Annotated in this window: 239 protein-coding genes, 5 tRNA genes, 3 pseudogenes and 1 riboswitch (1 of these 248 cut by a window edge); of the genes and pseudogenes, 123 read left to right on the forward strand and 124 right to left on the reverse strand. The window is 67.8% G+C overall.

Annotated features, from left to right (window positions below; translation table 11 throughout):
* Positions 1–275 precede the first annotated feature (275 nt).
* Together AC4GYU_RS00005 and AC4GYU_RS00010 are read right to left on the reverse strand one after the other, a co-directional pair.
* A complete protein-coding gene (locus AC4GYU_RS00005) occupies positions 276–797 on the reverse strand; it encodes a GNAT family N-acetyltransferase (RefSeq protein ID WP_491084874.1) in 522 nt (173 codons plus the stop codon).
* Positions 760–1,431 carry a uracil-DNA glycosylase gene (locus AC4GYU_RS00010; protein ID WP_491084875.1) on the reverse strand — a complete coding sequence of 224 codons (672 nt, stop codon included), beginning with the start codon at positions 1,429–1,431 and terminating at the stop codon, positions 760–762. The genes AC4GYU_RS00005 and AC4GYU_RS00010 overlap by 38 nt, the downstream gene beginning before the upstream one ends.
* 89 nt (positions 1,432–1,520) lie before the next feature.
* Between AC4GYU_RS00010 and folK the strand changes: the two genes are divergently transcribed.
* Together folK and AC4GYU_RS00020 are read left to right on the forward strand one after the other, a co-directional pair.
* The gene (folK, locus tag AC4GYU_RS00015) at positions 1,521–2,012 is read left to right on the forward strand and encodes a 2-amino-4-hydroxy-6-hydroxymethyldihydropteridine diphosphokinase (RefSeq protein ID WP_491084876.1); all 492 of its coding nucleotides are present in this window, start codon (positions 1,521–1,523) and stop codon (positions 2,010–2,012) included.
* A gap of 14 nt (positions 2,013–2,026) precedes the next feature.
* A tRNA-Lys gene (locus AC4GYU_RS00020) sits at positions 2,027–2,099 on the forward strand.
* Between the two features lie 125 nt (positions 2,100–2,224).
* On the opposite strand, the gene AC4GYU_RS00025 is transcribed toward AC4GYU_RS00020, so the two are convergent.
* Positions 2,225–3,226 (reverse strand): aspartyl protease family protein, encoded by a 1,002-nt coding sequence (locus tag AC4GYU_RS00025; protein WP_491084877.1) that lies wholly within the window; start codon positions 3,224–3,226, stop codon positions 2,225–2,227.
* A gap of 161 nt (positions 3,227–3,387) precedes the next feature.
* Here AC4GYU_RS00025 and AC4GYU_RS00030 point away from each other — a divergent pair, with 161 nt between their 5' ends.
* Positions 3,388–4,017 (forward strand): PilZ domain-containing protein, encoded by a 630-nt coding sequence (locus AC4GYU_RS00030; RefSeq protein WP_491086846.1) that lies wholly within the window; start codon positions 3,388–3,390, stop codon positions 4,015–4,017.
* 34 nt (positions 4,018–4,051) lie between these two features.
* Here the strand turns inward: AC4GYU_RS00030 and AC4GYU_RS00035 are convergent, their stop codons facing one another.
* On the reverse strand, positions 4,052–4,465 hold the full coding sequence (locus tag AC4GYU_RS00035) for a PilZ domain-containing protein (RefSeq protein ID WP_491084878.1): 414 nt from the start codon (positions 4,463–4,465) through the stop codon (positions 4,052–4,054).
* 43 nt (positions 4,466–4,508) lie between these two features.
* Between AC4GYU_RS00035 and AC4GYU_RS00040 the strand changes: the two genes are divergently transcribed.
* Positions 4,509–5,117 carry a phosphatase PAP2 family protein gene (locus tag AC4GYU_RS00040; RefSeq protein WP_491084879.1) on the forward strand — a complete coding sequence of 203 codons (609 nt, stop codon included), beginning with the start codon at positions 4,509–4,511 and terminating at the stop codon, positions 5,115–5,117.
* Here the strand turns inward: AC4GYU_RS00040 and AC4GYU_RS00045 are convergent.
* The 8 genes from AC4GYU_RS00045 to gcvT form a co-directional block, all read right to left on the reverse strand.
* Positions 5,089–5,685, reverse strand: coding sequence for a DUF938 domain-containing protein (locus AC4GYU_RS00045; RefSeq protein WP_491084880.1), 597 nt, complete (start codon positions 5,683–5,685; stop codon positions 5,089–5,091). The two genes, AC4GYU_RS00040 and AC4GYU_RS00045, sit on opposite strands and share 29 nt — an antisense overlap.
* Complete coding sequence (locus tag AC4GYU_RS00050) at positions 5,682–6,146, reverse strand: ABA4-like family protein (RefSeq protein WP_491084881.1); 465 nt, start codon at positions 6,144–6,146, stop codon at positions 5,682–5,684. The genes AC4GYU_RS00045 and AC4GYU_RS00050 overlap by 4 nt, the downstream gene beginning before the upstream one ends.
* Positions 6,146–6,658 carry a CcdC protein domain-containing protein gene (locus AC4GYU_RS00055; RefSeq protein ID WP_491084882.1) on the reverse strand — a complete coding sequence of 171 codons (513 nt, stop codon included), beginning with the start codon at positions 6,656–6,658 and terminating at the stop codon, positions 6,146–6,148. Before AC4GYU_RS00055 ends, AC4GYU_RS00050 begins: the two co-directional genes overlap by 1 nt.
* A gap of 3 nt (positions 6,659–6,661) precedes the next feature.
* On the reverse strand, positions 6,662–8,248 hold the full coding sequence (gene gcvPB / locus AC4GYU_RS00060) for an aminomethyl-transferring glycine dehydrogenase subunit GcvPB (RefSeq protein ID WP_491084883.1): 1,587 nt from the start codon (positions 8,246–8,248) through the stop codon (positions 6,662–6,664).
* Positions 8,245–9,603, reverse strand: a complete 1,359-nt coding sequence (gene gcvPA / locus AC4GYU_RS00065) for an aminomethyl-transferring glycine dehydrogenase subunit GcvPA (RefSeq protein WP_491084884.1) — start codon at positions 9,601–9,603, stop codon at positions 8,245–8,247. Before gcvPA ends, gcvPB begins: the two co-directional genes overlap by 4 nt.
* Positions 9,604–10,347, reverse strand: coding sequence for a class I SAM-dependent methyltransferase (locus AC4GYU_RS00070; RefSeq protein ID WP_491084885.1), 744 nt, complete (start codon positions 10,345–10,347; stop codon positions 9,604–9,606).
* 102 nt (positions 10,348–10,449) lie between these two features.
* On the reverse strand, positions 10,450–10,821 hold the full coding sequence (gene gcvH / locus AC4GYU_RS00075; RefSeq protein WP_491084886.1) for a glycine cleavage system protein GcvH: 372 nt from the start codon (positions 10,819–10,821) through the stop codon (positions 10,450–10,452).
* Positions 10,818–11,936, reverse strand: a complete 1,119-nt coding sequence (gene gcvT, locus AC4GYU_RS00080) for a glycine cleavage system aminomethyltransferase GcvT (RefSeq protein WP_491086847.1) — start codon at positions 11,934–11,936, stop codon at positions 10,818–10,820. Before gcvT ends, gcvH begins: the two co-directional genes overlap by 4 nt.
* A gap of 171 nt (positions 11,937–12,107) precedes the next feature.
* Positions 12,108–12,199, reverse strand: a riboswitch (glycine riboswitch).
* 148 nt (positions 12,200–12,347) lie between these two features.
* On the opposite strand from gcvT, the gene AC4GYU_RS00085 reads away from it, so the two are divergent.
* Positions 12,348–13,616, forward strand: a complete 1,269-nt coding sequence (locus AC4GYU_RS00085) for a vanadium-dependent haloperoxidase (RefSeq protein WP_491084887.1) — start codon at positions 12,348–12,350, stop codon at positions 13,614–13,616.
* Here AC4GYU_RS00085 and AC4GYU_RS00090 read toward each other — a convergent pair.
* Positions 13,613–14,254, reverse strand: a complete 642-nt coding sequence (locus tag AC4GYU_RS00090) for a hypothetical protein (RefSeq protein WP_491084888.1) — start codon at positions 14,252–14,254, stop codon at positions 13,613–13,615. The genes AC4GYU_RS00085 and AC4GYU_RS00090 overlap by 4 nt on opposite strands.
* Before the next feature lie 50 nt (positions 14,255–14,304).
* On the opposite strand from AC4GYU_RS00090, the gene ispH reads away from it, so the two are divergent.
* Together ispH and rnhA are read left to right on the forward strand one after the other, a co-directional pair.
* Positions 14,305–15,261 (forward strand): 4-hydroxy-3-methylbut-2-enyl diphosphate reductase, encoded by a 957-nt coding sequence (gene ispH / locus AC4GYU_RS00095; protein WP_491084889.1) that lies wholly within the window; start codon positions 14,305–14,307, stop codon positions 15,259–15,261.
* Positions 15,262–15,293: 32 nt separating this feature from the next.
* Positions 15,294–15,716, forward strand: a complete 423-nt coding sequence (rnhA, locus tag AC4GYU_RS00100; protein WP_491086848.1) for a ribonuclease HI — start codon at positions 15,294–15,296, stop codon at positions 15,714–15,716.
* On the opposite strand, the gene AC4GYU_RS00105 is transcribed toward rnhA, so the two are convergent.
* Positions 15,713–16,780, reverse strand: a complete 1,068-nt coding sequence (locus AC4GYU_RS00105) for an NAD(P)/FAD-dependent oxidoreductase (protein WP_491084890.1) — start codon at positions 16,778–16,780, stop codon at positions 15,713–15,715. The two genes, rnhA and AC4GYU_RS00105, sit on opposite strands and share 4 nt — an antisense overlap.
* Before the next feature lie 167 nt (positions 16,781–16,947).
* Between AC4GYU_RS00105 and cpaB the strand changes: the two genes are divergently transcribed.
* The 7 genes from cpaB to AC4GYU_RS00140 all read left to right on the forward strand — a co-directional run bounded on the left by cpaB (position 16,948) and on the right by AC4GYU_RS00140 (position 23,952).
* Complete coding sequence (cpaB, locus tag AC4GYU_RS00110) at positions 16,948–18,003, forward strand: Flp pilus assembly protein CpaB (protein WP_491086849.1); 1,056 nt, start codon at positions 16,948–16,950, stop codon at positions 18,001–18,003.
* A gap of 1 nt (position 18,004) precedes the next feature.
* Positions 18,005–19,492, forward strand: a complete 1,488-nt coding sequence (locus AC4GYU_RS00115; RefSeq protein ID WP_491084891.1) for a type II and III secretion system protein family protein — start codon at positions 18,005–18,007, stop codon at positions 19,490–19,492.
* 26 nt (positions 19,493–19,518) lie between these two features.
* Positions 19,519–20,160 carry a CpaD family pilus assembly protein gene (locus tag AC4GYU_RS00120; protein WP_491084892.1) on the forward strand — a complete coding sequence of 214 codons (642 nt, stop codon included), beginning with the start codon at positions 19,519–19,521 and terminating at the stop codon, positions 20,158–20,160.
* The gene (locus AC4GYU_RS00125; RefSeq protein WP_491084893.1) at positions 20,160–21,440 is read left to right on the forward strand and encodes a CpaE/TadZ family protein; all 1,281 of its coding nucleotides are present in this window, start codon (positions 20,160–20,162) and stop codon (positions 21,438–21,440) included. Before AC4GYU_RS00120 ends, AC4GYU_RS00125 begins: the two co-directional genes overlap by 1 nt.
* A gap of 45 nt (positions 21,441–21,485) precedes the next feature.
* Positions 21,486–22,460 carry a type II secretion system F family protein gene (locus AC4GYU_RS00130; RefSeq protein ID WP_491084894.1) on the forward strand — a complete coding sequence of 325 codons (975 nt, stop codon included), beginning with the start codon at positions 21,486–21,488 and terminating at the stop codon, positions 22,458–22,460.
* Positions 22,461–22,476: 16 nt separating this feature from the next.
* Entirely contained in the window at positions 22,477–23,481 is a 1,005-nt protein-coding gene (locus tag AC4GYU_RS00135; protein ID WP_491084895.1) for a type II secretion system F family protein, read from the forward strand.
* A 105-nt stretch (positions 23,482–23,586) separates the two neighbouring features.
* A complete protein-coding gene (locus AC4GYU_RS00140; RefSeq protein WP_491084896.1) occupies positions 23,587–23,952 on the forward strand; it encodes a hypothetical protein in 366 nt (121 codons plus the stop codon).
* Between the two features lie 43 nt (positions 23,953–23,995).
* Here the strand turns inward: AC4GYU_RS00140 and glyS are convergent, their stop codons facing one another.
* Together glyS and AC4GYU_RS00150 are read right to left on the reverse strand one after the other, a co-directional pair.
* The gene (gene glyS, locus AC4GYU_RS00145) at positions 23,996–26,062 is read right to left on the reverse strand and encodes a glycine--tRNA ligase subunit beta (RefSeq protein WP_491086850.1); all 2,067 of its coding nucleotides are present in this window, start codon (positions 26,060–26,062) and stop codon (positions 23,996–23,998) included.
* A gap of 104 nt (positions 26,063–26,166) precedes the next feature.
* A complete protein-coding gene (locus tag AC4GYU_RS00150; RefSeq protein WP_491084897.1) occupies positions 26,167–27,042 on the reverse strand; it encodes a glycine--tRNA ligase subunit alpha in 876 nt (291 codons plus the stop codon).
* A gap of 84 nt (positions 27,043–27,126) precedes the next feature.
* Here AC4GYU_RS00150 and AC4GYU_RS00155 point away from each other — a divergent pair, with 84 nt between their 5' ends.
* The 6 genes from AC4GYU_RS00155 to rsmD all read left to right on the forward strand — a co-directional run bounded on the left by AC4GYU_RS00155 (position 27,127) and on the right by rsmD (position 31,322).
* Positions 27,127–28,020: a TraB/GumN family protein gene (locus AC4GYU_RS00155; RefSeq protein WP_491084898.1), complete on the forward strand. Its 894-nt coding sequence runs from the start codon at positions 27,127–27,129 to the stop codon at positions 28,018–28,020.
* Between the two features lie 184 nt (positions 28,021–28,204).
* Positions 28,205–28,912, forward strand: a complete 708-nt coding sequence (locus tag AC4GYU_RS00160; RefSeq protein ID WP_491084899.1) for a TraB/GumN family protein — start codon at positions 28,205–28,207, stop codon at positions 28,910–28,912.
* Positions 28,913–29,058: 146 nt separating this feature from the next.
* Entirely contained in the window at positions 29,059–29,538 is a 480-nt protein-coding gene (locus AC4GYU_RS00165; protein WP_491084900.1) for a hypothetical protein, read from the forward strand.
* Complete coding sequence (locus AC4GYU_RS00170) at positions 29,535–29,729, forward strand: helix-turn-helix transcriptional regulator (RefSeq protein WP_491084901.1); 195 nt, start codon at positions 29,535–29,537, stop codon at positions 29,727–29,729. Before AC4GYU_RS00165 ends, AC4GYU_RS00170 begins: the two co-directional genes overlap by 4 nt.
* A gap of 112 nt (positions 29,730–29,841) precedes the next feature.
* Positions 29,842–30,759 (forward strand): TraB/GumN family protein, encoded by a 918-nt coding sequence (locus AC4GYU_RS00175; protein ID WP_491084902.1) that lies wholly within the window; start codon positions 29,842–29,844, stop codon positions 30,757–30,759.
* 26 nt (positions 30,760–30,785) lie between these two features.
* Positions 30,786–31,322, forward strand: coding sequence for a 16S rRNA (guanine(966)-N(2))-methyltransferase RsmD (rsmD, locus tag AC4GYU_RS00180; protein WP_491084903.1), 537 nt, complete (start codon positions 30,786–30,788; stop codon positions 31,320–31,322).
* A gap of 8 nt (positions 31,323–31,330) precedes the next feature.
* Here rsmD and AC4GYU_RS00185 read toward each other — a convergent pair whose 3' ends face one another.
* Positions 31,331–31,690 carry a hypothetical protein gene (locus AC4GYU_RS00185; protein ID WP_491084904.1) on the reverse strand — a complete coding sequence of 120 codons (360 nt, stop codon included), beginning with the start codon at positions 31,688–31,690 and terminating at the stop codon, positions 31,331–31,333.
* Between the two features lie 17 nt (positions 31,691–31,707).
* Positions 31,708–32,307 (reverse strand): SOS response-associated peptidase, encoded by a 600-nt coding sequence (locus AC4GYU_RS00190; RefSeq protein ID WP_491084905.1) that lies wholly within the window; start codon positions 32,305–32,307, stop codon positions 31,708–31,710.
* Positions 32,308–32,445: 138 nt separating this feature from the next.
* Between AC4GYU_RS00190 and AC4GYU_RS00195 the strand changes: the two genes are divergently transcribed.
* Entirely contained in the window at positions 32,446–32,751 is a 306-nt protein-coding gene (locus AC4GYU_RS00195) for a glycine zipper 2TM domain-containing protein (protein WP_491084906.1), read from the forward strand.
* 84 nt (positions 32,752–32,835) lie between these two features.
* A complete protein-coding gene (locus AC4GYU_RS00200) occupies positions 32,836–33,942 on the forward strand; it encodes a hypothetical protein (RefSeq protein ID WP_491084907.1) in 1,107 nt (368 codons plus the stop codon).
* Here AC4GYU_RS00200 and AC4GYU_RS00205 read toward each other — a convergent pair.
* Both AC4GYU_RS00205 and cysE read right to left on the reverse strand, forming a co-directional pair.
* Positions 33,923–34,267, reverse strand: a complete 345-nt coding sequence (locus AC4GYU_RS00205; RefSeq protein WP_491084908.1) for a DUF2794 domain-containing protein — start codon at positions 34,265–34,267, stop codon at positions 33,923–33,925. The two genes, AC4GYU_RS00200 and AC4GYU_RS00205, sit on opposite strands and share 20 nt — an antisense overlap.
* A complete protein-coding gene (cysE, locus tag AC4GYU_RS00210; protein WP_491086851.1) occupies positions 34,264–34,944 on the reverse strand; it encodes a serine O-acetyltransferase in 681 nt (226 codons plus the stop codon). Before cysE ends, AC4GYU_RS00205 begins: the two co-directional genes overlap by 4 nt.
* A gap of 112 nt (positions 34,945–35,056) precedes the next feature.
* On the opposite strand from cysE, the gene AC4GYU_RS00215 reads away from it, so the two are divergent.
* The 3 genes from AC4GYU_RS00215 to AC4GYU_RS00225 are packed head-to-tail and all read left to right on the forward strand — an operon-like array spanning position 35,057 to position 37,840.
* Entirely contained in the window at positions 35,057–35,854 is a 798-nt protein-coding gene (locus AC4GYU_RS00215) for a sulfite exporter TauE/SafE family protein (protein ID WP_491084909.1), read from the forward strand.
* A 40-nt stretch (positions 35,855–35,894) separates the two neighbouring features.
* Positions 35,895–36,938, forward strand: a complete 1,044-nt coding sequence (gene obgE / locus AC4GYU_RS00220; RefSeq protein ID WP_491084910.1) for a GTPase ObgE — start codon at positions 35,895–35,897, stop codon at positions 36,936–36,938.
* Positions 36,935–37,840, forward strand: coding sequence for an NAD-dependent epimerase/dehydratase family protein (locus AC4GYU_RS00225; protein WP_491084911.1), 906 nt, complete (start codon positions 36,935–36,937; stop codon positions 37,838–37,840). Before obgE ends, AC4GYU_RS00225 begins: the two co-directional genes overlap by 4 nt.
* A 4-nt stretch (positions 37,841–37,844) precedes the next feature.
* On the opposite strand, the gene AC4GYU_RS00230 is transcribed toward AC4GYU_RS00225, so the two are convergent.
* The gene (locus tag AC4GYU_RS00230) at positions 37,845–37,994 is read right to left on the reverse strand and encodes a hypothetical protein (RefSeq protein WP_491084912.1); all 150 of its coding nucleotides are present in this window, start codon (positions 37,992–37,994) and stop codon (positions 37,845–37,847) included.
* A gap of 119 nt (positions 37,995–38,113) precedes the next feature.
* On the opposite strand from AC4GYU_RS00230, the gene purS reads away from it, so the two are divergent.
* Positions 38,114–38,350, forward strand: coding sequence for a phosphoribosylformylglycinamidine synthase subunit PurS (purS, locus tag AC4GYU_RS00235; protein ID WP_491084913.1), 237 nt, complete (start codon positions 38,114–38,116; stop codon positions 38,348–38,350).
* Positions 38,347–39,018, forward strand: a complete 672-nt coding sequence (gene purQ / locus AC4GYU_RS00240) for a phosphoribosylformylglycinamidine synthase subunit PurQ (RefSeq protein ID WP_491084914.1) — start codon at positions 38,347–38,349, stop codon at positions 39,016–39,018. Before purS ends, purQ begins: the two co-directional genes overlap by 4 nt.
* Here purQ and AC4GYU_RS00245 read toward each other — a convergent pair.
* On the reverse strand, positions 39,015–39,221 hold the full coding sequence (locus AC4GYU_RS00245; RefSeq protein WP_491084915.1) for a hypothetical protein: 207 nt from the start codon (positions 39,219–39,221) through the stop codon (positions 39,015–39,017). The two genes, purQ and AC4GYU_RS00245, sit on opposite strands and share 4 nt — an antisense overlap.
* Positions 39,222–39,322: 101 nt before the next feature.
* On the opposite strand from AC4GYU_RS00245, the gene AC4GYU_RS00250 reads away from it, so the two are divergent.
* The 6 genes from AC4GYU_RS00250 to AC4GYU_RS00275 all read left to right on the forward strand — a co-directional run bounded on the left by AC4GYU_RS00250 (position 39,323) and on the right by AC4GYU_RS00275 (position 44,497).
* Positions 39,323–39,399 (forward strand) — tRNA-Arg (locus tag AC4GYU_RS00250).
* Between the two features lie 86 nt (positions 39,400–39,485).
* Positions 39,486–40,433, forward strand: a complete 948-nt coding sequence (locus tag AC4GYU_RS00255) for a hypothetical protein (RefSeq protein ID WP_491084916.1) — start codon at positions 39,486–39,488, stop codon at positions 40,431–40,433.
* Positions 40,430–41,302: a HesA/MoeB/ThiF family protein gene (locus AC4GYU_RS00260; protein WP_491084917.1), complete on the forward strand. Its 873-nt coding sequence runs from the start codon at positions 40,430–40,432 to the stop codon at positions 41,300–41,302. Before AC4GYU_RS00255 ends, AC4GYU_RS00260 begins: the two co-directional genes overlap by 4 nt.
* Positions 41,299–42,426, forward strand: coding sequence for a hypothetical protein (locus AC4GYU_RS00265; RefSeq protein WP_491084918.1), 1,128 nt, complete (start codon positions 41,299–41,301; stop codon positions 42,424–42,426). The genes AC4GYU_RS00260 and AC4GYU_RS00265 overlap by 4 nt, the downstream gene beginning before the upstream one ends.
* Positions 42,423–43,520: a GNAT family N-acetyltransferase gene (locus tag AC4GYU_RS00270; protein ID WP_491084919.1), complete on the forward strand. Its 1,098-nt coding sequence runs from the start codon at positions 42,423–42,425 to the stop codon at positions 43,518–43,520. Before AC4GYU_RS00265 ends, AC4GYU_RS00270 begins: the two co-directional genes overlap by 4 nt.
* Positions 43,517–44,497 (forward strand): hypothetical protein, encoded by a 981-nt coding sequence (locus tag AC4GYU_RS00275; protein WP_491084920.1) that lies wholly within the window; start codon positions 43,517–43,519, stop codon positions 44,495–44,497. Before AC4GYU_RS00270 ends, AC4GYU_RS00275 begins: the two co-directional genes overlap by 4 nt.
* Here AC4GYU_RS00275 and AC4GYU_RS00280 read toward each other — a convergent pair.
* Positions 44,494–46,128 (reverse strand): c-type cytochrome, encoded by a 1,635-nt coding sequence (locus AC4GYU_RS00280; protein WP_491084921.1) that lies wholly within the window; start codon positions 46,126–46,128, stop codon positions 44,494–44,496. The two genes, AC4GYU_RS00275 and AC4GYU_RS00280, sit on opposite strands and share 4 nt — an antisense overlap.
* A 288-nt stretch (positions 46,129–46,416) precedes the next feature.
* Between AC4GYU_RS00280 and AC4GYU_RS00285 the strand changes: the two genes are divergently transcribed.
* The 7 genes from AC4GYU_RS00285 (at position 46,417) to AC4GYU_RS00315 (ending at position 53,719) form a co-directional block, all read left to right on the forward strand.
* Entirely contained in the window at positions 46,417–46,836 is a 420-nt protein-coding gene (locus AC4GYU_RS00285) for a curli assembly protein CsgF (RefSeq protein ID WP_491084922.1), read from the forward strand.
* A 2-nt stretch (positions 46,837–46,838) separates the two neighbouring features.
* Positions 46,839–47,816 (forward strand): CsgG/HfaB family protein, encoded by a 978-nt coding sequence (locus AC4GYU_RS00290; RefSeq protein WP_491084923.1) that lies wholly within the window; start codon positions 46,839–46,841, stop codon positions 47,814–47,816.
* Positions 47,817–48,058: 242 nt separating this feature from the next.
* Positions 48,059–49,645 carry a hypothetical protein gene (locus tag AC4GYU_RS00295; RefSeq protein ID WP_491084924.1) on the forward strand — a complete coding sequence of 529 codons (1,587 nt, stop codon included), beginning with the start codon at positions 48,059–48,061 and terminating at the stop codon, positions 49,643–49,645.
* A gap of 93 nt (positions 49,646–49,738) precedes the next feature.
* On the forward strand, positions 49,739–50,488 hold the full coding sequence (locus tag AC4GYU_RS00300; protein ID WP_491084925.1) for a hypothetical protein: 750 nt from the start codon (positions 49,739–49,741) through the stop codon (positions 50,486–50,488).
* Positions 50,489–50,513: 25 nt separating this feature from the next.
* Positions 50,514–51,188, forward strand: a complete 675-nt coding sequence (locus AC4GYU_RS00305) for a hypothetical protein (protein ID WP_491084926.1) — start codon at positions 50,514–50,516, stop codon at positions 51,186–51,188.
* 12 nt (positions 51,189–51,200) lie between these two features.
* Positions 51,201–51,530: a curli-like amyloid fiber formation chaperone CsgH gene (gene csgH, locus AC4GYU_RS00310; RefSeq protein WP_491084927.1), complete on the forward strand. Its 330-nt coding sequence runs from the start codon at positions 51,201–51,203 to the stop codon at positions 51,528–51,530.
* Positions 51,531–51,580: 50 nt separating this feature from the next.
* Positions 51,581–53,719, forward strand: a complete 2,139-nt coding sequence (locus tag AC4GYU_RS00315; protein ID WP_491084928.1) for a penicillin acylase family protein — start codon at positions 51,581–51,583, stop codon at positions 53,717–53,719.
* On the opposite strand, the gene AC4GYU_RS00320 is transcribed toward AC4GYU_RS00315, so the two are convergent.
* Both AC4GYU_RS00320 and AC4GYU_RS00325 read right to left on the reverse strand, forming a co-directional pair.
* Positions 53,720–54,970 (reverse strand): metal-dependent hydrolase family protein, encoded by a 1,251-nt coding sequence (locus tag AC4GYU_RS00320; protein ID WP_491084929.1) that lies wholly within the window; start codon positions 54,968–54,970, stop codon positions 53,720–53,722.
* A 57-nt stretch (positions 54,971–55,027) separates the two neighbouring features.
* Entirely contained in the window at positions 55,028–57,022 is a 1,995-nt protein-coding gene (locus AC4GYU_RS00325; RefSeq protein ID WP_491084930.1) for a TonB-dependent receptor, read from the reverse strand.
* Positions 57,023–57,131: 109 nt separating this feature from the next.
* On the opposite strand from AC4GYU_RS00325, the gene bchI reads away from it, so the two are divergent.
* From bchI to AC4GYU_RS00345, 4 genes are read left to right on the forward strand one after another with little or no spacing between them, the layout of a single operon-like run.
* Positions 57,132–58,127, forward strand: a complete 996-nt coding sequence (bchI, locus tag AC4GYU_RS00330) for a magnesium chelatase ATPase subunit I (protein WP_491084931.1) — start codon at positions 57,132–57,134, stop codon at positions 58,125–58,127.
* Positions 58,118–59,680, forward strand: a complete 1,563-nt coding sequence (locus tag AC4GYU_RS00335) for a VWA domain-containing protein (protein ID WP_491084932.1) — start codon at positions 58,118–58,120, stop codon at positions 59,678–59,680. Before bchI ends, AC4GYU_RS00335 begins: the two co-directional genes overlap by 10 nt.
* A 2-nt stretch (positions 59,681–59,682) precedes the next feature.
* Positions 59,683–60,498 carry an alpha/beta fold hydrolase BchO gene (bchO, locus tag AC4GYU_RS00340; protein WP_491084933.1) on the forward strand — a complete coding sequence of 272 codons (816 nt, stop codon included), beginning with the start codon at positions 59,683–59,685 and terminating at the stop codon, positions 60,496–60,498.
* Complete coding sequence (locus tag AC4GYU_RS00345) at positions 60,495–60,617, forward strand: hypothetical protein (protein ID WP_491084934.1); 123 nt, start codon at positions 60,495–60,497, stop codon at positions 60,615–60,617. Before bchO ends, AC4GYU_RS00345 begins: the two co-directional genes overlap by 4 nt.
* A 3-nt stretch (positions 60,618–60,620) precedes the next feature.
* Here the strand turns inward: AC4GYU_RS00345 and AC4GYU_RS00350 are convergent, their stop codons facing one another.
* Complete coding sequence (locus AC4GYU_RS00350) at positions 60,621–61,487, reverse strand: hypothetical protein (RefSeq protein ID WP_491086852.1); 867 nt, start codon at positions 61,485–61,487, stop codon at positions 60,621–60,623.
* Positions 61,460–63,007: a 1-hydroxycarotenoid 3,4-desaturase CrtD gene (crtD, locus tag AC4GYU_RS00355; protein ID WP_491084935.1), complete on the reverse strand. Its 1,548-nt coding sequence runs from the start codon at positions 63,005–63,007 to the stop codon at positions 61,460–61,462. Before crtD ends, AC4GYU_RS00350 begins: the two co-directional genes overlap by 28 nt.
* Before the next feature lie 73 nt (positions 63,008–63,080).
* On the opposite strand from crtD, the gene AC4GYU_RS00360 reads away from it, so the two are divergent.
* The 10 genes from AC4GYU_RS00360 to pufC all read left to right on the forward strand — a co-directional run bounded on the left by AC4GYU_RS00360 (position 63,081) and on the right by pufC (position 72,953).
* The gene (locus tag AC4GYU_RS00360; protein WP_491084936.1) at positions 63,081–64,184 is read left to right on the forward strand and encodes a methyltransferase; all 1,104 of its coding nucleotides are present in this window, start codon (positions 63,081–63,083) and stop codon (positions 64,182–64,184) included.
* Between the two features lie 89 nt (positions 64,185–64,273).
* Positions 64,274–65,209 (forward strand): chlorophyll synthesis pathway protein BchC, encoded by a 936-nt coding sequence (bchC, locus tag AC4GYU_RS00365; protein ID WP_491084937.1) that lies wholly within the window; start codon positions 64,274–64,276, stop codon positions 65,207–65,209.
* The gene (locus tag AC4GYU_RS00370) at positions 65,209–66,189 is read left to right on the forward strand and encodes a chlorophyllide a reductase iron protein subunit X (protein ID WP_491084938.1); all 981 of its coding nucleotides are present in this window, start codon (positions 65,209–65,211) and stop codon (positions 66,187–66,189) included. Before bchC ends, AC4GYU_RS00370 begins: the two co-directional genes overlap by 1 nt.
* Before the next feature lie 12 nt (positions 66,190–66,201).
* Positions 66,202–67,722: a chlorophyllide a reductase subunit Y gene (gene bchY, locus AC4GYU_RS00375; RefSeq protein WP_491084939.1), complete on the forward strand. Its 1,521-nt coding sequence runs from the start codon at positions 66,202–66,204 to the stop codon at positions 67,720–67,722.
* Positions 67,719–69,161 (forward strand): chlorophyllide a reductase subunit Z, encoded by a 1,443-nt coding sequence (bchZ, locus tag AC4GYU_RS00380; RefSeq protein ID WP_491084940.1) that lies wholly within the window; start codon positions 67,719–67,721, stop codon positions 69,159–69,161. Before bchY ends, bchZ begins: the two co-directional genes overlap by 4 nt.
* A 124-nt stretch (positions 69,162–69,285) precedes the next feature.
* Entirely contained in the window at positions 69,286–69,531 is a 246-nt protein-coding gene (pufB, locus tag AC4GYU_RS00385; protein ID WP_491084941.1) for a light-harvesting antenna LH1, beta subunit, read from the forward strand.
* A gap of 12 nt (positions 69,532–69,543) precedes the next feature.
* The gene (pufA, locus tag AC4GYU_RS00390; protein WP_491084942.1) at positions 69,544–69,756 is read left to right on the forward strand and encodes a light-harvesting antenna LH1, alpha subunit; all 213 of its coding nucleotides are present in this window, start codon (positions 69,544–69,546) and stop codon (positions 69,754–69,756) included.
* Positions 69,757–69,872: 116 nt separating this feature from the next.
* A complete protein-coding gene (gene pufL, locus AC4GYU_RS00395; protein WP_491084943.1) occupies positions 69,873–70,694 on the forward strand; it encodes a photosynthetic reaction center subunit L in 822 nt (273 codons plus the stop codon).
* A gap of 16 nt (positions 70,695–70,710) precedes the next feature.
* Entirely contained in the window at positions 70,711–71,805 is a 1,095-nt protein-coding gene (gene pufM, locus AC4GYU_RS00400) for a photosynthetic reaction center subunit M (protein ID WP_491084944.1), read from the forward strand.
* Positions 71,806–71,816: 11 nt separating this feature from the next.
* The gene (gene pufC / locus AC4GYU_RS00405; RefSeq protein WP_491084945.1) at positions 71,817–72,953 is read left to right on the forward strand and encodes a photosynthetic reaction center cytochrome PufC; all 1,137 of its coding nucleotides are present in this window, start codon (positions 71,817–71,819) and stop codon (positions 72,951–72,953) included.
* A gap of 9 nt (positions 72,954–72,962) precedes the next feature.
* Here the strand turns inward: pufC and AC4GYU_RS00410 are convergent, their stop codons facing one another.
* The 15 genes from AC4GYU_RS00410 to bchF form a co-directional block, all read right to left on the reverse strand.
* The gene (locus AC4GYU_RS00410; protein ID WP_491084946.1) at positions 72,963–73,166 is read right to left on the reverse strand and encodes a hypothetical protein; all 204 of its coding nucleotides are present in this window, start codon (positions 73,164–73,166) and stop codon (positions 72,963–72,965) included.
* A 108-nt stretch (positions 73,167–73,274) separates the two neighbouring features.
* Positions 73,275–74,495 (reverse strand): 5-aminolevulinate synthase, encoded by a 1,221-nt coding sequence (gene hemA, locus AC4GYU_RS00415; RefSeq protein ID WP_491084947.1) that lies wholly within the window; start codon positions 74,493–74,495, stop codon positions 73,275–73,277.
* Between the two features lie 11 nt (positions 74,496–74,506).
* Positions 74,507–75,298 carry a putative photosynthetic complex assembly protein PuhE gene (gene puhE / locus AC4GYU_RS00420; protein ID WP_491084948.1) on the reverse strand — a complete coding sequence of 264 codons (792 nt, stop codon included), beginning with the start codon at positions 75,296–75,298 and terminating at the stop codon, positions 74,507–74,509.
* Positions 75,292–76,335 carry a magnesium-protoporphyrin IX monomethyl ester (oxidative) cyclase gene (gene acsF, locus AC4GYU_RS00425; protein WP_491084949.1) on the reverse strand — a complete coding sequence of 348 codons (1,044 nt, stop codon included), beginning with the start codon at positions 76,333–76,335 and terminating at the stop codon, positions 75,292–75,294. Before acsF ends, puhE begins: the two co-directional genes overlap by 7 nt.
* The gene (locus tag AC4GYU_RS00430; protein ID WP_491084950.1) at positions 76,332–76,628 is read right to left on the reverse strand and encodes a hypothetical protein; all 297 of its coding nucleotides are present in this window, start codon (positions 76,626–76,628) and stop codon (positions 76,332–76,334) included. Before AC4GYU_RS00430 ends, acsF begins: the two co-directional genes overlap by 4 nt.
* Positions 76,625–77,107 (reverse strand): photosynthetic complex assembly protein PuhC, encoded by a 483-nt coding sequence (puhC, locus tag AC4GYU_RS00435; RefSeq protein ID WP_491084951.1) that lies wholly within the window; start codon positions 77,105–77,107, stop codon positions 76,625–76,627. The genes AC4GYU_RS00430 and puhC overlap by 4 nt, the downstream gene beginning before the upstream one ends.
* Positions 77,104–77,730: a photosynthetic complex putative assembly protein PuhB gene (gene puhB, locus AC4GYU_RS00440; protein ID WP_491084952.1), complete on the reverse strand. Its 627-nt coding sequence runs from the start codon at positions 77,728–77,730 to the stop codon at positions 77,104–77,106. The genes puhC and puhB overlap by 4 nt, the downstream gene beginning before the upstream one ends.
* A 5-nt stretch (positions 77,731–77,735) precedes the next feature.
* Positions 77,736–78,506 (reverse strand): photosynthetic reaction center subunit H, encoded by a 771-nt coding sequence (gene puhA / locus AC4GYU_RS00445; protein WP_491084953.1) that lies wholly within the window; start codon positions 78,504–78,506, stop codon positions 77,736–77,738.
* Between the two features lie 18 nt (positions 78,507–78,524).
* Positions 78,525–79,919 (reverse strand): BCD family MFS transporter, encoded by a 1,395-nt coding sequence (locus AC4GYU_RS00450; protein ID WP_491086853.1) that lies wholly within the window; start codon positions 79,917–79,919, stop codon positions 78,525–78,527.
* Positions 79,920–79,942: 23 nt separating this feature from the next.
* A complete protein-coding gene (gene bchM, locus AC4GYU_RS00455; protein ID WP_491086854.1) occupies positions 79,943–80,659 on the reverse strand; it encodes a magnesium protoporphyrin IX methyltransferase in 717 nt (238 codons plus the stop codon).
* Positions 80,659–81,570 carry a ferredoxin:protochlorophyllide reductase (ATP-dependent) iron-sulfur ATP-binding protein gene (gene bchL, locus AC4GYU_RS00460; RefSeq protein ID WP_491084954.1) on the reverse strand — a complete coding sequence of 304 codons (912 nt, stop codon included), beginning with the start codon at positions 81,568–81,570 and terminating at the stop codon, positions 80,659–80,661. Before bchL ends, bchM begins: the two co-directional genes overlap by 1 nt.
* Positions 81,567–85,100 carry a magnesium chelatase subunit H gene (locus tag AC4GYU_RS00465; RefSeq protein WP_491084955.1) on the reverse strand — a complete coding sequence of 1,178 codons (3,534 nt, stop codon included), beginning with the start codon at positions 85,098–85,100 and terminating at the stop codon, positions 81,567–81,569. The genes bchL and AC4GYU_RS00465 overlap by 4 nt, the downstream gene beginning before the upstream one ends.
* On the reverse strand, positions 85,090–86,616 hold the full coding sequence (bchB, locus tag AC4GYU_RS00470) for a ferredoxin:protochlorophyllide reductase (ATP-dependent) subunit B (RefSeq protein WP_491084956.1): 1,527 nt from the start codon (positions 86,614–86,616) through the stop codon (positions 85,090–85,092). Before bchB ends, AC4GYU_RS00465 begins: the two co-directional genes overlap by 11 nt.
* A gap of 3 nt (positions 86,617–86,619) precedes the next feature.
* Positions 86,620–87,897 carry a ferredoxin:protochlorophyllide reductase (ATP-dependent) subunit N gene (locus AC4GYU_RS00475; RefSeq protein ID WP_491084957.1) on the reverse strand — a complete coding sequence of 426 codons (1,278 nt, stop codon included), beginning with the start codon at positions 87,895–87,897 and terminating at the stop codon, positions 86,620–86,622.
* Positions 87,894–88,409 (reverse strand): 2-vinyl bacteriochlorophyllide hydratase, encoded by a 516-nt coding sequence (gene bchF, locus AC4GYU_RS00480; protein ID WP_491084958.1) that lies wholly within the window; start codon positions 88,407–88,409, stop codon positions 87,894–87,896. The genes AC4GYU_RS00475 and bchF overlap by 4 nt, the downstream gene beginning before the upstream one ends.
* Before the next feature lie 380 nt (positions 88,410–88,789).
* Between bchF and AC4GYU_RS00485 the strand changes: the two genes are divergently transcribed.
* The 6 genes from AC4GYU_RS00485 (at position 88,790) to AC4GYU_RS00510 (ending at position 94,873) form a co-directional block, all read left to right on the forward strand.
* A complete protein-coding gene (locus AC4GYU_RS00485; protein WP_491086855.1) occupies positions 88,790–89,479 on the forward strand; it encodes a cobalamin B12-binding domain-containing protein in 690 nt (229 codons plus the stop codon).
* Positions 89,480–89,504: 25 nt separating this feature from the next.
* Positions 89,505–90,923, forward strand: a complete 1,419-nt coding sequence (gene ppsR / locus AC4GYU_RS00490; RefSeq protein ID WP_491084959.1) for a transcriptional regulator PpsR — start codon at positions 89,505–89,507, stop codon at positions 90,921–90,923.
* A gap of 101 nt (positions 90,924–91,024) precedes the next feature.
* On the forward strand, positions 91,025–91,903 hold the full coding sequence (gene chlG / locus AC4GYU_RS00495; protein WP_491084960.1) for a chlorophyll synthase ChlG: 879 nt from the start codon (positions 91,025–91,027) through the stop codon (positions 91,901–91,903).
* Positions 91,900–93,216, forward strand: coding sequence for a BCD family MFS transporter (locus AC4GYU_RS00500; protein WP_491084961.1), 1,317 nt, complete (start codon positions 91,900–91,902; stop codon positions 93,214–93,216). Before chlG ends, AC4GYU_RS00500 begins: the two co-directional genes overlap by 4 nt.
* Entirely contained in the window at positions 93,189–94,376 is a 1,188-nt protein-coding gene (locus AC4GYU_RS00505) for a geranylgeranyl diphosphate reductase (RefSeq protein ID WP_491084962.1), read from the forward strand. Before AC4GYU_RS00500 ends, AC4GYU_RS00505 begins: the two co-directional genes overlap by 28 nt.
* Entirely contained in the window at positions 94,373–94,873 is a 501-nt protein-coding gene (locus tag AC4GYU_RS00510) for a TspO/MBR family protein (protein ID WP_491084963.1), read from the forward strand. Before AC4GYU_RS00505 ends, AC4GYU_RS00510 begins: the two co-directional genes overlap by 4 nt.
* Positions 94,874–94,876: 3 nt before the next feature.
* On the opposite strand, the gene AC4GYU_RS00515 is transcribed toward AC4GYU_RS00510, so the two are convergent.
* Positions 94,877–95,410, reverse strand: coding sequence for a c-type cytochrome (locus AC4GYU_RS00515; protein ID WP_491084964.1), 534 nt, complete (start codon positions 95,408–95,410; stop codon positions 94,877–94,879).
* A gap of 128 nt (positions 95,411–95,538) precedes the next feature.
* Between AC4GYU_RS00515 and AC4GYU_RS00520 the strand changes: the two genes are divergently transcribed.
* Positions 95,539–96,792, forward strand: coding sequence for a DUF3422 family protein (locus AC4GYU_RS00520; RefSeq protein ID WP_491084965.1), 1,254 nt, complete (start codon positions 95,539–95,541; stop codon positions 96,790–96,792).
* Positions 96,793–96,795: 3 nt separating this feature from the next.
* Here AC4GYU_RS00520 and AC4GYU_RS00525 read toward each other — a convergent pair whose 3' ends face one another.
* Genes AC4GYU_RS00525 through cyoA form a run of 7 tightly spaced genes read right to left on the reverse strand, consistent with a single transcriptional unit; the run spans position 96,796 to position 103,522 of the window.
* Positions 96,796–97,332, reverse strand: coding sequence for a response regulator transcription factor (locus tag AC4GYU_RS00525; protein ID WP_491084966.1), 537 nt, complete (start codon positions 97,330–97,332; stop codon positions 96,796–96,798).
* Positions 97,329–98,636, reverse strand: coding sequence for a sensor histidine kinase (locus tag AC4GYU_RS00530; protein ID WP_491084967.1), 1,308 nt, complete (start codon positions 98,634–98,636; stop codon positions 97,329–97,331). The genes AC4GYU_RS00525 and AC4GYU_RS00530 overlap by 4 nt, the downstream gene beginning before the upstream one ends.
* Positions 98,636–99,343, reverse strand: a complete 708-nt coding sequence (locus tag AC4GYU_RS00535) for an SURF1 family protein (RefSeq protein ID WP_491084968.1) — start codon at positions 99,341–99,343, stop codon at positions 98,636–98,638. The genes AC4GYU_RS00530 and AC4GYU_RS00535 overlap by 1 nt, the downstream gene beginning before the upstream one ends.
* On the reverse strand, positions 99,340–99,723 hold the full coding sequence (gene cyoD, locus AC4GYU_RS00540) for a cytochrome o ubiquinol oxidase subunit IV (RefSeq protein ID WP_491084969.1): 384 nt from the start codon (positions 99,721–99,723) through the stop codon (positions 99,340–99,342). The genes AC4GYU_RS00535 and cyoD overlap by 4 nt, the downstream gene beginning before the upstream one ends.
* A complete protein-coding gene (gene cyoC, locus AC4GYU_RS00545) occupies positions 99,720–100,364 on the reverse strand; it encodes a cytochrome o ubiquinol oxidase subunit III (protein ID WP_491084970.1) in 645 nt (214 codons plus the stop codon). Before cyoC ends, cyoD begins: the two co-directional genes overlap by 4 nt.
* 5 nt (positions 100,365–100,369) lie before the next feature.
* The gene (cyoB, locus tag AC4GYU_RS00550; RefSeq protein WP_491084971.1) at positions 100,370–102,373 is read right to left on the reverse strand and encodes a cytochrome o ubiquinol oxidase subunit I; all 2,004 of its coding nucleotides are present in this window, start codon (positions 102,371–102,373) and stop codon (positions 100,370–100,372) included.
* Between the two features lie 21 nt (positions 102,374–102,394).
* Positions 102,395–103,522, reverse strand: a complete 1,128-nt coding sequence (gene cyoA, locus AC4GYU_RS00555) for a ubiquinol oxidase subunit II (RefSeq protein WP_491084972.1) — start codon at positions 103,520–103,522, stop codon at positions 102,395–102,397.
* Between the two features lie 146 nt (positions 103,523–103,668).
* On the opposite strand from cyoA, the gene AC4GYU_RS00560 reads away from it, so the two are divergent.
* Positions 103,669–105,030: an MFS transporter gene (locus AC4GYU_RS00560; protein WP_491084973.1), complete on the forward strand. Its 1,362-nt coding sequence runs from the start codon at positions 103,669–103,671 to the stop codon at positions 105,028–105,030.
* Here AC4GYU_RS00560 and AC4GYU_RS00565 read toward each other — a convergent pair.
* Both AC4GYU_RS00565 and AC4GYU_RS00570 read right to left on the reverse strand, forming a co-directional pair.
* Positions 105,027–108,167: a helicase-related protein gene (locus AC4GYU_RS00565; RefSeq protein WP_491084974.1), complete on the reverse strand. Its 3,141-nt coding sequence runs from the start codon at positions 108,165–108,167 to the stop codon at positions 105,027–105,029. The genes AC4GYU_RS00560 and AC4GYU_RS00565 overlap by 4 nt on opposite strands.
* A gap of 39 nt (positions 108,168–108,206) precedes the next feature.
* Positions 108,207–109,616: an FAD-binding oxidoreductase gene (locus AC4GYU_RS00570; RefSeq protein ID WP_491084975.1), complete on the reverse strand. Its 1,410-nt coding sequence runs from the start codon at positions 109,614–109,616 to the stop codon at positions 108,207–108,209.
* A gap of 90 nt (positions 109,617–109,706) precedes the next feature.
* Between AC4GYU_RS00570 and AC4GYU_RS00575 the strand changes: the two genes are divergently transcribed.
* Entirely contained in the window at positions 109,707–110,576 is an 870-nt protein-coding gene (locus AC4GYU_RS00575; RefSeq protein ID WP_491086856.1) for a class I SAM-dependent methyltransferase, read from the forward strand.
* Entirely contained in the window at positions 110,573–111,052 is a 480-nt protein-coding gene (locus AC4GYU_RS00580; protein ID WP_491084976.1) for a dihydrofolate reductase, read from the forward strand. The genes AC4GYU_RS00575 and AC4GYU_RS00580 overlap by 4 nt, the downstream gene beginning before the upstream one ends.
* Here the strand turns inward: AC4GYU_RS00580 and AC4GYU_RS00585 are convergent.
* From AC4GYU_RS00585 to rpsJ, 24 genes are all read right to left on the reverse strand, one after another.
* Positions 111,049–111,573 (reverse strand): SRPBCC family protein, encoded by a 525-nt coding sequence (locus tag AC4GYU_RS00585; RefSeq protein WP_491084977.1) that lies wholly within the window; start codon positions 111,571–111,573, stop codon positions 111,049–111,051. The genes AC4GYU_RS00580 and AC4GYU_RS00585 overlap by 4 nt on opposite strands.
* 40 nt (positions 111,574–111,613) lie before the next feature.
* Positions 111,614–112,264 (reverse strand): adenylate kinase, encoded by a 651-nt coding sequence (locus tag AC4GYU_RS00590; protein WP_491084978.1) that lies wholly within the window; start codon positions 112,262–112,264, stop codon positions 111,614–111,616.
* A gap of 57 nt (positions 112,265–112,321) precedes the next feature.
* On the reverse strand, positions 112,322–113,692 hold the full coding sequence (gene secY, locus AC4GYU_RS00595) for a preprotein translocase subunit SecY (protein ID WP_491084979.1): 1,371 nt from the start codon (positions 113,690–113,692) through the stop codon (positions 112,322–112,324).
* Between the two features lie 143 nt (positions 113,693–113,835).
* Entirely contained in the window at positions 113,836–114,357 is a 522-nt protein-coding gene (rplO, locus tag AC4GYU_RS00600; RefSeq protein WP_491086857.1) for a 50S ribosomal protein L15, read from the reverse strand.
* 121 nt (positions 114,358–114,478) lie between these two features.
* A complete protein-coding gene (rpmD, locus tag AC4GYU_RS00605) occupies positions 114,479–114,655 on the reverse strand; it encodes a 50S ribosomal protein L30 (protein WP_491084980.1) in 177 nt (58 codons plus the stop codon).
* A 5-nt stretch (positions 114,656–114,660) separates the two neighbouring features.
* Complete coding sequence (gene rpsE / locus AC4GYU_RS00610; RefSeq protein ID WP_491084981.1) at positions 114,661–115,404, reverse strand: 30S ribosomal protein S5; 744 nt, start codon at positions 115,402–115,404, stop codon at positions 114,661–114,663.
* 2 nt (positions 115,405–115,406) lie between these two features.
* Entirely contained in the window at positions 115,407–115,760 is a 354-nt protein-coding gene (gene rplR / locus AC4GYU_RS00615; protein ID WP_491084982.1) for a 50S ribosomal protein L18, read from the reverse strand.
* The gene (gene rplF / locus AC4GYU_RS00620) at positions 115,760–116,296 is read right to left on the reverse strand and encodes a 50S ribosomal protein L6 (protein WP_491084983.1); all 537 of its coding nucleotides are present in this window, start codon (positions 116,294–116,296) and stop codon (positions 115,760–115,762) included. Before rplF ends, rplR begins: the two co-directional genes overlap by 1 nt.
* 1 nt (position 116,297) lies before the next feature.
* A complete protein-coding gene (gene rpsH / locus AC4GYU_RS00625; protein ID WP_029941092.1) occupies positions 116,298–116,693 on the reverse strand; it encodes a 30S ribosomal protein S8 in 396 nt (131 codons plus the stop codon).
* 12 nt (positions 116,694–116,705) lie between these two features.
* Positions 116,706–117,011 carry a 30S ribosomal protein S14 gene (gene rpsN, locus AC4GYU_RS00630; protein WP_491084984.1) on the reverse strand — a complete coding sequence of 102 codons (306 nt, stop codon included), beginning with the start codon at positions 117,009–117,011 and terminating at the stop codon, positions 116,706–116,708.
* A gap of 22 nt (positions 117,012–117,033) precedes the next feature.
* Positions 117,034–117,618 (reverse strand): 50S ribosomal protein L5, encoded by a 585-nt coding sequence (gene rplE / locus AC4GYU_RS00635; RefSeq protein ID WP_491084985.1) that lies wholly within the window; start codon positions 117,616–117,618, stop codon positions 117,034–117,036.
* The gene (rplX, locus tag AC4GYU_RS00640) at positions 117,611–117,931 is read right to left on the reverse strand and encodes a 50S ribosomal protein L24 (RefSeq protein WP_491084986.1); all 321 of its coding nucleotides are present in this window, start codon (positions 117,929–117,931) and stop codon (positions 117,611–117,613) included. The genes rplE and rplX overlap by 8 nt, the downstream gene beginning before the upstream one ends.
* Entirely contained in the window at positions 117,931–118,299 is a 369-nt protein-coding gene (gene rplN, locus AC4GYU_RS00645) for a 50S ribosomal protein L14 (protein WP_029941096.1), read from the reverse strand. Before rplN ends, rplX begins: the two co-directional genes overlap by 1 nt.
* Positions 118,300–118,328: 29 nt before the next feature.
* Positions 118,329–118,604: a 30S ribosomal protein S17 gene (gene rpsQ, locus AC4GYU_RS00650; RefSeq protein WP_029941097.1), complete on the reverse strand. Its 276-nt coding sequence runs from the start codon at positions 118,602–118,604 to the stop codon at positions 118,329–118,331.
* A gap of 12 nt (positions 118,605–118,616) precedes the next feature.
* A complete protein-coding gene (gene rpmC / locus AC4GYU_RS00655; RefSeq protein ID WP_491084987.1) occupies positions 118,617–118,826 on the reverse strand; it encodes a 50S ribosomal protein L29 in 210 nt (69 codons plus the stop codon).
* Positions 118,827–118,828: 2 nt separating this feature from the next.
* The gene (rplP, locus tag AC4GYU_RS00660) at positions 118,829–119,260 is read right to left on the reverse strand and encodes a 50S ribosomal protein L16 (protein WP_264883245.1); all 432 of its coding nucleotides are present in this window, start codon (positions 119,258–119,260) and stop codon (positions 118,829–118,831) included.
* Between the two features lie 12 nt (positions 119,261–119,272).
* Complete coding sequence (rpsC, locus tag AC4GYU_RS00665) at positions 119,273–119,986, reverse strand: 30S ribosomal protein S3 (protein ID WP_344709254.1); 714 nt, start codon at positions 119,984–119,986, stop codon at positions 119,273–119,275.
* Entirely contained in the window at positions 119,986–120,363 is a 378-nt protein-coding gene (gene rplV / locus AC4GYU_RS00670) for a 50S ribosomal protein L22 (RefSeq protein WP_037504408.1), read from the reverse strand. The genes rpsC and rplV overlap by 1 nt, the downstream gene beginning before the upstream one ends.
* On the reverse strand, positions 120,363–120,638 hold the full coding sequence (rpsS, locus tag AC4GYU_RS00675) for a 30S ribosomal protein S19 (RefSeq protein WP_029941102.1): 276 nt from the start codon (positions 120,636–120,638) through the stop codon (positions 120,363–120,365). The genes rplV and rpsS overlap by 1 nt, the downstream gene beginning before the upstream one ends.
* A gap of 3 nt (positions 120,639–120,641) precedes the next feature.
* On the reverse strand, positions 120,642–121,478 hold the full coding sequence (gene rplB / locus AC4GYU_RS00680; RefSeq protein WP_491084988.1) for a 50S ribosomal protein L2: 837 nt from the start codon (positions 121,476–121,478) through the stop codon (positions 120,642–120,644).
* Positions 121,479–121,484: 6 nt separating this feature from the next.
* Positions 121,485–121,805 (reverse strand): 50S ribosomal protein L23, encoded by a 321-nt coding sequence (locus tag AC4GYU_RS00685; protein WP_491084989.1) that lies wholly within the window; start codon positions 121,803–121,805, stop codon positions 121,485–121,487.
* Positions 121,798–122,424, reverse strand: coding sequence for a 50S ribosomal protein L4 (gene rplD / locus AC4GYU_RS00690; RefSeq protein ID WP_491084990.1), 627 nt, complete (start codon positions 122,422–122,424; stop codon positions 121,798–121,800). Before rplD ends, AC4GYU_RS00685 begins: the two co-directional genes overlap by 8 nt.
* 3 nt (positions 122,425–122,427) lie before the next feature.
* The gene (gene rplC / locus AC4GYU_RS00695; RefSeq protein WP_491084991.1) at positions 122,428–123,177 is read right to left on the reverse strand and encodes a 50S ribosomal protein L3; all 750 of its coding nucleotides are present in this window, start codon (positions 123,175–123,177) and stop codon (positions 122,428–122,430) included.
* 214 nt (positions 123,178–123,391) lie between these two features.
* On the reverse strand, positions 123,392–123,703 hold the full coding sequence (gene rpsJ, locus AC4GYU_RS00700) for a 30S ribosomal protein S10 (RefSeq protein ID WP_028969184.1): 312 nt from the start codon (positions 123,701–123,703) through the stop codon (positions 123,392–123,394).
* A gap of 355 nt (positions 123,704–124,058) precedes the next feature.
* Here rpsJ and AC4GYU_RS00705 point away from each other — a divergent pair, with 355 nt between their 5' ends.
* Positions 124,059–124,805: an imm11 family protein gene (locus AC4GYU_RS00705; RefSeq protein ID WP_491084992.1), complete on the forward strand. Its 747-nt coding sequence runs from the start codon at positions 124,059–124,061 to the stop codon at positions 124,803–124,805.
* A 27-nt stretch (positions 124,806–124,832) separates the two neighbouring features.
* Here AC4GYU_RS00705 and AC4GYU_RS00710 read toward each other — a convergent pair whose 3' ends face one another.
* The 11 genes and pseudogenes from AC4GYU_RS00710 to AC4GYU_RS00760 all read right to left on the reverse strand — a co-directional run bounded on the left by AC4GYU_RS00710 (position 124,833) and on the right by AC4GYU_RS00760 (position 135,247).
* A complete protein-coding gene (locus AC4GYU_RS00710; RefSeq protein ID WP_491084993.1) occupies positions 124,833–124,970 on the reverse strand; it encodes a hypothetical protein in 138 nt (45 codons plus the stop codon).
* 22 nt (positions 124,971–124,992) lie between these two features.
* Complete coding sequence (locus AC4GYU_RS00715; RefSeq protein ID WP_491084994.1) at positions 124,993–126,081, reverse strand: AI-2E family transporter; 1,089 nt, start codon at positions 126,079–126,081, stop codon at positions 124,993–124,995.
* A gap of 170 nt (positions 126,082–126,251) precedes the next feature.
* Entirely contained in the window at positions 126,252–127,442 is a 1,191-nt protein-coding gene (gene tuf, locus AC4GYU_RS00720; protein WP_491084995.1) for an elongation factor Tu, read from the reverse strand.
* Positions 127,443–127,520: 78 nt separating this feature from the next.
* Complete coding sequence (fusA, locus tag AC4GYU_RS00725; RefSeq protein ID WP_491084996.1) at positions 127,521–129,614, reverse strand: elongation factor G; 2,094 nt, start codon at positions 129,612–129,614, stop codon at positions 127,521–127,523.
* A 66-nt stretch (positions 129,615–129,680) separates the two neighbouring features.
* A complete protein-coding gene (rpsG, locus tag AC4GYU_RS00730) occupies positions 129,681–130,151 on the reverse strand; it encodes a 30S ribosomal protein S7 (RefSeq protein WP_491084997.1) in 471 nt (156 codons plus the stop codon).
* A 59-nt stretch (positions 130,152–130,210) separates the two neighbouring features.
* Positions 130,211–130,582 carry a 30S ribosomal protein S12 gene (gene rpsL, locus AC4GYU_RS00735; protein WP_028969180.1) on the reverse strand — a complete coding sequence of 124 codons (372 nt, stop codon included), beginning with the start codon at positions 130,580–130,582 and terminating at the stop codon, positions 130,211–130,213.
* Between the two features lie 186 nt (positions 130,583–130,768).
* Positions 130,769–131,485 (reverse strand): hypothetical protein, encoded by a 717-nt coding sequence (locus AC4GYU_RS00740; RefSeq protein WP_491084998.1) that lies wholly within the window; start codon positions 131,483–131,485, stop codon positions 130,769–130,771.
* A gap of 50 nt (positions 131,486–131,535) precedes the next feature.
* Positions 131,536–132,825, reverse strand: a complete 1,290-nt coding sequence (locus tag AC4GYU_RS00745; RefSeq protein ID WP_491084999.1) for a metal-dependent hydrolase family protein — start codon at positions 132,823–132,825, stop codon at positions 131,536–131,538.
* Positions 132,826–132,889: 64 nt separating this feature from the next.
* Positions 132,890–133,312: a cupin domain-containing protein gene (locus AC4GYU_RS00750; protein WP_491085000.1), complete on the reverse strand. Its 423-nt coding sequence runs from the start codon at positions 133,310–133,312 to the stop codon at positions 132,890–132,892.
* Positions 133,309–133,884 (reverse strand): DUF4142 domain-containing protein, encoded by a 576-nt coding sequence (locus tag AC4GYU_RS00755; RefSeq protein WP_491085001.1) that lies wholly within the window; start codon positions 133,882–133,884, stop codon positions 133,309–133,311. The genes AC4GYU_RS00750 and AC4GYU_RS00755 overlap by 4 nt, the downstream gene beginning before the upstream one ends.
* A 65-nt stretch (positions 133,885–133,949) precedes the next feature.
* A pseudogene (locus tag AC4GYU_RS00760) lies at positions 133,950–135,247 on the reverse strand (Xaa-Pro dipeptidase).
* Positions 135,248–135,351: 104 nt separating this feature from the next.
* Here AC4GYU_RS00760 and AC4GYU_RS00765 point away from each other — a divergent pair.
* Positions 135,352–136,353, forward strand: coding sequence for an LLM class flavin-dependent oxidoreductase (locus tag AC4GYU_RS00765; RefSeq protein WP_491085002.1), 1,002 nt, complete (start codon positions 135,352–135,354; stop codon positions 136,351–136,353).
* Positions 136,354–136,357: 4 nt separating this feature from the next.
* Here the strand turns inward: AC4GYU_RS00765 and lpdA (AC4GYU_RS00770) are convergent, their stop codons facing one another.
* The 3 genes from lpdA (AC4GYU_RS00770) to AC4GYU_RS00780 are packed head-to-tail and all read right to left on the reverse strand — an operon-like array spanning position 136,358 to position 139,479.
* On the reverse strand, positions 136,358–137,770 hold the full coding sequence (gene lpdA / locus AC4GYU_RS00770) for a dihydrolipoyl dehydrogenase (protein ID WP_491085003.1): 1,413 nt from the start codon (positions 137,768–137,770) through the stop codon (positions 136,358–136,360).
* Positions 137,763–138,152: an acyl-CoA thioesterase gene (locus AC4GYU_RS00775; protein ID WP_491085004.1), complete on the reverse strand. Its 390-nt coding sequence runs from the start codon at positions 138,150–138,152 to the stop codon at positions 137,763–137,765. Before AC4GYU_RS00775 ends, lpdA (AC4GYU_RS00770) begins: the two co-directional genes overlap by 8 nt.
* A gap of 1 nt (position 138,153) precedes the next feature.
* Positions 138,154–139,479 (reverse strand): pyruvate dehydrogenase complex dihydrolipoamide acetyltransferase, encoded by a 1,326-nt coding sequence (locus tag AC4GYU_RS00780; protein ID WP_491086858.1) that lies wholly within the window; start codon positions 139,477–139,479, stop codon positions 138,154–138,156.
* A 95-nt stretch (positions 139,480–139,574) separates the two neighbouring features.
* Between AC4GYU_RS00780 and AC4GYU_RS00785 the strand changes: the two genes are divergently transcribed.
* A complete protein-coding gene (locus AC4GYU_RS00785) occupies positions 139,575–140,045 on the forward strand; it encodes a universal stress protein (RefSeq protein WP_491085005.1) in 471 nt (156 codons plus the stop codon).
* Positions 140,046–140,084: 39 nt separating this feature from the next.
* On the opposite strand, the gene AC4GYU_RS00790 is transcribed toward AC4GYU_RS00785, so the two are convergent.
* From AC4GYU_RS00790 to AC4GYU_RS00805, 4 genes are all read right to left on the reverse strand, one after another.
* Positions 140,085–140,615, reverse strand: a complete 531-nt coding sequence (locus AC4GYU_RS00790; RefSeq protein WP_491085006.1) for a hypothetical protein — start codon at positions 140,613–140,615, stop codon at positions 140,085–140,087.
* Positions 140,616–140,765: 150 nt separating this feature from the next.
* Complete coding sequence (locus AC4GYU_RS00795; protein ID WP_491085007.1) at positions 140,766–141,245, reverse strand: GAF domain-containing protein; 480 nt, start codon at positions 141,243–141,245, stop codon at positions 140,766–140,768.
* A gap of 13 nt (positions 141,246–141,258) precedes the next feature.
* A complete protein-coding gene (locus AC4GYU_RS00800; protein WP_491085008.1) occupies positions 141,259–141,678 on the reverse strand; it encodes a DUF4112 domain-containing protein in 420 nt (139 codons plus the stop codon).
* A 4-nt stretch (positions 141,679–141,682) separates the two neighbouring features.
* Entirely contained in the window at positions 141,683–143,197 is a 1,515-nt protein-coding gene (locus tag AC4GYU_RS00805) for an ABC transporter substrate-binding protein (protein ID WP_491085009.1), read from the reverse strand.
* A 115-nt stretch (positions 143,198–143,312) separates the two neighbouring features.
* Here AC4GYU_RS00805 and AC4GYU_RS00810 point away from each other — a divergent pair, with 115 nt between their 5' ends.
* The 4 genes from AC4GYU_RS00810 to AC4GYU_RS00825 all read left to right on the forward strand — a co-directional run bounded on the left by AC4GYU_RS00810 (position 143,313) and on the right by AC4GYU_RS00825 (position 146,273).
* Positions 143,313–145,391, forward strand: coding sequence for a transglycosylase domain-containing protein (locus AC4GYU_RS00810; protein WP_491085010.1), 2,079 nt, complete (start codon positions 143,313–143,315; stop codon positions 145,389–145,391).
* Between the two features lie 149 nt (positions 145,392–145,540).
* Complete coding sequence (locus tag AC4GYU_RS00815; protein WP_491085011.1) at positions 145,541–145,705, forward strand: Flp family type IVb pilin; 165 nt, start codon at positions 145,541–145,543, stop codon at positions 145,703–145,705.
* A gap of 206 nt (positions 145,706–145,911) precedes the next feature.
* Complete coding sequence (locus tag AC4GYU_RS00820) at positions 145,912–146,076, forward strand: Flp family type IVb pilin (protein WP_491085012.1); 165 nt, start codon at positions 145,912–145,914, stop codon at positions 146,074–146,076.
* 121 nt (positions 146,077–146,197) lie between these two features.
* Positions 146,198–146,273: transfer RNA gene (locus tag AC4GYU_RS00825), tRNA-Ala, on the forward strand.
* A 124-nt stretch (positions 146,274–146,397) separates the two neighbouring features.
* On the opposite strand, the gene AC4GYU_RS00830 is transcribed toward AC4GYU_RS00825, so the two are convergent.
* Complete coding sequence (locus AC4GYU_RS00830) at positions 146,398–146,727, reverse strand: TIGR02300 family protein (RefSeq protein ID WP_491086859.1); 330 nt, start codon at positions 146,725–146,727, stop codon at positions 146,398–146,400.
* A gap of 100 nt (positions 146,728–146,827) precedes the next feature.
* Between AC4GYU_RS00830 and cmk the strand changes: the two genes are divergently transcribed.
* The 3 genes from cmk (at position 146,828) to AC4GYU_RS00845 (ending at position 149,618) form a co-directional block, all read left to right on the forward strand.
* On the forward strand, positions 146,828–147,460 hold the full coding sequence (gene cmk / locus AC4GYU_RS00835) for a (d)CMP kinase (protein ID WP_491085013.1): 633 nt from the start codon (positions 146,828–146,830) through the stop codon (positions 147,458–147,460).
* 65 nt (positions 147,461–147,525) lie between these two features.
* Positions 147,526–149,196 carry a thiamine pyrophosphate-binding protein gene (locus tag AC4GYU_RS00840; protein WP_491085014.1) on the forward strand — a complete coding sequence of 557 codons (1,671 nt, stop codon included), beginning with the start codon at positions 147,526–147,528 and terminating at the stop codon, positions 149,194–149,196.
* The gene (locus AC4GYU_RS00845; protein WP_491085015.1) at positions 149,193–149,618 is read left to right on the forward strand and encodes a hypothetical protein; all 426 of its coding nucleotides are present in this window, start codon (positions 149,193–149,195) and stop codon (positions 149,616–149,618) included. Before AC4GYU_RS00840 ends, AC4GYU_RS00845 begins: the two co-directional genes overlap by 4 nt.
* Here AC4GYU_RS00845 and thiS read toward each other — a convergent pair.
* Positions 149,615–150,701, reverse strand: a pseudogene (gene thiS, locus AC4GYU_RS00850) (sulfur carrier protein ThiS). The gene AC4GYU_RS00845 and the pseudogene thiS sit on opposite strands and share 4 nt — an antisense overlap.
* A 92-nt stretch (positions 150,702–150,793) precedes the next feature.
* Between thiS and aroQ the strand changes: the two are divergent.
* The 4 genes from aroQ to aat all read left to right on the forward strand — a co-directional run bounded on the left by aroQ (position 150,794) and on the right by aat (position 153,905).
* On the forward strand, positions 150,794–151,225 hold the full coding sequence (aroQ, locus tag AC4GYU_RS00855; RefSeq protein WP_491085016.1) for a type II 3-dehydroquinate dehydratase: 432 nt from the start codon (positions 150,794–150,796) through the stop codon (positions 151,223–151,225).
* A gap of 35 nt (positions 151,226–151,260) precedes the next feature.
* Positions 151,261–151,740, forward strand: coding sequence for an acetyl-CoA carboxylase biotin carboxyl carrier protein (accB, locus tag AC4GYU_RS00860; RefSeq protein ID WP_491085017.1), 480 nt, complete (start codon positions 151,261–151,263; stop codon positions 151,738–151,740).
* Position 151,741: 1 nt separating this feature from the next.
* Positions 151,742–153,097: an acetyl-CoA carboxylase biotin carboxylase subunit gene (gene accC, locus AC4GYU_RS00865; RefSeq protein ID WP_491085018.1), complete on the forward strand. Its 1,356-nt coding sequence runs from the start codon at positions 151,742–151,744 to the stop codon at positions 153,095–153,097.
* A gap of 118 nt (positions 153,098–153,215) precedes the next feature.
* Positions 153,216–153,905, forward strand: a complete 690-nt coding sequence (gene aat / locus AC4GYU_RS00870) for a leucyl/phenylalanyl-tRNA--protein transferase (RefSeq protein ID WP_491085019.1) — start codon at positions 153,216–153,218, stop codon at positions 153,903–153,905.
* 35 nt (positions 153,906–153,940) lie between these two features.
* Here the strand turns inward: aat and AC4GYU_RS00875 are convergent.
* The 5 genes and pseudogenes from AC4GYU_RS00875 to AC4GYU_RS00895 form a co-directional block, all read right to left on the reverse strand.
* Positions 153,941–154,174 (reverse strand): annotated as a pseudogene (locus tag AC4GYU_RS00875) (DUF2155 domain-containing protein); the annotation flags it as partial.
* Positions 154,175–154,319: 145 nt separating this feature from the next.
* Positions 154,320–154,703: an NADH:ubiquinone oxidoreductase subunit NDUFA12 gene (locus AC4GYU_RS00880; protein WP_491085020.1), complete on the reverse strand. Its 384-nt coding sequence runs from the start codon at positions 154,701–154,703 to the stop codon at positions 154,320–154,322.
* A gap of 61 nt (positions 154,704–154,764) precedes the next feature.
* Positions 154,765–155,226 (reverse strand): DUF192 domain-containing protein, encoded by a 462-nt coding sequence (locus AC4GYU_RS00885; RefSeq protein WP_491085021.1) that lies wholly within the window; start codon positions 155,224–155,226, stop codon positions 154,765–154,767.
* A 20-nt stretch (positions 155,227–155,246) separates the two neighbouring features.
* Entirely contained in the window at positions 155,247–155,843 is a 597-nt protein-coding gene (locus AC4GYU_RS00890; RefSeq protein ID WP_491085022.1) for a cold-shock protein, read from the reverse strand.
* A 44-nt stretch (positions 155,844–155,887) separates the two neighbouring features.
* A complete protein-coding gene (locus AC4GYU_RS00895) occupies positions 155,888–156,460 on the reverse strand; it encodes a regulatory protein RecX (protein ID WP_491085023.1) in 573 nt (190 codons plus the stop codon).
* Positions 156,461–156,577: 117 nt separating this feature from the next.
* On the opposite strand from AC4GYU_RS00895, the gene AC4GYU_RS00900 reads away from it, so the two are divergent.
* Positions 156,578–158,323 carry a fatty acyl-AMP ligase gene (locus AC4GYU_RS00900; RefSeq protein WP_491086860.1) on the forward strand — a complete coding sequence of 582 codons (1,746 nt, stop codon included), beginning with the start codon at positions 156,578–156,580 and terminating at the stop codon, positions 158,321–158,323.
* 10 nt (positions 158,324–158,333) lie between these two features.
* Here the strand turns inward: AC4GYU_RS00900 and AC4GYU_RS00905 are convergent, their stop codons facing one another.
* Positions 158,334–158,852: a MarR family transcriptional regulator gene (locus AC4GYU_RS00905; RefSeq protein WP_491085024.1), complete on the reverse strand. Its 519-nt coding sequence runs from the start codon at positions 158,850–158,852 to the stop codon at positions 158,334–158,336.
* Between the two features lie 383 nt (positions 158,853–159,235).
* On the opposite strand from AC4GYU_RS00905, the gene AC4GYU_RS00910 reads away from it, so the two are divergent.
* From AC4GYU_RS00910 to nusG, 3 genes are all read left to right on the forward strand, one after another.
* Positions 159,236–159,311 (forward strand) — tRNA-Trp (locus tag AC4GYU_RS00910).
* A gap of 215 nt (positions 159,312–159,526) precedes the next feature.
* Entirely contained in the window at positions 159,527–159,724 is a 198-nt protein-coding gene (gene secE, locus AC4GYU_RS00915; RefSeq protein ID WP_491085025.1) for a preprotein translocase subunit SecE, read from the forward strand.
* 9 nt (positions 159,725–159,733) lie between these two features.
* Entirely contained in the window at positions 159,734–160,273 is a 540-nt protein-coding gene (gene nusG / locus AC4GYU_RS00920) for a transcription termination/antitermination protein NusG (RefSeq protein ID WP_491085026.1), read from the forward strand.
* Between the two features lie 110 nt (positions 160,274–160,383).
* Here nusG and msrA read toward each other — a convergent pair whose 3' ends face one another.
* The 5 genes from msrA to AC4GYU_RS00945 all read right to left on the reverse strand — a co-directional run bounded on the left by msrA (position 160,384) and on the right by AC4GYU_RS00945 (position 163,500).
* Positions 160,384–160,977 (reverse strand): peptide-methionine (S)-S-oxide reductase MsrA, encoded by a 594-nt coding sequence (gene msrA / locus AC4GYU_RS00925; RefSeq protein ID WP_491085027.1) that lies wholly within the window; start codon positions 160,975–160,977, stop codon positions 160,384–160,386.
* A complete protein-coding gene (msrB, locus tag AC4GYU_RS00930) occupies positions 160,977–161,462 on the reverse strand; it encodes a peptide-methionine (R)-S-oxide reductase MsrB (protein ID WP_491085028.1) in 486 nt (161 codons plus the stop codon). The genes msrA and msrB overlap by 1 nt, the downstream gene beginning before the upstream one ends.
* Before the next feature lie 60 nt (positions 161,463–161,522).
* The gene (locus AC4GYU_RS00935; protein ID WP_491085029.1) at positions 161,523–162,245 is read right to left on the reverse strand and encodes an anti-sigma factor; all 723 of its coding nucleotides are present in this window, start codon (positions 162,243–162,245) and stop codon (positions 161,523–161,525) included.
* Positions 162,242–162,808 (reverse strand): sigma-70 family RNA polymerase sigma factor, encoded by a 567-nt coding sequence (locus AC4GYU_RS00940; protein ID WP_491085030.1) that lies wholly within the window; start codon positions 162,806–162,808, stop codon positions 162,242–162,244. Before AC4GYU_RS00940 ends, AC4GYU_RS00935 begins: the two co-directional genes overlap by 4 nt.
* 146 nt (positions 162,809–162,954) lie before the next feature.
* The gene (locus AC4GYU_RS00945; RefSeq protein WP_491085031.1) at positions 162,955–163,500 is read right to left on the reverse strand and encodes a fasciclin domain-containing protein; all 546 of its coding nucleotides are present in this window, start codon (positions 163,498–163,500) and stop codon (positions 162,955–162,957) included.
* 147 nt (positions 163,501–163,647) lie between these two features.
* Here AC4GYU_RS00945 and AC4GYU_RS00950 point away from each other — a divergent pair, with 147 nt between their 5' ends.
* From AC4GYU_RS00950 to AC4GYU_RS00970, 5 genes are all read left to right on the forward strand, one after another.
* On the forward strand, positions 163,648–164,511 hold the full coding sequence (locus AC4GYU_RS00950; RefSeq protein ID WP_491085032.1) for an alpha/beta hydrolase: 864 nt from the start codon (positions 163,648–163,650) through the stop codon (positions 164,509–164,511).
* Positions 164,512–164,811: 300 nt separating this feature from the next.
* A complete protein-coding gene (rplK, locus tag AC4GYU_RS00955; protein WP_491085033.1) occupies positions 164,812–165,243 on the forward strand; it encodes a 50S ribosomal protein L11 in 432 nt (143 codons plus the stop codon).
* A gap of 3 nt (positions 165,244–165,246) precedes the next feature.
* Positions 165,247–165,942: a 50S ribosomal protein L1 gene (rplA, locus tag AC4GYU_RS00960; protein WP_491085034.1), complete on the forward strand. Its 696-nt coding sequence runs from the start codon at positions 165,247–165,249 to the stop codon at positions 165,940–165,942.
* An 86-nt stretch (positions 165,943–166,028) separates the two neighbouring features.
* The gene (locus AC4GYU_RS00965; protein ID WP_491085035.1) at positions 166,029–166,253 is read left to right on the forward strand and encodes a hypothetical protein; all 225 of its coding nucleotides are present in this window, start codon (positions 166,029–166,031) and stop codon (positions 166,251–166,253) included.
* Positions 166,254–166,255: 2 nt separating this feature from the next.
* The gene (locus tag AC4GYU_RS00970; protein WP_491086861.1) at positions 166,256–167,440 is read left to right on the forward strand and encodes a BaiN/RdsA family NAD(P)/FAD-dependent oxidoreductase; all 1,185 of its coding nucleotides are present in this window, start codon (positions 166,256–166,258) and stop codon (positions 167,438–167,440) included.
* Between the two features lies 1 nt (position 167,441).
* On the opposite strand, the gene AC4GYU_RS00975 is transcribed toward AC4GYU_RS00970, so the two are convergent.
* Positions 167,442–170,261, reverse strand: a complete 2,820-nt coding sequence (locus AC4GYU_RS00975) for a M16 family metallopeptidase (protein WP_491085036.1) — start codon at positions 170,259–170,261, stop codon at positions 167,442–167,444.
* A gap of 193 nt (positions 170,262–170,454) precedes the next feature.
* Here AC4GYU_RS00975 and AC4GYU_RS00980 point away from each other — a divergent pair, with 193 nt between their 5' ends.
* From AC4GYU_RS00980 to AC4GYU_RS01000, 5 genes are all read left to right on the forward strand, one after another.
* Entirely contained in the window at positions 170,455–170,991 is a 537-nt protein-coding gene (locus AC4GYU_RS00980) for a hypothetical protein (protein ID WP_491085037.1), read from the forward strand.
* 207 nt (positions 170,992–171,198) lie between these two features.
* Complete coding sequence (locus AC4GYU_RS00985; RefSeq protein ID WP_491085038.1) at positions 171,199–171,606, forward strand: UrcA family protein; 408 nt, start codon at positions 171,199–171,201, stop codon at positions 171,604–171,606.
* Between the two features lie 300 nt (positions 171,607–171,906).
* Entirely contained in the window at positions 171,907–172,920 is a 1,014-nt protein-coding gene (gene aroF, locus AC4GYU_RS00990) for a 3-deoxy-7-phosphoheptulonate synthase (protein ID WP_491085039.1), read from the forward strand.
* Positions 172,917–174,404 (forward strand): chorismate-binding protein, encoded by a 1,488-nt coding sequence (locus tag AC4GYU_RS00995; protein WP_491085040.1) that lies wholly within the window; start codon positions 172,917–172,919, stop codon positions 174,402–174,404. Before aroF ends, AC4GYU_RS00995 begins: the two co-directional genes overlap by 4 nt.
* Positions 174,401–174,973, forward strand: coding sequence for an anthranilate synthase component II (locus AC4GYU_RS01000; RefSeq protein ID WP_491085041.1), 573 nt, complete (start codon positions 174,401–174,403; stop codon positions 174,971–174,973). Before AC4GYU_RS00995 ends, AC4GYU_RS01000 begins: the two co-directional genes overlap by 4 nt.
* On the opposite strand, the gene AC4GYU_RS01005 is transcribed toward AC4GYU_RS01000, so the two are convergent.
* Complete coding sequence (locus AC4GYU_RS01005) at positions 174,970–175,410, reverse strand: hypothetical protein (RefSeq protein WP_491085042.1); 441 nt, start codon at positions 175,408–175,410, stop codon at positions 174,970–174,972. The genes AC4GYU_RS01000 and AC4GYU_RS01005 overlap by 4 nt on opposite strands.
* Before the next feature lie 112 nt (positions 175,411–175,522).
* On the opposite strand from AC4GYU_RS01005, the gene AC4GYU_RS01010 reads away from it, so the two are divergent.
* From AC4GYU_RS01010 to rplL, 3 genes are all read left to right on the forward strand, one after another.
* Positions 175,523–176,041 carry a GNAT family N-acetyltransferase gene (locus AC4GYU_RS01010; RefSeq protein WP_491085043.1) on the forward strand — a complete coding sequence of 173 codons (519 nt, stop codon included), beginning with the start codon at positions 175,523–175,525 and terminating at the stop codon, positions 176,039–176,041.
* A 261-nt stretch (positions 176,042–176,302) separates the two neighbouring features.
* Complete coding sequence (gene rplJ / locus AC4GYU_RS01015; protein WP_491085044.1) at positions 176,303–176,818, forward strand: 50S ribosomal protein L10; 516 nt, start codon at positions 176,303–176,305, stop codon at positions 176,816–176,818.
* 60 nt (positions 176,819–176,878) lie between these two features.
* Positions 176,879–177,253 carry a 50S ribosomal protein L7/L12 gene (gene rplL / locus AC4GYU_RS01020; protein WP_491085045.1) on the forward strand — a complete coding sequence of 125 codons (375 nt, stop codon included), beginning with the start codon at positions 176,879–176,881 and terminating at the stop codon, positions 177,251–177,253.
* 83 nt (positions 177,254–177,336) lie between these two features.
* Here the strand turns inward: rplL and AC4GYU_RS01025 are convergent, their stop codons facing one another.
* The gene (locus tag AC4GYU_RS01025) at positions 177,337–178,707 is read right to left on the reverse strand and encodes a hypothetical protein (RefSeq protein ID WP_491085046.1); all 1,371 of its coding nucleotides are present in this window, start codon (positions 178,705–178,707) and stop codon (positions 177,337–177,339) included.
* Positions 178,708–179,270: 563 nt separating this feature from the next.
* Here AC4GYU_RS01025 and rpoB point away from each other — a divergent pair.
* Entirely contained in the window at positions 179,271–183,440 is a 4,170-nt protein-coding gene (rpoB, locus tag AC4GYU_RS01030; protein ID WP_491085047.1) for a DNA-directed RNA polymerase subunit beta, read from the forward strand.
* 68 nt (positions 183,441–183,508) lie between these two features.
* Entirely contained in the window at positions 183,509–187,780 is a 4,272-nt protein-coding gene (gene rpoC / locus AC4GYU_RS01035; protein WP_491085048.1) for a DNA-directed RNA polymerase subunit beta', read from the forward strand.
* Positions 187,781–187,955: 175 nt separating this feature from the next.
* Here rpoC and AC4GYU_RS01040 read toward each other — a convergent pair whose 3' ends face one another.
* Together AC4GYU_RS01040 and AC4GYU_RS01045 are read right to left on the reverse strand one after the other, a co-directional pair.
* Positions 187,956–188,093 carry an entericidin A/B family lipoprotein gene (locus AC4GYU_RS01040; RefSeq protein ID WP_491085049.1) on the reverse strand — a complete coding sequence of 46 codons (138 nt, stop codon included), beginning with the start codon at positions 188,091–188,093 and terminating at the stop codon, positions 187,956–187,958.
* A gap of 42 nt (positions 188,094–188,135) precedes the next feature.
* The gene (locus tag AC4GYU_RS01045; protein ID WP_491085050.1) at positions 188,136–188,261 is read right to left on the reverse strand and encodes an entericidin A/B family lipoprotein; all 126 of its coding nucleotides are present in this window, start codon (positions 188,259–188,261) and stop codon (positions 188,136–188,138) included.
* A 143-nt stretch (positions 188,262–188,404) separates the two neighbouring features.
* Here AC4GYU_RS01045 and AC4GYU_RS01050 point away from each other — a divergent pair.
* The 3 genes from AC4GYU_RS01050 (at position 188,405) to AC4GYU_RS01060 (ending at position 190,482) form a co-directional block, all read left to right on the forward strand.
* A tRNA-Leu gene (locus tag AC4GYU_RS01050) sits at positions 188,405–188,490 on the forward strand.
* Positions 188,491–188,564: 74 nt separating this feature from the next.
* A complete protein-coding gene (locus tag AC4GYU_RS01055) occupies positions 188,565–190,172 on the forward strand; it encodes a putative bifunctional diguanylate cyclase/phosphodiesterase (protein WP_491085051.1) in 1,608 nt (535 codons plus the stop codon).
* Between the two features lie 115 nt (positions 190,173–190,287).
* Positions 190,288–190,482, forward strand: coding sequence for a hypothetical protein (locus tag AC4GYU_RS01060; RefSeq protein ID WP_491085052.1), 195 nt, complete (start codon positions 190,288–190,290; stop codon positions 190,480–190,482).
* A 3-nt stretch (positions 190,483–190,485) separates the two neighbouring features.
* Here AC4GYU_RS01060 and AC4GYU_RS01065 read toward each other — a convergent pair whose 3' ends face one another.
* Positions 190,486–191,823, reverse strand: a complete 1,338-nt coding sequence (locus AC4GYU_RS01065) for an MFS transporter (RefSeq protein WP_491086862.1) — start codon at positions 191,821–191,823, stop codon at positions 190,486–190,488.
* A 116-nt stretch (positions 191,824–191,939) separates the two neighbouring features.
* Between AC4GYU_RS01065 and pgsA the strand changes: the two genes are divergently transcribed.
* The 17 genes from pgsA (at position 191,940) to nadA (ending at position 204,403) form a co-directional block, all read left to right on the forward strand.
* Entirely contained in the window at positions 191,940–192,506 is a 567-nt protein-coding gene (gene pgsA / locus AC4GYU_RS01070) for a CDP-diacylglycerol--glycerol-3-phosphate 3-phosphatidyltransferase (RefSeq protein WP_491085053.1), read from the forward strand.
* A 71-nt stretch (positions 192,507–192,577) separates the two neighbouring features.
* A complete protein-coding gene (locus tag AC4GYU_RS01075) occupies positions 192,578–192,874 on the forward strand; it encodes an SCP2 sterol-binding domain-containing protein (RefSeq protein WP_491085054.1) in 297 nt (98 codons plus the stop codon).
* A gap of 215 nt (positions 192,875–193,089) precedes the next feature.
* Positions 193,090–193,812 (forward strand): CoA transferase subunit A, encoded by a 723-nt coding sequence (locus tag AC4GYU_RS01080; RefSeq protein ID WP_491085055.1) that lies wholly within the window; start codon positions 193,090–193,092, stop codon positions 193,810–193,812.
* Positions 193,812–194,447 carry a CoA transferase subunit B gene (locus AC4GYU_RS01085; protein ID WP_491085056.1) on the forward strand — a complete coding sequence of 212 codons (636 nt, stop codon included), beginning with the start codon at positions 193,812–193,814 and terminating at the stop codon, positions 194,445–194,447. The genes AC4GYU_RS01080 and AC4GYU_RS01085 overlap by 1 nt, the downstream gene beginning before the upstream one ends.
* Before the next feature lie 22 nt (positions 194,448–194,469).
* Positions 194,470–195,963: a S41 family peptidase gene (locus AC4GYU_RS01090; protein ID WP_491085057.1), complete on the forward strand. Its 1,494-nt coding sequence runs from the start codon at positions 194,470–194,472 to the stop codon at positions 195,961–195,963.
* Positions 195,960–196,244, forward strand: a complete 285-nt coding sequence (locus tag AC4GYU_RS01095) for a DUF6694 family lipoprotein (protein WP_491085058.1) — start codon at positions 195,960–195,962, stop codon at positions 196,242–196,244. The genes AC4GYU_RS01090 and AC4GYU_RS01095 overlap by 4 nt, the downstream gene beginning before the upstream one ends.
* 55 nt (positions 196,245–196,299) lie before the next feature.
* Entirely contained in the window at positions 196,300–197,295 is a 996-nt protein-coding gene (locus tag AC4GYU_RS01100; RefSeq protein WP_491085059.1) for an NADPH:quinone oxidoreductase family protein, read from the forward strand.
* A gap of 80 nt (positions 197,296–197,375) precedes the next feature.
* Positions 197,376–197,912, forward strand: coding sequence for a fasciclin domain-containing protein (locus AC4GYU_RS01105; RefSeq protein ID WP_491085060.1), 537 nt, complete (start codon positions 197,376–197,378; stop codon positions 197,910–197,912).
* A gap of 106 nt (positions 197,913–198,018) precedes the next feature.
* Entirely contained in the window at positions 198,019–198,345 is a 327-nt protein-coding gene (locus tag AC4GYU_RS01110; RefSeq protein ID WP_491085061.1) for a DUF1476 domain-containing protein, read from the forward strand.
* Positions 198,346–198,349: 4 nt separating this feature from the next.
* Entirely contained in the window at positions 198,350–198,586 is a 237-nt protein-coding gene (locus AC4GYU_RS01115; RefSeq protein WP_491085062.1) for a BolA family protein, read from the forward strand.
* 4 nt (positions 198,587–198,590) lie between these two features.
* Positions 198,591–198,905 carry a Grx4 family monothiol glutaredoxin gene (grxD, locus tag AC4GYU_RS01120; RefSeq protein ID WP_491085063.1) on the forward strand — a complete coding sequence of 105 codons (315 nt, stop codon included), beginning with the start codon at positions 198,591–198,593 and terminating at the stop codon, positions 198,903–198,905.
* A gap of 265 nt (positions 198,906–199,170) precedes the next feature.
* Entirely contained in the window at positions 199,171–200,430 is a 1,260-nt protein-coding gene (locus tag AC4GYU_RS01125; RefSeq protein ID WP_491085064.1) for a glycosyltransferase, read from the forward strand.
* Between the two features lie 72 nt (positions 200,431–200,502).
* Positions 200,503–200,979, forward strand: coding sequence for a hypothetical protein (locus AC4GYU_RS01130; protein WP_491085065.1), 477 nt, complete (start codon positions 200,503–200,505; stop codon positions 200,977–200,979).
* A gap of 53 nt (positions 200,980–201,032) precedes the next feature.
* Complete coding sequence (locus tag AC4GYU_RS01135) at positions 201,033–201,866, forward strand: MBL fold metallo-hydrolase (RefSeq protein WP_491085066.1); 834 nt, start codon at positions 201,033–201,035, stop codon at positions 201,864–201,866.
* Complete coding sequence (locus AC4GYU_RS01140) at positions 201,854–202,558, forward strand: DUF4230 domain-containing protein (protein WP_491085067.1); 705 nt, start codon at positions 201,854–201,856, stop codon at positions 202,556–202,558. The genes AC4GYU_RS01135 and AC4GYU_RS01140 overlap by 13 nt, the downstream gene beginning before the upstream one ends.
* Before the next feature lie 69 nt (positions 202,559–202,627).
* Entirely contained in the window at positions 202,628–203,362 is a 735-nt protein-coding gene (locus AC4GYU_RS01145) for an adenylate cyclase (protein WP_491085068.1), read from the forward strand.
* A gap of 21 nt (positions 203,363–203,383) precedes the next feature.
* Positions 203,384–204,403, forward strand: coding sequence for a quinolinate synthase NadA (nadA, locus tag AC4GYU_RS01150; RefSeq protein WP_491085069.1), 1,020 nt, complete (start codon positions 203,384–203,386; stop codon positions 204,401–204,403).
* Between the two features lie 11 nt (positions 204,404–204,414).
* On the opposite strand, the gene AC4GYU_RS01155 is transcribed toward nadA, so the two are convergent.
* Entirely contained in the window at positions 204,415–204,669 is a 255-nt protein-coding gene (locus AC4GYU_RS01155; protein ID WP_491085070.1) for a YdeI/OmpD-associated family protein, read from the reverse strand.
* Positions 204,670–204,741: 72 nt separating this feature from the next.
* Here AC4GYU_RS01155 and AC4GYU_RS01160 point away from each other — a divergent pair, with 72 nt between their 5' ends.
* Together AC4GYU_RS01160 and AC4GYU_RS01165 are read left to right on the forward strand one after the other, a co-directional pair.
* Complete coding sequence (locus AC4GYU_RS01160) at positions 204,742–205,560, forward strand: SMI1/KNR4 family protein (RefSeq protein WP_491085071.1); 819 nt, start codon at positions 204,742–204,744, stop codon at positions 205,558–205,560.
* On the forward strand, positions 205,557–205,958 hold the full coding sequence (locus tag AC4GYU_RS01165) for a reverse transcriptase-like protein (protein WP_491085072.1): 402 nt from the start codon (positions 205,557–205,559) through the stop codon (positions 205,956–205,958). The genes AC4GYU_RS01160 and AC4GYU_RS01165 overlap by 4 nt, the downstream gene beginning before the upstream one ends.
* On the opposite strand, the gene AC4GYU_RS01170 is transcribed toward AC4GYU_RS01165, so the two are convergent.
* Positions 205,946–206,770, reverse strand: a complete 825-nt coding sequence (locus AC4GYU_RS01170; protein WP_491085073.1) for an outer membrane protein — start codon at positions 206,768–206,770, stop codon at positions 205,946–205,948. The genes AC4GYU_RS01165 and AC4GYU_RS01170 overlap by 13 nt on opposite strands.
* Before the next feature lie 405 nt (positions 206,771–207,175).
* Here AC4GYU_RS01170 and AC4GYU_RS01175 point away from each other — a divergent pair, with 405 nt between their 5' ends.
* Positions 207,176–207,895 carry an aquaporin gene (locus tag AC4GYU_RS01175; protein ID WP_491085074.1) on the forward strand — a complete coding sequence of 240 codons (720 nt, stop codon included), beginning with the start codon at positions 207,176–207,178 and terminating at the stop codon, positions 207,893–207,895.
* 111 nt (positions 207,896–208,006) lie between these two features.
* The gene (locus tag AC4GYU_RS01180) at positions 208,007–208,756 is read left to right on the forward strand and encodes a hypothetical protein (protein ID WP_491085075.1); all 750 of its coding nucleotides are present in this window, start codon (positions 208,007–208,009) and stop codon (positions 208,754–208,756) included.
* A 64-nt stretch (positions 208,757–208,820) separates the two neighbouring features.
* On the opposite strand, the gene arfB is transcribed toward AC4GYU_RS01180, so the two are convergent.
* The gene (gene arfB, locus AC4GYU_RS01185) at positions 208,821–209,231 is read right to left on the reverse strand and encodes an alternative ribosome rescue aminoacyl-tRNA hydrolase ArfB (RefSeq protein ID WP_491085076.1); all 411 of its coding nucleotides are present in this window, start codon (positions 209,229–209,231) and stop codon (positions 208,821–208,823) included.
* A complete protein-coding gene (locus tag AC4GYU_RS01190) occupies positions 209,221–209,943 on the reverse strand; it encodes an RluA family pseudouridine synthase (protein WP_491085077.1) in 723 nt (240 codons plus the stop codon). Before AC4GYU_RS01190 ends, arfB begins: the two co-directional genes overlap by 11 nt.
* A gap of 292 nt (positions 209,944–210,235) precedes the next feature.
* Here AC4GYU_RS01190 and ctrA point away from each other — a divergent pair, with 292 nt between their 5' ends.
* Together ctrA and AC4GYU_RS01200 are read left to right on the forward strand one after the other, a co-directional pair.
* Positions 210,236–210,949, forward strand: a complete 714-nt coding sequence (ctrA, locus tag AC4GYU_RS01195; protein ID WP_491085078.1) for a response regulator transcription factor CtrA — start codon at positions 210,236–210,238, stop codon at positions 210,947–210,949.
* Positions 210,950–210,983: 34 nt separating this feature from the next.
* A complete protein-coding gene (locus AC4GYU_RS01200) occupies positions 210,984–211,652 on the forward strand; it encodes a VIT1/CCC1 transporter family protein (RefSeq protein ID WP_491085079.1) in 669 nt (222 codons plus the stop codon).
* Between the two features lie 4 nt (positions 211,653–211,656).
* On the opposite strand, the gene AC4GYU_RS01205 is transcribed toward AC4GYU_RS01200, so the two are convergent.
* The 7 genes from AC4GYU_RS01205 to lpdA (AC4GYU_RS01235) all read right to left on the reverse strand — a co-directional run.
* Positions 211,657–212,445: an arginyltransferase gene (locus AC4GYU_RS01205; RefSeq protein ID WP_491085080.1), complete on the reverse strand. Its 789-nt coding sequence runs from the start codon at positions 212,443–212,445 to the stop codon at positions 211,657–211,659.
* Between the two features lie 123 nt (positions 212,446–212,568).
* A complete protein-coding gene (locus AC4GYU_RS01210; RefSeq protein WP_491085081.1) occupies positions 212,569–213,603 on the reverse strand; it encodes an LLM class flavin-dependent oxidoreductase in 1,035 nt (344 codons plus the stop codon).
* Complete coding sequence (locus AC4GYU_RS01215) at positions 213,600–214,514, reverse strand: ATP-grasp domain-containing protein (protein ID WP_491085082.1); 915 nt, start codon at positions 214,512–214,514, stop codon at positions 213,600–213,602. Before AC4GYU_RS01215 ends, AC4GYU_RS01210 begins: the two co-directional genes overlap by 4 nt.
* Before the next feature lie 62 nt (positions 214,515–214,576).
* The gene (locus tag AC4GYU_RS01220; protein WP_491085083.1) at positions 214,577–214,951 is read right to left on the reverse strand and encodes a DUF423 domain-containing protein; all 375 of its coding nucleotides are present in this window, start codon (positions 214,949–214,951) and stop codon (positions 214,577–214,579) included.
* The gene (locus AC4GYU_RS01225; RefSeq protein WP_491085084.1) at positions 214,948–216,372 is read right to left on the reverse strand and encodes an NAD-dependent succinate-semialdehyde dehydrogenase; all 1,425 of its coding nucleotides are present in this window, start codon (positions 216,370–216,372) and stop codon (positions 214,948–214,950) included. The genes AC4GYU_RS01220 and AC4GYU_RS01225 overlap by 4 nt, the downstream gene beginning before the upstream one ends.
* A 10-nt stretch (positions 216,373–216,382) precedes the next feature.
* Positions 216,383–217,063: a PepSY domain-containing protein gene (locus AC4GYU_RS01230; RefSeq protein ID WP_491085085.1), complete on the reverse strand. Its 681-nt coding sequence runs from the start codon at positions 217,061–217,063 to the stop codon at positions 216,383–216,385.
* Positions 217,064–217,154: 91 nt separating this feature from the next.
* Positions 217,155–218,032, reverse strand: partial view of a dihydrolipoyl dehydrogenase gene (gene lpdA, locus AC4GYU_RS01235; protein WP_491085086.1) — the 3' portion only. It continues 514 nt past the right edge of the window; the window shows 878 of its 1,392 coding nt (coding positions 515–1,392); its start codon lies beyond the right edge, outside the window; its stop codon occupies positions 217,155–217,157.

The following is a 218,032-nucleotide window of genomic DNA, read 5'->3' on the forward strand; positions in this document are numbered from 1 at the left end:
ATCGCCTGTGTCGCTCCGAAACCGGAATTCGATCGACTGCGGGACGCTAAGCCCGACCTCACCTGCAATTGGTTTCGTCCGGAAATGTGGGCGGCGACCAGACCAATCCGGTAACCCGCTAGATGTCCGCAACGGGTCGTAAGCGGACCTTAGTCGCGATGGGGGCGAAGGCCGTGTGCCCGGCTGCATCGGGTGGGCAATCGACGGGTGCGGGTGGAGCGCAGCCTAGCGCAGCGGAGCATCACCTACACCTCCGGGCGATCGTGCCCTCCCCCCTACAGATCCTTGCGCCAGTAGATGCTGTCGAACCACTGGCCGCCGATCAGCCAGGTCTTTTCGGCGCGGCCGGTTTCGGTGAAGCCGTGGCGCTCGAGGAGGCGGATCGAGGGGGTGTTGCGGGGGTCGGTGTCGGCGGTGAGGAAGCGGCTGCCCATGCGGCGGCGATGGGCGAGGAAGGCGGCCATGGCCTCGCTCGCATAGCCCTTTCCCCAGTGCGCGGGATCGAAGAGGTAGCCGAAGTCGGGCAGCGCCCAGGCGCCGAACTTGCCGATCACGTCGCCATCGAGGGTGACGATGAAGTCGTCGCTCTCCTGCGGCGGGGAGAGCATCGAGCGGACCCAGTCGGCGGTCTCCTTGACGCTCTCGTGCGGGAGAGTCGACCAGTAGCGCATGGCCTCGGGGTCGCGCATGATGCGGTGCATCGGCGCGACGTCCTCGATCCGGGCGCGGCGCAGGACGAGCCGCTCGGTGGCGATCTGCTCAACCAGGGCGATGCTCCATCGCGCGGGCGAAGACATGCTCGAACATCGGCGCGGTGAGGCGGCCGGTATTCTGGTTGTAGCGGCTCGAATGATAGGTGCCGAGGAGGATCCGGCCGTCGGGCGCGGTGACCTCGCTGCCGTGGCCGAATGTGGCGTGCATCGGGCGAAGGCCGAGCGCGCGGGCGGTGGCGGTGTGGGCGATGGCGCCCAGCGCGACGAGCACGCGGACCTTCGGCAGCTGGCCGAGCGCGGCTTCGAAATAGGTGCGGCAGGTGGCGATCTCGGCGGGCTCGGGCTTGTTCTGCGGGGGCAGGCATTTGACCGCGTTGAAGATGAGCGCGCCGGTGAGGCGGACGTCGTCGGACGGGTCGGCCCGGTAGGTGCCGGTCGAGAGGCCGAATTTGGCGAGGGTCGCGTAGAGAAGGTCGCCGGCGAAGTCGCCGGTGAAGGGGCGGCCGGTGCGGTTGGCGCCCTGCTTGCCGGGCGCCATGCCGACGACGGCAAGCCAGGCGTCGGGATCGCCGAAGGCGGGCACGGGCGAATTCCACCAGCCGGGATGCTCGGCGCGGCATTCCTCGCGGAAGCGGACGAGGCGCGGGCAGAGCGGGCAGTCACGCGGGGCCTCGGCATGGGGAACGGGCGAGGCGACCGGGGCGGCGGGAAAGAGCATGGCCACTCCTTATCGTTCGTGCCGGGCGAAGTCGAAGCACCTTTCCGGTGGCTTGCCAGCGCCCGTCGACTTGGCTCAGGGCGAACGCAATGAAACAGAACACGCATCTCTACGCGATCGCGATCGGGTCGAACCGGCCGCACGGGCGGCATGGGCGGCCGGCGGGCGTGGTCGCGGCGGCGATCGCCGAGCTCGACCGGGCGTTCGGGCTGTTCGACGCCTCGCCGCTGCTGATCAATCCGGCGAGTGGGGGCGCGGGGCGCGACTTTGCCAACGCGGTGGCGGTGGTCGAGAGCAAGCTCGCGCCCGAGGCGATGCTGGCGGCCTTGAAGGCGACCGAGCGGGCGTTCGGGCGGCGCCCGGGCAAGCGCTGGGGCAGCCGCGTGCTCGATCTCGACCTCCTCGCCTGGGATGGCGGGCGGTGGCAGAGCCGCACCCTCACCATCCCCCACCCCAGACTCCACGAGCGGCCGTTCATGCTGCTTCCGCTGGCGGCGGTGGCGCCAGGCTGGCGGGTAAGCGACGGGCTCACCGCACGGCAGCTCGCAAGCCGCCTTGGCAAGCGCCGCGTTAGGCCCTAGGTGCGCCCTCGCGTGGGCCGTTAGCTCAGTCGGTAGAGCAGCTGACTTTTAATCAGCGGGTCGCTGGTTCGAGCCCAGCACGGCTCACGCCTTAGCCGTAATCGAACCAGCTTTATTGTGGTCGGCAGCGACGAGCGCCGCCTCCTGGTTCGAGCCCAGCACGGCTCACGCCTTTCTACAAAAAGCATGAACTCTTCGCGGACGCCTCGCGGTCAGCCTCTGCGGCGGACGGTGCCGATGAGAGCGTTGTCGACGGGCATGCTGCCTTCGGGCATCGAGAAGCGGAGCTTCTTGGCGGCCATGTCGATGGTGACGCTGTCGAATGCCTGCAGCGCGTTCATCCCGAGCAGCAAGGCGGGCCGGTCCATCAGGCCCATGGCGTTGAAGGTATGCGCGTCGGCGAAGGCGATCCCGAGGTCGGTGAAGCGGACCGAGCCGAGGTCGAGGCGGCGGACGAACATGTAGGAGGCGGCGAGCGTGCCGCCGGTGACCGAGCGCAGCTGGACCGGCTGATGGTCGGACAGGCCGCGGCGGCGCTCGAGCGCGCGGCGGAGCGCGTCATTGCCGATCGAGACTTCGGAGCCGGTGTCGAGGACCACGGTCAGGCGCTGGCCGTCGAGCTCGGCCTCGGTGACGATCAGCCGGCCGGCGCGGCGGCGGGCCTCGACCACGATCGCGTCGGGATCGACCAGCCGGCGCCCGCGGCTCGCCGGGGCGATCGAGAGCAGGCCCTTCTTGAAGTCGAAGCGGACCATCGCCGAGCGCAGGACGTCGGTGCCGAGAATGCCGTCGGCCCCGACATGGGCGGCGTCGAGCAGGGGAACGTTGAGGTCAGGGACCGCGCGGGTGGCGACCTTGAGGCCGCTGATCGAGGCGGTGGCGACGTCGGACAGGCCGGTGACGCTGTGGAGCCTGGCCGAGCGGCCGCGGGGCAGAGCGAGCCGGGTCGCCAGCTGGCGCGAGACGGCGGTGCTGTCGGCGCCGGTGTCGACCAGGAAGCGGAACGGGCCAGCCGCGCCGACGGTGACCGGGACGGTGAGCCGCGCGCCCGACAGGGCGGTCAGCGCGAGCTGTTCGGCGGTCGTGGGCGGTTCGGCGCCCGGGGTGGTGGTCGGCTCGAGCCGGGTGACGAGGCCGACCGGCGCGGGCGGAACGGCGACGGGAGCGGCGGGCGGAGCGGCGGCAAGCTGCACGGCGACGATCGCGAGGATCATGGGCGAAACTCCACACGGATTTGGTAGCATATTATCGGCTTTTCGGGCCCCGCGCCATCGCAACGCAAACCTTTGGGTAACCTTGCATCCGTAGGTTGGCAGCGTGGGGAAAGACGGTCGGACGCCAGTGCGGGCGGCCCGGGAGCTATAATGTGGAAGAGATGCCCGTCGACACGACCCTCTATTCTTTGAGCGACCAGGCCCCGCGCCCGGAGGAGCGGCGCGACGGCGAGCGTCACCTGACCCTGTTCCGGGTCGGCACCATGGTCGTCGAAGGTCGGCGCGAACTTTGCCTCATCAAGAATATTTCCGCCGGGGGCGCGATGCTCCGGCTCTACACCGGCGGGCTCAAGCCCGGAGTGCAGCTGACGGTCGAGCTCAAGTGCGGTCAGCCGCTGACGGGCAAGGTCGCCTGGGTCCAGCAGCCCAATGTCGGGCTGGTGTTCGACCGGCCGATCGACGTCATCGCCATGCTCAGCCAGAGCGAGGACGGACCGCGGCCGCGCATGCCGCGGATCGAGACGTCGTCCTTCGTCACCATCCGCGACGGCGCCACCGTGCACCGCGGGCGGGCGTGCGACATCAGCCAGGGCGGGATCAAGGTCGAGATCAAGGCCGAATTCCCGCGTAATGCCGAGGTCGTCGTGACCCTCCCCGGCCTTCCGCCGCAGCAGGCGATGGTGCGCTGGACCGACAATGGCTGCGCCGGAATCACCTTCAACCGACTGCTTCCGCTGCCGACCCTGATCGAGTGGCTGCGCAAGCAGCAGGGCGTGAGCCGGGCGGCCTGACGGCCTGCCCTCCGGCACTCATTCGTTTCCTAGCTTATTCCCCGGGAAGGTCGGGCGCGAGCGCCACGGCCCAGCGGGCGGCGGTCTGGCGCTCGGTCTCGGTCAGCGGCTGTGCGCCGAGACCCGGCCGGCGATAGCCCGGCGCGACCCGCGGGCGCGGGGTCGGGACGTGGCGAAGCAAGGCCTCGGGCGTCAGTGGGGCATTGAAATTGATGCCCGCGCGGGTGCCGCGCACCCAGATGACCTTGCCGCCGACGATGAGATCGCCGCGCTTAAAGCGGATTTCCGCGCCTTCGACCGGGAGCGTGTCCGCCTCGATCAGCGCGCCATCGGCCGACAGGTTGCGCAGCTTCACGTCGAGCGTCCGGCCGGAGAGTTCGATCACGGCCGTCAACAGGACGTTCGAACGACGCTCGCGCCGATTCTGTACCTGGCTGCTTTCATCCATAGTCGAGGGAACTAGCGGGCCGAGGTAAAACTTCATTTAACGCATGACGACACGACACACGCTTTTTCTGCTGCTGGCGACAGCCATATTCATCCTTCTCGGTGTGATCGGCGGGGCCGCCCTCCCCTTCGACGCCAATGTGGTGCGCTGGTGGTCCGACTGGCGGACGACCTCGCCGATGGGGACCGAGATACTGGTGTGGTTCACCCAGCTCGGGGGCTTCGCGGTGCTGCTGCCCGTGCTCGGCATCGCGCTCGCCTGGCTGTGGTGGCGCGGGCAGCGGCACGAGGCGTTGCTGCTGGGCGCGACGGTGCTGAGCGGGCGGCTTGCGGTCGAGGGGCTGAAATTGCTGGTCGGCCGGGCCCGGCCCAGCTTCGACGCGCATCCGGTGGTCGTGCTGTCGAACAGCTTTCCGAGCGCCCATGCCGGCAACAGCATGACGACCTATCTCGCGCTGGCGCTGTTCGCCGTGCCGGTCGAGTGGCGACGGCAGGCGGTGACGGGCGCGATCCTGCTGGCACTGGCGATCGGGGCGACGCGGCCGGTGCTTGGGGTCCACTGGCCGAGCGATGTCCTCGCGGGATGGCTGTTCGGGCTCGCTTGGGTGAGCGGCTGGTGGTGGCTCAGCCGGCGGCCACGAACCGCAGCATGAGATTGTTCGCCGGCATATTGCGGCGCTCGGCAAGGCGAAGCCCGCGCGCGGCGGCATCGCCGGCGAAGGCCTGGAGGTTGCGCAGGCCGTAGCTCGGGTCGCGCTCCTTCAGCGCCTGCTCGAAGGCGAGATTGGACGAAGCGAGCGGCTCTCCCGTCACCCGCCACGGCCCGTAGAGGATGAGCGGCGCGCCGGGAGGAAGGAGCCGCGCCGCCCCGTCGAGCAGGCCGGTGCTGGCCGCCGGGGGCGAGATGTGGACCAGGTTCACCACGAGGATCGCATCGGCGGTATCGACCGGCCAGTCCGGCGTCATGACGTCGAGCGGGAGCGGCGGGGCGAGGTTGGAAGTCCCCTCCTCTTCGCGCCAGGCGGCGATCGAGGCGCGTGCTTCGGGGTCGGGGTCGGTCGGCTGCCAGTGAAGGTCGGGAAAGGCCTCCGCGAAGAAGAGCGCATGTTCGCCGGTGCCGGCGGCAATTTCGAGGACCCGCCCGGTTGTAGGCAGCCAGTCGCGCAGGACGGCGAGGATGGGCTCGCGGTTGCGCAGGGCCGCGGGGGCGCTGCGCTTCACGGTCGGGCGACCTTGGCGGCGGTGCGGGCGCGTCGCTCGCGCACGATCAGCCAGAGGATGAGCCCGACCGGACCGGCAAGGAAGGTCAGCAGGAGGAAGGGCGCCTGGACGAGCCGGCCGAATCCCTTGTTGTCGGCGTCGCGGGCGATCCACAGGCCGACGAACAGGTCGAAGGCGAGATAATGGGTCCAGCCCACGACCACTCCGGCGTCGCTTCCGAACAGGGCGCGGATGCCGGCGATCGTGTAGTTCGAATAGTCGAATGGCGCGCTGCCGTTGCTGCCGGGATCGACCAGCCCGCCGAGCAGCATCACCATCAGCACGGCATAGGTCAGGCAGAGCAGGCCGACCCCGGCATAGAGGACGATGCTGAAGCCGAGCGCACGGCGCGGCAGGAAGAGCAGGATCGCCCAGCCGATCAGGGCGACGAGGTTGGTGAAGCCGAACAGCGAGGACCACATCAGGGAAGAGCCTTTCCGGCGAGAAGCGCGCGGACGCGCAGGGCAAGTTCGATCCGGGTCGCGATGATGGTGGCGGCGGCAAGGCCAAGCAAGCCATCGCCGACCATGGTCGCGGCGAGCGGGGCCGGACGGCCGGGCTCCCCTGCCCCATAATGCTGCTGGAGGAGGAAGCGCACGGCGACGATCCCGAGCAGCAGGAGGATGGCGGCGGGCGAGACCTGCTGGTGGATGCGGCCGCTCGAATCGCGGCGAAGCGCGATCAGCTTGCCCCGGTGCCAGCCGAGCACGATCCCATCCCCGATTCCGAGCAGCAAGGCGGCAAGCCCGAGCGGTGGCGGACGAAGCTGGACCAGTGCCGCGCCGAGGAGCGCGAGCACCAGCAAAGGCACGAACCACAAAGACCAGAGCCGCAGCGGCCGCTCGGTCCCCGCCCGCCGGAAGCGGATGAAGAAGATGACGGCGATCGTGAGGAGCGGTCCCCAGACCTTCCAGATCGCCGCCTCGTCGAACACGTCCTAGCGGTCGCCGATCTCGCTCGGGGTCGGGGCTTCGGCGGCGGCCGGAACAGGCTCCTTCCAGGCGACGACCGGCTTGCGCGCGGCAAGCGTCTCGTCGAGCCGGCGGCGCGGCGAATAATGCGGCGCCGACTTCAGGCTCTCGTCCCCGGCGCGGCAGCGTTCGGCGACCGAGCGGAGGGCCATGATGAACTGGTCAAGCGCGGCCTTGCTCTCGGTCTCGGTCGGTTCAACCAGCATCGCGCCATGCACCACCAGCGGGAAGTACATGGTCATCGGGTGATAGCCTTCGTCGATCAGCGCCTTGGCGAGATCGAGGGTGCTGATCCCGTCGGCGAAGCCCTTATCGCTGAACAGCGCCTCGTGCATGCACGGACCCGAATGAGCGAAGGGCGCGTCGAGCACGTCCTCGAGGCTGCGCAGGATGTAGTTGGCGTTGAGCACCGCATCCTCGGCGACCTGCTTCAGGCCGTCGGCGCCGTGGCTGAGGATGTACGAGAGGGCACGGGTGAACATGCCCATCTGACCGTGGAAGGCGGTCATCCGGCCAAAGGTGTGCGGATGCTCCTCACCGGCATCCTCTTCCTCGATGAGGAGGACGCTGCCGTCGGGCTGGCGCGCGGTGAAGGGCAAGGGACCGAAGGGCGACAGTGCCTCGGACAGGACCACCGGACCCGAGCCCGGGCCGCCGCCGCCGTGGGGCGTCGAGAAGGTCTTGTGGAGGTTGATGTGCATCGCGTCGACGCCGAGGTCGCCGGGACGGACCTTGCCGACGATCGCGTTGAAGTTGGCGCCGTCGCAATAGACGAAACCGCCCGCGGCATGGACCGCGTCGCTGATCGCCTTCATCTCCGGCTCGAACAGGCCGCAGGTGTTGGGATTGGTGATCATCACCGCGGCGACGTCGGGCCCGAGGCGGGCCTTCAGCGCCTCGAGGTCGACCCGGCCGGCCGAGGTCGCGGGGATATTCTCGACCCGGTAGCCGCAGAAGGCAGCGGTGGCGGGGTTGGTGCCGTGGGCGCTTTCGGGGACGAGCACGACCTGGCGGGCATCGCCGCGGGCCTCGAGCGCAGCGCGGATGCAGAGGAGGCCGCACAGCTCGCCATGGGCGCCGGCCTTGGGGCTCATCGCGACGCCGTGCATGCCGGTCAGGTCGATCAGCCAGAAGGCGAGCTGATTGATGAGCTCGAGCGCGCCCTTCACCGTTTCCTTGGGCGCGAGCGGGTGAATGTCGGCGAAGCCGGGGAGCCGGGCCATCTTCTCGTTCAGGCGCGGATTGTGCTTCATCGTGCACGAGCCGAGCGGGAAGAGACCGAGGTCGATCGCGTAATTCTGGCGCGACAGGCGGGTATAGTGGCGGACCGTCTCGGGCTCGGTCAGGCCGGGAAGTCCGATCGGGTCGCTACGCAGCAGGGCCGACAGGCCGCTTTTGGGCGCAGCGTCGGCGGCGGCGATGTCGACGCCGGTGGTCTCGCTGTCGCCGATCTCGAAGATCAGCGCTTCCTCGAGCATCAGCGCGCGATTGCCGGTGTCGGTGGCGCCGGCGATCGGCGTGGTGGGCTTCCAGCCGCTCTGGTTGATGGTCACTTGGCTGCCTCCGTCAGCGCGCTCACCAGCGCGTCCATGTCTTCGTCGGTCGCGGTTTCGGTCACCGCGACCACCAGTCCCTTCTTGAGCGCGTCGACGCCGGGATAGAGCCGGCCGAGCGACACGCCGCCGAGCACGCCCTGCTCGACCATCCGGTGGACGGCTGGGCGAGCCTCGACCGGGAGCTCGAGGGTGAATTCATTGAAGAAGAGATCGTTGACCAGCCGCACGCCGGGGATGGCGGCGAGCCGCTCGGCCAAGGCGGCGGCGCGGGCGTGATTGAGCTCGGCCAGCTGGCGGAGGCCCTTTTCGCCGAGCAGGGTCATGTGGATCGAGAAGGCCAGCGCGCACAGCCCCGAGTTGGTGCAGATGTTACTGGTCGCCTTCTCGCGGCGGATGTGCTGCTCGCGGGTCGAGAGGGTGAGGACGAAGCCGCGCTTGCCGTCGGCGTCGATGGTCTCGCCCGCGATCCGGCCGGGCATCTGGCGGATATGCTTTTCGCGGCAGGCGAACAGGCCGACATAGGGGCCACCGAAGTTGAGGCCGACGCCGATCGACTGGCCTTCGCCGACGACGATGTCGGCCCCCATTTCGCCGGGCGACTTGAGGAGGCCGAGCGCGACGGGCTCGGTGACGACCACGATCAGCAGCGCGCCCTTGGCATGGGCGGCGTCGGCGAGGCCCGAAAGGTCGGCGACGCGGCCGAGAATGTCGGGATACTGGACGACCACCGCGCTGGTGTCGCCGTCGATGCGGCCGGCGAGGTCGTCGAGGTCCAGCTCGGCCGAGAGCGTCGGAGTCGCGGTCTCGAGCGTGTCGCCGGTGAACTTCGCCATCGTCTCGCAGACCGAGACATAATGGGGATGAAGGCCATCGCTGATCAGCGTCTTGGCCTTGCGCGTGATGCGGCGGGCCATGCCGATCGCTTCCCAGCAGGCGGTCGAGCCGTCGTACATCGAGGCGTTGGCGACCTCGCAGCCCATCAGGCGCGCGACCTGGCTCTGGAATTCGAACAGGACCTGCAGCGTGCCCTGCGCGATCTCGGGCTGGTAGGGCGTGTAGGCGGTCAGGAACTCGCCGCGCTGGATCAGATGGTCGACGCTGGCTGGAACGTGATGCTTGTAGGCGCCGCAGCCTAGGAAGAAGGGCACCTCGCCCGCCGGCACGTTCTTGCGTGCCAGAGCGGTGAGCTGGCGCTCGACTGAAAGCTCGGAGGCGTGCAGCGGGAGGTCGCGGATCGGGCCGTCGAGACGGGCCTCCTCGGGCACGTCGCGGAACAGGTCGTCGACATGGCCGACGCCGATCGTTTCGAGCATCGCCGAGCGGTCGGCATCGGACAGGGGAAGATAGCGCATCTAGGGCTTTCTCATGGTGAAGCGGAGACGGACGTAATCGGCGGTGGTGCTGCCGTGGCGGCGGGCGACGGCAGCGGCGATGGCGGGACGTAACTCGAGCGGGACGCCAGCCCGGTCGAGCCAACCGGCACGGAAGGCGAGGACCCAGCCCTCGACGCCATGCTCGAGCTCGGTGGGGCGATCGATCAGTTCGGCATCGATGTCGCGGAAGCCGGCGGCCTCGTAGATTTCGGCGAACTCGTCGGGGGTCGGATACCAATTGGCGGCATAGGTCGGCGGACCGAAACCGCGCTCGACCAGCTCGTCGTCGAGATGCTGGCGAAGCGCGGCGAGATTGCCCGCCCCGCCCATCTCGCCGACGAAGCGGCCGCCGAACTTGAGCGCGAACCAGATGGCCCGGGCGGCGCGCTCCTTGTCGAGCACCCAGTGGAGTGTCGCGTTGGAGAAGGCCGCGTCGAAGGCTTCGGCGAAGCGCAGGTCGGCGACGTCCATCAGCCGGGCGTCGAGCCCCTTAGCCTTGGCCGCGCCGATCATCGACAGGCTGTTGTCGATCCCCACCACCTCGGCCCCGGCTTCCTTGATCCGGAGCGTGAGCGTGCCGTCACCGCAGCCGACGTCGAGGATATGCTCGCCCCGCTGAGGAGCGAGCAGGTCGAGCGCCGCGGCGCCGAGCGCGGGGACGAAGCCGCCGACGCGGGCATAGTCGGCGGCGTCCCAGGACGAGGTGGAGAGGATGGTGGTCATGAATTCAACAACCCAGTTCGTTCGTGCTGAGCGAAGTCGAAGCACGCGCGCGCAGGCGCCCTTCGACTTCGCTCAGGGCGAACGAATTTTGGGTCGGCTCGATCAAAGGGTCTCGACCCAGGCACGGTAGGCGGCTTCGTCCATCAGGCCGTCGAGCTCGGACGGGTTCGACAGGCGGAGCTTGAAGAACCAGCCCTGGCCTTCGGGGTCCGAATTGATGATCGAGGGGTCATCGCCGATCGCCGGGTTGGTCTCGGTGACCTCACCCGAGGCGGGGGCATAGACGTCGCTGGCGGCCTTGACCGATTCGACCACGGCAGCGTCGCCGCCCTTGGTCAGCTGCTTGCCGGCGTCGGGCGCCTCGGCGAACACGATGTCGCCGAGCTGGCTCTGGGCGTGGTCGGTGATGCCGACGGTCGCGGTGTCACCCTCGACGCGGATCCACTCGTGTTCCTTGGTGAAATAGAGGCTCATGCGGTCTTCCCCTTGCGATGATATTGGTGCGGAACGAACGGCAGCGTCGCGACGGTGCCGCGAAACAGCTTGCCGCGCTGTTCGATGGTGAGGCCGGTGCCGGGCGCGGCCAGCGCGGTCGCGACATAGCCCATGCCGATCGGCGCCTCGAGGCTGGGCGAGAAGCCGCCGCTGGTGACCCGGCCGATTTCATTGCCCTCGTCGTCGAGGATCAGGGCGCCTTCGCGGACCGGCTGGCGACCCTCGACGGTGAAGCCGACGCGCTTGCTGACGGCACCCTGCTCAAGTTCGCCGAGGATCCGCTCGGACCCGGCGAACCCGCCTTCGGCGCGGCGACGCTTGTTGATCGCAAAGAGGAGGTCGGCGGCGACCGGCGTGGTCGCTTCGTCGAGGTCGTGGCCGTAGAGCGGGAGACCGGCTTCGAGCCGGAGCGAATCGCGGGCGCCGAGCCCGATCGCCCGGACCCTTTCGTCGGCGAGGAGGAGGTCGGCGACCGCATCGGCGGCAGCGGCGGGAATCGAGATCTCGACCCCGTCCTCGCCGGTATAGCCCGAACGACTGATCCAGGCCTCGGTCCCGCCGACGGTGAAGGCGCCCGCCTGCATGAAGCCGAGGTCGGCGATGCCCGGCGCATGCGAGGCGATCACCGCCACGGCGTCGGGACCCTGAAGCGCGAGGAGGGCTTGGTCGGCGAGATAGGTGAAGGGGATGCCGGCGGCCTCGAGCACGGCCATGTCACCTTCTTTGGTCGCGCCGTTGACCACGAGATACCAACCGTCGGACCGCTTCGTGATCATCAGGTCGTCGACGATCCCGCCGGCGGCGTTGAGCAGCAGGCTGTACTTCGGCCGCGCCTCGTTCATCGCCTGGAGGTCACCCGGCAAAAGGGTCTCGAGCGCCCCGACGGCGTCGAGGGGGACGATTAGCTGGCCCATGTGGCTGACGTCGAACAGCCCAGCATGGGTCCGGGTCCAGCGGTGCTCGGCGATGATGCCCTCATACTGGACCGGCATGTGGTAGCCGGCGAAGGGCACCATCCGGCCGCCGCGGGCGCGATGCCAGGCGTCGAGCGGGAGGGTCTGAAGTTCGGTATCGAGGACGTCGGCCACGGTCAGTCTACTCCGGCAGGTTCGGCTTCCCACCGCCCCGGACGGACGAAATGGAAGCGTGCGAACCCCCGTCTGTCCCTTTGCGCCTGAGAGCTTTCCCCCGCCCGGTCAGGCGAGATTACCCCTTCGGCGGCCGAACCCATGGCGACACGGGCGCGGCACTTTCCAGACGACCTTCGACCCCGCGCGGTCCTTCTGCCTGAGAGATTCCGGGGGCGGTTGCTCCTTCGGCGCCCTGGTCGAGCCAAGGCCTCTCCCGCGCGAGTCGCCCGGCGTTGCCGCCGGACTGGCTGGCTGCGGCTCTAGAGGGGGCCGTCCCCAAGTCAACGCGCCTTGAGGTCAGGTGTGAAGATTCCACGTGGGGCGGCCGCGGAGCTGTGATAGCTTCCGCGACGCATTGTCAGGGGGATATGATCGATGCGTCTTGCTGCTCTTCTGCTCGCCACCACGCTCGGCCTCGCCGCGGCGGCTCCGGCGCATGCCGACACCGTCTGCGAATGGATGGACTTTGCCCGCAAGGCGCTGCCGCAGGGGCAGGGCCAGGGGGGATCGCAACTGACCATCGTCCGCGACGGCAAGGGCGATCATGACGAGACCAAGGTCGCGCTGGCGATCTTCGAGGCGCTGAACGCGATCGACCATCGTTATCGCTCCTATGTCGGCATGCCGGTCGGCGCGGCGGATGCCGACCAGCAGACGGCGGCGATCACCGCGGCGACCGAGATGCTCTACGCGCTGGCGCCGGCCAACAAGACCGCGGTCAAGGAAAGCTACGATCTCGCCATGGCAGGGATCGCCGACGGAGCGGCCAAGGCCACTGCGATGGCGATCGGCAAGAAGGCGGCGGCTGCGGTGATCGCCATTCCCGACATGGATTCGACGGTCGCTCAGGTCGCCTATCGGCCGGTGACCCTTCCCGGCCAGTGGGTCCAGACCGCGCTTCCCGCGACCGGCCCTTATTCGGTCGCCTATCGGCCGTGGGTCCTCAAGAGCGCGAGCGAGGTCCGCCCGCCGGCGCCCCCTGCCCTCACCAGCGACCGCTACGCCCGCGACCTCAACGAGGTGAAACGGGTCGGCATGATGGCGAGCAAGGAGCGGACCGCGACCGAGACGCTGATGGCGCGCTACCGGATCAACAGCGACGAAATGCCCGCGCTGCGCGGGATGATGGATCAGGTCGGGCGGCGGCTGGTCGACAATGCGCGGGTGTTCGCGCTCTACGACATGATCGGCGACGATGCCGGCATGGCGATGGCCGACGGCAAGCTCCACTACAATTTCTGGCGGCCGATCACGGCGATCCGCAATGCCGACAAGGACGACAATCCCGCGACCGAGGCCGACCCGGGCTGGCTGCCGCTGATCAATACGCCGGGGCATCCCGAATATCCGTGCGGCCATTGCATCGGCGCGGGCGCGGTCGCCGAGCTGATGACCGCGGTCGGCGGCAAGAAGCCGGCGTGGGGCGTCCGGATCGCGAGCGGATCGCTCGGGACGTCGGCGGTGCAGGTGACGCCCGACTGGGACGAATGGGCCCGGCAGGTCAGCTATTCGCGGACCCTCGGCGGAGTCCATTATCGCTTCAGCAACGAGGCGGGCGAGGCGATGGGGCGCAAGGTCGCGCGGCTCGGGCTGGAGCGGGCGCTCCAGCCGCTGCCGCCGGGCGAGGCCCGTCCCGCCTCCTAGCGGGTGGCGTTGTAGCGGACCTGGTCGGCGGTGAGCTGGAAGCCGACCAGCTGCTCGTAGGTGGCGCGGGCCACGGCCGAACGGATCTTCGGATCGGTCAGCGGATCGACCGCGGCGTCGGCGTCCCCGGGCTTGCGCTCGCGGGTCAGTTCGCGCTGGACGTCGGCAGGCAGCGCGACGGCCGAGCGAAGCACGCGGACGGTCGCCTGGCTGTTGGTCTGCGCGCGCTGCGAGCCCGCCGGGAAGTCGAGCGCGACCGCACCGACCTTCTTGGCGATGATGTTGGTCCCGCCCTGAACGGCGACGGCGAAGAAGGGCAGCACGACCTGGCGTGCCGGGCCGGCGTCGCGGCGGGTGGCGACGACATCGAAGGTCGCCGTGCTGACGACGTTCTGCGTGTCCTCGGTGCAGGTCGAGCGGAGATTGGTGATGGTCGCGACCACGTCGATGGCGCGGCTGTCGCGGCTTCCGGCGGGATCGAACAGGGTGACGTCGCCGGTCGCGGCCGGGATCGCCACCTGCGGGCAGCCGGTCCGGGTGACATAAACTCCGCCGTCGGCGATCTGGCCATCCTTGGCGCAGGCAGCGAGGGCAAGGACGAGGGCGGCGGCCGGCAGGGCACGAAGCGACATCTTCATGGGTACAGGCTCATAGGAAGGCCCTTCTCGGCAGGCAAGCGATGCCTTACATGGCCGCCATGCTTGAAGGCCGTTCCCCGCTCCATCTGATCATCGCCGCACCGCGCGGTTTCTGCGCCGGCGTGGAGCGGGCGATCCGCATCGTCGAGCTGGCGCTCGAGCGCTACGGGGCGCCGGTCTATGTCCGGCACGAGATCGTCCACAACAAATATGTGGTCGACCGGCTGAAGGCGATGGGTGCGATCTTCGTCAAGGAAGTGAGCGAGGTGCCCGACGGCGTGCCGGTGGTCTTTTCCGCCCATGGCGTGCCCAAGACCGTCCCGGCCGAGGCGCGGGATCGCGGCCTCGACTATCTCGACGCGACCTGCCCGCTGGTCAGCAAGGTGCACCGCCAGGCGCAGCGGCTGATCGAGGCCGGGCGGCACATCATCTTCATCGGCCATGCCGGCCACCCGGAAGTGATCGGCACCTTCGGGCAGGTGCCCGCGGGCGCGATGACCCTGGTCGAGACCGAGGAGGATGTCGCGACGCTGAGCGTCGCCGATCCCGAGAATCTCGCCTTCCTGACCCAAACCACGCTGTCGGTCGACGACACGGCGGCGATCGTTGCCGCGCTCCATGCGCGCTTCCCCTCGATCAAGGCGCCGCGCGGCGAGGACATCTGCTACGCGACCTCCAACCGCCAGGCGGCGGTCAAGGCGATCGTCCCCAAGGTCGACAAGATGCTGGTGATCGGCGCGCCCAACAGCTCGAATTCGCTCCGTCTCGCCGAAGTCGCCGAGCGCGAGGGCGTGTCCGCCCGGCTGATCCAGCGCGCCGTCGAGATCGACTGGGAGTGGCTGGGCAAGCCGAGCGCGATCGGGCTGACCGCCGGGGCGAGCGCGCCCGAGGTGCTGGTCGACGAAGTGATCGAGGCGCTCTCCGAGCGGTTCCTCCTAACGACCGAGGAAGCCGAGCATGTCCCCGAGGGGCTGACCTTCAAGCTGCCGCGCGAACTGGTCGCGTGACCGCCGCTCCCGTCGACCTGCCGAGGGTCGAGATGTTCACCGACGGAGCCTGCAAGGGCAATCCGGGGCCGGGTGGCTGGGGCGTCCTCATCCGCATGGGCGCGCGCGAGAAGGAATTGTCGGGGGGCGAAGCGCACACCACCAACAACCGAATGGAGCTGTTGGCCGCGATCGAGGGGCTGAAGGCGCTCACCCGTCCGTGCCACGTCACGCTGTCGACCGACAGCATGTATGTCCGCGACGGGATCACCAAGTGGGTCCACAACTGGCGCCGCAACGGCTGGCGGACCAGCGACAAGAAGCCGGTCAAGAATGCCGAGCTGTGGCAGGCCTTGTGCGATGCGGCCGAGCGGCACCGGATCGACTGGAAGTGGGTCAAGGGCCACGCCGGCCATGAAGAGAATGAGCGGGTCGACGAGCTCGCCTGCGCCGCGGCGGCGGCGATCCGCGGCTAGCGGAAGCGCGCCGGATCGTAGGTAGCGGGGTCGATCCCTAAAGGTACGCAATCCTCGCCGAGCAGGATGGCGGCGCCGAGCGCTGCGGCGGCAGGCGCGGTCTGGATCCCGAAGCCGCCCTGCCCCACACACCAGAAGAAGCCACGGCATGACGGCTCGACGCCGATCGCCGGGATGCGGTCGGGAGTGAAGGTGCGAAGTCCGGCCCAGCGCCGCTCGACCTTCTCGATTCGCCAGTCCACCACCTGCTGGAAGCGATCGATCGCCAGCGCGACGTCGAGCTCCTCGGGCGCGGCGTCGCACGGAGCGCAATCGCTCTCGTCGTGCGGGCTGAGCCAGAGCGAGCGGTCGCCTTCACCCTTGAAATAGAAAGTGCCGTCGGCGGCGATGACGAGCGGCAGACTGCGCAGGCCTGAGCGGTCGACGCGCAACTGGACCATGGTGCGGCGCTTCGGGGTGAGGCCGAGGGGAGCGATGCCGCAGGCGGTGGCGACCGAATCGCCCCAGGCGCCGGCGGCATCGACGATGACCGAGGCGATGAGGCTGCTGCCGTCGGCCAGCTCGACTGACCAGGCGCCATCCTTCCAGCGCGCCGACCGGAGGGCGGTCCCGAGGCGCAGGCTGGCACCGGCGCGTCGGGCGGCGGCGAGCTGGTCGGCATGGAGTCGCGCGACATCGATGTCGGCGAGATTCGCTTCCCACCCGCCGTGGGTCCATTGCGGATCGATCCCGGGCAGGTGGGCGGAAAGACCGGCACGATCGAGTGGCTCGACCGCCACACCTTCGACCAGATCAAGCGATTCGCCGTCACGGGCGACATGGAGCGCGCCGCGGGGTGAAAGATAGCCGCCGGCCTCGAGCGCGGGGCGGCTGGCGCGGCTCAGCGGCGCGACCAGGGGGCCGCCATAACCTTCATGCCAGAAAGCGGCGGAGCGCCCGGTGCTGTGGTAGCCCGGCTGGTCCTCCGCCTCGACGATCAGCAGCCGGCGCCGGTCCGCGACCGCCGCGGCGAGCCCCGCCCCGGCGATCCCCGCACCGACGATCAGCAGGTCGACGTCACTCATCGCTGCGGCGGTTACGGCTTGGAAAGGCCTTTCGTCCAGTCTTGCCCTTGCCAGCGAGCCGGGGGGCCCGACGGCAAAGTTCGCCGAACCATATCTTAACCATTTTGGCCGATTGGTTCGGCAGTCGAAAAGTTTCCTACGTGAGTGAGGAAGGGGCGGAAGTCGCCATGGATGTGAAGAAGATCGCGCTTCTGGTGGGAGCGTTGCTGGTTGCGGCGGTGACGGCCGTCATGGCCAAGAATATGTTCACCGGCGCTTCCGCGCCCGAGGCCCAGGCCGCTGCGGTTCCGCAGGGGCCCAAGATCCTGGTGGCGAAGAAGCCGCTTCCGGTCGGCACTATTGTCGACGCGGAAAGCTTCACCTTCCAGCCTTGGCCGGCCGAGCTCATGCAGCAGGCTTATTATTCGGAAGGCGCGCCCGACGCGGACGCCGGCAAGCTGATCGGCATGGTGGTGCGCAATCCCATCACCGCCGGCCAGCCGCTGACCCGCGGCACGCTGGTCGGTCCGCAGGATCGCGGCTTCCTCGCCGCGGCGCTCGGGCCGGGCATGCGGGCGATCACCGTTCCCGTCAGCGACACCGCGGGCGTGGCCGGCTTCGTCTTCCCGGGTGACCGGGTCGACCTGGTCCTGACCCAGGAGGTCGAGGGTGGCGGCGACGGTCCGGCGCTCAACGTCTCCGAAACGATCGTCCGCAACCTACGCGTTCTTGCCACCGACCAGCGGGTCGACAGCAAGGGCGACGACGGCAAGCCGGTGGTCAAGACCTTCACCAACGTGACCTTCGAAGTCACGCCCAAGATCGCCGAGAAGATCGCGGTCGCGGACAAGATCGGTGATCTTAGCCTGACCCTGCGCAGCCTCGCCGACAGCACCGCCGACCTCGAGCGAATGGTCGCGAGCGGCCAGGTCAAGGTCCCGGCGGGCACCAATCCGGCCGAGGAGCGCAAGATGCTGCTGGCGATCGCCAACCAGCCGATCGACGCCGCGCCGACCTATGCCACCGGTGGCGACGTGTCGCGCTTCCAGCGCCGCACCGTCCCCGCCAAGCAGTCCGACCGTGCGTCGGAGGCGGTCTCGGCGATCGGCAAGATGACCGGTGAGATGATCCGTGCGGCCCAGGGGGGTGCACCGGCCGGCCAGGGCGGCGCTGCCCCGAGCGGTCCGGTCGTCCGGGTCGCCCGCGGCAACAATGTCACCTTCGTTCCAGTGGGGGCTCGCTAACATGAGCAAGGTTCGCAACTCCAAGGGTGGACTGGCTTCGGCCTTCGCCGCCCTGGCCCTCGGCGTCTCGACGCTGAGCCTGGCCGCCGCTCCCGCCGCCGCGCAGCCGATGGCCGCGCGTCCGTCGGAGACCCTCAACCTCTCGCAGAACACGGGCACCATGGTCCGGCTGTCGTCCCCGATGAGCGACCTGTTCGTCGCCAACGACTCGATCGCCGACGTCCAGGTCCGCTCGTCGAACCAGCTCTACATCTTCGGCAAGGCCCGGGGTGAGACGACGGTGTATGCGACCGACAAGTCGGGCCGGGTGGTCTATGCCGCCAACGTCCGGGTCGGGAACAACATCAGCTCGGTCGACGAGATGCTGCGCCTGGCGATGCCCGAAGCCCAGGTCCAGGCGACCCCGATGAACGGCCTCGTGCTGCTCACCGGCACCGTCTCCTCTCCCGAGGATGTGGCCGAGGCCCAGCGCCTGGTGCAGGCCTATGTCGGCGACACCACTCAGGTGGTCAGCCGGCTCCGCTCGGCGGTGCCGCTGCAGGTCACCCTGCGGGTCAAGATCGCCGAGGTGAACCGCTCGGTCCTCAAGCAGGTCGGCGTCAACCTCCTCGGCGTCGGCAACGGCTTCTCGGTCGCGCAGGGCGACGGCATCTACCTGCCGCCGGTCGGCTCGGGCGATGACACGGGCGGCAACGATGCCGGGAAGGTCATCCGCGGCGCGATCGGCACCACCTTCGGCCTCAGCAAGCGCTTCCTCGGCCTCGACCTCGTCGGCCGCCTGCAGCTCGCCGAGACCGATGGCCTGGTGACCACGCTCGCCGAGCCGAACCTGACCGCGCTGTCGGGCGAGACCGCGAGCTTCCTCGCGGGCGGCGAATTCCCGATCCCGGTAAGCCAGGGCGTCGGCGGTGCGATCACCATCGAATACAAGCAATATGGTGTCGGCCTCGCCTTCACCCCGGTGGTGCTGGCCGATGGCCGGATCTCGATGCGGGTCCGTCCGGAAGTCAGCGAGCTCAGCAACGAAGGGTCGCTTCGCCTCAACGGCTTCGACGTCCCCGCGCTGACCACCCGCCGCGCCGAAACGACGGTCGAGCTCGGCTCGGGCCAGAGCTTCATGCTCGCCGGCCTGCTCCGCGCCAACAACCAGAATGCGATCGAGAAGGCGCCGTTCCTCGGCGACCTGCCGATCCTCGGCACCCTGTTCCGCTCGCGCAGCTATCGCAAGGCCGAGACCGAGCTGGTGATCGTGGTCACGCCGTATCTGGTGCGTCCGGTCAACGGCAAGATACCGACCCCGGTCGACGGCTTCCGCAACCCGCGTGACGGCACGGCGGTGTTCGAAGGCCAGACTTACAGCGGGGTTTCGGGTCCGCGTCCGGTCGCGATCGCGCCGCGTCCCGGCATGGCCGTCGCCGGTGGCGCCGCCTCGGGCAGCACTGCGGTCACGGCGCCGGTTCCGGCCCCTGCCCCCGGCTTCAAGTTCTGATCGCCCCGAGCACAAGGACGTTCTCCATGACGAACAAGCTTTCCTTCCTGCTCCTCGCCTCGGCGGCCCTGGCTGGTTGCCAGGTCCACCGCGGAGTCGATGAGCCCGCGCGGGGCATCGTGCCGGTCAACGAGCCGGTCGTCTCGCGCGCCGACTATGTGTTCGATGCGGCGGCGCCGGGCGGAAGCCTCGACCCGAGCGAGGCCGCGCGCCTCGACGGCTGGTTCCGCGGGCTCGAGCTCAGCTACGGCGACGTGGTCAGCGTCGACGGCGTGGACGGGCCGGCCGCCCGGGCCGACGTCGCCCGGGTCGCGGGCCGCTATGGCATGCTGGTGTCGGACGGCGCCCCGGTGACCCCGGGCGTGATCGCTCCGGGCACGGTCCGGGTGGTGGTCAGCCGCACCCGCGCCGACGTGCCCGGCTGCCCCAACTGGTCCAAGCCGAGCAACCCCAACTTCAACAACGAGCTGATGAGCAACTACGGGTGCGCCGTGAACGGTGCGCTGGCGGCGATGGTCGCCAACCCGAACGACCTCATCAGCGGCCGTGACACCGGCGGGGTGATCGATCCCCGCACCGGAGTCCGCGCGATCGAGTCCTATCGTTCGCAGAAGCCGACCGGCGAAGGCGGGCTGAAGGACATCTCCACCAAGTCGGGAGGCAAGTGATGAACGCCCCGTTTCAGTCCCGTGCCGGGCTGCGTGACCCCTTCACCGCATTCGTCTGCGACGATGCGACCGCCGACATGCTGCGCCCGGTCGCGGTCGAGCATGGCTGGAGCCCGGAGAAGGTCAACAAGGGCGGGCTGCGCAACGCGGTCCAGTCGCTGTCGGTCTCGGCCAGCCCGAACATCCTGTTCGTCGACCTGTCGGAATCGGCCGACCCGCTGAACGACATCAACGCGCTCGCCGAAGTCTGCGAGCCGGGGACGATCGTGATCGCGGCGGGCCAGGTGAATGACGTGCGCCTCTACCGCGACCTGCTCGCGAGCGGCATCCACGACTATCTCCTCAAGCCGTTCAACGTCGACCAGCTGCGCGACACCTTCGCCAATGCCCAGATGATCCTGTCGGGTCCGCGGGGCGAGGCGCAGGCCGACAAGCCGCACATCATGGCTGCCGTCATGGGCGTCCGTGGTGGCGTGGGCGCCTCGACCGTGGCGACCTCGCTGGCCTGGATGCTGGGCTCGCGGGCGCAGCGTTCGACCGCGCTCCTCGACCTCGACATCCACTTCGGGACCGGCGCCCTCGCGCTCGACCTGGAGCCGGGCCGCGGCCTGACCGACGCGATCGAGAATCCGAGCCGCATCGACGGCCTGTTCATCGAGCGCGCGATGGTCCGCTGCAACGAGCGCCTCAGCGTGCTATCGGCCGAAGCTCCGATCAACCAGCCGCTGATGACCGACGGAACCGCCTTCTTCCAGCTCCAGGAGGAGATGAAGAATGCGTTCGAGTCGACCGTGCTCGACCTCCCGCGGCACATGCTCATCCAGTATCCGCACATGGTCCACGACGCCCATGTCGCGGTGGTGGTGAGCGAGCTGACCCTGGCGGCGACCCGCGACACGATCCGGATCCTCGCCTGGCTCAAGAGCAATGCGCCGCAGACCAAGGTCATCGTGGTCGCCAACCGCGTCCCCTCGGGCGGCGCGCTGGAGATCAGCCGCAAGGACTTCGAGCAGTCGATCGAGCGCAAGGTGGACATCGTCGTCGGCGAAGACGGCAAGACCGCCGCGCAGGCGGCCAAGCTCGGCAAGCCGGTCGCGGAAATCGCCACCGGCAAGTCGGCGGCGCCCTACACCCAGCTGTGCAACATGGTGCTGAGCCATGCCACCGAGGACGGGGCGGGCGACGTGGCCAAGGCGAGCAGCCCGACGGGCGGCGCCAAGGGCCTGGTCGACAGCCTGAAGTCGGTGCTGGCGAAGCAGCCGAAGGCGGCGGCGGCCTGAACGGCCGCCTCCGTCCCATCCGCTTGATGATTTGAGGAACGGCGAATGTCCCTAACGCTCCTGCTGCTCGGCCTCGGCCTGTTCGGTACGCTGGCGCTCGCCGTCGTGGCCTTCTCCGGCCCGAGCGCCGGCAAGGCGACCAAGCGCCGCCTCGAACTGATCAAGGAGCGGCACGCCGAGGGCAATCTCGCGGTCGCGGCCAACGCCCAGATCCGCAAGCTGTTCGCCAATCGCAACAGCAAGGTCGAAGGCTGGTTCTCGACGCTGGTCCCGAAGCCGGCGCTGATGCGCCAGCGGCTCGAGCGGACCGGCAAGAACATCTCGCTCGGCAAATATGCCATGATCAGCGTCGGTCTGGCGGTCGGCATTGCCGCGCTGCTGATGTTCGAAGGCATGCCGCTGCCGCTGTCGCTGTTGTTCGGCATGTTCGTCGGGATCGGTCTCCCGCACCTGGTCGTCAGCAAGATGATCACGCGCCGGATCAAGGCCTTCAACTCCAATTTCCCGGACGCGATCGAACTGATGGTCCGCGGCCTTCGCTCGGGTCTTCCGATCACCGAGACGCTGAGCGTCGTCGCAGGCGAAGTGCCGGGCCCGGTCGGGTTCGAATTCCGCACCGTCAGCGACAAGATGAAGATCGGCCGGACCATGGAAGCGGCGCTTCAGGATACGGCCGATCGCCTCGGCACGCCCGAATTCCAGTTTTTCGTCATCACGCTGGCGATCCAGCGCGAGACGGGCGGCAACCTGGCGGAAACGCTGTCGAACCTGTCCGACGTGCTCCGCAAGCGCGCGCAGATGCGACTGAAGATCCGGGCGATGAGCTCGGAAGCCAAGGCCTCGGCGATGATCGTCGGCGCCCTGCCCTTCATCGTGTTCACGCTCGTCTACCTGCTGAACCCCAATTACATGGGCGGCTTCTTCACCGAGCAGCGCCTGATCGTGGCCGGCATCGGCGCGCTCGTGTGGATGGGCATCGGCGTGGCCATCATGGCCAAGATGGTCAATTTCGAGATCTAGGGGGCGTTTGAGAACCATGGAACCCGTAGCTTCCGGGCCTACCCTCCTCGGCGTCGACGTCATCTGGGTCGCGACCCTGCTGACCGCCGTCGCGACCATGGCGGTCCTGATCGCCATCTACGCCGCGACCACCGTTCGCGACCCGATGGCGCGCCGCGTCAAGGCGCTCAACGAGCGGCGCGAGCAGCTCAAGGCCGGCATCGTCGCCTCGACCAACAAGCGCAAGAAGCTCACCAACAAGAACCAGGCGGCCGACAAGGTCCGCGGGATCCTGTCGAGCTTCAAGCTGATCCAGGATTCGCAGCTGCAGGTCATCCAGACCAAGCTGCTCCAGGCCGGCATCCGCACGAAGGACCTTGCCTTCTTCATCATCTTCGGCCGGCTGATCATGCCGGTCGTGCTGGGCGGCGCCGCGATCATGGCGGTCTATGTCTTCGACAGCTTCCCCGAGTGGGGCGCGTTCAAGAAGTACGCGCTCGTCGCGGGTACGCTGATCGGCAGCTACAAGGCACCCGACCTGTGGCTGAAGAACAAGATCACCAAGCGCAGCAATGCGATCCGCAAGGGTCTTCCCGACGCGCTCGACCTCCTGGTCATCTGCGCCGAGGCCGGTCTCACCGTCGACGCCGCCTTCGGCCGGGTCGCGCGTGAACTGGGCAAGGCCTATCCCGAACTCGGCGACGAATTCGGCCTGACCGCGATCGAGCTGGGCTTCCTCAACGAGCGGCGCCAGGCGTTCGACAATCTCGCCAGCCGCGTCGATCTCGAGGCGGTGCGCGGGGTGGTCACGACCATGATCCAGACCGAGAAATACGGCACGCCTTTGGCCTCGGCCCTGCGCGTCCTCTCGGCCGAGTTCCGCAACGAGCGCATGATGCGCGCCGAGGAAAAGGCCGCGCGCCTGCCGGCGATCATGACCGTACCGCTGATCCTGTTCATCCTGCCGGTGCTGTTCGTCGTCATCCTCGGCCCGGCAGCCTGCTCGATCAGCGACAGCATGATCGGCGGCGGCGGAAGCTAAGGCCGATACGAACCGGGGTGGGCACCTCGGGGCGGCCGGTGGGGAACCATCGGCCGCCCTTTTCGTCTCAGTCGTTACGCTTGGACAAAGACAGAGGGACCCTCGATGACGACCTTCACCACGGACCAGTGGATCATCATCGGCCTGGTATTCGTGCTCGGCCTTCTGGTCGGCATGTGGGCCACCAGCGGCGGACGCCGCAAGTGGAAGAACCGCTACAACGAAGAGCTGACGCAGCGCAGAGCGCTCGACACGCGCTTCAAGGAGCGGGAGACGCACTGGACCGCGCAGGAGCAGGAATGGCGCGAGCGTGACGCCCGCCGCGAGGAAGAACTTCGCAGCCGTCCCGTCGCCGCTCCGGTCGCCGCGCGCGAGACCTACGTCGAGGACCGCGGCGTTCGCCGCGATCTCGACCGTGACGGCGTGCCGGACGATTACGACCGCCGCCCGCTCGACGGCGACCGCCGCTAAGTGAGATGGACCCCCTTCCGCCCAGCGCGGGAGGGGGTTTTTCTTAGCCCTCGATCTTCGAGAAGTCGGCCACCCCGTGCACCGCGTTGCGGAAGCGGGCGAGGAGGTTGAGGCGGCGGCGACGGACGGCTGGGTCGGGATCGTTGACCGTGACGTCCTCGAAAAAGGCGTCGATCGGCCCGCGCAGCGAGGCGAGCGCGGCCATGGCGGCGGCGAAGTCCTCTTCCTCGACGGCCCTGGCGGCGCGCGGCTCGGCCTCATCGAGAACCATCACCAGCGCGCGCTCGGCCGCCGGCGCATCGGCCGGGAGGTCGGAGCCCTGCGCCTGGCTCGCGATCGAGGCGGCGAGTTCGGGCGCCTGGTCGACCTCGACCAGCGGATCCTCCTCGCCCGTTTGCGGGATCGCCTGTTCGCCCGGCGAGGCGAGGACGCGCGGCAGGTCCCAATTCTCCTTCTTGAGGATGTTGGCGGCGCGCTTGTAGCCGGCGAGGAGATTGCTCCCCTCCCCGCCTTCGACGAAGGCCTGCAGCGCGGTCACGCGGGCGAGCAGCCGGACGAGATCGTCCTCTCCGCCAAGGGCGAACACCGCGTCGATGAGGTCGTGGCGAACGCCCGCCTCGCGCTGCTGGACCTTGAGGCGGTCGGCGAAGAAGTCGAGCAGGTCGCCCGAGGCGATCGGCAGGCGAAGGCCGTTGGCAGTGACGATCTGAATGACGCCGAGCGCGGCGCGGCGGAGCGCGAACGGGTCCTTGCTCCCCGTCGGCGGCATGCCGGCATCGAAGAACTGGCGGAGCGTGTCGAGCTTGTCGGCAAGCGCGACGGCGACGGTGACCGGCGCCGTGGGGACGTCGTCGCCCTGGCCGACGGGCTTGTAATGATCGCGGATGGCGTGGGCGACGGCCTTGGGCTCGCCCTGGGCCTCGGCGAGATAGCCGCCGATCAGCCCCTGCAGTTCGGGAAATTCGCCGACCATGCCGGTGACGAGGTCGGCCTTGGCTAGCTCGGCGGCGCGGCGGGCGTGGTCGGGGTCGCAGTTCGGCACGATGGCCTCGATCGCGAGCCATTCGGCGAGGTCGGCGACGCGCTGCACCTTGTCGGCAAGCGTGCCGAGCTTCTCGTGGAAGACGATCTGCTTCAGCTTTGCGGCCTGCTCGTCGAGCGGGATCTTCATGTCCTGCTCGTAGAAGAAGCGGGCGTCACTGAGACGCGCGGCGAGGACGCGCTGGTTGCCCGCGACGATCGCCGCGCCGCCGTCGGAGGCATCAATGTTGGCGGTGCAGATGAATGCCGGGGCGAGCGCGCCGCTTTCGTCCTTCAGCACGAAATATTTCTGGTTGGTGCGCGCGGTGAGCTGGATCACCTCGGGCGGCACGTCGAGATAGTCGGCGTCGAAGCGGCCGAGCAACGGCACCGGCCATTCGGTGAGACCGGCATTCTCGGCGACGAGGCCCTCGTCCTCGACCAGGGTCAACCCCGCCTCGGCGGCCAGCGCTTCGGCGCGCGAACGGATGATCGCGGCACGCTCGTCGGGATCGACGATGACATGGCAGGCGCGCAGCTTCTCGGCATAGTCGGCGGCGCTGCCGATGGTGATGGGGCCGGGATGATGGAAGCGGTGGCCGGTGGTCGCGGCGCCGGCTTCGATCCCGTCAAGGGCGACCGGGACGATCTCTTCGCCCAGCAGCGCCACGATGCCCTGGAGCGGGCGCACCCAGCGGAGCGAGGCGGTGCTGGCCGAGGGCGCGCCCCAGCGCATCGACTTGGGCCAGGGGAAAGTGCGGACGATCCGCTCGATTGCCGCGGCGAGCACCGCGGCGGTCGCCTGGCCGGGCTTGTCGATGACGGCGAACCAGATTCCGTCGCGGTCGACGAGCTGATCCTGGGTGAGGCCGGTCTTGCGCAGGAACCCTTCGAGCGCCTGAGACGGCGCGGAGGAGCGCGGGCCCTTCAGCTCCTCCGACACGGCGGCGGTGGCGAGGGGCAGGTCGCGGGCGATGAGGCCGAGGCGGCGCGGGGTGGCGAAGGTGTCGATCGCGCTCGCCTCGAGCCCGGCCTTGGCAAGCTCCTCGGCGAACAGGCGGGCGAGGTCGTTGCGCGCCTTGGCCTGCATCCGCGCCGGGATTTCCTCCGAGCGCAGCTCAAGCAGGAAGTCGGCGCTGTTCGCGACGGCGGGTGCGGGATCGAGCGGAGCGTGCTCGCGGGTCGAGGGGGCGCTCACGCGACCTTCTCCTGTCGGCTTTCGAGCCAGGCCCCACACGCCGCCTTCGCAAGGTCGCGGACGCGGCCGATATAGGCCTGCCGCTCGGCGACCGAGATGACGCCGCGGGCCTGGAGCGTGTTGAAGATGTGACTGGCCTTGATTGCCTGTTCATAGGCAGGGATGGCGAGCTTGCGGTCGAGGCAGTTCTGGCACTCGTCCGACGCCTTGCGGAAGGCGTCGAACAGGCGCTCGGTCCCGGCGACCTCGAAATTATATTCGCTCATCTGGCGTTCGTTGGCGAGGAAGACGTCGCCATAGGTCACGCCCTCGTTGTTGAACTTGAGGTCGTAGACGTTGTCGACGCCCTGGATGTACATCGCCAGCCGCTCGAGCCCGTAGGTGAGCTCGCCCGCGACGGGCGTGCAGTCGAACCCGCCGACCTGCTGGAAATAGGTGAACTGGGTGACTTCCATCCCGTCGCACCAGACTTCCCAGCCGAGGCCCCAGGCGCCCAAGGTCGGGCTTTCCCAGTCATCCTCGACGAAGCGGATGTCGTGCGCGGTCACGTCGATGCCGATCGCGGTAAGGCTGTCGAGATAGAGCTGCTGGAGGTCGGGCGGGCTCGGCTTCAGCATCACCTGATACTGGTAATAAGCGCCGAGGCGGTTGGGATTCTCGCCGTAGCGGCCGTCGGTGGGGCGGCGGCAGGGCTGGACGTAGGCGCACTTCCACGGCTCGGGGCCGAGCGCGCGCAGCACGGTCGCGGGATGGAAGGTCCCTGCCCCCATCTCCATGTCGTAGGGCTGGAGGATGAGGCAGCCGCGCTCCGACCAGTAATGGTGAAGCGTGAGGATGAGGTCCTGGAAGCTCAAGGCCGGAGCGTCGGTCATGGGCGGGGCCATAGTCGTCCTGCTGGCAGCGGAGCAAGCGGCACCCTACATGCGCCCTGACTGACCTTTCGGAGAGTGACGAGTATGGCGTTCGGCTGGGTAGCAAAGGGATTGGCCGCGATCGGCCTGATGACGGCCGGGTCGGCGGCGCCCGCGCGCGCACCGGCGGCGCCCAAACCGGCGCTGTGGAAGGTCACCGATCGCGACACGACCATCTACCTGTTCGGGACGATCCATCTCTTGCCGCAGAATTTCCCGTGGCGGAGCGCCGCGCTCGAGCAGGCCAGCCGACAGAGCCAGCAGCTGGTGCTCGAGACGATCGTCGACGAGAAGAATCCCGCGAGCTTCCAGGCGGCCTTTGCCAAGATGGCATTGTCGCCCAACCTGCCCCCGGTGCTCGACCGGGTCAGCGCGGCCAAGCGGCCGGTCCTTGCCGCGGCGCTCGCCAAGGCGGGAGCGAACCCGGCGGCGGTGAGCCGGATGGAGACCTGGGCGGTGGCGATGATGCTGCTCGGCCCGCAGTTCAATTCGATCGGGCTGCGCCAGGAGGATGGCGTCGAGCAGGTGCTGAAGAACAGCTTCCTCGCGGCCGGCAAGCCAGTCGGGCAGCTCGAGACCAATGCCGAGCAGCTCGCCTTCTTCGATGTTCTTCCCGAAGCGGCGCAGCGGAGCCTGCTCGAAGGCGCGCTCGAGCGGCCCGACGAGGTGCGCAAGCAGTTCGACGCGATGCTCGCTGCCTGGGCGCGCGGCGACGTGACCGCAATTGCCCGGACCTTCAATGCCGAGATGAGCGAAAGCCCGGCACTCGCCGAGCAGTTGCTGAAGCGTCGCAATGCCAATTGGTCGAACTGGATCGAGCGGCGGATGGCGCAGCCCGGAACGGTGATGATTGCGGTTGGCGCGGGCCATCTCGCGGGGCCTAGCTCGGTCCAGACCATGCTTCAGAAGCGTGGCCTCAAAGTCACTCGGGTCCAGTGATTTCCTCACCATCATCAAAGCGTTGACAGGATTCGAGGCGCGGTGAAGACTTCCCCCCGGCAAGAGGCGGCTGGGGGGTCGCATGAGGAAGTGGTTGGGTCGGACGCGCGGCGTCCGCAGGTGCTTTTCCATCTTCGCCGGGCTCGCGCTTGCGGGCTCGGGCGGACCGGCCGGGGCCGCGGCAATGCCGGCCCCTGCAACCGGCGCAAGCCCTGCCCTGTGGGTGGTCAGCGACCAGGACACGATCATCTACCTGTTCGGGACGATCCACACGCATGACGGGCAGGCCAACTGGTTCGACCGGTCGGTCCGGCGGGCGTTCGAGGCGTCCGACACGCTGGTCCTGGAAACGATCGTGCCGGCCGCGCCCCCTGCCCCGAGCCCACCCTCGGCCGGGCTGACGGCGGCCAAGGCGACGATCGGCGCCGCGCGGTCGATCGGCATGCGGGTCGAGCTTGGCGCCGACCAGGTCCTGTCGCGGGCGGCCGCGGCGGCGCGAAAGCCGGTAATCGGGCTCGAGAGCTTCGCCCAGCAACTCGACATGTATCGTTCGCTCCCCTCGCCTGCTCGTCCCGCGGCGAGCGCCGGCGGCGCCGTGACGGTGCAGCCCGATCCGGCGCTGGCGCCGTTCCTCCGGACCATGGTCGACAGCTGGAACCGGGGCGACCCGAGCACCATCGCGGCGGTGGTGAGCGAAGTGCAGCGCCAGTCGCCCGAGGCCTACCAGCGCCTGTTCGTCGCCCGCAACGAAGCCTGGGCCGAGTGGATCAAGATGCGGCTCGAGCAGCCGGGGGTCGTCTTTGTCGCGGTCGGGACGGGCCATCTCGTCGGCAGCGACAGCGTTCAGGCCAAGCTGGCCGAGGCCGGGATCCGAAGCGGGCGGATCAATTAAGAACAGCGCTGGACAGATCCATCCAACTGTCATCGACGACTGACCTTTTGTCAGGGTCGCTTGACATCTCACCGACTCGAGCATAGTAAGGTGTCCATGACATTTGGTCATGCAAACACGACACCATCCGTTCAGCAGGGATCACGATGATTTTCTTCCGCTCGTCTCATTCCGCCACGGGCACCAGCCGTCCGCTCGCGACGATCCGCATGCTCGCCGTGACCGCCCTTGCCGCCTACCCGGCGGGCGCACTTCTGCGGGCGCTGGGACCGGACACGCTGGCAGTCGGGGTGGCGGAGTTCGGGCTGATCGTCCTCAGCCTCGTCGCTGCGGCGATGCTTGCCGGGACCCGGCTCAACCGCCTGACGGCCGAGGAGCGCGACCGCCTCGACGAGTATGAGCGCGGACTCCGCGCCGGGGCGCTGGAGAATGCCTACCAGATCTTCACGGCGCTGGCGCTGCTGGCGGTCATCTACATCGCCATCGCGAGCGACGCTGGCCTGTGGATCCCGACCGGCTACGAACAGTGGAACGGCCTCTTCTGGGGCGTCTTCCTTTGGGCGTCGGTGCTGCCGACGGCCGTGCTCGCCTTCCGCCTGCGCGACGACGAGGATTCGGCGGCGTGAACAATCGCCTGCGCGTCCTCCGGGCCGAGCGTGGCTGGAGCCAGGCCGAACTGGGCGGGCACCTCGGGGTCTCGCGCCAGGCGGTCAACGCGATCGAGACGGGCAAATATGACCCTAGCCTGCCGCTGGCCTTCAAGCTCGCCCGGCTGTTCGAGCGTTCAATCGAGGACATCTTCGATGACGAAGCATGAGCCGGACGCGGGGGACGCGAGCCGTTCGTCGGCTTCGGCGCGGCGCTTGCCGAAAATAAGGATTTTCACCCGAAATCACTGACTACCACCCGGTTTCAACAGGAGAGAATGAATGACTTCGAAGTTTCGTCCGCTGCTGCTCGCGGCATCCTTCCTGCTGGCGCCGCCGGCCCTTGCGCAGGCCGCTCCGGCGCCAGCCCCCGCCGCCGCGGCGCTGCCCGACACCGATCCGGCGCTGTGGGTCGTGAAGGACAAGGACACGACCATCTACCTGTTCGGCACCTTCCACGCGCTGGACGGCAAGACTGACTGGTTCAATGACGAGGTGAAGGCCGCGTTTGACCGGTCGAGCAAGGTCTATCTGGAGATCATCCAGCCGGAAAATCCGGCCGAAGTCGCGCCGCTGATGCAGAAATATGCGATGGCGACCGACGGCAAGACGCTGACTTCGCGCCTCAGCCCCAAGGGCCAGAAGGACCTCGCCGCCGCGCTTGCGGAATTCGGCGCGCCGCCGGCCGCCTTCGATCAGTTCAAGCCCTTCTTCGCCTCGATGATGCTGTCGGTGATGAGCGCGCAGAAGCTCGGCAAGACCGGCGAACAGGGCGCCGAGGCGATCATCACCAAGGCCGCGAAGGCGAGCAACAAACCGCTCGACCAGCTCGAGACGCTCGAATTCCAGATGGGTATCTTCGATGCGCTGCCCGAAGCCGAGCAGATCCGCCTGCTCGAATATACGGCGGCCAACATGAAGGACACGCCCGAGCTCTTCGCCAAGATGACCAAGCTGTGGAACGACGGCGACGCCGAAGGTTTCGCCAAGCTCATCAACGACATGCAGTCGCAGAGTCCGATGCTCTACGACGTGCTTCTGTCGAAGCGGAATGCCAATTGGTCGAAGTGGATCGAGAACCGCCTGAAGGAGCCGGGCACGGTGTTCGTGGCGGTCGGCGCGGGCCATCTCGCCGGCAAGGACAGCGTCCAGGACTATCTCGCCAAGGCCGGGATCAAGTCGAGCCGGGTGGCCTACTGAGCCCGAGGCGCTAAGGGCGTGGTCCGATGAGGATCATTGCCGGTAACTGGCGGGGCCGCCAACTGGTGGCCCCGCCTTCGCTCACCACCCGCCCGACCGCCGACCGGACCCGGGAGACCCTGTTCTCGATGCTGGTGAGCCGGCTCGGGAGCTTCGAGGACCTGCGCGTGGCGGACCTGTTCGCAGGCAGCGGAGCGCTGGCTTTCGAAGCGCTCTCCCGCGGCGCGGCGCAGGCCGTACTGGTCGAAACCGATTTGTCCGCGCGCAAGGCGATCGAGGCCAATGCCGCGAAGCTTGGAACGTCGGTCGAGCTCGTCAGCGGGTCGGCGCTGCGGCTGGCCAAGGCACGCCAGCCCTTCGACCTCATCTTCGCCGATCCGCCCTATGCGGCGGGATCGGGCAGTGCGGCGCGGCAGGCGGTCGAGGAAGCCGGCTGGCTCGCGCCCGGCGGCTGGATGGCGATCGAGACCGAACGCGGCGACCGCGTCGATCCCGGAAGCATGACCCTCGACGCCGAGCGCGACACCGGACGGGCGCGCATCACCCTCCTGCGCAACGCCTGAGCGCCGCGCTACTTCTTCGCGGGAAGTTTGGCAGCGGCGTCCTTGGCGGCAGCGGCACCGCCGGTGAATTCCTTCAGAAGCCGCGCACCGATGGCGGCCGCGGCCGCCTTGCCGGCCTTCTTGGCGCTGTCGGCGGACTTCACCGCGGACGGATTCCTGGCGCTGGCCTCGGCGACGACCGCGACGGCAGCCAGGGCCCCGGCAGCGAGCAATTCACCGACGAGCGGGTGATCGGCGAGCTTGGATAGGGTTTCGAGCGGGTGCTTCGCAGCGCCGCCCTTGCCGCCCTTCTGCTTCTTGGCCTTGGCCTTCTTGGGCTTGAGATCGTCGGGCTGATCGCCCTTTTTCGCCTTCTTGTCCTTGGCCACGCGCGTCCCCTTTGTCGTTACGGCAGACGACGCATATCGGCATCCGCATAGGGCACCGCAAGTTCGCAGGCGGTCGCGGCCTCCGAATCGAGCCAGCGCGGGATGTCGGCCAGGCGAAGCATGACCGGCATCGCCTTGGGATGGACCGCGCCGACGACCTGATTGGGTTCGCAGGTGAGGAAGGCCATGTAGCCGACCCCCGCCTCGCCCGGACGCCACAGTCCGGCGAAGGCGAACAACGGGTAGTGGTCCTCGTGGAGGCCGAACCACACCTTGCGCTTCGAACCCTTTTCGCCCTCCCACTCGCAGAAGCGCGAGACGGGGACGATGCAGCGGCGGTCGGGGCGGTTGAGCGCGCTCCGCCAGAAGGGGCTGGCAAGATTGCGGATGTTGGTGACGGGGCGGCCCTTTGCAGCCGCCGGTCCGGGGAAGCCCCATTCCATGAGGTCGAGCTTGAGCCCGCCCGTTTCGCCCCGGCGAAGGACGGGTGCGGGCTTGCCCGGATAGATTTCGTCGAATGGCGGCAGGTTGGTGGTTTCGCCCTCAAACGAGCCAAACAGCTTCTTCATTTCATCGACGGTCGCGGTCATCGAATAGAGATTGCACATGCTGAGCATTCACCTCGTCGGAGCCTGCGGCTCGCTTGGCCGTTAATGCCTTATCTGTCGCTTCACTGCTGACGTCATTGCTCGGCCGTTCAGGTTGGTAAGTCCAGACAGTGACACGCGAAACCGCAACGAACAGGAGAAGACGTGATGCGGAACATGATGCTGGCGCTTGCCGCCACCAGCCTTGCCGTCCCGGTTGCCATGGCCCCCCAGGCCGAGGCGAAGCAGCGCTATTATTCGGGCCGTACCTGGTATGACGGCCAGGGCCGCCTGCGCTGCAAGCGCAACAACGGCACGACCGGCCTGATCGTCGGCGCCGCCGGCGGCGCGCTGATCGGTCGTGCGATCGATACCCGCGGGTCGCGCGTGACCGGCACCATCGTCGGCGCCGCCGCCGGTGCGCTGATCGGCCGCGAAGTCGAGCGCAGCCGCAAGCGGTACGTCTGCCGCTAAGCACCCTGCTGGCCCAGCCAGCTTAGTGTATTGACACATTGATACACCTCCCTGTAGCTTTTGCGGCAACAGGGAGGTGTTTTCATGTACACGCAGAACGACCTCGACGAGGCGGTGGCCGCAGGTGCCATCACGCCCGAGTCGGCATCCGCCTTGCGCGCCTATGTCGCGAACCAGCGGCAGTCTCCCGGCGTCGACGAGGAGCATTTCCGGCTGATCACCGGCTTCAACGACATCTTCGTCTCGATCGCCGCCGCCATCCTGCTGTTCGCGGTGGGCTGGATCGGCCAGAGCATCGGTGCTGGTCTTGGCCTTCACGTGGACAATGACGGCCCCTCCCCGCTCGCGCCTGCCGCGGTGGCCGCGACGGCCTGGGGGCTTGCCCTCTTCTTCACCGCCCGGCGCCGGATGGCGCTGCCCTCGATCCTGCTGCTTCTCGCCTTCGTCGGCGGAGTGGTCGGCGCGGCCGGCTTCTCGCTGGTGCTGATGGTCGGCGAGACCAGCTTCGAGGGCCAGGGCTCCGAATGGGTCGCCGGGATGGTCGCCGCCGGTGCCGCCGCGCTCGGTGCGATCGGTGCATATGTGCACTGGAAGCGCTTCCGGGTTCCGATCACCGTCGCCGCGGGGGCCGCGTCGGTGGCGGGGATCGTCGTCGCGCTGATCGCCGCCGCGATCGGCAACGTCCCCAACCTTCGCGACATCGTCCTCGCGGTCGTGCTGGCGCTCGGCATCGGCGTGTTCCTGTTCGCGATGCGCTGGGACAGTTCGGATCCGGCCCGGGTGACCCGTCGCTCGGACGTCGCCTTCTGGCTTCATCTCCTCGCCGCGCCGATGATCGTGCATCCGGTCTTCACCCTGCTCGGCCTCAACGATGGCGACGCGACCGTCGGCGAAGGCCTCGCGATCATCGCCATCTATGTGCTGCTGGGGATCGCCGCGCTGGCGATCGACCGCCGCGCCCTGCTCGTCTCCGCGCTGGCCTATGTGCTCTATGCCATGAATCAGCTGTTCGAGACCTTCGGCGCGGTCGGGCTCAACATCGCGCTGACGGCGCTGGTGATCGGTTCGGCGCTGCTGCTCCTGTCGGCCTTCTGGCACCAGGCGCGGGCGGCGATCGTCGACAAGCTCCCGGACGGGCTGCGGAGCTATCTCCCCGCAACCGGCAAGGGGATCAGTCCTCTACCAGCTTGATCAGCCGCCGCTCGAGCGGGGCGAGCACGGGTCCAAGCTCGTGCCCCCGCCTGAGCACGGCGCCATGTTCCGACACCAAGGCCCACGCCCCTTGCTTCGAACGAAGCGAGGGGCGTTTTTCGATGCGGATTTCGGGCCGTTCGGCCGTGCGGCGAAAGGCCGCGAAGCTGGCGAGGTCGGGGGCGAATTGCATCGCATAATCGCGCCAGTGCCCGGCCGCGACCATCCGCCCGTAGAGGTCGAGGATCTTGAGCAGCTCCACCCGGTCGAAGGTAGCGACGGCTTTCCGGTCGACACGCCCCGGAAAGGGAGTGACGATGCTCACGCGGTCTTGCTCTCCGGCCGGGCGCGGCTGCGGGTCTTGAGCTGCTGGAGCTCGGCCCGGAGCGCGGCCAGTTCCTCTTCCATCGTGGCGAGGCGGGCGCGGACCGGGTCGACGTCCTCCCCGCAGGGCGTGCCGTAGGGGACGAAGCCGGGGCTGTAGTGGACGAGGTCGACCGGCACCGGTCGCGCGGGGCTGCCGACCACGGTGGTGTTGGGCAGCACGTCCTTGGTGACGACGCTGTTCGCGCCGACCCGGCCGCCGGCACCGACGGTGATCGGTCCCAGCACCTGCGCGCCCGAGCCGATCACGACATTGTCCTCGAGCGTTGGATGGCGCTTGCCGCCGATGCCGGTCGAGGGATTGGTCCCGCCCAGGGTCACATTCTGATAGATGGTGACATTGTCGCCGATCTGCGCGGTCTCGCCGATGACGGTGAAGCCATGGTCGATGAAGAAGTTTCGGCCGATCGTCGCACCCGGATGGATGTCGATGCCGGTCATGAACCGGCTCCAGTGATTGACGAAGCGCGCCAGCCAGTGGAGCTTCCCCTGCCACAGCCAGTGGGCGATGCGGTGGTAGAGCAGCGCCCACGCGCCGGGATAGAGGATCACGTCCCAGCGGCTTCGCGCCGCGGGATCGCGTTCCTTCACGCTGTCGAGATAGTCGAGCAGGGCCAAGCGCAAGCGGCGCGTCCTTAGATTAGCTGTTTGGCGTAAATGTATGTCTTCCCGGCGCGGTTGCAAAGGAGCGTGCATTACATGCCTCTTTCCGATCGCTTCATAACGGGGCATGGCGCGCGAGCTTAACAGGGGAGCCGACGTCATCTTCGCCGAGCTTGCGGCAGATCCTGCCATCCTCCTCCCCTTCATCCTGATCGGCTTCGCCGCGCAGCTGGTCGATGGCGCGCTGGGCATGGCCTATGGGACGATCAGCTCGACCCTGCTGGTTGGAACCGGCGTTCCGCCTGCGGTGGCCAGCGCCGGCGTCCATACCGCCGAGACCTTCACCACCGGCATCAGCGCGGTCAGCCATGTCGCGCACCGCAACGTCGACTGGCGGCTGTTCGTGCGGATCGTGGTGCCCGGGGTGATCGGCGGCGTCCTCGGCGCCTACGTGCTGAGCAACATTCATGCCGAGGCCGCGCGGCCGTTCGTCCTCTCCTATCTCATGCTGCTCGGCCTCTATCTCTTCTGGCGGGGCTGGACCCACCGGCACGTGGCGCGGACCCCGCGCGTGGTCGCGCCGCTCGGCCTCGTCGGCGGCTTCCTCGACGCGGCTGGCGGCGGCGGCTGGGGCCCGGTGGTGACCAGCAACCTGATGGTCCAGGGCGCCGAGCCGCGGACCACCATTGGGACGGTCAACACCGCCGAATTCTTCCTTACCCTGACCATCTCGGCGACCTTCCTGTGGACGCTCGGCTGGGAAGCCTTCACCACCACCATCGTCGGACTGCTGATCGGCGGCGTACTCGCGGCGCCGCTCGGCGCGGTGGTCGCCAAGCGGGTCGAGGCCGACAAGCTGCTGGTCATGGTCGGAGTCGTGCTGATCGCCACCAGCGGCTGGGGTTTGTGGCGCCTGCTGGCCTGACGAGTGGTCTTTCGAGGCCGTTGCGACTACATGGCGGCCCATGCATTTCCTCGACCAGGCCAAGATCTTCGTCCGTTCGGGCGCGGGCGGGCCGGGCGCCGTCAGTTTCCGGCGCGAAAAATATATCGAATATGGCGGTCCTGACGGCGGCAACGGCGGCAAGGGCGGCGACATCGTCTTCGAGGCCGTCCATGGCCTCAATACGCTGATCGATTTCCGCTACACGCAGCACTTCCGGGCGCCGCGCGGCAAGGGCGGCGCGGGATCGAACTGCTTTGGCGCCTATGGCGAGGACCTCGTCATCAAGGTCCCGGTAGGGACGCAGATCCTCGCCGACGACGAGGAAAGGACGTTGCTCGCCGACCTTACCCGCGAGGGTGAGCGGATCGTCTTCCTCCGCGGCGGCGACGGCGGCCGCGGCAATGCCAGCTACAAGACCTCGACCAACCGCGCTCCGCGCCAGCATCAGAAGGGCTGGCCGGGCGAGGAAATGTATGTCTGGCTGCGGCTGAAATTGCTCGCCGATGTCGGCCTCGTCGGGCTGCCGAACGCCGGCAAGTCGACCTTCATCAATGCCGTGACCAATGCCGATGCCAAGGTCGGCTCCTATGCCTTCACCACGCTCCGGCCGCAGCTTGGGGTGGTCAGCCATCGCGGGCGCGAATTCGTGGTCGCGGACATTCCGGGCCTGATCGAGGGCGCGGCGGACGGGGCGGGGATCGGCGACCGCTTCCTCGGCCATATCGAGCGGACCCGGGTTTTGCTGCACCTCGTCGACTGCAACGACGAGGATGTCGCCGAAAGCTACCGGATCGTCCGCGCCGAGCTCGACGCTTATGGCGCGGGGCTCGAGGACAAACCGGTGGTGCTGGCACTGAACAAGGTCGACACGATCGACGCCGAGCTGATCGAAGCGCTGTCGGCCGAGCTTGCCGAGGCAAGCGGCCTGCCCGTTCTGGCCTTGTCGGCGGCCGCCGAGCAGGGGCTGACCGAAGTGCTCGACGAACTCGCCGGGCGGCTAGACCCCGAGGAAGAGCCCGAGGAAGCGACCGAGGAAAACGGGCGCGCCTGGTCGCCGCTGTGAAGCTTGCCATTACCGGCGCGACGGGGTTCGTCGGAAGCCGGTTGCTGACGCTCGCGGTCGAGCAGGGCCACGAGGTGATGGCGCTGACCCGGCGCTCGCAGAACGAGCGGCATGGCGTCACCTGGGTCCAGGGGGCGCTCGACAACCGCCAGGCGCTGCAACGGCTGGCCGACCATGCCGATGCGGTGATCCACGTCGCGGGCGTGATCAACGCGCCCGATGCCGCGGGCTTCGAGGCGGGCAATGTCACCGGGACGCTGGCGGTGCTGGCCGCGGCGACGGCGACCGGCGTGCGGCGCTTCGTCCACGTCTCGAGCCTCGCCGCGCGCGAGCCCGGGCTGTCGCTCTACGGCGCGTCCAAGAAGCGCGCCGAGGAACTGGTCGAGCGCAGCGGGCTCGACTGGGCGATCGTCCGCCCGCCGGCGGTCTACGGACCGGGCGACCGCGAGACCTTGGAGCTGTTCAAGGCGGCCCGGCTGGGGCTGGTCCCGCTTCCGCCCCGGGGCAAGCTCAGCCTGATCCATGCCGACGACCTCTGCCGCCTACTGCTGGCACTGGCCGAGCCCGATTCTCCCAAACAGCGAATCTTCGAGGCCGACGACGGCCGCGCGGGCGGCTGGACCCACCGTGAGTTCGCGATCGCGCTGGCCGAAGCGCAGGACCGCCGGACCATGGCCCTGTCGATGCCGGCGGGGCTGATCCGGGCCGGCGCCCGGATCGACGGCTGGCTGCGCGGCCGGAAGGCCAAGCTGACCCCCGATCGCGCCGCTTATTTCTGCCATCCGGACTGGACGATCGACGCGGCGCTGCGCCCGCCGGAGACGCTGTGGCGCCCGGCCATCGCAACGAGCCAGGGACTGAGGGCGACCGCCGACTGGTATTGCCGGCAGGGCTGGCTCTAAGGGCTCAGCCCTTGGCCTTGTAGCCCGCCACCGCGCCCAGCAGGAACGCCGTCATCAGCGCGAGCGACACGCGTCCGCCGGGATCGGACCAGTGGAAATACGTCGGTCCCACAAGGAACAATGCGAGAAACAGCCCGGTCGCAAAATAGGCCATCAGGCCCCCCTTCCCCACTCGGCCAAATACGCCGCACATCCCGATTATGCCGGGGTAATGCTTGCTCAACCCTTACCCTTTGTCCATAGGCGCCCACACCACAGCGGAGGAACTTGGTGATGAAGGCGCGGGTCCTGGTAACGCTCAAGTCCGGCGTGCTCGATCCCCAGGGCAAGGCGATCCACCATGCCCTCGAGGGGCTGGGCTTCAACGGCGTGAACGACGTCCGCGCGGGCAAGCTGATCGAGCTCGATGTCGACGACCATGTCGATGACAGCGCGATCGAGGACATGTGCCGCAAGCTCCTCGCCAACACCGTGATCGAGAATTTCCGCATCGAGCGCGTGGGCGCATGAAGACCGCGGTCCTGGTCTTTCCCGGGTCCAACTGCGACCGCGACCTTGCCGTCGCGCTCGAGCAGCTGACGGGCACCAAGCCGGCGATGGTCTGGCACCGCGAGACGGCGCTGCCCGAGGGGCTCGACCTGATCGGCGTGCCGGGCGGCTTCTCCTATGGCGACTATCTGCGCTCGGGGGCGATGGCGGCACGGTCGCCGATCATGCAGGCGGTGGTCGAGGCCGCCGGCCGCGGCACGCCCGTGCTCGGCATCTGCAACGGCTTCCAGGTGCTGACCGAAGCCGGGCTGTTGCCGGGCGCGCTGATGCGCAACGCGGGTCTCACCTTCGTCTGCAAGGATGCCGACCTCGAGGTGGTGAACAACCAGACCATCTTCACCCGAGGTTATGACGCGGGCGAGAAGATCCGGATCCCGGTCGCCCACCATGACGGCAATTATCAGGCCGACGCCGAGACGCTGGCGCGGCTCGAGGGCGAAGGCCGGATTGCCTTTCGCTATGACTGCACGGTCAACGGCAGCGCCAACAACATCGCGGGCATCGTCAATGATGCGGGCAATGTCCTCGGCATGATGCCCCATCCCGAGCGCGCGGCCGAGCCGGCGCACGGCAATGAGGATGGCCGCAAACTGTTCGACAGCCTGCTCGGGGCGCTGGCTGCCGCCTAGCGGCGGCGATTGGTGACGTCGACGCAGCCCGTGGTCGCGGGCGGCAGGGCGCACAGCAACACGCGGTCTGGACCCGGCGATTCCAGCACCATCGTCCGCCGCTGGAGCGACATCGGATCGGTCAGGATGACGATGGTGGCGGCGTGGCCGGAGCTGCTCGCGGCGAGCAGCAGCAAGGTCAAGGCGGCAAGGCGCGGGCGCATGAACATCTCCCCTGTTCGGCCGGGCCATGGAAAGCATTTGGCCTTGAACGCCTGATGAACGGCTTGAGCCGACCCGCCAGGACGCCTAGCGGGGTGAGCGGGCGCCCGTAGCTCAGCTGGATAGAGCACGTGCCTTCTAAGCTCGTGGTCGCAGGTTCGAATCCTGCCGGGCGCGCCATTTTCCCTTTGCCGACATTCTTTGCTGGCTCGCTGGTCACGACAACTTTACGCTTCGCCGTCTAGGGTCGAGCCACTGGGGGTAGCGTGCGGCTTTCGACGATGTGGGGAATGGTCGCGGGCGAGTGGCTCGACGTGCGTTTTCGCGCCGGGCGCGAGCATCGCGTCGAGATCGTCGAGCGGCCCGGGCTAAGCCTGCCGCCGGCGCGGCTCGACGCGCTTCGTGCGGATTGCCGCACCGTCGTCCGCGCCTGCCTCAACGGTCGCGACCTCGATTACGGGCTGTTCGACGCGGATGGGGAAGCGTGGGACCGGACAGTCATCACCCTCGTCCGCCGCGCCGCCGACGGGACGCCGATCGCCTTCAACGCCATGCCCCTCCTCCCCGTTCGCCACGACGGCCAGGAGAGCGACCTCCTCCACCTCGGGCTGGTGATGGTCGATCCCGCCGAGCGCAGCGGCGGCCTGTCGTGGATCCTCTACGGCCTCACCTGCTTCGCTTTGTTCGTGCGCGGCGGCCTGCGGCCCCTGTGGGTGAGCAGCGTGACCCAGGTCCCGGCCGTGGTCGGGATGGTCGCGGAGACCTTCGACCAGGTCTATCCGGGGCAGGAGGGCACGGCGCCGACCTTCGTTCACCGCCATTTCGCCCACCAGCTGATGACCCGTCACCGCGCGACCTTCGGGGTCGGGCCCGACGCCGGCTTCGATGCCGAGCGGCAGGTCATCACCAACGCCTATACCGGTGGGTCGGACAATCTGAAGAAGAGCTTTGCGATCGCCGCCAAGCATCGTGACGCGCGCTACAACGACTTTTGCGCCGCCGAGCTCGACTATAGCCGCGGCGACGACGTGCTGCAGATCGGCCGGATCGACCTCGGCGCGGCCAAGCGCTTCCTGTCGCGCAGCGTCCCGCGCCACGCCCTGCCGCAGCTTGCGGTGCAGGGCGTCCTGCTCGGTGTGCAGGCGGTGGTCGCGCCGCTCCTGCAATGGCTCGATGCCGACCGCCCCCTTGGAAGATTGAGGCCTATCCGATGAGTGAATTCAGCTACGCCGAGATGACCACCCGCAATCGCGGGTTCGTCAGCGAGGAGGATCAGGAGCGGCTGCGACAGTCCTGCGTCTTCATTCCCGGCGTCGGCGGGATGGGAGGCGCGGCTTTCATGGCGCTGGTCCGGGCCGGGGTCGGCAATTTCGTCATCGCCGACCTCGACGAATTCGAAGTGTCGAACCTCAACCGGCAGTTGTTCGCGACGCTCGACAGTGTCGGCCAGCCCAAGGCCGCGGCGGCCAAGGCGGGAGCGCTGCGGATCAACCCCGAAGTGCAGATCGCGCTCCATGGAGGCGAATGGACGGGCGCGCTCGACACCATCCTGCCGCAGGTGAAGGTTGCGGTGAACGGGATGGACGATGCCGCGGCCGGCGTGCAGCTCTATCGCCGTGCCAAGGCGCATGGCGTGACGGTGATTGACGCTTACGCGTCGCCGCTGCCCTCGGTGACGGTGGTCCGGCCGTCGGACCCGCGGCTTGAAGAGCGGCTCGGCTATCCGACCTGCGGGGTCGAATGGACCGCCGTCACGCCCGAAATGCGGACCGAATGCCTGCAGCGCGAGATCACCTACGTCCTGACCCACAGCAGCTCGCACCGTTATGTCGACCTCGACGTCGCGGCCGAGGTGGCGGCGGGCAAACGATCGCGCTTCTCCTTCTCGACCATGGTGACGATGGCGGGCACGATGATGGCCGAGGAAGCGATCCGGATACTGCTCGGACGGCCCGGCGGGACCGACAATCGCGGCTATTTCTTCAATCCCCACAAGGTCCGGATCGAACGGCCGCTGGCCGCGCCGTTGGCGGCGGTCCGCGCCTTTGCCGTCCGCCGCTTCATGGCGCGGATGATGGGATGAGCCCGGCCAACCTGATGGTGACGGGGCTGACGCTCCTCGCCGTGCTACTGGCGCGGCGGGGCCTCAACGGGCTTGCCCGGCGCTCGGACGTCGCGCGGCGCCTCCGCACCCTCTACACGTTGCTTGCCATGCTGCTCGCGCTGCGGCTGCTTGCGGCGCTTGCGAGTGGGGCGCTGCTCGCGGCCGCGACGATGATCGTCGCCGCCTGGCTGCCCTTCGCCGGGCTTCGGCTGGTCGAGGAGCTGATCCGGCGCCACGCCCGAAAGCCCGTCAAGCTGCTCGCGCTCGGCGGGGCGATCGGCTTCACCCTGGTCGCGGTGAGCGTCGGCCTGCTGTGGAGCGCGGCCGCGATCGCCGCGCTGGCGGCCTTCCAACTGGCGATGCTGGTGGTGATGGCGGTGATGCTGTGGCGAAGCCGGGACGGGCTGAGCCTCGCCGACCGGCAATTTGCCGGGGCGATCCTAGCCGCTTTCCTCCTCGCCGTGCCGCTGGTGGTGACGGACTTCGAAGCGCTCTTCCCCGGCCTCGTCGTCCGCGGCGGCGCTTTTGCGATCCTCCTGCTCGTCCTCGCGACGGCATCGGCGACGCGGGAGGCTCGTGCGCTTCGCCGCTTCCTTGCCGACATCATGCTCCTGATCTTCGCCGGCGGGGTGGCCTGGGTTGCGGCATATCTCACCGGGGGTGTCGCCCCCCTTCCCCTCTCGGCCGTCGCCGCGGCCCTTGCCGGGCTGATCCTCCTGACCGAGCGGATCGATCGCGGGCCGGGCGAAACCCCCGATCTCGTCGCCAGCCTTGCCCGCGCCGACGGGGGGCAGCGCGAGGCGCTCCTTGCGGCGCATCCTTTGCTGGCGAGCGGGCGACTGCTCGGGCCGGCGGAGCTAGCTGACGTCCCGCCGGCCAGCGTCGCGGCACTGGTCACGCACCGAGTGGTGACACCCGAATGCGACGATCCCGAGGTCGCGGCTGCGGCGCGCGAGCTGCTGCTTGCCAACGGGGCGACGCACCTTCTCCGCCTCGAAGCCGAGCCACCATTGCTGCTGGCGGTCGCGGCGGGCGAGTTCGCCGGTCCCGCCCTCGACGATGAATTGCGGGTCGCCGCGCGCCTGCTGGAGACCTGCCGATGAGCCTCGACCTTCGCCGCGGTGACCGCGACGCCTTCTTCGAGACGCCCTTCCACTGCTATCGTCCCGAGGACGGCTATGTGTCGCCGCTAAAGGGCGACCTGTTCCGGATGCTCGATCCCGACAAGAACCCGTTGTGGTTGAGCGGCAATCCCTTCGCCTACTGGACGGCGCACCGGAACGGGCGCCCGGTCGGCCGGATCCTCGCGCATCTTCATCGACAATCAAACGCGCTTCACGGGACGGCCCGCGCCCAGTTCGGCTTCTTCGATTGCGCGGACGATGGTGACGCGGCGCGCCTGCTTCTCGGCGCGGCGGAGGACTTCGCGCGCGCGCAGGACCAGAAGGAGCTGGTCGGCAATTTCAATCTGACCGCGATGCAGCAATGCGGGGTGATGACCGGTGGCGACGCCCGCAGCGCCTTCACCGACATGGTGGTCAATCCTCCGCACGTGCCGCGGCTGCTCGAAGAAAATGGCTTTGCGCGCTTCTTTCCGATGCAGACCTTCGCGGTCGATCTGGCGACGGCGCGGCTACCCGACGCCGGTGCGCTCGAGCCGGACGACGAATGGAGCTTCGCCCCGATCGAGAAGGCGACCTTCGCCGCGCGGATGGAAGATGCGCGCGCTGTGCTCAACGACGGCTTTGCCCGCAATCCGATGTTCGTTCCGCTGACCACCGAGGAGTTTCGCTTCCAGGCCGGCGAGATGATGTCGATCCTCGATCCGCGGCTGTCCTCGGTCCTGCTTCATCACGGCCGACCGGTCGGGACGGTGATCTGCATTCCCGATCTGAACGGCTTCCTCCGTGCAAGCCGGTCGCGGATCGGGCTGCTGACGCCATGGCATTTCCTGCGCTATCGGCTGCGGCGGCGCCGGGCTGTGATCATCTTTTATTCGGTCGTGGCCGACGAGCAGGGCAAGGGGCTGATGGGCGCCCTTCTTCACCGCACACTGAAGGCATTGCGGGACGCGCGCTACGAGCAGCTCGGCATCACCTGGATCGCCGAGCAGAACGCCGCCAGCCTCCGGCAGATGGCGCGGATCGGGGCGCAGCCGCTCCACCAGCTGCACCTGTTCCGGAAGGAGGTGGCATGAGCCTGAATCGCGAGGCCCTGGTCGCGGCGGCGATGCTCGCGCCAAGTGTCCACAATGTGCAGCCGGCGCGGTGGCGATTGGTCGGCGAGGACGGCCTTGCCCTGTTCGAGGACGAGGCGGTTCGGCTGACGGTGGGCGATCCCACCGGGCATGATGCCGCCATCAGCCTGGGTGCGGCGTCGGAAGGCATGCGGCTGGCCGCGGGCGCGGCGGGACTGCGGGTCGAGGAGGCCGCGCTGCCGGAGCCCGAACCCGGGCTTCGGCCGGTCGCGGCCTGGCGGCTCGTCGGCGATCGGAGCGTTGCGGCCGATCCACACGCCGCGCTCATCGATGCGCGGCGGTCGTGGCGCGGCGCCTTCGAGGAAGCGAGTGCAGAGGACCGTGCGGCCGCAGCGGCGCTCGCCGCCGAGGACGTGGCGGTGATCGCCGATCCAGATGGTCTTCGCCAGGCGGCCCAGCTAGCCGACGACGCGAGCTTCCAGTTCATGCGCCGACGCGATTTCCGCGGCGAATTGCTGTCGTGGATGCGCCTGTCGCGCCGGCACGCACGGTGGGACCGCGATGGGCTGAACGCCGAAGCGATGGCGATGGGCCGGGTCGAGGCGATCGGCGCCGGGCTGGTGCTGGGTCCATTGTTCGGGCTGCTCGACCGCATTGGCCTCGCCGAGCCGGTCCTTCGCGAGCGCGCCAAGACGCGAGGCGCGGCTGGGCTCCTTCTTTTCCACCGGCCGATCGGGGAGGATCCGTTCGTCAGCGGCGCTGCCTTCTATCGCTGTTGGCTGCGGATCGAGGCGGCGGGTTTCGGGGCCGCCGTCATTGCGGCGCTTGCGGATCATCGCCCGTCGGCCGAGCGGCTTGCGGCGATGGCCGGGATCGGCCCTGACCGCCGGCTGGTTAGCACGTTCCGGATCGGTCGCCGGCCCGCCGGGGCACAGGCACCAAGGGCGCGGCGGTCAATCGCCGAAGTGATGGTCTAGAGCGTCTTGAGAAAGGCGATAAGCGCGGCCTTGTCCGCGGTATCGAGGGCCTCGCCGTACCGGTGCCCGTCATTGCCCCGGCCGGGCTTGCGCGTGTCGAGCCAGACCGGCGTGCTGAAGGGCCGGTAGCCCGGAAGATAGCGCCCGTTGGGTCCGAGCCGGAGCCCGACCCGATCCATGTCGAGCGCATGGCCGCCGACGAGGAAGCCGGCCGGGCGCTCGGATGGGGAGAGCAACGCCGCCAGCGTCGGGACCGAGCCATTGTGGAGATAGGGCGCCGACGCCCAGATGCCGGCGAGCGGAGGCGCGACATAGCCGCCGCCGCGCGCCACGGCGATGCGATCGCGGTAAAGGCTCTTGCCGACGGCGGCGACCAGCGCGTCATCGAATACCTCTGCGCGCAGGCGATCGGTCCCGACCTCGCCGATCCAGTTGGGGTAGAGGAGCAGGCGTCGCGTGGGGCCGCTCGAATAATATCCGTGGCAGGAAGCGCAGGCCCCCGCATAGACGGCGGCGCCGCGCTCCGCTTGCCGGGCGTCGACCGGACCGGGAAAAGGCTGCGGGCGGTAGCGCGTCAGGAAGGCCGCGATGTCGGTCGCATCGTCGAGGCTGCGGACCGCCCGGTCCGGGTGGACGCCCATGCTGGGCACGGTGAAGAAAGTGGTGATGGCGGCGCGGGCGCGAAGGTCTTGCGGGCTTAGCCTTGTCGGCGCGACCGGTGCCGAGCGGGGCTGGCCGGGAACCGCATAGCTGCCGTCGGCGAGCAGGCTGGTCTTGGCCATGCGGTCGCCGAGGTCCGGCACGGAGACGATGCCCGAATCCTCGGCCCCGCCGCCGAGCAGCGGCGCGCCGATCGCCGCCTTGAGCGCCGCGACGCCGTTGGTGCTTCCGGGCGATCCATTGGGAAAGGGCATCGGCCGATCCTTGCCAGCCAGTTCGGCCAGCCGCTTGCGCGCGAGCGGAAGGACCAGCCAGCGCAGGCTTTGCCGTTCGCGCCAGCCCATTTCAGGGAAAAGCGTCGCAGCCATGGGAAGGAGACGGTCGTCGTCGATCGTCGCCCGAAGCGCCCGGAAGACGGTCACCGTATAGGCTTCGAGGTCGAGGCTGGTGTTGGGCGTGCCGAGCATCGCGCGGCGGGGGTCGGGCTGGCCGTCGGCCTTGTAGGTGACGCCGGCGTGGCAGGCGGCACAGCCGAGGTTCGCCACCCGCACCACCGAGCCACCGACCGGCGCGAGGTCGCCTGCGGTGAAGCCCAGGGGCAGGTCGCCGCCTCGAGGCCCGAGGCCAGGCGGCCGGTTCGCCACGGTGGCATGCGGCAGGAAGCCGAAGCCCGACAGGATTGAGTCGAGGGTCGCGCGGCTTGCCGGGAGGCGAGGATCGCGGATTCGCGCATCAAGCACCAGCGCGGCCCCGACCAGGCGCCAGGGAATGGCGTGAGTCGCGAGCGCATCACTGCTGAGCCCGCCGAAGTCTCCGCCTTCGAAAGCCGCTGCGCCGCGCTGGACCGCTGTCGCCTCCGCCGGCACCGACGGCCGCGTGAGCGCCTCGGCCTCGTTCCTGGAAAGACCCCAGCCCAGTCCGCCGATGACGACGAGCGCGCCCAGCGGCAGAGCCCAATATGCAGTTTTCACCGTCGGCCCTCCCCTACGTCGCAAGTAGGTGGCAGCTTCGACTTCCTCGCGAAAGGGACTGTCCGAGCGATCAATGCCGAAGCGCGCCACACACTCCCGCCACGCCATTGATAAGGATGAGTCATCGCGTTGTGATGTTGTGTAGCCGACACATCCACGGAAAGTATTGTGTAGCGAAGTTGGACAATTAACCTTTAAAATACTTCTTGCTCTAAATTAAGGCTGGTTTAACTTCGCCTCACTTGCCGCCGCGACTCGCTCGCGGCTGCAACAAGGGGAATTAAATCAATGCAGTCCCGCGTAAGCGCCGCGTTCGCCGCGGCCGTGTGCCTGTGCGTCGCGTCTCCGGCCGTTGCCGGCGATCTCGTCTATCAGCCCGTCAATCCGACGTTCGGCGGCAATCCGTTCAATTCCCAGCACCTGCTCGGAATTGCCAATGCCCAGAACAAGACCAAGGATCCGAACGCACCCGTTGCGGGCAGCGAGGCGGACATCTTCGCCCGCCAGCTCCAGTCGCGACTCCTGTCGGCGCTTTCGTCGCAGATCGTCGATGCCATTTTCGGCGAGAATCCGCAGGAGCGGGGGACGATCAAGTTCGGTGATCAGACGATCGACTTCGTTCGCGGGCTCGACTCGGTCACGCTGACCATCACCAGCGGGAGCGAAGTCACGACCATCGTCGTCCCGACCTTCGTCACGGTGCCCTGACCATGCGCTCGGTCGCTGCCCTTATTCCGGTCGCCCTCGCCTTGTCGGCCTGCCAGTCGGTCACGACCAGTGGTCGTGACATGATCCCGGAGACAACCTCGCTCGCCTTCTTCCCGGCGCGCACCCAGACCCAGGTGCTGCTCCAGAATCTGCCGGCACCGCAGCGTCAGGTTGCCATTGCGGTCTATGGCTTCACCGATCAAACCGGGCAGTTCAAGGATGTGGAGACGGGACAAACCCTGTCTCGCGCGGTCACCCAGGGCGGTGGCTCGATCCTCGTCAAGGCGCTTCAGGACGCCGGCAATCGCCAATGGTTCACGATCGTCGAGCGGGAATCGCTGCGCAATCTGCTGAACGAGCGGCAGATCATTCGCGAGATGCGCGAGCGCTATCTCGGTGAGAAGGACGTCAACGCACAGGCGCTTCCGGCAATGCTGTTCGCGGGCGTGCTGCTCGAGGGCGGGATCATCGGCTATGACACCAATACGGTGACTGGCGGCGCGGGCGCGGCCTTCCTCGGGATCGGGGGACGGACCGAGTATCGGCAGGATACGGTGACGGTCTATCTGCGGGCCGTCTCGGTCCGCACCGGCGAAGTCCTGACTACGGTGACCGCCTCCAAGACGATCGCCTCCAAGGCGATCGGAGCAAGTGCCTTCAAGTTCGTGGCCTTCAAGGAACTGCTCGAGGCCGAGGCTGGCTTCACGACCAATGAGCCCGATCATCTCGCACTTCAGCAAGCGATCGAGAAAGCGGTTTACGCGCTGGTACTCGAAGGCGCCGATCTGCGACTGTGGGGCTTCGCCGACGGTGCGGCGGGCGCCAAGCTGGTCGACCAATATCGTGCGGAGAGGAACGGGATCATCAGCCCCGTGCAGGCCCGCGAGGCAATGGAGCGCGCTCGTCGCGCCCCGCCGATGACAATCAAGCCGCGCGAAAGCGCAGCGAAGAAGGGGCATAGCCAAGGCGCTGTCGACTGACGGCCCCGAGGCCAGTGGCAAGCGGCCTCGGCCGCTTCAAGGTATGGCCGGGTGCCTGGTGCCCGGACAGGTGACGAAAGCCAGGGGATCGCGCGGCAGTTGCAGCTGGCGCCTGATCCGAATGCAAGGCGCGCGCCGGAGTTGCAGCTCCGACGCGCGCGACAAGGACGGTGAGTACCTGACCATGTCACCCCCGCGAGGGGGCGGCCTGGTTATCATCCCACGAAGAAGGATTGACAACCATGCAACGTTTCATTCTCGCAACTGTATCCGCATTGGCGCTAACGACTGCCACAGCGGCGTTCGCATCCCCGTCGGGCAACAGCTCGTCGGTCAATCAGGCCGGCAACCTGAATGCCGCCACGGTCAGCCAGCTTGGCGACAAGGGCGAGTCCGTCATCAGCCAGTCGGGCAACAAGAACACTTCGACCGTCAATCAGAACGGGACCCGCGCCGGCGGCCGCTCGACGATCGATCAGCAGGGTAGCGAAAACAACGCCACCGTGACCCAGGCCGACGACGGCAACATGTTCGGCGCTCCGCCGGCCGCTGTTTCGACCGTTCTCCAAAAGGGTAACAAGAACAGCGCGACCGTCAGCCAGGTCTCGGCGACGGCGATCATCCAGAGCAACTCGAACGTGAGCCAGGGTGGCGACCTCAACACCGCCACCGTGGACCAGCGCGACGACTGGCAGCGCAGCACCATCGACCAGAGCGGGTCGAACAACGTCGCGACCGTGCGTCAGGGCGAGACGCCTAGCAGCGGTAGCGATGACGACAGCTACGGCAACACCTCGAGCCTCGTCCAGGCCGGCAACGCGAACATGGCGACGATCGATCAGAAGTCGGTCAGCAACACCAGCAACGGCTACCAGGGCGGCGATGGCAACACCATGACGGTGATGCAGCGCGGCTCCTCGTCCAACTATTCGGGCGTCGTCCAGACCGGCAGCAATGGCGCCGCCCTTGTCGACCAGAATGGCAGCTTCAACGACTCGAATATCACCCAGTCGGGCGCCACCGATTATGCGTCGGTGAGCCAGAGCGGAGGCCGGAACCGGTCGAGCGTTGATCAGCGCGCCACGAACAACGATGCCGTGATCAATCAGTCGGGCAACCAGAATGCGTCCACCGTCCTCCAGACGGCCGCCAACAACGCCGCACGAGTGACCCAGACCGGCACCTCGAATAGCTCGTCGGTCAACCAGAATGCGGGCGTTGGCCCGGCCGGCTACACCAGCTACGAGCTGGGCGAGACGGTCCTCAACGATCCGAACTATTCGGGGTATGCAGTGGTCCAGCAGACTGGCAACACGCTCGCCTCGCAGGTCGACCAGACCGGCGCGTCGAACTTTGCCTATGTCCAGCAGGCCGGCACTGACAATGGCTCGGTCGTCAACCAGAGCGGCACCTACACGGTTGCCTTCGTCGAGCAGGCCGGAAGCGGCAACCGTTCAACGTGGAATCAGGTTGGCACCGCGGCCAATGCCGGCCAGACGTCGGAAATCCCGCAGCCGGGCGGCAACCAGATTGCGCTAGCCAAGGGCGTTCACCAGACCGGCAATCGCAACACGTCGAATGCCTATCAGGCTGGCGCCAACAATACGCTTGACGTGCGCCAGAGCGGCAATGACGGCCTGTCGGACATCATCCAGACCGGCAATGCCAACATGGCGTCGCTGACCCAGGGCGGCGATGCGAACGTCTCGACGATCCTCCAGGGCGGAAGCAACAACATGGCAACTGTCAGCCAGGGCGGCAGCGGCAATAATTCCTATGTGACCCAGGGCGGCAACGGCAACACTGCCAGCGTCAACCAAGGCTCGTAAGAGGATGGGCCGGCCCCGCGCGTCGCGTGCGGGGCCGGTTTCCCTTTCAGGAGGAGGAAGGCCGTGAGCATCAGCGTCCGTCGCGGAGTGTCCGTGAGATGGCTCGTCACGCTGCTCGGATTGGCGCTGGCGGGTACGAGCATGCCCGCTGCGGCGGATACCAGCAGCAGCCCGCCCGGCGCCCCCTGCCTCAAGAATAACGGCAATCCCTGCAAGGGGAACAACGGCAATCTGGGCGCGCAGGGCAATGCCGGCGGGCGGACCAAAATCGATCGCAAGCCCCCACCGATCGACCTCGCCATGCCGGTGGTGGAAGGCCGCAGCGCCTTCATTGAGCAGATCGGCAATGGGTCCCGGGCGGCGATCGTGCAGACGGCTCCCAATGCCTATGCCAAGGTCGTCCAGAATGGCGGACCCGGCAATGAGGCCGATATTGCCCAGCGCGGCACGGGCTCGGCCTATGCCTCGGTGACGCAAAGCGGCTCGACCCAGTTCCTCCGCGCCGAGCAGGATGGCAACGGCCAGAATGCGCTCTGGACGACGCAGCAAGGTGCCAGCAACTGGCTATGGAGCCGGCAGCAGAGCGATGGCGGCCCCTTCAACGGCGCGCAGCTTTCGCAATCGGGCAATTTCAACGACATGTCGCTCAACCAGAATGGCAGCGACAATCGCGCCGTGCTGACGCAAAGTGGCGACGGCAATGGCATGACTGCAGTCCAGAATGGCAACGGCAACCGCCTGGCCTGGACCCAGACCGGGACCGGACTCAGCGACCTGCAGATTGTGCAGAATGGTGGGGCGCAGCCAGGCGGCCAGTTGCTGGTGACGCAAACCAACCGGTAGCGACAGAGCCGACGAGGAGATGGCGATGACGTTGATCACGACAGGCCTGTCGGTAGTGGCCATGGCGATGGCGGCGCCGAACCCCAGCATCGTCGATGTCGGCCAGATACCGGCCGAGAGCGCGCGGACGGAAACGGGCGCGATCATGCTGATCCCGCCGCGCCTTCCCGATAGCGAGCAACTGACCGACGCCGCCGACAAGGCGCTTGTCGCACCCCCCGCCGGCGCCCGCGAGGAAGCTCGCCGAACGTCGCAGCAAGTGTCCGACGGCAAGCGCAGCGCGGAAAGCGGCCCGTCGCTCAGTCGCCGCGAGCAGTCACGGCCCGGCGCCAAGGAGGTGCTGATTGGCTCCGACCGGTGCGACCCCGGCGCGCGCAGCAAGGATCGCAGCGCTGCATGCGCCAGGGTGATCGAGGCGCGTTCGGGCGAGTTCGAACGAGCCCCGCCGACGCTTTCGCCAGAGCAGCGTCTGCTGCTCGAGCAGCGTGCGCTTCCCGCCGACGGCTACCAGGGGTCGGCAAAGCGCTTGGCCAACAATCCTTCGGCCGATCTCTCGCTCGAGGATCAGGCGGTGGCCTCGGTCGCCTTGAACCGCACCCCTCCGGCAGTGCCGCGCAAGGAGGAGGAACAGAAAGCGCCAATCAGTCCCGAGCAGGCGGCGGTGATCGTCGGCGCCATCACCAGCCAGCCGCCGCGTTGAGAGGTATCTGCCATGTTTCCGAGCCTCCTGGTCGCCGCCGCCGCGATGGCGCTCATGACTGAAGGGCGCGATCCCATCAGCCTGTCGGCGCACCGGAACGGTCCGGTGGTGCAGCTGCAAGTGATCGGCGACAGCGACGTCGTGACGAGCGCAAGCTACGAACTGGTGGCGATCTCCGGGTCAGGCAATCGTTCGGTCCAGAGCGGCCGCGTTAGGCTTTCGCCCGACAAGAGGGTGGTGCTGGTTTCGCTCGGCCTCGGCAATGCGGGCCGGGACTGGTCGGCCGAACTGAAAGTCGACACCCCGCAAGGTCGATACGAGCGCAAGCTTAGCGGCGAATAGATCGGCGTTCGCGCTTGCAGGCGCGGCAAGGGCGGCGCAGCATCGGCTTCATGCAGACCCGTCTCGCTTGCGCGTTCGTCCTTGCCCTCTCCTTCGCTGATCCCGGCAGCGCCGCCGAAGCGCGTCACGAGGTGACGATCGCCCGGGACGACTGGGGCATCGCGCACGTCCATGGGCGGACCGATGCCGATGCCGTCTTCGGGATGATCTATGCGCAGGCCGAGGACGATTTCCCGCGGATCGAGGCCAATTACCTGACGGCGCTCGGGCGGGCTGCCGAAGCCGAGGGCGAGCGGGCGCTGTGGTCTGACCTGCGCACCCGCCTCTATGTCAGCGAGCCCGAACTGAAGGCACATTTTGCCGCGAGCCCGGCCTGGCTGAAAAGGTTGATGAATGCGTGGGCAGCGGGACTGAACGCCTATCTTACCGATCACCAGAACGTCCGGCCCAGGGTATTGACCCGCTTCGAGCCGTGGATGGCGCTGAGCTTCACCGAAGGCAGCATCGGCGGCGACATCGAGCGCATCGACCTCAAGCAGCTGGCCGCCTTCTACGGGGATGCGAAGGTCGCGGCGGCGCCCTTCGATGGCGAACCGCGCGGCTCCAACGGCATCGCCATCGCGCCGAAGCTGACCGAGGGCGGCCATGCCCTGCTGCTGATCAATCCTCACACCAGCTATTTCTTCCGGTCCGAGCAGCAGGTGACGAGCGACGAAGGGCTGAACGCCTATGGGGCCGCGACCTGGGGGCAATTCTTCATCTACCAGGGCTTCAACCCCGCGGTCGGCTGGATGCACACGTCGAGCGGTGTGGACAGCGTCGACGAGTTCGCGGTGGAGGTCGGAAGCACGCCGACCCGGCGTTTCTATCGCTTCGGCAGCGAACGCCGGCCGCTGAAGGAACGCGAAGTGGTGCTGAAGGTGCGCCAGCCGGACGGGAAGATGCAGAGCCGGACCTTCGTTACTTATGCCACGCATCGCGGACCGATCGTGCGCGCCGAAGGCAGCCGCTGGATCAGCTTCGCGATGATGGACCGGCCGGTCGCCGCGCTCCAGCAAAGCTATCTCCGGACCAAGGCGACGGACCTCTCCTCGTTCCTGAAAGTCTCTGCGCTTGCCGCCAACAGCTCGAACAATACGCTGGTCGCGACCCGCGGCGGCGAGATCGCCTATCTGCACCCGCAGTTCGTGCCCCGGCGCGACGACCGCTTCGATTATCGCGGCGTGGTCGACGGCAGCGATCCCCGCACCGACTGGCGCGGGGTCCATGCGGTCGGCGACCTTCCCAACGCGATCCGGCCCGCGACTGGCTGGGTCCAGAACAGCAATGCCTGGCCCTATCGCGCGGCGGGAACGAGCAGCCCCGATCCGGCGCGTTTCCCCCGCTACATGGACATGTTCGGCGAGAATTATCGCGGGCTGCATGCGCAGCAGCTGCTCGAGGGAAAGACAGGCTGGTCGATAGAGAAGCTTCGCGCCGCGGCCTACGACAGCTACCAGCCGGGATTTGCGGAGCTGGTGCCGTTGCTGGTCCAAGCCTTTGACCGGCTGCCGGCCAATGACCCCCGGCGCAGCGCGCTGGCGGGCCCGGTCGATGCGCTGCGTGGTTGGGACTATCGCTGGAGCGCGGCGAGCATTCCCCAGTCGCTGGCCATGGCGTGGGGCGAAGCGCTGCCCAAGCGCCTGTCGAACATCCCCAATGAGGCGCGCAACCGGAGCATCGCACGGCTTGCTGGTGGCACCAGCGAGGCGGACAAGCTGGCGGCGCTGAGCGAGGCGGTGGCAATGCTCGAACGGGACTTCGGGCGGTGGCAGGTGCGGTGGGGGGAGATCAATCGCTTCCAGCGCCTCGACGGGGTGATCGACCAACGCTTCAGCGACAGCGCGCCGAGCCTACCCATTCCGTTCGCGTCGGGCATCTGGGGTTCGCTCGCGTCCGTCGGCTCGGGTCCCAAGGCGGGCACCAGGAAATGGTATGGGACGAGCGGCAACAGCTTCGTCGCGGTGGTAGAATTCGGACCGCGGGTGAAGGCCGTCGCGATCAGCGCCGGCGGCGAGAGCGGCGACCCCGCCTCACCCCACTTTAACGACCAGGCCGAGCGGTTCGTTGGCGGGCAGTTGCGGCCGGTCTATTTCTATCCCGACGAGCTCAAGGGCCACGTCCGCCGGAGCTACCGGCCGGGAGATTGATCAGTCGGCGACGGGCTTGCCGTCCTTGAGCACCATCCGCACGCGGCGGACGGCCGCAATGTCGCGCGTCGGATCGCCCTCCACCGCCACGAGGTCGGCCCGAAGACCGGGCCGGATCGAGCCGCGGTCGGCGAGCCCGAAGGAGCGGGCGTTGCCCGAGGTCGCGGCGGTGAGGACGGCCAGCGGAGTCATGCCGCCCGCGACCATCAATTCCATTTCGCGGGCATTCTCGCCATGCGCGAAGACGCCCGAGTCGCCGCCGACGCAGATTGCGACGCCCGAGCGGACCGCGCGGGCGAAGGCCTCCCGGCTTTCGCGCACGCCCGCCGGGGCCGGCTCCTGCCCGTTCCACCCGGCGTAGCGCGCGACGGCGTCGGCCGCGGCGAGGGTCGGGCAGAGGGTCATTCCACGCGCCTTCATGGCGGCGAAGACTTCGGCCGTGCCGCCATAGCCATGCTCGATCGTGTCGGCCCCGGCCGCGATCGCGCGGCGCATGCCCTCGGGCGTCGAGGTATGGATGGCGACGCTCCGCCCCGCATCGTGCGCGGCGTCGACCGCGGCCTTGAGTTCGGCGAGGCTGAAGGTCGGGCGGCTTTCCTCCCCCGCGCGCCAGCGATAGTCGCCGTAGAGCTTCACCACGTCGGCTCCGCCCGCGATCTGGTTGCGGACCGCGCGGACGACCTCGTCGACGCCACTGGCTTCCTCGGCGCCCTGCGGGATCGGGACGCCGGGTTCGAATCCCTTGGGCCCATAGGCGCCGCGCGCGACGATGGCCTTGGTGGCGACGAGAAGATGCGGGCCGGGGACGATGCCCTGGTCGATCGCCTGGCGGAGGCCGACGTCGGCGAAGCCAGCGCCTTCGGTGCCGAGGTCGCGCAAGGTGGTGAAGCCCGCCCGAAGCGTCGCCCGGGCATTCATGACGGCGCGGGCGGTGCGCAGCGCGAGCGGCTCGTTCAGGACCTGCGCATCCCACTTCGCTTCATTGTACGGATGAAGGAAAAGGTGGCCGTGGCCCTCGATCATGCCCGGCATGAGCGTGGTTCCGGGAAGCGGCATGACCCGCGCGCCGGCCGGTGCGGCCAGGGCAGGACCGACTGCCTCGATGCGCCCGTCCCGGACAAGCACCTGCCAGCCCTCGTGCGCGGCGCCGCTTCCATCGAATAACCGGTCAGGCTTGAGGAGCAGGATGCCCGTCGCGGGTGCGCTCGCCTGCACGGCGGCGGTCAGGAGCAGGAATGGGAGCAGGGGCATGGCGGGATCCTCCGCTCACAGCCAAGCCGATTGCAGACCCGACCACAAGATGGCGGGCTAGCGGGCGAAGCGAAGTCCCAGCCAGAAGGTGCGCGGGGTTGCCCGCTCGGTGGTGCCGTCGGCGGTCCGCCCGGCCACGACCAAGGCATCGGCGAGATTCTCGGCACGGCCGACAAACCTCAGGCCCGGCAGGATCGGCCAGCTGGCAAAGGCATCAAGGGTGGTCGCCGACGGCAGCAGGATGCGGTTGAGGTCATCCTCATATTGCGCGCCGATATGGCGAAGCTGGAGGCCAAAGCTCCTGCCGCCGTCCGTATAGCCGACATCGGCCGAAGCGCCGAGCTTCGGCGTCTGCGCGGGCCGCAGGCCGTCAAGCGGTGCGGCCGCACCGGCAGCGCGCACCCAGGCGCGGGTGAGGCTGAACTCGCCCCCGACCGACCACGGACCGCGACGCAGATCCGCACGGCCCTCCAGTCCCCTGACCGAGATCGCCTCCAGATTCTGGCGCTGGCGATAGGAGCCCCCCGCCCCGACAAAGCCCACTCCCGGGAAGGTTCCGGGGCCAGTGGCGAGCGTGACGTTGGCGATCGGATCACGAAGGCGATTGCCGAAGGCGGTCAGCGACCAGCGGAGAGCGCCATGGCTTCCCTCCAGCCCCGCTTCGAGTCCGCGCAGGCGCTCGGGTTCGAGCAGCGGATTGGCCGCGGTCGCATCGGGGCCGGCGCGGAACGGCCGGAACAGCTCGTTGAGGGTCGGCAGGCGCCAGCCGAGATAGGCCGCCGAGCGAAGTCGAAGCCCGCCGCCGAGGCCGATGCCGCCCGCAAGCCGCGCGGTCGGAAGCCAGCCCGAACGGCTGTCATAATCCTGGTCGATGGTGAGCGCCCCGGTCGAGAGCAGCCGTTCCTCGAGGAAGCCGTCGGCGATTCGCCAGCGGTCGATCCGGGCGGTGGCGCTAAGCGTCAGGGGACCGCGCTCGATCGTGGCTTCGGCAAAGGCACCGGCGTGCGAGGATGCACCGCCCGAGCGCCGGTCGCGGGTGGCGAGACCGGCGCTGAAGCTGCCAAGCTCGTCGGACCGGCCGCGCATCCGCCGGCCATCCGTGCCGAGCCGGACTTCGATCCCTTCCCCGACCGGCGGGCGAAGCTCGGCGCTCCAGCCGATCGCGCGGCCCGGCACATGATATTGGAGCGAGGAGCGGGTCGCGAGCGTCCGGCCGGCCGAGACCGAGGCAGCACTCGCCTCGAACCGGCGGCGCTGCCCATAGAGCAAGGCCGACCAGGCCCAACGACCGTTTCCGACGAGCCGCGCCGAGGCATCTTCGCCGGCACTGCGATTGGCCGTGAAGGCGAGCCCGCGCTCGCGGCGGTCGACGAAGGTCGAGAGGTTTGCCTGAAGCTCGATGTCCGGTGCTAGCGGGGTCGACCAACGCAGGCGCGCACCGCCATTGCTGTAGGGTGACGCGCGGTCGGCGGGCCCGCGGGTCGCCGCCGTGACCGGCACGAAACCGTCACCGGCCGAGGCCCAGGCCGACAGTCCGACATGACCGGTCCCAGCCGTGGTTCCGCCATAGAAGGAGAGCGCGCGCGCATTGCGGCTTCCCGCCTCGAGCGAGGCGGCAATTCCCTCGTCCTCACGACTCACCATGCTGATCGTCCCGGCGAGCGCGCCCGGGCCGTCGGCGACGCTGCCTCCGCCGCGGATGACGCGAACCGAGGCCAGGGAAGCGGGGTCGTAGGCGGGCCAGTTGATCCACCCGCCAAAGGGGTCGCTCTGCGGGACTCCGTCGAGGATCAAGAGTGCCCGGCTGGCCGCATTGCCGCCGAGCGCACGCAGGGTGACGCCCTGACTGGTCGGCTGCCCGCTGCGCGCGTCGGAACGGCGGAAGAGCTGGAGGCCGGCCACGCCCTTCAGCGCCTGGTCGAGGCTCGTGCTTCCCTGGCGGTCGAGCTCACGGCGGCTGATGAGGGTGACGTCGAGCAGCCGTTCGGCCGCAGGGGCCGGAAGCGCCTTGGCGGTAATCACGATCTGCGGCGCGGCGTCCACGGCTTGCATGGCGGGGCCGTAGGGCTCCTGTCCGGCCCTCACAACCGGCAAGCGATGCCACTGGACCAAATGCCTGATTGACGGTAGCAAGTGTGAAGCCGCGTTGACACGGAGCATCATGGGCGCCTTTCCCTTCACGGCCATCGTCGGACAGGACGAAATGAAGCGGGCGCTGCTGATCGCGGCGGTCGAACCGCGGATCGGCGGCGTGATGGTGTTCGGTGATCGCGGGACGGGCAAGTCGACCGCCGCGCGTGCGCTCGCCAACCTCCTCCCGCCGATGAAGGTCGTCGCCGGTTGCCGCTTCAATTGCGATCCGGCCGGCCCGAAATGCCGTCATGGCGGCAACGGAAAGATCGACGAGGTGGCGGTGCCCTTCGTCGACCTCCCGCTCGGCGCGACCGAGGACCGGGTGACGGGCGCGCTCGACATCGAGCGGGCGCTGGTCGCCGGGGAGAAGGCCTTCGAGCCGGGGCTCCTCGCTAAGGCCAATCGCGGCTTCCTCTATATCGACGAGATCAACCTTCTCGAGGATCATCTGGTCGACCTTCTGCTCGATGCCGCCGCGAGCGGAGAGAATGTCGTCGAGCGCGAAAGCCTCAGCGTGCGGCATGACGCCCGCTTCGTCCTTGTCGGGAGCGGCAATCCCGAGGAAGGCGAGCTTCGTCCGCAATTGCTCGACCGCTTCGGCTTGTCGGTCGAGGTAAGGACCCCGCAACGGGTCGAGGACAGGATCGAGATCATGCGCCGGTGCGACGCGCACGAGCGCGACGGGCAGGCGTTCCGGACCAAATGGCGGCGCAAGGAGCGGCAGGTGCTGCGCGACATCGCGGGCGGGCGGGCGCTGCTGAGCGAGGTGGCGGTGCCGGATTCGACCCTCGCCGATGCCGCGCATCTGTGCATGGCGGTCGGCGCCGACGGGCTTCGAGGCGAACTGACCCTCATCCGAGCGGCCCGCGCGCTGGCGGCGCTGGAGGGGCAGACCGCGGTCGGGCGGAGCCACCTGCGCGCGGTCGCGCCAATGGCGCTGCGGCACCGCCTTCGCCGCAATGTCCTCGACGAAACCGGGCCAACCGCGCGGGTCGACCGGGCGATGGCCGAGCTGTGGGACTGAGCAAGGACCTCGCGGCCGCGGCCGCCCTTGTCGCGGCAAGGCCGGGACGGCTGGGTGGAATCTGGATCAAGGGTGAGATTGATCGCGACGCGCTCATCGCCGCGCTTGGGCCCGGGCTGCGAACCCTGCCGTGCAGCATCGACGAGGAACGGCTGGTCGGTGGCCTCGACGTCGCCGCGACGCTGGCGGCGGGTCGACCGGTGCATCGCGCCGGGATCCTCGGCGATGACGGCGCGAAGATTTTCCTCATCCCCGGCGCCGAGCGGCTGACTTCGGCCATGGCTGGCCGCATCGCAGCGGCAATGGACGAAGGACAGATCGGGGTGGTCCTGCTCGATAAGGGGGGTCCCGACGAACAGCCGCCGGCCTGCCTGACCGAGCGCGTCGCCTTCCATCTCTCAGCTTCGCTCGACGACACTGATGGCGACGGTTCGACCGACATATCGGAGGACGACCTTGTCCGGACCATTGCCGGCGTTTCAGCCGCGCTTGGGGTCGCCTCTCCGCGCGCGGACCTTTTCGCGCTTGCCGCCGTCCGCGCGCATGCCCTGCTCCGGGGAAGCCCGGTGGATGAACGCGCCTTGGCCTTCGCTGCGAGAACGGTGCTCGCACCGCGGGCGACGCGGCTTCCGGAAGAAGCAGCGCCGCCGCCCGATCAGGAAGAATCCGCGCAGCCGCAGTCGCGATCCAGCGAGACGCTCGAGGATGTGGTGCTCGAAGCGGTGCGGACAGCGCTTCCGCCCGAACTGCTGGCATCGCTGACCGGAAATGACCCGCGGCGACAGCATTCTTCCTCGCAAGGCGCAGGCGCGCGGATCAGGAGCCAGATGCGGGGCCGTCCCGCGGGCACGCGGCGCGGCAAGCCCGGCTCGGGCACCAGGCTTGCCATCCTCGATACGCTGCGGGCGGCCGCGCCCTGGCAGGCGGTACGCGGACGCACCGACCGGATCCGCATCGCGCGTGATGACTTGCGGGTCCGCCGCTACCAGGATCGCGCGGCCTCGCTGACGATCTTCGCCGTCGATGCATCGGGCTCGGCCGCGGCCCAGCGTCTCGCCGAAGCCAAGGGCGCGGTCGAGACCTTGCTCGCGCAAAGTTACGTCCGGCGCGCCGAAGTGGCGCTCATCGCCGTTCGCGGAAGCGGCGCGACCCTGCTGCTGCCGCCGACCCGTTCGCTGACCCGCGCACGCCGCCTGCTCGCCGAGTTGCCCGGCGGGGGCGGGACGCCGCTCGCCGCGGGCCTCGACGCCGCGCGGCTGGTCGCGGAAGCGGCGCCCGCGCGGGGACGGACTCCATCGATCGTGCTGCTGACCGACGGACGCGCCAATGTCGCGCTCGACGGCTCGCATGGCCGGGAGAATGCGCTCGCGGATGCCGCCGCCACCGCCCGGCGCATCGCATCGGCAGGGGTTCGCGCGCTCGTCATCGACATCGGTCCGCGCGCACGCCCCGAGGCCTCCACCCTCGCACAGGGCATGGCCGCCCGCTATCTCCACCTCCCGCTCGCCGACGGAGCGACGCTCGGACGCGCCGTGGCGGACGCCGCGGCCTGAGCATGGAGGGCGTCCGCCGCCTTGCCGCCGGCGGAGTTGACTGGAATGTCGTCGATCGAGGCACGGGGCCGGCGCTGCTGCTGCTTCACGGCACCGGCGCGAGCCACCACAGCTGGCACGGCGCCGCGGCGCTGCTCGAAAAGCGCCATAGGCTGATCATTCCCGACCTGCCCCTCCATGGCTCCAGCCGGGGTCGGCCGCGGCTCGGCCCGACGCTCGATGGCATGGCCGAGGCGCTTGCGGCACTGCTCGACGGACTTGGCGTGGCCAATCCGGGGGTCGTCGGGCACAGTGCCGGCGCCGCGATCGCCTGCCGGATGGCGCACGCCGGAACGGTGTCGGGACCCGTGGTGGGCTTCTGTCCTGCCCTGTTGCCGATGGGCGGAAGCGCGGCGCCGCTGTTCGGGAGCATGGCACGGATGCTCCTGCTAAACCCGCTCGCGACGCACCTCGTGACCAGCGTCGCGCGGCAGCGCGGGTCGGTTGGCCGCTTCCTCGAGCGGGCGACCGGATCGACTCTCGATGCCGATGGCGTGGCGGTCTACCAGCGTTTGTTCGCCGATGCGGCGCATGTCCGGGGGACGATCGAGATGATGTCGCGCTGGCGCCTCGAGGGGCTCGAGCGGGCCCTGCCGCACCTCCCCGTCCCTTTGGCCATCGTGCATGGGGAACGGGATCGGGCGATCAGTCCGGCCGAAGGACGCAAGGCGGCGCGGCTGGCCAAGGGCTCATTCGAATTGCTCCCCGGGCTTGGCCACCTCGCGCATGAGGAACGGCCGGACCTCGCCACCGCGCTGATCGAAAGGCATATTCGATGACCTATTATGGCTGGATCGAAGTGGTGGTGATCGGGACGATCGCGCTCGGTCTCGGCTTCTGGCAATTGTGGTCGGTCAATCGCGAGATCCGAAAGGATCGCGAAAAGGGTGACCGCTGATCGTCAGCCCGTCCGGGGCATCTTGTACGGCAGCATCCACTGGACGACCGGTGACCGGAAGCGATCGAGCGACAGGCTCTCGTGGACCGCGAGCACGTCTTCGCCGAACAAGCGGCTGGCCACGGTCGAGCGGGCATAGAAGGGCGAATCCTCCCAGGTCCGGACGATCCGGGCGCGGCCGCGATCGGCGCGGGTGCGACGGCCCATCAGCCACCGGGTCGGCGGCAGCGGCGCGCCGAGCGGCAGCAGTTCCTCGCTTGCCTGGCCCGAGGGGTCGAACCGGAGCGCCGAGGCGAAGCGGGTCCCGTCGCGGCGAACGCCTTCATAGAGGACCGCGGCTTCCCGGCCGAGGTGCGCGCGTGACCATTGCCAGTCGGCAAAGCCGTCCTCGAGCGGCTCGCTGCCAAGATTGCCGTCGAAATAGCCGCTGCCGTTCCAGCTCAGCCCCGGGCGCTCCATGCGCACCTCGACGTGGGCGCGCGGCGCCATCGCCCGCCAGCCGTGGCAACCGTCGGGATCAAGTGCGAAGCGCTGGCCGCTCCAGACTTCCGGCGTGACGACCACCTGGCCGCGGACAACCGGGTGGACCGGGCAGCCGAGCCAGATGGCGCGCTCCTCGATGTCGATGACGAGCCTGCCGCCTTCCCACCGCAGAGCGCTGTCGCCAATGGCGAGCGAATCGCGGCTTCGGTGGAGGCGCTGGCGGCCATGTTCGGTCATGGTCCAGCGCGAGCCTCGCGGCCCATAGAGAGCGACGTTGAGGCAGACATGATCGAGCGGATCGGGCCGCCCGCTTCGCTTGTAATAAGGCGAGAAGACCGAGCCGATGAAGGCGATGATCGTCAGGCCGAAGGCGCCGCAGCCCGAGATGGCATCGACATACCACCAGGCATAGCCACCCGGCCCGACCGGAGCATCGAATTGCGGTCCTTCACGAGGGTCGAGACTGCCAGCCGCCCGGACAAGGCCGCCATCGGGACCCCCGCGCCCGGATGGGTGCTCCCGCCCGCGCAATAAAGCCCAGGGATCCTCGTTCGGGCGCTCTGCCGAAGGAAGGAGGCCGCCCACCCGTGCGAGGCCCGTCCATAAAGGGCTCCACCCGTCGACGGGAGGAAGGCCTCGAAATCCCGTGGCGTGGTGACCACCGGGGCCGCCAGCGGCTGCAGGTGAAGGCCCGATTCCGCCAGCCGCTCGCGAAGCGCTGTCCCACATCGTTCGATCTCCTCGGGTCCATAAGGGTGACGGTCGCCATTGGCCGGCGCGTTGACGATGATCTGCACCCGCTCGGCGGCGCCCGGGGCGAGGCCGGGTCGGTCAAGGGCACAGACATAAGCGGTGGGCCGGTCGGCCATCCGACCGTGGCGGAGCGCCTCGAATTCGGCGCGATAATCGCTCGAGAAGAAGACGTTGTGGCGGTCGAGCGCGAAGCCTGAACTGCGCGCCTCCATCAGCCAGACCATCGCCGAGAGCGAGCGGTTGCGCGGCGCCGTGGTCCGGACGGCGGAGCGAACAGCGGATCCGAGCCGCCCGCCCGCGATGGCTGCGGGATCGACATTGGCGATGACCGCGTCGGCGCGAAGTTCCTCGCCCGTCGCCAGGCGGATGCCGGCGGCGCGGCCGTGCTCGACCAGCACTGCGGTGGCAGGGGTGCCGAGGCGGACAACGACGCCCTGTTCGCGAGCGACCGCGGCAAGGGCCTCGGCCAGCGCGGTCATGCCGCCTTCGATCAGCCACACGCCCATCGCCTCGACATGCGCAATCAGCATGAGGGTCGCGGGGGCGTCGAAGGGCGAGGAGCCGCAATAGGTGCTGTAGCGGGCGAAGAGCTGGCGCAGGCGGGAGTCGCGGAAGTGATCGCCGAGCGCGTTCCACAGGCTTTCGTAAGGCCGGATGGCGCGGAGCGCGCCGACCCGCCAGAGGCCGATCCGCCACATCAGTCCGGGCGGATAGACGCGGCTGTTGGTGAGGAAGGGCTGTTCGAGAATGGTGTAGATACGCGCGGCCTCGCTGCGGAAGGCGCGATAACCCCGCGCGGCCTCCGCGCCGGCAAAGTCGCCGATCGCCGCCTCGCTCGCCCGCGGATCGGCGTGAAGATCGAGCGATGGACCGCGGCCCCAGCTGTGGCGGGCAAGGATGTCGGCGGGGCGGATGACACAACGGTCGGCAAGGTTCGCGCCGGCAGCGGCGAAGATTTCCTCGAACAGTGTCCGCATGGTGAAGACGGTGGGTCCCGCGTCGACCATGCTTGCGCCGACGGGGAGCTGACGGACCTTCCCGCCTACCCTCTCCTCCTTGTCGACCACGGTGACTGCGAAACCCTGGGCGGCGAGCAGCAGGGCGCTGGTAAGGCCGCCGATTCCGGCGCCGACCACCAGCACCCTGTCCCTCATGACCCGCACCTCGCTTTCCGTCGCGAAGAGCCTATCATGCGTCCATCCGCTTGGACAGAAGGAGTCGACAGCTTTGCTTGACGTTCGACGCAGCGGCTCGATCGGCGGATTGCGGGGATGGCAACTCCGCCTCCTTCTGTGGCGAAACCGCTGGCTCGCCGACCCGCGCGTGATTGGCTGGGCGACGAGGAATCCACTGACGCGCTGGAAGGCGCGACGTCATGCCCGGGCATTGTTCGATCTGACGGCAGGGTTCGTCTACAGCCAGGTCGCCGCCGCGCTCGTCGATAGCGGGATGCTCGACCTGCTGGCGACCGGCGCTCGCTTGCCGGGCGATCTCGCGCGCCTGACGGGCCTTGCCGAGGAAAGAACCCGCACCCTCCTCCTTGCCGCGGCTTCGCTCCGTCTGACGACAAAGGTCGGCAACTATTGGACGCTCGGCGAACGTGGAGCGGCGCTGGCGGGGACGCCGGGTCTCTCACTCATGATCCGGCATCACCGGCTTTTCTATGCCGACCTCGCCGACCCGCTTGCCCTGCTTGAAAGCGACGGTCCGACGAGGCTCAGTCGTCTCTGGGACTATGGCGACCAGTCGTCGTCAGACGATGCGGCAACATATAGCGCGCTGATGAGCGCTACCCAGCCGCTGGTCGCGGCCCAGGCGCTCGCCGCTTATCCGTTCAACCGGCATCGCCGGCTGCTCGACATTGGCGGGGGTCACGGCACGTTCCTTGCCGAGGTCGGCCGTGCCTGCCCGACGCTGGACCTGGGCATTGTCGACCGTCCCGCAGTGCTCGCCGCCGCCGACCTGCCGGCCCCAATCGCGCGGCATCCAGGGAGCTTCCTCGTCGATGCGCTTCCGCGCGGCTATGACCTCCACACGCTCGTCCGCGTGCTCCACGACCATGACGACGCATTCGCCATGAGCCTCCTGCGGGCGAGTCGCGCGGCCCTTCCGGACGGCGGTCGGCTGCTGGTCATCGAGCCGATGGCCCGCCTCGGCGGCGCGCCGGAAGGCCATGCCTATTTCGGCCTCTACCTCCTCGCGATGCGTTCGGGGCGGCCGCGGGAATCCAGCGAAATCAGCACGATGATGCGCGCGGCAGGATTTAAAGAGGTCCGGGTCCGGCGGACGCCGCTCCCGCTAATTGCGAGCTGCATCGAGGCCCGCGCCTAGCCGTCCACGTTGCTTGACAACATATACCGTCAAGCGCACAAGACACGTGGGGGCAGACAGTGCCTGTCACTTCCCCCGCTAGGAACGTGATGGACGCACTGGCCGTCATTATCGAAGCTCCCGAGCGACTTTCTCTTCGCTCGCTTGCGCTCGCCCCGATGGGAGACGGCGACGTCCTGGTCGAGATCGCATGGAGCGGGGTCAGCAGCGGCACCGAGAAGCTGCTGTGGTCGGGCGCGATGCCGCCCTTCCCCGGCATGGGCTATCCCCTCGTTCCCGGTTACGAATCCGTCGGTCGCGTCGTCGACGCCGGCAAGGATGCGCAGGCCCGCATCGGCGAATGGGTCTTCGTTCCCGGCGCCCGCTGTTACAAGGACGCGCATGGGCTCTTCGGCGGGACCGCCCGCCGGGTCATCCTGCCCGCAGCCCGCGCCCTCGCCGTCCCCGAACGGCTCGGCGAGAAGGGTATCCTCCTCGCACTCACCGCTACCGCGATCCACCTGCTCGAGGGCGGCGACGCCCCGGAACTCATCGTCGGCCACGGCGTCCTCGGTCGGTTGATCGCGCGTCTGGTCATCGCCTGCGGCGCTCCGGCCCCGGTGGTCTGGGAAGTCGATCCGCTGCGCATGAGCGGCGCGGCCGGCTATGCCGTCACCAGCCCCGACATCGACGAGCGCCGCGACTATCGCGTAATCGCCGACGTCACCGGCGACGCCGCCATTCTCGACAGCCTTGTTGCGCGCCTCGCCCCGCGCGGCGAGCTGATCCTCGGCGGTTTCTACCCGGCCCCGATTCAGTTCGCCTTCCCGCCGGCCTTCATGCGCGAGGCCCGGATCCGGGTCGCCGCCGAATGGCAGCCGGACGACCTCATCGCCGCCGCCACGCTGGTCGAACGCGGTCTGCTCAGCCTCGACGGGCTGATCAGCGACGTTCGCCCGGCGGAAGAGGCCAGTGAAGCCTATCCCCACGCCTTCACCGACCGGCGCTGCCTCAAGATGGTGCTCGACTGGAGAGGATGGGCCTGATGCTGGACCACCACGAAGCCCTGCGGGCCGAAGCCGCGATCGAGCCCGATCCCGTTCCGTCCGGCGAACCGGCCAAGGCGACCCAGATCATCGCCATCTACGGCAAGGGCGGGAGCGGCAAGAGCTTCGCGCTGGCGAATCTCAGCTACATGCTCGCCCAGCAGGGCAAGCGGGTGCTGCTGATCGGCTGCGACCCCAAGAGCGACACCACCAGCCTCCTGTTCGGCGGCAAGTCGACCCCGACCATCATCGAAACCAGCTCGGCCAAGAAGCTGGCGGGCGAAGAAGTCCAGATCGAGGATGTCTGCTTCCAGCGCGACGGCGTGTTCGCGATGGAACTGGGCGGACCCGAGGTCGGCCGCGGCTGCGGCGGGCGCGGCATCATCCACGGCTTCGAGACACTCGAGAAGCTCGGCTTCCACGAGTGGGGCTTCGACTATGTCCTGCTCGACTTCCTCGGCGATGTGGTCTGCGGCGGCTTCGGCCTGCCGATCGCACGCGACATGTGCCAGAAGGTGATCGTCGTTGGCTCGAACGACCTCCAGTCGCTCTACGTCGCCAACAATGTCTGCAAGGCGGTCGAATATTTCCGCAAGCTCGGCGGCAACGTCGGTGTCGCGGGAATGATCGTCAACAAGGACGACGGCACTGGCGAGGCCAAGGCCTTTGCCGACGCGGTCGGCATTCCCGTCCTCTGCGCCATTCCCGCGAATGAGGACATTCGCCGCAAGTCGGCCAATTACCAAATCATCGGCAAGCCCGACGGCGAATGGGGCCCCCTGTTCGCGGAGCTCGCCGAAAATGTGCAGTTCGCCCCGCCGCTGCGGCCCGCGCCGCTCGACCAGGATGGCCTGCTCGGCCTGTTCAAACCCGAGGACACCGGCGGCAACGTGACCTTGATGCCCGCCACCCAGGCCGACCTTCGCGGCGCGGCCTATGTGCCGAAGCCGAGCCTCGAAGTGGTCTATGATGCAGTCTGAGGCACGGCCCTGATGGATTATGCCGCGCCCTCCCCGCGCGAGCTCGACCGGATCGAGGTCGAGAACGGTTCCGGCTGCCATGCCGGGGCGGAGCGGCTGGCCGCGGAAGCGAGCGCCAACGGAAAGAGCGCGCTCCTCGAAGGCTTTGCCAAGGATTATCCCAAGGGGCCGCACGACCAGCCGCAGAGCATGTGCCCGGCCTTCGGTTCGCTGCGCGTCGGCCTTCGCATGCGACGCACCGCGACCATCCTCTCGGGCTCGGCATGCTGCGTCTACGGGCTGACCTTCACCGCCCATTTCTACGGGGCCAAGCGAAGCGTCGGCTACGTCCCCTTCAGCTCGGAAACCCTGGTTACCGGCAAGCTGTTCGAGGACATTCGCGACGCGGTCCACGAGATCGCCGACCCTGCGCTCTACGACGCCATCGTCGTCACCAACCTGTGCGTGCCGACGGCGTCGGGCGTGCCGCTCCAGCTCCTGCCGAAGGAGATCAACGGAGTCCGGATCGTCGGCATCGACGTGCCCGGCTTCGGGATCCCGACTCATGCCGAGGCGAAGGACGTGCTGGCCGGCGCGATGCTTGGCTATGCCCGCCGCGAAGCCGAGGCCGGCCCCGTCGCCGCCCCGCGCGAGCGCAGCGACCGGCCCGCCATCGCCCTCCTCGGCGAGATGTTCCCGGTCGACCCGGTGATGATTGGGCAGATGCTCGAGCCGCTCGGCCTTGCCGCCGGGCCGGTCGTCCCGACCCGCGAATGGCGGGAACTCTATGGCGCGCTCGACAGCGCCGCGGTCGCCGCCATCCATCCCTTCTACACCGCGAGCATCCGCGAGTTCGAGGCCGCCGGCCGTCCGGTCGTCGGCTCGGCCCCCGTCGGCCTCGACGGGACCGCGGCCTGGCTCGATGCCATCGGGCAGAGTTGCGGGATCGCCGCCGAGCGAATCGCTGCAGCGAAGAACGTCTTCCTTCCCGCCATCAAGGGCGCGCTCGCGGCAACGCCGATCCGCGGCCGGGTCACCGTGTCGGGCTATGAAGGCTCCGAATTGCTGGTGGCGCGGCTGCTGATCGAAAGCGGCGCCGAGGTCCCCTATGTCGGGACCGCCTGCCCGCGCACCGCCTGGTCGGAAGCCGACCGGCTGTGGCTTGAGGCGCACGGCGCCCGGGTCCAGTATCGTGCGAGCCTAGAGCAGGATTTGGCGGCCGTCGCGGAATATGGGCCAGACCTTGCGATCGGGACCACGCCCGTGGTGCAGAAGGCCAAGGCGCAGGGCACTCCAGCTCTCTATTTCACCAATCTCATCTCGGCCCGTCCCCTGATGGGACCGGCGGGTGCCGGAAGCCTCGCCCAGGTCGTCAACGCCGCCATCGCCGGCAGGGACCGGATGCTGGCGATGCGCGACTTCTTCGAGGGCGTCGGCGAAGGTCATGCCGCCGGACAGTGGCACGACATTCCCGCGGACCGGCCCGACTTCAAGGCGCGCTACGCGGCCAAGCGCCTCGCCGCCGCCAAGGCTTCCGAGGCGATCGGATCATGACCCTCGTTCTCGATCACGACCGCGCCGGCGGTTACTGGGGCGCGGTCTACGCCTTCACCGCGGTCAAGGGACTGCAGGTCATCATCGACGGGCCGGTCGGCTGCGAGAATCTGCCGGTCACCAGCGTGCTCCATTATACCGACGCTCTGCCCCCGCACGAGCTGCCGATCGTCGTCTCGGGCCTGTCCGAGCAGGAACTCGGTCGCGACGGCACCGAGGGCGCGATGAAGCGCGCCTGGGCGACGCTCGATCCCGATCTTCCCGCAGTGGTGGTCACCGGCTCGATCGCCGAGATGATCGGCGGCGGGGTGACGCCCGAAGGCACCAACATCCAGCGTTTCCTGCCGCGGACGATAGACGAGGATCAGTGGCAGTCGGCCGACCGCGCGCTCGCCTGGCTGTGGACCCAGTTCGGCCCCAAGAAGGTGCCGCCGCCAAAGAAGCTGAAGGAGGGCGAAAAGCCCAAGGTCAACATCATCGGCCCGCAATATGGCACCTTCAACATGCCGTCCGACCTCGCCGAGATCCGGCGCCTGGTCGAGGGCATCGGGGCCGAGGTCAACATGACCTTCCCGCTCGGCACGCACCTTGCCGACATCCGCAAGCTCGCCGACGCCTCGGTCAACATCTGCCTCTATCGCGAGTTCGGCCGCAAGCTCTGCGAGGAGCTCGACCGGCCCTATCTGCAGGCGCCGATCGGGCTTACCTCGACCACCCTCTTCCTCGAGCAGCTGGGCGAATTGCTCGGCCTCGATCCCCAGCCCTTCATCGCGCGCGAGAAGCATACGACGATCAAGCCGCTGTGGGACCTGTGGCGCTCGGTGACCCAGGACTTCTTTGGCACCGCGAGCTTCGGCATCCACGCCAACGAGACCTATGCCCGCGGCGTGCGCGCCTTCCTCGAGGGCGACATGGGCCTCCCCTGCAGCTTCGCCTTTGCCCGTCGCGCCGGCGTGAAGCCCGACAATCAGGCGGTGATCGACGCCTGCCGGGCCGCGCCGCCGCTGGTCGTCTTCGGCAGCTTCAACGAGCGCATGTATCTTGCCGAAGCGGGCGCCCGCGCGACCTTCATTCCGGCGAGTTTCCCGGGCGCGATCATCCGCCGTCACACGGGCACGCCCTTCATGGGCTATGCCGGCGCCACCTACCTCGTCCAGGAAGTGTGCAACGCGCTGTTCGACGCGCTTTTCCACATCCTTCCCGGCGCGGGTCAGCTCGACCGGGTCGACGCGACCCCGACCCGCGGCCTCTCCGAACTGCAATGGGCCGCCGACGCCAAGGCCAAGCTTGACGCGATCGTCGAGGCGCAGCCGGTGCTGGTCCGAATCTCCGCGGCCAAGCGGCTGCGTGACAGCGCCGAGCGCGCCGCGCGGGCCGCGGGCGAGCGCATCGTCACCGCCGATCGCCTGGCCGACATCTTGATGGAGCAGCCGGCATGAGCCTGCTCCCCTCCTTCGCCTGGTCCGACCAGGCTCACCCCCTTCGTGGCGGATCCCGCCGCGGAGACAGCCGCCCGGTGGCGTTCGCGCCCTTCATCTGGCCGGGCTATTTGGAGAGCGAAGCATGAGCGACACCAGAGAGCGTGATGATCGCTTCGGTCCGGGCACGTACCTGACACCGGAAGAAGCGAAAGAATTTCACCGCATTTTCGTCACCAGCTTCCTCATCTTCACGGGGATCGCCATCGTTGCGCACGTCCTCGCGTGGATGTGGCGGCCGTGGCTCCCGGGACCGGGCGGCTATGGCGACAGTGCAATGATCGACGGCGCGCATCACCTGGCAAGCGTCGCCCTGTCCGTGTTTGCCTGAGGGAGCGCGACTATGTGGAGAATCTGGCTGATCTTCGACCCGCGGCGCACGCTGGTCGCATTGTTCACCTTCCTGTTCGTCCTGGCCCTGCTGATCCATTTCATCCTGCTCAGCACGGACCGGTTCAACTGGCTGGACGGCCCGCGGGCCGCCGACATGCCGGCCGCGGCCGCAGCGGCGCCCGCCGCCGCACCTGCCGCTGCCCCGGTCGCTCCGGCGCAGTAACGCGTTCGACCGGACCGCGGTCGCCGGGTGGTGGCACTGCCGCCCGCCCGGCGACCCCGGCGAGGTCCTGCCGACAAGGTCACGCCCGCCAAACCGCGGGACAGGAGAGCTAGCCCATGATCCTGAGCTATGAGCGCAAGTACCGGGTCCGCGGCGGCACGCTGCTCGGCGGCGACCTGTTCGACTTCTGGGTCGGCCCCTTCTACGTCGGCTTCTTCGGAGTGACGACGGCCTTCTTTGCCCTGCTGGGCACCGGGCTGATCCTCTACGGCGCCGCGATTGGCCCGACCTGGAACCCGTGGCTCATCTCGATCGCCCCGCCGGACATCAAATATGGCTTGGCGCTCGCCCCGCTTCGAGAGGGCGGGCTGTGGCAGATCATCACTTTCTGCGCGATCGGCGCCTTCGTCAGCTGGGCGCTGCGCGAGGTCGAGATCTGCCGCAAGCTGGGCATCGGCTATCATGTGCCGTTCGCCTTCAGCTTCGCGATCCTGGCCTATGTCAGCCTGGTGGTGATCCGCCCGATGCTGCTCGGCGCCTGGGGCTTCGGTTTCCCCTACGGCATCTTCAGCCACCTCGATTGGGTGAGCAACACCGGCTACCAGTATCTGCACTTCCACTACAATCCGGCGCACATGCTGGCGGTGTCGTTCTTCTTCACGACGACGCTCGCCCTCGCGATGCACGGTGGCGCGGTGCTGTCGGCGGTCAATCCGCCCAAGGGCGAGCCGGTCAAGACGCCCGAATATGAGGACAGCTTCTTCCGCGACTTGATCGGCTATTCGATCGGGACGCTCGGCATTCACCGCCTCGGCCTGCTGCTCGCGCTCAACGCCGGCTTCTGGAGCGCGGTCTGCATCATCATCTCAGGACCCTTCTGGACCCGTGGCTGGCCCGAATGGTGGACCTGGTGGCTCAACCTGCCGATCTGGTCCTGACGGGGGAGGAAATCCGATGGGTGCCTATCAGAACATCTTCACCCAGGTGCAGTTGCGGAGCGCGCCGGAGTTCGGCGCGCCCCTGCCGACCGGGAACGATCCGCGCATCGGCCGGGGGCAGTATAACTACTGGCTCGGCAAGCTCGGCGCGGCGCAGCTCGGCCCCTTCTATTTGGGCAAGCTCGGCCTTGCCTCGCTGATCTGCGGCTTCCTCGCCTTCGAGATCATCGGCCTCAACATGTGGGCGAGCGTCAACTGGGATCCGGTGCAGTTCGTCCGCCAGCTGCCCTGGCTCGCCCTCGAGCCGCCGGGACCGGAATATGGCTTCCAGCTGTTCGTGCCCCTGGCGCAGGGCGGCTGGTGGCAGATCACCGGTTTCCTCCTAACCTGCTCGGTGCTGCTGTGGTGGGCCCGGACCTATCGCCGCGCCCGCGCGCTCGGGATGGGGACGCACGTCGCCTGGGCTTTCGCATCCGCGATCTGGCTGTTCCTGGTCATCGGCTTCATCCGCCCCTTCTTCATGGGCTCGTGGTCGGAAAGCGTGCCCTTCGGCATCTTCCCCCACCTCGATTGGACCGCGGCCTTCTCGATCCGGTACGGCAATCTCTTCTACAATCCGTTCCACGCGCTCTCGATCGCGTTCCTCTACGGCTCGACCCTGCTGTTCGCGATGCATGGCGCGACCATCCTCGCGGTCAGCCGTTACGGCGGCGAGCGCGAGATCGAGCAGATCACCGATCGCGGCACCGCGCTCGAGCGGGCGGCGCTCTTCTGGCGCTGGACGATGGGCTTCAACGCGACGATGGAATCGGTTCATCGCTGGGCCTGGTGGTTCGCGGTCCTCACCACCCTCACCGGCGGGATCGGGATCCTGCTGACCGGGACCGTGGTCGACAATTGGTACCTGTGGGCGGTCGAGCATCATTATGCCGAAAGCTATCCCTCGACCAATGTCGCCGATCCCTCGCTGCAGCCGCTGCCCGCCCCTTATGCCGTGACTCCGCCGGCCGCGACCGTGCTGCCGATCGACAATGGCGCGCTGCCGGTGGGCGAGCCGACGGGGGCTCCTGCGCCAGTATCGACAGTCCCCGCCCCCGCTCCGGCCCGCTGAGGAGAGACGTGATGAACAGAGGCACCACCCTCCTTCTCGCCGCTTTCCCGCTGGTCGCGCTGGGCGGCTGCGAGCTTGGCCGCAAGGCGACCGAGCAGACCGGCTATCGCGGGACCGGCATGGACCAGATCACCGACGTGAGCAGCGTCCAGAAGGCCGCCTACATCCCGCCCAGCCCCTATCCGCTGTCGGCGACGGCGGCCTCGGGACCGAAGGTGCAGGGACAGAACATCCAGGTGCTCGGCAATCTGTCCGAGGAAGAGTTTGGCCACCTGATGAGCTCGATCAGCCAGTGGGTCGCCGGCGACGCGGCCAACTGCCAATATTGCCACAATCCCGCGAACATGGCCGACGACAGCATCTATACGAAGCGCGTCGCTCGGCAGATGCTGCAGATGACCATGGCGCTCAATTCGCAATGGTCGAACCATACCGGCCAGACCGGGGTGACCTGCTACACCTGCCATCGCGGGCAGCCGGTACCCAAATATGTCTGGACGCCCGAGGCGCCGACCGACCGCCTGTCGGTCCGCGGCCAGAAGCGCGGGCAGAACACGCCGGACGCCAATGTCGGCTATGCTTCGCTCCCCAACAACATCTTCGCCCAATATCTCGGCGGCAATGCCGAGACGGTGCGGGTGCAGGCCAGCAGCGCTTATCCCGGGATGGAGAAGTCGACCACGCGCAACGCCGAAGACAGTTATGCGATCATGATGCACGTCTCGAAGGCACTGGGCGTCAATTGCACCTTCTGCCACAACAGCCAGAGCTTCCGCTCCTGGTCGCTGAGCCGGGCGCAGCGCGCGACCGCCTGGTACGGGATCCGCATGGTGCGCGACATCAATGGGTCGCACATCATTCCGCTGGCCCGCGCCGGCGTCTTCCCGCCCAACCGCCTCGGTCCGACCGGGCAGCCGCTGCAGGTTAATTGCCTGACCTGCCACCAGGGCATTAATAAGCCGCTTGGCGGGCGCTCGATGATCCCCGACCATCCCTATCTGCGCCCGGCCGGCTATTCGCCGACCCCCCGGCCAGCAGCCGAGCAGGGCGTGGTCAATGCGCTCCGCCAGCCGGGCACCATGGCCGGAAAGATCAGTCCGCCCAACGCGCCCGGCGCAGCGACGGCGCCGACGCAGCCGACCCGCTAGGAAGCCTGCTCAGCGCCGCGTCGGCGGCACGTCGGTGACATCCTGCGCATTGTCGCGCGCGCGCCGCTCTTCGAGTTCTCGCCCTCGCTCGCCGTCCATAGGATGGCGGTTGCCCGGCTTGCGCAGGAACCAGAGAAACGCAACCAAGGCGACCAGGAAGACTGCAAGCAGGATGAAGAGGTTGTTGGCGGGCAGATCGTCCGAAAGGCTCATGACGCGGTCTCGCTTGTCGCTTGCCCCCGCCCTTCGATATCCCTGCCTCTCAAGGAAGAAGGGCGGCCGGAGGTCCGACCGCCCCGGAAGCTTCGCGCCGACGCGGCGTCAGGCGGCGACGGGTACCCGACTCAGCGCGCAGCGCGACCAGATTTCGCTGAGCGCGTCGACCAGTCGATCGATGTCCTCGGCAGAGTGGACCGGCGAGGGCGTGATCCGAAGCCGCTCGGTGCCCCGCGGCACGGTCGGATAATTGATCGGCTGCACGTAGATACGATATTCGTCGAGCAACCAGTCGCTGATCTGTTTGCAGTGGACCGGATTGCCGACCATCACCGGGATGATGTGGCTGTCATTGTCCATCATCGGAATGCCGACCGCATTGAGCCGCGCCCGCACCGTCGCGACCCGATCGCGCTGGCCCTGGCGCTCGACCTCGCTTTCCTTGAGGTGGCGGATGCTGGCGGTCGCGCCGGCCGCTAGCGCGGGCGGCAGGGCAGTGGTGAAGATGAAGCCGCTCGCGAAGCTGCGGACGAAGTCGCACAGCGCACTCGAGGCCGCGATATAGCCGCCGAGTACGCCATAGGCCTTGCCGAGCGTCCCCTCGATCACGGTGATCCGGTCCATCAGCCCCTCGCGCTCGGCGACCCCGCCGCCGCGCGGTCCGTAGAGGCCGACCGCATGAACCTCGTCGATGTAGCTCATCGCCCCATGGGCTTCGCAGACGTCGAGGATCTCCGCAATCGGCGCGATGTCGCCGTCCATTGAATAGACGCTCTCGAAGGCAACGAGCTTGGGCCGGTCCTTGTCGAGCAGCGACAGGCGCCGGTCAAGATCGCGCCAGTCATTGTGGGCAAAGACCTGCCGCTCGGCCCGGCTGTGGCGGATGCCTTCGATCATCGAGGCATGGTTGCCCGCGTCGGAGAGGATGACGATGTCGGGGATCTTCGCACCGAGCGTGCCCAGTGCGGCCCAGTTGGACACATAGCCTGAGGTGAAGAGCAGCGCCGATTCCTTGCCGTGGAGATCGGCCAGCTCGCGTTCGAGGCAGACGTGCTGGTGGGTGGTCCCGGCAATGTTGCGCGTGCCCCCGGCCCCCGCGCCGCAGCAGTCGAGCGTCTCGTGGATCGCATCGAGCACCACGGGATGCTGGCCCATGCCGAGATAGTCGTTCGAGCACCAGACGGTGACTTCGTCATGGCCCTCGCCACTATGCCAACGCGCCTTCGGATAATTGCCTCGGCGCCGCTCGAGCTCGGCGAAGATGCGGTAGCGGCCCTCGCCCTTCAGGGAGTCCAGCGCCGCGTTGAAATAGGCCTCATAGTCCATGGACTTACCCCCTATGCCTGTCCCGCAATGCGTGTCGTTGCGCCCGGTCGGAGCGCCCAGCGCCACAAGGCACCGTCGCGCACCGGAAGGGCGAGAAAAAGAAGTTCGAGCGCACCGAGGCCGGCCAGCGCGAAGACGAGGCTCGGCCCGACCGCGGCGACGCCCGTCCCTGCGTCGAGGGCCCGGTCCGCCAGCACGATGGCGAGCGCAACGCTGAGCGTCAGGCAGAGCAGCAGCGTGAGGCTCAGCCGGCGCGGTCCGAAATAGCTGCGCAGGTAATAAAGCTGCGCCGGCATCAGCTCGTCGCTGAGATTGGGAACGCCGCTGAAGATGCTGAGCTTGGCCGCGAGGCGGAGCACGAACAGCAAGCCGAATACCGAGGCCCCAATTTGATTGGCGCTTCCCCGGCTGATCACGACGAGAAGGACGAGCAGCAGCGCGAGGGCGAGTTCATGCCAGAGCAGGGCCTCGGCGGCCTGCCGGAAGCGCCGGAAGCCGCGCGCGCTGCGGTCGGCCGGGAGGCGCCGCGGGCCTGCCGCCGCGCCGGTCAGGAAGGCGAATTCCTGCCAGCCCCAGATGACCAGGGCGGACAGCGCTGCCGCATAGCTCGCCGCGACCCCGCCGTCGTGGCGGGTGGCGACGATCACCGCGACCCCGGCCACTGCGGCAATCGACAGGCTGATCATGGCCGGGCGGTAGGTCGCGCGGGGCCGGTGCACCATCCACAGGATGAAGCCCGTGCTGGCGAACCAGCAGGCCAGCACGACCAAGGCCGGCAACAGATGGCCGGTGAGGCTCACCACGCCGGCTGCATCCTGACGCTCGCTGGGAGCGAGACGGGCTCGGGGCGGAGGAAGTACATCTTCGCGAAGGCGAAGGCGGCCGAGGCATAATGCGGCAGCCGTGCGAGGCCGCGGCGGCTGGCGATGCCGTCATTGGCGCGGCGCAGCTGCTCCATCGCCGCGCGGAAGCGCGGATCGTCGATCGGCAACTGGACCGGGAAGACCTGGCGGCTGATCTGCGAGCAGATGTGATAGACCTTGTAGTCATAGTCGGTCGGATCGATCCCGATCGCCTTGTGGAACTCGGGCCGGCCGTGATCGCGCACGTACATGGTGGCATAGACCGACAGCACGAAGAAGCGGATCCACAGGCGGTTGAGCCCGGTCAGCAACTTGGGGTCCGAGCGCATCAGCATGGCGAACGCCTCGCCGTGCCGGAATTCATCCTGACACCAGCGCTCGAACCAGGCGAAGATCGGATGGAAGCGAAGCTCGGGATGCTGCTCGAGCTGACGGAATATGGTGATGTAGCGGGCGTAGCCGATCTTCTCCGACAGATAGACGGCGTAGAAGATGAACTTGGGCCGGAAGTAAGTGTATTTCTTGGTCTTGGTGAGGAAGCTGAGGTCGACCCCCAGCCCGGCATCCTTGAGCGTTTCGTTGATGAAGCCGGCATGGCGGCTTTCGTCGCGGGCCAGGACCTTGAACAGCTTCCTGACGTCGGGATTGGTCACCCGCTTGGCGATTTCGGCGTAGAGCACGCAGCCGCTAAATTCGGCGGTGAGCGAACTGACGAGAAAGTCGATGAACTCGCGGCGCAGTGCCGGGGGGAGGTTTTCGAGGACCCCCTCGAATTCGCCCGACTGCTTGAAATGGCGGCGGTTCTCGTCGCGGTCGAACTCGGCCATCAGCGCATCCCATTCGGCGCGCACCGGCGTGACGTCGATCCGGTCGAGAGCGGCATAATCGGTCGTGTAGAAGCGCGGGCTGAGGACCGTGTCCTCGCAGGCCATCGCCAGCGACTCGTCCGACGTCCTGATGTGCGCGTGGGCGTTCATGCGAACCTCCGGGGGGTGAAGCTGACCTCATAGAGCTCGGCCATGTCGAAATAGGCAGCGGCGCGGGTCCAGGCCCGCCGGAGCGGCCCCGCAATTTCGACCGTTGCGACGCGGTCGATGCTGAGGCTTTGGCCGAACGGGACCACGACCGGCTCGCCATGCACCCGCACCCGGTCGCCGGGCCCGAGCGCGATCTCGTCGGGAAGCTCGAGATGGGCGTGGAGCGAGTCCGGGCTATGCTCCACATTGATCCGGCAGGGCGTGTCGAAGCGGGCGGCGCAGATCAGGCTCACGAGCGTTTCTCCGGGGCGAGGAAGGCCGCGAACGCAGCCTTGTTGGTGGGGCCGAAGCTTTCGAGTTCGATCACCCGGCCAGTCGCGGTGTCGGTGAGCGTCAGCGCGCCGTCGGGCCAGGCCGCAAGCCGGAACGGAGCCGACGCGCCCTCGCCATTGAGGCGGCGTTCGCGGGCGAGGCCGCGCATCACGCCGCGAATGAAGCCGCTTCCCTCCTGTCCGATCGAGGCAATCGGGACGCCGCTTCCGGCATCGGAGACGAGCACCTGCCCCGCCCGGTCCTCGAAGCGGAGCATGCGCTCGGCGCGGGGCGTCATGCGGGCTTCGGCGCGAACCTCGCTGGCGCTCGGGCCGGGGACGACGACGCCGATCCGGACGGCGGCAACGAGCAACAGCGACACGGCGACCAGTGCAACCGCTGCCTTGAGGGCGGCCGGCGGGACCATATTCTCGTGGCTATGATGCTCGAGCGTGTTCATGCCGGCACTCCGACAGGCTCGACCGCTGTGCGGGCGGGCTTACGGGCCGGGCGGGCTGGCTGCGGCTGCATCTCGGCCTCGGTGACCACGGCCGCGCAGCAGCGGTAGAGCAGGATCGCGACATCGTCGGCATTGGCGATTGCCCGAAGCATCGGCTCGGGCCGGCCGAGGCGCCAGGGACGGACGTGCGGCCAGAGCAAGGCCCAGGCGATGCGGCCCTGGCCCTTCAGGCGAAGCGCGATGTCGCCCCGACCCTGGCCGTGCATGCGAAGATCGGCCGCGTCGATCTGCGACAGGGGGAGGTTGAAGCTCATCGGCAGCGCGACACCGAGCTTCATCACCATCCGGCGATCGGTGAGCGTATAGACGGTGGTGCGCGCGATGGCGCGGCTGAGCAGCGCCACCACCCCGAGGAAGGCGGCGCCGGCGGCGAGCGTCAGCAGGGCCCCGATCGCGCTTCCGAACACGGCCCCGGCGAAGGCCAGCACCCCGAAATAGACCGCGACGAGGCGGGCATGGAAGACCGTCCGCAGCAGCAGCAGCCAGTCGGGCGTTCCCTGCCAGACGATCGCCTCGCCCTTGGGCAGCGGTCCCGGAAGCCCGTGAAGGCGATCCTTCGGCATGACCGTCACAGCAAGGGCTCCGCCCGGCCCGGCAGGCCATAGAGATAGCCGCCGCCGAAATAGCCCATCAGCTGGTCCTCCTCGCGGCGCGTGATCTGCCCGGCGGTCGCGATATGCGGCGCGTTGGCGAACTGCGCGGCACTGATCGCGTCGACATGATAGACCCGGCGGCGGCCATGGACCGTCCCCATGAGGAATGGCACCATGACGGTGCGCCCGGCCGTGGCTACGTCGACATAGCGGACGAGGTGATCCGAACGGTCGATCCAGACGTCGGTGATCGGCCCCACCTCGACGCCATCGGCGGCGATCACGGTCATGCCGAGGAGGTTCGGGTCTTCGCGTGCGATCGACCATTCATGCTCGGTCGACATGGGCACGATCCGGTTGCGCCCTTCCATGTCCTGGTCCGGCCAGTCGGCGCGCTTGACCCAGGCGGCCGGGCCGACCCCGTCGACCAGCGGATCGCCGGTCGGGACATAAGGCGCGCCGGGGAAGCGGTCGAACGGACGCGCAGCGATGTCGACCGGCTCGCGCCCTTGCGCGGGCGTGGTCGCATAGCCGCGATCGAAGGGCAGCTTGAACCGCTTGTAGGGCGACGCCGACAGCGGTCCCCAGGCGCTGTCCACCCGGCCGGTCACCGCATCCTCGAGCGGATAACCTTCGCGACGGTCCTCCCGGCGCAGGTAGAAGACCAGCAGGATGAAGAAGAGCACGAACGCGTAGAAGACAAGCTCCGCCACATCGAGCCGCCCGACGATGATCTCGTTGTGCATGGTCACGGTCCTTCTTGCTCAGCTCGGGAATTGCGCCAGGCCGAAGCGCGGCGGGTTGGCGGAGGGTGCGAGCTGCGCGCGCACCAGCGGGCCCAGGACGGCGATCGTCATGAGCAGGAGGATGATTTCGGTGGCGTAGACGGCGCCGTAGCCGGTCGCGCGAACCGCCAGCGTCTCGCCGAGGCGACCCGCAGTGGCGAGCATCGCGACCCCGTCCCGGATGAGGCCGCCAAGCAGGATCGCCAACCCCGCGGCCGAGGCCTGCACGGCACCCCAGGCACCGAGCGCGAGACCCGACTGCGCGCTCCTTGCGAGGGTCATGGCGGCGACCAGGGTCCCGACCATGAACAGCCCGCCGCCAAAGCCGATCAACGCCGCGCCGACCAGCAACAGGAGGGGAGTGACGGTCGGCGCGGCGAAGATGATGAAGGTGAAGGCGAACAGGCCGGCGACGCAGCCGAAGCCTGCAAGGCGGTGCGGCTCGGTACCCTTGGCAAGACGCACGCCGGCGAGGGCGAAGCCGGTCAGGGCACCGAGCGCCCAAATGGCGGTGAGCGAGGTGGTCGCTCCGACGGAGAGGTGCAGGATCTCGCCGCCATAAGGCTCGAGCAGCACGTCCTGCATGCTGAATGCCGCCGTTCCGAGGCCGAGGCCGACGAGCAGGCGACGGCTCGATTCCTCGGCCATCAGCCGACCCCAGACCTCGGCGAAGGCGGGCGCCGGGGCGGTGGTCATCGCCGTGCGCGCCCGCCGAGCTTCCTGCTTCCAGCCTGCCACGATGTTGAGGACGAGCGTCAGGAGAGCGGCGCCCTGGACGACCTGGACGAGGCGGGTCGGCGAGAAATCGGCAAGGAGCCCGCCGATCACCAGCGCGCTTACCATCGTTCCGGCAAGCAGCATGACGTAGAGAAGCGCCACCGCACGGGGCCTGCTATCTTCCGGCGCAAGGTCGCTCACCAGCGCGAGGCCGGCCGTCTGGGCGACATGAAGGCCGATGCCGGTCAGTAGGAAGGCAAAGCCGCAGCCGGCAAGCCCGACCGCGCGGCCATCGGGAACCGACAGGATCAGGAGGGCAAAGGGCAGCAGCGCAAGGCCGCCGAACTGAAGCAGGGTGCCGAACCAGAGATAGGGCACCCGCCGCCAACCGAGCACCGAACGGTGATGGTCCGAACGATGCCCGATCAGGGCCCGGAACGGCGCAGCGAGAAGCGGAATCGCGATCAGCGCCGCGACCAGCCCGGCCGGCACCTTCAGCTCGACGATCGCGACCCGGTTGAGCGTGCCGTTGAGAAGGGCCGCGGTCATGCCGGCGGTCACTTGGAAGAGCGACAAGCGAAGCAGGCGCGACAGCGGCAAGTCGGCGCTTGCGGCATCAGCGAACGGGAGCCAGGCGCTGGCGGTGCGCGTCCACATACCGGGCGTGAACGGCCGGGCGCTCACGGCACGCGGACCAGTTCAAAGGCATGGCTCTTGTAAAAGCCGCGCGACACTCGGGCGCTACGTCCGACGGTCCAGCCCGGGATGTCGGCGAGGCGACGGCGGAGGCTTGCCTCGCGGATCGGAACGATCGCCGGCGAGCGATTGCCGCGTGGGAAGAGCTTGCCCGCGACCAGCATGAGCCCGAGAAGATTGCTGTGCGGCGCGACTGTGAAGACGATCGAACGGCGGGTGCGTTCGGCGAGCCTCGCAAGGGCACCGACGAGGTCGTCGGCCGAATAGTGGATCAGGCTGTCCATCGCGACAACATGGTCCCAGGCCCCGAGGGCGGGATCGAGCATGTCGCCCGAACGCCAGTCGATGACCTCGCCGATGCCCGGGGTGGAGCGCGCGCGGGCGACCGCGACCAGTCCTGCGGCGACGTCGATGGCGGTGACCCCGGCGCCGCGCTCGGCGGCGGCGAGCGCGAAGGCACCGGTTCCGCAGCCCGCGTCGAGCAGCCGGCGGCCGGCAAGGTCGCGCGGCAGCCAGGACAGCAGGGTCGCGCGCATCTCGTCGCGGCCCTCGCGGACGGTCTGGCGGATCCGGCTGACCGACGCATCCGAGGTCAGGTCGATCCAGGCCTTGCGCGCGGTCGAATCGAAATAGGTGCGCAGCTTGTCGCGCTGGCGGCCATAGCCGTCGCCGAACCCGTCCGGGCGCGCCGCGCTGGCCATCATTCGAACCCCAAGAAGTCGAAGATGTCGCGATCCTTCATCGGTGTCGCAGCATTGGGTTCGACACCATCCCAGAGCTGGCGGGCGAGGCGCAGATATTCCTCGCGCGCCGCCTCAACCTCGGCGCTCGCCTCCATTTCGAAGAGGGTGCACTTCTTGAGGCGCGAGCGGCGGATCGCGTCGACGTCGCGGAAGTGCGCTAGGCGCTGCAGGCCGGTGGCCGCGGCAAAGCGGTCGATCTCGTCGGTCTGCGCCGAGCGGTTGGCAATGACGCCGGCCAGCCGCACGTCGTAATTCTTGGCCTTGGCGTTGATGGCCGCGACGATGCGGTTCATCGCGAAGATGCTGTCGAAATCGTTGGCGGCCACCACCACTGCGCGCTCGGCATGCTGGAGCGGCGCTGCAAAGCCGCCGCAGACTACGTCGCCGAGCACGTCGAAGATGACGACGTCGGTATCCTCGAGCAGGTGATGCTGCTTGAGCAGCTTGACCGTCTGGCCGACCACATAGCCGCCGCATCCGGTCCCCGCCGGCGGCCCGCCCGCCTCGACGCACATCACGCCATTGAAGCCTTCGAACATATAGTCCTCGGGCCGCAGCTCCTCGTGGTGGAAGTCGACGCTCTCGAGGACGTCGATCACCGTCGGCATGAGCTTCTTGGTCAGCGTGAAGGTGCTGTCGTGCTTGGGGTCGCAGCCGATCTGAAGCACCCGGTGACCGAGCAGCGAAAAAGCCGCCGAGAGATTGGACGAGGTGGTCGACTTGCCAATCCCGCCCTTGCCGTAGATCGCGATGACCTTGGCACCCTTGATCCGGACCGAGGGGTCCTGCTGGACCTGGACAGAGCCTTCCCCGTCGCCGGGCGATAGGGTCGACGTGCCGCTGAGGCTGAAGGGGTGATCAAGGGTCATCGTGCGGCCATCAGGCCTTCCAGCCTGTCCTCTATTTCGTCGCTGGCGGCATGGAGCGCCGCGAGGGTGTCGGCGTCCGGCTGCCAATATTGGCGGTCGTGCGCTTCGAGCAGGCGATCGGCCATGCGGGCCGAGGCCTTCGGATTGAGCGCGGCGAGCCGCTCGCGCATCGCGGGGTCGAGCACGAAGGTCTCGCTGATTCGCTGATAGATCCAGGGCGCCACCGCGCCGGTCGTCGCCGACCAGCCGAGCGTCGTCGCGACATGGCTTTCGATGTTGCGCACGCCTTCGTGGCCGTGGCGGAGCATGCCTTCGTACCAGTTGGGATTGAGCGTCCGGGTCCGGCTCTCGAGCTCGACCTGTTCTGACAGGGTGCGGACCTTGGCATTTCCGCGGGTTGCATCGACGATGTAGATGGGCGGCGCCTTTCCGCGGGCGCGCGCAACCGAACGGGTGATGCCGCCGAGGCTGTCCATATATTGGTCGACGTCGGTGACACCCAGTTCGACCGATTCCAGATTCTGATAGGTGAGTTCGACCCCGGCGAGCGCGCTCTTCAACAACGCCCGCTGCGCGACCGGGGGTCCCTTGCGACCATAGGCAAAGCCCTTGCGGCGCTCGAACACCTCGGCCAGCTCGTCGGGATCCGACCAGGCCCCGCCGTCAACCAGCTGGTTGACGTTGGCGCCATAGGCGCCCTCGGCATTGGAGAAGACGCGCAGCGCGGCCGTTTCCATGTCGCAGCCATGGGCGGCCATGTGCGCGAGGCTGTGCTTGCGCACGAAGTTCATCTCCTCGGGTTCGTCGGCCGTAGATGCGAGCCATGCCGCTTCCGCCAGCATCCGGGTCTGCAGCGGAAGCAGGTCGCGGAAGATGCCCGACAAGGTGGCGACGACGTCGATCCGGGGACGGCCAAGCTCGTCCAGCGGGATGAGCTCGGCGCCAGCCAGCCGACCGTAGCCATCGCGCCGCGGCCGTGCGCCCATCAGCGCCAGCCCCTGCGCCAGCTGCGCGCCCTCGCTCTTCAGATTGTCGGTACCCCACAGGACCATGGCGAGGCTTTCGGGCAGGCCTTCGCCGCTCGCGACGTGCCGCTCGATCAGCTGGCGCGCGGCTTGCTCGCCCTGACCGACCGCGAAGCTGCTCGGCATCCGGAAGGGGTCGATGCCATGAATGTTGCGCCCGGTCGGAAGGACGGCGGGATTGCGGATGACGTCGCCGCCCGGCGCCGGCCGGACATAGCCGCCGTCGAGGGCGTGAACGAGCGCGCCAAGCTCGTCGGTCGAATCGAGGCCGGCGGCGACCGCCGCGCGATCCTCGTCTGGCACAGCATCGAGGAAGCGAGCGCGAACCTCACCTTCCGGACATTGGCCGAGCACATGAAGGCCGTCGGGGATGAGCGTCGTCTCGACTTCGTATAGGCGGCGCGCGACGAGCGCCGGCCCGCCGGTGACATCGAGATCGAGCTCCTCGCCCTTGGCGGCGATCAGCGCTTCCAGTTCCTCGGTCTCGGCGGTGTCCGGCGCGGTCACCCGCCAGCGCTCGACCAGCGCCTTCAGTTCGGCGAGCCCCTTGTAGAGGCCGGCATTGCTGAGCGGCGGCGTGAGATAGCTGATAAGCGTCGCGCCGCTGCGGCGTTTGGCGAGCAGGCCCTCGGAGGGGTTGTTCGCGGCGTAGAGATAGAAGTTGGGAAGCGCGCCGATCAGGCGCTCGGGCCAGCAGTCGCCCGACATGCCGGCCTGCTTGCCCGGCATGAATTCGAGCGCGCCATGCGTTCCGAAATGCAGCAGCGCGTCGGCGCCGAAGTCTTCGCGAAGATAACGGTAAAAGGCGCTGAAGGCGTGCGTCGGCGCGAAGTTGCGCTCGAACAGCAGCCGCATCGGGTCGCCTTCGATCCCGAAGGCGGGCTGAATGCCGACGAAGACGTTGCCGAAACGCGCGCCGAGGACATGGATGTTGCTGCCATCGGCCTGCTGCCGGCCGGGCGCCGGGCCCCATTGCTGCTCGATCTCGGCAAGGAAAGGCTCGCGCCGGACATGCTCGTCCGCGGGAATGCGATGCGCGACATTGGCGTCGCTGCCGAACCGCTCGCGATTACCCTCGAGGACCGCGGCGCGGAGCGCGTCGACACTGTCGGGGACATCGACGTCATAGCCGTCGACGGCAAGGCGCTGCAGGGTCGCATGAAGCGATTCCCACACTGCGAGGAACGCCGCGGTCCCGGTCGCGCCGGCATTAGGCGGGAAGTTGAAGAGGACGATCCCGAGCTTGCGCGAGGCGCGGTCCGAGCGCCGCAGGGCGATCAGGCCCGCGACCTTGGCGGCCAGGGCCGCGGCGCGTTCGGGACAGCTCGCCATCGCCCGCATCGGCGCGCCCTGCTCGGCGCTGCGGCCGCCGAACACGCTGGTGCAGGTCGCGCCATCGAGCTCGGGAATGGCGACCATCATCATCGCCTCGAGCGGGAGGAGGCCCTGGGCACCCTGCCGCCACTGTTCGAGCGACTGGAATTCGAGCGCCTGCGCGGCGACATACGGAATGTCGAGGCCGGAGAGCATGCTCACCGCCCCATCCGCATCATTGTAGGCCGGGCCACCGACCAGCGAGAAACCAGTCAGGCTGACGATGGCGTCGACCGTCGGCTGACCGTCGGCAACGAAATAACGCTCCATCGCCGGCCGCGAGTCGAGCCCACTTGCGAAGGCGGGAACGACCTCCAGCCCGCGCGCTTCCATCGCTTCGATGACGCCGTCGTAGTGGCCGGCATCGCGCCCGAGGAGATAGGAGCGCAGCATCAGCAGCCCGACCCGGCCGCCCTTGCCCTCGCTTCGCGGCAGTTCCTCGATCCGTTCGACGATCCGCCCGGGCAGCGACGGATGGTAGAGGCCGACCTCCGGATAGTCGCGCGGGGCCTCGGCCTTGAGTGTCCCGCGAAGCGCACGGCGCTCGCCGTCGGCGTAACGGTCCACGAGGGCCCGGATCATGGCGACGACATTGTCGTCCGATCCCGCCAGCCAATATTGCAGAGTCAGGAAATAGGCGCGGACGTCCTGCGCGGTGCCGGGCACGAAGCGGAGTAGCTTGGGCAGGCGGCGGAGCATCCGCATCTGCCCCGCGCCCGAGCTCGCGCCGGGCTTGGTCGACCCCCGCAGGCGCTTCAGCAGGGCCATCGGGCCGCGGGCCGGAGCGTCCATCCGGTATCCGCCGAGGCGGGTCAGCTGAACGATCTCCGATCCCGACATCAGGCCGAGCATCGCGTCGCACTGCTCGCGCCGATCCTTGAGTGCCGGGAGGATGGCGCGGATATGGTCGTCGAGGAACAGCATCGTCGCAACGACGATGTCGGCCCGCGCAATGTCGGCGCGCGCGCGATCGAGCGCGGCGGGATCGCGATCCCACTCGCTCGCGGCATGGAAGTCGATCGATATGCCCTGGTCGGCGAGCCTCTGCCCGGCCCGCTCCACCGCCGCGGCCAGGTGCTTGTCGAGCGTGACGATCACCGCCCGCACGGAGGGGGTCGCGCTACCGGCCATAATGCGCCTTGGCGTCGTAAAGAGTGGCGAGCTCGATCAGCGGAAGACCACGCTCGGTCGCGTAGGTCTCGGTGTTGCGACGCGCCTTGCCGCGCACGAAGAAGGGAATCTTGCGGAGTTCGGCTTCCGCGTCCGCGGACCAGAAGCTGGCGTTCGCCGCCTCGATCGACGCCGGTGCGGGCATTGGCGCGGCATGGCCGGAAAGGTGGCTGGCGCCGGCCGCATCGTGGAATTCCGGATCGTCGCGGAACATCGTGAGGAGGTGTTCCTCCAGCCCCATGACGAGCGGATGCACCCAGCTGTCGAACAGGACGTTCGCGCCCTCGACACCCATTTGCGGCGAATGGCGCGCGGGGAAGTCCTGCACGTGCACCGGGGCGGAAATGACGGCGCAGGGAATGTTGAGCCGCTTGGCGACATGACGTTCCATCTGTGTGCCGAGGACGAGTTCGGGCTGGGCGGCGACGATCGCCGCCTCGACCTCGAGATGATCGTCGCTGATTAGTACCTCGAGCCCCAGTTCGGCGGCGACGGCGCGCACCTCGCGGGCATATTCGCGATTGTAGCAGCCGATCCCGCAGACGCTGAAACCGAGTTCGTCGCGGGCGACCCGCGCGGCCGCGGCGGCATGAGTCGCGTCGCCGAAGATGAAGACCCTCTTGCCCGTGAGGTAGGTGGAGTCGACCGAGCGGCTGTACCAGGGAAGGCGCAGCGCGGGGTCGTCGAGCGCGGGCGCAGGATCGATCCCGGCCGCCGCGGCCACTTCCTCGATGAAGCGGCGCGTTGCCCCGACCCCGATCGGGACGGCGGCAATGCGCGGCTGGCGATGGGAGCGCTCGAGCCACCGGGCCGCTTCATCGCCGATCTCGGGGTAGAGACAGATGTTGAAGGCGGCTTCGGGTAGGCGGGCGATGTCAGCCGGGCTCGCGCCGAGCGGAGCCACCACATTCACCATGATCCCGAGGCGGTCGAGGATGCGGGTCACTTCGCGGACGTCGTCGCGGTGGCGGAAGCCGAGCGCGCAAGGACCGAGGATGTTGGCGGTTCGCGGCCGGCGCGGCGCGGCATCGGCACCGACGGGGCACATGGCACGGACGATCTGATAGAAGGTCTCGGCGGCGCCCCAATGCTCCTTGCGGCTGTAGCTCGGCAGTTCGAGCGGGACGACCGGACAGGGCAGGCCAAGCGTCGCGGCAAGGCCGCCGGGATCGTCCTGGATCAGTTCTGCGGTGCAGGAAGCGCCGACGATCATCAATTCGGGCCGGAAGCGCTCATAGGCGTCGCGCGCGGTGGTCTTGAACAGCTCCGCCGTGTCCTTGCCGAGGTCCCGCGCCTGGAAGGTGGTGTAGGTCACCGGCGGACGTTCCCCACGGCGTTCGATCATCGTGAAGAGGAGGTCGGCGTAGGTGTCGCCCTGCGGCGCGTGGAGAACGTAATGGACGCCGCGCATGGCGGTCGCGACGCGCATCGCTCCGACGTGCGGTGGTCCCTCGTAGGTCCAGACGGCCAGCCGCATCCCTTATACCCGCAGCAAGTCGCGGCGGCGCAGCGGCCGGGCGAACAGTTCGGCGAGATCCGCGGCCTGGTCGAAGCCGTGGATGGGCGTAAAGACCAGCTCGATCGCCCATTTGGTCGACAGGCCCTCGGCCTCGAGCGGATTGGCAAGCCCGAGGCCGCAGACGGTAAGATCCGGACGCGCCGCGCGGACCCGGTCGAGCTGACGATCGACGTCCTGGCCTTCGCTGATCAGGACATCGGCGGGAAGGCGTTCAAGCTCCGCCGCGAGGTGCCGCGCGTGAAGATAGGGCGTGCCGACCTCGATCAGCTCCATCCCGAGTTCGCTGCTGAGGAAACGGGCAAGCGGGATTTCGAGCTGGCTGTCGGGAAGGAAGAAGATCGACTTGCCTTCGAGCGCCGGCCGGTGCCGTTCGAGCGCGCGCTTTGCGCGTTCCCGGGCCGGGGCAATCACGCGGCGGAAGGCCAGCGGGTCGACCATGAAGGCGCGGGCGGCCGCCTCGAGCCAGTCGGCGGTGCCGTCGGCGCCGAACGGGAAAGGCGCTTCGAGCTGGGTCGCTCCCCTGCCCTCCAGCACCGCTGCGGTGTCGCCGAGGAAGGGCTGGGCAAGGAGGAAGCTGGTGTGCGGACCCACGTCGGGAAGATCGGTCGAGGAACGGCCCGGGAAGAAGCGCGCCGGAATGCCCATCTCGGCGAATAGTCGCGCAAACTGGTCCTCGACGATGTCGGGGAGGGCGCCCACCACCAGCAACTGTCGCTCAAGCGCCGCCGGAGCCCGAGCTGGGGTCTCGGGCAGGGAGCGGGCGAGCGAGGCCAGGCAGGCGTCCTCCCCTTCCGTGAAAGTGGTCTCGATTCCGCTTCCGGAATAGCTGAGGAAGCGAATGTCGGGGCGCTGCTCCTGCAGCCGCTGCGCGGCGCGGGGCAGGTCGAGCTTGATCACTTCGCTCGGACAGCTTCCGACGAGGAACAGGGTCCGGATGTCGGGGCGCCGGTCGAGCAGGCGGGTCACCTCGCGGTCGAGCTCCTCGTTGAGGTCGGCAAGGCCGGCGAGGTCCTTTTCTTCCATGATGGCGGTGGCAAAGCGCGGTTCGGCGAAGATCATCACCCCCGCCGCGGACTGCAGCAGGTGCGCGCAGGTGCGCGACCCCACGACGAGGAAGAAGGCGTCAGGCAGCTTGCGGTGCAGCCAGACGATCCCCGTCAGTCCACAGAAGACTTCGCGCTGGCCGCGTTCGCGCAGGACCGGGCGGGGGGCGCTGGTGGCGGGCTGGAGCGCGGTCATGCGCGAACCGCCTGAAACGCGGGGCTCGGCGCCGCGGCCATCTGCAACCGCGCCAACCTCAGCTTCCACAGGAACTGGCCGGCATTGACGACGTAGGCGGCGTAACCCGCCAGCGCGACCCACAGGCGATCGCTGGTCTGGCCGATGTTCCCCAGCAGCATCACGACGTAGGCCGCGTGCAGGGCGATGACGAGCATGCTGAAGACGTCTTCCCAGAAGAAGGGCCGAGCGAACAGCCACTGGCCGAACACGTCTTTCTCCCAGGCCGCGCCGGTGATCATGATGGCAAAGAGGAAGGCGGTCTTCACGAGCACGGAGACGTCGGCCGCCTGAGCGCCGACACCGGTCATCAGCACGCGCAGCACCAGCGCCAGACTGACCAGGAGGACGAGAAATTGGAGCGGCGCGAGGATCGCCTGAACCAGGGTCCAGCGGCTCGAGTCGCGGCGCATCCTTTGCTCCGCCGTGTAGAGCGGTTGCGACCCCGTGACCCTCGCGTGACGCGCCTGCATTCGAGTTGCCCTCTCCCGCAGGATGCTACGCCTCGACGCTAAAGAGTGTCAATCGCGCTTGACGTAAACTCTTTTTGACATTGGATTGCGTCTTGGATTGCCACGGTCGTTTCGGTTCGATAGCCTCCGCCCCGGAACGATGAGTCTCGGGCGTTTGTCGAACGTTCCTGGCCGACGCGGTAGCGCCGACTACACTCGAGGAGACCGCAATGGCCTCAGTGATCGGTGTCGGCCCCTGGAGTACGGGGGAAGGCAGGAAGAAGCCGGGCAAGAGCGACTCGCGCAGGCGAGGCGCCCGCTCCGACACAGCCGTCGATCAGCCGGTGGGACCGGATATCATTTCGCATTTGCTCGTCGCTCATTCGGCGCCGCCAGTGTCGATGCCCGTCGGCAGTGTCGCAGTGACCGCGGAAGAGATCGCCAATTTCGCGATGCTCGCGGTCCGGCTCGAAGCCCATGACCTCCTCGCCGAAGTCGAAGCGATCATGCAGCGCGGCCTCGGGGTCGAACGCATCTTCGTCGAATTACTCGCGCCCTCCGCCCGTCTGCTCGGCGAGGACTGGACCGCCGATCGGCTCGACTTCCTCGACGTGACCATGGCGCTGTGGCGCCTTCAGGAGGTCCTGCGCGAAATCGGCGCACGCACGCCGACGGACATTCGCCAAGGCTGCATCCGCTCTGCCCTCTTTTCCCCCTTCCCCGGAGACCAGCACGGGTTCGGCGCGGCGATGATCGAGGAAACCTTCGCCCGCGCCGGCTGGGACACCGAGCTTCTGCTTGAGCCGACCCGCACGCGATTATTGTCGCGGGTTGCTGACACTTGTTACGACATCCTCGGATTGACGGTCACTTGCGACTACCATATCGCGCCGCTTCCTTCGCTCATCATTGCGGTGCGAAACGTGTCCAAGAACCCCAACATCCGCCTGATGCTTGGTGGGCGCCTCCTGATCGAGGATCCCGCGCTGGCCGAGCGCGTCGGGGCAGACGGGACAGCGGCGACCGCGATCGATGCGCTCGAGACCGCCGACCGGCTGCTCAGCACCCAACTGACTGCCATCACCGCCTGATTGCGCCACCGGCGCTGGAGCATTGATGAAGCAAGCGTCACCCGACGGCGACGAGATGCGCTTATTCGAAGAAGCCGGCCGATGGCTGGGGACGCTCGACGTCGAGGCCGCGGCGACCCTCGCCTCGGCCGGCGGCGACCTCGCGCTGCTGGTCGATCCCGATGGCGTGGTTCGTGACCTTGCCGGCAATGCCCGCGACTTCGCCGACGCGCTCGACTGGCTCGGGCAGGAATGGTCGCAGACCGTCACCGACGAAAGTCGGATCAAGATCAGCGAGATGCTTGGCCAGAATAGCGGCGAGCAGCCGCGCTGGCGCCAGGTCAACCATGTCACCGACGATGGCGAGATCCCGCTCCGCTACAAGGCGATCAAGCTGGCGACCGGATCGACGCTCGCGGTGGCGCGCGACGAGCGGACCATGGCCCGCCTCCAGCAGCGCCTGCTTCAGGTCCAGCAATCGCTCGAACGCGACTATCTCCGCCTGCGCCAAGCCGAGTCACGCTACCGTCTGCTGTTCGAGATGACGGCCGAGCCGATGCTGATCGTCGACAGCGCGACGCTCCGTATCCGCGAGATCAATCCGTCGGCGATCCGCCTGCTCGGCGGCCACAGCCTGCAGGGACAGCCGCTCGTCAGCCAGGTCGCCGCCGACGATCGCGACCGCCTGATCGCATATCTCGGTGCGGCCTCCACGGGTTCGCCCGTCGCTCCGGCACACCTTCTCCTCGCTCGCAGCGACGCCAAGGTCAGCATCTCGGCCCGGCTCTTCCGGCAGCAGGGCGAGGGCTATTATCTGGTCCAGCTCGTCAACGATGACCGGCGCGCGCTTGGCGAGCGCGAAAAGCTGACCCTCGAGCTGATCGAGCGGCTTCCGGACGCCTTCGTGCTTGCCGACGGTGACCTCAACATCCTCAGCGCCAATTCCGCCTTCGCCGAACTGACCCAGGCACCGTCGATCGAACAGCTCGTCGGTCGCTCGCTGGGCGACTTCCTCGGCCGTCCGGGGATCGACCTCGATCTCGTCCGGGCGCAGGTCGCCGAGCATGGCGTCGCCCGCAACGTCCCGACCATCGTCCGCGGCCTGATCGCCGGCCAGGAAGAGGTCGAGGTGTCGGCCGTTCGCGCGGGCGATCAGCAGGCCCATTATGCCTTCACCATGCGCCTCGTCGCGCGGCGGTTGCGCGATCTCCCGCCGGTCACGCGCGACCTCCCCCGTTCGGTCGAGCAATTAACCGATCTCGTCGGGCGGATGCCGCTGAAGGATATCGTCCGCGAAAGCACCGATCTTATCGAGCGGCTGTGCATCGAGGCGGCGCTCAACTTCACGTCCAACAACCGGGCGTCGGCTGCGGAAATCCTCGGCCTCAGCCGGCAGAGCCTTTACTCCAAGCTTCACCGCCACGGGATGGCCAAGACCGACGACCCCGAACCCGCAGCGGAGTAACCCAAGCGTCAATTTTGATTGACGCACTGCTGTCCATTTTATTTGACGCTCGGCTTGGTGAAGCATAGCCTTCACCCATGACTCGGCTGGTTCAGGACAGGATGTCAGCGCCCGCCCCGGCCGCCGCGGACATTCTCGAACTCGCCAAGCCCATCACCTGGTTCCCCCCCATGTGGGCATTTGGCTGCGGCGTGATAGCGTCCGGCCAACCGGTAATGTCGCGCAGCGGCCTGCTGATCGCGGGGCTGCTCCTCACCGGACCCTTTGTCTGCGGCACCAGCCAGATGGTGAACGACTGGTTCGACCGTCATGTCGATGCGATCAACGAGCCTAGCCGGCCGATTCCTTCTGGAAGGATCGCTGGCCAGTGGGGCCTTGCCCTCGCCTGCTCGGGCACGCTCGCCTCGCTCGCGCTTGCCGCCTCGATGGGTCCGATCGTCCTTGCTGCGACCCTCGTCGCCCTCCTCTTCGCCTGGGCCTACAGCGCCCCGCCGCTCCGGCTTAAGACGAGCGGGCTGTGGGGACCCTTGAGCGTCGGCCTGACCTACGAGTCCCTCAGCTGGTTCACCGGCACCGCCATCATGACCGGCGCTGTGCCGTCAGTTCCCGTGCTTCAGGTGCTATTTCTCTACGGCCTTGGCGCCTGGGGGATCATGACCCTCAACGACTTCAAGGCGGTCGAGGGCGATCGCCTCACCGGCGTCCGCTCCCTTCCGGCCGAGGTCGGGGTCCGGCCGGCGGTGCTCCTCGCCTGCCTCGCGATGGCCCTGCCGCAGCTCGGGGTAGTCCTCCTGCTCCTTGGACAGGCCCTCCCCGTCGCAGCGGGTGCGGTCGGCCTGTCGCTCCTCCTACAGCTGGTGTGCATGGCCCGCCTGACCCGTGATCCGCGCCGGTTTGCGCCCTGGTACAATGCGACCGGCGTTTCCCTCTATGTCCTCGGCATGGTTGCGGCCGCCTTCGGCCTGGGCTCGCTGTCGTGAGGGCGTGGCTCGTCATCCTGCGCCTCGGCACTGTCCAGGCGGCGATCGGGGCGATGGTGATGCTGGCCACATCGCTGCTCAATCGGGTGATGGTGGTCGAGCTCGGCCTGCTTGCCGCCGTCCCGGCCGGGCTGGTCGCCTGGCATTATGCCGTCCAGCTGTCCCGCCCGTGGAGCGGCCATGCCTCCGACGAGACCGGGCGGCGCACGCCATGGATCGTCGGCGGGATGGCGCTCCTCGCCCTCGGATCGCTGGTCGCGGTCGACAGCGTCGCGGCGCTTCCCGCAGGCTCGAGCGCGCAGCTTGCGCTCGCGGTCACCGGCTTCACCATGATCGGCCTCGGGGTCGGCACGGCCGGCACCTCGCTTCTCGCGCTCCTCGCCGCGAGCGTCGCGCCCGAGCGCCGCGCGGCCGCCGCCGCGACGACCTGGATCATGATGGTGGCCGGCATCGCCATTTCCGCCGGGGTCGCGGGCGCCCTCCTCCAGCCCTTTTCGATGGACCGGCTCGCGATCGTCGCCGGCCTCGTCATCGCCTTCGCGCTTGCCGCCGCGCTGCTCGCGGTCCGCGGCCTGGAAACATCCGCCAGCGCATCGCCCGCGCGCGAGCAGATTCCGCTCCGAACGGCGCTTCGCGAGGTCGCGCGAGACCGCGAGGCCGTGCGCTTCACCCTGTTCGTCTTCCTCTCGATGCTCGCCTACAGCATGCAGGACCTCATCCTCGAGCCGTTCACCGGCCTTGTCTTCGGGGCGGCACCGGGCCAGTCGACCCAATATGCCGGCATCCAGCATGGCGGCATCCTTGTCGGGATGATCCTCGCAGGCGCGGGGGGCGGCCTTGCCCGTCGGCGCTTCGGAATCCCGCTGCAGGCGTGGACGGTGGCAGGCTGCATCGGGTCGGCCGCGGCGCTCGCCGCGTTGTCATCGGCCGCGCTTGCCGGCCCCCCCTGGCCGATCGCGGGCAACATCTTCCTTCTCGGCTTCATGAACGGGATATTCGCCGCGGCCGCCATCGCCGCGATGATGGAACTCGCAGGCGCCGGTAGCGGCGATAGCGCAGGCGTCCGCATGGGCGTCTGGGGCGCCGCACAGGCCTTCGCCTTCGGCACCGGCGGCCTCGTCGGCGCGCTCCTCACCGATCTCGCGCGGCGCCTGCTCGGCAATGACGGCCAGGCGTTCGCGCTCACCTTCGCCGGCGAAGCAACGCTGTTCCTCGTCGCTGCGCTGTTCGTCGTCCGCCTTCCCGCCGCCGTGCGGCACCGTCCGGGACCAGCAGGAGAAACAGGATGGAGCGCTTCGACGCAGTCGTCATAGGGGGCGGCCCCGCTGGGGCCACCGCGGCCGACGATCTCGCCCTGGCCGGCCGTAAGGTCCTGCTGCTCGACCGGGCCGGGCGCATCAAGCCCTGCGGCGGCGCCGTCCCCCCGAGACTGCTCAAGGATTTCCAGATCCCTCTGTCGTTACTCGTCGCGCGCGCCACGTCGGCGCAGATGATCGCGCCGTCCGACAAGGCCGTTCGGATGCCGGTCGGCGACGGCTTCGTCGGCATGGTCGACCGGGACAGCTTCGACGAATGGCTCCGTGATCGCGCCGCCAGCCACGGGGCGCATCGGCGGACCGGGACCTTCGAACGGATCGAGCGCGACAGCGATGGCGAAGCGATCGTCTGCTACCGCGAGAGCCGCGGGAGTGGTCTTACCCGTATCCGCGCCCGCTCGGTGATCGGCGCCGACGGAGCACGCTCGGCCGTCGCGCGGGAGTCGCTTCCCGGCGCCGATCGGGTCCCTTGTGTCTTTGCCTATCACGAGGTGATCCGCGCGCCCGAGCGCGACAGCGTCGCCTACGAGGGACAACGCTGCGACGTTTTCTATCAGGGCGAGGTCTCGCCCGACTTCTATGGCTGGGTCTTCCCCCATGGCGACACCGCCAGCGTCGGGGTCGGCAGCGCGAACAAGGGCTTTGCGCTCCGCGACGCTGTTCGCACCATGCGCGAGAAAACCGGGCTCGATGCCTGCCAGACGCTCCGATGCGAAGGCGCGCCCATCCCGCTCAAGCCGCTCAAGCGCTGGGACAATGGCCGCGACCTCATCGTCGCCGGTGATGCCGCGGGCGTCGTTGCACCGGCGTCGGGCGAGGGCATCTATTATGCGATGACCTGCGGCCGGATGGCAGCCGAAGCCGTCGGCGAATTCCTCGACAGCGGAGATCCGCGACGCCTTGCTCTTGCCCGCAAGCGCTTCATGCGCGCGCACGGCAAGGTCTTCTTCGTCCTCCGGCTGATGCAATATTTCTGGTATTCGTCCGACAAGAGGCGCGAGCGGTTTGTGCACATCTGCGAGGACCCTGACGTCCAGCAGCTGACCTGGCAGGCCTATATGAACAAGCAGCTGGTCAAGGCGCGGCCCGGCGCCCATTTCCGTATCTTCCTCAAGGACACGGCCCACCTGCTCGGCCTTGCCCCGGTGCGGGCATGACCCGCGACGAGGAGCTCGGCCGGCCTTGGCCCCTGCCCGCGACACTGGCCGCGGGCGCCGCCATAATCGTCGCGACGGTCGGCATGACGCTGACCGACCTCGGCCCCTGGTACCAGTCGCTGCGCCAACCCGACTGGGCCCCGCCCCCGGCCTTCTACGGTGTGGCCTGGACGACCATCTATGCGCTGACCGCGCTTGCCGCGGTGAGCGCCTGGCTGGCCGCGCCGCGCCGCGCCGCTGCCGACCTCGTGCTCGGCGCCTTCGCGCTGAATGGCTTCCTCAACATCCTGTGGAGCCTGCTGTTCTTCAACGCGCGGCGACCCGACCTCGCCTTCACCGAGGGGCTCGTCCTGTGGCTGTCGGTGCTGTCGCTGATCCTGATCAGCCTGCGCTATTCGCGTTCGGCCGCGCTCCTCCTGCTGCCTTATCTGGCGTGGGTGAGCGCGGCCGGATTGCTGAACTACGAAGTGGTCCGCCTGAACGGACCCTTCGGCTAGAGCTTACTTCTGGGTACCGAGCCAGGCGATCAGGTCGGCACGCTTCTGCGGGTCGGCGATGCCGGCGAAGGCCATCTTGGTGCCCGGCACGACGCGCTGCGGATTTTCGAGATACTGGAACAGCTTCTCGGGCGTCCAGGTGATGCCGCTGTTGTGGTTGGCTTCGGAATAGGCATAGCCGGCGATGCTGCTGGCCTTGCGGCCGACGACGCCATGCAGGCTCGGCCCGATCCGGTTCACGCCGGCTTCGGTGACGTGGCAGGTCTTGCACTGGATGAAGACAGCTTCGCCCTTGGCGGGGTCGCCGGTGAAGTCGGCAAGCTTGGCGCCGCTCACGGTCGTGGTGTCGTCGGCAGCCGGCGCCGCTGGGGTCGCCGCCGCCGGAGTCGCAGCGGCGGTGTTGGTGGTCGCCGCAGGCGCCTCGGCGGTGTTCGCCGCTGTCCCGCCGCCTTCGCTCTTTGACCCTCCTCCACCACAGGCCGAAGCCGAGACGACGACGAACAAGGCAGAAGCGAGAAGGCTGGTCTTGCGGGTCATGAGGCGATTCCTCCTTCGTTACACAAGCGAATGAAGCAGAAATGCGAAGCCTGCACAATGAATACAAAGTCCAGTTGCGATTGGCGCAAATCTGGGGTTCTCTTTCACCAAACGGCGGGAGTGCGGCCTTGGACTTTCATCCCTCTCGCGACTCGCTCCTCGCCGAAGTCCACGCCCGTCCGTCGACCCCGATCGAGCCGCCGATGCTGGTCACGCGGATCGCCGCTTTGTCCGGTCAGGACGGGGTCGCGGGCGACCGGCGCCACATCGCCGACCTCTGCGCCCGAATGGGAGTGCCGCGCCCCGCCGACGACGCCGTCTGGTGCGCGATCGATGGCGGCGACTGGCAGCTCCGCTGGGAGCGCCATGGCGAATTCTCGAGCTGGACCTTCTTCGCCCGGCCGACCGGGACGGCCGGAGAAAGCGCGATCGATCGCGTGCCCGCGCAGTGGCTCGACACGCTGCCCGGCCCGGTCCTCGTCCTCACCACGGTCATTGTCGACCAGGCCGAGGCCGAAGCGCCGCTCGATCCGGCCCGGTCGGAAGCGATCGGATCGCGCATCATGGGCGGCGCCGCCACCCTCCTCACCGACCTTCGCGCCGATGCTGCGGGTATGACCCGCTTTACCCTCGCGATGCATCGCGACGATCCGGTCCTCACCGGCCGCATCGCCCTCATCCTGCTCGAGATCGAATGCTACCGGATGATGGCCTTGCTCGCCTTCCCGGTCGCACAGCAGACGGCAGGCAAGCTGTTCGACATCGAGGCCGAGGCGCGCGAACTGACCGAGAAGATCGCCACCCACCTCGGTATCGACGACGATCGCGACCTGCTCGCCAAGCTGGTCGCGCTGTCGGGACGGATGGAAGCGATGGGCGCCAGCACCAGCTTCCGCTTCGGTGCGGCGAGGGCCTATTTCGACATCGTCCAGACGCGCATCGGCTGGCTTCAGGAAGAACCCCTCCCCGGCCGCCAGACCATCCGCGAATTCATGGACCGCCGTCTCGTCCCGGCGATGCGTACCTGCGTCAGCGTGGCGGACCGCGAGGCCGGCATGATCGCGCGTATCGCGCGTGCCGGTCAGATGCTGAGCACGCGGGTCGAGCTCGTGACCCAGGCGATCAACGCCGATCTCCTGCGGAGCATGAACCGGCGCGCCTCGATGCAGTTGCGGCTCCAGCGGACGGTCGAAGGCCTCTCGGTCGCCGCCGTCTCCTATTATGTCGTCTCGCTGCTGCTGATCCCGGTCAAAGCGCTGGGCGACCACCGCCAGGGTTTCCGGACCGACCTGCTGACCGTCGTGCTGGTGCCGCTGGTGGTGCTCCTCGTCTGGTTCTCGCTTCGCCAGATCGGGAAGAAGATCGGCAACGACGATCATTGAGCGCTAGCGAAGCGGTCGTTTCTCCAGCTTCCGAGCCAGGGTCCGGCGATGCATGCCCAGCCGCCGCGCGGTCTCCGAAATGTTGAAGCCGGTGGCGATCAGCGTTTCGTTGATCTTTTCCCATTCGAGCGTCTTGATCGAGGTCGCGCGGCCGTCGACCGGCACGTCGGCATCGCCGGCGGCGCGTCCGAAGGCGGCCTCGATATCGTCGGTGTTGCTGGGCTTCGGAAGATAATGGGCGGCGCCGAGCTTGATGGCCTCGACCGCGGTGGCGATGCTCGCGAAGCCGGTCAGGACCACGATTTGCGTCCGCGGGTTCGCCGCCGAGAGCGCCGCCACGCAAGGGAGGCCCGAGTGCGCACCGAGCTTCAGATCGACAACCGCAAAGTCGAAGCCCTGCTGCACGAGCAGCTGATCGAGCGCTGCCGGACTGAAGGCGGTCGCCACCTCATAGCCGCGGCGTTCGAAGGAGCGCGCGAGCGTTCGCGCGAAATCCTCGTCATCCTCGACCACGACAAGGCGCTTCTGTTCAGTGCTCACGCAGACACGTCCGATCCGACCAGAGGCAGGGCTATCCGCACCGACGCGCCGCCCCCGCGCCGGTTGCGCGCACTGAGTTCGCCCCCGAGCCGCCGGGCGACGCTGGCGGCGAGGAACAGGCCGAGCCCGTGGCCAGCACCCTTGCGCGACCGGCTGGCCTGGCCGAGCTCATCGAGCTGGGCCTGACTGAAGCCGGGACCGCGGTCGCGCACATCGACGAACAGGCGGTCGTCGATCCGGCGCGCCAGGAGGCTGATCCCGCCAGGCGAGGCTTCTCCCGCATTCTCGAGCAGGCTCCACAATGCCTGGCGGAGCGCAGGCTCGTCGGGGACCCGGGCCCCACGGACGGACGCGATATGCGCGTCGAGCGGTACCTGCTCGTGGAGCAGGGCCCAGTCGGCGACGAGGCCGTCGAGCAGGCTCGATGCCTCGGCCTGCCCCATCGCTTCCCCGCGCGGCAGGCCCGACGTGTCGAGGATGTCGCTGACGATCTCGCGGCATCGCTCGACGGCGCGCCGGGCGTCGGCGAGCTCCTCACGGAACTGCGGATGGTCGGCGAAGGCGGGATCGCGCTGCCAGTCCCCGACCAGCACCGACAGCGACGACAAGGGCGTCCCAAGCTCATGCGCCGCGCCGCTCGCGAACAGGCCCATGCGGACGATCGAATCCTCCTCCTGCGCGCGCTGGCGAAGCTCGGCGACATAGCGGTCGCGAAGCCTGAGGTTGCGGCTGATGCGGGTCATGAACAGCACCAGCAGGATCGCCACCATGACGAAGGCGATCTCCTCGCCCAGCAGGCGCAGGTCGACCCGGAGTTCGCCAACCTTGGGGAGGTCGAGCGGCAGGTGATTAAAGGTGAGGAACAGGAAGGCGAGCACCGACAGGGCCACCAGCAGCCAGGCCATGCCGGCAGGAAGCAGGATGGCGCCGAGCACGATCTGCAGCAGGTAAAGCGACACGAACGGGTTGGTGGTCCCACCCGAAAGATAGAGCTGGCTCGTCAGCGCGGCCATGTCGAGCAGCAGCGCAAGGAGAAGCTCGCCCGGCACCACCCAGGCCAGCCGAAGCGTCGAGGCGAACAGGAGATTGCCGAGACCCAGGAGCCCGGCGACGACCAGCATCTGCCCGCTCGGAATCTCGACCCCCAGGCCATGCTCGGCGACGAGGATCGCCGCGACCTGCCCCGCCACCGCGATCCAGCGAAGCTGCACCAGCAGCCGCATGTTCTCGACCACCGCCTGACGCGGGCTCCAGCCGGCGGGCCGGTTCATCTGCGGGGTCAGGGCAAGCAGGGGTGCGGCCATCAATGGCCCTTATTGGCGCTCTTCGCGGTCAGGACCAGCCCGCCGAGGCTGAGCAGCGCGAGTGCGAACCAGGTCAGAGCGTAGACGAGGTGCGAATTGCGGAATTGCACGACCGTCAGCCCGCCGATCGGAAGCCCGCCGGCATTGGGGGTGGCGTCGGCATCGACGAAGAAGGGAGCGGGCCGCACGATCCCGCGGGTCCGGGCGATGGCGGCGACATCGCGCGAGAACCAGCGCCCCGCCGCCGGCTCGTTCGCCCGGAGGAATCGACCCTTGGGCTCGGTCGGCCGGACAAGCCCGGTTACCGTGACGATGCCCCCGGGCCGTGCCGCAGCCGCGCGCGCGCCCGCGTCGGCGGGCACGAAGCCGCGATTGACGAGGATGTTCCGTTCGCCGACCGCGAGGGGCGTCATCACCCAGAAGCCCTTGCCGCGCGTCGTCAACGCGTCGACCAGCGTCTCCTTCGCATGGTCGTAGCGCCCCGTGATGCGGACCTTCGTATATTCGGCCGCTGGGTCGCCGAAACGCGGGATGTCGGCGACGGAGACGCCGACGGGCGCCGCCGTAAGCCGGGCGTCGACCCGTGCGATGAGGTCGCGCTTCCACTGCAGTCGCTCCACCTGCCAGACGCCCAGCCCGGTGAAGAGCAGAGCCAGCAGGGCACAGAGCGCCAGCAGCGCGAGGCGCTTCCCCGCGCCGCGGCTCACGGCGTTCCGCTGACCTGACTGGGATCCATCATGCCCGGCATCATGTTGGTGTTGAGGTGGTACATGATCCACAGCGAGCCCGCGATCGTGATCACCAGCAGCACCGCGGTGAAGACATAGGCAAGCAGCGTCCAGCCCCCTTCCCCGGTCGTGTTGACGTGCAGGAAGCAGATGGTGTGGACGAGGATCTGCGCCACCGCGAAGAGGATCACCAGGATCGAGATTGCGGTCGGATCACCGATCGGGCGGGCCATCACCAGCCAGAAGGGAATGAAAGTCAGGACCGCCGACAGGGCAAATCCGACCAGATAGCTCTTCTTGCTGCCATGCCCATGTTCCTCGCCATGGGCGTGGAGATCGGGGTCGGTCGAGGCGCTCATCGCAGCATTCCCAGCAGATAGACGAAGGTGAAGACGCCGATCCAGATGACGTCGAGGAAGTGCCAGAACATGCTGAGGCACAGCAGCCGGCGCTTGTTGACGAGATTGAGCCCGTAGCGCCCGACCTGCACCAGCATGAGGCCGATCCAGAGGATGCCGACGGTCACGTGCAGCCCGTGGGTCCCGACCAGGGTGAAGAAGCCCGACAGGAAGCCCGACCGCTGCGGCGTCGCCCCCTCGGCGATCAGCTTGCCGAACTCGTAAAGCTCGACCCCGACGAAGCTCATGCCGAGCAGCGCCGTCACCGCCATCCAGGCCATGACCGGGCCCTTGCGGCCCTTCTCCATCGCCAGCATCGCAAAGCCGTAGGTGATCGACGAGACGAGCAGGATCGCGGTGTTGAGCGCGACGAGGGGTAGCTCGAAGATCTCGCGCGGGGCCGGACCGCCGGCATAGCTGGTCGACAGCACGCCATAGGTCGCGAAAAGGGCCGCGAAGATGAGCGCGTCGCTCATCAGGTAGATCCAGAAGCCGAGCAGAACGGGGCTGCCGTGGCCGCCGTCATGCGCGTCCTTTTCCACGAGGTGGAAGGTGTCGCGGTCGTAGCCGGCGTCGGCGGTGGTGGGCGCAGTGGTGGCCATGGTCCTCAGGCTCCCGCCGGCGCGGGCGAAGGGGTCAGGAAGCCGATCTTGTCGCGTTCGGTCCGCTCCACTTCGGCGACGGGAATGTCATAATCGCGGTTGTAGTCGAAGCTGTGCCAGACGGTGACCGCAATCAGGGCGACGAAGGCGACGATCGCCAACCACCAGATGTACCAGATCATCGCGAAACCGAGCACGGCAGCGAGACCCGACTGGATGATCGCCGTGCCCGTGTTCCTGGGCATGTGGATCGGCCGGTAGTTCGAGCGGGGATGCTCGTAGCCGCGGCACTTCATGTCGTACCAGGCGTCGAGATCGTGCACGATCGGGGTGAAGGCGAAGTTGTAGGCCGGCGGGGGCGAGCTCGTCGCCCACTCCAGCGTCCGCCCGTCCCACGGATCGTCGCCGACCCGCAGCTCATCGCGCTTCCGGTAGCTGACCACGAGCCCGATGATGAAGCCGGCGATCCCGATTAGGATGATCCCCGCACCGATCGCGGCGATCACGAACCAGGGCTGCAGCGTCGGGTCGTCGAAATGATGGACCCGGCGCGTCGTGCCCATCAGGCCGACGATGTAGATCGGCGTCCAGGCCACCCAGTAGCCGATCACCCAGCCCCAGAAGTGAACCTTGCCCCAGAACTTGTCGAGCTTGAAGCCGAACGCCTTCGGGAACCAATATTCGATGCCCGCGAACAGGCCGAACACGACGCCGCCGATGATGACGTTGTGGAAGTGGGCGACCAGGAACAGGCTGTTGTGAAGCACGAAGTCCGCGGGTGGGACGGCCAGCAGCACGCCCGTCATGCCACCGACCACGAAGGTCAGCATGAAGGCTACTACCCACATCATCGGCAGCTCGAAGCGGATCGAGCCGCGGTACATAGTGAACAGCCAGTTGAATATCTTCGCCCCGGTGGGGATGGCGATCACCATCGTCGCGATGCCGAAGAAGCTGTTGACGCTTGCCCCCGACCCCATGGTGAAGAAGTGGTGCAGCCAGACGAGATAGCTGAGGATGGTGATGACCACCGTTGCGTAGACCATCGACGAATAGCCAAAGAGCCGCTTGCCGGTGAAGGTCGAGGTGATCTCCGAGTAGATGCCGAAGACCGGCAGGACCAGGACGTAGACCTCCGGGTGACCCCAGATCCACACCAGATTCCAGTACATCATCGGATTTCCACCAAGGTCGTTGGTGAAGAAGTTGGTCCCGATGTAGCGGTCGAGCATCAGCATTGCGAAGGCGCCGGTCAGGATCGGGAAGATCGCGATCGCCAGCGCCTGACTGCAGAGCGCGGTCCAGGTGAAGACCGGCATCTTCATCATGGTCATGCCGGGGGCGCGCATCTTGATGATGGTCGTGACCATGTTGATCGCCGACAATGTCGTGCCGACGCCGGCGATCTGCAGGGCCCAAAGATAATAGTCCGGCCCGACCCCGGGTGAATTCTGGAGATTCGACACCGGCACGTAGTTGAGCCAGCCGGCGGTCGAGAATTCGCCGACGAACAGCGACACCATGACCAGCGCCGCGCCGGCCGCGGTCAGCCAGAAGCTCAGGGAATTGAGGTAGGGGAAGGCGACGTCGCGCGCACCGATCTGCAGCGGCATGACGAAGTTGATGACGCCCGAGATGAGCGGGATCGCCACGAAGAAGATCATGATCGTCCCGTGGGCGGTGAAGATCTGATCATAATGGTGGGCTGGGAGGTACCCTTCGCTCGCGCCGAAGGCGATCGCTTGCTGGAGCCGCATCATCACCGCGTCGGCAAAGCCGCGCAGCAGCATCACCACCCCCAGGATAATGTACATGATGCCGATCTTCTTGTGGTCGACGGTGGTGAACCACTCGCGCCACAGATAGCCCCACAGCTTGTAGCGGGTGATGAGGCCGAGGATCGCAAGCCCGCCGAGCGCGACCACGGCAAAGGTCACGAGCAGGATCGGCTCGTGCAGCGGGAAGCTTTCCCAGGTCAGCCGGCCGAAGATGATCTTTGGGTCAAGCACGTTGCGGGTCTTCTCTCGCGATCAGGTCATGTTGCGGTTGGCGGGGTCGCCGGGCTTGGTCACGCCCGGCGCTGCCTCGGGGTCGGTCGGCTTGGTGACATTGGCGCCCGAGCCTTTCTCCTGCGGCGACTTGAAGATCGCCCCCTCGGGCTTCTCTCCATGGAGCGGCGCCGAGCTCCGGCCCGGCGGCATGCCCGAACCGGCCCCGCCATTGTGCGGGTGGCCACCGCCGCGGTTCATGTCGTCGCGCATGATGTCGCTCATGCACGGCTTGCCCGGCTCGACGCAGCGTTCGAGGATCCGGCGATAGAGGTCGCGGTCGGCGCTCGCATAGAGCTTGGGCGCGACCCGCTCGGTCGGCTTGGCAAGGTCCATGTAGGTCGGAATGTCGAGCGCCTGCCCGCTGGCCTTGGCGCCATTCACCCAGCCTGCGAACTGCTGGTCGGAGACGCCGCGGATGCGGAAGCGCATGCCCGAAAATCCGGCGCCGCTATAGTTGCCGCTGAACCCGCTGTCGTCGACCGGCCGGTCGAGCACGGCGTGCAGCGTGCTCTGCATGCCGGGCATGGCGTAGATCATGCCCGCCATCGTCGGCGCGTAGAAGGTGTTCATCATGTTGGCCGAGGTGATGTCGAACCGGACCTGCCGATTGACCGGCAGCACCAGGTCGTTGACCGTGGCGATGCCCTGTTCGGGGTAGATGAACAGCCACTTCCAGTCGAGCGCAACCACCTGCACCCGCATCGGCGCGACCTTCTCGGCCGAGGCCTCGAGCGGCGACGCCTTCTGGTCGAGCGGACGGAAAGGATCGAGCAGGTGGGTGCTCGACCAGGTCAGTGCACCCAAGGCGATGATGATCAGCAGCGGGGCCGACCAGATCACCAGCTCGAGGCTGGTCGAATGGTCGAAATTCGGATCGTAGGTCCCGCCCTTGCCCCTGCGATAGCGCCACGCAAAGACGCAGATGAGCACCATCACCGGCACGATGATCAGCAGCATCAGGGCGGTGGAGATGTAGATGAGGTCACGCTGCTGGCGCGCGACGTCGCCCGCGGGATTGAGCACCGCGCGATCGCACGCGCCGAGCAGCAGCACCGACGCGGTCAGCGCGATTGTCTTCAGACTGTTCAAACGGGACGGCTGCAGCATGGTGGCGCTCTAGAAGCCCCCTTTCGCCCGGAACATTGGACATTTTGTCCAATCCCCTTGAACGCGATGCTGCGGCATTGGCTCCTCATGCGTTCTTTGCGCGCGTTCGCGTGCTAGAACCCATGCCCATGGGAGACGATGAAGCGATGACTGCCCCAGCCCCCGCGAGCTCAACCGCGCTCGAAGGCGATGCTCGGATCGTGAATTCGACCCATGGCGAGATCCGCCCGGGCGAGATTGCGGTCGGCGTCATCATCGGCCGAACCACCGAATTCTTCGACTTCTTCGTCTATGCGATCGCCGCCGTGCTGGTCTTCCCCAGCTACGTCTTTCCCTATGTCGACCCGCTGACGGGCACGCTCTACAGCTTCGCGCTGTTCAGCCTCGCCTTCTTCGGCCGGCCGCTCGGCACCTTCCTCTTCACCTATATCGACAGCCATCACGGCCGCGGGGTTAAGCTCACCATCGCTCTGTTCCTGCTCGGCGGCTCGACCATGGCGATCGCGCTTCTCCCGAGCCATGCGCAGGTCGGCGCAGCGAGCGCCTGGCTGCTCGGCCTGTTCCGCCTGCTTCAGGGCGTCGCCCTCGGCGGCGCCTGGGACGGCCTTCCGTCGCTGCTCGCGCTCAATGCCCCGAAGGATCGGCGCGGCTGGTATTCGATGATCCCGCAGATCGGCGCCCCGCTCGGACTGGCGCTCGCCTGCGCGCTCTTCGCCTACTTCCTCGCCATCCTCGAAACGGCCGACTTCCTCCGCTGGGGCTGGCGCTATCCCTTCTTCGTGGCGCTGGCGCTCAACATCGTCGCGCTGTTCGCGCGCCTCCGCATCGTCGCCACGCCCGAATTCAAGCGCCTCTTCGACACGCGCGAGCTCCAGCCCTCGCCGCCGTTCGAGACGCTGTTCGCCGAGTGGCGGACGATTCTCCTCGGCGCCTTTGCGCCGCTGGCGAGCTTCGCGCTCTTCCATCTCGTTGCCGTCTTCCCGCTGTCCTACAATCAGCTCTTCACCAACACCGACCCAGTCCGCTTCCTCATCATCGAAGGCGTCGGCGCCCTGATCTGCGTGCTCGCGATCACCGCCTCCGGCGTCCTTGCCGACCGAGTCGGCCGCCGCGCGGTGCTTGGCGTGTCGGCGGCGCTGATCGGTGCCTACAGCGGATTCGCCCCGCAGCTGCTCGGCGCCGGCCAGCTTGGCGAGGCCATCTACCTCCTCGGCGGCTTCATCCTCCTGGGGCTGAGCTTCGGCCAGTCGTCGGGCGTGGTGAACAGCAGCTTCAGCCAGAACTATCGCTACACCGGCGCCGCGATCGTCTCCAATTCGGCCTGGTTCATCGGCGCAGGGTTCGCGCCGCTGGTCGCGCTCTGGCTGACCGCGAACGTCGGGCTGTGGGCTGTCGGCCTCTATCTTCTGTCGGGCGTCATCTGCACGCTCGGCGCCCTGCTCATCAATCGTGAGTGGGGCCTGCGCGAGGCCGAAGCCGAAAAGGGCCAGGCAGCGCCGGTCCTCTAGGCCTCGACCAGTTCGGCAAGCATCGTCTCGACCGCGTCGAGGCGGGCCAGCGGTTCGCTTTCCTCGGGCCGGAGCAGCCAGCGGCCATCCTTGGCCTCGACCGAGGCCGGGCCTTTCGCTTTCGCATCCCGTGGCGTCAGTGCGATCGCAGCCGGCCCGGCATCGATCCGCTGCACGCCCGCACTCTCTGCGAGCAACCGGATCCGGGCCTGCGCGAGCAGCGCCTCGGCCTCGGGCGGCAGTTCGCCGAAGCGATCCGCCAGCTCGGCCTCGAAGCCTTCGAGCGCGCCTGCATCGGCAAGTCGAGCCAGTCGCAGGTAGAGCGAAAGCCGCACTTCCTCCTCCGGGATCCATTCAGCCGGAAGCCGCGCCCCAATTCCGAGCCGGAGTTCGGGCGGGAGTTCGTCCACCGCCTCGCCCCGCGCCTGCTTGAGTGCCTGCCCGAGGAGGTGCTGGTAGAGGTCGATCCCGATCAGTTTGAGATGCCCGGTCTGTTCCTCGCCGAGAAGGTCGCCGGCGCCGCGCAGGTCGAGGTCCCGGGCGCTGATCGCGAAGCCGGCGCCGAGCCGGTCGAAGGCGGCCAGCGTGTTCAGCCGCTCGAGCGTCCGCGGCGCAATGTCCTCGTCCTTGCCGGTCATCAGCAGGATGTGGCCGCGGCGCGAACCGCGCCCGACCCGCCCGCGCAGCTGGTGAAGCTGGGCGAGGCCGAAGCGCTCGGCGTGGACCGCGATCATCGTGTTTGCGCGCGGCACGTCGAGCCCGGCTTCGATGATGTTGGTGGCGAGGAGCACGTCACCCTCGCCCGCGGCAAAGCCGACCATCGCCTCGTCGATTTCGGCCGCAGGCATCTTGCCATGGGCCTTGAGCACCTCAAGTTCGGGCACGAGCTTGGCGAGCGTCTCTTCGAGCCCGCCCATGTCCTCGATCCGTGGCACGACGACGAAGCTCTGCCCGCCGCGCGACCGCTCGCGCAGGAGCGCGGTTCGCAACCGCTCGCCATCGAAGCTCCCGACCACGGTCCGGATCGGCTGGCGCCGCGCCGGCGGGGTCGCGAGGATGCTCATCGGCTGGAGGCCGACCAGCGCCGACTGAAGCGTCCGCGGAATCGGCGTCGCGGTCAGCGCCAGCGCGTGCGGCGCGCCAAGCCCGCGAAGCTTGTCCTTGTCCTTCGCCCCGAACCGCTGCTCCTCGTCGATGATGACGAGCCCGAGGTCGGCATAGCGCGCACCCTTGCCCGCGACCGCCGCCGTCCCGACCACCATCGCGATGCTGCCGTCGGCGAGCCCGGCGAGCACCTTCTTGCGGTCCGCGGTCGAAACCAGGCGCGAGAGCATGGCGACCTCGACCCCGAGGTCGGCGAAGCGTTCGCGGAAGGTCTCGAGATGCTGACGGGCAAGCACGGTGGTGGGCGCGGCGAGCGCGACCTGCTTGCCGGCGAAGATCGCCATGGCTGCGGCGCGCAGCGCGACTTCGGTCTTGCCGAAGCCGACGTCGCCGATGACGAGCCGATCCATCGGCCGGCCCGAGGTCAGGTCCGAGCGAATGGCGGTGATGGCCTTGGCCTGGTCGGCGGTCTCGCTGAAAGGGAAGGATCCGGCGAGCTGCTCGAACCGGCGGGCATCGGGCTCGAGCGCCGGCGCACTCTGGTCCTGCCGCTCCGAAGCCAGAGCGACGAGGCCGCGCGCGGTCGCGGCGATGGCGGCCATCACCTCGCCCCTGCGCTTCTCCCACGAGCTGCCGTCGAGCTTGTCGAGCGTGACCGCTTCCTCGTCGGAGCCATAACGCCAGAGCTTGCCCGCATCGGACACGGGTACGAGACGCCGCGCGTCGCCTGCGAAGCGCAGCACGATCGCATCCCCACCCTCGTCGGGCAATTCGGTCAGACCCACCACGACGCCGAGCCCGTGGTCCTCGTGGATGACGACGTCACCGGGCCGGATCTCGGGCGCGGCGAACACGTCGGCGGTGGCGCTGCTGGTACCGGCATCCTGCTCGGCCCGCGATCCGATGAGATCGGCCGCCGCGACACCGACGATCGACCCGGAACGGAAGCCCCGCGGAATGGACATGCACAGGCAGGAGATGCTGCCCTTGGGCGCCGCCGTCACGCCCTGCCAGTCATCGGCTTGGCGGACCTCAAGCTTCATCGCCCGCTCGATGCGGGGCACGATGAAGCGGAGATCGCGGGCCGAGCCCAGGATGCAGAGCCGGTCGCCCGCCTCCATGACCTCCTTGGCGAAGCGCTTGAAGGCGCGCTCGGGCGAGCGGCCTTCGACGAAGCGTGGCGGTGCCTCGCCGATCGCCTTCGCGAGATCGACGATCTTGCGGCCTTCCATCGCCTCCTTCCACGTGGCGTCGCTGCAGATGTCGGCCATTGCGCGCTTGGGCCGTCGGCGCGCCGTGTCTGCCGCCAGCGCCAGGAAGGTCGTCCGCCGGCGGTCAGCGCCCGGATCGCTCGCTATTGCGGCATCGGGCATGTGCGCGAGGATGGTGACGCCCTTGGCGCCCGAAGGCTCGGCAACGGTACCGATCTCGAGCCGCTCGAGTTCATGGGTCGTGAGCTGGCTCAGCGGGTCATAGCTACGCAGCGCGGCGATGCGATCGTCCGCGACTTCAATCCGGACCGGGCATTCGGCATCGCCCGGATAGAGGTCGGCGACGTTGCCACGCACCGCGACCTCGCCGGGTTCGTCAACCCGTTCGTCCTCGACATAGCCGAGGCCGAGCGCCTGCTTGCGGAAGGCTGCGAGCTCGATTGCGTCGCCCGGCAACAGGACCGGCGGCTTGCCGCCAAACACCTCGGGCTTGGCGACGAGCCGCCCCGCCGCTTCACCGGACGTGATCAGGAGGACCGACCTTCCCTCCGCCTGCGCCTCGCGCAGCTGGCGCAAGGTCGCGGTGCGCTGGCCGGCAACGCCGGGCGAGGACGGCGCCTCGTCGCCCGGGAGGGCATCGCTCGCAGGAAGGAACAGGACCAGTCGTTCGCCCGCCCCTTCGGCCGCCGCCCGCGCGATCGCGGCGCCCCGGCTGTCATCACGGGCAAGGAACAGGAGAGAGCGCTCGTCGGAACCCAGCAGCGCTGCGACCACCTCGCCCAGTTCGAGGTCGGGAAGGCGCTTGTCAGGATCGTTGGTCATCGGGCCAGCAAACGGACCGCGAACGACCATCGTTCCTACCTAGTCCAACAGCTTACCCGGATTGAAGATTCCGTGCGGATCCATTGCCCGCTTGACGGCACGAAGCGCCTGCATCCGGGCCGGCGAGGCGAGGCGAGCAAGCTCGTCCTTCTTCATCTGTCCAATGCCGTGCTCGGCCGAGATCGACCCGCCCGCCGCGGTCACCAGGTCATGCACCAGCGCGCTGACCGCCTTCCCTTCCGGGCGATCGGCCCAGTCGCGCGGCGACCCATCGGGGGCCCGGACGTGAAAATGCACATTGCCGTCGCCGAGATGGCCATAGCCGCTGGCCTCGGTCCCCGGGAACGCCGCCTCGATGCGTCGGGCATCATCGACGAGGAAGTCGGGGACACGGTCGATCGGCAGCGAAATGTCATGCTGCGCCGCCGGGCCGTCGGTGCGCTCGGCTTCCGAAATGCTGTGGCGGAGCCGCCAGAAAGCCTCCATCTGCTCCCCGCTCTGCGCAAGCGCGGCGTCGTCGAACAACCCTTCTGCCAAGGCGCCCTCGAGCAACTGCTGGAGGTGCGCCGCGGCATCCTCCTCCCCGTCGCCGGTGACGGCTTCGACCAGCACGTTCCACGGCGAGGCCGACGCCAGCGGCGCCCGGGTCATCGGGATATGCCGCAGCACGCGGTCGAGGCTCGCCGCCGGGATCAGCTCGAACGCCTCGATCCGGCTCGACCGCCTCTCGAGGTGCCACAGCAAGGCAAGCGCAGCCTGCGGTGTCGGAAGGCCGATCCAGGCGGACGCCTTCCGCACCCGCCCGGGGACCAGCCGCAGGCGGAGCGCAGTGATGATCCCGAGGGTCCCTTCGGCGCCGATCAGCAACTGGTCGAGCGAGACGCCGCGATTGTCCTTCCTCAGACCCTGCAGGCTGTCATGGACGAGGCCGCCCGCAAGCACCGCCTCCATCCCCAGCACCTGCGCGCGCATCGTCCCGAAGCGAAGCACCTGCACGCCGCCGGCATTGGTGGAGGCGAGCCCCCCGACCGTCGCCGAACCCCGTGCACCGAGATCGAGCGAGAAGCGGCTGCCCACCGCCTCGGCAGCTTCGTGCAATTGCTGGAGAATGACCCCCGCCCGCACCACAGCATGGTCGGGCGTGATCGCCATGATCCGGTTCATCCGCCGAAGCGAGAGGAGCACGGCGCTTCCGTCACCCGGCGGGGTCGCGCCGCCCACCATCGACGTATTGCCGCCCTGAGGCACCAGCCCGACGCCGTGGGCTTCGGCGGCGCGGACGATGGCGCTCACTTCCCCGCTGTCCGCCGGCTCGAGCAGGACCGGACTCACCCCGGTCCAGCGCCCGCGCCAATCGGTCAGGAAGGGGGCGATCACATCCGCGTCCCGCACCACCGAACGAGCGCCAAGCTGCGGGGAAAGGGCTTCAAGGAAATCGGACAGGCTCATTTCCGCCCTTCCCTAGCCCAAGTCCGGCTTGGCAGGCGAGCCTAGGCCAGCCACAAGCGGCCAAGCCTCTTGGGGGACAATCGAGTGAACATGATGTGGTGGGGGTTGGCGCTGGTCGTGGTGGCGACCGTGGCGATTGCGGGGGCGGGGCGGGCCTTCCAGCTGTTCGTGCGGCGCCTGCGCGACGATCATGCGCTCCGCCCGACGCTCTGGAACCGCTTCTATGCGGTCAACTGGGGCAACACCGCCACCAACAATTACGGGTTCGCCCCCGCCGACCCGCAGGACGAGGCGCCAGATCGCTTCCAGCGCCAGATGTATCGCGAGATGCTGAAGGAGCTGCGCGCCAGCGGAAAGCCGCTCGCGCCAGGCACCCGTCTGCTTGAAGTGAGCTGCGGCCGCGGCGGTGGCCTTAATGCCTTCCTCGAAGCGGCCGGACCCGGGGCCTTCCGCGCCACCGGGCTCGACGTAGCGGCGAGCGCCGTCAGCTACTGCCAGGGCCAGTGGCCGTGCGGCGAGGCGCTCGACTTCGTCGAGGGCTCGGCCATGGACCTCCCCTTTGCCGACCACAGCATCGACGTCCTCCTCAACGTCGAAGCCTCGAACGACTATCCCGACCGCCAGCGCTTCTTCGCCGAGGTCGCGCGGGTGCTGAAACCCGACGGCATCTTTCTCTACGCCGACACCGAAAAGGCCAAGAATGCCGGACGGATGGAGTGCGACCTCAAGGACGCCGGCTTCACCTTCCAGCTGCGCGACATCACCGCCAACGTGGTCGATGCGTGCCGCGAGGATTCGCCGCGTCGCCGCGCCGTCATCGCGGCCCGCGCGCCGCTTCCTGCCCGGCTGCTGCTCCGCAAGGAACTCGCCAATTATGCCGCAATCGAGGGCAGCAAGAAGTTCGAGCGCTTTCGCACTGGCGAGCGGCGCTACTACCTGACCGCGGCGCGGCGCGCATGATCCAGCTGGTCGTCGCCCGCGCCCGCAACGGCGTCATCGGCCGCGATGGCAAACTGCCGTGGCACCTTCCCGCCGACCTCCAGCATTTCAAGCGGCTGACGTTGGGCACGGCGATGATCATGGGTCGCAAGACGTTCGACAGCCTGCCCGGCCTGCTCCCGAAGCGCCGCCACATCGTGATCACCCGCGATTCCGGCTGGAGCGCGCCCGGTGCCGAGGTCGCGCATTCGCTTCCCGAGGCCTTTGCTCTGGCAGCGCCCGACGATGTCAGCATCATCGGCGGCGCGGAGATCTTCGGCCTTGCCCTCGCCTTTGCCGACCGCGTCGAACTCACCGAGGTCGACGCCGACGTCGAGGGCGACACGGCAATGCCCGACCCCCGCGATTCCGGCATGTGGCGGGAGACAGCGCGCGAAGAGCATGCCGCCGAGGACGGTCGCCTTCCCTTCGCCTTCGTGACCCTGGAACGCCTCTAGGGCGTCGGCGCCGCGCTCCGCTGTCCGATCCGGCGGACCTGTTCGGCAAGCACCTGGTCGACCATCGGCGCCAGCTTGGCCGCACCGCCATTGTAGAACCCCGACGCGCGATAGTTGAGCGTCAGCGAGGAGCCTTGCGCCGTCGGCGCGATCACCACCTGCATCACGCCGCTCGTTGCCTCGGCGAGCAAGGGCCCGAGCGAACCGGTGAGGACGATCCTCTTGCCCGGCTCGACGAAGGCGACGCGCATATGTTCGACCCCGCCCCCGCCGGGCAGTTTCTCGCACCAGCAGCCGCCGGGCGTGAGCGAGAGACTGAGATTGGCCGCCTTGCCGCTGTAGGTGTGCGAGTCCGACCACCAGCGCGGGAGGTCGGCGAAGAGCCCGTAAAGCGTTCGGGGTGGTACCTGCAGCTCGACCCGTTGCTCGACCTCGAAGCCATTGGCATTGCTCGACCGGACCTCGGCCGCGGCCTGGCTGCCAAGGCTCCCCAGCAACGCGAATGCCGCCACTACGCGCATGACCCGCTCCCCTTTCAACGGAGGGATCAGGATGCGGCGATCAGGCCGCGCCGTCCAGTATGGCGTCGATCTGCCGCGACACTTCCTCGACCGAGGCCATGCCGTCGACACGGGCCACCAGCCCGCGCGCTTCGTAATAAGGAAGGATCGGGGCGGTCTTGGCGCGATACTCCGCCATGCGGGTGCGCACGGTCGCCTCATTGTCGTCCGGGCGGCGCTTGAACTCGTGCCCGCCGCAGACGTCGCAGGTGTCCTGGATCTCGGTCGGCTTGAAGCGATCGTGATAGGGCGCGCTGCAGGTCGCGCAGGTGAAGCGTCCGGTGATCCGTTCGACCAGGGCTTCCTCGTCGACCTCGAGCTCGATCACGTGGCTCAGCGAACGGCCGCGCTCGCCGAGCAGGATGTCAAGTGCCTCGGCCTGATGCTGGGTCCGCGGGAAGCCATCGAAGATCGCGCCCTTGCCGTCGCTCTGATCGAGATGCTCGCCGATCAGCGCCGACACGATCGCGTCGCTGACGAGCTCGCCCGCTTCCATCACGGCCTTGGCCTTGATCCCGACAGGGGTGCCGGCCTTAACCGCGGCGCGCAGCATGTCGCCGGTCGAGAGCTGGACCATGCCGCGCTTTTCCACCAGCCGCTGGGCCTGGGTGCCCTTGCCCGCGCCGGGGGGGCCCAGAAGGATGATGTCCACGGCGAAACGCTCCCTGTTCGTGGCTGTTGTCACGGGCCTGTCACGGCCCGTCAAGCGTCAGCGGCGCGCCGGGCGCCCGCCCTTGAGCTTGGCCTTCTTGATGAGGTCGCCATACTGATGCGCGATCAGATGACCCTGGATCTGGCTGACCGTATCCATCGTCACGTTGACGACGATGAGCAGGCTGGTCCCGCCGAGATAGAACGGAATGCCGGCCTGGGTCACCGCAAACTCCGGAAGGAGGCAGATGATCGTCAGATAGGCAGCGCCGATGACCGTCAGCCGGGTCAGCAGGTGATCGAAATAGACTTCGGTCGCCTTGCCCGGGCGCACGCCGGGGATGAACCCGCCATGCTTCTTGAGGTTGTCGGCGGTCTCTTCCGAATTGAACTGCACCGAGGTGTAGAAGAAGCAGAAGAAGATGATGCCGAGCCCGTAGAGGGTCATGAACACCGGGCTGCCGTGCTGCAGGTAGGTCGACAGCGTGATCAGCCAGTCGGAACCGCCCTCGCCCGCCGGGGTCGCACCGGCCATCTGGATGACGGTCAGCGGCATCAGCAGCAGCGAGCTGGCGAAGATCGGCGGAATGACGCCCGCCGTGTTGATCTTGATCGGCAGGTGCGAACGCTCCTGCGCCATCATCCCGCGTGCCGTCGCGCGCTTGGGATACTGGATCAGCACGCGTCGCTGGGCGCGCTCCATGAAGCAGATGAAGAGGATGAGGCCGACCACCAGCACGATGATCAGGACGATCAGCAGCGGGTCGATGGTGTTGCTGCGGCCACCTTCGAGCAGCTGCGCGAGTGTTCGCGGAAGCGACGCGACGATGCCGGCCATGATGATCAGCGACACGCCATTGCCGATGCCGCGGCTGGTGATCTGCTCGCCGATCCACATCAGGAACAGCGTACCGCCGACGAGGCTGATGGTCGCGGCGACGCGGAACATGATGCCCGGGTCGACAACCGCCGGGATGCCCTGGTTGGCACCGAGGCCTTCAAGCCCGACGGCGATGAAATAGCCCTGCACCGTGGTCAGCGCGACCGTCAGGTAGCGGGTATATTGGTTGAGCCGCTTGCGGCCGGTCTCGCCCTCTTTCTTGAGGGCCATCCACGGGCCGTACATTGTCGCGCCGAGCTGCACGACGATCGACGCGGTGATGTAGGGCATGACGCCGAGCGCGATGATGCTCATCCGCGCCAGGCTGCCGCCCGAGAAGGTGTTGAAGAAGTCGAGGACGCCGCCGCGCTGCGTGTTGAACAGCTCGGTCATGGCGCGCGGGTCGATGCCCGGCATCGGCACGTGGCTGAGCAGCCGGAACAGGATCAGCGCACCGATCGTGAACCAGATGCGCTTCTTAAGCTCGGTCGCCTTCCCGAAACTGGAAAGGCTGATGTTCGAAGCCAGTTGCTCGGCTGCGGATGCCATGTCGTTTGTTCGTCCCTACCCCGAGCGGCCCATATAGGGGGCGGCGCTGCGGATGAAAGCTGTTCTCCTGCAAAAGCAGGAGCCCAGTCGCTTCTTCACCACGCGGGAAAGAACACTGGGCCCCGGCTTTCGCCGGGGAACAGTTACTTGGCGGCCTTGGCCTTGGCGGTGCCCTTCTTGGCCTTCGCCAGCTCGGCCGGATCCTTGCGCTCGATCACCTCGACGCTGCCGCCGGCCTTCTCGATCGCCTCGCGAGCGCCCTTGCTGACGCCGGCGACGCGGAAGTTCAGCTTGGCCGAATAGTCGCCCTTGCCGAGAATGCGGACGCCGTCCTTGCCGCCACGGGCAACGCCAGCCGCCTTGAGCGCGGCGTGATCGATGGTGCCATTGGCGTCGAGCGTGCCGGCATCGACAAGCTTCTGGATCGCGCCGAGGTTCACTTCGGCATGGTCACGCGCGAAGATGTTGTTGAAGCCACGCTTCGGCAGACGCATGTGGAGCGGCATCTGGCCGCCCTCGAAGCCCTTGATCGAGACGCCCGAGCGGCTCTTCTGGCCCTTCTGGCCGCGGCCACCGGTCTTACCGACACCCGAACCGATACCGCGGCCGACGCGGACTCGACCCTTGCGGGCACCGGGGTTGTCGCGGAGTTCGTTGAGCTTGATCGTCATGTTCTGCACTCGCTTTCGCTTTTGTCGCGCATCTGGCCCCCCACCGAGGCAGGAGGCCAGTCACTTGGTTTGAAATGGAAACGAGCCCCTGCACGAACAGGAGCTCGAAGCCAACTTACTTTTCGACGTTCACCAGATGCTGCACCTTGCGGATCTGGCCGAGGACCTCGGGGGTCTCCTCCACTTCCACGGTGCGGTGCATCTTGTTGAGGCCGAGACCGACCAGCGTCGCGCGCTGGGTCTTGTCGCGGCGGATCGGCGAACCCGTCTGGGTGATCTTGATGGTCGCCACGTCCATTACTCCGTGATGCTGTCAGCGGTAGCCTCGGCCTCCGCCTGGCTCGCGCCACCACGGCCGAGCAGGTCGGCGACCTTCTTGCCGCGACGCTGCGCCACCGAACGGGGGCTGGTCTGATCCTTGAGCGCCTCGAAGGTCGCACGGATCATGTTGTACGGGTTCGAGGTGCCGACCGACTTGGTCACCACGTCGGCCACGCCGAGGCTTTCGAAGATGGCGCGCATCGGGCCACCCGCGATGATCCCGGTACCCGCCGGAGCGGCACGGAGCGCCACGCGGCCAGCGCCGAAGTGGCCCTTGCCGTCATGGTGAAGCGTGCGGCCGTCGCGCAGCGGAACGCGGATCATGGCCTTCTTGGCCGCCGCGGTCGCCTTGCTGATGGCTTCCGGCACTTCGCGAGCCTTGCCATGGCCGAAGCCCGCACGACCCTTGCCGTCGCCGACCACGACCAACGCCGCGAAACCGAAGCGCTTACCGCCCTTCACGGTCTTCGAGACGCGGTTGATGTGAACCAGCTTCTCGATCAGCTCTTCGCCGCCGTCGTCGTCCTGGTTGCGGCCACCGCGACGATCGTCGCGACGCCCACGACCGCCGTCACGGCCACCCGGGCCACGACCACGGCCACCACGCGGACCGCGCGGACCACGGCCTTCCTGCGCCGGCTGGCCGGCGTCGGCGGCCTCGACCGCTGCACCCGCTTCGGGGTTGCCGGCCTGGGTCTGGGTTTCAGTCTCGTCAGCCATCATTAGAACTCCAGGCCGCCCTCACGGGCGGCATCGGCCAGGGCCTTGACCCGACCATGGAAGAGGAAGCCACCGCGGTCGAACACGACCCGGTCCACACCAGCGGCCTTGGCGCGCTCGGCAAGAGTCTTGCCGACGGTCGCGGCCGCGTCCTTGGTGGCGCCACCCGAAGCCTTCAGGTCCTTGTCGAGCGTCGAGGCGGACGCGACGGTCCGGCCAGCGGCGTCGTCGATGACCTGCGCATAGATGTGGCGACCCGAACGGTGCACCGACAGCCGCGGCTTGCCCGACGCGCGGGCCTTGAGCGCCGTGCGCACGCGGCGCCGGCGGCGGTCGAAGAGGGAAAGCTTGGCCATTACTTCTTCTTCCCTTCCTTGCGGAAGATGAACTCGCCGCGGTACTTGATGCCCTTGCCCTTGTACGGCTCGGGCTTGCGCCAGCGACGGATCTCGGCGGCCACCTGGCCGACCTTCTGCTTGTCGATGCCGGTGATCTCGACCGTGTTGGGGTCGGGAGTCTTGACGTCGATGCCTTCCGGGATCGCGTAGTTCACGTCGTGGCTGTAGCCGAGCTGCAGGCGCAGGTTCTTGCCCTGGGCCGCGGCGCGGTAGCCGACGCCGGTGATCTCGAGCACCTTGGTGAAGCCCTCGGTCACGCCAGTGACGAGGTTCAGCACGTTGGTGCGCTGCATGCCCCACGCCGCGCGCGAACGCTGGCTGTCGTTGACCGGCTGCACGCTGATCTGACCGTCCTCGATCGAGGTGCGGACCAGGTCGTCGAGAACCTTCATCGACAGGGTGCCCTTGGGGCCCTTGACGCTGAGGGTCTGGCCCTCGAGGCTCGCCGTCACGCCGGCCGGAACCGGGACCGGCTTTTTGCCGATACGGGACATCTTAGAACACCTCCGCCAGGACTTCGCCACCGACGTTCTGCTCACGCGCTTCCGCATCGGAAAGCACGCCGCGCGGCGTCGAGACGATGGTCATGCCAAGGCCGTTGCGGACCCGCGGCAGCTCACGGGCGCCCGAATAGACCCGGCGACCGGGCTTCGAGACGCGCGCCAGATGCTGGATCGCCGGCTGGCCTTCGAAATACTTCAGTTCGATCCGCAGGCCCTTCTGGCCCGCCAGCTCCTCTTCCGAGTAGCCACGGATGTAGCCTTCACGCTGAAGCACGTCGAGGACGTGAGCGCGCAGCTTGGAAGCCGGCGTCAGGACGCTGTCCTTCTTCGCCTGCTGGCCGTTGCGGATACGGGTGAGCATATCACCCAGGGGATCGGTCATCGCCATGTTGCGGTGTCCTTACCAGCTCGACTTCGTGAGACCGGGAATGAGGCCCTTATTGCCCATTTCCCGAAGCATCACGCGCGATAGACGGAACTTGCGGTAGTAAGCGCGGGAACGTCCCGTCAGCTCGCACCGATTACGGATACGGGTCGGATTGCCGTTACGCGGCAGCTCCGCCATCTTCAGCCGGGCAATCAGACGCTCCGTCTCGTCGCGGCTCTCGTCATTCGCGAGGGCCTTCAGCTTGGCGTACTTGGCCGCCTGCTTTGCGACGAGCTTCTTCCGACGCTCGTTCTTGTTGATGGAACTCAGTTTCGCCATGACTTAAGTTCTCCTACCGGCCTCAGGCCGCCTGCTTCTGGCTGTCGGCGTCCGCCGGGAACGGGAAGTTGAAGAGACGCAGCAGCTCGCGCGCTTCCTCGTCGGTCTTCGCCGTGGTGGTAACGATGATGTCCATGCCCCGGACCTTGTCGATCTGGTCATATTCGATCTCGGGGAACACAATCTGCTCCTTGAGACCCATCGCATAGTTGCCGCGACCATCGAAGCTCTTCGGGTTCAGGCCGCGGAAGTCGCGGACACGCGGAAGAGCAATGGTCACGAGACGGTCGAGGAACTCGTACATGCGCTCGCGGCGAAGGGTGACCTTGCAACCGATCGGCATGCCTTCACGCAGCTTGAACTGCGCGATCGACTTCTTCGCCTTGGTGATCACCGGCTTCTGGCCGCTGATCGCCTGCATCTCGGCCGCAGCGGCCTCGACCTTCTTCTTGTCTTGGGTCGCTTCGCCAACGCCCATGTTGATGACGATCTTCTCGAGGCGCGGGACTTCGAGCTGGTTCTTGTAACCAAACTTCTCGGTCATCGCCTTGACGATGCGCTCGTCATAATCCTTCCGCAGGCGCGGAGTGTAAGCCTGCTCAGCCATTGATCAGCTCCCCGGACTTGGCCGCGACGCGGACCTTCTTGCCGTCACGCTCTTCGAAGCGAACGCGGGTCGCCTTGCCCGTCTTCGGGTCGGCGATCGCGACCTTCGAGATGTGCAGCGGCGCTTCCTTGCGCTCCAGACCGCCCTGCGGGGCAGCCTGGGTCGGCTTCTTGTGGCGGACGGCGACGTTGACGCCGCTCACCACGACCTTCTGTTCCTTGGGCATGGAGCGCACGACCTCACCGGTCTTGCCCTTGTCCTTGCCCGAGAGGACGACGACCTTGTCGCCCTTCTTGATCTTCGCGGCGGCCATTACAGCACCTCCGGCGCGAGGCTGATGATCTTCATGTGCTTCTTGGCGCGCAGTTCGCGCACCACCGGCCCGAAGATACGGGTGCCGATCGGCTCCTCGTTCTTGTTGACCAGCACGGCGGCATTGCTGTCGAAGCGGATCACCGAGCCGTCGGGACGGCGGATGTCCTTGGCGGTGCGAACGATGACGGCGCGATGCACGTCACCCTTCTTCACGCGGCCCTTCGGAGCAGCTTCCTTGACGGAAACGACGATGATGTCGCCGACGCCAGCGGTACGACGCTTCGAGCCACCGAGCACCTTGATGCACATGACTCGCTTGGCACCGCTGTTGTCCGCGACGTCGAGGTTGGACTGCATCTGGATCATGGGTCTATCCTATCCTTGACCAGAGCCGCTCAGACGTTGGCCGCTTCGGCCAGGTCGGAGGCCTTCGCCTCGCCGACCAGCCCGGCAACGGTCCAGGTCTTGAGCTTCGAAACCGGCGCGCATTCTTCGATGCGAACCTGCTGACCCACCGAATAGGCATTCGCCTCGTCGTGGGCATGATACTTCTTCGACAGCTTGATGATCTTGCCGTACAGCGGGTGCTTAACCCGCCGCTCGACACGGACCACCACGGTCTTGTCACCCTTGTCGGACACCACGGTGCCGGTGAGGACGCGCTTTGGCATCTCTTACTCTCCTCAGCCCTGCGCCGGAGCGCTCTTCGAGCGCTGGCCCTGCAGGGTCTTGATGCGGGCGATGGTCCGGCGGACCTCACGCACGCGGCTCGGCTTCTCAAGCTGGTTGGTCGCCGCCTGGAAGCGCAGGTTGAACTGCTCGCGCTTCAGCTCGGAGAGCTGGGTCGAAAGCTGGTCGTCGGTCTTCACCGACAGGTCGTCACGCTTCGCCATGGTCAGTCGGCCTCAACCAGGGTTTCGCCAAGGCGGGCAACCACCTTGACTTTGATGGGGAGCTTTTCCGCCGCACGCTCGAAAGCGGTCTTGGCGAGCGGACCGGGAACGCCGTCCAGCTCGAACAGGATGCGACCCGGCTTCACGCGGGCGACCCAATATTCGGGCGCACCCTTACCCGAGCCCATGCGGACTTCGGCGGGCTTGCTCGACACCGGGAGGTCCGGGAAGATGCGGATCCACAAGCGCCCCTGGCGCTTGATGTGGCGGGTGATCGCGCGGCGGGCCGCTTCGATCTGACGGGCGGTGATCCGCTCCGGCTCCATGGCCTTCAGGCCGAAGGCGCCGAAGTTGAGCTCGGTGCCACCCTTGGCATTGCCATGGATGCGGCCCTTGAAGGCCTTGCGGAACTTGGTGCGCTTAGGCTGCAACATTGGTTCTGTTCCTTACCGGCGCCGGTCGTCGTCACGCGCGGGGCGGACGCCGGAAGTCTGCGCTTCCATCATCAGGCGGTCCTGAGCCAGCGGGTCGTGGCCGAGGATCTCACCCTTGAACACCCAGACCTTGACGCCGCACACGCCATAAGCGGTGTGGGCCTGGGCCTCGGCATAGTCGACATTGCCGCGCAGCGTGTGCAGCGGCACACGGCCTTCGCGATAACGCTCCGAGCGGGCGATTTCAGCGCCGCCGAGACGACCGCCGCATTCGATACGAATGCCTTCCGCACCGAGGCGAAGGGCCGACTGAACGGCGCGCTTCATGGCGCGGCGGAACGCGATACGACGCTCCAGCTGGTCGGCGATGCCCTGCGCAACGAGGCGCGCATCGACTTCCGGCTTGCGGATCTCGACGATGTTGAGGCTGACTTCCGAACCCGTCATCTTCGACAGGGTTTTCTTCAGCTTCTCGATGTCGGTGCCCTTCTTGCCGATGATCACGCCGGGGCGCGCGGCATAGACGGACACGCGGCACAGCTTCGCCGGACGCTCGATGACCACCTTGGAGATCGCGGCCTGCGGCAGCGTCTTCATGATGTACTGGCGGATCTTGAGATCCTCCAGCAGCAGGCGACCATAGTCCTGGCCTTCCGCGAACCAGCGGCTGTCCCAGGTACGGTTGATCTGCAGCCGAAGGCCGATCGGATTGCTCTTCTGACCCATTAGGCTTCTTCCTGCTCGCGAACGACGACGCGGATGCGGCTGAACGGCTTGACGATGCGGCTCGAACGACCACGCGCACGGGTCGCGAAACGCTTCATCGAGATCGACTTGCCGACGCTCGCCTCGGCGACGACGAGGGCGTCGACATCGAGGTTGTGGTTGTTCTCGGCGTTGGCGACGGCCGACGCGAGGACCTTGTACACATCCTCGCTCATGCCCTTCGGGCTGAACTTCAGGATGTTGAGCGCTTCCTCGACCTTGCGGCCACGGATGAGCTGCGCCACCAGGTTCAGCTTGCGGGCCGAACCACGGATGGTGTTGCCGACGGCGAGCGCTTCCTTGTCGCCCACCTTGCGGGGTGCTGCCACCTTGCCCATTAGCGCTTGCCCTTCTTGTCGGCCGCGTGACCCGGGAAGTACCGGGTCGGAGCGAACTCGCCGAGCTTCATGCCGACCATGTCCTCGTTGACCGAGACGGGCACGAACTTGCGACCGTTGTAGACGTTGAAGGTCAGGCCGACGAACTGCGGCAGGATGGTCGAGCGACGCGACCAGGTCTTGATCGGCGCGCGGCCACCATTCTCCTGGGCCGTCTCGGCCTTCTTCAGGAGCGACAGCTCGACGAACGGACCCTTCCAGACGGAACGAGCCATCTCTTAGCCCTTCTTCTTCGCGTGACGGCTACGGATGATGAACTTGTCCGTTGCCTTGTTGTGACGGGTGCGGGCACCCTTGGTCGGCTTGCCCCACGGGGTGACCGGGTGACGGCCGCCCGAGGTCCGGCCTTCACCACCACCGTGCGGGTGGTCGACCGGGTTCTTGGCGACACCGCGGGTCAGCGGGCGACGGCCCAGCCAGCGGGTACGACCGGCCTTGGCCAGCGTCTGGTTGCCGTTGTCCGGGTTGGACACCGCACCGACGGTCGCCATGCAGTCCGAGCGGATGTAGCGCTGCTCGCCCGAGTTCAGGCGAACGATGACCATGCCCTTGTCGCGGCCGACCACCTGCACATAGGTGCCGGCGGCGCGAGCGATCTGACCACCCTTGCCCGGCTTCATCTCGACGTTGTGGACAATGGTGCCGACCGGCATCTGGCCGATCTCCATCGCATTGCCCGGCTTCACGTCGACCTTCTTGCCGGCGACGACCTTGTCGCCCGGCGCGAGGCGCTGCGGAGCGAGGATGTAGGCCTGCTCGCCGCCCTCGTAGGTCACCAGCGCGATGAACGCCGACCGGTTGGGATCATATTCGATCCGCTCGACGGTCGCGGTGACGTCCCAGGTCCGACGCTTGAAGTCGATGATCCGGTACTTCTGCTTGTGGCCGCCCGCGATGCCGCGGCTGGTCACATGGCCCTTGTTGTTGCGGCCACCGGTCTTGCGCTTGCCTTCGGTCAGCGCCTTGACCGGCTTGCCCTTCCAGAGCGCCGACTTGTCGACGAGGATCAGGCCACGGCGGGCCGGGCTCGTCGGCTTATATGCTTTGAGTGCCATCGGTCCTTAGATCCCGCTCGTGATGTCGATCGGGTCCTGGCCCGGAGCCAGGGTCACGATCGCCTTCTTCTCGTCCGAACGCTGATAGGGCTTGCCCTTCCAGCGCTTCGACTTGCCCTTGGTGACCAGGGTGTTCACGTTGGCAACCTTGCGGTTGAACAGCGCTTCGACCGCCGCCTTGATCTGCGGCTTGCTGGCGTCGCCCGCCACCTTGAACACGACCGCATTATGCTCGGAGAGCAGGGTCGTCTTCTCGGTGATGTGGGGACCACGGATCACGTCATAGTGGCGGATGTCGACCGCCTCGGTGGTTGGCTTCTTAGCCATTGAACCGGGCCTCCAGCTTCTCGACCGCGGCCTTGGTCAGGACCAGGGTCTCGTGGCGCATGATGTCGTAGACGTTGGCGCCCACTGCCGGCAGCAGGTTGACACCGACGAGGTTGGACGAGGCGTGCGCGAAGCTGACGTTCAGCGCGTCGCCGTCGATCACCAGCGCGGTCTTGCCAAAGCCGAGCTTGCCCAGCTTTTCGACCAGCGTCTTGGTCTTGCCTTCGGCGACATCGAGATTGTCGAGGACGATCAGCTGACCGCCCTGCGCCTTGCTCGACAGCGCCATCTTCAGGCCGAGCGCACGAACCTTCTTGTTCAGCGACAGCGTGAACAGACGGGCACGCGGGCCGTGGGCCTTGCCGCCGCCGATGAAGATCGGGGCGCGGCGATCGCCGTGACGAGCGGTACCGCCGCCCTTCTGGCGACCGAACTTCTTGCCGGTGCGGGCAACGTCCGACCGCTCGCGGGCGGCACGGGCCATCCCGCGACGATTGGCGAGCTGCCAGGTGACGACGCGATGCAGGATATCGGCGCGCGGCTCGACACCGAACACGGCGTCATTGAGCTCGACGTTGCCGCTCCCGCTGGCGTCGAGGGTCTTGACTTCGACCTTCATCGCTTAGCCTTCCGTGCTCTCGTCGGTGGCCGGCGCATTGTCCGTCACCTGAGCGTCGTTGTTCTGGGGAGCCGAAGCGGCGGCACGGAGGCCGGCCGGATACGGCGCATTCTCGTTGCGGGCGAGCTTGACCGAGTCCTTGACGGTCAGCCAGCTGCCCTTGTGACCGGGCACCGAGCCCTTCACGAACAGCAGGCCACGCTCGACGTCCGTGCGGACGATCTCGAGGTTCTGCTGAGTGCGGTTGCGGGCGCCCATGTGGCCGGCCATCTTCTTGTTCTTGAAGACGCGGCCCGGGTCCTGGCGGTTACCGGTCGAACCGTGCGAACGGTGCGAGACGGAAACGCCGTGGGTGGCGCGAAGACCACCGAAGCCCCAGCGCTTCATGGCGCCGGCGAAGCCCTTACCCTGGGTGACACCCGAGATGTCGACCATCTGGCCTTCGATGAAGTGGTCGGCCGAGATTTCGGCGCCGACGTCGAGGAGCGCATCCTCGGCAACGCGGAACTCGACAACCTTCGCCTTGGGCTCGACCTCGGCCTTGCCAAAGGCCGCCCGCTGCGGCTTGTTGACATTCTTGGCCTTGGCCACGCCCGCGCCGAGCTGGACGGCGGTATAGCCATCCGAGTCCGCTTCGCGACGGCCGACAACCTGGACGCCTTCGAGCTGGAGAACCGTCACGGGAACGTGACGTCCGTCCGCCTGGAACAGGCGGGTCATTCCAACCTTCTTGGCGATCACGCCGGTGCGCATGATCTTGCACTCCTCACAGAGGCCTAACCCGTTACCGGGAGAGGCATGCAGCCCGTGAAAAAATGCGTCGGCCCCGCCTGGGCTATTCCCGCGGTTAGGCGGGAAGCGGGGGACGCAGACCGGGCAACCTCCAGAAGAGGCCTCCCGCGGTATCCCGTAATTGTTGGCGTAGCAGGATCGCTAGAGAAGCGATTCAACCGCCACGCCGTGGCCCTTAGGCCAGTTTGATCTCGACGTCCACCCCGGCGGCAAGATCAAGTTTCATCAAAGCATCGACCGTCTGCGGGGTCGGCTGCACGATGTCGAGCAGGCGCTTGTAGGTGCGGACCTCGAACTGCTCGCGCGACTTCTTGTCGACGTGCGGCGAACGGTTGACGGTGAACTTCTCGATGCGGGTCGGAAGCGGAATCGGACCACGGATGAGGGCACCGGTGCGACGGGCGGTGTCGGCAATGTCGCCGGTCGCCTGGTCGAGCACGCGGTGATCGAAGGCTTTCAGACGAATCCGGATGTTCTGAGTTTCCATGGGTTCCACTACCGATTGCAAAGAGCCGCTGGGTTGTCGCCAACCCAAGAAAACATGAGGCCGCACCCGACTAGTCCCGGTTTCCCGGGTCGGACGACCCCAACGCTGAAACTTGTTGGCAGGAACGAATCCCCGCCGGTGGAGGCGCCTCTACAGAGGACGGAGGGGGGAATCAAGCCCTCGGGACCCAGGTCGGGACCCGCCCCTCGGCCGGGATCGGCTGTGTCACCGGATCGAAGGGGTGACTTCCGGTAATAGATCCGCCCTATTCCCTCCTGATTCTGATGTCCGGGCCTCTCCCATTTGGGATTGCGTCGGCTGCCGGACTGGCAAGGGGGAGGAGATGGTCTGGGGAATGAGCCTGCCGTCGACGTTCGGCGAGTTCTGGCCAAACGGCGAGTTCGAGGGTCCTGACAAGGGCGACCTTCCGCCTTGGTTGGACCGCCTGCGGCTCCATTATCTCGCCCAACCCCCGGAGGAGCAGCGTCGACTCTACGACCAAGGCGACGAGCATGTGGGGCATGGCGCGGGCAATTACCCCTTCCACGTCGCAGCAAAGTTCAAGCAGGAGCAGGGAACGCGTGCCAAGGTCGAAGGCCCCCCGCTCGGCGCGATCGAGCCACACGAACCTCCGCACTCCTTCGTCACCGGGAAGAGCTACGAACAGCTCGGCTCGTTCATCGCCCTGAACTATGGCCTCGTCGCGGTCGAGACAGGCCTGAAGGAGGTCATCGAGCGATTCGAACCGGGGCGGCACCACTTCTTTCCCATCGAGATTCGGATGCCGCGGGGCCGGGTTTTTCCCGTCGGCTATCACGTGCTCGTCGTCGGCCGCTTCCTGAACGCCTTCGTTCCGGACGAGAGCAAGAGCGGGTCGTGGTCGGGCTTCGGGCCCGACTATCCGGACACTTACGCCTTCACCGACAAGGCTGCCGGAGTAAGGGGCCTGGCGATGTCGGAAGCGAGGTTCGGCGACGCCCATCTGTGGCGCGAACGAAGCTTCACCAATATCTTGTTCTGCCTGTCGGACGAACTTCAAGGGGCTATCGTCGACGCGGGGCTGCGCCTGCCGAAGCATTTCCCGATGCGGCAGGTCCCGTAATTCCTCGCCGCGAAGGGTAAGCCCGCCTCAGAAGGAACGCTGCCACCGTCGGTCGCGCGCGATGCCGGCGAGGTGCTGGTGACGCGCGATCCAGCGGATCCGGCGGATCGGGAGCGCGGTCGCGGTGGCATCGAAGAAGATCTTGAGGACCCTTTGCCCGCTCACGACCTCCCGCCTCTCCGCCAGGCTAAAGGGCGGCCTGCCCCTCCCCCGTCTCCAGCAGGCGTTCTTCGCGATAGATGGCCCATCCCGCCAGGAACAGTCCGCCCACCACCGGGCCGACCACGACCCCGCTGAGGCCGAAGGCGGCGATTCCGCCGAGCGTGGTGACGAGCACCAGCCAGTCGGGGATTCCGGTGTCGCGACCGACCAGGATCGGGCGCAGCACATTGTCGGCCATGCCGATGACCAGCGCGCCCGATACGATGACCACGATCCCCTGCCAGATCGCGCCGGTCAGCAGCAGGTAGCCGGCGATCGGCACCCACACCAGGGCCGGGCCGACCGCAGGCAGGAGCGAGACGATCGCCATCAGCACGCCCAGAAGGACGGCGGACGGGAAGCCGACGATCCAGAAGGTGATGGTGCCGAGCAGGCCCTGCACCAGGCCGACGACCACCGAACCCTTGATCGTCGCGCGGATGGTCGCGACGAAGCTGCTGGCCAGGTGATCGGCCGAGCGCGCATCGAGCGGGAGCGTCTCCTTGACCCTCGCCCCGATGCGCTCCCCGTCGCGCAGCAGGAAATAGGTGACGTAAAGCCCGACCGCGAACACCAGCAGCGAGGTGAAGGCGTTGCCGCCGATCTGCAGCGCCTGCTTGGCGATGACCGTCAGGCTATCGCGGACGATCGCCGTGACGCGCTCCTGGATGACCGCGAAATTGCCGTAGCCCGAGCCCTCGATGATCTGCTGCAGCCGTGCGGGCAGACGGCCCTGGACCTGCTCGAAATAGCGCGCGGCGTCGAACTGCCCGGCCTTCACCGCCTCGTAGATCTGCAGCGCCTGGCCGACGATGACGTCACCGATGGCGATGGCCGGCACGATCACCGCGACGAAGATCACTAATAGGGTCGCGATGGCCGCGCGATTTGCCCCGCCGTTCATCCGCACCAGCATCCAGCGGTAGAGCGGCTGGAACATGATCGCCGCGAGGATCGCCCAAAGCAAAGCCGAGGCGAACGGCCAGGCGACATAGCCGAAGGCCAGCGTGATCAGGACCAGGAAGAGATGAAAGCCGCTGCGCTCGGTCGCCCCGGGCATTCTCGATTCCGGCATTCCACTCCCCCAGCTCGCGGCCCATTTTCACGGACTGATAGAGGATTTGCTACCGAACGGAAGCCGCGGGCGGACCGACCCCGGCCCGAGCACCAGACACAAAAAACCCGGAGCCTCTTTCGAGACCCCGGGTCTTTCGCGTCAGGATCAGCGCCCGAAGGCGCCGATGCTTACTTGGTGATGGTGCCCACCACGCCGGCGCCGACGGTGCGGCCGCCTTCGCGGATGGCGAAACGCAGACCCTGGTCCATCGCGATCGGAGCGATCAGCTTGACGCCGAGGGTGACGTTGTCGCCCGGCATGACCATCTCAGTGCCCTCGGGGAGGGTCACTTCGCCGGTCACGTCGGTGGTGCGGAAGTAGAACTGCGGACGATAGTTGGCGAAGAACGGCGTGTGACGGCCACCCTCGTCCTTCGACAGCACGTACACTTCGGCCGAGAAGTCGGTGTGCGGAGTGATCGAGCCCGGCTTGCAGAGAACCTGACCACGCTCGACTTCGTCACGAGCGACGCCACGGATCAGCGCACCGATGTTGTCGCCGGCCTGGCCCTGGTCGAGCAGCTTGCGGAACATTTCGACGCCGGTGACGACGGTCTTCTTGGTGTCCTTGATGCCGACGATCTCGACTTCCTCGCCAACCTTGACGATGCCGGTCTCGACGCGGCCGGTCACGACGGTGCCGCGGCCCGAGATCGAGAACACGTCTTCGATCGGCATCAGGAACGGCTTGTCGAGCGGACGCTCCGGCTGCGGGATCCAGTCGTCGACGGCCTGCATCAGCTTCAGGATGGCCTGCTCGCCGATCTCGGCGTTGCTGTCCTCGAGGACCGCGAGGGCCGAACCGGCGACGATCGGAATGTTGTCGCCGTCGAAGCCACGCTTCGAGAGCTCTTCACGGATTTCCAGCTCGACGAGTTCGAGCAGCTCGGGATCGTCAACCTGGTCGACCTTGTTGAGGAAGACGACCATGGTCGGAACGCCGACCTGCGCCGCGAGCAGGATGTGCTCCTTGGTCTGCGGCATCGGGCCGTCGGCGGCCGAGACCACCAGGATCGCGCCGTCCATCTGCGCCGCGCCGGTGATCATGTTCTTCACATAGTCGGCGTGGCCCGGGCAGTCGACGTGGGCATAGTGACGGTTGGCCGTCTCATACTCGACGTGCGCGGTCGAGATGGTGATGCCGCGCTCACGCTCTTCCGGAGCCTTGTCGATGTTCGCGAAGTCAACCGCGACGCCGCCGCCATTCTTGGCCAGCACCTTGGTGATCGCTGCAGTGAGCGAGGTCTTGCCATGGTCGACGTGACCGATGGTGCCGATGTTCACGTGCGGCTTGTTCCGCTCGAATTTCGCCTTCGCCATTTTACGCCTCTTCTTGGAAAGTAATGCTCTGGGCCCGCTCGCCCGATTGCGAGCGCGCCCTTAGCGTCAAAATTTGAGTTACGCCAGCTTCGCCTTGACCTCGTCCGCAACGTTCTGCGGGACTTCGTCATAGTGCGAGAACTGCATCGAGTACTGAGCGCGTCCCTGGGTGAAGGAACGCAGCTGGTTCACGTAGCCGAACATGTTGGCCAGCGGGACCATGGCTTCGACCACCTGGGCATTGCCCCGGCTGTCGGTGCCCTGGATCTGGCCACGGCGGCTGTTGATGTCGCCGATCACGTCGCCGAGATAATCCTCGGGGGTGACCACCTCGACCTTCATCACCGGCTCGAGCAGCGTGATCCCGGCCTTCTGAGCCGCTTCGCGCATCGCACCGCGGGCGGTGATTTCGAACGCCAGCGCCGACGAGTCGACGTCATGGTAGGCACCGTCATACAGCACGATGTCGAAGTCGATGATCGGGAAGCCGACCAGCGATCCCGTGGCCGCCGTCTCGCGGAAGCCCTTTTCGATCGCGGGGATATATTCCTTCGGAATGTTACCGCCCTTGATCTCGTCCTTGAAGACGATGCCAGCGCCACGCTCGCCCGGGGTCAGCTTGACCTTGACGCGGCCGAACTGGCCGGTGCCGCCCGACTGCTTCTTGTGGGTGTAGTCGATGTCGACCGGCTTCTTCAGATATTCGCGATACGCGACCTGCGGAGCGCCGACATTGGCCTCGACCTTGAACTCGCGCTTCATGCGATCGACCAGGATCTCGAGGTGGAGTTCGCCCATCCCCTTGATGATGGTCTGGCCGCTCTCGTGGTCGGTGGTGACGCGGAACGAGGGATCCTCGGCGGCCAGGCGGTTGAGGGCGACGCCCATCTTCTCCTGGTCGGCCTTGGTCTTCGGCTCCACCGCGACCTCGATGACCGGCTCCGGGAACTCCATGCGCTCGAGCACGATCGGCTTGGCCGGGTCGCACAGCGTGTCGCCGGTGGTGGTCTCCTTGAGGCCCGCGATCGCGACGATGTCGCCCGCACGCGCCTCATCGATGTCCTCACGCGAGTTCGCGTGCATGAGGAGCATACGGCCGATCTTTTCCTTCTTGTCCTTTACCGAGTTCAGGTAGCTGCCCTTGGTCAGCGTGCCCGAATAGATGCGGGTGAAGGTCAGCGAGCCGACGAACGGATCGTTCATGATCTTGAACGCCAGCGCCGAGAAGGGCGCGTCGTCCGACGCCGGACGGCTGTCGGCTTCCTCGGTGCCCGGCTTGACGCCTTCGACCGCCGGAATGTCGAGCGGGCTCGGCAGATAGTCGATCACGGCGTCGAGCAGCGGCTGGACGCCCTTGTTCTTGAACGCCGAGCCGCAGACGATCGGAACGAAGTCCATCGCCAGCGTGCCCTTGCGGATCAGCTTCTTGAGCGTGGCCGTGTCCGGCTCGTTACCCTCGAGATAGGCTTCCATCGCCGCGTCGTCCTGCTCGACGGCGATTTCGATCAGGTCGCTGCGATACTTGGCGGCCTTTTCCTTCAGGTCGTCCGGGATCTCCTGATATTCGAACTTCGCGCCCAGCGACTCTTCGAGCCAGATGATCGCGCGGTTGTTGACCAGGTCGACCAGGCCCTTGAAGCCACCCTCGATGCCGATCGGAAGATAAAGAACGGCCGGACGGGCGCCGAGGCGCTCGATGATCGTGTTGACGCAATAATAGAAATCGGCGCCGGTGCGGTCGAGCTTGTTGATGAAGCACATCCGCGGAACCTTGTACTTGTCCGCCTGGCGCCACACGGTTTCCGACTGCGGCTCGACGCCGGCAACGCCGTCGAAGCAGGCGACCGCGCCGTCGAGCACGCGCAGCGAACGCTCGACTTCAATCGTGAAGTCGACGTGGCCGGGCGTGTCGATGATGTTGATCAGATGCTCGGGGCCCTGACCGTCCTCGGCCTTCCACTTGCAGGTGGTGGCAGCCGACGTGATCGTGATCCCGCGCTCCTGCTCCTGCTCCATCCAGTCCATGGTGGCGGTGCCTTCGTGCACTTCGCCGATCTTGTAGGACTTGCCGGTGTAATAAAGGATGCGCTCGGTCGTCGTCGTCTTTCCGGCGTCGATGTGCGCCATGATGCCGATGTTACGGTAACGCTCGAGCGGATGGCTGCGGGCCATGATCGTCAGTTCCTTAGCAATGTGGGGAAAGGCCAGCGGCCCTCTCCCACGATATAGGTGTTTGTTTTACCAGCGGTAGTGGCTGAAGGCGCGGTTCGCTTCGGCCATGCGGTGCGTGTCTTCGCGCTTCTTGACCGCGTTGCCACGGTTCTGCGCGGCATCCATCAGCTCACCCGACAGGCGGGCGGCCATGGTCTTCTCGCTGCGGGCACGGGCGGCACCGATCAGCCAGCGGATCGCCAGCGCCTGGGCGCGGACGTCGCGGACCTCGACCGGAACCTGGTAGGTCGCACCGCCGACGCGGCGGCTGCGGACCTCGATGCCCGGCTTCACATTGTTGAGCGCGTCATGGAACACGCCGAGCGGCTCGCGCTTCAGGCGGGTCTCGACGACCTCGAGGGCACCGTAGACGATGCTCTCGGCGACCGACTTCTTGCCGTCGAGCATGATGTTGTTCATGAACTTCGACAGGGTGATGTCACCGAACTTCGGGTCCGGCAGGATCTCGCGCTTCTCTGGGCGACGACGACGGGACATAGGATATTCCTTCTTGAGCAGCGCGCCCGCTCGATCGAGCGGCGCGGCCGACGATCAGCTTACTTGGGCCGCTTGGCGCCATACTTGGAGCGCGACTGACGCCGGTCCTTGACGCCCTGCGTGTCGAGCACGCCGCGAAGCACGTGGTAGCGCACACCCGGAAGGTCGCGCACACGGCCGCCACGGATCAGGACCACCGAGTGCTCCTGAAGGTTGTGGCCTTCGCCCGGAATGTAGCTGATGACTTCGCGCTGGTTGGTCAGGCGGACCTTGGCCACCTTGCGAAGCGCCGAGTTCGGCTTCTTCGGGGTCGTGGTATAGACACGGGTGCAGACGCCGCGCTTCTGCGGGTTCTGCTCCATTGCAGGGACCTTGCTCTTGGCCTTCTGCGGCTCGCGACCCTTGCGGATCAGCTGGTTGATCGTTGGCATGAAGCCCTTCACCTTGTGGTTGCCGGAAAACCCGGCGGTTACTTTGGCCGTTCAAGCGCGAAGGCCGGCCGACCCGAAGGCCGCCGGCCATCCCGCATAGTAACAAGCGCAATGTTCAGCTCTGTCCGCTACAGGCACGTGACCGGAAACGGACGAGCGGCCCCTTACCGCCGACCCCCGTGGAGGTCAACCGGCCTGCGTCTTGCGGCCGAACACCGGACGCGCCGTTGCGACGGGCTGCGGAGGCGCGCTGGGGACAGCCACGCCCGAGTCCGGACCGCCGTCCTTGCGACTGAGATAGCGAGCGAGCGCGGCATCGGGATCGAAGCCCGATTCGGCCGCCGTCTCCGGCGCTTTCGAAGGGCCAGGGAAGCCGGCGGAGCGGGCCCCCCATCCCTCCTGGCGATCCGCCCCGCCCATCGCGACCGCAGCCTCGCCCACGGCCGCCACATGCGCCGCGTGCATCATCGCAAGGAGATGCGCCGAGCCGCCCGGGGGCAGTTCGAGCATCTTAAGCGACAGTCGGAGCCGCCGCGATCCGAACAGCCCGCCATCGCATTTCACGACGAGATTCTCGGTCTGCGAGACCGGGATGATCCCGTAATAGCGCACGGTATAGACCTCGACGTCGATGCTCTGGACTTCGCTCCAGTCGACCTCCTCGACCTTGCCCCAGGTGCGCCGGAGCCGGACTCCTGCCCCGTCGAAGGCGAGCGCCGGCGTGTCGCTCATCGAATCGAGGGCGACCTTGATCGCGGCCACCCCGCAGACGAGGGCGATCGCGAGCGTGAACCAGTCCGAATCCGCGTCCGACACGTAGGACCAGCCCATGAACAGCGCGATCGCGCCGCTGACCAGCCCGGCCACCGCCGCCTTGCCCGCGCGATAATGAAACTTGTGCATGGTGCCCCCTCTCTCGCGGGAGAGGTTAGGCGAACGGCCCTACCAAAAATCTAACGCGCCGCAGCGGCCGGGACCACCTCGCCGCGCGCCATCACGAAGTCGACCGTCTTGAGCACCTTCACGTCCGCCAGCGGGTCGCCGGCGACCGCGATGAGGTCGGCGCTCTTGCCGGGTTCGATCGTCCCGACCTCCGCCGACAGGCCGAGCAGATCGGCGGCATTGACGGTTGCGGCCTTGATCGCCTCCATCGGCGGCATGCCATACTTCACCAGCAGCTCGAACTCGTCGGCGTTGCGGCCGTGCTTCGAGACTCCGGCGTCGGTGCCGAAGGCGATCCTCACGCCGGCCGGATAGGCCTTGGCGAGGCTCTGCCCGGTGATCCCGATCCGCCAGTCGATCTGCTTCTTCACCGCCGGCGGATAGGCATTGGGATCCTTGGCCAGCCGCTCGAGATAGCCATTCACCGTCGACAGGGTCGGGACATAATAGGCCCCGCTCTGCCTGAAGAGGCGGATCACCTCCGCGTCCATCTCCGTCCCATGCTCGATCGAGTCGGCCCCGTTGCGCAGCGCGAGCTTGATCCCTTCCTTGCCATGGGCGTGGACCGCGACCTTCTTGCCATAGGCATGGGCGGTCCGGATCAGCGCCGCGGCCTCGTCCTGCTCCATCCGCGTCAGGAGGCCGGTCCCGCTATTGACCCCGCCGGTGGTCGCGATCTTGATGACGTCCGCGCCGCGGCTGACCTGCAACCGCACCGCGCGGCGGCAGTCGTCGGGTCCGTCGCACAGGTGGTGCGTCGACTGGTGCGCATCCATCGCGTCGTTGAGCCCGTTGCGCGAATCCATGTGGCCGCCGCTGGTCGAGATCGACTGGCCCGCCGAAACGATCCGCGGCCCCATCACCCAACCCCGAGCGATGGCGTCACGATAGGCAAGCGAGGTCCCGCTCTCCCCGTCCCCGAGATTGCGGACGGTGGTGAAGCCCGCCCGGAGCGTCTTCATTCCATTCATCTGGGTTTCGAAGGCGCTCATCGGCACGCTGTCGGTGATTGACGCCAGCAGCCCCTCGTTCCCCGCCCGGTCGCTGTCGAGATGGACGTGGCTGTCGATCAGTCCCGGCAGCACCGTCCGGTCCCTGAGGTCGATGAGTTTCCCTTGTGCTGGCTGGAAGCCGTCGCTGACGCTGACGATCCGGCCGCCGTCGACGATGATCGTCGACGGTCCCCGAACCCCCTGTCCCGGCACCGCGATCAGCCGGCCGGCGTGAATGGTGACGGGCGCGGCGCTCGCCGCCCCGCAGGCCGCAAGCGCCGCCACTCCAACCAGAAAACGTCCCGTCATACCCTGCCCCCGGTTCAGTCTGCCCTTGGGGGCAGCCTATCGCGGGCAGGGCGTCAGGCAAGCGCTACTCGGTGGTCTTGCCGTCCCACTCGTCATTGTCGTGGTCGCGCTCGGCCTGCTCCTTGGTCTTGTGCACGACCTTGTCCTTGTGCTCGGGCGGACCGTAGAGCGTGTAGAATTGCAGCGGCTCCTCGCCGGTATTCTTCACATTGTGGCGCGCGCCCGCGGGCACGATCACCGCGAAATCATCCTCGACCTTGTAGTCGACGCCATCGATGACGACCACGCCTTCGCCTTCTTCGAAACGGAAGAACTGGTCCCGGTCCTCGTGGGTCTCCTCGCCGATCTCCTCGCCCGGCGCGAGGCTCATCAGCACCAGCTGCAGATGCTCGCCCGTGTAGAGGACGCGGCGGAAGTCGTTGTTGGCGATCGTCGCCTCTTCGATGTCCGCGCAATAACCCTTCTTGGACGTGGTAGTCTCGCTCACTTGATCTTCTCCAGCGAATTGAGGTGCTTCTGAACCACGCCGGTCACCTTGGCGGCATGGTCCTTGAGCGGCCCGGCGGGCGCGCTCGCGAGATACGCATTCACTTTGGTCAGCGTGTCCTGGTGACCCGCCTTCTGGTCGGCGAGATAGAGCCGGTCGAACTCGGCGCCGCTCGCCGCCTTGAGCGCGTCGAGCTTCGCCTGCTGCTCGGCCGGAAGCATGGTCGGGACCGGGATACCCGCGGTGCCCGCAGCGGTCTTCAGCTCGGCCGACGACGTGCCATGCTCGTCGATCATCATCTGAGCGAAGGTCTTGAGCGACGGCAGGGTCGCCTTCGACTGCGCAAGCTTGCTGCTCTCGATCTCGAACATGTCGCTGGCGGCGGCGTTCTGGACATAGGCCTGGTCGGCCGTCGCGGCGGCGGTCCCGGCCATGTTGCCCGTGCCCATGTTATCGATGGGGGCTTCGTCGGTCACGCCCTGCGTCTGGTTGTTCGAGACGCTGGTACCTGACTGCTTGCAGGCGCCGAGCGCGAGGGAGCCGAGCGCAACCGCGGTGAGAAGCTTGTTCATGATGAGACGCCCTTACTGCTGAGAACAAGGCGCCAACCCGGCAAGGGGGCCGGGCGTTCCTTGGCTCAGGGCGCGGCCGGACCTTTGACCAGTCGGCCGCCCTTCACCACGGCCTCCGGGCTCGCCAGCACCGCGGGATCGCGCAGGGGATCGCCGCTCACCGCTACCATGTCACCATAACGGCCGACCACGATCGCCCCGACGTCCCTCTCCCGCCCAAGCGCTTCGGCCGCGGTCCGAGTCGCGGCCTGGATCGCCTGGAGCGGGGTCATGCCGTAGCGGACCATCGTCGCGAATTGCCGCCCGGCCTGGCCGTGGGGCATCACCCCGGCATCGGTTCCGAACACCATCCGCACGCCCGCCCGCTGCGCCTTCTGGAAATTGTCGCGCTGGATCTGCGCCACCTCCCGGTCCTTGCGCAGATTGTCCTCGAGCACGCCATTCTTGCGGCCCTCGGCCTGCGTGTAGTCGGTATTGTAGATGTCCATCGAGAAATAGCAGGGCTGCCTGCTTCCTTGCAGAGCTTGATCCCCTCGTCGTCCACCAGGCTGACATGCTCGATCGTGTCGACGCCGGCGCGGATCGCGGCCTTGATCCCGCTCGCGCCATGGGCATGGGCGGCGACCCGCAGTCCCCACTGGTGGGCTTCGTCGGCGATGGCGCGAAGCTCGGTCTCGGACAATTGCTGCTGGCCGGGCTCGGTATTGCGCGAGAACACTCCGCCGGTCGCGCAGACCTTGATCACCTCGGCCCCGAACTTGCGCTGGCGGCGGACCTGGTAGCGGAGCTCCTCGACCCCGTCGCCGACCCCTTCCTCCTTGCGCGCCTTCTCGAGGCTCGGCGGAAGGAAGGTACTGTCGCAATGGCCGCCGGTAGCGCCGAGCGCATAGCCGGCGGGCACGATCCGCGGGCCGACCGCATAACCGTTGTCGATCGCCTGCTTCAGCCCGATGTCGTTGCGATTGCTCGACCCGACGTTGCGGACCGTCGTGAAGCCCGCGTCGAGCATCGCCTTGGCATTCGCCACCGCGACCATCCCGAAGAAGCTGTCGGTGAATTCAAGTCCGCGATAGCCGCCGATGTCGGCCGGGCTGTCGAGGTGGACATGCATGTCGATGAAGCCCGGCAGAAGCGTCCGCTGGCCAAGGTCGATGTGGCGCACGTCGCTCGACCAGCGCACCGTCCGCGCATCGGCGATACCGGTGATGCGCCCGTCGTCGCCGATGAAGACCGCCGGATAGTCGACCACCCGGCCGCTCTCGACATCGACCATCCGCGCCGCCGTGACCACGACCTTTTCCGCCTGGGCCGGGGTCGAAGCCATCAGGGCCGCCGCAACCAGAGCCAACCGCCGCATCGTCATCCTTTACCCCCTGCCCTGTACCAGGAGCCGACCTTGGCCGAAGTCCGCCCCCCAGCGCAACGCCCGCGAGTTGCATCCCGCCGCCGCGACCCCATGTCCTTGGGATGCTTCCGATTTCCGTTCTCGATCTCGCCCCAGTCCCCGAAGGATCGGACACCGGCGACGCGCTTCGCAATGCCGCCGACCTCGCTCGCCATGCCGAGGCGCTCGGCTATCACCGCTACTGGATGGCCGAGCATCACAGCATGCCCGGGATCGCCAGCGCGGCGACCGCGGTCGCTCTGGCTTGGGTCGGCGCCAATACCTCCACGATCCGGATCGGCTCGGGCGGGATCATGCTTCCCAACCATGCTCCGCTGACCATCGCCGAGCAGTTCGGCACCTTGGCCTCGCTCTATCCCGGGCGGATCGATCTCGGGCTCGGGCGCGCACCGGGCACCGACCAGGCTGCGGCCTATGCGCTCCGCCGCAACCTTGCGTCGGACGAGAACCAGTTTCCCCGCGACGTGGTCGAGCTCCAGCAATATCTCCAGGGCGGGGTCCAGCGCGTCCGGGCGATCCCGGGCGAAGGCCTCGACATCCCCTTGTGGATCCTCGGCTCGAGCACCTTCGGCGCGCAGCTCGCGGCGATGCTCGGCCTGCCCTACGCCTTCGCCTCGCACTTCGCGCCGGCGCAGATGATGGACGCGATCCAGGTCTATCGCGAAAGCTTCAGGCCGTCCGCGCAGCTCGACAAGCCCTATGTCATGCTCGGCTTCAACGTCATCGCCGCCGACACCGATGCCGAGGCTGAGCTGCTCGCGACCTCGGTCCAGCAGGCCTTCGTCAACCTGCGCACCGGCACTCCCGGCAAGCTCCCGCGCCCGCTCGCCGGCTATGCCGACCAGCTTCCGGTCGCGGCCCGGGGCATGCTCGACCAGGTCCTGTCCTGCTCGGGCATCGGCGGCCCGGACAAGGTGCGCCGCGACACGCTCGCTTTCATCGAACGGACGGGCGCCGACGAGCTTATCGTCACCGCGCAGATCCACGATCATGCGGCGCGCAAGCGCTCCTACGAAATCCTCGCCGAAGCGATGCGGCAGCAGCCCGCGGCCGCTGCCGCCTGATCCGTCAGATGTGAATCACCCGGCCCTGCGCCGACAGGATGCTTTCGTGCATCATCTCGGACAGCGTCGGGTGCGGGAAGATCGTCTGGGCGAAGTCCTCGTCGAGGAGCTCGGCGGTCTTGCCGACCGTATAGCCCTGGATCAGTTCGGTGACCTCGGCCCCGATCATGTGCGCGCCGAGCAGCTCGCCGGTCTTCGCGTCGACCACGGTCTTGATGAACCCTTCGGTTTCCCCGAGCGCGATCGCCTTGCCATTGCCGATGAACGGGAACTTGCCGACCCGCACCTCGTGGCCGAGCTCCTTGGCCTTGGCCTCAGTCAGGCCGACGCTCGCCACCTGCGGGTGACAATAAGTGCAGCCCGGGATGTTCGAGCGGTCGAGGGCATGCGGATGCACCTCCTTGTTGCCGAGCTCCTGCGCGATCGCCTCGGCGGCGGTGACGCCCTCGTGGCTCGCCTTGTGCGCCAGCCACGGCCCCGGCGTGCAGTCGCCGATCGCCCACAAACCCTTCGACTTGGTCCGGCCATAGGGATCGATCTGGATGAAGCCGCGGTCCATCTCGACCAGCTGCTCGATCCCCACCTTCTCGGTGTTGGGGACGATCCCGACCGCGACGATGCAGTGGCTGAAGTCCTGCTCGACGACCTTCCCGTCCTTGCCCTTGATCTTCGCCTTCACGCCCGAGGCCGAAGAAGCGATCGATTCGACCCCCGCGCCGGTCATGATGGTGATGCCCTGCTTGGTCAGGCTCTTCTCGAGCTGCGCCGAAATCTCGACATCTTCGACGGGGACGATGCGATCGAGCATCTCGACCACGGTCACCTCGGCGCCCATGTCGTTGTAGAAGCTCGCGAACTCGATCCCGATCGCCCCCGAGCCGATGACCAGCAGCTTGGTCGGCATCTCGGCCGGGGTCATCGCGTGGCGGTAGGTCCAGATGCGCTTGCCGTCGGCCGGTGCGAACGGCAGGTCACGCGCCCTCGCCCCCACCGCCAGGATGACGTGCTTGGCGCTGAGCTGTTCCTCGCCCTTGTCGCTCTTCACCGTCATCGTTGTCGGGCCGGTCATCGTCCCCGTTCCCAGATGCACCGTGATCTTGTTCTTTTTCATCAGGTGCGTAACGCCCTGATTGAGCTGCTTGGCGACGCCGCGGCTGCGCTTCACCACCGCCGCAAGGTCGGCCTCGATCTTGCCCGCGAGCTTCAGCCCATAGCTGTCGGCATGCTGCGCATAATGGAGGATCTCGGCCGAACGCAGCAGCGCCTTGGTCGGGATGCACCCCCAGTTGAGGCAGATGCCGCCCAGCAGCTCGCGCTCGACGATCCCGACCTTGAGCCCGAGCTGCGCCGCGCGGATCGCCGCGACATAGCCGCCGGGGCCCGAGCCCAGCACGATCAGGTCGTAATTCTCAGCCATTCGTCTCTTCCTTCGCCGCGATTCTCCGCGGCCTGTTTCCATCATCCAGCGCGACGAAGGTGAACTCACCCGCCGCCACCAAAGTCTCGGTCTCGCCGTCGCGCTCCCGCGACACACCCTCGGCGCGCAGCAAGAGCGAGGTCCGCCCTTCCCGCAGGCACTCGACATAGACGCTCAATTCGTCGCCCACCGCCATGGCGCCCGGAAACCGCAATCTCTCCGCCGCGACGAGGATCGCCTTCCCGCCGGTCCGCCGCGAGGCGAACGACCCGCAGGCGAGCCCCATCTGCCCCATCAGCCACCCGCCGAACACGCCGCCATAGGGGTTGGTGTCGGTCGGCATCGCGGTGGTGCGGATGAGGGGCGCCCGCTCGCCCGTCATGTCAAACAACCAGGCCCAGCGGGTTCTCGATCAGCTCCTTGAGCGTCTTCATCAGGCGCGCACCATCGGCGCCGTCGATCGCGCGATGGTCGAAGCTGCCGGTGATGCTCATCACCGTCGCGACCGTCACCGCGTCGCCATCGACCCACGGACGCTTCTCGCCCGCGCCGACCGCGAGGATCATCGCCTGGGGCGGATTGATGACCGCGTCGAACTGCTTGATCCCGAACATGCCCATGTTCGAGATGCTCGCCGTGCCGCCCTGATATTCGTGCGGCTGCAGCTTGCCTTCCTTGGCCCGGCCCGCGAGCTCGTGCATCTCGGTCGAGATCTTGCTCATCGACTTGGCCGCCGCGTCGGTGATGATCGGCGTGATCAGCCCGCCCGGAATGCTCACCGCGACCGCGATGTCGCTGCGCTTATATTGAATGAGCTGATCGGGCGTGAAGCTGACGTTGCACTCCGGCACCGCCTCGAGCCCAAGCGCGAGCGCCTTGATGAGCAGGTCGTTGACGCTGAGCTTGACGCCGCGGCCGGCGAGACCCGCGTTCAATTCGCCGCGAAGCTTGAGCAGCGCGTCGAGCCGGACGTCGACCGTCAGGTAGATGTGCGGGATCGTCTGCTTGGCCTCGGTCAGGCGGCGCGCGATCGTCTTGCGCATGTTCGACAGCTTGACCGCCTCGTGCGGAATGTCGGTCGAGAAAGGCTGAGCCGGAGTGACCGGCGCGGCGCTTGCCGCAGCGGGCGCGGGAGCAGCAGACTGGGCGGGCGCAGCCGCGGCCGTACCGCCAGCCGCAGCACCAAGGTCGGCGCGAACAATGCGGCCGCCCGGGCCGCTTCCGGTCAGGGTCGAAAGGTCGATCCCCTGCGCCTCGGCCAGCTTGCGCGCGAGCGGGCTCGCCTTGATCCGCTCACCGTCCGCGCGGGCCACGGGCGCCGCCGCGGGCTTGGCCGGGGCGGCGGGAGTCTCGACCGGCGCCGGTGCGGGCGCGGCCTTGTCCTGCGCCGGTGCTGCGGCGGCGGGAGCCTCGGGAGCCTTGGGCGCTTCGGCTGGCGCCGGCGCGGCAGCCGGCGGCGCTTCCTCGCCCTCGCCGCCGATCAGCGCGATCGTGGTCCCGACCTTCACTCCGTCGGTGCCCTCGGCAACCAGGATCTTGGTCACCACGCCCTCGTCGACGGCTTCGAATTCCATCGTCGCCTTGTCGGTCTCGATCTCCGCGAGGATGTCGCCGCTGGCGACCGTGTCGCCTTCCTTCACCAGCCATTTGGCGAGCGTGCCCTCTTCCATCGTGGGGCTGAGCGCGGGCATCTTCAGTTCGATCGCCATCATGGACCTTGCGGGCTTGAGGAGTTGAGAGTTCGCCAACCCAAAAGACCATGCCCTCTTGCCCGTCAAGCAGCGCTGGTTCACTTGTACGCCTTATGGCCACGGGCAAGCGCACCTATCTGGTGGTGATCGACGACAGCCGGGAGACCCGGCAGGCGCTCCGTTTCGCGACCCGCCGCGCGGCCAAGACCGGCGGCGCGGTCGAAGTGCTGGCGATCACCGAGCCGCAGGATTTCGTGCAATGGGGCGGCGTCGAGGCCGCCATCAAGGAGGAGCAGCAGCTCCGGATCGAAGCCCGCGTCGCCGCCGCATTGGGCGAACTGCCCGACGCCGACGGCCTCCGCCCCGACGCCATCCTCGTCCAGCCGGGCGAGCCGGTCGCGGTCGTCCGCGAGATCGTCAATCGCCGCGAGGACATCGCCGCCCTTGTCCTCGGCGCCTCCCCCTCGGGCGACCCCGGCCCGCTCGTTACCGCTTTCTCCGGCACCGACGCGGGCAAGCTCCCCTGCCCGGTAATGATCATCCCCGGCGGCCTCAGCGACGAACGCCTCGAGGCGCTGAGCTGAAGGTCGGCCGGTCCTGACGAACCGGCCGAGGTTCACTTATTACTTGGCGCCAGAAACCGGCGCGGTGCCTGCCGGAGCAACGGCCAGCGGCGCAACTGCGGTTGCGGGCATGCTCAGCGGCACATCCTCATCCACGAAGGCCTTGATGACGGTGCCGACCGGCACCTTCGCGCTCGTGCCCGTCATGAAGAAGCCAGCTGGAAGAAAGACAACGGCTGACACCGCGGCGGCACCAATACCACCGGCGACACCCTTATCGTCGAATTGCCCGGTCAGTCGGATCTGCCGGCCGCCGACAATCACGTACAGGATGCGGCCGTTGAGCTTGCCCGACTTGCCCCACATTCCCTTGTTACGGACGTCGGTGATTTCGCCCACGGCAGGGCTGCCGGCCGGAATGACCGTCACGCCATTGACGAGAACGGGCTCCGAGGTTTCGAGGCGGAAGCGATTACCAACCCGGAGGTTCTTGCCCTTGGTAGTAAGCTCTTCGAGCAAGCGGACGGGAACTTCGGTCCCGGTCCGGAGCATGGCATTGGAAGTCGTCAGCGGCTGGATGGGCGAAGCCATCGGCGCAGGAGCAACTTGCGGGACGGGCTGCTGAGCGGCTGCAGCCAACGCGAGAAACGCAACAACAATAGACATATTACCCCCCTAAGCGGCGTCATTGCCGCCGGAGGGTGCCGATTACTTGATCGGCATTAATGAAGAGTTTGCTGCTTACAGCCGCTCCGCCAGCAGCGCGCAAAGCTTTACGCAGCCCGCTTCGTCCTCCGCGTCGAAGCGGGCTTTTTGCGGGCTGTCGAGGTCGAGCACGGCGAGCAACTCGCCGTTGCGGACGATCGGCACGACCAGCTCGGACTGGCTCGCGGCGTCACAGGCGATGTGGCCCGGAAACTGGTGGACGTCCTCCACCCGCTGCGGCGCCAGCGTCGCCGCCGCCGCCCCGCACACGCCGCGGCCGAACGGGATCCGGATACAGGCCGCGCGGCCCTGGAACGGCCCCAGCACCAGTTCGCCGCCGACGTTGCGATAGAAGCCGGCCCAGTTGAGCTCGGGCAAGGTCTCCCAGATCAGCGCCGCGGCATTGGCCATGTTGGCGATCCCGTCGGGTTCGCCGCTGGTCAGGCCGTCGAGCGCGGCAAGGAGGTCGGCATAGAGCGTCGCCTTGTCGGCGGCCGCAATCTTGAAGTCGTACATGGGAAAGGCAGTCCTATCGCGGGTCGAGGTCGATCGTTCGGCTCGCCGGGTGATGCTTGTCGAGGTGCCGCTTGATCATCCTGAGGTTGCGGCTGTTCGAGCGGAAGAAATAGTCGGGAATGGCACCGACGAACGGGATCAGCCCGAGCAGCCAGTCGACCCCGATGTTGGTCCCCATCCGGGTGATCTGCCACTTCGACATGCCGAGGTTGCGCGCCTCCCACGCCAGATAGGCGCCGAGCCCCGCCGCGACCGTCGGGCCGATCCCGGGGACGAAGTCGAGTAGCACGTCGAGCCCGACCTTCTTGCTGGTGCCGGGAATGGTGACCAGCCGCTCGAGCGCATGCTCCAGCGCCTCGATCCGCTGGCGGACCAGATGCGGGTCGCTGCCGAGCGCGATCTGCGGACGATAGGGCTGGGGGCGGACGTTCATGCCCCTAATCTCGTGCGTCCTTGCGCGCACGCAAGTCCATCAGCGTGTGGGCGGCGAAGCGATTCTCGGCAAAACCGTCGATTCCCCGCGCGACAAGCGACCAGCGAACCGGCGCGGCGACGGGGATGAAGAGGATCTGGTCGCGCATGATCCGCTCGGCATCGGCGAAGAAGGCGCTGCGCTGCGGCGCGAAACCGGTCAGCCGCGCGGCATCGAGCAGGCGGTCGGCCTCTTCCGCGCAGATCGGCACGAACTCGCACCGGAAACTGCGCAGGAACCAGGCCGGCGAGCTCGACGGGGCGACCGAATCGACCCAGCGGAGGTCCGCCGGCTGTCCGTCAGCGGCCTCGACCACCTGGAGGTTGAGCGGGCCCCAATCGGCACGCAGCCGCTCGAGAATGATCGCCCCGCCCGGCCCCTTGGGCAGCGCCACCCGCAGCACCGGCGCGGGCTCGAGCGTCGGCGGCTCCTGCGCGCCGCTCGCCCTTGGAAACAACGTCCGCGCCCGCTCGACGATCGAGTCGCGCCGGTTGGCGAGCGGCACTCCGCTCCATGCCGGCTCGGCCGGGGCAGTGATGCCATCGAGCCCGAGCTGGAGCAGGGTCGAGCGCGGCTGGAGGTCCGGAACGCCGAGCGCGGCGACCAAGGCGGCCCGGTCGATCGTCTCGTCGAGCAGCGCCCGCACCTCGGGATTGGCGATCAGCCCATCCTTGCGCCCCGGGACCAGCCCGAACAGGCCCGCGACGGGATCGATCCGCAGCGTATTGCGCGGCAGCTTGGCCCCGAGCGGCACCGCAAGGTCGGCGACCGTCCCGCCCAGCACCAGCTCGGTGTCGCCTGCAAGGAACTGCTTCACCGCCTGGGCGGCGGGCGCGGCGGCAAGCGTCACCCGCTCCTTCAGGTCGCGGTCACCGTCGAAACCGGGCAGCGTCCGGGTCAGCCGCAGCCGGTCGCCGTCGCGCTCGCTCCGGAACGGCCCCGTCCCGCCCTTGCCGTTGACGAGCCCGAACTCGGGCTGGGCGAGCAGTTGCAGGAGGTGCGGCCGGGGCGAGCTCAGTTCGATCGCCACCACCCGGTCGGTCATCGCCACGATCTGGCTGATCGCACCGATCGAATCGCGCAGGGGATCGCGGCCGCGCCGATCGAGCTGCCGCTGCAGCAGCCGGACGACGTCGCGCGCGCGGACCTTCTTGCCATCGCTCCACTCGGCCTTTTCCAGCCGGAAGACGTAGCTCAGCCCGTCGTCGCTGACTGCCCAGCGCTCGGCCAGCCCCGGCGCGATGTTGCCGGCCGCGTCGAACCGCACCAGCCCCTGTGCGACATTGGCGACCAGCAGGAGGTCGGGCGGCGACAGGGTCTTGGCGACCGGATCGGCGAGCTGCGGAAGCGCGTCGCCGATCACCACCACGTCGACATCGCCCGTGCCGCTCGGCCGGCAGCTCGCCATTCCCATCGCCGCGGCGGCGAGCAGGACGAGCCTCGCTCCTCTATTCTGATGCTGATGAAGTCCGAACCGCATGCTGTTGCCTCACTAGACGAGGCGGCGCGCCGACACCAAGCGTTCAGCATCGGCCCCCTAGTCACGGCCCATTGGCTGTATTAGGGCTCTAGGTCACCTGCAGCGACGGGATCGAATGGCGGACCGCGACTCACCCTGGCAGCGCAACGGGCGCAACATCGAGGATTTGCCCGATCCCTTTGCCGCGCCCCTGTTCGGCGGAACGCCCGCCGTGCGCCGCCGACGATGGTGGCAGCGGCGGGAGAAGCCCCCGCAGCCCGGGATTCCGGTCGAGCCCGCTTACACCCCGCCCTTCTTTATCGACGAGGTCCCGCCGCCGCCGGCCCAGCCGCGCCGGCCGTGGCTGCGCTGGGGCCTCACCGGCTTTGCCGGGCTGCTCCTCGTCATCCTCCTCTGGCTGGTCATCACCGCGCCCCTCGGCCGCGCGCTCGAGCCCTTGCCCGATCCGGCCATGCTGATCGTGTCGAGCGAGGGCCGGCCGATCGCCCGCCGCGGCGCGATCAAGCTGGCGCCCGTCGAGGTCGCCAAGCTCAACCCGCTCACCCCCGCCGCCTTCGTCGCGATCGAGGACCGCCGCTTCTACCGCCACTGGGGGATCGACCCGCGCGCGATCGGCCGGGCGATGGTCGCCAATTTCCAGGCCGGCGGGGTTCGCCAGGGCGGCTCGACCCTCACCCAGCAGCTCGCAAAGACCAGCTTCCTCAACGGCGACCGCAGCCTCAAGCGCAAGGCGCAGGAGGTGATCATCGCCTTCTGGCTCGAAGGCTGGCTGACCAAGGATGAGATCCTCTCGCGTTATCTGTCGTCGGTCTATTTCGGCGATGGCGTCTACGGGCTGCGCGCCGCGGCCCGTCACTATTTCGGCAAGGAGCCCGACAAGCTGACCCTCGCCCAGTCGGCAATGCTCGCCGGCCTCGTCCAGGCCCCGAGCCGCCTCGCGCCGACCCGCAATCTCGCCGGCGCGCAGAAGCGGGCCAAGCTGGTCCTTGCCGCCATGGCCGATACCAAGGTGATCACGCCCGCGCGCGCCGCTGCGACGACCCCCGCCCGCCCAATCCGCCAGGTCGAGAAGGTCCCGACCGGCACCTATTTCGCCGACTGGGTCGCGCCGCAGGCCTCGGCCGCGTTCGAAAGCGACTTTGGTGAAGTGAAGGTGCGGACCACGCTCGACGCCGACCTCCAGCGCCTCGCCACCCGCGCCGTCGCCAATGCGCCGCTCGCTCCCGGGGTCCAGGCCGCGCTCGTCGCCATGCGCCCCGACGGACGGATCGTCGCGATGGTCGGCGGCCGCTCCTACAAGGACAGCAGCTTTAACCGCGCCACCCAGGCCCGCCGCCAGCCGGGCTCGGCCTTCAAACTGTTCGTCTACCTCGCCGCCATGCGCGCGGGCTACACGCCCAACTCGATCGTCGAGGACCGCCCGATCACCATCGACGGCTGGACCCCGGCCAATAGCGACGGCGTCTATCGCGGACCCGTCCCCTTGCGCGCCGCCTTCGCCCGCTCGAGCAACGCCGCCACGGTCCGCCTGTCCGAAGCGGTCGGGCGGGGCAATGTCCTGCGCACCGCGCGCGAACTCGGGATCAGCTCGCCGCTTCCCGATTCGCCCAGCGTCGCGCTCGGCACCGCGGGCGTCAGCCTCCTCGAACTGACCTCCGCCTATGCCGCGGTCGCGGGCGGCCGCTATCCCGTCGCCGCCACCGGCCTTCCCCCGCTCGCCCTCAAGGACAATGAGCCGGGCTTCATCCCGGCGCTGTTCGGCCGCGGCGGCCAGCTCGACGAACGGCGCGACTGGCGCCCCATGCTCGACCTCCTCTGGGCCGCGGCCAACGAGGGCACCGGCAAGCGCGCCGCGCTCGCCACGGCCACCTTCGGCAAGACCGGGACCAGCCAGGACAATCGCGACGCCTTGTTCGTCGGCTTCGCAGGCGACCTCGTGGTCGGCGTCTGGGTCGGGCGCGACGACAACAAGTCGCTCGGCTCCAAGGTGTCGGGCGGGACTCTCCCGGCGCAGATCTGGCGGAGCTTCGTGGCCCCTGCCCTTTCGGTCGACGGCCGCAGCGCGTCGGCGCTTCCGGCCGGATACCAGGTCCCCCGCCGCGCCCCGCCGAGCAGCAAATCGGCCTCCGACCAGGACCTCAACTCGTTCATCGAAGACATGGTCAAGGCCGCGCAGGACCTGTTCGGGCGCTGATTTCCGCCATCGAAAATCGTGAATTTCCGTTTACCTGGGGGTGCAAGAACTCTTTAACCCCTTCCTCCTAGAAACACTCCTGACCGACGGGCTCTCGTCTGGCGGTGCGGGGCGCGCCCCGGGGACAAAGTGGAACTAGGAGACCGGACATGACCAATTTCATCAAGATGCTGAACAACGAAGATGGTGCCACCGCGATCGAGTACGGCCTGATTGCCGCCCTCATCGCCGTTGCCGCGATCACCGCGCTCACCAACATCGGCAGCAACCTCAACAAGACCTTCACGAACGTCAGCAACAACCTGAACAAGTAAGCTTCAGGACTGCTCACGTTGGCCCCGTCGCTCACCTCCCAGGCGGAGGTGAGGGCGGGGCCTTCTCGTTTCCGGCGACGCGCGCCGGACGCCGGCACGGCCGGCATGGCTTTTACCCTTTGTGAACCTTGTCCTGACACCATGGGTGTCGGGGGATGCCGTTCCGGGGGAGCCGGGTCTAGCGTTCCCATGTCAGGAGAAGAGCGATGACCATTTTCACCAAGATGCTGCAGAATGACGATGGCGCGACCGCCATCGAATATGGCCTGATCGCCGCCCTGATCGCGGTTGCCGCGATCACCGCGCTGACCAACATCGGCAGCAACCTCAACAAGACCTTCACGAATGTCAGCGACAATCTGAACAAGTAATCGCTGGCCGGTTCGCATCAGGCGGCGCCGGTAAACCGGCGCCGTTTTTGCGTCAGGCGAAGAAAGCGGCAACAAAGGGGTTGGCAGCTTCGCGCAGACCCCCTAAAGGCCGCCGCGGAACGGGGCCGTAGCTCAGCTGGGAGAGCGTCGCAATGGCATTGCGAAGGTCAGGGGTTCGATCCCCCTCGGCTCCACCATTCCCTTGAAGGCCCGCCATTTTGGCGGGCCTTTTTCGTTTCCGCTGAGGCCCCGCCGAGGGCATGAAAAAAGGGCGGAGCCAGCGGCCCCGCCCTCTTCTCGCTTGGTCGATCGGCTGAAGGATCAGCCGTTGTCGTCCTCGTCACCCGCGGTCTCGACGCCCAGGTCGTCGTCGCCGGTCGACAGATCGACCTCGTCGTCGGCGCTGGGCTCCTCGTCCTCGTCGGGCAGGGCAAGGTCCTCGGCGCCGAGATCGCTGTCGGCCTGCTGCGCCGGAGCGGCGGTGGTCGACACCTGCTCGAACGGCATCGGCTGCTTGGACTTCAGCACGGGCTCGGGAACGAAGGTCGTGCCGCACTCGATGCAGGTGACCGGGTCATCCTTGCCGAGGTCGTAGAATCGGGTCGCGCATTTGGGGCAAGTGCGCTTGGCGCCCCACTCGGGCTTCACCATGAGATGATGGTCTCCAACAGGAAGGAGGCCGGCGGCATCGCTGCCCCGGCCGGTCGGCGCGCGCCTTGCCATAGCGAGGGGTCACTGTCAAAGCCCGCCCATGGTCTCCGCCCCCCTCGTCATCGCCGTCGACGGCCCCGCCGCGAGCGGCAAGGGCACCATCGCGAAGGGCCTCGCCCGCCACTTCGGCCTGCCCCACCTCGACACCGGCAAGCTCTACCGCGCGGTCGCTCTTTCCCTGCTCCGCTGGGGCGGCGATCCCGACAGCGAGTTCGCCGCGCTGCGCGCCTGCGACGAGATCGGCAGCCTGCTCGACGACCCCGAACTGAAGAGCGAGATGGTCGGCGGGATCGCCAGCCGGATCAGCGCCTATCCCGCCGTTCGTGCCGCCCTCCTCGAACGCCAGCGCGACTTCGCCGCCCAGGACGGCGGCGCGGTGCTCGACGGCCGCGACATCGGCACCGTCATCGCGCCGGACGCGGTCGCCAAGCTGTTTGTCACCGCCTCGAGCGAGGAACGCGCCCGTCGCCGCCACGCCGAGCTTTCCGCCAGTGGCCTCCCGGTGCATCTCGCCGACGTGCTGATCGACATCCGCGCCCGCGACGAACGCGACTCGCACCGCTCCGCCGCCCCACTGGTCCAGGCCGCGGACGCCATGCTCCTCGACACCACCGCGCTCGGCCCCGACGCCGCGCTGGCCGAGGCGATCCGGCTGGTGAAGCAGAAACTCTAGCCTCGTTCGCCCTGAGCACGAACGAGAGGTTTGTGCGCGTGGCTGCGCAAGCTAAAGCGCCACGCATGACCACCCCCTCCCCCCGCACCGGCGGCCGGATCCTCGTCGACCAGCTTCGCATCCAGGGCTGCGACCGGCTCTTCACCGTCCCCGGCGAAAGCTTCCTCGCCGTCCTCGACGCGCTTCACGACACGCCCGAGATCGAGACGATCGTCTGCCGGCAGGAGGGCGGAGTCGCCTACATGGCCGAGGCCGACGGCAAGTTGACCGGCCGCCCCGGCGTCGCCTTCGTCACCCGCGGTCCGGGCGCGACCAATGCCAGCCCCGGAGTCCATGTCGCCTTCCAGGATTCGACCCCGATGATCCTCTTCGTCGGCGACCTCGACCGCCGCGACAAGGACCGCGAAGGCTTCCAGGAGATCGACTTCCCGGCCTTCTTCGCCCCCATCGCCAAATGGGCCGCCCGCATCGACGATGCGCGCCGGATTCCCGAATATGTCGCGCGCGCCTTCCGTGTCGCCAGTGCAGGCCGTCCCGGCCCGGTCGTGCTCGCCATCCCCGAGGACATGCTCCGCGACGTGGTGGAGACGCTCGACCGCCCGGCGGTCCCGCCCCTGGTCGAGCATCCCGATCCCGCGGCCATCGCCACCGTCCACGAATTGCTGAAGGATGCCGCAGCCCCGCTCGCGATCGTCGGCGGCGCCGACTGGAGCCCCTGCGCCTCGCACCATTTCGCTGCCTGGGCGAGCCGCGTCGGCCTTCCCGTGGCCGCGGCCTTCCGCCGCCAGGATGCCGTCGCCAATGATTGCCCGGTCTATGCCGGCAACCTCGGCTACGGCCCCAATCCCAAGCTGCTCGAGCGCGTCCGCGACGCCGACCTGCTGCTGGTCGTCGGCGCCCGCCTCGGCGAATCGACCACCGAGGGCTATACGCTCGTCACCCCCGACCATCCGGGCCAGACGATCGTCCACGTCCACCCCGATCCCAACGAGCTCGGCCGTGTCTATCACGCCGACCTCCCCATCTGCGCCGACATGGGCGAGTTCGCGCAGGCGCTCGACAGCTGGGAGGATCCCGACCTCCTGCCCTTCGGCGCCGGCCGCGAGGCCCACGCCGACTATCTCGAATGGACCACGCCGGCGCCGCGCGAGGGCGTAAAGCTCGACCTCGGCCCCTGCGTCGCGCTCCTCCGCGAGCGTCTCCCTGCGGACACGATCATCTGCAACGGCGCGGGCAATTTCTCGGGCTGGTTCCACCGCTACTGGCGCTACGCCGCCATGCCGACCCAGCTCGCGCCGACCAGCGGCACCATGGGCTACGGCCTCCCCGCCGCCGTCGCCGCCGCGATCCGCTTCAAGGACCGGCAGGTGCTGTGCGTCGCCGGCGACGGCGACTTCCTGATGAACGGGCAGGAGCTCGCCACCGCCGCGCAGTATGGCGCCGACCTCCTCGTCATCGTCGTCGACAACGGCAGCTACGGCACCATCCGCATGCACCAGGAGCGCGACTATCCCGAGCGCCTGTCGGCCACCACCCTCGCCAACCCCGACTTCGCCGCCCTCGCCCGTGCCTTCGGCGGCTGGGCCGCGACGGTGGAGAGCACGGAAGAATTCGGCCCCGCCATCGACGAAGCGCTGACTCGCAAGGGCATCCGCCTCCTCCACTGCAAGACCGACGTCGAGGTGATCACCAACCAGACGACCATCTCGGCGCTGCGGGCCAAGGCGAAGGGTTGAACCGGGTGAGCGACCACCGCTTGGCCGACGCTTACGCCGCAGCCGTCGGCCGGGCGATCTACGGTTTCGCCTGCCTCGAATGGACGGCAGTCCAATGCTGCGAGCGCCTTCGGCCCGGCGCGCTGGACGAGCTGTCGGACCGCACCGCGGGCCGGATCGCCGACACGCTGATCCATCTTCTCGGCCGCCCCGAGGCGCCGCCGGTCGCCGAACCGGTGCAAAAGGCCGCGCGCGATTTCGAGTTACTTGTCGGGACGAGAAACAACCTAGTCCACGCCCGGCCCGGCCGCGCGCCGGACGGGACCCAGGCGCTGTTTCGCGATGGCGACCAGTGGACGCTGGACGAACTGGATCGCGTGGCGGCCACTTTCGCCACCTGTGAACGCGTGCTCGCCGACGCCCTCGCGGGCCCGCTCGCCTAGATCAGCCCCGCCAGCGGACTGCTCGGATCGGCATACATGCGCTTGCCCATCCGCCCCGCGCGATAGGCGAGGCGGCCGCTTTCGACCGCCGCCTTCATCGCCCGCGCCATCAGGATCGGGTCCTTGGCTTCGGCGATGGCGGTGTTCATCAGCACCCCGTCGCAGCCGAGTTCCATCGCCGCCGCCGCGTCGCTCGCTGTGCCGACACCCGCATCGACCAGCACCGGGACCTTGGCGCCTTCGACGATCAGGCGAATGGTCACCGGGTTCTGCACCCCCAGCCCCGAGCCGATCGGCGCGCCCAAGGGCATGATCGCCACCGCGCCTGCGTCCTCGCAGCGCCGCGCCATGATGGGATCGTCGGTGCAATAGACCATCACCTCGAACCCCTCCCTGGTCAGGAGCTCGGTCGCGCGCACGGTCTCGATCATGTCGGGATAAAGCGTCTTGGCCTCGGCCAGCACCTCGAGCTTCACCAGGCTCCAGCCACCCGCTTCGCGCGCCAGCCGCAGCGTCCGGATCGCTTCCTCCGCGGTGAAGCAACCTGCCGTATTGGGCAAATAGGTCGTGACCTTCGGGTCGATGTAATCGGTGAGCTTGGGCGCATTGGGGTCGGTGAGGTTCACCCGTCGCACCGCCACGGTGACGATCTCCGCCCCGCTCGCCGCCACCGCCGCCGCATTCTGCTCGAGGCTCTTATACTTGCCCGTGCCGACGATCAGCCGCGAGCTGAAGGTGCGTCCGGCAACGGTCCACTGGTCGTCGGTCATTCACTGTTTCCCTGCGACGGCAGGGACCGGGTCCCTTCCGCCTTCGCCATCAAGAACTGGGCTCCTGCCTTTGCAGGAGAACGAAAAAAGTCGCTCAACCGCCCCCGACGAAATGGACGATCTCATAATCGTCCCCATCCTCGACCTGGACCTCGGCCAGCGTCGACTTGGGCACGATCTCGAGGTTGCGCTCGACCGCGACCCGGGCCGGGTCGAGGCCGAGCTCGAGCACCAGGCCGGCGACGCTGGTGCCCGCGGGCACGCGGCGATGCTCGCCATTGACGCTGATGCTGTGCGTTTCGGTCTCGCTCATCGCCATCGCCCCTACCCGCTCGCGCCGAGGCAAGTCGAGGGGCATGGCCGCGTGCCTCGACTTCGCTCCGCACAAACGGTTACAGAAGATCGGTGAAGCGCATCCTTGTCCTGAATGGCCCCAACCTCAACCGGCTCGGCACCCGCGAACCCGAGGTCTATGGCCGCGACTCGCTCGACGACATCGCCGGTCGGCTCCACGAGCAGGCCGCCGCCCTCGGACTGGAGGTCGATGTTCGCCAGTCCAATCACGAAGGCCACCTCATCGACTGGCTGCACGAGGCGGCCGACGAACAGGCGCAAGCCGTCATCCTCAATGCGGGCGGCTTCACCCACACCTCGGTCGCGCTCCGCGACGCCATCGCGGCCATCCCCGTGCCCGTGATCGAGGTCCACCTCTCCAACCCCGCGGCCCGCGAATCCTTCCGCCGGCGAAGCCTCATCGGCGGCGTCTGCAAGGGCAGCATCAGCGGCTTTGGGGCCTCTTCCTATACGCTTGCGCTGGACGCCGCCGCCCGGCTCTGACAAAGCGCGCCGCGACAGACTTCAGGGAAATTTGCATGTCCGACGAACATAAGCAGATGCGGATCGATGCCGGCCTCGTGCGCGAGCTCGCCGAACTGCTCAGCGCGAACGAGCTCAGCGAGATAGAGGTCGAGGACGGCGATCGCAAGATTCGCGTGAAGCGCGAGCTGACGGTCGCGGCCGCGCCGGTGCAGCATCTCGTCGCCGCCCCGGTCGCTCAGGCCGCCGCCGGTGCCGCCCCGGCCGCCGAGGCCGCGCCCGCCGCCGCGCCCGAGCCGACCGGTGACATCGTCCGCTCGCCGATGGTCGGCACCTGCTACATGGCCGCCGAGCCCGGCGCCGCGCCGTTCGTCGCGGTCGGCGACACCGTCAAGGCCGGCGACACGCTGCTGATCGTCGAGGCGATGAAGGTGATGAACCCGATCACCGCTCCGCGCGGCGGCAAGATCACCCAGCTGATGGTCTCCAACGCCCAGCCGGTCGAGTTCGACCAGCCGCTGGTGGTCATCGACTGACATGCCCAAGATCAACAAGCTCCTGATCGCCAATCGCGGCGAGATCGCGCTGCGTATCCAGCGGGCCGCCAAGGAGCTCGGGATCCGGACCGTGGCGGTCCACTCGACCGCCGACGCCGACGCCATGCACGTCCGGCTCGCCGACGAGGCCGTCTGCATCGGCCCGCCCGCCGCGCGTGACAGCTACCTCAACATCCCCAACATCATCTCGGCCGCCGAGATCGTCCACGCCGACGCCATCCACCCGGGCTACGGCTTCCTCTCGGAGAACGCCCAGTTCGCCGAGATCGTCGAGCTCCACAACATCATCTGGGTTGGGCCCAAACCCGAGCACATCCGCGTGATGGGCGACAAGGTCGAGGCCAAGCGCACCGCCGCCAAGCTCGGCCTGCCGCTGGTCCCGGGCTCGCCCGGCCCGCTGACCAGCGTCGAGGAAGCCCGCGCGATCGCCGAGGAAATCGGCTATCCGGTGCTGATCAAGGCCGCTTCGGGCGGCGGTGGCCGCGGCATGAAGGTCGTGCCCGAACCCGACCAGCTCGAAACGCTGATGGCGCAGGCCTCGTCGGAGGCCAATGCCGCCTTCGGTGACCCGACCGTCTACATGGAAAAGTATCTCGGCGACCCGAGGCACATCGAATTCCAGGTGTTCGGCGACGGCGACGGCCAGGCCGTCCACCTCGGCGAGCGCGACTGCTCGATCCAGCGCCGCCATCAGAAAGTCATCGAGGAAGCTCCCTCGCCCGTCATCTCGGCCGAACAGCGCGCGCAGATGGGCGAGCGGGTCCGCAAGGCCATGGCCGACATGGGCTATCGTGGCGCCGGCACCATCGAGTTCCTCTACGAGAATGGCGAATTCTACTTCATCGAGATGAACACCCGCCTGCAGGTGGAGCATCCGGTGACGGAGATGATCACCGGCCTCGACCTCGTCGCCGAGCAGCTCCGCATCGCGGAAGGTCGGGGCCTCAGCGTCACGCAGGACGACGTCCGCCTCAACGGCCATTCGATCGAGTGCCGGATCAACGCCGAGGATCCCGAGACCTTCGCCCCCTCGCCGGGGCTGGTGAAGAATTTCGTCGCGCCCGGCGGTCTCCAGACCCGCGTCGATAGCGGCCTCTATTCGGGCTACAAGGTGCCGCCTTACTACGACAGCATGATCGGCAAGCTGATCGTCTGGGGCGAGGACCGGCCACAAGCCATCGCTCGCCTCCGCCGCGCGCTCGAGGAATTCGTGGTCGACGGTCCCAAGACCAACGTCCCCCTCCACCAGCGCATCCTCAAGGAGGAGGCCTTCCAGAGCGGCGACTATACGATCAAGTGGCTCGAGCGCTGGCTCGAGGAGCAGAAGGCGGAGTAGCAGCAGGCCGTCCGTCCCGAGCGACGTCTAGGCGCTCGGGCACGGCGCTGCCCCGACGTCGCCGGGCAGCGACAGCGACGCGGTATCGCTTTTCCCGTCGGCGCGTTATCCCGCCGTCATGAGCCATCCGCTCGATCCCAGCCTCATGCTTCGCGGCTATGCCTCCGGGGTCTTCCCCATGGCCGACAGCCGCGACAGCGACGAGCTCTTCTGGGTCGAGCCGCGCACCCGCGCGATCATCCCGCTCGACGGCTTCCACCTTTCGCGGAGCCTCGCCAAGCGGCTCCGCTCGGGTCGCTACCGCATCACCGCCGACCAGGACTTCGCCGGCGTGCTGCTCGGCTGCGCCGACCGTGACGAGACGTGGATCAATCGCCCGATCGAGCAGGCGATGCTCGCCCTGTTCGAGCGCGGCCAGGCCCATTCGGTCGAGGTCTGGGAGGGCGAGGCGCTGGTCGGAGGGGTCTATGGCGTGGCGCTCGGCCGAGCCTTCTTCGGCGAGAGCATGTTCAGCCGCGCCCGCGACGCCTCGAAGGTCGCGCTGGCCAGCCTCGTCGCGCGGCTCGCCCACGGGCATTTCAGCTTGCTCGACTGCCAGTTCATGACCAGCCACCTGGCCTCGCTCGGCGCGGTCGACATTCCCCGCGCCCGCTACGTTCAGTTGCTCGGCGAGTCGCTCGCTTCGGCCTCGGACGAGCCCCGGCCCGACTGGGCATCGCTCGATACGGCATTGTCGTCGCTCGGCGCGCCGGCCTCCTCGGCCGCGGCCGGGAAGTTCATCTCGCAGCTCTTGGGCCAGACGTCGTAGACGCGGTGCTCGACCACGTTGAGTGACGGGCTCTCCTTGTAGAGCCAGCCCGAGAAGACCCGGTCCCACGTATTGTCGGGCTGCTGGACGTCGACCTGGACGAAGGCGCCGGTCAGCTGGTCGAACTCCCACGGCGGGGTCTTTTCGCAGGCCCGGAGCCGGACGATCACGTCGTTGATCCGGACCGCCTGCCCCGGCTTCAGCCGAAGGTCGCGAGCGATCCCGTTGCGCTTGTTGAGGAAGCCCAGCACCGCCACCCGCTCGCTCATTGGGGTCGTGCCCGGAAGCGCCGCCGCGGGCTTGGCCAGCGGGACCGAATTCTCGGGCTTCTGCGCGTCGCGATTGCCCGGCAGCCGGTCACAGCCGGCCGCCAGCAGTCCCAACGTCAGACAGGCGGCGGTCCGCCAGCTCACCTCAGTCGGGGGTCCAGGCCTGGTAGTCGCCGGTCGCGGCCGGGCGCTTGCCCCCGCGCGACAGCGACCCCAGCGGTCGGTAGGTCTCGCCCGTGCCCGACAGGTTGGGCAGGCCTTCCTTCTCGAACTTGCGGCGCGGCGGGAGCGACTTCTCAGGCACGTCGTCGATCTGCCCGCGCAGCCAGCTCTGCCACTGCGGCGGCGCCCGGCTCGCGTCGTTCGGACCATTGTAGATCACCCACCGGCGGCGGGGATCGTCCTTGTGCTGGTAATAGAGGTTCCCGGCCTCGTCGCGGCCGACTTCGCGGCCATGCCGCTTGGTGAAGGCGCGAGTCGTCAGACCCGCCCCGTTCCACCAGGTAAAAATGCTCGCCAGAAAACCCATGGCTGTGCGCCCTAGCGGGTGAGGCCCCGGCGGTGCAACCACCTTCGGGGCCTCGGACCCGCTATTGGCCGTGGACCCACTCGACCTTGTCGCCAGCCTTGATGCCGAGTTCGGCGCTCCGGCCGCCCGGAATCTCGAGCACCGCGCCAACCGTCTCCATGCTCATCACCGGCTCGAGGCTGAGCGGCACCGTATTTTCGGCGATGCTGCTGATCGTCCCGTCCGCACGGACGAAGATCATGTCGAGCGGGATCAGCGTGTTCTTCATCCAGAAGCTCGCCGGGCGAGGCGGCTCGTGCGGGAAGATCATCCCCCGGTCGGGCGCCAGCGTCGAGCGGTTCATCAGCCCCTGCGCCTGCTCTTCGGGCGTGCGCGCGACCTCGACGGTGAACTTGTGCACCTTGCCGCCGGCGCTGCGGATGGTCAGCGGCACCTGCTCGAGCCCCGCGGCCGAGCGCTCGAGCTGCGGGCTTTCCCCGGTCCCGGGCTGGCAGGCGGCGGCAGTGAGCGCCAGCGGGAGCACCGCCAGCAGGGCAAGCCGGCCTAGGCCGTGCGGAGATCGACGGCGGTCAGGCCTTTGCGGCCCTCGGCGATCCTGGCGGTCATCCGGTCCCCCGGCTGCAACTCGCCCAGACCCGCCCGGCGCACCGTTTCCATGTGCAGGAAGATGTCCTGCTCGGGGGCTTCCAGCCGATTGACGAACCCATAGCCCTTGACGCGATTGAACCACTTGACCTCCACCGGCTCGAACGGCCCAGCGCCGTCCAGCAAGGCGGAACGGTCCGATCGGTCTTCGGATGCCGGCGCGGGCGGGCGAACCACCACGGCCTGGCTGAGATCGATCGACAGCACCCGGGCCGCCTGCAGGCCGCGATCCTGCCGCAGCACGTCGCAAGTCACAACCGCTCCTTCGGGCAGACTGCGCCGGCCATGCTCGCGAAGGAGGGAAAAATGGACGAGGACGTCGCCCTCGATGTCGTCGCTGACGAGGAAGCCGAAGCCGCGGGTCGCGTCGAACCACTTGATCCGGCCGGTGACGCGCACGCCCGAGTCGTTGGCCGCTTCCACCATTTCGGTGGGATCGGCCGCCTGCGGTTCTTCCGAGCCTGACGCATACTCCCGTTGCACGAGGCTACGCATACCACAGCTTTAACGGCGTAGGAAGTTACGTCGACTTAACGACATTAGCTGTCCTGAGTTAGGATTTCCTCGAGTTCCTCGGGCCTCGTTGCGAGCACCCGCCGGGCGAGCGCGAAACTGTGTCCGGCCCGAAGCATCGCCGCCAAGGCCTTGTCGCGCTGCTTGGGATCGCTGGCCGGCGCGGTCGCATAGGGTCCGATCCGCTTGCGCTCGGCAAAACGCAGCGCCGCCGCAAGCGCGCCCGCCTCGGCTGCTTCCAGCGCCGGCGCGCCATCCTCCTCGCCGATCCCGCTGGCCTGGAGCGTCGAGCGCACCCGTCCTTTGCCATAGCCGCGCCTCAGCAGGCTCGCCGCCTTCATCCCGGCAAAAGCCTGGTCGTCGATGAAGCCATAGCCCGCGATCTTCTCGACCAGCGCGTCGACGTCGGGTTCGCCCTCGCCCGCCCAGCCGCGCTCGCGCAGCTTGCGCCGGGCATAGGTGGCGAGCTTGGCGCGGCTGGTCGCGAAGCGCGCGACATAGCCCAGCGCCAGCTCCTGCAAACTTGCCGGATCGAGCGGCCGAGGGGCCCGCCCGCGCCGCTTTCCGGGGCCGTTCCGCTCAGGTTCAAGGGCGCTCACGCCTTGATTGTGCCACACTCAACCGCGAACAACCATCCGCCAGCATAAGGCGGCAAGGGCCGCGGATTGGCCCCGTATTTCAGGCTGAAGCAGGATCGACGAAGCGTGCCGGACGTCATGGACAAGACCACGCTCGCGCCCCCCGGCGCGACTCCCACCCTCGACGCGCACCCGCGCCGGATGGCGGATTTCGCCACCCTCGGCGACGCGCTCGACTATGCCGCCAAGGGCGATCGGGGTCTCAACTTCCATGATCCTCGGGGCACCCTGACCCGGGCCTACCGCTATTCGGAACTGCGCGAGGACGCGCTGCTCCACGCCCGCCGGTTCGTCGCCATGGGCCTCGTCAAGGGCGACCGCGTGGCGCTGGTCGCCGAAACCGGCGCCGAATTCGCCGCCTGCTTCTTCGGCGCGGTCTATGCCGGCCTGTGGCCCGTTCCGCTGCCCCTTCCGACCAGCTTCGGCGGCCGCGAAGCCTATATCGAGCAGCTGACCGTCATGCTCGGCAGCTCGGATCCCGCATTGTTCCTCTACCCGGCCGACCTCGCCGACTATTGCGATGCCGCCGCCGAGCGCCGCTCGGTCCGCGCGATCAGCTGGGAGACGCTGGCCGAACAGTCGTTCGACCCGGCCGCCGTCCTTCCGACCGCCTCGTCGGACGATATCGGCTATCTCCAATATTCGAGCGGTTCGACCCGCTTCCCGCACGGTGTCGCCGTCACCCACCATGCGCTTCTGCAGAACCTGCGCGGCCATGCGCTCGGCCTCCAGATGCAGGACAGCGACCGGGTGATCAGCTGGCTGCCCTGGTATCATGACATGGGCCTCGTCGGCTGCTTCCTGTCGCCGATCGCCAACCAGATCAGCACCGACTACATGAAGACCGAGGATTTCGCCCGGCGTCCGCTCGCCTGGCTCGACCTCATCAGCCGCAATCCCGGCACCACCCTCTCCTATTCGCCGACCTTCGGCTACGACATCTGCGCCCGCCGCATGTCGAGCCAGATCAAGGCCGGGGAGCGGTTCGACCTGTCGCGCTGGCGGATCGCGGGCAACGGCGCCGACATGATCCGGCCCGACGTCATGCAGGCCTTCGTCGACGGCTTCGCCGATGCGGGCTTCAAGGCCAGCGCCTTCTGCCCTTCCTACGGCCTTGCCGAGGCGACCCTCGCGGTCAGCCTGATGCCGCCCGGCGAAGGCATCCGCCTCGAACTGGTCGAGGAAAGCCAGCTCTCGGGCGCCGCCGCCGAGGACGGCAAGGACCGGCCCAAGCGCTACCGCGCCATCGTCAATTGCGGGCGCGCGATCGAGGGCATGGAGATCGAGGTCCGCGACGCCGCCGGCAACATCCTTCCCGACCGCGAGATCGGCAAGGTCTGGGTCCGCGGGTCGAGCGTGATGGTCGGCTATTATCGCGACCAGGAAGCGACCGACGCCTGCATGGTCGGCGGTTGGCTCGACACGGGCGACATGGGCTATCTCTCGGCCGGCTACATCTTCATCGTCGGCCGCGCCAAGGACATGATCATCATCAACGGCCGCAACCACTGGCCGCAGGATATCGAATGGGCGGTGGAGCAGCTCCCCGGCTTCAAGTCGGGCGACATCGCCGCCTTTGCGATCACCGGTCCGACCGGTGAGGAGCAGCCCGCCGTGCTGGTCCATTGCCGGGTTTCCGACCCGGTCGAGCGCGGCCGCCTCAAGGACGACATCAAGGAACGCGTCCGCGCGATCATCGGCATGTCGCCGGTGGTCGAGCTGATCCCGCCGCGGTCGCTGCCGCGCACCAGCTCGGGCAAGCTGTCGCGGACCAAGGCCCGCAACCTCTACCTCTCGGGCGAGATCGTCCCCCTCGCCGCCTGAGCCTTCGGGCTCAGGTCAGCGGAATGCGGGTCTTTCCGTCGAGCAGGCTGCGGAAATAGTCGGTCATCATCGACTGACCCTTCTCGCTCAGGCTGACGAAGAACTTGCGCCGGTCGTGGTTGCACTGGCTGCGCATGATCAGGCGCTGGCTTTCGAGATAGTCGAGCCAGCGGATCGCGGTGGTCAGCGGGGACTGGCTGAACTCCGCAAGGCGGGTCACCGACATCTGGTCGCCGCGATTGCCGTAAATGTAGAGCACGAGCAACATGTCCCAGGCGGGCTCGCTGAAGATCGCGGGGCCGAAATGCTCAGCGCGGCGACGGCGGCTCTGATAGACCGACTTGGCCAACGACATGATTTGCTGCGCTGAAGCAGGCTCGTCCGCCGCCGGGGCCGGCTGGCTCTCGCGGGCGTCGACCGTCAGCAATTTGGCCAGCAGGGTCCGCGCAAGCTCGGCTTCCTCGGCCGACAACATCACCATTTCATGCCCGCGGTCATCGGGCGGTACATTGCCCTTGATCATAGTCATCCCCACTTGGGCCTCGCGGCCGATTATCCTGTCTTTGCTTGCACTTCACGCAACCGACGACCTTGGGAAAAGGTCGCATGGGGCAAGTCATTTAACATCACCGTAACGGATGAAGCCTGATCAGGAGCCCAGCGTCAAAACCTTGACGGGAACATTAAATCCCAATCCGGATACATTACCGTCAATGCCGTAGGTTAAGGCTGCGGCAACCGTGCGGCGCATCTGCGCACCGGACCCATTTTGCAAGTGCGAAGGTGTTTTTGTGCAACTGCGAAAGGTGGCAATGCGCTACCGATCGCCGGTTGTCTGGCTGCCCCCGCCACGCCGAAACTCGCATTCGTCTTGCAACTGCGGGGCGGTCGGGCTACCCGGCCCGCCGGCCTAGGGGTATAGCTCAGTTGGTAGAGCATCGGTCTCCAAAACCGAGGGTCGTGGGTTCGAGTCCCTCTGCCCCTGCCAGGTCCATCCTTTCCTTCGGGGACTCCGCCGGCCGCGTCGGCTGACGGGCGGACCGGCCACTCCCGGCAGCGGCATCCGGCGCCTGGCGCCGTCTTCCCTCGAGGGACGGGGCGCTGTGCTTGAACGAAGCGGCAGTCCACGCTACATGCCCGTTCAACCGAGGTCCGGCGGAGCCATCCGCGGACCTCGTTTTTCTATCACTTGAAGAGGCGCTAGTGGCCAAGACATCCCCCGGCGAATTCATCCGCCAGGTTCGCGTGGAAGCTGGCAAGGTCGTCTGGCCGACCGGCCGCGAGACCTGGGTGACCGCCATCATGGTCTTCATCCTGACCGCGATCCTCGCCCTCTTCTTCTTCGCTGTCGACAGCGGCTTCGCCGCCATCGTGCAGTATCTTCTCGGCCTCCTGAAGTAGAGAGACCTTATGTCCCGCTGGTACATCATCCACGCTTATTCGGGCTTCGAGAACAAGGTCCGCGAGTCGATCGTGAGCGAGGCCAAGCGCCTCGGCCTCGAGCAGCTGGTCGAGTCGGTCGAAGTGCCGACCGAGAAGGTCACCGAAATCCGCCGCGGCAAGAAGGTCACCAGCGACCGCAAGTTCTTCCCGGGCTACGTGCTCGCCAAGCTCGGCATGAACGACGACGTCTACCACCTCGTCAAGAACACGCCCAAGGTGACCGGCTTCCTCGGCCCCAACGGCAAGCCGCAGCCGATCAGCGAGGCCGAAGCCGCGCGCATCCTCAACACCAAAGAGGAAGCCGCCGCCGCCGCGCCCAAGGCCAAGATCAACGTCGACTACGAGATCGGCGACAGCGTCAAGGTCCTCGACGGTCCTTTCGCCAGCTTCAACGGCGTGGTCGAGGAACTCGATTTCGACCGCGGCCGGGTCAAGGTCGGCGTGTCGATCTTCGGTCGCGCGACCCCGGTCGAGCTCGAGTTCGAGCAGGTCGAGCGGGTCAAGTGACGCGCCGGTAGGTGCGTCATCCCGGGCTCGACCCGGGATCCGCCTGCCTCATTCGCACAAACGAAAAGGCCCGCCGGCGACGAACCGGCGGGCCTTTTCCGTTTGCGGCCTCAGCCCTTGTAGAGCGCCGGGTAGCGCCGCTTCAGCGCCGCCACCTTCGGCGCATCGTTGACGACGATATAGGGATAGGTCGGGTTCCTGCGCATGAAGTCCTGGTGATAGGCTTCGGCCGGATAGAAGCCGCCGCGCTCAAGCCTGGTCACGATCGGCCGGCGAAAGGCCCCCGACTTCGACAGCGACGCCATGAACGCCCGCGCCTGTGCCAGCTGCTGCGGGCTCTGCGGGAAGATTGCGGAGCGATAGCTCGGCCCCTCGTCCGGTCCCTGCCGGTTCAGCTGCGTCGGATCATGCGCCACCGTGAAATAGACCTGCAGCAGCTGGCCGTAGCTGACCTTCGCCGGATCGAAGCGGATCCGCACCGCCTCGGCATGGCCGGTCCGCTCGCTGCTGACCCTGGCATAGGTCGCGTCCGCCGCCGCGCCGCCGGCATAGCCCGAGGTGACGTCGGTCACGCCCTTCACATGCTCGAAGACGCCCTCCAGTCCCCAGAAGCAGCCACCCGCGAGCACCGCCGTCTCCTCGCGCGCCGCGGCGGGCGAGGCGGCGCCAAGCAAGGCGGCGGCCCCGATCAATAGCCTCTTCATCACGCCGCCCCCGGCTTGAACAGCATCGCCAGCCCGTTCATGCAGTAACGCAGCCCCGTCGGCGGCGGCCCGTCGTCGAAGACATGCCCGAGATGCCCGCCGCAGCGCTTGCACAGCACCTCGGTCCGCTTCATCCCCAGGCTGAAATCGCTCTTGGTCAGCACCGCGCCCGGAAGCGCGCGCCAGAAGCTCGGCCAGCCGGTCCCGCTGTCGAACTTGGTCGCCGAGGAATAAAGCGGCAGCGCACAGCCCGCGCAGACGAACATCCCCTTGCGATGCTCCTTGTTGAGCGGGCTCGAATAAGGCCGCTCGGTCGAGGCCTCGCGCAGGATCGCATAACGCTGCGGGCCGAGCTGCGCGCGCCACTGCGCCGCGCTCTTCTGCACCGCAAAGGCCGCGTCCGCGCGTCCGCCGAGCCCGGTCGCGAGCAGGCCCGCACCCGCAAGCCCCGCCCCCGCCAACATCGTCCGCCGGTCGATCGCCATCGCTTCTTCTCCTCTCGAAGGCCGGCCCTAGCTACGCGCCCGGCTGGCCTGCGGATGCACTCAGGTCGTCTCGAGCTTGCCCGCCGCCACCACCGGCCCGGTCGGAAGCCCGGTCTTGGACCCGCCCAGCGGCTCGACCGAGATCGCCAGGGTCGCGCCCTGCTCGAACAGGCGCGCCTGATCGGGCCTCAGGTCGCCGTGCATCCGGCCGGTGCCCGACAAAACGCCCAGCGAGCGCGGCTTGCCGTCGGCCGGAATGACCCACAATTCATGGCTGTGCGGCCCGGGATCGCCGACATTGGTCGCCGCCGCCACCACCAGGCTGCGGCGGTCGGGATCGTAGGTCGCGACCAGCTTGAGCGGGCTTCCGTCGGCGCTCATCGCCGCCACCATCGGCGCGCTTGCGGCTACCACCGGCGGCGGGGCCACCACCACCTCGCTGGCCGGGCGCAGCGCGATGAACAAAGCGAGCGCGGCGGCGACCGCGGTCGAAGCGACCGACCAGCCCCGCCAGAAAAGCAGCTTCCCGCTCGCGCCGGCCTCATTGTCGTTGGCGCTCGCGCCCTCGGGCCGGATTCGCTCGTACAGCCCGGCCGGCGGCGCGACCTCGGCGACCTCGTCGAGCATCGGCGCAAGCCGCTCGCCCCAGCGCTGCACCTCGGCCGCGAACTCGGGATCACGCGCCGCCAGCCGCTCGGCCGCGCGCCGCTCCTCGCCGTCGAGCAGGCCCATCGCCAGCTCGGCCGCCAGCGCATCGCGTTCGGTGTCGCCTTCGCCCATCATCCTTCCATGCATCCCTTGAGGCGGATGAGCCCCCGCCGCACAATGCTCTTCATCGTTCCGAGCGGGACCCCGTCCCGGGTCGCCAGCTCGGCATAGGTCAGCCCGTCCATGAAGGCCGAGCGGATCGCGGTTCGCGCCCGCGCCTCGAGCGTGTCGAGGCAGCGGTGAAGCTGCGCCTCCTCGTCGGCGCGAAGCAGCGCCGTGGCCGCATCCTCGCGCTCGTCGGCGACCTCGCCGGCCAGCTCGAGCGGTTCCCCGCCCCCGCCCTTACGCCGTTTGAGGTCGATCGAGCGGCTGTGCGCGATCAGCGCCAGCCAGGTGATCGGGCTCGCCCGCGACGGATCGAAGGTCGCCGCGCGCCGCCACACGGTGACATAGCAATCCTGGAGCGCGTCCTGCGCCTCAGCCTCGCTGCCGAGTACCCGCAGGCAGATACCGTAGAGTTTGGCGCTGGTCCGCTCGTAGACCGAGCGAAGCGCCATCCGGTCGCCCGCGCCGACCCGCGCCAGCAGCGACACCAGTTCCTCGCGCGCAAGGGTCGAAGTCGTTGCCGGGCGATCCATCGCCCCCGTCATGACGCAAGCGCGCGGACCTGAAAAGAGAAACCCGGCGGAGCTGTTGCGGACGACGTACGGGCTCATCATTCGCTTGGCTCCGCCGGGCGGCGCATGGGGACAGGAGGCATACCCCCGCGCCTGATCGAATGCGATTAAGGCAGCAGGACGCTGTCGATGACGTGGACCACGCCGTTCTTCTGATAGACGTTGGCGGTCGTCACATGGCTCATCCCGCCCTTGGCATCGATCAGCATGATCCGGCTGCCCATCATCCGCGCGGTCAGCGTGCCGCCGGCGACGGTCTTGAGCGTCGCCTTGCCGCCGCCGGCCTTGATCTTGGCCATCAGCTGCGCGGCATTAATCCGGCCCGCGACCACGTGATAGGTGAGCACGCCCTGGAGCGCGGCCTTGTTCTCGGGCTTGAGCAACGTGTCGACGGTGCCCGCCGGAAGCTTGGCGAAGGCGTCGTTGGTCGGCGCGAAGACGGTGAAGGGCCCGGTCCCGCTCAGCGTGTCGACGAGTCCGGCGGCCTTCACCGCCGCGACCAGTGTCGTGAGGTTGGGCGCGGTCGACGCATTCTGGACGATCGTCTTGTTCGGATACATGGGCGCGCCGCCCACGGTCGGATGCTTGGCGACGGCGACGGTCGGAACGGCGGCAACGGCCAGGATGGCGGCAGTCAGGCGGACGAACTTCATCGAAGGAAACTCCTCTGTCTCGAACAGCCTCGCATCGGCTGCGGGAGGAGTTACGGGCGCGTTGGCCCAACGGATGCAGCTACCGCCCGAAGGTCAGGGTCGGGCGGTTTGATTGCGTCCACGCTGCCCCGGCAGCGTTATCCCGCCATGAAGAAGCTCACCATTGCGGCCGCCATCCTCGCCCTCACCGCCTGCTCGCCGCCAAACCTCCTCAGTTCGATCAACGGCTTGCTTCCCGGCGACAATGGCGCGCACCGCGTGGCGGAGGGCATCACCTTCGCGCGCGACCGAGGGCTGAAGCTCGACGTCTGGGCGCCGCGGACGGCGAACCGGAAACTGCCGGTGGTGGTCTTCCTCTATGGCGGCGGCTGGGTCGCGGGCTCGCGCTCGGGCTATGCCTTTGCAGGGTCGGGCTTTGCCGGCCAGGGCTTCGTCACCGTCGTGCCCGACTATCGGCTGGTGCCGAGCGTTCGCTTCCCCGCCTTCGTCGAAGACGGCGCGCTGGCGGTCAAATGGACCCGCGACAACATCGCCCGCTACGGCGGCGACCCCGACCGGATCGCGGTCGCTGGTCATTCGGCCGGTGCCTATAATGCCGCGATGCTGGCCCTCGACCCGCACTTCCTGCGCGACGCCGGGGCACCGGCGGGGACGATCAAGGCTGCCGCCCTCCTCTCCGGCCCCTACGACTTCCTCCCTTTCACCGAACAGCGCGGCCGCGACGCGCTCGGCGCCTGGCCGCGCCCGGCCGAGACGCAGCCGATCAACTTCGTCAGTCGCGCTGCGCCGCCGATGCTGCTCGCGACCGGAAGCGCCGACACCGTTGTCAATCCGCGCAACAGCCGCGTCCTCGCCGAAAAGCTCTCGAGCGCGGGCGTCCCGGTCGAGCTCAAGGTCTATCCCGGCAAGAGCCATGTCGACCTCGCCAAGTCGCTGTCGCGCCCCTTCCGTGGCACCAGCCCGGCCCTTGCCGACAGCGCGTCCTTCCTCCACCGGCAACTCGGGCGCTAGCGCCACCGCCCTTGCCATGTAGGATCGGAAATGCGAGAACGAACCTCCGTGGTTCGCTCATCCGTCTTTCTCTTCTCGCCCGGTGATCGCGGCGCGCGGGAAGGAAGCGGCGAACCACCCGCGGAGTGTGTCAACTTCGTCAACTTCGCCGCCCCTTCCCTCCGGCGCCCACCTCTGCTAGGGGCGCCGCCTTCCAGCTATCGTTGGAGCCGCCGCGGGAGCCTGGGCCATGTGTCCGGGCGCTTGTACCGCTAAACTGAAACCGGGCCGGCCTCGCGCGGGCCCGAGCAAGAGAGTGACATGGCCAAGAAGATTACCGGCTATATCAAGCTGCAGGTGCCCGCCGGCGCCGCCAACCCGTCCCCGCCGATCGGCCCTGCGCTGGGTCAGCGCGGCGTCAACATCATGGAATTCTGCAAGGCGTTCAACGCGTCGACGCAGGAGATGGAAAAGGGCATGCCGATCCCGACGGTGATCACCGTCTATGCGGATCGCAGCTTCTCCTTCGCCACCAAGACGCCGCCGGCGTCGTTCCTGATCAAGAAGGCCGCCGGCCTCAAGTCGGGCTCGAAGGAGCCGGGCAAGGTCAGCGCGGGCAAGATCAAGCGTTCGCAGCTCGCCGAGATCGCCGAGACCAAGATGAAGGATCTCAACGCCAACGACATCGAGGCCGCGACCAAGATCATCGAAGGCAGCGCCCGCGCGATGGGCCTCGAAGTGGTGGAGGGCTAAGACATGGCCAAGCTGACCAAGAAGCAGAAGAGCCAGGCCGACCAGGTCGACCGCGAGAAGCTCTATGGCGTCGATGAAGCCATTGCGCTCGCCAAGACCCTCGCCACCGCCAAGTTCGACGAATCGATCGAAGTCGCGCTGAACCTCGGCGTCGATCCGCGCCACGCTGACCAGATGGTCCGCGGCGTCGTCAACCTCCCCAAGGGCACCGGCAAGACCGTCCGCGTCGCCGTCTTCGCCAAGGGTGGCAAGGCCGACGAGGCCACCGCCGCCGGCGCCGACCGCGTGGGTGCCGAGGACCTGATGGAAGAGATGCAGGCCGGCAAGCTCGACTATGACCGCGTCATCGCGACCCCGGACATGATGGGCGTCGTCGGTCGTCTCGGTAAGGTGCTGGGTCCGAAGGGCCTGATGCCGAACCCGAAGCTCGGCACCGTCACCATGGACGTCACCAAGGCCGTCACCGACGCCAAGGCCGGCCAGATCGAGTTCCGCGTCGAGAAGGCGGGCATCATCCACGCCGGCATCGGCAAGGCGAGCTTCGCCGCCGAAGACCTGCGCGCCAACTATGACGCGTTCGTCGACGCCATCACCAAGGCCAAGCCGGCCGGCGCCAAGGGCAAGTATCTCCGCAAGGCGGCGATCAGCTCGTCGATGGGCCCGGGCATCAAGGTCTCGCTCGAAGAAGGCGTCGCCTGAAGGCTTTGACCTCTGGGTCGAATGAGGGGGCCGCGGCGGAAACGTCGCGGCCTCTTTCACGTTGGGCGGGTCTAGGAGACATGATTATGACCGACCGCCCCCGTGACGAAGACACCCGACTGGACGCCGAGGAAGAGCAGTTCAGCAACGACCACCCGCTCGCCTCGCCCAACGAACTTGCCGGCGACGCCGCCAGCGGTCTCGAGCTCGAATTCGCCGCCCGCGACCTCGCTGACGCCGAAGGCGCCGCCAGCGGTGCCGCGCTCGAGGATGGCGACGAGGTCGACACCCTGCCCCTCGAAGGCGAGTAAGGCTGACCCGGGGGACCCGCCAGTTCGACGCGATCATTCTCGGTGCCGGTGGCGCCGGGCTGATGTGCGCCGCCTTCGCGGGCCAGCGCGGCCGGCGGGTGCTAGTCATCGACCATGCCCCCGAGCCCGGCCGCAAGATCCTCATTTCGGGCGGCGGGCGGTGCAATTTCACCAACCTCGGCACCGCCCCCGACCGCTACCTCTCCGCCAATCCGCATTTCGCCCGCTCGGCCCTCGCCCGCTACACGCCGCGCGACTTCCTCGGCCTGGTCGAGAAGCATGGCATCGCCTGGCACGAGAAGACCCTCGGCCAACTCTTCTGTGACGGCTCGGCCCGACAGATCGTGGGCATGCTCCTCGAGGAGTGCCGCGCCGGCGGGGTCACCCTCGCGCTCGACGCGCCGATCCGTTCGGTCAGCCATGCCGACGCCCGTTTCCGGGTCGAGGCGGGAAGCTGGAACGCGGAGGCGCCGAGCCTCGTCATCGCCACCGGCGGGCCCTCCATTCCCAAGCTCGGCGCGACCGGCTTCGCTTATGACCTCGCCCGCCAGTTCGGGCTCAAGGTGGTCGAGCCCCGCCCTGCCCTCGTCCCGCTGACCCTCGGCGGGGACGAAGCGCTGTTCCGCGAGCTGTCGGGCGTCGCCGCGCCGGTCGAGGCGCGCTGCGGCAAGGCCGCCTTCCGCGAGGCCGCGCTCTTTACCCACAAGGGCATGAGCGGCCCGGCGGTCCTCCAGGTGTCGAGCTACTGGCGCCATGGCCAGGCCATCGCGATCGACTTCCTCCCGGCAAGCGGTGACGGCTGGCTGCGCGAGGCCAAGCGGCAGCGGCCCCGGGCCAGGCTCGCGACGGTGCTCGGCGAGCATCTCCCCGGCCGCCTTGCCGACACGCTGGCCGAGCGCCTCGGCCTCTCCACCGAACTCGGCAATGCGTCCGACAAGGCGCTGACCGCGGCCGAGCAAAGGCTGGCGGACTGGCAATTCCAGCCGAGCGGGACCGAAGGCTTCGCCAAGGCCGAGGTGACCGTCGGCGGGATCAGCACCGCCGACCTCTCCTCCCAGACGATGGAAGCGCGCAAGGTCCCCGGTCTCTACGCCATCGGCGAGGCGGTGGACGTTACCGGCTGGCTCGGCGGCTACAATTTCCAGTGGGCCTGGGCGAGCGGGGTGGCCGCCGCCCAGGCCCTCTAGCTCAGCGCATCATGCCGAGGGTCGCGAGGTCGAGCTTGTCGGCCGGAACCACCACCACGTCGGGCCGCATCGCCCGCACCTTGTCGATGAACTTGGCGCTGTCACCGACGATGATGAGGCTGATCCGGTTCGGTGCGACGAGCTTCCCGATCGCGCTCGTCGCCGCAGTCCCGCCGACCGCCCGCACCCGCTCGACATAGGCAAGCTGGTCGGCCGGGCTCAGCCCGCGCAGCGCCGCCCCCGCCAGCTGGCCGTTGAAGCCGACGCTGCTCTGGAGCGAACGCTGGAAGCTCCCGATCATGAAGGTCTTGCGGTTCTCGACGTCGGTCGCGCTGAGCGGCTCGCTGCCGATCCGCTGCAATTCGTCGAGGAACACCTTCGCCACCTCGGCCGCGCTCTCGTTCTTGGTCGAGGCACTGGCCGACAGCGAGCCGCTGCCGAGGCCGGCCGCGAGCGAGCTCCCCGCACCATAGCTCAGCGCGCGCTTGACCCGGATCTCCTGGAACAGTCGTCCGGTCGAGGATCCGCCGAGGATGCTGTTGGCGAGCAGCGCGTCATAATAGCCCGCGTCCGAGCGGGCGATCCCGCGCATCGCCGCGACGACCGTCGCCTGGCCGGCACCCGGAAGGTCGATGACCAGGGTCCGCGGGGCCTGCTCGGCCCCGGCGACATCCGCCGGTAGCGCCGGCGCCGCGCCGCTTGCCTTCCACCCGCCGAGCGCGCGCTCGACCAGCGAACGGGCCTGCGCGGCATCGATACCGCCCGAGACGAAGGCTGTGGCGAGGTCGGGCCGCCACCAGGTCTGTCGGAACTGGGCGAGATCCTCCCGCGACAGCGCGCCGATGGTGCCGGGGCTTGCGACAGTGCCATAAGGCGCGCTTCCGAAGACCACGGGCGCGAGCGCCAGACCGGCAATCTGCCCGGGGTCCTTGAGCGCGACCTGGAGGCCGTCGAGCGACCTCTTCTTCTCGCGGGTGAAATCGGCCTCGGGGAAGGAAGCATTGGCGAGGACGTCGCCGAGGATTTCGGCTGCCTGCGGCAGGGTCGCGACTGGCGCGGTCACCGACAGGACCGTCCCGTCGAGCGAGGCCGAGGTCGAGAGTTCCGCCCCCAGTCGCTCGAGCCCGGCGGCAATCTGGTCGGCCGAGCGGGTCGGCGTGCCCTTGCTCGCAATGCTGGCGACCATGCCGGCGAGACCGGCCTTGGCGCGCGGCTCTACCGCGCTGCCCGCACGGATCGCGACGGTGAGGGTCGCGAGCGGCACGTTGCTGGTCCGCGCCGTTACCAGCTTCAGGCCATTGGCGAGCGTCGCCTCGGTCAGCGCCGGCACCTTGAACGGGGCCGGCGTGCCCGGTGCGGGCGGCGCCTGGCGCTGGCCTTCGGGAAGCAAAGCGAGTGGCGCCTGTGCCGCCGGCGGCGGGCTGCTGAAGCGGGGCAGCGGGGTCGGATTGGCCCAGCCCTTCGCGTCGCCGTCCCCCTTGGCGTAGCGCAATTCGATCCGCCGCGAGGGATCGAGGATGGTGCGCGCGACGCGCTGCACGTCGAACGCGGTGACCCGGGTGACCGCCGCCAGCCGCTTGTCGGCCGCGCGGGGATCGCCGGTCCGGACCAGCCCTTCGCCGAGCGTGAAGGCACGGCTGCTCGCCACCTCGCGCTCCTGGAGACCGGCGGAAAGAAGCTCGTTCTTGGCTTCAGACAATTCGGCCGCGGTCGGACCCTGACGGCGCAGCGCGTCGAGCGCCCGGTCGAGCTCGGTGGCGACGACCTCGGGCTCCTTGCCGCTCGCGACGATCGCCATCAGCGCGTAATAGCCCTGCTCCTCTGTGTCGTTGAGCTGGCTGATCGGTTGCGTCGAAAGGCCGGTCTTCACCAGCGCGGTCTCGAGCCGATTGCTGTCGCCGCGGGTGAGGATGGCGTCGAGCACCTCAAGCACGGCCATGTCGCTGCTTGCCGCGCCCGGCGTCTGCCAGGCGGCACCGACCACCGGCAGCGGGACGTTCGGGCCGGTGGCATTGACCCGGCGACCGTCGAGCGGACGGTCCTTGCCCTTGATGACGAGGCTCGCCGGCCGCGCCCGCTTGGGGATGGCGCCGAAATATTTGTTCACCAGCGCGTCGAGCTGCGCCGGCTGGAAATTGCCGCTGACGACGAGGGTCGCCGAATCCGGGCCGTAAAAGGCCTCGTGGAAGGCGCGCGCATCGTCGAGCGTGGCGCTGTCGAGGTCGGCGATGCTGCCGATCGTCGGGCGGCGATGGGGCAGCACGTTGTAGACATTCTCGCCGAGCGCGAAGGAGTAGAGCCGGCCGTAGGGCGGCGCGAGCACGCGCTGGCGGAGCTCTTCCTTCACGACATTGCGTTCGGTCTCGAACACCTCTTTGTCGATGACCGGGCGGGCCATGCGCTCGGCATGGGTCCAGAGCATCCGCTCGAGATACTGGGCCGGGACCGTCTCGTAATAGTTGGTCCGGTCGTACCAGGTGCTGGCGTTACGCGTGCCGCCGATATCGTCCACCATCTTGTTGATGGTGTTGTAGGGCATGTTCACCGTCTTGCGGCTGAGGATGTGCTCGAACAGGTGCGCGAAGCCCGAGCGGCCCTCGGGGTCATGCTTCGAGCCCACCTCGTACCACATGGAGGTGGTGACGTCGGGCGTGCTGGTGTCACGGATGGCGATGACCCGCAGGCCGTTGGCGAGCCGCCGTTCGGTGAAGGGGATGGTGGGCGCGCTGAGGCGGCTGGTCTGCGCAGCGGCCGCCACCGGCAGGGCAATGGCGCTGGTCAGGAGTGCGCCGCCAAGCGCAACTCGGAACGACTTGGTCACGGAAATATCCCCTTGATCGAAATGGCCGGGCAAGTCTGGAGACTGGCCCCTGCCCGGCAAGCCGCCTTCGACGAACGGTCGCAGGGCTCGACGCAGCCACGCTCGGCTGGTCGCGGCCCGACTGCGGCGAACGGAGGGCCCGCTTCCACTTCGCCAGGCGTTGGTGCGCCGGTCGACAAGGAGGAATGAGCAGATGGACAATGATCAATCGATGACGGGCGGAAGCAATACCGGAACCCGCGACAGCACTTACGACCTGACGGCAGTGCTCTATCATGCGCTCCAGGGCGTGGAGAATTGCCAGATCTACATGGGCGACGCCCAGGGCCAGCAGGAGCATCGCCAGTTCTTCCAGCAGGCCTGCGACGCGCAGAAGCAGCTTGCCGAGCAGGCCAAGCGGCTGCTCCACGACGCGCTGATGAAGGAGCAGCAGGGCGGCATGGGCCAGTCCTCGTCGGCGGGCATGTCCTCGCCGGCGATGGGCCAGTCGCACAGCTTCGAGCAGGCGCGCGAGGACGGCAGCGCCTTCCGCTTCGCCTCGAGCGAGACGGAAGGAGGTTCGGACCAGTTCGCGCAAGCCGGCGGAATGGAAGGCCAGCAGAGTGACCGCCAGCCGATGGGAAGTCAGCCCAACGATCCCGGGACGGGCCAGTTCGGCCAGACCCCGATGGGCGATGACCGTCGTCGCGACGAAATGATCACCGGCGGTGGTGGCAGCAGCAGCTTCTAAAACAAGCGGAAATCCGCGGCGGGCGAGGTCTTGCAAGGCCTTCGCCCGCCGTTCGCCGAATGGTCGAGGGCGAGCGGCCGTTCGCCCCTGAGTCGACCCCGCGTGGCGCGGCGTCGAACCGCCCGCGCGCTCCATTGCGCCGCGATCTAGGCCCCTTTTCCAAGCCCGGCGGGATGGTCCCGGCGGTGCGACAAGGGGTTTATTCACATGACACGGACATTGCAGAGTACCGGCTTTGCCGCGCTCGCTTTCTCGATCGCGCTCGGCCTCGTCGCCGCGACCGTCTCGCAGCCGGCCGCCGCCACGGAATTGCGGATCACCGCGCAGGAGGACGACGTGCTGACCAGGCGCGTCTCGGTCGGCGACCTCGACTTAACGCAGGCGAAGGATGTTCGCCGCCTCGAAGGCCGAATCCGCTCCGCCGCCCGTTTCGTCTGTGCGCCGCTGAGCGCCGGCCGGGTCCTCATCGAGGAAGCCAATTGCCGCGCCGTCGCCCAGGCCTCGACCGTCATCCAGGTCGCCGCGCTTCGCGAGCGGGCAACCCGCCTCGCGGCCGCCGGCATGCCGAGCCGGATCGAGACCACCCTCGCGGTCGTCGGGACCGAGGCCGAGTGACGGCTCGCCCGCGCCAACAGGGCCATGCGCCGGTCTCCTCGCGATACCGCGCATGGCCCATGTCGCGGCTTTGGGCTTGACCTGTTGGACTCTTTCCGGTTTGCGTGAGGCCATGGTTCGCATCACCCTCACGTCCAACCTTCGCCATTGGTGGCGCTGGCAGACCTTGTCGCGGTGTGCCGGCCAATAGCGCTATCTTTCCCTAAGCGCTGACTGACCGACCCGCCGCATCCCGGCGGGTTTTTCGTTGGTCGCGATGCTCCTGCCGGCACCTTCTTTCCGACCGACAGGACAATTTCGATGATCATCGTACTCAAGCCCGAAGCCCCCGCCGACAGCGCGGATCGGCTGATCGCCCGGATCGCCGACGCCGGGCTGAAGCCTCTCCACATGCCTGGCGCCGAGCGTGTCGTCCTCGGCGCGCTGGGCGACGAGCGCGTGCTCGCCGAACTGGCGCTCGACAGCGATCCCGCGGTCGAGAGCGTCAAGCCGATCCTCGCCCCCTACAAGCTCGTCAGCCGCGAACTTCAGGCCCATGACACGGTGGTCGATGTCGGCGGAGTGAGCATCGGCGGCGACCGGCTAGCGGTGATCGCCGGACCCTGCGCGGTCGAGAGCGCCGAGCAGCTGCACGAGACGGCGAGCGCGGTGAAGGCGGCGGGCGCGACCCTCCTGCGGGCCGGCGCCTACAAGCCGCGCACATCGCCCTATGGCTTTTCGGGTCATGGCCCCGACGGGCTCAAGATCCTCCGCGAGGTCGGCGACGACCTCGGTCTTCCCGTGGTCACCGAAGTGATGGACACGGCCGACGTCGCTCGCGTCGCCGAGGCCGCCGACTGCCTCCAGATCGGCGCGCGCAACATGCAGAATTTCGCGCTTCTCCGCGCGGTCGGCGCGGCGGGTCGGCCAGTGCTCCTCAAGCGCGGCCTGTCGGCGACGATCCAGGAATGGCTGCTGGCGGCCGAATATCTGATGGCGGCGGGCAACCACCAGGTGATCCTGTGCGAGCGCGGCATCCGGACCTTCGAGCCCGCGACCCGCAACACCCTCGACTTGAACGCGGTCCCGTATGTGAAGGGCAAGACCCATCTTCCGATCGTGGTCGATCCAAGCCATGGCACGGGTGCGCGCGACCTCGTTCCGCCGATGAGCCTCGCCGCGACCGCGGCCGGCGCCGACGGGCTGATGATCGAGGTCCACCGCAATCCCGCGGTGGCCCTGTCGGACGGCGCGCAATCGCTCTACCCGGCGCAGTTCGAGGCGCTGATGGCGGCGCTTGCCCCGGTCGCCGCGGCGGTCGGCCGACAGCTGTGAAGGTCGAGGCACGGGTCCTCGCCCGGCGACTGCCCGCGGGTCTCGATCCCCTCGCCGCCTATCGGGCGCTTGCCGACGACACGACCGACACCGGACTGTTCGAAGCGCCCGACGGCCAGGTGCTGGTCATGGGGCGGGCCTGCGTCCGGGCCGAGGCACGCGACGGGACGGTGACGCTGGAAGCGCTCAACCCCAATGGCGAAGCGCTCCTCGCGGCGGTCGACAGCCCGGCGATCAGCGAGCGGCGGATCGACCGGCTGCTCCTGACCTATCGCCAGCCGGACGGGACCGACGCGGCCGAGCGGCTCCTCGGGCCGCAGCCGCTCCACGCCCTGCGCGCCTTGCTCGACGCGGCCGCGGCCCCGCGCGGGGAGCCGTTCGGCGCCGTCCTCCTCGGCGTCGCGGGCTTCGATCTCGCTGCCTGGGGCGAGGCGATGCCGACGGGCCCGGCGGCAGACTTTCCCGAATATCTCTTCTTCGTGCCCGATACGCTGCTGACCATCGCGCCCGGCGGATCGGCGCGACTGCTCTGCACCGCCTTCGGGCCCGACGAACGCCACGCGCATGACGCGGCGCGGCGGCTCGAGGAAGGGCTTGCCGCGCTGGCGGGCGAGGCGCCCGGCGCCGTCGCTCGCAGCGAAGGCAACAGGGAGGCGGCGTTCACCCCTGACCTCGACGATAGCGCCTTTGCGGCGCTGGTGGCGCGCCTCAAGGAGGAGATCGCCGCAGGCGAGGTCTATCAGATCGTGCCGAGCCGGACCTTCACCGGCCCCTGCCCCGAGCCGCTCGGCGCTTATGCCCGCCTCCGCACCGCGGAGCCGGCCAGCTATCGCTTCTACCTCGCCACCGCCGACTGGACATTGCTCGGCGCGAGCCCCGAGACCAGCGTTCGCCTGTCCTCGGGCGGGCCGGGCGGACGGACGGTCGAGGTGAAGCCGATCGCCGGTACGCGGCCGCGCGGCGTCAGTCCCGATGCCGATGACCGGATGGAGGCCGAGATGCGCCTCGACGGCAAGGAGCTGGCCGAACACATGATGCTGGTCGACCTTGCCCGCAACGACGTCGCGCGGGTCTCGCTGCCCGGCACGCGGCGGGTGGCGAAGCTGTTGACGGTCGAGCGCTTCGCGCGGGTCATGCATCTCGTTTCCTCGGTCACGGGAACGCTTCGGCCGGGCTATGACGCCTTCGACGCGCTCGCGGCCTGCCTCAACGTCGGGACGCTCGTCGGCGCCCCCAAGATCCGCGCCATGCAGTTGCTTCGTGCCCATGAGGCGACCCGGCGCGGTGCCTATGGCGGAGCGATCGGCTGGATCGCGGGGGACGGCCGGATGGACACCGCCGTCGTGATCCGCTCGGCGCTCGTCCGCGACGGCGTCGCTGCGGTCCGCTCGGGCGCGGGCGTGGTCCATGACAGCATCCCCGACGCCGAGGCGGCGGAGACGCGCGCCAAGGCCTCCGCCCTCCTTGGAGTGCTCAGCCAGTGAAGCCCGTACTCCTCATCGACAATCTTGACAGCTTCACCTTCAACCTCGTCGAAAGCCTCGAACGGCTCGGGATCCGCGTTACCGTGCGCCGCAATTCGGTCCCGGCGGCAGTCGCCCTCGCCGAGGCGCAGGCACTGGGCGCCACAATCATGATCTCCCCCGGTCCGGGCTCGCCCCAAGGCGCGGGCTGCTGCCTCGAACTCATCGCGCTTGCGAAGGGCAAGGTCCCCGTGATCGGGGTCTGCCTGGGCCATCAGGCGATCGTCGAGCAGGCCGGCGGACGGGTCGACCGGGCGGACGAGCCGGTTCACGGAAAGTCGATCCTTCTCGCCCACGACGGCCGGGGTCCGTTCGCGGAGATCGAGAGCCCCGCCCGGGTCGGGCGCTACCATTCGCTCTGCACCCGCGACCTCCCAGCTCGCTTCACCGTCCACGCCGCGATCGGCGGCATGGCCATGGCGTTCAGCGACCCCGAGGCGCTCCAGGCGGGACTGCAATTCCATCCCGAGAGCATCCTCACCACGCATGGCGATGCGATGCTACGCAATCTCGTGACGATGTTCGACTAGCGGCGCGGCCGCCTGGCCCGGGCCGGAGGGGCAGCGTCGGTCGGCTGCTCGAGGCTGTCGGCGACCCGGTCCGACAGGATCATCTCGTCGCCGCCGGGTTGGTTGCTTGCGGGCACCTGACGGCGACGCTGGCGCCAGTCGTCGAACTCGTTGTGGAATGCCTCCTCGCGGGTCCGGCACCATTCGTCATAGTCGCGGTCCATCTCTGCAAGATACCGCTCGCGATAGCGCTCATAGGGGTCGTGAGGAGCATAGCTGCCTTCATGGCCTTCGCGCCCGAAGTGTTGGTTCCAGTCGTCCGCCGCGGCGCGGGCGCGCGGATCGTCGCCGTCTCGGTGCTTCCGGAAGGCCGCGGCGGCATCATGCTCGGCTCGCCCGAACAGGTTGCCGTGAAGCGCGCCGCGCGGTTCGTCATGATCACCCAGTGTGTCCGACATCAGTTCCTCCTTGGCTGTCCGCCATGACAACGCTTGGAAGCCGCATCGGGCTGCGGAACGCGGGTCAGCACTTCACCTTGGCAGGGCGTGCGGACCGCTGCATGCCGCGAAGGTGAGCCCGTTCATCCGACCCTACCAAGACAGCGACGCCGCCGCGGCCGCCGCCATCTACGGCCACCACGTCCTCCACGGCACCGCCTCCTACGAGACCGAGCCGCCGGGCGAGGCCGAGATGGCGCGGCGGCTTGCGGCGGTGGTCGAGGCGGGCTGGCCAGCGCTGGTTGCGGAGCTCGACGGCGATGTCGCGGGATATGCCTATGCGACCCAATATCGCCCGCGCCCGGCCTATACCTGGGCTTGCGAGGACAGCATTTATGTCGCGCCGGCCCTCGTTGGCCGGGGGATCGGAAAGGCGCTGCTTGGCGCGCTCATCGAGGCCGGCGAGGCGCACGGTTTTCGCCAGATGCTGGCGGTGGTGGGCGGGGCCGAGCCGGCGTCGATCGCGCTCCACGAGGCGCTAGGATTCCGCGAGGTCGGTCGCTTTAGCGGCATGGGCTGGAAGCACGGCCGCTGGCTCGACAGCGTCTATCTCCAGCGCGAGCTTGGGGACGGCAGCGCGTCGCCGCCTTGATCTCCCGGCACTTTCTGCTATTGGGCCGCCCGTGCCGGGTTCGCCCGGCCACCGTCCGAGACAGCTGGTGGGGCCTTGCCCCTTAATTTCCGGCCTAGACGGGGAAGAGAGTTTCAAGTGGAGCCTTGCTCCGCTCTGTCGTGCGTCAAACCACGCACGCGCCTCCCAACCCCACGGACATGAGCTCCCGTTGGCCATCAGGCCTGCGGGTCATGAAGCCGGTCGCTGCCTTCGGGCATCGGCCATATGTTTGGAGTTGGCATGGATCGTTCGCAAAAGGCGGACCTCGTTGCCGAGCTGAAGCAGGTCTTTACCGAGACCAGCGTGGTGGTCATCACCCGCAATCTCGGTCTGTCGGTGGCCCAGTCCACCGATCTCCGCCTGCGGATGCGCGACGCCGGGGCCCAGTTCAAGGTTGCGAAGAACCGTCTGGCTCTCATTGCGCTCGATGGCACGCGCTATCAGCCCATCGGCGAGCTGCTCAAGGGCCCCACGGCCCTTGCCACCTCGATCGATCCCGTGGCGGCCGCCAAGGTCGCCGTGGACTTCGCCAAGACGAACGACAAGCTCGAGATCGTCGGCGGGGCAATGGGTGATACCGTCCTCGACGTGAATGGGATCAAGGCGCTCGCCGAGCTTCCGAGCCTCGATGAACTCCGCGCGACCCTCGTCGGCCTCATGCAGGCCCCGGCGAGCAAGATCGCCCGGACCATCAACGAGCCCGGTGCTCAGCTGGCCCGCGTCTTCGGCGCCTACGCTGCGCAGGAAGCCGCCTGAGGTTCTTCGGTTTACAAGACACACGACAATCAGGGGCACTGCCCCGCACAGGAGTAGAAAATGGCTGACATCAACAACCTCGTCGACCAGCTGTCGGCGCTCACCGTCCTCGAGGCCGCTGACCTCGCCAAGGCGCTCGAAGAGAAGTGGGGCGTTTCGGCCGCCGCTGCCGTCGCCGTCGCTGGCCCGGCCGCCGGCGCTGCCGCTCCGGCCGCCGAAGAGAAGACCGAGTTCGACGTGATCCTCACCGGCGACGGTGGCAAGAAGATCAACGTCATCAAGGAAGTCCGCGCCATCACCGGCCTGGGCCTGGGCGAAGCCAAGGCGCTGGTCGAAGGCGCTCCGAAGCCGCTCAAGGAAGGCATCGGCAAGGACGAAGCCGAGAAGATCAAGAAGCAGATCGAGGAAGCCGGCGGCACCGTCGAGCTCAAGTAAGCTTCTGACCAGTTTCGCGGGTGTCTTGAAGCGCCCGTGATCGGGAAAGGCGGCTCCGCAAGGGGTCGCCTTTTTCGTTGCCCTCAGTTGGTGCGGACGAACACCGTGGCATGGGCATCGCGGCGTAACACGCGCCAGCCGGGCTCGCGGGTGAGCTTCGGTGTGAGCCCATTGTCGTTCTCGAGCACCGCCCAGCGAATTTTGTAGCGGTCGGCATCCTCGCGGAACTTGACGATGTCGCCGTTCGTGATGGCCTTGGACCGGAGCACTCGCTCGTCGCCATACATGTCGGCCCGCCCGTCGATGTACGGCCTGATCCCAAGCATCACCAGCGGTCCACCCTGGCTATACTCATTGTAGACCGGTTCGCGCGTGATTTCGGCAGGAACCTTCGACAGCAAGCTGATCGGATAGATGCTGGTGTCTTCGAAGCTGTACGGGGTCAGCAGGCGCAGGACGACCACCGCGAGCAGGCCGGGAGCGAGCCACCCCGGCTGCTTCACGAACGCCTTCGATGGCTCCTTCCCGACAATCATCGTCAGGAAGACAGGCAGGCCGATGATGACGAAAAGCATCTGATGGCGGACATGAAGGATGGCCATTACCGATAGTGCCGCGAGCAGAAGCACGCGAAGAGGCGGCAATGTCCGCCACCGCGCGATGACAAACAGAAGGAGCGAGAAAACGCAGACGAAGAGAAGCGTCTCACTCGTGATCGTCGAGCGGCGCCATTCACCGATGACGTTCAGCGCCTCCATGTTGCTTACCTGGAAGGGAAACAGGAAGTGCTGCGGGCCAAAGGGTGTAAGCAGCGCCGCGACAAGCATCAGCGCCCCGAAAAGCACCCAGCGGCCAAGCAGCCGCCGGTCGCGTGGATTTTCGATCAGGCTCTCGAGCGCGAACAGGCCGGCCAGCCCGAAGGCGACGATGTAACTCGCATGCAAATTGGCCCAAATCGTGAGCAGCGCCGCGCAAGCCAGGGGAGGTGCTCGCCGCTCTTCCCGCGCCCGCAACAGCATCACGGTCCAGAAGGCCAAGAGTGGCCAGGCGAGCAGATGGGGGCGCGCCAGCGCGAAATTCAGCAATATCCCGCCGGACACGATGACGGCCGTCGCGGCCCAACGGACGGGCAGCGCCCGGAAGGCCTCCCGCGCGAGGATCAGCAACGTGAGGCCGAAGAGGGCGCTGAACAGCGCCGCCAGACCCGCCCAGCCGGCGACCGCATGAGCGCCGAACATCAGGACCTCGGAAAGCCATTCGTGCGCCATCCACGGCTGGCCGGGCATCGTGTGGCTGAACGGGTCCGTCAGCGGGACTACCCCCTGCTCGACGATCCAGCGCCCTGTTCCAAGATGCCAGCCGGTGTCCCCGTCGAGAAACAAATTGCCACGAAAGGCGACGAAGATGGTGAAGAAAAGCGGAATCGCTGCCTGCCAGGCCTGGGCGTTCTCCATCGTGGAGGGCTCACTCTTCGCCCGCGCGTCAGCCAGGAGCCGCGCTCTTGCCCGCTGCCACCAGCCCCCCGCCGTAACCGTTGCCATCTTGTCGTGATGCTCCCTGCGTCGATCGCCTGCGACGCTGCTCTACCGGGCGGAGGTCACGAGATGGTTAACGTGGCGCGGCTCAGCCGGTGGGTTGCGGCTGGGTCTCCGGGCGAGACGAGCAGCAGGCGCATGGGACGGCCTCGGGCAGCGGCGAAAGGCGGGTCGGGTCAATGCCCAGGGCGGCCATTTGGTTGCCTTGCCCTCTTGCGATTCGGACGCAGCTGGCTATATGCGGTTCCTATCCGACAAACATACCGGCTCCGCCGCACGGCTATCCGTGCGCCTGGGGCCTTTCCTGCCCTCTCCGGGACAGGGTCCGAAGAGCGCGCGGGCCGAACGAATAGGAGAGATCAGCAGGAGCAGCGCCTCACTGATGCCCTCCGGTGCGAGCCGGGGCTGGATTTACTGGGTCCCTGCAGCCGCGGGGACCTCGCGGGGCGGTGACACCGTCCCGTGCAAGCGCAGGGACGACCATGGCCACCAAGTCGATCGAAATTCCGCACAACACTTCCTCGGGGCGCTCGACCAAGACGCGCCGCATCCGCAAGATCTTCGGCAACATCCACGAGATCAGCGAGATGCCGAACCTCATCGAGGTTCAGCGCGAAAGCTACGAGCAGTTCCTCCGTTCCGATCCGTCGACCGGCTATGTGTCGGGCCTCGAGAAGACCCTCCGCTCGGTCTTCCCGATCCAGGATTTCGCGGGCACCGCGCACCTCGACTTCGACCATTATGTCCTCGAGGACCCCAAGTTCGACACCGACGAGTGCCGCCAGCGCGGGCTGACCTATGCCGCGCCGATGCGCGTGACCCTGCGCCTCACCTCCTTCGAGATCGATCCCGACACCGAGGCCAAGTCGGTGATCGATATCAAGGAGCAGGACGTGTACATGGGCGACATGCCGCTCATGACGCAGAACGGCACCTTCATCGTCAACGGCACCGAGCGCGTCATCGTCAGCCAGATGCACCGCTCGCCGGGCGTCCTGTTCGACCATGACCGCGGCAAGACCCATGCGTCGGGCAAGTATCTCTTCGCCGCCCGCGTCATCCCGTATCGTGGCTCGTGGCTCGACTTCGAGTTCGACGCCAAGGACATCGTCAACGTCCGCATCGACCGCAAGCGCAAGCTGCCGGTCACCGCGCTGTTGCACGCGCTGGGCCTGACCTCGGAAGAGATTCTCAACGAATTCTACAACCGCGTGACCTATGTCCGCGGCCCGAACGGCTGGCAGATCCCCTACGTCGCCGAAAACTGGCGCGGCCAGAAGCCGATGTTCGACATCGTCAACGCCGACACCGGCGAAGTGGCGTTCAAGGCGGGCGAGAAGATCACCCCGCGCCGCGCCAACCAGGCCGGCAAGGAAGGCCTCGCCAACCTCATCATCCCGACCGAGACCATCTTCGGTCGCTTCTCGGCCTATGACCTCATCAACGAGGGCACCGGCCAGATCTACGTCGAGGCCGGTGACGAGATCACTCCGGAAAACCTCGAAGCGCTCGACAAGGCCGGCATCGACCGCCTCGAGCTGCTCGACATCGACTATGTCAACACGGGCCCCTGGATCCGCAACACCCTCAAGGCCGACAAGGCCGAGGACGGCGATCATGCGCTCAGCGACATCTATCGCGTCATGCGCCCCGGCGAGCCGCCGACGCGCGAAACCGCGGACGCGCTGTTCTATGGCCTGTTCTTCGATCCGGAGCGCTACGACCTGTCGGCCGTCGGCCGCGTCAAGCTCAACATGCGCCTTGGCCTCGACGCCGAGGACACGGTCACCACGCTGCGCCGCGAGGACATCCTGGCGGTCGTCAAGGAGCTGGTGAACCTCAAGGACGGCAAGGGCGAGATCGACGACATCGACAACCTCGCCAACCGCCGCGTGCGTTCGGTCGGCGAGCTGCTCGAGAACCAGTATCGCGTCGGCCTCCTCCGCATGGAGCGCGCGGTCAAGGAGCGCATGAGCTCGGTCGACGTGTCGACGGTCATGCCGAACGACCTCATCAACGCGAAGCCGGCGGTCGCCGCGGTGCGGGAATTCTTCGGCTCGTCGCAGCTGTCGCAGTTCATGGACCAGACCAACCCGCTCTCCGAAGTGACGCACAAGCGTCGCGTCTCGGCGCTCGGGCCGGGCGGTCTCACCCGTGAGCGCGCGGGCTTCGAAGTCCGTGACGTCCACCCGACCCACTATGGCCGCATCTGCCCGATCGAGACGCCGGAAGGCCCGAACATCGGTCTGATCAACAGCCTCGCCTCGTTCAGCCGCGTCAACAAGTACGGCTTCATCGAGACCCCGTATCGCAAGGTCGTCGACAACAAGGTGACCGACGAGGTCGTCTATCTGTCGGCGATGGAAGAGGCCAAGCACACAATCGCGCAGGCCAACGCCGAGATCGCTCCCGACGGCACCTTCGTCGAGGAGATCATCTCGTCGCGTCGTAACGGCGACTTCCTGATCGCGCCGCGTGACCAGATCACCCTGATGGACGTCAGCCCCAAGCAGCTGGTGTCGGTCGCGGCCTCGCTCATCCCGTTCCTCGAGAACGATGACGCCAACCGCGCGCTCATGGGCTCGAACATGCAGCGCCAGGCGGTTCCGCTCCTGCAGGCCGATGCGCCGCTGGTCGGCACCGGCATGGAAGAGACGGTCGCCCGCGACTCCGGCGCCGCCATCGCGGCCCGCCGCGCCGGCATCGTCGACCAGGTCGATGCGACCCGCGTCGTCATCCGCGTCACCTCCGAGCTCAAGCCCGGCGAGAGCGGCGTCGACATCTACAGCCTCATGAAGTTCCAGCGCTCGAACCAGTCGACCTGCATCAACCAGCGTCCGCTGGTGAAGGTCGGTGACGTGGTCGAAGCCGGCGAGATCATCGCTGACGGCCCGTCGACCCAGTTCGGCGAGCTGGCGCTCGGCCGGAACGTGCTCGTCGCGTTCATGCCGTGGAACGGCTACAACTACGAAGACTCGATCCTGATCTCCGAGCGGATCGTGAAGGACGACGTCTTCACCTCGATCCACATCGAGGAGTTCGAGGTCATGGCCCGAGACACCAAGCTCGGGCCGGAAGACATCACCCGCGACATCCCCAACGTCGGCGAGGAAGCGCTCCGTAATCTCGACGAGGCCGGCATCGTCTACATCGGTGCCGAGGTCGAGCCGGGCGACATCCTGGTCGGCAAGATCACCCCGAAGGGCGAGAGTCCGATGACGCCGGAAGAGAAGCTCCTCCGCGCCATCTTTGGTGAGAAGGCCTCGGACGTCCGCGACACCTCGCTGCGTCTGCCGCCGGGCGTTGCCGGCACGATCGTCGACGTCCGCGTCTTCAATCGCCACGGCATTGATATCGACGACCGTACCCGCGGCATCCAGGCCGAGGAGAAGGACCGCCTCAAGGGCGACGCCGAATCCGAGCGCCGCATCCTCAACCGCGCGACCTTCGCGCGTCTGCAGGAGATGCTGGTCGGCCAGGTCGCGACTGCCGCGCCCAAGACGATCAAGAAGGGTGCGACCCTCGACGTCGACATGCTCGAGGGCACCGAGAAGCACGACTGGTGGAAGATCGCCGTCAAGGACGATGCCCGCCAGGCGGACATCGAGGCGCTCAAGGGCCAGTATGACGAGGCCGAGGCGGCCATCCGCCGCAAGCTCGAGGACCGCATCCAGAAGGTGGAAGCGGGCGACGAGCTGGCCCCGGGCGTGCTCAAGATGGTCAAGGTCTTCGTTGCCGTGAAGCGCAAGCTTCAGCCGGGCGACAAGATGGCCGGCCGTCACGGCAACAAGGGTGTCATCAGCCGGATCCTGCCGATCGAGGACATGCCGTTCCTCGAGGACGGGACCCACGCCGACATCGTGCTCAACCCGCTGGGCGTGCCGTCGCGCATGAACGTCGGGCAGATCTTCGAGACCCACCTTGGCTGGGCCGCCCGCGGCCTCGGCAAGCAGATCGGCGAGATGCTCGAGGACATGCACAACCGTGGCTCGGACTTCGCCGGCAAGGACGTCGGTGCGATCCGCGAGAAGCTGAAGGCGCTGTACGGCGAGCAGTATCACGGTGACGTCGACGCCCGTTCGGACGACGACGTGGTCGAACTGGCCCGCAACCTCGTCGGCGGTCTGCCGATGGGCACGCCGGTGTTCGACGGTGCTCGCGAGCAGGACGTGTCGGACATGCTGACCAAGGCCGGCCTCGCCACCTCGGGTCAGTCGACCCTGTACGACGGCCGCACCGGTGAGCCGTTCGACCGCAAGGTGACCATGGGCATCATCTACATGCTCAAGCTCCACCACCTGGTCGACGACAAGATCCACGCGCGTTCGATCGGGCCGTACAGCCTCGTCACCCAGCAGCCGCTGGGCGGTAAGGCGCAGTTCGGCGGCCAGCGCTTCGGTGAGATGGAGGTCTGGGCGCTCCAGGCCTACGGCGCCGCCTACACGCTGCAGGAAATGCTGACCGTGAAGTCGGACGACGTGATCGGCCGGACCAAGGTCTACGAGGCGATCGTCAAGGGTGACGACACGTTCGAGGCCGGCATTCCGGAGAGCTTCAACGTGCTGGTCAAGGAAATGCGGTCGCTCGGCCTCAACGTCGAGCTCGACAGCGTCGACAACCAGGACGAGCCGCCGGCGCTGGCGGCGGAGTGAGGGCTTCGGCCCTCCTCCCGTCGCCCCAGAATATGACCTCGAGGCCCGCAGGGGCTCAGGAGTAAGTAATGAACGAGCTGACCAACTTCGCGAACCCGGTGGCCAAGCCGGAGACCTTCGACCAGATCAAGATCGGCATCGCGTCGCCCGACAAGATCCGTTCCTGGTCGTTCGGCGAGATCAAGAAGCCCGAAACGATCAACTATCGCACGTTCAAGCCCGAGCGTGACGGCCTCTTCTGCGCGCGCATCTTCGGTCCGATCAAGGACTACGAATGCCTGTGCGGCAAGTACAAGCGCATGAAGTACAAGGGCATCGTCTGCGAGAAGTGCGGTGTCGAAGTCACCGTCTCGAAGGTCCGCCGCGAGCGCATGGGCCACATCGAGCTGGCCGCCCCGGTCGCGCACATCTGGTTCCTCAAGTCGCTGCCGAGCCGCATCGGCCTGCTGCTCGACATGCAGCTCAAGCAGCTCGAGCGGATCCTCTACTTCGAGTCCTACGTGGTCATCGAGCCGGGCCTGACCCCGCTCGAGAAGTATCAGCTGCTGACCGAGGACGAACTCCTCGAGGCGCAGGACGAGCATGGCGAGGACGCCTTCTCGGCCGGCATCGGCGCCGAAGCCGTCAAGATCATGCTGATGGACCTCGACCTCGAGGGCGAGCGCAAGCAGCTCCTCGAGGAGCTTGCGGTCACCAAGTCGGAACTGAAGCCCAAGAAGATCATCAAGCGGCTCAAGGTCGTCGAGAGCTTCCTTGAATCGGGCAACCGTCCCGAGTGGATGATCCTCGACGTCGTTCCGGTCATTCCGCCCGAACTGCGCCCGCTGGTGCCGCTCGACGGCGGCCGCTTCGCGACCTCGGATCTCAACGATCTCTATCGCCGCGTCATCAACCGCAACAACCGTCTGAAGCGGCTGATCGAGCTGCGCGCGCCGGACATCATCGTCCGCAACGAAAAGCGCATGCTTCAGGAAGCCGTCGACGCCCTGTTCGACAACGGCCGCCGCGGCCGCACCATCACCGGTGCGAACAAGCGTCCGCTGAAGTCGCTCAGCGACATGCTCAAGGGCAAGCAGGGCCGCTTCCGCCAGAACCTCCTCGGCAAGCGCGTCGACTATTCGGGCCGTTCGGTCATCGTCACGGGTCCGGAGCTCAAGCTCCATCAGTGCGGCCTGCCGAAGAAGATGGCGCTCGAGCTGTTCAAGCCGTTCATCTACTCGCGCCTCGACGCCAAGGGTCTCTCGATGACCCTCAAGCAGGCCAAGAAGTGGGTCGAGAAGGAGCGCAAGGAAGTCTGGGACATCCTCGACGAAGTCATTCGCGAGCACCCGGTCCTCCTCAACCGCGCCCCGACGCTTCACCGCCTCGGCATCCAGGCGTTCGAGCCGGTTCTGATCGAGGGCAAGGCGATCCAGCTTCACCCGCTGGTCTGCGCCGCGTTCAACGCCGACTTCGACGGTGACCAGATGGCCGTGCACGTCCCGCTGAGCCTCGAGGCCCAGCTGGAAGCGCGCGTGCTCATGATGAGCACCAACAACATCCTCTCGCCCGCCAACGGCAAGCCGATCATCGTTCCGTCGCAGGACATGGTGCTTGGTCTCTACTATCTCTCGATGGAGAAGGACGGAGAGCCGGGCCAGGGTTCGCTGCTCGCCGACATGACCGAGGTCCACCAGGCCCTCGCCGCCGGCGTCGTGACCCTGCACACCAAGATCGTCAGCCGAGTCCCGCAGACGGACGAGGAGGGCAAGACCTACATGAAGCGCTTCGAGACGACGCCGGGCCGCATGCTGCTCGGCGAGACGCTCCCGAAGAGCCACAAGGTGCCGTTCGAGACCGTCAACCGCCTTCTCACCAAGAAGGACATCGGCGACGTGATCGACGAGGTCTATCGTCACACCGGCCAGAAGGACACGGTCCTCTTCGCCGACGCGATCATGGGTCTCGGCTTCCGCCACGCGTTCAAGGCCGGCATCAGCTTCGGCAAGGACGACATGGTCATTCCGCAGGCGAAGGATCCTCTCGTCGAGGAAACCCGCGCGCTCGTGAAGGACTATGAGCAGCAGTATCAGGACGGCCTGATCACGCAGCAGGAGAAGTACAACAAGGTGATCGACGCCTGGTCGCGCTGCGGTGATCGCGTCGCCCAGGAGATGATGAAGGAAATATCGGCCACGCCGAAGGGCGACGACGGCCGTGAGCGTCCGGTCAACTCGATCTACATGATGGCGCACTCGGGTGCCCGTGGTAGCCAGGCGCAGATCAAGCAGCTCGCCGGCATGCGCGGCCTCATGGCCAAGCCGTCGGGCGAGATCATCGAAACGCCGATCATCTCGAACTTCAAGGAAGGCCTGACCGTCCTTGAGTACTTCAATTCGACCCACGGCGCCCGCAAGGGTCTGGCCGACACCGCGCTCAAGACGGCGAACTCGGGGTACCTGACCCGCCGTCTGGTCGACGTGTCGCAGGATGCCGTCATCATCGAGGAGGATTGCGGCACCGACCAGGCACTGGAGATGCGTGCCATCGTCCAGGGCGGTTCGGTCATCGCCAGCCTCGCCGACCGCGTCCTCGGGCGCACCACGGCCGAGGATGTCGTCGATCCGAAGACGGGCGAGCTGCTCATCGAAGAGGGCGTCCTCCTCGACGAGCCGATGGTCGCGAAGCTCGAGGCTGCCAGCCTCCAGGGCATCAAGATCCGCTCGCCGCTGGTCTGCGCCAGCCGCCAGGGCGTCTGCGGCAAGTGCTACGGGCGTGACCTCGCCCGCGGTACGCCGGTCAACATCGGTGAAGCGGTCGGCGTCATCGCCGCCCAGTCGATCGGTGAACCGGGCACGCAGCTGACCATGCGCACCTTCCACATCGGTGGTGCGGCGCAGCTCAACGAGCAGTCGAACCTCGAGGCGCCGGTCGACGGCACTATCGAGTTCCGTGACATGCCGACGATCACCGACCCGCGCGGCCGGCACATCTCGCTGTCGCGCTCGGGCGAGCTCGCCATCCTCGACATGGACGGGCGCGAGCTGTCGACGCACCGCGTGCCTTACGGCGCGCACCTGCTGTGCGAGAGCGGTCACATCGTCTCGAAGGGCGATCGCATCGCCGAGTGGGATCCGAGCTTCAGCCCGGTGATCACCGAGAAGGCCGGCACGATCAAGTTCCAGGACCTGATCGAGAACCGCACCATGACCGAGCAGACCGACGAAGCGACCGGCATCAGCCAGCGCGTCGTCACCGAGGACATGGCCAAGTCGAAGAAGGAGGATCTGCGTCCGCGCCTGACCCTCCTCGGCGACAATTCGCAGGAAGCCGGCGTCTATCGCCTGGCGGCCGGCGCGATCGTCGCGGTCGAGGACGGTGCCACCGTGGAAGCCGGCGAAGTGCTCGCCCGCATGCCGCGTGAAGCCGCCAAGACCCGCGACATTACCGGCGGTCTGCCGCGCGTCGCCGAGCTGTTCGAGGCCCGCACGCCCAAGGACAAGGCGATCATCGCCCGCGTCTCGGGCCGCGTGCAGTTCCTCAAGGACTACAAGGCGAAGCGGAAGATCGCGATCGTTCCGGACGACGGCAGCGAGCCGCACGAGGAACTGGTCCCCAAGAGCCGCGTCATCGACGTGCAGGAGGGCGACTATGTGAAGCGCGGCGACAACCTCGTCGGCGGTTCGCCTGATCCGCACGACATCCTCGAGGCGCTCGGCGTCGTCGCCCTGGCCGAATATCTCGTCACCGAGATCCAGGAGGTCTATCGACTGCAGGGCGTGAAGATCAACGACAAGCACATCGAGGTGATCGTTCGCCAGATGCTGCAGAAGGTCGAGATCACCGACGACGGCGACACCACCCTCCTCAAGGGTGAGCAGGTTGATCGCGAGGAGATGGACGAGATCAACTCGAAGCTCGGCAAGGGCGAGCGTCCGGCCTCGGGCAAGCCGATCCTCCTCGGGATCACCAAGGCGTCGCTTCAGACCCGGTCGTTCATCTCGGCGGCCTCCTTCCAGGAGACCACCCGCGTGCTCACCGAGGCCTCGGTCCAGGGCAAGATCGACACGCTGAACGGTCTCAAGGAGAACGTCATCGTCGGTCGCCTCATCCCCGCCGGTACCGGCGCGGGCATGAACCGCCTCCGGGTCGCCGCGTCGAGCCGCGATGCCTCGCTTCGTGCGGCGCAGCGCAAGCTCGCCGAGGCGCTGGTCGCTCCGGACAGCGCGGAAGAACTCCGCGCCGCCGAGCTCGCCCAGTCGACCCGCGACGCTTCGGCTTCGGGCCATGACCCGCTCGGCGACGTCGTCGCCAGCGGCCACGGGACCGATGCCGACGCCGGCGACTATCTGCAGGACTAATCGGCGCTAGCCCCTCCTGCCCGCGGGAGGAGCGAGCAGCCCGAAACAACAGGAGACCCCGTCGGCATCGCGCCGGCGGGGTTTTTTGCTTGCCTGGCCCCGCACCATCGCAGGCAAAAGAAAACCCCGCCGGCACGGAGCCGACGGGGTTTCCTGTTTCAGCCCTTCGCTGCGTTCAGCAGCGCGCGCCGTTGATCGTGTTCTCGGTGCAATTGGCTGCCGAGTTGAGATCCGACGCCGCGCCGCGGACGGTGTTGCAGGCCGAAATGGCCAGCGCGCCGCCGATCAGCGCCAGGGTCACGAACTTCCGCATGGGTCTACTCCGTTATGATAGCGAAACGACCCATGCCTCAGATCAGATCTGATTGTCGACCGCGTTAGCCGCCGAGTTGACGTCCGCCGCAGCACCACGAACCGTGTTGCAGGCCGCGATCGCCAGCGAGCCACCGATCAGAGCCAGGGTCATTACCTTGCGAAACATGCGTTCTTCTCCTGTCTTGCGGCTGAACGAACGCCGAAAGGGCCACGCGGGTCCATGACGGAGGCGTTATTTTCTCGCCTGCGTGTCGCGAGGGTCGCGCGGCTTGACCGAAGCGCTCCCCGGCGGGCAAGCCCTCGGCACGTGCGGACGTGGCGGAATGGTAGACGCTGCCGACTTAAAATCGGCTTTCGGGAACGAAGTGCGGGTTCAAGTCCCGCCGTCCGCACCAATGGCCCGCAAGTCGGGAGAGGATCGCTCCATAGCGGAGCAATTTATTAAGCCCTTTGCGCCTAACCTCGGTCAATGCTCGGCCCGTTTCCTGCCCTGTCACCGCGTCGTGACCGACTGTCGGTTGCCCGGACCGAATGGTCGATCGTCCTGTTTCTCGTCGCTGCGGTGGGCGCGTTCGTCTGGAACGGCAGCGGGCTGCTGCACCTCATCGCGCGCGACAAGGTCAGCGGCCTCGACAGCAGCGTCCAGGTCGCCGCCGCGGCCCTCGTCCTCAACGTCGCGCTGATCCTGTTCGGCTGGCGCCGCTATGCCGACCTCCAGCATGAGGCCGAGCTGCGCGCCGACGGCGAGCGCCGCGCCGCCCAGCAGGCCGCCACCGACAGCATCACCGGTCTCGCCAACCGCAAGGGTTTCGCCGAAGCGGTCGAGCATCTTTGCGACACGGCGATCGACAGCGACCACTGCCTCGTCATCATCTCGCTCCAGATGCAGCGCTTCAAGCGGGTCAACGACCGCTTCGGCTACGACATGGGCGACGCGCTCCTGCGCGAGATCGCCGAGGCGATGCGCGCCGACGTGCCCGAGAAGGCGGTGGTCGCGCGCCTGTCCGGCGACGAATTCGCCATTGCCGCCTGCCTCCGCACCGCCGACCTCGCCAGCGCCGAGACGCTCGCCGAGGCGCTGCTTCGCGACGTCAGCCGGACCTATGACATCCAGGGCACCTATGTGCAGGTCGGCGCCATCGCCGGGATCGCCAGCGCGCCGCCGGGGATGACCTGCCGCGCGTCGGACCTTCTTCGCCGCGCCGACATCGCGCTCGACCATGCCCGCAGCGCCCGCGCCGCACGCCCGACCTGGTTCGACAGCGGGATGGAACGCGCGCTGATCGAACGCAGCGAGCTTGAGCAGGCGATCCGCGTCGGCATCGACCACGGCCAGTTCGTCCCCGTGTTCGAGCCGCAGGTCGACCTTCATACCGGCAAGCTGACCGGCTTCGAGGTGCTCGCCCGCTGGCAGCATCCCAACCGCGGCCTCCTCGGCCCCGAAGTCTTCATTCCAGTCGCCGAGGAGATGGGCCTGATCGCGCCGCTGTCCGAAGCGGTCATCGCGCAGGCCTTCGACCTTGGCCGCGACTGGGACGCCGACATCAGCCTGTCGGTCAACATATCGCCGGCGCAATTGTCCGACCTCTGGCTCGCGCAGCGCGTCGTCCGCCTGCTCACCGAGCATGGCTTCCCGGCTGACCGCCTGATCGTCGAGGTGACCGAAAGCTCGCTGTTCAGCGATCTCGACCTCGCCAGGAACCTCGTGATCAGCCTCAAGAACCAGGGCGTTCGGCTGGCGCTCGACGATTTCGGCACGGGCTTCTCCAGCCTGTCGCATCTTCGATTGCTGCCGCTCGACATGATCAAGATCGACCGCAGCTTCGTCGCCACCCTTCATGTCGACCGCGAGAGCGCGGCGATCGTCAAGGCGGTGACCACCCTCGCCCAGGCGCTCGACATCCCGGTAACCGCCGAGGGCCTCGAGGACGCGGCGACCTACGAGATGGTGCTGGGCCTCGGCGCCCGCACCGGGCAGGGCTGGTTCATCGGCAAGCCGATGGACGCGGACGGGGTCGCCGACCTCCTTGCCCGCCGACGAGTCTCCAGCGAGCCCGCCGCCCGCCGCATCGGCTGACGCCACTTCCACGCAATCACTGGCCCGCCGCTGCGCCATCCCGATATGGCACAACTGGCAACCGCATTCGCTCGACCCCCGTTGAAGATGGTAAATTCAGCGTTAGGGTTTGCTCATGCGTCGCTCTTCGGCAGTGGCTCTGCCTTTCTCGGTCCGCCTCGGCGGACCCCACCCGCTCCGCTTCGGAAGCGGCCGCACCTGGCTCCTCGAGTGGGCCGAGAAGCTGCCGGCTGGCTGGAGCGACAATGCGAAGCTCTTTGCCGGCGCCTATGTCGCCGGCTTCTTTGCCGTTAGCCTGTTCATCGCCTGACGCTCAGGGACAGCCGGCTGCCCGGCACGCCAGGTCAAGCTTCCGGCCGAGCCAGGCCGAGACCAACGTCCCCACCGCGACCAGTAGCAGGGTCTGCTCGACCGACACGCCGGCCTGTACGAGGCCGAACAGCAGTACCGTCGAGAGGACCATCGCGCCCGCATTGACGATATTGTTGGCCGCCACCGTCCGCGCCGTCTCCGACTTGGGCACGGTGGTGGTTAGAAAGGCGTAGAGCGGCACCACGAACATGCCGCCGAAGGTCGCTACCCCGAACAAGGCGATCACCACCGGCCAGCCGGTCGGTTCGGCAAGAAACTGGTGCATTCCCGCAAGCGGCGTGAACGGGGTCCAGGCGAGGCTCAGCGCCCAGAGCGCGAGGACGCAGACGCCCATCAGCAGCGCCGAGATCGGCGCATAGCGGGCCGATACCTCACCCTTCAGAAGCCGGTTGATGATCACCGATCCGACCGCCACGCCGACCGAAAAGATGGCGAGGAAGAGGGTTGCGACGCTCTGGTCGCCGCCGAAGACATTCTTCACCAGCGGCGGGAATTGCGCCGCTAGCACCGCGCCGATCGCCCAGAAGAAGCTGATCGCCATGATAGCGACGAACAGCCTGGGCACGTGCATCGTCGCCTTCACCAGATTGATCGAAGCGCGCAGGATGTGCCAGTCGAGCCCGGGCTTGGGGAGGTCGGGGTCGTTGAGCGTCCCGCTGTCCTCCGTCGACGGCGGGGCCGCGGGAATGAACTGCCCCGCAACTCGCCCGGCGATCGCGACCAGCAGCACCGCCACCGCGGCATATTCGGCATGATAGCGGCCGTCGGCGTCCTGCACGACGAGAATGCCGCCGAGGATCGTCCCGCCGAGGATCGCGATATAGGTCCCCGCCTCGACCAGCCCGGTCCCGCCGAGCACTTCGTCGCGCTCGAGATGCTGCGGCAGGATCGCATATTTGATCGGCCCGAAGAAGGTCGAGTGAATCCCCATGGCGGTCAGCGCGACCAGCATCAGCGGGATGTTGAGCAGGTAGAGACCGGCGGCGCCGAACAGCATGATAAGGATTTCGGCGCTCTTCACCGCCCGCGCGATCCGCGCCTTGTCGGTCGCGTCCGCAAGCTGTCCCGACAGGGCCGACAGCAGGAAGAAAGGCAGGATGAACAGCCCGCCCGCGAGGGCCGAGAAGGCCGCTTCCTGCTCGGCCGACCGGTAGATGCCGTAGATGACGAGGAGGACCATCGTGGTCCGGAACAGATTGTCGTTGAAGGCACCGAGGAATTGCGTGACGAACAACGGCACGAAGCGCCGGGTCTTGAGCAGGTGCGTGACGTTCTGGATCAAGGAGAAGCCTATTGGCTGGAAGGGGTTGGCCCGGCCTTAGCCCGCCATCCCGGGTTCGCCAAATGCCGCGCTTTGGCAAAGTGGCCAAGCCAAGCTAGACAGGCGCCCGAGCAATGCTGTCGCTGCCCAACCTCCTGACCCTGTCGCGGATCTTCGCGGTGCCGATCCTGGTGTTCCTGCTGTGGACTCCGGCGCCGCTCGACTATCTCGTGACCTTCGTCCTTTACTGCATCGTCGGCATCACCGATTATTTCGACGGCTATCTCGCCCGTGCGCAGGGCCGGATCAGCCGGCTCGGCCAGTTCCTCGATCCGATCGCCGACAAGATCATGGTCGCCGCGGTGATCGTGATGCTGGTCTCGACCCGCCAGATCGGCGCAGAGCCCATCATCCACGGCTTCCATATCGTCCCCGCGCTCATCATCCTCCTGCGCGAGATTATCGTCTCGGGGCTCCGCGAATTCCTTGCCCCGCTGCATGTCTCGATGCCCGTGTCGCGCCTCGCCAAGTGGAAGACGACCCTCCAGCTGGTCGCGCTCGGCGCCCTGATCCTCGCCGGCGCCGTCCCGCAGGCCGAGTGGGTGCACTGGACCGGCCTCGCCAGCCTCTGGGCGGCGGCCACGCTCACCGTCATCACCGGCTGGGACTATCTTCGGATCGGGCTCAAGCACATGGATTGAGGGGCAGCCTTGCCCCGTCCCGAACCGCCCGTTACCGGCTTACCTACAACAATGTCAGGAGGACACAGGCGATGACCAAGCAGGAACTGGTTCAGAAGATGCAGGACGCCGGCGCGTTCGTGCCGGGCAAGAAGGTCAAGCTTCACTTCGGCGACGAAGGCGCGATCATGCTCGACGGCCAGAACAATCAGGTGACCGAGGACGACGGCGCCGCCGACACCACCCTCAAGGTCAGCTGGGCCGACTGGGAAGCCATGGCCGCCGGCCAGCTCGACGGCATGACCGCCTTCATGACCGGCAAGCTCAAGGTCGAGGGCGACATGTCGAACGCGATGCAGCTCCAGGGCGTCCTCGCCAAGCTGCGCTGATCCCACCGACACTCTTTCAAGGTCCCGGCCGCCTCACGGAGGCGCGCCGGGACTTTTGAATCACGGCCTCGGGATTGCGCCGTCAGAAGGGGCAAAGCGGCTTGCCCTCGGCCCTTCCCCATATCATCAGGACCGCCAGGCCCACCGGCACCGCCAGCCAAAGTTGAAAAGTGATTCAACTTTGCGTAGCGGCGCTCGGGCACCATGGAGGATTGATGGCCAAGAAGATCTATCCCGATGCCGCGGCCGCGCTTGACGGCCTGCTGCACGACGGCATGACCATCGCCGCGGGCGGGTTCGGCCTGTGCGGCATTCCCGAGCGGCTGATCGACGCGATCGTCGCCAGCGGGGTCAAGGACCTGACCGTCGCCTCCAACAATGCCGGAATCGACAATGAGGGCCTCGGCAAGCTGCTCCGCACGCGCCAGATCCGGAAGATGATCTCCTCCTACGTGGGCGAGAACAAGGAATTCGAGCGCCAGTATCTTGCGGGCGAGCTCGAGGTCGAATTCTGCCCCCAGGGTACGCTCGCCGAGCGGATGCGCGCCGGGGGCGCCGGCATCCCCGGCTTCTACACGAAGACGGGCGTCGGCACGAAGGTCGCCGAAGGCAAGGAAGTGAAGAGCTTCGACGGCCCAAATGGGCCTGAAGACTATATCCTCGAGCGGGGTATCCGCGCCGACCTCGCCATCATCAAGGGCTGGAAGGCCGATGAGGCGGGCAACCTCGTCTTCCGCAAGACCGCACGCAACTTCAACGCGCCCGCGGCCACCTGCGGCAGGATCTGCGTCGCCGAGGTCGAGGAGATCGTCCCGGTCGGCAGCCTCGATCCCGACGCCATCCATCTGCCGTCGATCTACGTGAAGCGCCTGATCCTCGGCAGCCCTTACGACAAGAAGATCGAATTCCGCACGGTCCGCGAACGGGAGGCCGCATAATGCCCTGGACTCGTGACGACATGGCCGCGCGCGCCGCGCGGGAGCTGCAGGACGGCTTCTACGTCAACCTCGGCATCGGCATTCCGACGCTTGTCGCCAACCACGTGCCCGCGGGCATGGAGGTGACCCTCCAGTCGGAAAACGGGATGCTCGGGATCGGGCCCTTCCCCTACGACGACGAGGTCGATCCCGACCTCATCAACGCCGGCAAGCAGACCGTCAGCCAGCTCGACAAGACGAGCTATTTCTCGAGCGCCGACAGCTTCGCCATGATCCGCGGCGGGCACATCGACCTTGCCGTGCTTGGCGCGATGGAGATCAGCGAAAGCGGTGACATTGCCAACTGGATGATCCCGGGCAAGATGATCAAGGGCATGGGCGGCGCGATGGACCTCGTCGCCGGCGTCAAGAAGATCATCGTCGTCATGGAGCACAACGCCAAGGACGGCAGCCCCAAGTTCATCCCGTCCTGCACGCTCCCGCTGACCGGCAAGAATGTCGTCGACATGATCATCACCGACCTCGCGGTCTTCCAGCGCCCCGATCACCAGAGCCCGTTCCGGCTGGTCGAGATCGCCCCGGGCGTCACCGCCGACGAGGTGCGGGAGAAGACCACGGCGCATTACGAGAGCTGACAGCCGGCGGGAGGGGGCAAGGATGCTGCGTGACGTGAAGTGGATGGCCGCTTCGGCCGCCCTGTTTCTTGCGGCGCCGATCCTTGCCGCCCCGCCCGCGGAACGCGACTGGGGGGCCGCCCTAGCCGCCGACGCAAAGGCGTTGCACGACGACATCGCCGCCAATCACCCGGGGCCGGTCAACCCGCTCGACCCCGGCTTTGCGGCGACCAACGACCGGCAGCTGGCGATCGCTCTCGAACGGGCGAAGAGTGCCCGAAGCTACGCCGATTACTATTTCCCCCTCCGCATCTACGTGTCCGCCTTCAACGACGGACACCTCGGCTTCGGCGCGCGCGGCGACACGCCGAACGAGGTAAGCTGGCCCGGTTTCGCGACCCGTTATGACGGCCGCGGCCGGATCGTCGTCGCGACCGCCGAGCCGAACCAGTCCGTTCCGAGCGGCGCCGAACTGGTCGCCTGCGACGGCATGATCGCCGAGCGCTATGCCGAAGCGACGCTGGGAACGATGTGGGGCCGCTGGCAGCTCGAAGCCCAGCGCCAGCGCTGGGGCGCGCTGCTGTTCATCGACGAAAGCAGCAAGCTCATCCCCCGCGCCCGCCAATGCAGCTTCAGGGTCGAAGGCAAGACACGGAAGGTCGTGCTCAACTGGCGGCCGCTTGCGCCGGCGCGGGTCGGCGATCTTCTCGGCAAGATGCGGCGCGCGTCGGACCGTCCCTTCGGCCTTCGCGAAACGGAAGGCCGCGTGCAGTGGATTTCGGCGCCCTCGTTCAGCGGCGACAGCGGATCCGCCGCGGCGAAGGCCCTTCCCTCCCTGATCGCCCGGCTCCGAACCGAGCGCGAACATTTGCTCGCCTCGCCCGCCATCGTCCTCGACCTCCGCGGCAACGGAGGCGGCTCGTCGGACTGGTCGCGCCAGATGGCCGACGCCTTATGGGGCCCGCTCGCGCTCGCCGCGCTCAAGGGCAGTGATGTCCAGGTCGACTGGCGCGCCTCGCCCGCCAATCTCGTCACCATCACCTCCGCCTACGAGGAACGTCATGGCACCGAAGGCTTCTCGCCCGAGGCCGACAGCTGGTTCCGCTCGGTGATTGGCGGGCTCGGCATGGCCGTCGCGCGCCGGCAGGCGCTGTGGCGCCATGTCGATATCGATGCTGCCGCCACTCCGCCGGCAGCGCCGGCCGCCACGTCGGCTCCCGCGCCCCTTCCCCACCCCGTCTACGTCCTGACCGACGCGTCCTGCGCCTCGGCCTGCCTCGATGCCGTCGACCTCTGGACGTCGCTCGGCGCCATCCAGATCGGACGTCCGACCAGCGCCGACACCCTGTATATGGAAATTCGCGACCGAACCCTGCCCTCGGGCCTGACCAGCATCAGCGTCCCGATGAAAGTCTATCGCGGCCGCAAGCGCGGTTCCAACGAACCCGCCATCCCCCGCTTCCGCTTCCCTGGCGACATCGACGATACCGGCACCCTCGAACGCTGGGTGCCGACCCTCGCCAGCGCGCGCACGTGAAGGCGACCGTCCTTCCGCTGCTGGCGATCGCGCTCCTCGCGGGCTGCGGGCCGTCCGGGCCGACGGTGATCGACGGCTCGTCGCAGGAGGCGTTCGAGCAGTCGGCGGTCATGGCCCGGCGCGACCTTCCCGCTGGCGACCGGCTCGACTTCGACCGCGCGCTGGCGACCGTCCCCACCCGGCGCTTCGGCGCGAGCGACGCCGATCAGCTTCGCCGGACCACCTTCGACAAGATGACCGCCGCCGAGGTGGTCGAGGATTATCGCCAGCGCCAGCGCTGAACCGGCCGCCGCAACCGAACTGGACCCCGGCCCGGGCCCAGCTACAAGGAGTGCCATGAAAGCCCTGCTCAGCACCGCACCCGGCGGCCCCGACACGCTCCAGCTGTCCGACCTCCCCTCCCCCGCCCCCGGCCCCGGAGAGTTGCTGGTCAGGGTCCGTGCGGCGGCGATCAACTATCCCGACGTCCTCATCATCGAGGACAAATATCAGATGCGCCCGCCCCGCCCCTTCGCGCCGGGGGGCGAAATCGCCGGCGAGGTCATCGGGCTCGGCGAGGGCGTCGAGGGCTGGTCGGTCGGCGACCGCCTGATCGCGGTGCCCGGCTTCGGCGGCTTGGTCGAGGAAATCGTTCTCCCGGCGAAGAGCGCCTTCCGCCTCCCCGCCGGCCGCAGCTTCACCGATGGCGCGGCCCTCCTCCTGACCTACGCGACCTCGATCCATGCCTTGTGGGATCGCGGCCAGCTGAAGGCCGGCGAAACCCTTCTCGTGCTGGGGGCCGCCGGCGGGGTCGGGCTTGCCGCGGTCGAACTCGGCAAGGCGCGCGGCGCCCGGGTCGTCGCCGCCGCCTCGAGCGAGGACAAGGCCGCCGCCGCGCGCGAAGCCGGCGCCGACGAGACGATCGTCTACCCGCGTGGCCCGTTCGACAAGGAATCGAGCAAGGCGCTCGCCGAGCAGTTCAAGGCCGCGGTCGGCCCCAAGGGCGCGGACGTCATCTACGATCCGGTCGGCGGCGACTATTGCGAGCCTGCGCTCCGTTCGATCGCCTGGGAGGGACGCTATCTCGTGGTCGGCTTCCCGGCCGGAATCCCCCGCCTTCCGCTCAACCTCACCCTGCTGAAGAGCTGCGACGTGCGCGGCGTCTTCTGGGGCGCCTTTGCTGCCCGCGATCCCAAGGCCAACCAGGCCCATGTCGACGAGCTGTTCGCCCAGTGGGACGCCGGCAAGATCGCGCCGCGGGTCAGCGCCACCTACCCGCTCGAGCGTGCCGGGGAGGCCATCTCGGCCATGGCCGCGCGGCAGGTGATCGGGAAGCTGGTGGTGGAGATCTGAGGGCACGGCCCAAAGCCCACCTCCACTCCCGGCGATGCGCGCCCATCTCCGTCCGGCCAGAACGCACAACGGAGACAGGAATGCGCTTCACCACCCTCTTCGCGGCCGCCGCCGGGCTCGCCCTTGCCGCCAGCCCCGCCGCCGCGCTCGATCACCACATGAAGTCCGAGCCGGGCCGCTCGGTCGTCGAACTCGCCGCCGCCAGCCCGGACTTCACCACGCTCGTCACCGCGGTGACGGCTGCCGACCTCGCGACGACGCTGAGCGGCAAGGGTCCGTTCACCGTATTCGCGCCGACCAATGGCGCCTTTGCCAAGCTTCCGGCTGGGACCGTCGACACGCTGGTGCAGCCCGCCAACAAGGCGCAGCTCCAGTCTATCCTCACTTATCATGTCGTCGCCGGTCGCTATCCGGCCGCGCGCATCCTCGAGCTGATCAAGCAGGGCGGCGGCACCGCGACCCTGACCACCGTGCAGGGCGGCACGCTGAAGGCCAGCCTGATGGGCAGCACCGTGATGCTGACCGATGCCAAGGGCGGCATGGTCCATGTGATCAATGCCGACATTCAGGGTTCGAACGGCGTGATCCACGCGATCGACGGCGTAGTCATGCCCTGATCCATGCGCCCGGCGGAGGCGGCGGCCGGTTCGGACCGCCGCCTCCGCTGGACGAGTTGACGCCAAGCCCCTATTTCGCCGGTCACACCAAGGCTCAGGAGCTTGCATGACCACCTTCGACGACCGCGAACGCGCCTTTGAGACCAAGTTCGCGCATGACGAGGAAATGAAGTTCCGGGTCATCGCCCGGCGCAACAAGCTGCTCGGCCACTGGGCCGCCGGCCTGATGAAGCTCTCCCCGGTCGAAGCCGAAGCCTATGCCAAGGACGTCGTCCGCGCCGACTTCGAGGAAGCCGGCGACGAGGACGTCATCCGCAAGCTGCTTGGCGACCTTACCGCCGCCAACATCGACATCGACGATGCGGCGATCCGCCAGGCGCTGCTCGACAAGACCAGCGAAGCCCGCCGCCAGCTGATGGAAGCGCAGGGCTGATCCGATGCCCATGCCCGCCGCCGAGATCGAGCGCCTGATCCGCGAAGCCCTGCCCGACGCCCGGGTGGAGATTCGCGATCTTGCCGGCGACGGTGACCATTATGCCGCGACCGTGGTCAGCAGCGCCTTCGCCGGCCTGCCCCGGGTCCGCCAGCACCAGCTCGTCTACCGGGCCCTCGGCGATCGCATGGGGGGCGAATTGCATGCCCTCCAGCTGACCACCGCCGCCCCACAGGAGTAAGAACATGAGCGACGCCAACGAGCGCATCGACGCCCTGGTGAAGGGCAATGACGTCCTTCTCTTCATGAAGGGCACCGCGCTCTTCCCGCAGTGCGGCTTCTCGAGCCGCGCGATCGCCATCCTCGAGCATCTCGGCGTTCCCTACGAGACCGTCGACGTCCTCCAGGACCAGGAAATCCGCCAGGGCATCAAGGCGTACAGCGACTGGCCGACCATTCCCCAGCTCTACGTGAAGGGCGAGTTCGTCGGCGGCTCGGACATCATGATGGAGATGTTCGAGAGCGGCGAACTGATGACCCTGGTCGGAGCGGGCGCCTGAGCCTCTCCACCCTCGGCGGAAACAAGAAGGGGCGGCGAGACGGGACCAGAAACCGTCTTGCCGCCCCTCTGTTTGGCGTGGAACCAAAGTGGACGGCATACAAGAAGCAGCCTTCGTGCCATTTTGGTCTCGGCGCCTGTTTTCTGCCATTTTTGATATTTAGAGGGCTGAGATCGTCGGCAAGAGTGTCAACGGATCCGACACATCGCGCCGAACCGAATGTCGCCTACGGCACTTTGTGCCCCGAGAAGCATTGCCCCGCTACGTGAACGCCCTTCAGCCGCCTTTTTCGCCCGAGCGCCCGCTTCTTCTCGCCGATCTGACCCAGAGCTGGTCGGCGGTGGGCGGAGGCGTTGGCACCTATCTGCGCGCGAAGCGTGCGCATATCCTTGCCAATACCCCGCACACGCACCTGATGATCCTCCCCGGGCCCGAGGACGTCATCGAGGAAAGCCATGGCGGGCGGGCGATCACCGTCTGGCTCAAGAGCCCGAGCGTCCCCTTCAGCCCCAATTACCGGCTGCTCCTGCGCAATCGCGCGGTCCGCAAGGCACTCGCCAGCTTCCGCCCGGATGTCGTCGAGTGCCAGGACGCCTATAATCTTCCGTGGGCCGCGCTCCGCCATCGCCGCGATCATCCCGATTGCGCGCTGATCGCCGGCTACATGACCGATTTTCCGACCGTCTATGTCGAACGGCCCTTCTCCAAGGTGATGCCCGACAGCCTGGCGCAGGCCGCCGGCCGGCTCTGCTACAATTATTGCGGCCGCCTCTACCGGCAGTTCGACGCGGTCTACGCCTTGTCCGAAAGCGGCGGCGCGCGGCTGCTCCGCTCGCTCGGGGTCGAGGACGTCCGTCTGCTCCCGCTCGGGGTCGAGTTGTCGGACTTCGGGCCTGAGCGGCGCGACCCTGCCCTGCGGGCCTCGCTCGGCCTATCCGACGACCAGCCCTTGCTCATCTACGTCGGCCGCCTCGACATCGAGAAGCGGCCCGACATCGTCGTCGACGCTTTCCGCCGCCTGCCCGAGAGCCTCGGCGCGAAGCTCGTCATCCTCGGCCAGGGTCCGCAGAAGGAGCAGTTCGAGGCACTTGGCGACCCGCGCATCATCACGCCGGGCTTCGTCACGGATCGCAGCGAACTCGCCCGCTGGCTCGCCAGCGCGGACCTCTACGTCTCGGCGATGCCCAACGAGACCTTCGGCATTTCGGTGATCGAGGCGCAGGCCTCGGGCCTGCCGGTGGTCGGGGTGGATGGCGGCGCGATGCCCGATCGGATCCTTCCCGGCATGGGCCTGCTCGGCCCGGTCGGCGACAGCATCGCCATGGCCGGCAACATCCAGGCCGTCCTCGGCCAGGATTTCCGCGCCATGGGCGAGAAGGGCCGCGCCTATGTCGCCGGCGAATATAGCTGGGCGCACAGCATGGAGCAGCTGTTCGGGACCATCGTCCCGGCGGCGCTTGCCCACCGCCGCATTGCGCAGAGCCATACGCCGGTGGTCGCCAGCGGGTCGTTGGTCGAAGCCTGACGTCTCGTTCATCCGCGGTTTAGCGGGAATTCGGCACCCCTTTGACACCACGAACGATCAGGGGGACTGACCGTGCTATCCATGCTGTTGCTCGCCGCCGCGCTTCATCCCGAACCGCCGGCGCCGCCTTCACCGACGCCCGGCCAGAAGGTCGTCAACGAGGTCGTCATCCTTCGCTCGGGCGACTCCAGGGATAATCCCAAGGCCAAGGTCGAGCGCCGCCAGATCATGATCATCCGCGACGGCAAGGCCGCGCCCGGAAGCGCCATGCATGACGAGCATGTCCGCCGCATTGAGGGCGTCAATGCGACCATGCTCGCCGACTGCGACAAGGATTCGCGTTTCGACTCGCAGGCCTCGGGCGAAAAGGACGGGAAGAAGTCCGAAACCCGGATCCTCGTCTGCACCAAGGGTGGCAATCAGCTCGAAGCGCTCGAGCGTGCGCACCAGCGCATTGCCGAAAACAAGGACATTCCCGACGACGTCCGCGCCAAGGTGCTCGCCCAGATGGACGCTCGGATCGCGCAGCTGAAGTCGGGCCAGAAATAACAGGGAGGAGCAGAGGAGTTGCCGCAAGGCTGCTCCTCTGCTTTGACGCCCGTGTGACCCACGCGCCCGGCCGCCTCTACCCGCTCGGGCCAGATCTCGCGCGGGTGCTTGCACCCAATCCCTCGCCCTTCACCGGCGAAGGCACCTGGGTCCATCTGGTCGGGGCCGATCGGCTCGCCGTGATCGATCCCGGCCCCGCCGACCCCAGCCATATCGATGCGCTGCTGGCCGCGATCGCCGGCCGTCCGGTCGACGCCATCCTCGTCACCCATACCCACCGCGACCACAGCCCGGGGGCCGCCCCCCTCGCCGCCGCCACGGGCGCGCCGATCGTCGGGTGCGCGCCGCTGGTCGTGCCGGGACGGCAGGAAGCGGGCTTCGATCCCGACTATGCGCCCGACCGCATCCTCGCCGACGGCGAGCGGATCGCGCTTGCCGGAACCGAGGTCGAGGCCGTGCACACCCCCGGCCACACCTCTAACCACCTCTGCTTCGCGGCTGGCGAACGCCTATTCAGCGGTGACCATGTCATGGGCTGGTCGACGACCGTCGTCATTCCGCCCGACGGCCACATGGGCGACTATATGGCCAGCCTCCAGAAACTTCAGCGCCGGTCCGAGACCATCTACCATCCTGCCCATGGCGAGCCGGTCGAGGATCCGCAGCGACTGGTCCGCGGCCTCCTCACCCACCGCGTCCAGCGCGAGCACCAGCTTCTCCGCCTTGCCGGCGACACGCCCGGCACCGTCACCGAACTGACTGCCCGCGCCTACCCCGCGCTCGATCCGCGCCTCGTCCCGGCTGCCGAAGCCACCGCGCTCGCCCATCTCATCACCCTTGAGGAGCGCGGCGCCGTCACCCGCGTTGGCGACACATGGAAGGTCTGAAACGTTACTGGCCGCTGCTGCTGATCGCGGCGCTTGTTCTCGGTGGCATCTTCTGGTGGGCCGACCGCCAGGCCGACAAGCGCCGGGTCGAAGAGGAACTGGCGCAGGCGCAGGGCATCGTCCGCGTCCTTTCCGCCACTTTCTCGAACAAGGCCGCGCTCAAGGTCGGGGAGGTCCGCGGCACGCTCGACGTGACCACCGTCGATCCCGGCGCCGTCTCCTTCCTTCGCTCCTCGCAGAAGGCGACCATCCCCTACAGCGTCGGCTACACGCTCGACCTCTCGGGCATTGGCGCCGACGACTATCGCTGGGAGCCCGAGCGCCGGACGCTCACCATCCGGGTCCCGATCGTCACTCCCGAGGCCCCCAACATCGACGAGGCCAATCGCGCCGTCGAGGGCACCCGCGGCGTATTCGTCACCCGCGGCGCCTCGACCAATCTTGCCCGGCGCGCCTCGCAGCTCGCTACCGCCAAGGCCAACGAGGTCGCGGCCGAACCCACCAACCTCGCCCGCGCTCAGGCCAATGCCGAAAAGGTCGTCGCCGACCTCGCCCGTTCGCCCCTCGATGCGGCCGGCCTCGGTCCCGTCACCGTGCGGGTCATCACTCCGACTTCGGGCACGCAGGACGGCGAGCGCTGGGACGTCAGCCGCACGATCGACCAGGTCCTCAAGGATCGCCAGGGGAACTGACTTCCGGCGCTAAATCCGCTATAGCCGGAGCCCGGTAGCCGCAGGGGAGCGGTGAACAGGGGATCCGATATGGCAAGCACAGTAATGCCCGCCGGCGCGACTCGCGGCTTCATGGCCGACCAGGCCTTCTTCACCCGGTTCGCGGTCCTCCTGACCGCCTTCATCCTGTTCGGCTTCATCCAATTCCAGCTGCGCGGCTTCACCAACGTGATGACCGCGCCCGCCTTCCTTCACGTCCACGGTGCCGTCATGGTCGCCTGGCTCGGCATGTATGTCGTGCAGAGCTGGCTCGTCAGCGCGGGCCAGGTCGCTATCCATCGCAAGACCGGCTGGGTCGCCCTCCTGCTTGCCATGGCGGTGGTCGCTGTCGGCGCATTTACCGGGGTCCATGCCATCGCGATCGGGCGAGTCCCGCCCTTCTTCACCTCGGCCTTCTTCCTCGCGCTGAACGTCGTCGGAGTGATCGCCTTCGCCGGCGTGATCGGCCTCGCCATCGCGAAGCGCCGCCAGGTCGAATGGCATCGCCGCCTGATGGTGGGCAGCGGCATCCTCATCTCCGAACCGGCGCTCGGCCGCCTCATTCCGATGCCCCTCACCGGACAGACCGTGGGCGAACTTGTCGCCATGGTCATCCAGCTCGGCATGGTCGCGATCATCGCCCGCCACGACCGCAAGGTGCTGGGCCGGGTCCACCCCGCGACGCTGGTCATCGCGCTGGTGCTGGTGATCACCCACCTCGGCACCGAACTGCTGTCGCGGATGCCCGCCTTCCAGGAGGTCGCCGCCGGCATTGCCGGAGCCTGACGCGCCGCCTATCTCGGGCGCATGACCGCACCCGCACAGAGCCTCAAGGGCGTCGACCTGCTCGGCGAGATCCAGCGCCTCAAGGAGGAGCGGAACGCCGTCATCCTCGCCCATTACTACCAGAAGCCCGAGCTTCAGGACCTCGCGGACTTCGTCGGCGACAGCCTCGACCTCAGCCGCAAGGCCGCCGCGACCGACGCCGACGTCATCGCCTTCTGCGGCGTGCGCTTCATGGCCGAGACCGCCAAGATCCTGTCCCCGCAGAAGACCGTGATCCTGCCCGACATGGACGCCGGCTGCAGCCTCGAGGACAGCTGCCCGCCCGACCAGTTCGCCGCGTTCCGGGCCGCGCACCCGGACCATATCGCGCTGACCTACATCAACTGCTCGGCGGCGGTGAAGGCGCAGAGCGACATCATCGTCACCTCGTCCAGCGCCGACGTAATCCTCAGCCAGATCCCGAAGGAGCAGAAGATCATCTTCGGCCCCGACCGCCACCTCGGCGGCTATCTCGCCCGCAAGACCGGCCGCGAGATGCTGCTGTGGCCGGGCATCTGCATCGTCCACCAGGCCTTCAGCGAGACCGAGCTGCTTAAATTGAAGGCGCAATATCCCGGCGCCCCGGTCGCCGCGCACCCCGAGTGCCCGCCGCACATCGTCGACCATGCCGACCATGTCGGCAGCACCCGCGCGATCCTCGACTTCGCGATCAACAGCCCCAGCGACGTCATCCTCGTCGCGACCGAGCCGCACATCATCCACCAGATGGAGAAGGCCGCCCCGCACAAGACCTTCATCGGGGTCCCCGGCGGCGACGGCAACTGCAACTGCAACATGTGCCCCTACATGGCGCTGAACACGCTCGAGAAGCTCTACGTCGCGCTGCGCGACCTCGAGCCGCGGATCGAACTCGACCCCGACCTCATGGACCGCGCCCGCGTGCCGCTCGAGCGGATGCTCGAAATGGCCGGCCGCACCGTCGGCCAGGGCGACGTCGGCCGCCCCGTCGTCCCCTTCCGCGCGGAAGGCGAGCAGGACTGAAAGCCCGCTCCCTAGCGGTGCTTGCAGCCGGGCCAGCAGCAGGGACGGCGCTTGCCGTCGGTCAGGTTTTCAATGCCCCAGGCGATGCGCTTGAGGCGCGTCTCGGCTTTCTTCGGGCTGGTCACCCAGCAGATCCACTCGTTGCGGGCGAGCGGGGTGATGTCGGCCCAGGTCGCGAGCGCGGCAGGGGCGGCGCGGAGGGCGCCCTCGAGGTCTGCCGGCAATTCGTGGACCGTTCCGCCGGCCAGTGCGTCGCTCGTCGCCATGACGCTTCTTTCAACGCCCGCGGCGCTCGGGCAAACCGCTCCTTAGGGAATGGGCCCTAGGGACAGGCGGCGATGGATCCGACGCGGCGCATGATCATCCTTGGCGGCTCGCTCGCCGGCGGCGCCATCCTGTCGGGCCTGCTGCCCCTCGCCTGTGCCCGCCGGCCCGTGTCGCAACAGGCCGCCGACCTCCCCCGCCCGACCCGCCCGCCGGGCCGGCCCAAGCCGATGCTCGACGAGGATATTGCGCCCGTCCTCGCGCGGCTTGACGCCTGGTATGCGAAGAACCTTCGCGATCCCCGCTACGCCTTCAACCCACCCGCCGGCGACGCGGCGATCGCGCGGTTCGAGGCTTTGGTCGGCCGTCCCCTCCCCCGCGCCTGGCGCCAGCTCTACCGGTGGCACGACGGCGAGGAGAATGACCGCTGGGGCCATCTCTACGGCCTTCCCTTCCTGTCGCTCGAGGCCGCTGCGAACGAGTGGAAGACCTGGCGCAAGGTGATCGCCCAGTTCGGCGACAATCCCTATGTCGTGCGCGGCGCAAGCTGGCCCGCCGGCGCGGTCGACCCGGCCTATGCCAATCCCGGCTGGATCCCGCTCACCGCCGACGGCTCGGGCAACAGCATCGGCATCGATCTCGCGCCATGGCCCGGCGGGCGGATCGGGCAGGTCATCCTGTTCGGCCGCGACGAGGACGTGAAGGTCGTGCTCGCGCCGTCGCTCGGTCGCTTCCTCGGCTGGATCGCCGACCTTCTCGAAAGCGGCAATGTCCGGCTCGGCAAGGCGCCGGGCGAGACGGTCCTGCGCGAATTCCGCCTCAAGTCGCCCGCGGTCGACCATTTCCACGAAGGCGCCCGCCGCCTGCTCGGCGCCCCCGGCCAATTCCTGTGAGCCGGCCGCTCAAGGTCTATTTCGATGGGGGCTGCCGACCCAATCCCGGCCCGATCGAGGTCGCGGTCGTGATTCGCGGCGCGGTGCACTATTTCGACGACCTCGGGATGGGCAGCAGCAGCGAGGCCGAGTGGCTGGCGCTCGCCTGCGCCCTTCGCCTCGCGCAGGAAAGCGGCGCGACGGCCTTCGACCTCCTCGGCGACAGCCGGAGCATCATCTACCAGGCCCGCGGCGCGGTTCGCCCGGCCGCCTCGTCGATCGTGCACAAGGCCCGGTTCGACGAAGCGGCCGCGGCGGGACCGCCCCGCCGACTCCGCTGGGTTCCGAGAACGCAGAACCTCGCGGGAATCGCGCTCGAAGCGCGGCGCGGCGGGACGGCCCTGGCTCAGAGACGGTAGCTCAGCGTCAGGTTGAAGCTGTGCGTGGTGAGCTTGTCGTCGCTGCGGCGGAAGTCGGTGCCGTTGGCGTTGGTCAGGATGAAGGGGTTGGTCGCGGGCGCCGGCCCCTGTGCGCGGACGCGATAGTCATTGTCGTTGTAGCGGGTGCCGAGATAGAGCGCGCCCACTGCGAGCCGGCCGAAGCGCTGCTCGATACCGGCGCCGTAGCGGAAGCCCGTGACATTGCTGTCGGTGCCGCGCTCGACGAAGGTGTTGGCGGTATTGCTGGTGGCGAAGCGATGGCGGATCTTGCCGGTGGCGATGCCCGCGGTCACGAACGGCAGCGTGTCGCCGATGGCGACGCCGGCGCGGGCACGAAGCGCGGCATTGGTCCGCAGCCGTCGCTCCATCGTGTAGAAGGCCGGCGTGGTGCTGAAGGCCGAGACGGCGTCGCGGACCGAGCTGCGCCCGACCTCGCCGACGAGGCCGACCACCAGCGACCCGAACTGCTGGTCATAGCCCGCCTGGATGGCGAAATCGCCCTTTTCCTTGTCCTTGCGGCAGCCCGCGGTCGGCACCCGGTCGAGCGCGGCGCCGTTGCAGAAGCCCGGCGAGAAGGCGTCGGCGCCCGCGGCGGTGCGGACCGTGTCGCCGAAATTGCCGTCGAGATTGGTATCGAACTCGATCCGCTCATTGCCGCCGCGGACGTCGGTGATCCCGGCGCGCGCGCCGACATGGAAGCCGGTCCAGCTTGCCGCGCCCTGGGCGGCAGCGGGGGTGGCGGCGGCAGCGAAGGGCATGGCCAGAAGGCCCGTGACGATCAGTCGGCGCATGGTCTTTTCTCCCTGTCTTTGCCCGTGGTCGGGCGCATGCGTGGGAGATACGGAAGCAGCCGCGCGGTGGATGCACGGGCGATGGCGAGAGGCATTTTCTCTGCCTGAAGCCGCGCTGGCCGCGGGGCGAAGTTGACGAAGTTGACACACTCGCGGGGTGTGTCTTCCCCCGCCCCTGCAATGGGCATTCGACCTCTATCGGATGCCGGAATAACAGTGCAGCGAGCCGGAATGAACCACATGGGTTCAAATGCACGCAAATGTCCTACAAGGCAATGCCGCACCCATGCGAGAGCGCGGACTTGCCGGACAACGTCGCGGGTCCGTAACGTTGTCCCGCTAGCGGGAGACGATGCGGGTCATGCTCATGATACGGCCGGGATGCGGCGACGAAGCGCGGGTTCGATGACGGCGGCTGAACCTCCGCTTGTGCGGCGGCTCGCCAGCGAGGGGCTGGGTGCCTTCCTGCTGTTCGCCTGTGTCGTCGGGTCCGGAATCATGGCGGAGCGCCTGTCGGGCGGGAACGTCGCTATCGCCCTGCTCGGCAATACGCTTGCCACCGCCGCGATGCTGTTCGTGTTGATCACGATGCTCGGGCCGATCTCGGGCGCGCATCTCAACCCCGCGGTGAGCCTGGTCGCGGCGGCGCGAGCCGAGCTTCGCTGGCGGGACGCAGGCGTCTACATCCTTGCGCAGCTCGTCGGCGGGATCCTTGGCGTCTGGGCCGCCCACCTGATGTTCGACCTCCCGCTGCTCCAAATCTCGGCCAAGGGCCGATCGGGACTGGGCCAGTGGACCGGCGAGGCGGTTGCCACCTTCGGGCTTGTCCTGACGATCCTCGGGACCGTCCGTCACCGGCGGGAATGGGTCGCCCCGTCCGTCGCGCTCTATATCGCCGCGGCTTACTGGTTCACCTCATCGACCAGCTTCGCCAATCCCGCGATCACCGTCGCGCGGAGCCTGTCCGACAGTTTCGCAGGCATCGCCCCCGGCGACGTGCCGATGTTCGTGCTCGCGCAGCTTGGCGGCGCGGCGGCCGGTGCGCTGGTCGCGCGGTGGCTGTTCGTCCAAGACTGCGCCAGCGACCACCGCCCCTTCCCTCCGCATACGCCACGCGCCCATTGATCTCCCTTGAGGAAATCGCAGCGTCAAATAAGGGCAATTTTTAAGGTCGGTATTGGAGAAGGCCCCGCGAGCGGGGAAGCTCGCAGCTTCGATCAACAGGGACTAGCTTGGATGCGTAATTTTGTATGCGTACTTATCGCCTTCGCAATGGCAGGCTGCCAAGGGGCAGGCAGCGGCGACGCAAATGAGGGCTCTTCCGCAAAGGATGGCATCTCAAGCGTGCTCGACAAACTTGCGGCCGGCGACGCCAGTGTTTGCGCGGACACTCTCATCAATCGCACCGTGATCGGAACGCTCGCGCTTGGCGAAACGAAGGCTCAATATCGCAGATTGCTGGATGCAGGCGGTGACATTGTGCTCAGCAACAGCAGCATGACGGCCCGAAATCAGGACATCAGAGAGGTGTCTTGTTCGGGCACGCTGCCTAGCGGTTCGATGGTAGACTATGTCATCCGACCGGCAGCAAAAGGCGACGACGTGGTCGTTAATGCTAAGGCGTCTGTAACCCCACTCCAAGCCAACTTGGCTATCATGATCGCCGTGGCCGACGCCTTGAAGGCTAAGGGTCTGGGCAGCGGCGATGCTGCCTCATCGGAAACACAAGAGGTGGTCGAACCGACACCGCTTCCCATAACCGGCCCAAGCGAAGACTTCTACGAAGATGCGCGTGTAAAACGGTGGATTTCGGTCAACGAGAAGTGCCGAGGGAGCCTCGACTTAGGAGGAGATGGATCCGAACCTGCCTGCAGCGAGGCCGGAGATATTCAGCAGGAGTTGCGAGCCGATGGTATTTGCTTCGGAAAGCAAGACCAGGCCGAGTCGGACTACAACTTCCATCGATGCGGTCCGGACTCACTTTAGCTCTTCCCAGTGAGTAATCCGGCAGGTTCGACGTTGGCCGGGCTAGGCCTGATCTCTTCCCCGCTCAGTCCAGCGACACCTTGCCGCGCATGGCCTTGACGGCGCCGCGGCCTTTCTTGGTGTCGACGCGCTTGGCCTTGGCGGCGCGGCTGGGCTTGGTCGGGCGGCGGCGGGCGTCGCGGTGGTGGGCCTCGGCGAGGAGGTCACGCAGGCGCCGGCGGGCTTCCTCGCGATTGGCTTCGCGCGTGCGGTGGGTCCGGGCGGTGATCACGAGTTCGCCGCCCTGGGTCAGCTTCGAGCCCGCCAGGACCTTGAGCTTCTCATAGGCATAGGGCGCAAGGCCGAGCGCATAGACGTCGCAGCGCAGCTGGCAGGCGGTCGCGACCTTGTTGACGTTCTGCCCGCCGGGGCCGGTCGAGGCGAGGAAGGTCTCGGACAGGGCCTCCTCGGGCAGGACGATCTCGTCAGGCCGCATCGTCCTCCCCGCCGCTTTCCGGCAGTTCGGCGTCCGGCAGCGCCGGCGCCGGTGCGGAGGCGGGCGCGAGGTCGGCCCACGCGCCCCAGTGGACGGGGAGCGGCGCACTGACGTCGATCGCGGGCTTCTTCGGGCGGGGAATGACCAGCCGCGCGGCGTGGAGCAGCATCGGGCCGCCCGGGACGCCATAGACGCGGTCGCCGACGATCCCCGCGCCGAGCCCTTCGCGGGCGTGGACCCGGATCTGGTGGGTCCGGCCGGTCAGCGGGCGGAATTCGATCAGGGTACGGCCGTCGCGGCTCGCCAGCCGGCGCCAGCGGGTGACCGCGCGCTGTCCCTTGGGATCGCCGACCATTCGCCAGCCGGCCTCGGCGCTGCTCTTCTTCGCCAGCGGCAGGTCGATCTCGCCCTCGGCCTCGGCGATCTCGCCCGCGACCAGCGCGAGATAGGTCTTCTCCACCGCGCCGCTTTCGAAGGCCTGCTGGAACAGCGCGCGGGCGCTCGGGTGGCGGGCGAAGAGGAGGCAACCCGACGTGTCCTGGTCGAGCCGGTGCATCGCGGTCGGCAGCCGCTTGAAGCCGCATTTGAGCTCGTCGAGGCGGCTTTCGACGCTTTCCCCTCCGCGCTTGGGCGTGTCGACGGGAAGGCCTGCGGGCTTGTCGATCACCAGGGCTTCGCCGTCGATGAAGAGGGTGAGGTCGCTGAGCAGCATCGCCGGGCCCTACCCGATCCGCCGCGCTTGGGGAAATGCCGCGGCGAGGAGATTTCGGCGGCTTCCGACGCCCGCCCGGCCGGGTGCGCCTATGATGGGCAATGATGGAACGCCGGGAGGCCGCGCCGCGGGGCCTGTGGACAACTGATGCCGCAAAGCAACGATTCCGCTGGAATCCAGATGTTTAGGTCATGTTAACCTTTTCAGGCGACACGGCGAATGGTTAATGCACGCTTCAGGGCCGTTAAGCCGTCGTAACGCTTGGCTGCTCCTTGAACGGGGGAATTGAGAAATGCGCGTTCTGCTGATCGAGGATGAGCCGACCACCGCCAAGTCGATCGAGCTCATGCTCGGGACCGAGGGGTTCAACGTCTACACGACCGACCTCGGGGAAGAAGGCCTCGATCTCGGCAAGCTCTATGATTACGACATCATCCTGCTCGACCTGAACCTGCCGGACATGCACGGCTATGACGTGCTCAAGAAGCTGCGCACCGCCAAGGTCGCGACCCCGGTGCTGATCCTGTCGGGCATCGGCGAGATGGATTCGAAGGTCCGGGCCCTGGGCTTCGGCGCCGACGATTATGTCACCAAGCCGTTCCACCGCGACGAGCTGGTCGCCCGCATCCACGCCATCGTCCGCCGCTCGAAGGGCCACAGCCAGTCGGTCATCCGCACCGGCAAGCTGGCGGTCAATCTCGACGCCAAGACGGTCGAGGTCGACGGCGCCCGGGTGCACCTGACCGGCAAGGAATATGCGATGCTGGAGCTGCTCTCGCTCCGCAAGGGCACCACGCTCACCAAGGAAATGTTCCTCAACCACCTCTACGGCGGGATGGACGAGCCCGAGCTGAAGATCATCGACGTCTTCATCTGCAAGCTGCGCAAGAAATTGAGCCTCGCCTGCGGCGGCGACAATTACATCGAGACGGTGTGGGGCCGCGGCTACGTCCTGCGCGACGCGGGCGAGGCCGGCATGGACCTCCCCGAAGCGGCGGTTGCCTGACCAGATTGCTCCGCGGCATGGCGAGCGCCATGCCATGGAGCGGATCGGATGGCTGCGCGCGGCCGTGCTCGGCGCCAATGACGGGATCGTCTCGACCGGGAGCCTGATCGTCGGCGTCGCCGCCTCGGCCGCAGGGCGGAACGAAGTGCTCATCGCCGGCATCGCCGCGCTGGTCGCGGGTGCCATGTCGATGGCCGCGGGCGAATATGTCTCGGTCAGCTCGCAGTCCGATACCGAACAGGCCGACCTCGCCCGCGAACGGGCCGAGCTCGCCGCCATCCCCGAAGCCGAGACGCTCGAGCTGGCCCGGATCTACGAGGCACGCGGGGTCGAGAAGCCCCTCGCGCTCGAGGTCGCGCGGCAGATGATGGCGCATGACGCGCTCGGCGCCCATGCCCGCGACGAACTCGGCATTTCCGAGATCACCACCGCAAGGCCGCTCCAGGCCGCGATCACCTCGGCCCTGACCTTCACCGCCGGCGCCGCCGCGCCCCTCCTGGCGGTGCCCTTCGCGCCCGCGGCGATGCTGATCCCGGCCGTGGTCGCCGTCTCCCTACTGTGCCTCGTCATCCTCGGCGCAGCCGGCGCCCGCCTCGGCGGCGCGCCGCTCGGCCGGTCGGTGCTGCGGGTCTTCTTCTGGGGCGCCATGGCCATGCTCGTCACCGCCGGCGTCGGCCGCCTGTTCGGGACTGCGGTCGGCTAGACGCTCAGACCTTGGTGAGGCCCGCGCCCTCGACCCGGGGCGTGCCGGACACGACCGCACCCGGCTCGAACCTTTTCCAGCCGTCGCGGCCGAGTTTTTCGATGGGGCGGAACTTGGCCTTGTAGGCCATGCGGTCGGAGCCATCGACCCAGTAGCCGAGATAGACATAGGGCAGGCCGGCGCGGGCGGCGCGGATGATGTGGTCGAGGATGATGAAGGTGCCGAGGCCCTTCCGGTCGCTCAGCGAGGGATCGTAGAAGCTGTAGATCATGCTCAGCCCGTCGCTCTGCTGGTCGCTGAGGCAGGCGCCGACGAGCCGGCCGGGGCGGCCGTCGACCGAGGGCTCGCGATATTCGACGACATAGGTGCGGACCGGGGTCTGCTCGACCATGTCGGCAAAGTCATTCTCGTCCATCTCGGCCATGCCGCCGCCGGGGTGGCGGACCGCGAGATAGCGGCGGAGGAGGTCGAACTGTTCCTCGGTGGTCCAGGGCTTGCAGGCGGTGACTTCGAGGTCGGCGTGGCGGCGGATCAGCTTGCGCTGGGTCGCCGAGGGCTCGAACTCGTGGGCCGAGACGCGGACCGAGACGCAGGCCTGGCAGTCGATGCAGCTCGGGCGATAGGCCACCGACTGCGAGCGGCGGAAGCCGATCCGGCCAAGCGCCTCGTTGAGTTCGCCCGCATGCTGGCCCGACAGCTCCGTGAACACCTTCCGCTCGATCTTGTCCGGCAGGTACGGGCAAGGGGCGGGCGAGGTGACGAAGAATTTCGGGAAGCGGAACGGAGCGCTCAAGCCGGGGCCTTCGGGTCAGAAATGGTTACGAAAGTGTTTATGCGCTCGACCAACGCGCATGGAAAGTCCCCGCTCCCCGGCAAAAATGGTTAAGACCAAAGACTGTACCGCTTCGGGTCAGCGCTACAGCCGGCCGGCCCGCATCGGCGCCATCACCGTTTCGGCGAAGCGGTCCATTTCCTCGGCCTGCGGGCTCATCTGGAGCAGCAGGAGATCGAGCCCGGCCGTTTCATAGGCGCGGATGCGCTCGGCGACCTGCGCCGGGGTCCCGACGAGGTTGGGGCGGAGCCCGCGATTGGAGACGCTATATTCCTGGAGCTTGAGCGTGCGCTCGAGCTGGGTGCCCGACAGCCACTCGTCGAAATTGGCGAAGCCCGGCGGCGGGGTCGCCGGCATGGCGGTGATCCGGGCGAGCTCCGCGGCGGCTTCCGCCTCGCTGTCGCGGACGATCACATAGGCGGCCATGCCGAAGGGCATCGGCGGCCCGCCCGCCCGCGCCCGCCGCGCGCGCATGTCGGCGATCTTGGGCGCGATCGCCTCGACCGTGTCGCCGTGCATCACATAAGCGTCGCACTGGGTCGCGATGAGCATCTTGGCGGCCTCGCTCTCACCTCCGGCATAGACGATCGGACGGCGCACCGGCTTGGGCGAGAGGAGCGCGTCCTTGAGCTGGTAGCGCTCCCCGGCATGGCTGAACCTTTCCTCGCGCCACAGCCCGTCGACCACGGTCAGCCATTCGGCGGTGCGGGCATAGCGGTCGTCATGCTCGTCGAAGGCGAGGCCATATTGCTCGGCCTCGGTCTTCCACCAGCTCGAGACGACGTTGAGCGCGAGCCGGCCGTTCGCGATGCGGTCGATGTTCGCGGCCTGCTTGGCGAGCAAGGCGGGGTGATGGAAGTTGGGCCGGACCGCGACCATCAGCTCGATCGAGCGGGTCACTGCGGCCAGCGCCGCGGCGGTGCTCCAGGCATCGAGCGCGGGCTGCTCGACGCCCTTGATGTCGTTGAGGAAGAGCTCGGCGATGAGCGTCAGGTCCCAGCCCGTCTCTTCCGAGCGAAGGGTGAGGGCCTTGACCGCTTCCCAGTTTGCCGCGGGGCCTTCGTCGGGATCGTTGCGAAGCCAGCCACCGAACACCGGCATCCAGTAGCCGAACCTCATTTGCGTGCCTCTGCGATGCGCGTCTTGAGCCACTCGACCAGCCGGTCGTGGGGATCCCAGCCGAGCACGTCGCGCGGGCGGGCGACGAAGTTCGACAGAGCGTTGATGTCGTAGAATTTGGCCGCGCCGTCGCGGTCGTCGATCATCACTTCGACCCCGCCGATGTCCATGCCGATGGCGGCGGCAACGGCTTCGGCCCCGGCGATGATGTCGGCCGGGGGTTCGAAGGCGGTCATGGCGATGGGCGTTCCCCGATCGTCGGCGCAGGCGTCGGCCGGGCAGAGGTCGAACTGGCCGGCGCCGTCGACCCGGATGGCGTAGAGGAAGCGGCCGCCGAGAGTCTCGATCCGCCAGATGACGCCGTCGCGCGCCGGAATGGATTCCTGGACGAGGAGCACCCGGTCGACCGAGCTCGGCCCCTCGCCCGCCGCGACCACGGCGGACAGCTCGGCCTCGCTGTCGAAGCGCATGATGCCGGCGCCCGAACCACCGACATTGGCCTTCACCAGCAGGGGATAGCCGATGTCGCGCGCGGCGCGGACGAGGTCGGCGGTGCGGTGGACGATGCGGGTGCGCGGCGTGGCGAGACCGAGGCGGTGGAGCAGGCTCAGCTGGCGCGCCTTGCTGCTGTCGACCGCCATCACCTCGGGGCCGTTGAGGATGGTCGCCCCCTGCCCCCGCCAGTGATCGAGCAGGGCCATGGCGTAATAGAGCGGATGCTCGGGCTCGCGCAGGAAGCTCGACATGGCGACGCGGTTGAAGACGACGGGGGCCGGCGGCGGCGATCCCGCAGGATCGAAGCCATGGTCGCCGATCGCGATCTTCACATGCTCGATGCCGTGGGCGTCGAGCGCGGCGAACAGCGGCTCGAACCACAGGGGATGTTCGTAGATTATGGCAAGCTCGGGCATTCGCTTCCTCGATAGGGAGTGCGTTCGCCCGAGCACATGGGCGGCGCCGGACTAGCGGGCCCTCACCCCTCCTTCAAGGCCCGCCAGGCGAGAAGCAGCCAGCCCGCGATCATCGCGGCGCCGCCAAGCGGCGTGATCGCGCCAAGCCAGCGCGGAGCGCCGAGCGCCATGGCGACGAGGGTCGCGGCGAAGAGCAGGCTGCCGAGCGCGAGCAGCCAGCCGGCTCTCGCGAGCCGCGGGCGGGCGGAGAGGCCGATCCCCACGGCCGCCACGGCATGGGGCAGGAGATAGGCGACCGCGGTCTCCCACCAGCCAAGCTCGACGGGACCGAGCCGGCCCTTCAGCGCATGGGCGCCGAATGCGCCGAGCCCGACCGCGACCGCTGCCAGCAGGGCGCCGGCAGCGGTCAGCTTGTCGGTCGGCGAGGTGTCGCTCACGCCTGGTGGATGGCCTTGGTGACCTGGTAGCTCTGCAGCCCCTCGACCCCGCCTTCGGAGCCGAAGCCCGATTCCTTGATCCCGCCGAACGGCGCGTCGGCGACCGAGATGGCGAAGGTGTTGATCCCCACCATCCCGCTTTCGATCGCGTCGCCGAGGCGATTGGCGCGGCGGCCATTCTCGGTGAAGAGGAAGGCGGCGAGGCCGAACGGCAGGCGATTGGCCTCGTGCAGCGCCTCGTCCTCGGTCTTGAACGAGCGCATCAGCGCGACCGGGCCGAACGGCTCGACGTTCATCGCCTCGGCCTCGTTGGGGACATCGGCGAGGACGGTCGGCTGGAAGAAATAGCCCGCATCGCCGGGCTCACCCCCGGCGAGGACGCGCGCGCCCTTCGACTTGGCGTCCTCGACGAGGCTGTTGATCGCCGGAAGCCGCCGCTGGTTGGCGAGCGGACCCATGCGGGTATCGGCCTCGAGCCCGTTGCCGATCTTCACCTTGGCGGTGCGTTCGGCAAAGCCCCTGGCGAAGGCGTCGTAAATGCCTTCCTGGACATAGAAGCGGGTCGGCGAGACGCAGACCTGGCCGGCGTTCCTGAACTTCTGCGGGACCAGCATGTCGAGCGTCTTGTCGAGGTCGCAGTCGTCGAACACCAGCACCGGGGCGTGGCCACCAAGCTCCATGGTGATGCGCTTCATGCCGTCGGCGGCGAGCTTCATCAGATGCTTTCCGACCGCGGTCGAGCCGGTGAAGCTGATCTTGCGGATGACGTTGCTGCCGATGAGGTGGCGCGAGACGGTGTCGGGAACGCCGTGGACGAGCTGGAACACGCCCTTGGGGATTCCGGCATCGTCAAGCGCCTTGGCCAGCGCGCCGGTGCAGCCCGGGGTCTCCTCGGGCGGCTTGGCGATCACCGGGCAGCCCGCGGCGAGCGCCGCCGCGACCTTCTTGGCGAGAAGGTAGATGGGGAAGTTCCACGGGGTGAAGGTGGCGGTCGGGCCGACCGGCTGCGGAATGACAATCGAGCGCTGCCCGGTCGGACGGACCAGCACACGGCCGCCCTGCCGCTTCGCTTCCTCGGCGAAATAGTCGAACATCTGGGCCGCGCCCATGACTTCGCCGATCGCCTCGGGCAGCGGCTTGCCCTGCTCCTGCGTCAGCAGGCGGCCAATCGCCTCGGAGCGTTCGCGCAGCAGGTCGCCAGCCTTGTGGAGGATGGCGGCGCGCTTCTCGACGTCCATCTCGCGCCAGCCCGGCCAGGCCCGCTGGGCGGAGTCGAGCGCCTGGTCGAGGTCGCCCGTGCTGGCCAGCGGAAGCTCGGCGATCGTGTCGCCGGTCGCGGGGTTGATGACGGGAGCGCGATCGCCCTCCCCCTGGCGCCAGGCGCCGTCGATGAAAAGCTTGAGCTCGGCTTCATATCCCATGCGGCGCTATTTAGGCGCGGCGCTTGCGGGTTACCAGCGGCAGCAGGGCAAGAGCGAGCAAGACGGTCAGCAGCGATAGGGCGGCAAAGCCGATCAGGAAGGGATGATGCGTGTCCTCGCGGCCCTTCAGGTCCATGACGTGGAGCCCGAACATCCAGTCGTAGAAACGCCACCAGCGGGTACGCGTGGCGATGATCCCGCCGGTGGCGGCATCGACGAACAGGTGGGTGCCGTCGGAGAGGTTCACCTGCCAGGTCGCGACCGGGCGGCGGAGCTCGATCGGCGGGGCGTCGGCGCTGGTCCGCGTGACCGAGGCGATCCGCGCTTCGCCGAGATAGCGGCGGGAGACCTCGGCCGCGGCATCGGCGGCACTCGGCGGAGGAAGGAGACGGCCGGTCGCGGGGTCGGCGAGCCGGGTCGGGCCGTTGCGCACCTCGAGCACCCAGCGCGGCCCCGCGGCGCGTGTCTCGAGGCTGACCTTGGCGAGCGGCAGGCCCGCGACTTCGGACGGAAGCAACGCCGGCGCGGTCAGCGTGACGGGATCGACTGGCCGGAGGAGGTCGCTCCCCCGCACCTCGTCGATCGGCTTCCACACCATGACGAGGCCCGAGAGGGTCCAGAACAGCAAGGGCACGCCGACCGCCCAGCCAAGCCAGACGTGCCAGCGGCGCAGCGTGGCGCGAACCTTCATCCCCTGTTCCCCGGCGAAAGCCGGAGCCCATCCTTCTCAGGCGCCGGCGCGAAAGGCACTGTCCTCCTGCGTTCGCAGGAGAACAGCGACGTCAGATGTGGATCGGCTTGCCCTGCACCGCCATCGCCGCTTCCTTGAAGGCTTCGGCGTGGGTCGGGTGGGCGTGGCAGGTGTAGGCGATGTCCTCGGAGGTGGCGCCGAATTCCATCGCCTGCGCCGCCTGCGCGATCATCGTGCCGGCGACCGTGCTGATCATCCACACGCCGAGCACGCGATCGGTCTTGGCGTCGGCGATCACCTTGACGAGGCCGTCGGGCTCGCCGTTGGTCTTGGCGCGGCTGTTGGCCATCATCGGGAACTTGCCGACCTTGATCTCGCCGCCGGCCTTGGCCTGCTCCTCGGTGAGGCCGACGCCAGCGATCTCCGGCGTGGTGTAGACCACCGACGGGATGATCGCGTGGTTCACGATGCCGGTCAGGCCCGCGATATTCTCGGCCACCGCAATGCCCTCGTCCTCGGCCTTGTGCGCGAGCATCGGGCCGGGGATGACGTCGCCGATCGCCCAGATGCCCTCGACCCCGGTGCGGAAACTGTGGTCGGTCTCGATCTGGCCGCGGTTGTTGAGCTGGAGCCCGGTCGCCTCGAGGTTGAGGCCGTCGGTGTTGGGCCGGCGACCGATCGAGACGAGCACGTGGCTTGCCTCGATCTGCTCGGCCGCGCCGCCCTTGGCGGGTTCGACCGTCAGCACGACCTTGTCGCCCTGACGCTCGGCGCCGGTGACCTTGGTGCCGAGCTTGTATTCGAAGCCCTGCTTCTTGAAGATCTTGTTCGATTCCTTGCGGATTTCCTCGTCCATGCCGGGCAGGATCTGGTCGAGATATTCGACCACCGTGACCTTCGCCCCGAGCCGGCGCCAGACCGACCCGAGCTCTAGCCCGATCACGCCGCCGCCGATCACGACGAGGTGGC

Source organism: Sphingomonas sp. SP2 (assembly GCF_058313385.1).

Excerpts from the sequence above, each read along its gene's own strand:
- AC4GYU_RS01190 (WP_491085077.1), bottom strand. The coding sequence starts at position 209,943 with ATGCTGCTCAGCGACCTCACCCTCTTCATCGACGGCGAAGCCCTGGTG.
- AC4GYU_RS00570 (WP_491084975.1), bottom strand. The coding sequence starts at position 109,616 with ATGAGCCTGTCCGATTTCCTTGAAGCCCTTTCCCCGCAGCTTGGCGCT.
- cyoA (WP_491084972.1), bottom strand. The coding sequence starts at position 103,522 with ATGCTGCAGCCGTCCCGTTTGAACAGTCTGAAGACAATCGCGCTGACC.
- AC4GYU_RS01225 (WP_491085084.1), bottom strand. The coding sequence starts at position 216,372 with ATGGGATATGAAGCCGAGCTCAAGCTTTTCATCGACGGCGCCTGGCGC.
- AC4GYU_RS00295 (WP_491084924.1), top strand. The coding sequence starts at position 48,059 with ATGCAACGTTTCATTCTCGCAACTGTATCCGCATTGGCGCTAACGACT.
- AC4GYU_RS00935 (WP_491085029.1), bottom strand. The coding sequence starts at position 162,245 with ATGATGGGCGAAGGCGACACCGAACGCGATGCGCTGGCGGCCGAGCTG.
- glyS (WP_491086850.1), bottom strand. The coding sequence starts at position 26,062 with ATGCAGGCCAAGGCGCGCAACGACCTCGCCCGCCTGTTCGCCGAGGAG.
- fusA (WP_491084996.1), bottom strand. The coding sequence starts at position 129,614 with ATGGCCCGCAGCCATCCGCTCGAGCGTTACCGTAACATCGGCATCATG.
- AC4GYU_RS00940 (WP_491085030.1), bottom strand. The coding sequence starts at position 162,808 with ATGGATCGCCCGGCAACGACTTCGACCCTTGCGCGCGAGGAACTGGTG.
- AC4GYU_RS00105 (WP_491084890.1), bottom strand. The coding sequence starts at position 16,780 with ATGAGTGACGTCGACCTGCTGATCGTCGGTGCGGGGATCGCCGGGGCG.
- AC4GYU_RS00260 (WP_491084917.1), top strand. The coding sequence starts at position 40,430 with ATGAGTGAATTCAGCTACGCCGAGATGACCACCCGCAATCGCGGGTTC.
- AC4GYU_RS00575 (WP_491086856.1), top strand. The coding sequence starts at position 109,707 with ATGATGTGGTGGGGGTTGGCGCTGGTCGTGGTGGCGACCGTGGCGATT.
- AC4GYU_RS00305 (WP_491084926.1), top strand. The coding sequence starts at position 50,514 with ATGACGTTGATCACGACAGGCCTGTCGGTAGTGGCCATGGCGATGGCG.
- rpsJ (WP_028969184.1), bottom strand. The coding sequence starts at position 123,703 with ATGGAAACTCAGAACATCCGGATTCGTCTGAAAGCCTTCGATCACCGC.
- bchZ (WP_491084940.1), top strand. The coding sequence starts at position 67,719 with ATGACCCTCGTTCTCGATCACGACCGCGCCGGCGGTTACTGGGGCGCG.
- folK (WP_491084876.1), top strand. The coding sequence starts at position 1,521 with ATGAAACAGAACACGCATCTCTACGCGATCGCGATCGGGTCGAACCGG.
- AC4GYU_RS00140 (WP_491084896.1), top strand. The coding sequence starts at position 23,587 with ATGACGACCTTCACCACGGACCAGTGGATCATCATCGGCCTGGTATTC.
- AC4GYU_RS00175 (WP_491084902.1), top strand. The coding sequence starts at position 29,842 with ATGACTTCGAAGTTTCGTCCGCTGCTGCTCGCGGCATCCTTCCTGCTG.
- AC4GYU_RS00950 (WP_491085032.1), top strand. The coding sequence starts at position 163,648 with ATGAAGAAGCTCACCATTGCGGCCGCCATCCTCGCCCTCACCGCCTGC.
- rplX (WP_491084986.1), bottom strand. The coding sequence starts at position 117,931 with ATGGCCGCCGCGAAGATCAAGAAGGGCGACAAGGTCGTCGTCCTCTCG.
- cpaB (WP_491086849.1), top strand. The coding sequence starts at position 16,948 with ATGGATGTGAAGAAGATCGCGCTTCTGGTGGGAGCGTTGCTGGTTGCG.
- AC4GYU_RS01230 (WP_491085085.1), bottom strand. The coding sequence starts at position 217,063 with ATGAAGGTTCGCGCCACGCTGCGCCGCTGGCACGTCTGGCTTGGCTGG.
- puhA (WP_491084953.1), bottom strand. The coding sequence starts at position 78,506 with ATGCACAACGAGATCATCGTCGGGCGGCTCGATGTGGCGGAGCTTGTC.
- secY (WP_491084979.1), bottom strand. The coding sequence starts at position 113,692 with ATGGCATCCGCAGCCGAGCAACTGGCTTCGAACATCAGCCTTTCCAGT.
- AC4GYU_RS00840 (WP_491085014.1), top strand. The coding sequence starts at position 147,526 with ATGACCACCCCCTCCCCCCGCACCGGCGGCCGGATCCTCGTCGACCAG.
- AC4GYU_RS01115 (WP_491085062.1), top strand. The coding sequence starts at position 198,350 with ATGCCCATGCCCGCCGCCGAGATCGAGCGCCTGATCCGCGAAGCCCTG.
- AC4GYU_RS00965 (WP_491085035.1), top strand. The coding sequence starts at position 166,029 with ATGACCGACCGCCCCCGTGACGAAGACACCCGACTGGACGCCGAGGAA.
- hemA (WP_491084947.1), bottom strand. The coding sequence starts at position 74,495 with ATGGACTATGAGGCCTATTTCAACGCGGCGCTGGACTCCCTGAAGGGC.
- bchY (WP_491084939.1), top strand. The coding sequence starts at position 66,202 with ATGGATTATGCCGCGCCCTCCCCGCGCGAGCTCGACCGGATCGAGGTC.
- gcvPA (WP_491084884.1), bottom strand. The coding sequence starts at position 9,603 with ATGCGCTATCTTCCCCTGTCCGATGCCGACCGCTCGGCGATGCTCGAA.
- AC4GYU_RS00265 (WP_491084918.1), top strand. The coding sequence starts at position 41,299 with ATGAGCCCGGCCAACCTGATGGTGACGGGGCTGACGCTCCTCGCCGTG.
- aat (WP_491085019.1), top strand. The coding sequence starts at position 153,216 with ATGAGCCATCCGCTCGATCCCAGCCTCATGCTTCGCGGCTATGCCTCC.
- AC4GYU_RS00800 (WP_491085008.1), bottom strand. The coding sequence starts at position 141,678 with ATGAACGTCCGCCCCCAGCCCTATCGTCCGCAGATCGCGCTCGGCAGC.
- pufM (WP_491084944.1), top strand. The coding sequence starts at position 70,711 with ATGGGTGCCTATCAGAACATCTTCACCCAGGTGCAGTTGCGGAGCGCG.
- AC4GYU_RS01210 (WP_491085081.1), bottom strand. The coding sequence starts at position 213,603 with ATGAGGTTCGGCTACTGGATGCCGGTGTTCGGTGGCTGGCTTCGCAAC.
- AC4GYU_RS00150 (WP_491084897.1), bottom strand. The coding sequence starts at position 27,042 with ATGACCGACGCTCCGGCCTTGAGCTTCCAGGACCTCATCCTCACGCTT.
- rplD (WP_491084990.1), bottom strand. The coding sequence starts at position 122,424 with ATGAAGGTCGAAGTCAAGACCCTCGACGCCAGCGGGAGCGGCAACGTC.
- AC4GYU_RS01025 (WP_491085046.1), bottom strand. The coding sequence starts at position 178,707 with ATGGAGAACGCCCAGGCCTGGCAGGCAGCGATTCCGCTTTTCTTCACC.
- ispH (WP_491084889.1), top strand. The coding sequence starts at position 14,305 with ATGGCCGCCATGCTTGAAGGCCGTTCCCCGCTCCATCTGATCATCGCC.
- msrB (WP_491085028.1), bottom strand. The coding sequence starts at position 161,462 with ATGGCGATCGACCGGCGGACGATGTTGGCGGGGGCGGGGCTTGCGGGT.
- puhB (WP_491084952.1), bottom strand. The coding sequence starts at position 77,730 with ATGCCGAAGGATCGCCTTCACGGGCTTCCGGGACCGCTGCCCAAGGGC.
- AC4GYU_RS00195 (WP_491084906.1), top strand. The coding sequence starts at position 32,446 with ATGCGGAACATGATGCTGGCGCTTGCCGCCACCAGCCTTGCCGTCCCG.
- pufL (WP_491084943.1), top strand. The coding sequence starts at position 69,873 with ATGATCCTGAGCTATGAGCGCAAGTACCGGGTCCGCGGCGGCACGCTG.
- AC4GYU_RS01170 (WP_491085073.1), bottom strand. The coding sequence starts at position 206,770 with ATGCGCCGACTGATCGTCACGGGCCTTCTGGCCATGCCCTTCGCTGCC.
- rplJ (WP_491085044.1), top strand. The coding sequence starts at position 176,303 with ATGGATCGTTCGCAAAAGGCGGACCTCGTTGCCGAGCTGAAGCAGGTC.
- AC4GYU_RS00285 (WP_491084922.1), top strand. The coding sequence starts at position 46,417 with ATGCAGTCCCGCGTAAGCGCCGCGTTCGCCGCGGCCGTGTGCCTGTGC.
- AC4GYU_RS00775 (WP_491085004.1), bottom strand. The coding sequence starts at position 138,152 with ATGACGGGCGAGCGGGCGCCCCTCATCCGCACCACCGCGATGCCGACC.
- msrA (WP_491085027.1), bottom strand. The coding sequence starts at position 160,977 with ATGAAGAGGCTATTGATCGGGGCCGCCGCCTTGCTTGGCGCCGCCTCG.
- rplV (WP_037504408.1), bottom strand. The coding sequence starts at position 120,363 with ATGGGCAAGGTGGCAGCACCCCGCAAGGTGGGCGACAAGGAAGCGCTC.
- pufB (WP_491084941.1), top strand. The coding sequence starts at position 69,286 with ATGAGCGACACCAGAGAGCGTGATGATCGCTTCGGTCCGGGCACGTAC.
- cyoC (WP_491084970.1), bottom strand. The coding sequence starts at position 100,364 with ATGGCCACCACTGCGCCCACCACCGCCGACGCCGGCTACGACCGCGAC.
- AC4GYU_RS00070 (WP_491084885.1), bottom strand. The coding sequence starts at position 10,347 with ATGACCACCATCCTCTCCACCTCGTCCTGGGACGCCGCCGACTATGCC.
- AC4GYU_RS00880 (WP_491085020.1), bottom strand. The coding sequence starts at position 154,703 with ATGGGTTTTCTGGCGAGCATTTTTACCTGGTGGAACGGGGCGGGTCTG.
- AC4GYU_RS00155 (WP_491084898.1), top strand. The coding sequence starts at position 27,127 with ATGGCGTTCGGCTGGGTAGCAAAGGGATTGGCCGCGATCGGCCTGATG.
- AC4GYU_RS00580 (WP_491084976.1), top strand. The coding sequence starts at position 110,573 with ATGATCCAGCTGGTCGTCGCCCGCGCCCGCAACGGCGTCATCGGCCGC.
- AC4GYU_RS01140 (WP_491085067.1), top strand. The coding sequence starts at position 201,854 with ATGGAAGGTCTGAAACGTTACTGGCCGCTGCTGCTGATCGCGGCGCTT.
- rpsL (WP_028969180.1), bottom strand. The coding sequence starts at position 130,582 with ATGCCAACGATCAACCAGCTGATCCGCAAGGGTCGCGAGCCGCAGAAG.
- AC4GYU_RS00785 (WP_491085005.1), top strand. The coding sequence starts at position 139,575 with ATGGCCACGGGCAAGCGCACCTATCTGGTGGTGATCGACGACAGCCGG.
- AC4GYU_RS01215 (WP_491085082.1), bottom strand. The coding sequence starts at position 214,514 with ATGCCCGAGCTTGCCATAATCTACGAACATCCCCTGTGGTTCGAGCCG.
- AC4GYU_RS00530 (WP_491084967.1), bottom strand. The coding sequence starts at position 98,636 with ATGGCCGCACCCCTGCTTGCCCTGACCCCGCAGATGAACCGGCCCGCC.
- csgH (WP_491084927.1), top strand. The coding sequence starts at position 51,201 with ATGTTTCCGAGCCTCCTGGTCGCCGCCGCCGCGATGGCGCTCATGACT.
- obgE (WP_491084910.1), top strand. The coding sequence starts at position 35,895 with ATGCATTTCCTCGACCAGGCCAAGATCTTCGTCCGTTCGGGCGCGGGC.
- AC4GYU_RS00905 (WP_491085024.1), bottom strand. The coding sequence starts at position 158,852 with ATGACTATGATCAAGGGCAATGTACCGCCCGATGACCGCGGGCATGAA.
- rplP (WP_264883245.1), bottom strand. The coding sequence starts at position 119,260 with ATGTTGCAGCCTAAGCGCACCAAGTTCCGCAAGGCCTTCAAGGGCCGC.
- AC4GYU_RS00515 (WP_491084964.1), bottom strand. The coding sequence starts at position 95,410 with ATGACCCGCAAGACCAGCCTTCTCGCTTCTGCCTTGTTCGTCGTCGTC.
- rpoC (WP_491085048.1), top strand. The coding sequence starts at position 183,509 with ATGAACGAGCTGACCAACTTCGCGAACCCGGTGGCCAAGCCGGAGACC.
- AC4GYU_RS01100 (WP_491085059.1), top strand. The coding sequence starts at position 196,300 with ATGAAAGCCCTGCTCAGCACCGCACCCGGCGGCCCCGACACGCTCCAG.
- AC4GYU_RS00485 (WP_491086855.1), top strand. The coding sequence starts at position 88,790 with ATGCCCGTCGGCAGTGTCGCAGTGACCGCGGAAGAGATCGCCAATTTC.
- AC4GYU_RS00010 (WP_491084875.1), bottom strand. The coding sequence starts at position 1,431 with ATGCTCTTTCCCGCCGCCCCGGTCGCCTCGCCCGTTCCCCATGCCGAG.
- AC4GYU_RS00795 (WP_491085007.1), bottom strand. The coding sequence starts at position 141,245 with ATGTACGACTTCAAGATTGCGGCCGCCGACAAGGCGACGCTCTATGCC.
- AC4GYU_RS01175 (WP_491085074.1), top strand. The coding sequence starts at position 207,176 with ATGACGGCGGCTGAACCTCCGCTTGTGCGGCGGCTCGCCAGCGAGGGG.
- AC4GYU_RS01145 (WP_491085068.1), top strand. The coding sequence starts at position 202,628 with ATGGCAAGCACAGTAATGCCCGCCGGCGCGACTCGCGGCTTCATGGCC.
- puhC (WP_491084951.1), bottom strand. The coding sequence starts at position 77,107 with ATGAACACGCTCGAGCATCATAGCCACGAGAATATGGTCCCGCCGGCC.
- ppsR (WP_491084959.1), top strand. The coding sequence starts at position 89,505 with ATGAAGCAAGCGTCACCCGACGGCGACGAGATGCGCTTATTCGAAGAA.
- rplL (WP_491085045.1), top strand. The coding sequence starts at position 176,879 with ATGGCTGACATCAACAACCTCGTCGACCAGCTGTCGGCGCTCACCGTC.
- pgsA (WP_491085053.1), top strand. The coding sequence starts at position 191,940 with ATGCTGTCGCTGCCCAACCTCCTGACCCTGTCGCGGATCTTCGCGGTG.
- AC4GYU_RS00900 (WP_491086860.1), top strand. The coding sequence starts at position 156,578 with ATGGACAAGACCACGCTCGCGCCCCCCGGCGCGACTCCCACCCTCGAC.
- AC4GYU_RS00745 (WP_491084999.1), bottom strand. The coding sequence starts at position 132,825 with ATGACGGGACGTTTTCTGGTTGGAGTGGCGGCGCTTGCGGCCTGCGGG.
- AC4GYU_RS00805 (WP_491085009.1), bottom strand. The coding sequence starts at position 143,197 with ATGCGGTTCGGACTTCATCAGCATCAGAATAGAGGAGCGAGGCTCGTC.
- AC4GYU_RS00450 (WP_491086853.1), bottom strand. The coding sequence starts at position 79,919 with ATGTGGACGCGCACCGCCAGCGCCTGGCTCCCGTTCGCTGATGCCGCA.
- ctrA (WP_491085078.1), top strand. The coding sequence starts at position 210,236 with ATGCGCGTTCTGCTGATCGAGGATGAGCCGACCACCGCCAAGTCGATC.
- AC4GYU_RS00160 (WP_491084899.1), top strand. The coding sequence starts at position 28,205 with ATGCCGGCCCCTGCAACCGGCGCAAGCCCTGCCCTGTGGGTGGTCAGC.
- AC4GYU_RS00165 (WP_491084900.1), top strand. The coding sequence starts at position 29,059 with ATGATTTTCTTCCGCTCGTCTCATTCCGCCACGGGCACCAGCCGTCCG.
- AC4GYU_RS00985 (WP_491085038.1), top strand. The coding sequence starts at position 171,199 with ATGACACGGACATTGCAGAGTACCGGCTTTGCCGCGCTCGCTTTCTCG.
- AC4GYU_RS00715 (WP_491084994.1), bottom strand. The coding sequence starts at position 126,081 with ATGCCGGAATCGAGAATGCCCGGGGCGACCGAGCGCAGCGGCTTTCAT.
- AC4GYU_RS01090 (WP_491085057.1), top strand. The coding sequence starts at position 194,470 with ATGCTGCGTGACGTGAAGTGGATGGCCGCTTCGGCCGCCCTGTTTCTT.
- AC4GYU_RS01110 (WP_491085061.1), top strand. The coding sequence starts at position 198,019 with ATGACCACCTTCGACGACCGCGAACGCGCCTTTGAGACCAAGTTCGCG.
- AC4GYU_RS00030 (WP_491086846.1), top strand. The coding sequence starts at position 3,388 with ATGCCCGTCGACACGACCCTCTATTCTTTGAGCGACCAGGCCCCGCGC.
- AC4GYU_RS00780 (WP_491086858.1), bottom strand. The coding sequence starts at position 139,479 with ATGGCGATCGAACTGAAGATGCCCGCGCTCAGCCCCACGATGGAAGAG.
- AC4GYU_RS00810 (WP_491085010.1), top strand. The coding sequence starts at position 143,313 with ATGGCGGACCGCGACTCACCCTGGCAGCGCAACGGGCGCAACATCGAG.
- AC4GYU_RS00755 (WP_491085001.1), bottom strand. The coding sequence starts at position 133,884 with ATGAACAAGCTTCTCACCGCGGTTGCGCTCGGCTCCCTCGCGCTCGGC.
- rplN (WP_029941096.1), bottom strand. The coding sequence starts at position 118,299 with ATGATCCAGATGCAGTCCAACCTCGACGTCGCGGACAACAGCGGTGCC.
- AC4GYU_RS01045 (WP_491085050.1), bottom strand. The coding sequence starts at position 188,261 with ATGTTTCGCAAGGTAATGACCCTGGCTCTGATCGGTGGCTCGCTGGCG.
- AC4GYU_RS00215 (WP_491084909.1), top strand. The coding sequence starts at position 35,057 with ATGGCGCGCGAGCTTAACAGGGGAGCCGACGTCATCTTCGCCGAGCTT.
- AC4GYU_RS01005 (WP_491085042.1), bottom strand. The coding sequence starts at position 175,410 with ATGTCGGACACACTGGGTGATCATGACGAACCGCGCGGCGCGCTTCAC.
- cyoD (WP_491084969.1), bottom strand. The coding sequence starts at position 99,723 with ATGAGCGCCTCGACCGACCCCGATCTCCACGCCCATGGCGAGGAACAT.
- purS (WP_491084913.1), top strand. The coding sequence starts at position 38,114 with ATGAAGGCGCGGGTCCTGGTAACGCTCAAGTCCGGCGTGCTCGATCCC.
- AC4GYU_RS00125 (WP_491084893.1), top strand. The coding sequence starts at position 20,160 with ATGAACGCCCCGTTTCAGTCCCGTGCCGGGCTGCGTGACCCCTTCACC.
- nusG (WP_491085026.1), top strand. The coding sequence starts at position 159,734 with ATGTCCCGCTGGTACATCATCCACGCTTATTCGGGCTTCGAGAACAAG.
- AC4GYU_RS00230 (WP_491084912.1), bottom strand. The coding sequence starts at position 37,994 with ATGGCCTATTTTGCGACCGGGCTGTTTCTCGCATTGTTCCTTGTGGGA.
- chlG (WP_491084960.1), top strand. The coding sequence starts at position 91,025 with ATGTCAGCGCCCGCCCCGGCCGCCGCGGACATTCTCGAACTCGCCAAG.
- AC4GYU_RS01200 (WP_491085079.1), top strand. The coding sequence starts at position 210,984 with ATGGAGCGGATCGGATGGCTGCGCGCGGCCGTGCTCGGCGCCAATGAC.
- AC4GYU_RS00290 (WP_491084923.1), top strand. The coding sequence starts at position 46,839 with ATGCGCTCGGTCGCTGCCCTTATTCCGGTCGCCCTCGCCTTGTCGGCC.
- AC4GYU_RS00090 (WP_491084888.1), bottom strand. The coding sequence starts at position 14,254 with ATGAAGATGTCGCTTCGTGCCCTGCCGGCCGCCGCCCTCGTCCTTGCC.
- crtD (WP_491084935.1), bottom strand. The coding sequence starts at position 63,007 with ATGAGGGACAGGGTGCTGGTGGTCGGCGCCGGAATCGGCGGCCTTACC.
- AC4GYU_RS01155 (WP_491085070.1), bottom strand. The coding sequence starts at position 204,669 with ATGGCGACGAGCGACGCACTGGCCGGCGGAACGGTCCACGAATTGCCG.
- pufC (WP_491084945.1), top strand. The coding sequence starts at position 71,817 with ATGAACAGAGGCACCACCCTCCTTCTCGCCGCTTTCCCGCTGGTCGCG.
- bchI (WP_491084931.1), top strand. The coding sequence starts at position 57,132 with ATGGGCGCCTTTCCCTTCACGGCCATCGTCGGACAGGACGAAATGAAG.
- rplK (WP_491085033.1), top strand. The coding sequence starts at position 164,812 with ATGGCCAAGAAGATTACCGGCTATATCAAGCTGCAGGTGCCCGCCGGC.
- AC4GYU_RS01180 (WP_491085075.1), top strand. The coding sequence starts at position 208,007 with ATGCGTAATTTTGTATGCGTACTTATCGCCTTCGCAATGGCAGGCTGC.
- aroF (WP_491085039.1), top strand. The coding sequence starts at position 171,907 with ATGATCATCGTACTCAAGCCCGAAGCCCCCGCCGACAGCGCGGATCGG.
- AC4GYU_RS00890 (WP_491085022.1), bottom strand. The coding sequence starts at position 155,843 with ATGCGTAGCCTCGTGCAACGGGAGTATGCGTCAGGCTCGGAAGAACCG.
- AC4GYU_RS00945 (WP_491085031.1), bottom strand. The coding sequence starts at position 163,500 with ATGAAGTTCGTCCGCCTGACTGCCGCCATCCTGGCCGTTGCCGCCGTT.
- bchF (WP_491084958.1), bottom strand. The coding sequence starts at position 88,409 with ATGCAGGCGCGTCACGCGAGGGTCACGGGGTCGCAACCGCTCTACACG.
- AC4GYU_RS00370 (WP_491084938.1), top strand. The coding sequence starts at position 65,209 with ATGCTGGACCACCACGAAGCCCTGCGGGCCGAAGCCGCGATCGAGCCC.
- AC4GYU_RS00050 (WP_491084881.1), bottom strand. The coding sequence starts at position 6,146 with ATGTGGTCCTCGCTGTTCGGCTTCACCAACCTCGTCGCCCTGATCGGC.
- AC4GYU_RS00345 (WP_491084934.1), top strand. The coding sequence starts at position 60,495 with ATGACCTATTATGGCTGGATCGAAGTGGTGGTGATCGGGACGATCGCG.
- AC4GYU_RS01040 (WP_491085049.1), bottom strand. The coding sequence starts at position 188,093 with ATGCGGAAGTTCGTGACCCTGGCGCTGATCGGCGGCGCGCTGGCCATT.
- rplR (WP_491084982.1), bottom strand. The coding sequence starts at position 115,760 with ATGGCCAAGCTTTCCCTCTTCGACCGCCGCCGGCGCCGCGTGCGCACG.
- acsF (WP_491084949.1), bottom strand. The coding sequence starts at position 76,335 with ATGAACGCCCACGCGCACATCAGGACGTCGGACGAGTCGCTGGCGATG.
- AC4GYU_RS00510 (WP_491084963.1), top strand. The coding sequence starts at position 94,373 with ATGACCCGCGACGAGGAGCTCGGCCGGCCTTGGCCCCTGCCCGCGACA.
- AC4GYU_RS00270 (WP_491084919.1), top strand. The coding sequence starts at position 42,423 with ATGAGCCTCGACCTTCGCCGCGGTGACCGCGACGCCTTCTTCGAGACG.
- AC4GYU_RS00585 (WP_491084977.1), bottom strand. The coding sequence starts at position 111,573 with ATGCGCGTAGTGGCGGCATTCGCGTTGCTGGGGAGCCTTGGCAGCCAG.
- AC4GYU_RS00025 (WP_491084877.1), bottom strand. The coding sequence starts at position 3,226 with ATGATCCTCGCGATCGTCGCCGTGCAGCTTGCCGCCGCTCCGCCCGCC.
- AC4GYU_RS00830 (WP_491086859.1), bottom strand. The coding sequence starts at position 146,727 with ATGGTGAAGCCCGAGTGGGGCGCCAAGCGCACTTGCCCCAAATGCGCG.
- AC4GYU_RS00740 (WP_491084998.1), bottom strand. The coding sequence starts at position 131,485 with ATGCACAAGTTTCATTATCGCGCGGGCAAGGCGGCGGTGGCCGGGCTG.
- bchB (WP_491084956.1), bottom strand. The coding sequence starts at position 86,616 with ATGCGGCTGGCCGTCTGGACCTACGAGGGACCACCGCACGTCGGAGCG.
- AC4GYU_RS00820 (WP_491085012.1), top strand. The coding sequence starts at position 145,912 with ATGACCATTTTCACCAAGATGCTGCAGAATGACGATGGCGCGACCGCC.
- AC4GYU_RS00130 (WP_491084894.1), top strand. The coding sequence starts at position 21,486 with ATGTCCCTAACGCTCCTGCTGCTCGGCCTCGGCCTGTTCGGTACGCTG.
- rpmC (WP_491084987.1), bottom strand. The coding sequence starts at position 118,826 with ATGGCGAAGCGTGACGACCTGTCGGTGAAGACCGACGACCAGCTTTCG.
- accB (WP_491085017.1), top strand. The coding sequence starts at position 151,261 with ATGTCCGACGAACATAAGCAGATGCGGATCGATGCCGGCCTCGTGCGC.
- rplA (WP_491085034.1), top strand. The coding sequence starts at position 165,247 with ATGGCCAAGCTGACCAAGAAGCAGAAGAGCCAGGCCGACCAGGTCGAC.
- AC4GYU_RS01080 (WP_491085055.1), top strand. The coding sequence starts at position 193,090 with ATGGCCAAGAAGATCTATCCCGATGCCGCGGCCGCGCTTGACGGCCTG.
- AC4GYU_RS00190 (WP_491084905.1), bottom strand. The coding sequence starts at position 32,307 with ATGCTCAGCATGTGCAATCTCTATTCGATGACCGCGACCGTCGATGAA.
- bchL (WP_491084954.1), bottom strand. The coding sequence starts at position 81,570 with ATGACCCTTGATCACCCCTTCAGCCTCAGCGGCACGTCGACCCTATCG.
- rpsG (WP_491084997.1), bottom strand. The coding sequence starts at position 130,151 with ATGTCCCGTCGTCGTCGCCCAGAGAAGCGCGAGATCCTGCCGGACCCG.
- lpdA (WP_491085003.1), bottom strand. The coding sequence starts at position 137,770 with ATGGCTGAGAATTACGACCTGATCGTGCTGGGCTCGGGCCCCGGCGGC.
- tuf (WP_491084995.1), bottom strand. The coding sequence starts at position 127,442 with ATGGCGAAGGCGAAATTCGAGCGGAACAAGCCGCACGTGAACATCGGC.
- gcvH (WP_491084886.1), bottom strand. The coding sequence starts at position 10,821 with ATGAGCCTCTATTTCACCAAGGAACACGAGTGGATCCGCGTCGAGGGT.
- AC4GYU_RS00135 (WP_491084895.1), top strand. The coding sequence starts at position 22,477 with ATGGAACCCGTAGCTTCCGGGCCTACCCTCCTCGGCGTCGACGTCATC.
- AC4GYU_RS00565 (WP_491084974.1), bottom strand. The coding sequence starts at position 108,167 with ATGACCAACGATCCTGACAAGCGCCTTCCCGACCTCGAACTGGGCGAG.
- rpoB (WP_491085047.1), top strand. The coding sequence starts at position 179,271 with ATGGCCACCAAGTCGATCGAAATTCCGCACAACACTTCCTCGGGGCGC.
- rpsQ (WP_029941097.1), bottom strand. The coding sequence starts at position 118,604 with ATGCCAAAGCGCGTCCTCACCGGCACCGTGGTGTCCGACAAGGGTGAC.
- AC4GYU_RS00120 (WP_491084892.1), top strand. The coding sequence starts at position 19,519 with ATGACGAACAAGCTTTCCTTCCTGCTCCTCGCCTCGGCGGCCCTGGCT.
- rpsC (WP_344709254.1), bottom strand. The coding sequence starts at position 119,986 with ATGGGTCAGAAGAGCAATCCGATCGGCCTTCGGCTGCAGATCAACCGT.
- rplC (WP_491084991.1), bottom strand. The coding sequence starts at position 123,177 with ATGCGCACCGGCGTGATCGCCAAGAAGGTTGGAATGACCCGCCTGTTC.
- AC4GYU_RS00410 (WP_491084946.1), bottom strand. The coding sequence starts at position 73,166 with ATGAGCCTTTCGGACGATCTGCCCGCCAACAACCTCTTCATCCTGCTT.
- AC4GYU_RS00005 (WP_491084874.1), bottom strand. The coding sequence starts at position 797 with ATGTCTTCGCCCGCGCGATGGAGCATCGCCCTGGTTGAGCAGATCGCC.
- AC4GYU_RS00085 (WP_491084887.1), top strand. The coding sequence starts at position 12,348 with ATGCGTCTTGCTGCTCTTCTGCTCGCCACCACGCTCGGCCTCGCCGCG.
- AC4GYU_RS01075 (WP_491085054.1), top strand. The coding sequence starts at position 192,578 with ATGACCAAGCAGGAACTGGTTCAGAAGATGCAGGACGCCGGCGCGTTC.
- AC4GYU_RS01085 (WP_491085056.1), top strand. The coding sequence starts at position 193,812 with ATGCCCTGGACTCGTGACGACATGGCCGCGCGCGCCGCGCGGGAGCTG.
- arfB (WP_491085076.1), bottom strand. The coding sequence starts at position 209,231 with ATGCGGCCTGACGAGATCGTCCTGCCCGAGGAGGCCCTGTCCGAGACC.
- rpsE (WP_491084981.1), bottom strand. The coding sequence starts at position 115,404 with ATGGCTGACGAGACTGAAACCCAGACCCAGGCCGGCAACCCCGAAGCG.
- AC4GYU_RS00200 (WP_491084907.1), top strand. The coding sequence starts at position 32,836 with ATGTACACGCAGAACGACCTCGACGAGGCGGTGGCCGCAGGTGCCATC.
- bchM (WP_491086854.1), bottom strand. The coding sequence starts at position 80,659 with ATGGCCAGCGCGGCGCGCCCGGACGGGTTCGGCGACGGCTATGGCCGC.
- rplF (WP_491084983.1), bottom strand. The coding sequence starts at position 116,296 with ATGTCCCGTATCGGCAAAAAGCCGGTCCCGGTTCCGGCCGGCGTGACG.
- AC4GYU_RS00325 (WP_491084930.1), bottom strand. The coding sequence starts at position 57,022 with ATGCAAGCCGTGGACGCCGCGCCGCAGATCGTGATTACCGCCAAGGCG.
- rpsH (WP_029941092.1), bottom strand. The coding sequence starts at position 116,693 with ATGGCGATGACCGATCCCCTGGGTGATATGCTCACCCGTATCCGCAAC.
- rpsS (WP_029941102.1), bottom strand. The coding sequence starts at position 120,638 with ATGGCTCGTTCCGTCTGGAAGGGTCCGTTCGTCGAGCTGTCGCTCCTG.
- AC4GYU_RS01060 (WP_491085052.1), top strand. The coding sequence starts at position 190,288 with ATGCGTCGCTCTTCGGCAGTGGCTCTGCCTTTCTCGGTCCGCCTCGGC.
- AC4GYU_RS00790 (WP_491085006.1), bottom strand. The coding sequence starts at position 140,615 with ATGGCTTCGCCCATCCAGCCGCTGACGACTTCCAATGCCATGCTCCGG.
- cmk (WP_491085013.1), top strand. The coding sequence starts at position 146,828 with ATGGTCTCCGCCCCCCTCGTCATCGCCGTCGACGGCCCCGCCGCGAGC.
- rsmD (WP_491084903.1), top strand. The coding sequence starts at position 30,786 with ATGAGGATCATTGCCGGTAACTGGCGGGGCCGCCAACTGGTGGCCCCG.
- AC4GYU_RS00505 (WP_491084962.1), top strand. The coding sequence starts at position 93,189 with ATGGAGCGCTTCGACGCAGTCGTCATAGGGGGCGGCCCCGCTGGGGCC.
- rplE (WP_491084985.1), bottom strand. The coding sequence starts at position 117,618 with ATGGCTGAGCAGGCTTACACTCCGCGCCTGCGGAAGGATTATGACGAG.
- AC4GYU_RS01055 (WP_491085051.1), top strand. The coding sequence starts at position 188,565 with ATGCTCGGCCCGTTTCCTGCCCTGTCACCGCGTCGTGACCGACTGTCG.
- AC4GYU_RS01105 (WP_491085060.1), top strand. The coding sequence starts at position 197,376 with ATGCGCTTCACCACCCTCTTCGCGGCCGCCGCCGGGCTCGCCCTTGCC.
- AC4GYU_RS00275 (WP_491084920.1), top strand. The coding sequence starts at position 43,517 with ATGAGCCTGAATCGCGAGGCCCTGGTCGCGGCGGCGATGCTCGCGCCA.
- accC (WP_491085018.1), top strand. The coding sequence starts at position 151,742 with ATGCCCAAGATCAACAAGCTCCTGATCGCCAATCGCGGCGAGATCGCG.
- rnhA (WP_491086848.1), top strand. The coding sequence starts at position 15,294 with ATGTTCACCGACGGAGCCTGCAAGGGCAATCCGGGGCCGGGTGGCTGG.
- AC4GYU_RS00465 (WP_491084955.1), bottom strand. The coding sequence starts at position 85,100 with ATGGCCGGTAGCGCGACCCCCTCCGTGCGGGCGGTGATCGTCACGCTC.
- AC4GYU_RS00475 (WP_491084957.1), bottom strand. The coding sequence starts at position 87,897 with ATGACCGCGCTCCAGCCCGCCACCAGCGCCCCCCGCCCGGTCCTGCGC.
- pufA (WP_491084942.1), top strand. The coding sequence starts at position 69,544 with ATGTGGAGAATCTGGCTGATCTTCGACCCGCGGCGCACGCTGGTCGCA.
- bchO (WP_491084933.1), top strand. The coding sequence starts at position 59,683 with ATGGAGGGCGTCCGCCGCCTTGCCGCCGGCGGAGTTGACTGGAATGTC.
- AC4GYU_RS00040 (WP_491084879.1), top strand. The coding sequence starts at position 4,509 with ATGACGACACGACACACGCTTTTTCTGCTGCTGGCGACAGCCATATTC.
- rplB (WP_491084988.1), bottom strand. The coding sequence starts at position 121,478 with ATGGCACTCAAAGCATATAAGCCGACGAGCCCGGCCCGCCGTGGCCTG.
- AC4GYU_RS00320 (WP_491084929.1), bottom strand. The coding sequence starts at position 54,970 with ATGCCCCTGCTCCCATTCCTGCTCCTGACCGCCGCCGTGCAGGCGAGC.
- nadA (WP_491085069.1), top strand. The coding sequence starts at position 203,384 with ATGACCGCACCCGCACAGAGCCTCAAGGGCGTCGACCTGCTCGGCGAG.
- AC4GYU_RS00685 (WP_491084989.1), bottom strand. The coding sequence starts at position 121,805 with ATGGCTAAGAAGCCAACCACCGAGGCGGTCGACATCCGCCACTATGAC.
- AC4GYU_RS00765 (WP_491085002.1), top strand. The coding sequence starts at position 135,352 with ATGCTTCCGATTTCCGTTCTCGATCTCGCCCCAGTCCCCGAAGGATCG.
- purQ (WP_491084914.1), top strand. The coding sequence starts at position 38,347 with ATGAAGACCGCGGTCCTGGTCTTTCCCGGGTCCAACTGCGACCGCGAC.
- rpsN (WP_491084984.1), bottom strand. The coding sequence starts at position 117,011 with ATGGCGAAACTGAGTTCCATCAACAAGAACGAGCGTCGGAAGAAGCTC.
- bchC (WP_491084937.1), top strand. The coding sequence starts at position 64,274 with ATGGACGCACTGGCCGTCATTATCGAAGCTCCCGAGCGACTTTCTCTT.
- AC4GYU_RS00980 (WP_491085037.1), top strand. The coding sequence starts at position 170,455 with ATGGACAATGATCAATCGATGACGGGCGGAAGCAATACCGGAACCCGC.
- AC4GYU_RS00705 (WP_491084992.1), top strand. The coding sequence starts at position 124,059 with ATGAGCCTGCCGTCGACGTTCGGCGAGTTCTGGCCAAACGGCGAGTTC.
- AC4GYU_RS00560 (WP_491084973.1), top strand. The coding sequence starts at position 103,669 with ATGACTGCCCCAGCCCCCGCGAGCTCAACCGCGCTCGAAGGCGATGCT.
- AC4GYU_RS00815 (WP_491085011.1), top strand. The coding sequence starts at position 145,541 with ATGACCAATTTCATCAAGATGCTGAACAACGAAGATGGTGCCACCGCG.
- AC4GYU_RS00035 (WP_491084878.1), bottom strand. The coding sequence starts at position 4,465 with ATGGATGAAAGCAGCCAGGTACAGAATCGGCGCGAGCGTCGTTCGAAC.
- grxD (WP_491085063.1), top strand. The coding sequence starts at position 198,591 with ATGAGCGACGCCAACGAGCGCATCGACGCCCTGGTGAAGGGCAATGAC.
- AC4GYU_RS00315 (WP_491084928.1), top strand. The coding sequence starts at position 51,581 with ATGCAGACCCGTCTCGCTTGCGCGTTCGTCCTTGCCCTCTCCTTCGCT.
- AC4GYU_RS01160 (WP_491085071.1), top strand. The coding sequence starts at position 204,742 with ATGGATCCGACGCGGCGCATGATCATCCTTGGCGGCTCGCTCGCCGGC.
- AC4GYU_RS00245 (WP_491084915.1), bottom strand. The coding sequence starts at position 39,221 with ATGCGCCCGCGCCTTGCCGCCTTGACCTTGCTGCTGCTCGCCGCGAGC.
- AC4GYU_RS00115 (WP_491084891.1), top strand. The coding sequence starts at position 18,005 with ATGAGCAAGGTTCGCAACTCCAAGGGTGGACTGGCTTCGGCCTTCGCC.